The 225,145-nt window shown below is 65.7% G+C and carries 219 protein-coding genes and 5 tRNA genes (2 of these 224 only partly in view); 152 read left to right on the forward strand and 72 right to left on the reverse strand.

The window, feature by feature from the left end; translation table 11 throughout:
- From rfaD to cysM, 3 genes are all read left to right on the forward strand, one after another.
- Window positions 1-842, forward strand: partial view of an ADP-glyceromanno-heptose 6-epimerase gene (rfaD, locus tag A9974_RS09730; protein ID WP_183003892.1) — the 3' portion only. It extends 148 nt beyond the left edge of the window; the window shows 842 of its 990 coding nt (coding positions 149-990); the start codon falls outside the window, past its left edge; its stop codon occupies window positions 840-842.
- Window positions 843-1,081: 239 nt separating this feature from the next.
- Entirely contained in the window at window positions 1,082-1,618 is a 537-nt protein-coding gene (locus tag A9974_RS09735) for a helix-hairpin-helix domain-containing protein (RefSeq protein ID WP_183003893.1), read from the forward strand.
- Between the two features lie 110 nt (window positions 1,619-1,728).
- Window positions 1,729-2,637, forward strand: a complete 909-nt coding sequence (gene cysM, locus A9974_RS09740; RefSeq protein ID WP_183003894.1) for a cysteine synthase CysM — start codon at window positions 1,729-1,731, stop codon at window positions 2,635-2,637.
- Window positions 2,638-2,748: 111 nt separating this feature from the next.
- Here cysM and A9974_RS09745 read toward each other — a convergent pair whose 3' ends face one another.
- Window positions 2,749-3,729, reverse strand: a complete 981-nt coding sequence (locus tag A9974_RS09745; RefSeq protein WP_183003895.1) for a tripartite tricarboxylate transporter substrate binding protein — start codon at window positions 3,727-3,729, stop codon at window positions 2,749-2,751.
- Complete coding sequence (locus A9974_RS09750; protein WP_183003896.1) at window positions 3,726-4,502, reverse strand: IclR family transcriptional regulator; 777 nt, start codon at window positions 4,500-4,502, stop codon at window positions 3,726-3,728. Before A9974_RS09750 ends, A9974_RS09745 begins: the two co-directional genes overlap by 4 nt.
- 67 nt (window positions 4,503-4,569) lie before the next feature.
- On the opposite strand from A9974_RS09750, the gene A9974_RS09755 reads away from it, so the two are divergent.
- Window positions 4,570-5,619, forward strand: a complete 1,050-nt coding sequence (locus A9974_RS09755) for a cyclase family protein (protein WP_183003897.1) — start codon at window positions 4,570-4,572, stop codon at window positions 5,617-5,619.
- Between the two features lie 119 nt (window positions 5,620-5,738).
- Here A9974_RS09755 and mltB read toward each other — a convergent pair whose 3' ends face one another.
- Complete coding sequence (gene mltB / locus A9974_RS09760; protein ID WP_183003898.1) at window positions 5,739-6,893, reverse strand: lytic murein transglycosylase B; 1,155 nt, start codon at window positions 6,891-6,893, stop codon at window positions 5,739-5,741.
- Between the two features lie 10 nt (window positions 6,894-6,903).
- Between mltB and A9974_RS09765 the strand changes: the two genes are divergently transcribed.
- From A9974_RS09765 to A9974_RS09845, 17 genes are all read left to right on the forward strand, one after another.
- Window positions 6,904-7,827 carry a histone deacetylase family protein gene (locus tag A9974_RS09765; RefSeq protein ID WP_183004137.1) on the forward strand — a complete coding sequence of 308 codons (924 nt, stop codon included), beginning with the start codon at window positions 6,904-6,906 and terminating at the stop codon, window positions 7,825-7,827.
- Between the two features lie 72 nt (window positions 7,828-7,899).
- Window positions 7,900-8,649 carry an electron transfer flavoprotein subunit beta/FixA family protein gene (locus tag A9974_RS09770; RefSeq protein WP_183003899.1) on the forward strand — a complete coding sequence of 250 codons (750 nt, stop codon included), beginning with the start codon at window positions 7,900-7,902 and terminating at the stop codon, window positions 8,647-8,649.
- A 1-nt stretch (window position 8,650) separates the two neighbouring features.
- Window positions 8,651-9,580 (forward strand): electron transfer flavoprotein subunit alpha/FixB family protein, encoded by a 930-nt coding sequence (locus tag A9974_RS09775; protein WP_024068180.1) that lies wholly within the window; start codon window positions 8,651-8,653, stop codon window positions 9,578-9,580.
- 194 nt (window positions 9,581-9,774) lie between these two features.
- Entirely contained in the window at window positions 9,775-11,466 is a 1,692-nt protein-coding gene (gene aspT, locus A9974_RS09780; protein ID WP_183003900.1) for an aspartate-alanine antiporter, read from the forward strand.
- Between the two features lie 97 nt (window positions 11,467-11,563).
- Window positions 11,564-13,384, forward strand: coding sequence for a bifunctional aspartate transaminase/aspartate 4-decarboxylase (locus tag A9974_RS09785; RefSeq protein ID WP_183003901.1), 1,821 nt, complete (start codon window positions 11,564-11,566; stop codon window positions 13,382-13,384).
- A gap of 110 nt (window positions 13,385-13,494) precedes the next feature.
- Window positions 13,495-15,195, forward strand: coding sequence for an aspartate-alanine antiporter (aspT, locus tag A9974_RS09790; RefSeq protein WP_183003902.1), 1,701 nt, complete (start codon window positions 13,495-13,497; stop codon window positions 15,193-15,195).
- Between the two features lie 176 nt (window positions 15,196-15,371).
- Complete coding sequence (locus tag A9974_RS09795) at window positions 15,372-17,198, forward strand: acyl-CoA dehydrogenase (RefSeq protein WP_183003903.1); 1,827 nt, start codon at window positions 15,372-15,374, stop codon at window positions 17,196-17,198.
- A gap of 183 nt (window positions 17,199-17,381) precedes the next feature.
- Entirely contained in the window at window positions 17,382-18,023 is a 642-nt protein-coding gene (locus tag A9974_RS09800; RefSeq protein WP_183003904.1) for a peroxiredoxin, read from the forward strand.
- Window positions 18,024-18,306: 283 nt separating this feature from the next.
- Window positions 18,307-19,287 carry a sulfate ABC transporter substrate-binding protein gene (locus A9974_RS09805; protein ID WP_255468119.1) on the forward strand — a complete coding sequence of 327 codons (981 nt, stop codon included), beginning with the start codon at window positions 18,307-18,309 and terminating at the stop codon, window positions 19,285-19,287.
- A gap of 24 nt (window positions 19,288-19,311) precedes the next feature.
- Window positions 19,312-20,202, forward strand: coding sequence for a sulfate ABC transporter permease subunit CysT (gene cysT, locus A9974_RS09810; protein ID WP_370539606.1), 891 nt, complete (start codon window positions 19,312-19,314; stop codon window positions 20,200-20,202).
- A complete protein-coding gene (gene cysW, locus A9974_RS09815; protein WP_183003906.1) occupies window positions 20,199-21,098 on the forward strand; it encodes a sulfate ABC transporter permease subunit CysW in 900 nt (299 codons plus the stop codon). Before cysT ends, cysW begins: the two co-directional genes overlap by 4 nt.
- A 25-nt stretch (window positions 21,099-21,123) precedes the next feature.
- Window positions 21,124-22,188 (forward strand): sulfate/molybdate ABC transporter ATP-binding protein, encoded by a 1,065-nt coding sequence (locus A9974_RS09820; RefSeq protein WP_183003907.1) that lies wholly within the window; start codon window positions 21,124-21,126, stop codon window positions 22,186-22,188.
- On the forward strand, window positions 22,185-22,949 hold the full coding sequence (locus A9974_RS09825) for a phosphoadenylyl-sulfate reductase (protein WP_183003908.1): 765 nt from the start codon (window positions 22,185-22,187) through the stop codon (window positions 22,947-22,949). The genes A9974_RS09820 and A9974_RS09825 overlap by 4 nt, the downstream gene beginning before the upstream one ends.
- 40 nt (window positions 22,950-22,989) lie before the next feature.
- Window positions 22,990-23,898, forward strand: a complete 909-nt coding sequence (gene cysD / locus A9974_RS09830; RefSeq protein WP_183003909.1) for a sulfate adenylyltransferase subunit CysD — start codon at window positions 22,990-22,992, stop codon at window positions 23,896-23,898.
- Window positions 23,899-23,940: 42 nt separating this feature from the next.
- On the forward strand, window positions 23,941-25,239 hold the full coding sequence (locus tag A9974_RS09835) for a sulfate adenylyltransferase subunit 1 (protein WP_183003910.1): 1,299 nt from the start codon (window positions 23,941-23,943) through the stop codon (window positions 25,237-25,239).
- Between the two features lie 212 nt (window positions 25,240-25,451).
- Window positions 25,452-26,804, forward strand: a complete 1,353-nt coding sequence (locus A9974_RS09840) for a PA0069 family radical SAM protein (RefSeq protein ID WP_183003911.1) — start codon at window positions 25,452-25,454, stop codon at window positions 26,802-26,804.
- Window positions 26,805-26,904: 100 nt separating this feature from the next.
- Complete coding sequence (locus A9974_RS09845; protein ID WP_183003912.1) at window positions 26,905-27,390, forward strand: hypothetical protein; 486 nt, start codon at window positions 26,905-26,907, stop codon at window positions 27,388-27,390.
- A gap of 41 nt (window positions 27,391-27,431) precedes the next feature.
- Here A9974_RS09845 and A9974_RS09850 read toward each other — a convergent pair whose 3' ends face one another.
- Entirely contained in the window at window positions 27,432-28,304 is an 873-nt protein-coding gene (locus tag A9974_RS09850; RefSeq protein ID WP_183003913.1) for a DMT family transporter, read from the reverse strand.
- Between the two features lie 289 nt (window positions 28,305-28,593).
- Here A9974_RS09850 and rplS point away from each other — a divergent pair, with 289 nt between their 5' ends.
- Window positions 28,594-28,974 (forward strand): 50S ribosomal protein L19, encoded by a 381-nt coding sequence (rplS, locus tag A9974_RS09855; RefSeq protein ID WP_006218237.1) that lies wholly within the window; start codon window positions 28,594-28,596, stop codon window positions 28,972-28,974.
- Window positions 28,975-29,097: 123 nt separating this feature from the next.
- Entirely contained in the window at window positions 29,098-29,829 is a 732-nt protein-coding gene (locus tag A9974_RS09860; protein WP_183003914.1) for a CoA pyrophosphatase, read from the forward strand.
- Between the two features lie 63 nt (window positions 29,830-29,892).
- Here the strand turns inward: A9974_RS09860 and rsgA are convergent, their stop codons facing one another.
- Window positions 29,893-30,858 (reverse strand): ribosome small subunit-dependent GTPase A, encoded by a 966-nt coding sequence (gene rsgA / locus A9974_RS09865; RefSeq protein ID WP_220805902.1) that lies wholly within the window; start codon window positions 30,856-30,858, stop codon window positions 29,893-29,895.
- Window positions 30,855-32,105 carry a M48 family metallopeptidase gene (locus tag A9974_RS09870; protein WP_183003915.1) on the reverse strand — a complete coding sequence of 417 codons (1,251 nt, stop codon included), beginning with the start codon at window positions 32,103-32,105 and terminating at the stop codon, window positions 30,855-30,857. Before A9974_RS09870 ends, rsgA begins: the two co-directional genes overlap by 4 nt.
- Before the next feature lie 61 nt (window positions 32,106-32,166).
- On the opposite strand from A9974_RS09870, the gene orn reads away from it, so the two are divergent.
- Entirely contained in the window at window positions 32,167-32,712 is a 546-nt protein-coding gene (gene orn, locus A9974_RS09875; protein ID WP_183003916.1) for an oligoribonuclease, read from the forward strand.
- A gap of 3 nt (window positions 32,713-32,715) precedes the next feature.
- Window positions 32,716-33,348, forward strand: a complete 633-nt coding sequence (locus A9974_RS09880; protein ID WP_183003917.1) for an NAD(P)H-hydrate epimerase — start codon at window positions 32,716-32,718, stop codon at window positions 33,346-33,348.
- A gap of 46 nt (window positions 33,349-33,394) precedes the next feature.
- On the opposite strand, the gene paaX is transcribed toward A9974_RS09880, so the two are convergent.
- Window positions 33,395-34,330, reverse strand: a complete 936-nt coding sequence (paaX, locus tag A9974_RS09885; protein ID WP_183003918.1) for a phenylacetic acid degradation operon negative regulatory protein PaaX — start codon at window positions 34,328-34,330, stop codon at window positions 33,395-33,397.
- Window positions 34,331-34,502: 172 nt separating this feature from the next.
- On the opposite strand from paaX, the gene paaA reads away from it, so the two are divergent.
- The 9 genes from paaA to paaK all read left to right on the forward strand — a co-directional run bounded on the left by paaA (window position 34,503) and on the right by paaK (window position 42,677).
- Window positions 34,503-35,492, forward strand: a complete 990-nt coding sequence (gene paaA, locus A9974_RS09890) for a 1,2-phenylacetyl-CoA epoxidase subunit PaaA (RefSeq protein WP_183003919.1) — start codon at window positions 34,503-34,505, stop codon at window positions 35,490-35,492.
- 84 nt (window positions 35,493-35,576) lie between these two features.
- Window positions 35,577-35,861 (forward strand): 1,2-phenylacetyl-CoA epoxidase subunit PaaB, encoded by a 285-nt coding sequence (gene paaB, locus A9974_RS09895; RefSeq protein WP_175195307.1) that lies wholly within the window; start codon window positions 35,577-35,579, stop codon window positions 35,859-35,861.
- 15 nt (window positions 35,862-35,876) lie between these two features.
- On the forward strand, window positions 35,877-36,641 hold the full coding sequence (paaC, locus tag A9974_RS09900; protein ID WP_183003920.1) for a 1,2-phenylacetyl-CoA epoxidase subunit PaaC: 765 nt from the start codon (window positions 35,877-35,879) through the stop codon (window positions 36,639-36,641).
- Window positions 36,635-37,144, forward strand: a complete 510-nt coding sequence (gene paaD, locus A9974_RS09905) for a 1,2-phenylacetyl-CoA epoxidase subunit PaaD (RefSeq protein ID WP_220805908.1) — start codon at window positions 36,635-36,637, stop codon at window positions 37,142-37,144. Before paaC ends, paaD begins: the two co-directional genes overlap by 7 nt.
- A gap of 14 nt (window positions 37,145-37,158) precedes the next feature.
- A complete protein-coding gene (gene paaE, locus A9974_RS09910) occupies window positions 37,159-38,247 on the forward strand; it encodes a 1,2-phenylacetyl-CoA epoxidase subunit PaaE (RefSeq protein ID WP_183003922.1) in 1,089 nt (362 codons plus the stop codon).
- Window positions 38,248-38,319: 72 nt separating this feature from the next.
- Window positions 38,320-39,984, forward strand: coding sequence for a phenylacetic acid degradation protein PaaN (gene paaN, locus A9974_RS09915; RefSeq protein ID WP_183003923.1), 1,665 nt, complete (start codon window positions 38,320-38,322; stop codon window positions 39,982-39,984).
- A gap of 15 nt (window positions 39,985-39,999) precedes the next feature.
- Window positions 40,000-40,788 carry a 2-(1,2-epoxy-1,2-dihydrophenyl)acetyl-CoA isomerase PaaG gene (gene paaG, locus A9974_RS09920; RefSeq protein ID WP_183003924.1) on the forward strand — a complete coding sequence of 263 codons (789 nt, stop codon included), beginning with the start codon at window positions 40,000-40,002 and terminating at the stop codon, window positions 40,786-40,788.
- Window positions 40,788-41,258 (forward strand): hydroxyphenylacetyl-CoA thioesterase PaaI, encoded by a 471-nt coding sequence (gene paaI, locus A9974_RS09925; protein ID WP_183003925.1) that lies wholly within the window; start codon window positions 40,788-40,790, stop codon window positions 41,256-41,258. The genes paaG and paaI overlap by 1 nt, the downstream gene beginning before the upstream one ends.
- Before the next feature lie 102 nt (window positions 41,259-41,360).
- Window positions 41,361-42,677: a phenylacetate--CoA ligase PaaK gene (paaK, locus tag A9974_RS09930; protein ID WP_183003926.1), complete on the forward strand. Its 1,317-nt coding sequence runs from the start codon at window positions 41,361-41,363 to the stop codon at window positions 42,675-42,677.
- Window positions 42,678-42,800: 123 nt separating this feature from the next.
- On the opposite strand, the gene A9974_RS09935 is transcribed toward paaK, so the two are convergent.
- The 7 genes from A9974_RS09935 to radC all read right to left on the reverse strand — a co-directional run bounded on the left by A9974_RS09935 (window position 42,801) and on the right by radC (window position 49,062).
- Window positions 42,801-44,201, reverse strand: coding sequence for an MATE family efflux transporter (locus A9974_RS09935; RefSeq protein WP_183003927.1), 1,401 nt, complete (start codon window positions 44,199-44,201; stop codon window positions 42,801-42,803).
- Window positions 44,198-45,928: a glycosyltransferase gene (locus tag A9974_RS09940; protein ID WP_183003928.1), complete on the reverse strand. Its 1,731-nt coding sequence runs from the start codon at window positions 45,926-45,928 to the stop codon at window positions 44,198-44,200. The genes A9974_RS09935 and A9974_RS09940 overlap by 4 nt, the downstream gene beginning before the upstream one ends.
- 125 nt (window positions 45,929-46,053) lie before the next feature.
- A complete protein-coding gene (locus A9974_RS09945) occupies window positions 46,054-46,320 on the reverse strand; it encodes a type B 50S ribosomal protein L31 (protein WP_057284973.1) in 267 nt (88 codons plus the stop codon).
- A 228-nt stretch (window positions 46,321-46,548) separates the two neighbouring features.
- The gene (gene kynA / locus A9974_RS09950; protein WP_183003929.1) at window positions 46,549-47,397 is read right to left on the reverse strand and encodes a tryptophan 2,3-dioxygenase; all 849 of its coding nucleotides are present in this window, start codon (window positions 47,395-47,397) and stop codon (window positions 46,549-46,551) included.
- The gene (locus tag A9974_RS29450) at window positions 47,394-47,516 is read right to left on the reverse strand and encodes a hypothetical protein (RefSeq protein ID WP_255468113.1); all 123 of its coding nucleotides are present in this window, start codon (window positions 47,514-47,516) and stop codon (window positions 47,394-47,396) included. Before A9974_RS29450 ends, kynA begins: the two co-directional genes overlap by 4 nt.
- A 93-nt stretch (window positions 47,517-47,609) precedes the next feature.
- Window positions 47,610-48,239, reverse strand: a complete 630-nt coding sequence (gene kynB, locus A9974_RS09955) for an arylformamidase (RefSeq protein WP_183003930.1) — start codon at window positions 48,237-48,239, stop codon at window positions 47,610-47,612.
- A gap of 145 nt (window positions 48,240-48,384) precedes the next feature.
- A complete protein-coding gene (gene radC / locus A9974_RS09960) occupies window positions 48,385-49,062 on the reverse strand; it encodes a DNA repair protein RadC (RefSeq protein ID WP_183003931.1) in 678 nt (225 codons plus the stop codon).
- Window positions 49,063-49,113: 51 nt separating this feature from the next.
- Here radC and A9974_RS09965 point away from each other — a divergent pair, with 51 nt between their 5' ends.
- From A9974_RS09965 to maiA, 3 genes are all read left to right on the forward strand, one after another.
- Window positions 49,114-49,590 carry a peptidylprolyl isomerase gene (locus A9974_RS09965; protein ID WP_183003932.1) on the forward strand — a complete coding sequence of 159 codons (477 nt, stop codon included), beginning with the start codon at window positions 49,114-49,116 and terminating at the stop codon, window positions 49,588-49,590.
- Complete coding sequence (ispH, locus tag A9974_RS09970; RefSeq protein ID WP_183003933.1) at window positions 49,590-50,567, forward strand: 4-hydroxy-3-methylbut-2-enyl diphosphate reductase; 978 nt, start codon at window positions 49,590-49,592, stop codon at window positions 50,565-50,567. Before A9974_RS09965 ends, ispH begins: the two co-directional genes overlap by 1 nt.
- A 77-nt stretch (window positions 50,568-50,644) precedes the next feature.
- Complete coding sequence (gene maiA, locus A9974_RS09975; RefSeq protein ID WP_183003934.1) at window positions 50,645-51,289, forward strand: maleylacetoacetate isomerase; 645 nt, start codon at window positions 50,645-50,647, stop codon at window positions 51,287-51,289.
- Window positions 51,290-51,338: 49 nt separating this feature from the next.
- On the opposite strand, the gene A9974_RS09980 is transcribed toward maiA, so the two are convergent.
- From A9974_RS09980 to A9974_RS09995, 4 genes are all read right to left on the reverse strand, one after another.
- Window positions 51,339-52,784: a DegQ family serine endoprotease gene (locus A9974_RS09980; RefSeq protein WP_183003935.1), complete on the reverse strand. Its 1,446-nt coding sequence runs from the start codon at window positions 52,782-52,784 to the stop codon at window positions 51,339-51,341.
- 64 nt (window positions 52,785-52,848) lie between these two features.
- Window positions 52,849-54,192: an ATP-binding protein gene (locus tag A9974_RS09985; RefSeq protein WP_183003936.1), complete on the reverse strand. Its 1,344-nt coding sequence runs from the start codon at window positions 54,190-54,192 to the stop codon at window positions 52,849-52,851.
- Window positions 54,189-54,848: a response regulator gene (locus tag A9974_RS09990; RefSeq protein WP_183003937.1), complete on the reverse strand. Its 660-nt coding sequence runs from the start codon at window positions 54,846-54,848 to the stop codon at window positions 54,189-54,191. Before A9974_RS09990 ends, A9974_RS09985 begins: the two co-directional genes overlap by 4 nt.
- A 247-nt stretch (window positions 54,849-55,095) precedes the next feature.
- Window positions 55,096-55,171, reverse strand: a tRNA-Thr gene (locus tag A9974_RS09995).
- A gap of 213 nt (window positions 55,172-55,384) precedes the next feature.
- Between A9974_RS09995 and A9974_RS10000 the strand changes: the two genes are divergently transcribed.
- From A9974_RS10000 to A9974_RS10015, 4 genes are all read left to right on the forward strand, one after another.
- Window positions 55,385-55,460 (forward strand) — tRNA-Asn (locus tag A9974_RS10000).
- A gap of 234 nt (window positions 55,461-55,694) precedes the next feature.
- On the forward strand, window positions 55,695-56,921 hold the full coding sequence (gene zigA, locus A9974_RS10005; protein WP_183003938.1) for a zinc metallochaperone GTPase ZigA: 1,227 nt from the start codon (window positions 55,695-55,697) through the stop codon (window positions 56,919-56,921).
- A 27-nt stretch (window positions 56,922-56,948) separates the two neighbouring features.
- Window positions 56,949-57,956, forward strand: coding sequence for a GTP-binding protein (locus A9974_RS10010; protein ID WP_183003939.1), 1,008 nt, complete (start codon window positions 56,949-56,951; stop codon window positions 57,954-57,956).
- A gap of 108 nt (window positions 57,957-58,064) precedes the next feature.
- Window positions 58,065-58,964 carry a LysR family transcriptional regulator gene (locus A9974_RS10015; RefSeq protein WP_183003940.1) on the forward strand — a complete coding sequence of 300 codons (900 nt, stop codon included), beginning with the start codon at window positions 58,065-58,067 and terminating at the stop codon, window positions 58,962-58,964.
- A 794-nt stretch (window positions 58,965-59,758) separates the two neighbouring features.
- Here the strand turns inward: A9974_RS10015 and A9974_RS10020 are convergent.
- Window positions 59,759-59,835, reverse strand: a tRNA-Met gene (locus A9974_RS10020).
- A 71-nt stretch (window positions 59,836-59,906) separates the two neighbouring features.
- Between A9974_RS10020 and scpB the strand changes: the two genes are divergently transcribed.
- From scpB to typA, 8 genes are all read left to right on the forward strand, one after another.
- Window positions 59,907-61,079 (forward strand): SMC-Scp complex subunit ScpB, encoded by a 1,173-nt coding sequence (scpB, locus tag A9974_RS10025; protein WP_370539610.1) that lies wholly within the window; start codon window positions 59,907-59,909, stop codon window positions 61,077-61,079.
- Window positions 61,080-61,114: 35 nt separating this feature from the next.
- A complete protein-coding gene (gene rluB / locus A9974_RS10030) occupies window positions 61,115-62,923 on the forward strand; it encodes a 23S rRNA pseudouridine(2605) synthase RluB (RefSeq protein WP_183003942.1) in 1,809 nt (602 codons plus the stop codon).
- A gap of 413 nt (window positions 62,924-63,336) precedes the next feature.
- Complete coding sequence (rimP, locus tag A9974_RS10035; RefSeq protein ID WP_183003943.1) at window positions 63,337-63,840, forward strand: ribosome maturation factor RimP; 504 nt, start codon at window positions 63,337-63,339, stop codon at window positions 63,838-63,840.
- Window positions 63,837-65,315 (forward strand): transcription termination factor NusA, encoded by a 1,479-nt coding sequence (gene nusA / locus A9974_RS10040; RefSeq protein ID WP_183003944.1) that lies wholly within the window; start codon window positions 63,837-63,839, stop codon window positions 65,313-65,315. The genes rimP and nusA overlap by 4 nt, the downstream gene beginning before the upstream one ends.
- Before the next feature lie 92 nt (window positions 65,316-65,407).
- A complete protein-coding gene (gene infB, locus A9974_RS10045; protein ID WP_183003945.1) occupies window positions 65,408-68,467 on the forward strand; it encodes a translation initiation factor IF-2 in 3,060 nt (1,019 codons plus the stop codon).
- A gap of 23 nt (window positions 68,468-68,490) precedes the next feature.
- Window positions 68,491-68,892 (forward strand): 30S ribosome-binding factor RbfA, encoded by a 402-nt coding sequence (gene rbfA / locus A9974_RS10050; protein WP_025140228.1) that lies wholly within the window; start codon window positions 68,491-68,493, stop codon window positions 68,890-68,892.
- A gap of 39 nt (window positions 68,893-68,931) precedes the next feature.
- Window positions 68,932-69,684, forward strand: a complete 753-nt coding sequence (gene truB, locus A9974_RS10055) for a tRNA pseudouridine(55) synthase TruB (RefSeq protein ID WP_183003946.1) — start codon at window positions 68,932-68,934, stop codon at window positions 69,682-69,684.
- A complete protein-coding gene (gene typA, locus A9974_RS10060; protein WP_183003947.1) occupies window positions 69,681-71,504 on the forward strand; it encodes a translational GTPase TypA in 1,824 nt (607 codons plus the stop codon). Before truB ends, typA begins: the two co-directional genes overlap by 4 nt.
- Before the next feature lie 109 nt (window positions 71,505-71,613).
- Here typA and A9974_RS10065 read toward each other — a convergent pair whose 3' ends face one another.
- The gene (locus A9974_RS10065; protein ID WP_183003948.1) at window positions 71,614-72,006 is read right to left on the reverse strand and encodes a 4-oxalocrotonate tautomerase; all 393 of its coding nucleotides are present in this window, start codon (window positions 72,004-72,006) and stop codon (window positions 71,614-71,616) included.
- Between the two features lie 107 nt (window positions 72,007-72,113).
- Between A9974_RS10065 and A9974_RS10070 the strand changes: the two genes are divergently transcribed.
- On the forward strand, window positions 72,114-72,974 hold the full coding sequence (locus A9974_RS10070; protein ID WP_183003949.1) for a LysR family transcriptional regulator: 861 nt from the start codon (window positions 72,114-72,116) through the stop codon (window positions 72,972-72,974).
- A 6-nt stretch (window positions 72,975-72,980) separates the two neighbouring features.
- On the opposite strand, the gene A9974_RS10075 is transcribed toward A9974_RS10070, so the two are convergent.
- Window positions 72,981-73,916, reverse strand: coding sequence for a LysR family transcriptional regulator (locus tag A9974_RS10075; protein WP_183003950.1), 936 nt, complete (start codon window positions 73,914-73,916; stop codon window positions 72,981-72,983).
- Between the two features lie 139 nt (window positions 73,917-74,055).
- Between A9974_RS10075 and A9974_RS10080 the strand changes: the two genes are divergently transcribed.
- Window positions 74,056-75,039 (forward strand): tripartite tricarboxylate transporter substrate binding protein, encoded by a 984-nt coding sequence (locus tag A9974_RS10080; RefSeq protein WP_183003951.1) that lies wholly within the window; start codon window positions 74,056-74,058, stop codon window positions 75,037-75,039.
- A gap of 68 nt (window positions 75,040-75,107) precedes the next feature.
- Entirely contained in the window at window positions 75,108-76,532 is a 1,425-nt protein-coding gene (locus A9974_RS10085) for a M20 family metallopeptidase (protein WP_183003952.1), read from the forward strand.
- Between the two features lie 50 nt (window positions 76,533-76,582).
- Here the strand turns inward: A9974_RS10085 and A9974_RS10090 are convergent, their stop codons facing one another.
- Window positions 76,583-77,209, reverse strand: a complete 627-nt coding sequence (locus A9974_RS10090; RefSeq protein ID WP_183003953.1) for a TIGR00730 family Rossman fold protein — start codon at window positions 77,207-77,209, stop codon at window positions 76,583-76,585.
- An 88-nt stretch (window positions 77,210-77,297) separates the two neighbouring features.
- Between A9974_RS10090 and polA the strand changes: the two genes are divergently transcribed.
- From polA to A9974_RS10105, 3 genes are all read left to right on the forward strand, one after another.
- Window positions 77,298-80,015, forward strand: coding sequence for a DNA polymerase I (polA, locus tag A9974_RS10095; RefSeq protein WP_183003954.1), 2,718 nt, complete (start codon window positions 77,298-77,300; stop codon window positions 80,013-80,015).
- A gap of 188 nt (window positions 80,016-80,203) precedes the next feature.
- Window positions 80,204-81,037 carry a ZIP family metal transporter gene (locus A9974_RS10100; protein ID WP_183003955.1) on the forward strand — a complete coding sequence of 278 codons (834 nt, stop codon included), beginning with the start codon at window positions 80,204-80,206 and terminating at the stop codon, window positions 81,035-81,037.
- 116 nt (window positions 81,038-81,153) lie between these two features.
- Complete coding sequence (locus tag A9974_RS10105; RefSeq protein ID WP_183003956.1) at window positions 81,154-81,942, forward strand: dienelactone hydrolase family protein; 789 nt, start codon at window positions 81,154-81,156, stop codon at window positions 81,940-81,942.
- 475 nt (window positions 81,943-82,417) lie between these two features.
- Here A9974_RS10105 and A9974_RS10110 read toward each other — a convergent pair whose 3' ends face one another.
- Window positions 82,418-84,079 (reverse strand): Na/Pi cotransporter family protein, encoded by a 1,662-nt coding sequence (locus A9974_RS10110; RefSeq protein ID WP_183003957.1) that lies wholly within the window; start codon window positions 84,077-84,079, stop codon window positions 82,418-82,420.
- A 175-nt stretch (window positions 84,080-84,254) separates the two neighbouring features.
- Between A9974_RS10110 and A9974_RS10115 the strand changes: the two genes are divergently transcribed.
- Complete coding sequence (locus A9974_RS10115; protein ID WP_183003958.1) at window positions 84,255-85,646, forward strand: L-serine ammonia-lyase; 1,392 nt, start codon at window positions 84,255-84,257, stop codon at window positions 85,644-85,646.
- Window positions 85,647-85,727: 81 nt separating this feature from the next.
- Here the strand turns inward: A9974_RS10115 and htpX are convergent, their stop codons facing one another.
- The gene (gene htpX / locus A9974_RS10120; RefSeq protein WP_183003959.1) at window positions 85,728-86,609 is read right to left on the reverse strand and encodes a protease HtpX; all 882 of its coding nucleotides are present in this window, start codon (window positions 86,607-86,609) and stop codon (window positions 85,728-85,730) included.
- Window positions 86,610-86,760: 151 nt separating this feature from the next.
- Between htpX and A9974_RS10125 the strand changes: the two genes are divergently transcribed.
- Together A9974_RS10125 and A9974_RS10130 are read left to right on the forward strand one after the other, a co-directional pair.
- Window positions 86,761-87,615: a DMT family transporter gene (locus A9974_RS10125; RefSeq protein WP_183003960.1), complete on the forward strand. Its 855-nt coding sequence runs from the start codon at window positions 86,761-86,763 to the stop codon at window positions 87,613-87,615.
- A 36-nt stretch (window positions 87,616-87,651) separates the two neighbouring features.
- The gene (locus tag A9974_RS10130) at window positions 87,652-88,503 is read left to right on the forward strand and encodes a sulfurtransferase (RefSeq protein WP_183003961.1); all 852 of its coding nucleotides are present in this window, start codon (window positions 87,652-87,654) and stop codon (window positions 88,501-88,503) included.
- A 12-nt stretch (window positions 88,504-88,515) separates the two neighbouring features.
- Here A9974_RS10130 and A9974_RS10135 read toward each other — a convergent pair whose 3' ends face one another.
- Together A9974_RS10135 and A9974_RS10140 are read right to left on the reverse strand one after the other, a co-directional pair.
- Window positions 88,516-89,085 (reverse strand): phosphonate degradation HD-domain oxygenase, encoded by a 570-nt coding sequence (locus tag A9974_RS10135; protein WP_183003962.1) that lies wholly within the window; start codon window positions 89,083-89,085, stop codon window positions 88,516-88,518.
- A 51-nt stretch (window positions 89,086-89,136) separates the two neighbouring features.
- On the reverse strand, window positions 89,137-90,000 hold the full coding sequence (locus A9974_RS10140) for a LysR family transcriptional regulator (protein WP_183003963.1): 864 nt from the start codon (window positions 89,998-90,000) through the stop codon (window positions 89,137-89,139).
- A 198-nt stretch (window positions 90,001-90,198) separates the two neighbouring features.
- Here A9974_RS10140 and A9974_RS10145 point away from each other — a divergent pair, with 198 nt between their 5' ends.
- The 5 genes from A9974_RS10145 to A9974_RS10165 all read left to right on the forward strand — a co-directional run bounded on the left by A9974_RS10145 (window position 90,199) and on the right by A9974_RS10165 (window position 96,233).
- Window positions 90,199-91,281 (forward strand): putative 2-aminoethylphosphonate ABC transporter ATP-binding protein, encoded by a 1,083-nt coding sequence (locus tag A9974_RS10145; RefSeq protein ID WP_183003964.1) that lies wholly within the window; start codon window positions 90,199-90,201, stop codon window positions 91,279-91,281.
- Window positions 91,259-93,043, forward strand: a complete 1,785-nt coding sequence (locus A9974_RS10150) for a putative 2-aminoethylphosphonate ABC transporter permease subunit (RefSeq protein WP_183003965.1) — start codon at window positions 91,259-91,261, stop codon at window positions 93,041-93,043. Before A9974_RS10145 ends, A9974_RS10150 begins: the two co-directional genes overlap by 23 nt.
- Before the next feature lie 26 nt (window positions 93,044-93,069).
- Complete coding sequence (gene phnX / locus A9974_RS10155) at window positions 93,070-93,891, forward strand: phosphonoacetaldehyde hydrolase (RefSeq protein ID WP_183003966.1); 822 nt, start codon at window positions 93,070-93,072, stop codon at window positions 93,889-93,891.
- A 110-nt stretch (window positions 93,892-94,001) separates the two neighbouring features.
- Window positions 94,002-95,024 (forward strand): putative 2-aminoethylphosphonate ABC transporter substrate-binding protein, encoded by a 1,023-nt coding sequence (locus A9974_RS10160; protein WP_183003967.1) that lies wholly within the window; start codon window positions 94,002-94,004, stop codon window positions 95,022-95,024.
- 78 nt (window positions 95,025-95,102) lie between these two features.
- Window positions 95,103-96,233: a TIGR03364 family FAD-dependent oxidoreductase gene (locus A9974_RS10165; protein ID WP_183003968.1), complete on the forward strand. Its 1,131-nt coding sequence runs from the start codon at window positions 95,103-95,105 to the stop codon at window positions 96,231-96,233.
- A gap of 74 nt (window positions 96,234-96,307) precedes the next feature.
- On the opposite strand, the gene A9974_RS10170 is transcribed toward A9974_RS10165, so the two are convergent.
- From A9974_RS10170 to A9974_RS10180, 3 genes are all read right to left on the reverse strand, one after another.
- The gene (locus A9974_RS10170) at window positions 96,308-97,456 is read right to left on the reverse strand and encodes an aromatic ring-hydroxylating dioxygenase subunit alpha (RefSeq protein ID WP_183003969.1); all 1,149 of its coding nucleotides are present in this window, start codon (window positions 97,454-97,456) and stop codon (window positions 96,308-96,310) included.
- A gap of 329 nt (window positions 97,457-97,785) precedes the next feature.
- A complete protein-coding gene (locus A9974_RS10175) occupies window positions 97,786-98,796 on the reverse strand; it encodes an acyltransferase (protein ID WP_183003970.1) in 1,011 nt (336 codons plus the stop codon).
- Window positions 98,797-98,925: 129 nt separating this feature from the next.
- A complete protein-coding gene (locus tag A9974_RS10180) occupies window positions 98,926-99,897 on the reverse strand; it encodes a tripartite tricarboxylate transporter substrate binding protein (protein WP_183003971.1) in 972 nt (323 codons plus the stop codon).
- 89 nt (window positions 99,898-99,986) lie between these two features.
- Between A9974_RS10180 and A9974_RS10185 the strand changes: the two genes are divergently transcribed.
- From A9974_RS10185 to A9974_RS10240, 12 genes are all read left to right on the forward strand, one after another.
- On the forward strand, window positions 99,987-100,841 hold the full coding sequence (locus A9974_RS10185; protein ID WP_183003972.1) for an IclR family transcriptional regulator: 855 nt from the start codon (window positions 99,987-99,989) through the stop codon (window positions 100,839-100,841).
- 82 nt (window positions 100,842-100,923) lie between these two features.
- Window positions 100,924-101,190, forward strand: coding sequence for an exodeoxyribonuclease VII small subunit (locus A9974_RS10190; protein WP_183003973.1), 267 nt, complete (start codon window positions 100,924-100,926; stop codon window positions 101,188-101,190).
- Between the two features lie 7 nt (window positions 101,191-101,197).
- Window positions 101,198-102,109 carry a polyprenyl synthetase family protein gene (locus A9974_RS10195; protein WP_183003974.1) on the forward strand — a complete coding sequence of 304 codons (912 nt, stop codon included), beginning with the start codon at window positions 101,198-101,200 and terminating at the stop codon, window positions 102,107-102,109.
- 53 nt (window positions 102,110-102,162) lie between these two features.
- Complete coding sequence (gene dxs, locus A9974_RS10200; protein ID WP_183003975.1) at window positions 102,163-104,025, forward strand: 1-deoxy-D-xylulose-5-phosphate synthase; 1,863 nt, start codon at window positions 102,163-102,165, stop codon at window positions 104,023-104,025.
- 190 nt (window positions 104,026-104,215) lie between these two features.
- Entirely contained in the window at window positions 104,216-105,013 is a 798-nt protein-coding gene (gene folE2 / locus A9974_RS10205) for a GTP cyclohydrolase FolE2 (protein ID WP_183003976.1), read from the forward strand.
- 7 nt (window positions 105,014-105,020) lie between these two features.
- On the forward strand, window positions 105,021-105,944 hold the full coding sequence (locus A9974_RS10210) for a DUF817 domain-containing protein (protein WP_183003977.1): 924 nt from the start codon (window positions 105,021-105,023) through the stop codon (window positions 105,942-105,944).
- Between the two features lie 214 nt (window positions 105,945-106,158).
- Window positions 106,159-106,533, forward strand: coding sequence for a 30S ribosomal protein S6 (gene rpsF, locus A9974_RS10215; RefSeq protein WP_183003978.1), 375 nt, complete (start codon window positions 106,159-106,161; stop codon window positions 106,531-106,533).
- A gap of 50 nt (window positions 106,534-106,583) precedes the next feature.
- Window positions 106,584-106,907 (forward strand): primosomal replication protein N, encoded by a 324-nt coding sequence (priB, locus tag A9974_RS10220; RefSeq protein ID WP_183003979.1) that lies wholly within the window; start codon window positions 106,584-106,586, stop codon window positions 106,905-106,907.
- 101 nt (window positions 106,908-107,008) lie between these two features.
- The gene (gene rpsR / locus A9974_RS10225) at window positions 107,009-107,281 is read left to right on the forward strand and encodes a 30S ribosomal protein S18 (RefSeq protein ID WP_006218308.1); all 273 of its coding nucleotides are present in this window, start codon (window positions 107,009-107,011) and stop codon (window positions 107,279-107,281) included.
- Between the two features lie 14 nt (window positions 107,282-107,295).
- Complete coding sequence (gene rplI, locus A9974_RS10230; protein WP_183003980.1) at window positions 107,296-107,751, forward strand: 50S ribosomal protein L9; 456 nt, start codon at window positions 107,296-107,298, stop codon at window positions 107,749-107,751.
- A gap of 144 nt (window positions 107,752-107,895) precedes the next feature.
- Complete coding sequence (locus A9974_RS10235; protein WP_183003981.1) at window positions 107,896-108,735, forward strand: RIO1 family regulatory kinase/ATPase; 840 nt, start codon at window positions 107,896-107,898, stop codon at window positions 108,733-108,735.
- Window positions 108,732-110,114: a replicative DNA helicase gene (locus A9974_RS10240; protein ID WP_183003982.1), complete on the forward strand. Its 1,383-nt coding sequence runs from the start codon at window positions 108,732-108,734 to the stop codon at window positions 110,112-110,114. The genes A9974_RS10235 and A9974_RS10240 overlap by 4 nt, the downstream gene beginning before the upstream one ends.
- A gap of 64 nt (window positions 110,115-110,178) precedes the next feature.
- Here A9974_RS10240 and A9974_RS10245 read toward each other — a convergent pair whose 3' ends face one another.
- The 6 genes from A9974_RS10245 to A9974_RS10270 all read right to left on the reverse strand — a co-directional run bounded on the left by A9974_RS10245 (window position 110,179) and on the right by A9974_RS10270 (window position 114,830).
- Window positions 110,179-111,156 (reverse strand): bile acid:sodium symporter family protein, encoded by a 978-nt coding sequence (locus tag A9974_RS10245; RefSeq protein WP_183003983.1) that lies wholly within the window; start codon window positions 111,154-111,156, stop codon window positions 110,179-110,181.
- A 144-nt stretch (window positions 111,157-111,300) separates the two neighbouring features.
- Window positions 111,301-112,251, reverse strand: coding sequence for a 4-hydroxythreonine-4-phosphate dehydrogenase PdxA (gene pdxA / locus A9974_RS10250; RefSeq protein WP_183004140.1), 951 nt, complete (start codon window positions 112,249-112,251; stop codon window positions 111,301-111,303).
- 43 nt (window positions 112,252-112,294) lie between these two features.
- Entirely contained in the window at window positions 112,295-112,603 is a 309-nt protein-coding gene (locus A9974_RS10255) for a hypothetical protein (RefSeq protein ID WP_183003984.1), read from the reverse strand.
- Between the two features lie 101 nt (window positions 112,604-112,704).
- Entirely contained in the window at window positions 112,705-113,571 is an 867-nt protein-coding gene (locus tag A9974_RS10260) for an esterase family protein (RefSeq protein ID WP_255468120.1), read from the reverse strand.
- A gap of 112 nt (window positions 113,572-113,683) precedes the next feature.
- Window positions 113,684-114,142 (reverse strand): Lrp/AsnC family transcriptional regulator, encoded by a 459-nt coding sequence (locus A9974_RS10265; RefSeq protein WP_183003986.1) that lies wholly within the window; start codon window positions 114,140-114,142, stop codon window positions 113,684-113,686.
- A gap of 82 nt (window positions 114,143-114,224) precedes the next feature.
- Window positions 114,225-114,830 carry a hypothetical protein gene (locus A9974_RS10270; RefSeq protein ID WP_183003987.1) on the reverse strand — a complete coding sequence of 202 codons (606 nt, stop codon included), beginning with the start codon at window positions 114,828-114,830 and terminating at the stop codon, window positions 114,225-114,227.
- Between the two features lie 124 nt (window positions 114,831-114,954).
- Here A9974_RS10270 and A9974_RS10275 point away from each other — a divergent pair, with 124 nt between their 5' ends.
- Both A9974_RS10275 and A9974_RS10280 read left to right on the forward strand, forming a co-directional pair.
- Window positions 114,955-115,200, forward strand: coding sequence for a hypothetical protein (locus A9974_RS10275; RefSeq protein ID WP_025140270.1), 246 nt, complete (start codon window positions 114,955-114,957; stop codon window positions 115,198-115,200).
- A 214-nt stretch (window positions 115,201-115,414) separates the two neighbouring features.
- Window positions 115,415-115,669: a hypothetical protein gene (locus A9974_RS10280; RefSeq protein WP_255468114.1), complete on the forward strand. Its 255-nt coding sequence runs from the start codon at window positions 115,415-115,417 to the stop codon at window positions 115,667-115,669.
- A 50-nt stretch (window positions 115,670-115,719) separates the two neighbouring features.
- Here the strand turns inward: A9974_RS10280 and A9974_RS10285 are convergent, their stop codons facing one another.
- The gene (locus A9974_RS10285) at window positions 115,720-116,289 is read right to left on the reverse strand and encodes a DedA family protein (protein ID WP_183003988.1); all 570 of its coding nucleotides are present in this window, start codon (window positions 116,287-116,289) and stop codon (window positions 115,720-115,722) included.
- On the reverse strand, window positions 116,286-117,725 hold the full coding sequence (locus A9974_RS10290) for a PLP-dependent aminotransferase family protein (protein ID WP_183003989.1): 1,440 nt from the start codon (window positions 117,723-117,725) through the stop codon (window positions 116,286-116,288). Before A9974_RS10290 ends, A9974_RS10285 begins: the two co-directional genes overlap by 4 nt.
- A gap of 169 nt (window positions 117,726-117,894) precedes the next feature.
- Here A9974_RS10290 and A9974_RS10295 point away from each other — a divergent pair, with 169 nt between their 5' ends.
- The 4 genes from A9974_RS10295 (at window position 117,895) to A9974_RS10310 (ending at window position 120,446) form a co-directional block, all read left to right on the forward strand.
- Window positions 117,895-118,275 (forward strand): hypothetical protein, encoded by a 381-nt coding sequence (locus A9974_RS10295; RefSeq protein ID WP_183003990.1) that lies wholly within the window; start codon window positions 117,895-117,897, stop codon window positions 118,273-118,275.
- Window positions 118,276-118,295: 20 nt separating this feature from the next.
- Window positions 118,296-118,372 (forward strand) — tRNA-Met (locus tag A9974_RS10300).
- A 223-nt stretch (window positions 118,373-118,595) separates the two neighbouring features.
- Entirely contained in the window at window positions 118,596-118,940 is a 345-nt protein-coding gene (locus tag A9974_RS10305) for a hypothetical protein (RefSeq protein ID WP_183003991.1), read from the forward strand.
- A gap of 264 nt (window positions 118,941-119,204) precedes the next feature.
- Window positions 119,205-120,446, forward strand: a complete 1,242-nt coding sequence (locus A9974_RS10310; protein ID WP_183003992.1) for a TIGR03862 family flavoprotein — start codon at window positions 119,205-119,207, stop codon at window positions 120,444-120,446.
- A 30-nt stretch (window positions 120,447-120,476) separates the two neighbouring features.
- Here the strand turns inward: A9974_RS10310 and A9974_RS10315 are convergent, their stop codons facing one another.
- Together A9974_RS10315 and A9974_RS10320 are read right to left on the reverse strand one after the other, a co-directional pair.
- Entirely contained in the window at window positions 120,477-120,869 is a 393-nt protein-coding gene (locus A9974_RS10315; protein WP_183003993.1) for a hypothetical protein, read from the reverse strand.
- A 60-nt stretch (window positions 120,870-120,929) separates the two neighbouring features.
- Window positions 120,930-121,289 (reverse strand): hypothetical protein, encoded by a 360-nt coding sequence (locus tag A9974_RS10320; RefSeq protein WP_183003994.1) that lies wholly within the window; start codon window positions 121,287-121,289, stop codon window positions 120,930-120,932.
- Window positions 121,290-121,475: 186 nt separating this feature from the next.
- Between A9974_RS10320 and A9974_RS10325 the strand changes: the two genes are divergently transcribed.
- From A9974_RS10325 to A9974_RS10345, 5 genes are all read left to right on the forward strand, one after another.
- A complete protein-coding gene (locus tag A9974_RS10325) occupies window positions 121,476-121,607 on the forward strand; it encodes an entericidin A/B family lipoprotein (protein ID WP_183003995.1) in 132 nt (43 codons plus the stop codon).
- A 129-nt stretch (window positions 121,608-121,736) separates the two neighbouring features.
- Window positions 121,737-122,159 (forward strand): BPTD_2524 family lipoprotein, encoded by a 423-nt coding sequence (locus tag A9974_RS10330; protein ID WP_183003996.1) that lies wholly within the window; start codon window positions 121,737-121,739, stop codon window positions 122,157-122,159.
- Window positions 122,160-122,162: 3 nt separating this feature from the next.
- Entirely contained in the window at window positions 122,163-122,576 is a 414-nt protein-coding gene (locus A9974_RS10335; protein ID WP_183003997.1) for a hypothetical protein, read from the forward strand.
- 100 nt (window positions 122,577-122,676) lie between these two features.
- Window positions 122,677-123,969 carry an aspartate carbamoyltransferase gene (locus A9974_RS10340; RefSeq protein WP_183003998.1) on the forward strand — a complete coding sequence of 431 codons (1,293 nt, stop codon included), beginning with the start codon at window positions 122,677-122,679 and terminating at the stop codon, window positions 123,967-123,969.
- Window positions 123,970-124,088: 119 nt separating this feature from the next.
- The gene (locus tag A9974_RS10345; RefSeq protein WP_183003999.1) at window positions 124,089-125,510 is read left to right on the forward strand and encodes a diguanylate cyclase; all 1,422 of its coding nucleotides are present in this window, start codon (window positions 124,089-124,091) and stop codon (window positions 125,508-125,510) included.
- Window positions 125,511-125,651: 141 nt separating this feature from the next.
- On the opposite strand, the gene A9974_RS10350 is transcribed toward A9974_RS10345, so the two are convergent.
- Window positions 125,652-126,551 carry a recombination-associated protein RdgC gene (locus tag A9974_RS10350; protein ID WP_183004000.1) on the reverse strand — a complete coding sequence of 300 codons (900 nt, stop codon included), beginning with the start codon at window positions 126,549-126,551 and terminating at the stop codon, window positions 125,652-125,654.
- A 151-nt stretch (window positions 126,552-126,702) separates the two neighbouring features.
- Here A9974_RS10350 and A9974_RS10355 point away from each other — a divergent pair, with 151 nt between their 5' ends.
- Window positions 126,703-126,912 (forward strand): hypothetical protein, encoded by a 210-nt coding sequence (locus A9974_RS10355; protein WP_006388393.1) that lies wholly within the window; start codon window positions 126,703-126,705, stop codon window positions 126,910-126,912.
- A 537-nt stretch (window positions 126,913-127,449) separates the two neighbouring features.
- Here the strand turns inward: A9974_RS10355 and A9974_RS10360 are convergent.
- From A9974_RS10360 to A9974_RS10370, 3 genes are all read right to left on the reverse strand, one after another.
- Window positions 127,450-129,111, reverse strand: a complete 1,662-nt coding sequence (locus A9974_RS10360; RefSeq protein ID WP_370539611.1) for an MFS transporter — start codon at window positions 129,109-129,111, stop codon at window positions 127,450-127,452.
- Window positions 129,112-129,333: 222 nt separating this feature from the next.
- Complete coding sequence (locus A9974_RS10365; protein ID WP_183004142.1) at window positions 129,334-130,710, reverse strand: sensor histidine kinase; 1,377 nt, start codon at window positions 130,708-130,710, stop codon at window positions 129,334-129,336.
- 115 nt (window positions 130,711-130,825) lie between these two features.
- Complete coding sequence (locus A9974_RS10370) at window positions 130,826-131,515, reverse strand: response regulator transcription factor (RefSeq protein WP_183004002.1); 690 nt, start codon at window positions 131,513-131,515, stop codon at window positions 130,826-130,828.
- 282 nt (window positions 131,516-131,797) lie between these two features.
- On the opposite strand from A9974_RS10370, the gene recA reads away from it, so the two are divergent.
- Both recA and recX read left to right on the forward strand, forming a co-directional pair.
- A complete protein-coding gene (gene recA, locus A9974_RS10375) occupies window positions 131,798-132,859 on the forward strand; it encodes a recombinase RecA (protein WP_025140288.1) in 1,062 nt (353 codons plus the stop codon).
- A 155-nt stretch (window positions 132,860-133,014) separates the two neighbouring features.
- The gene (gene recX, locus A9974_RS10380) at window positions 133,015-133,767 is read left to right on the forward strand and encodes a recombination regulator RecX (protein WP_255468115.1); all 753 of its coding nucleotides are present in this window, start codon (window positions 133,015-133,017) and stop codon (window positions 133,765-133,767) included.
- A gap of 104 nt (window positions 133,768-133,871) precedes the next feature.
- On the opposite strand, the gene A9974_RS10385 is transcribed toward recX, so the two are convergent.
- Window positions 133,872-134,789, reverse strand: a complete 918-nt coding sequence (locus A9974_RS10385) for a LysR family transcriptional regulator (RefSeq protein WP_183004003.1) — start codon at window positions 134,787-134,789, stop codon at window positions 133,872-133,874.
- Window positions 134,790-134,982: 193 nt separating this feature from the next.
- Between A9974_RS10385 and metE the strand changes: the two genes are divergently transcribed.
- The 13 genes from metE to ppa all read left to right on the forward strand — a co-directional run bounded on the left by metE (window position 134,983) and on the right by ppa (window position 151,443).
- Window positions 134,983-137,280, forward strand: a complete 2,298-nt coding sequence (gene metE / locus A9974_RS10390; protein ID WP_183004004.1) for a 5-methyltetrahydropteroyltriglutamate--homocysteine S-methyltransferase — start codon at window positions 134,983-134,985, stop codon at window positions 137,278-137,280.
- Window positions 137,281-137,479: 199 nt separating this feature from the next.
- Window positions 137,480-141,463 (forward strand): Pls/PosA family non-ribosomal peptide synthetase, encoded by a 3,984-nt coding sequence (locus tag A9974_RS10395; protein WP_183004005.1) that lies wholly within the window; start codon window positions 137,480-137,482, stop codon window positions 141,461-141,463.
- Between the two features lie 145 nt (window positions 141,464-141,608).
- Window positions 141,609-142,211, forward strand: a complete 603-nt coding sequence (locus A9974_RS10400; RefSeq protein ID WP_025140293.1) for a DUF2889 domain-containing protein — start codon at window positions 141,609-141,611, stop codon at window positions 142,209-142,211.
- A gap of 10 nt (window positions 142,212-142,221) precedes the next feature.
- Window positions 142,222-143,382, forward strand: a complete 1,161-nt coding sequence (gene sucC / locus A9974_RS10405) for an ADP-forming succinate--CoA ligase subunit beta (protein ID WP_025140294.1) — start codon at window positions 142,222-142,224, stop codon at window positions 143,380-143,382.
- Window positions 143,383-143,482: 100 nt separating this feature from the next.
- The gene (sucD, locus tag A9974_RS10410; RefSeq protein ID WP_183004006.1) at window positions 143,483-144,364 is read left to right on the forward strand and encodes a succinate--CoA ligase subunit alpha; all 882 of its coding nucleotides are present in this window, start codon (window positions 143,483-143,485) and stop codon (window positions 144,362-144,364) included.
- A 258-nt stretch (window positions 144,365-144,622) separates the two neighbouring features.
- On the forward strand, window positions 144,623-145,321 hold the full coding sequence (locus tag A9974_RS10415; protein ID WP_183004007.1) for a TerC family protein: 699 nt from the start codon (window positions 144,623-144,625) through the stop codon (window positions 145,319-145,321).
- 111 nt (window positions 145,322-145,432) lie between these two features.
- On the forward strand, window positions 145,433-146,152 hold the full coding sequence (locus tag A9974_RS10420; RefSeq protein ID WP_183004008.1) for a TerC family protein: 720 nt from the start codon (window positions 145,433-145,435) through the stop codon (window positions 146,150-146,152).
- Entirely contained in the window at window positions 146,139-146,261 is a 123-nt protein-coding gene (locus A9974_RS29455; protein ID WP_006218348.1) for a hypothetical protein, read from the forward strand. The genes A9974_RS10420 and A9974_RS29455 overlap by 14 nt, the downstream gene beginning before the upstream one ends.
- Before the next feature lie 9 nt (window positions 146,262-146,270).
- Window positions 146,271-147,215, forward strand: a complete 945-nt coding sequence (gene hemC / locus A9974_RS10425) for a hydroxymethylbilane synthase (protein WP_183004009.1) — start codon at window positions 146,271-146,273, stop codon at window positions 147,213-147,215.
- A complete protein-coding gene (locus A9974_RS10430) occupies window positions 147,215-148,030 on the forward strand; it encodes a uroporphyrinogen-III synthase (protein WP_183004010.1) in 816 nt (271 codons plus the stop codon). The genes hemC and A9974_RS10430 overlap by 1 nt, the downstream gene beginning before the upstream one ends.
- 37 nt (window positions 148,031-148,067) lie before the next feature.
- Window positions 148,068-149,258 carry a uroporphyrinogen-III C-methyltransferase gene (locus A9974_RS10435; protein WP_183004011.1) on the forward strand — a complete coding sequence of 397 codons (1,191 nt, stop codon included), beginning with the start codon at window positions 148,068-148,070 and terminating at the stop codon, window positions 149,256-149,258.
- A gap of 4 nt (window positions 149,259-149,262) precedes the next feature.
- The gene (locus A9974_RS10440; RefSeq protein WP_183004012.1) at window positions 149,263-150,879 is read left to right on the forward strand and encodes a heme biosynthesis HemY N-terminal domain-containing protein; all 1,617 of its coding nucleotides are present in this window, start codon (window positions 149,263-149,265) and stop codon (window positions 150,877-150,879) included.
- Between the two features lie 33 nt (window positions 150,880-150,912).
- A complete protein-coding gene (ppa, locus tag A9974_RS10445; RefSeq protein ID WP_183004013.1) occupies window positions 150,913-151,443 on the forward strand; it encodes an inorganic diphosphatase in 531 nt (176 codons plus the stop codon).
- Here the strand turns inward: ppa and A9974_RS10450 are convergent, their stop codons facing one another.
- From A9974_RS10450 to A9974_RS10465, 4 genes are all read right to left on the reverse strand, one after another.
- Window positions 151,444-152,280 carry an IclR family transcriptional regulator gene (locus tag A9974_RS10450; protein ID WP_183004014.1) on the reverse strand — a complete coding sequence of 279 codons (837 nt, stop codon included), beginning with the start codon at window positions 152,278-152,280 and terminating at the stop codon, window positions 151,444-151,446.
- A 14-nt stretch (window positions 152,281-152,294) separates the two neighbouring features.
- On the reverse strand, window positions 152,295-153,059 hold the full coding sequence (locus A9974_RS10455) for an SDR family NAD(P)-dependent oxidoreductase (protein ID WP_183004015.1): 765 nt from the start codon (window positions 153,057-153,059) through the stop codon (window positions 152,295-152,297).
- On the reverse strand, window positions 153,056-154,267 hold the full coding sequence (locus tag A9974_RS10460; protein WP_183004016.1) for an ABC transporter substrate-binding protein: 1,212 nt from the start codon (window positions 154,265-154,267) through the stop codon (window positions 153,056-153,058). The genes A9974_RS10455 and A9974_RS10460 overlap by 4 nt, the downstream gene beginning before the upstream one ends.
- Window positions 154,268-154,347: 80 nt before the next feature.
- Complete coding sequence (locus A9974_RS10465; protein WP_183004017.1) at window positions 154,348-154,746, reverse strand: cupin domain-containing protein; 399 nt, start codon at window positions 154,744-154,746, stop codon at window positions 154,348-154,350.
- A 174-nt stretch (window positions 154,747-154,920) separates the two neighbouring features.
- Between A9974_RS10465 and A9974_RS10470 the strand changes: the two genes are divergently transcribed.
- The 7 genes from A9974_RS10470 to A9974_RS10500 all read left to right on the forward strand — a co-directional run bounded on the left by A9974_RS10470 (window position 154,921) and on the right by A9974_RS10500 (window position 160,350).
- Window positions 154,921-155,700, forward strand: a complete 780-nt coding sequence (locus A9974_RS10470) for an SDR family NAD(P)-dependent oxidoreductase (protein ID WP_183004018.1) — start codon at window positions 154,921-154,923, stop codon at window positions 155,698-155,700.
- Between the two features lie 10 nt (window positions 155,701-155,710).
- Window positions 155,711-156,472, forward strand: coding sequence for an ABC transporter ATP-binding protein (locus tag A9974_RS10475; protein ID WP_183004019.1), 762 nt, complete (start codon window positions 155,711-155,713; stop codon window positions 156,470-156,472).
- A complete protein-coding gene (locus tag A9974_RS10480; protein ID WP_183004020.1) occupies window positions 156,472-157,164 on the forward strand; it encodes an ABC transporter ATP-binding protein in 693 nt (230 codons plus the stop codon). The genes A9974_RS10475 and A9974_RS10480 overlap by 1 nt, the downstream gene beginning before the upstream one ends.
- Before the next feature lie 12 nt (window positions 157,165-157,176).
- Entirely contained in the window at window positions 157,177-159,054 is a 1,878-nt protein-coding gene (locus tag A9974_RS10485; RefSeq protein WP_183004021.1) for an ABC transporter permease, read from the forward strand.
- Window positions 159,054-159,356 (forward strand): Dabb family protein, encoded by a 303-nt coding sequence (locus tag A9974_RS10490; protein ID WP_183004022.1) that lies wholly within the window; start codon window positions 159,054-159,056, stop codon window positions 159,354-159,356. Before A9974_RS10485 ends, A9974_RS10490 begins: the two co-directional genes overlap by 1 nt.
- A gap of 125 nt (window positions 159,357-159,481) precedes the next feature.
- Window positions 159,482-160,177: a fumarylacetoacetate hydrolase family protein gene (locus tag A9974_RS10495; RefSeq protein WP_183004023.1), complete on the forward strand. Its 696-nt coding sequence runs from the start codon at window positions 159,482-159,484 to the stop codon at window positions 160,175-160,177.
- Between the two features lie 41 nt (window positions 160,178-160,218).
- Window positions 160,219-160,350, forward strand: coding sequence for an entericidin A/B family lipoprotein (locus tag A9974_RS10500; RefSeq protein WP_006388428.1), 132 nt, complete (start codon window positions 160,219-160,221; stop codon window positions 160,348-160,350).
- A gap of 144 nt (window positions 160,351-160,494) precedes the next feature.
- Here A9974_RS10500 and A9974_RS10505 read toward each other — a convergent pair whose 3' ends face one another.
- Genes A9974_RS10505 through A9974_RS10515 form a run of 3 tightly spaced genes read right to left on the reverse strand, consistent with a single transcriptional unit; the run spans window position 160,495 to window position 163,182 of the window.
- On the reverse strand, window positions 160,495-162,201 hold the full coding sequence (locus A9974_RS10505) for a PhoH family protein (RefSeq protein WP_183004024.1): 1,707 nt from the start codon (window positions 162,199-162,201) through the stop codon (window positions 160,495-160,497).
- Window positions 162,202-162,259: 58 nt separating this feature from the next.
- Window positions 162,260-162,724 carry a peroxiredoxin gene (locus A9974_RS10510; RefSeq protein ID WP_183004025.1) on the reverse strand — a complete coding sequence of 155 codons (465 nt, stop codon included), beginning with the start codon at window positions 162,722-162,724 and terminating at the stop codon, window positions 162,260-162,262.
- Window positions 162,721-163,182 carry an Mth938-like domain-containing protein gene (locus tag A9974_RS10515; RefSeq protein ID WP_183004026.1) on the reverse strand — a complete coding sequence of 154 codons (462 nt, stop codon included), beginning with the start codon at window positions 163,180-163,182 and terminating at the stop codon, window positions 162,721-162,723. Before A9974_RS10515 ends, A9974_RS10510 begins: the two co-directional genes overlap by 4 nt.
- 235 nt (window positions 163,183-163,417) lie before the next feature.
- Between A9974_RS10515 and alaC the strand changes: the two genes are divergently transcribed.
- The 4 genes from alaC to A9974_RS10535 all read left to right on the forward strand — a co-directional run bounded on the left by alaC (window position 163,418) and on the right by A9974_RS10535 (window position 167,986).
- Window positions 163,418-164,605 (forward strand): alanine transaminase, encoded by a 1,188-nt coding sequence (gene alaC, locus A9974_RS10520; protein ID WP_183004027.1) that lies wholly within the window; start codon window positions 163,418-163,420, stop codon window positions 164,603-164,605.
- A gap of 190 nt (window positions 164,606-164,795) precedes the next feature.
- Entirely contained in the window at window positions 164,796-166,100 is a 1,305-nt protein-coding gene (locus tag A9974_RS10525; protein WP_183004144.1) for a homoserine dehydrogenase, read from the forward strand.
- A 100-nt stretch (window positions 166,101-166,200) separates the two neighbouring features.
- Window positions 166,201-167,610, forward strand: coding sequence for a threonine synthase (thrC, locus tag A9974_RS10530; protein WP_183004028.1), 1,410 nt, complete (start codon window positions 166,201-166,203; stop codon window positions 167,608-167,610).
- 154 nt (window positions 167,611-167,764) lie between these two features.
- A complete protein-coding gene (locus A9974_RS10535; protein ID WP_183004029.1) occupies window positions 167,765-167,986 on the forward strand; it encodes a YgdI/YgdR family lipoprotein in 222 nt (73 codons plus the stop codon).
- A gap of 80 nt (window positions 167,987-168,066) precedes the next feature.
- Here A9974_RS10535 and A9974_RS10540 read toward each other — a convergent pair whose 3' ends face one another.
- On the reverse strand, window positions 168,067-169,092 hold the full coding sequence (locus tag A9974_RS10540; RefSeq protein ID WP_183004030.1) for a class 1 fructose-bisphosphatase: 1,026 nt from the start codon (window positions 169,090-169,092) through the stop codon (window positions 168,067-168,069).
- Window positions 169,093-169,102: 10 nt separating this feature from the next.
- Entirely contained in the window at window positions 169,103-171,808 is a 2,706-nt protein-coding gene (pepN, locus tag A9974_RS10545) for an aminopeptidase N (RefSeq protein WP_183004031.1), read from the reverse strand.
- A 167-nt stretch (window positions 171,809-171,975) separates the two neighbouring features.
- On the opposite strand from pepN, the gene A9974_RS10550 reads away from it, so the two are divergent.
- Window positions 171,976-172,614: a DUF4136 domain-containing protein gene (locus tag A9974_RS10550; RefSeq protein ID WP_183004032.1), complete on the forward strand. Its 639-nt coding sequence runs from the start codon at window positions 171,976-171,978 to the stop codon at window positions 172,612-172,614.
- Window positions 172,615-172,699: 85 nt separating this feature from the next.
- Here A9974_RS10550 and A9974_RS10555 read toward each other — a convergent pair whose 3' ends face one another.
- Window positions 172,700-173,086 carry an H-NS family nucleoid-associated regulatory protein gene (locus A9974_RS10555; RefSeq protein WP_183004033.1) on the reverse strand — a complete coding sequence of 129 codons (387 nt, stop codon included), beginning with the start codon at window positions 173,084-173,086 and terminating at the stop codon, window positions 172,700-172,702.
- 768 nt (window positions 173,087-173,854) lie between these two features.
- Here A9974_RS10555 and tldD point away from each other — a divergent pair.
- From tldD to glcF, 6 genes are all read left to right on the forward strand, one after another.
- The gene (gene tldD, locus A9974_RS10560) at window positions 173,855-175,315 is read left to right on the forward strand and encodes a metalloprotease TldD (RefSeq protein ID WP_183004034.1); all 1,461 of its coding nucleotides are present in this window, start codon (window positions 173,855-173,857) and stop codon (window positions 175,313-175,315) included.
- 309 nt (window positions 175,316-175,624) lie between these two features.
- Window positions 175,625-176,698: a 3-deoxy-7-phosphoheptulonate synthase AroG gene (gene aroG, locus A9974_RS10565; RefSeq protein ID WP_183004035.1), complete on the forward strand. Its 1,074-nt coding sequence runs from the start codon at window positions 175,625-175,627 to the stop codon at window positions 176,696-176,698.
- Window positions 176,699-176,800: 102 nt separating this feature from the next.
- The gene (locus tag A9974_RS10570) at window positions 176,801-178,210 is read left to right on the forward strand and encodes an FAD-binding oxidoreductase (protein ID WP_183004036.1); all 1,410 of its coding nucleotides are present in this window, start codon (window positions 176,801-176,803) and stop codon (window positions 178,208-178,210) included.
- Window positions 178,211-178,507: 297 nt separating this feature from the next.
- Window positions 178,508-180,007 (forward strand): FAD-linked oxidase C-terminal domain-containing protein, encoded by a 1,500-nt coding sequence (locus A9974_RS10575; protein ID WP_183004037.1) that lies wholly within the window; start codon window positions 178,508-178,510, stop codon window positions 180,005-180,007.
- 12 nt (window positions 180,008-180,019) lie between these two features.
- Window positions 180,020-181,123, forward strand: a complete 1,104-nt coding sequence (gene glcE / locus A9974_RS10580) for a glycolate oxidase subunit GlcE (RefSeq protein ID WP_183004038.1) — start codon at window positions 180,020-180,022, stop codon at window positions 181,121-181,123.
- Window positions 181,124-181,129: 6 nt separating this feature from the next.
- On the forward strand, window positions 181,130-182,359 hold the full coding sequence (glcF, locus tag A9974_RS10585; RefSeq protein WP_183004039.1) for a glycolate oxidase subunit GlcF: 1,230 nt from the start codon (window positions 181,130-181,132) through the stop codon (window positions 182,357-182,359).
- A gap of 58 nt (window positions 182,360-182,417) precedes the next feature.
- Here the strand turns inward: glcF and A9974_RS10590 are convergent, their stop codons facing one another.
- From A9974_RS10590 to A9974_RS10610, 5 genes are all read right to left on the reverse strand, one after another.
- Window positions 182,418-183,857, reverse strand: a complete 1,440-nt coding sequence (locus A9974_RS10590) for an NAD(P)(+) transhydrogenase (Re/Si-specific) subunit beta (RefSeq protein WP_183004040.1) — start codon at window positions 183,855-183,857, stop codon at window positions 182,418-182,420.
- On the reverse strand, window positions 183,854-184,171 hold the full coding sequence (locus tag A9974_RS10595) for an NAD(P) transhydrogenase subunit alpha (RefSeq protein WP_006393790.1): 318 nt from the start codon (window positions 184,169-184,171) through the stop codon (window positions 183,854-183,856). Before A9974_RS10595 ends, A9974_RS10590 begins: the two co-directional genes overlap by 4 nt.
- Window positions 184,172-184,174: 3 nt before the next feature.
- The gene (locus A9974_RS10600) at window positions 184,175-185,293 is read right to left on the reverse strand and encodes a Re/Si-specific NAD(P)(+) transhydrogenase subunit alpha (RefSeq protein ID WP_183004041.1); all 1,119 of its coding nucleotides are present in this window, start codon (window positions 185,291-185,293) and stop codon (window positions 184,175-184,177) included.
- 172 nt (window positions 185,294-185,465) lie between these two features.
- On the reverse strand, window positions 185,466-186,341 hold the full coding sequence (locus tag A9974_RS10605; RefSeq protein WP_183004042.1) for an N-formylglutamate amidohydrolase: 876 nt from the start codon (window positions 186,339-186,341) through the stop codon (window positions 185,466-185,468).
- A 73-nt stretch (window positions 186,342-186,414) separates the two neighbouring features.
- Window positions 186,415-187,404 (reverse strand): tripartite tricarboxylate transporter substrate binding protein, encoded by a 990-nt coding sequence (locus tag A9974_RS10610; protein WP_183004043.1) that lies wholly within the window; start codon window positions 187,402-187,404, stop codon window positions 186,415-186,417.
- A gap of 188 nt (window positions 187,405-187,592) precedes the next feature.
- Here A9974_RS10610 and gcvA point away from each other — a divergent pair, with 188 nt between their 5' ends.
- From gcvA to A9974_RS10625, 3 genes are all read left to right on the forward strand, one after another.
- Window positions 187,593-188,513, forward strand: a complete 921-nt coding sequence (gene gcvA / locus A9974_RS10615; protein WP_183004044.1) for a transcriptional regulator GcvA — start codon at window positions 187,593-187,595, stop codon at window positions 188,511-188,513.
- Window positions 188,514-188,525: 12 nt separating this feature from the next.
- Window positions 188,526-189,644 carry a tRNA 2-thiouridine(34) synthase MnmA gene (gene mnmA / locus A9974_RS10620; protein ID WP_183004045.1) on the forward strand — a complete coding sequence of 373 codons (1,119 nt, stop codon included), beginning with the start codon at window positions 188,526-188,528 and terminating at the stop codon, window positions 189,642-189,644.
- 120 nt (window positions 189,645-189,764) lie between these two features.
- Window positions 189,765-190,586 carry a sulfite exporter TauE/SafE family protein gene (locus A9974_RS10625; RefSeq protein ID WP_183004046.1) on the forward strand — a complete coding sequence of 274 codons (822 nt, stop codon included), beginning with the start codon at window positions 189,765-189,767 and terminating at the stop codon, window positions 190,584-190,586.
- A 93-nt stretch (window positions 190,587-190,679) separates the two neighbouring features.
- On the opposite strand, the gene A9974_RS10630 is transcribed toward A9974_RS10625, so the two are convergent.
- Entirely contained in the window at window positions 190,680-191,291 is a 612-nt protein-coding gene (locus A9974_RS10630) for a glutathione S-transferase (RefSeq protein ID WP_183004047.1), read from the reverse strand.
- A gap of 161 nt (window positions 191,292-191,452) precedes the next feature.
- On the opposite strand from A9974_RS10630, the gene purB reads away from it, so the two are divergent.
- Both purB and A9974_RS10640 read left to right on the forward strand, forming a co-directional pair.
- Complete coding sequence (gene purB, locus A9974_RS10635; protein WP_183004048.1) at window positions 191,453-192,829, forward strand: adenylosuccinate lyase; 1,377 nt, start codon at window positions 191,453-191,455, stop codon at window positions 192,827-192,829.
- 56 nt (window positions 192,830-192,885) lie between these two features.
- Window positions 192,886-193,344: a cytochrome c gene (locus A9974_RS10640; protein ID WP_183004049.1), complete on the forward strand. Its 459-nt coding sequence runs from the start codon at window positions 192,886-192,888 to the stop codon at window positions 193,342-193,344.
- Between the two features lie 88 nt (window positions 193,345-193,432).
- Here A9974_RS10640 and A9974_RS10645 read toward each other — a convergent pair whose 3' ends face one another.
- The 3 genes from A9974_RS10645 to A9974_RS10655 form a co-directional block, all read right to left on the reverse strand.
- The gene (locus A9974_RS10645; protein WP_183004050.1) at window positions 193,433-194,125 is read right to left on the reverse strand and encodes a cytochrome b/b6 domain-containing protein; all 693 of its coding nucleotides are present in this window, start codon (window positions 194,123-194,125) and stop codon (window positions 193,433-193,435) included.
- 149 nt (window positions 194,126-194,274) lie between these two features.
- Window positions 194,275-194,556, reverse strand: coding sequence for a hypothetical protein (locus A9974_RS10650; protein ID WP_183004051.1), 282 nt, complete (start codon window positions 194,554-194,556; stop codon window positions 194,275-194,277).
- Between the two features lie 710 nt (window positions 194,557-195,266).
- Entirely contained in the window at window positions 195,267-195,626 is a 360-nt protein-coding gene (locus tag A9974_RS10655; RefSeq protein ID WP_183004052.1) for a hypothetical protein, read from the reverse strand.
- Window positions 195,627-195,781: 155 nt separating this feature from the next.
- On the opposite strand from A9974_RS10655, the gene A9974_RS10660 reads away from it, so the two are divergent.
- From A9974_RS10660 to A9974_RS10675, 4 genes are all read left to right on the forward strand, one after another.
- The gene (locus tag A9974_RS10660; protein WP_183004053.1) at window positions 195,782-196,294 is read left to right on the forward strand and encodes a GNAT family N-acetyltransferase; all 513 of its coding nucleotides are present in this window, start codon (window positions 195,782-195,784) and stop codon (window positions 196,292-196,294) included.
- Between the two features lie 150 nt (window positions 196,295-196,444).
- Window positions 196,445-197,149: a DUF3053 family protein gene (locus tag A9974_RS10665; RefSeq protein ID WP_183004054.1), complete on the forward strand. Its 705-nt coding sequence runs from the start codon at window positions 196,445-196,447 to the stop codon at window positions 197,147-197,149.
- A gap of 94 nt (window positions 197,150-197,243) precedes the next feature.
- Window positions 197,244-198,362 (forward strand): AI-2E family transporter, encoded by a 1,119-nt coding sequence (locus A9974_RS10670; RefSeq protein WP_183004055.1) that lies wholly within the window; start codon window positions 197,244-197,246, stop codon window positions 198,360-198,362.
- Between the two features lie 121 nt (window positions 198,363-198,483).
- Window positions 198,484-198,705, forward strand: a complete 222-nt coding sequence (locus A9974_RS10675) for a hypothetical protein (protein ID WP_183004056.1) — start codon at window positions 198,484-198,486, stop codon at window positions 198,703-198,705.
- 43 nt (window positions 198,706-198,748) lie between these two features.
- Here A9974_RS10675 and A9974_RS10680 read toward each other — a convergent pair whose 3' ends face one another.
- Entirely contained in the window at window positions 198,749-200,563 is a 1,815-nt protein-coding gene (locus tag A9974_RS10680) for a DUF4153 domain-containing protein (RefSeq protein ID WP_183004057.1), read from the reverse strand.
- 5 nt (window positions 200,564-200,568) lie between these two features.
- The gene (locus A9974_RS10685; protein ID WP_183004058.1) at window positions 200,569-201,330 is read right to left on the reverse strand and encodes a S24 family peptidase; all 762 of its coding nucleotides are present in this window, start codon (window positions 201,328-201,330) and stop codon (window positions 200,569-200,571) included.
- Window positions 201,331-201,651: 321 nt separating this feature from the next.
- Between A9974_RS10685 and A9974_RS10690 the strand changes: the two genes are divergently transcribed.
- The 15 genes from A9974_RS10690 to A9974_RS10760 all read left to right on the forward strand — a co-directional run bounded on the left by A9974_RS10690 (window position 201,652) and on the right by A9974_RS10760 (window position 213,943).
- Entirely contained in the window at window positions 201,652-201,909 is a 258-nt protein-coding gene (locus A9974_RS10690) for a hypothetical protein (protein ID WP_183004059.1), read from the forward strand.
- 701 nt (window positions 201,910-202,610) lie between these two features.
- Entirely contained in the window at window positions 202,611-203,204 is a 594-nt protein-coding gene (locus tag A9974_RS10695) for a hypothetical protein (protein ID WP_183004060.1), read from the forward strand.
- Window positions 203,205-203,214: 10 nt separating this feature from the next.
- Window positions 203,215-204,690 carry a DUF3383 domain-containing protein gene (locus tag A9974_RS10700; protein ID WP_183004061.1) on the forward strand — a complete coding sequence of 492 codons (1,476 nt, stop codon included), beginning with the start codon at window positions 203,215-203,217 and terminating at the stop codon, window positions 204,688-204,690.
- 13 nt (window positions 204,691-204,703) lie between these two features.
- Window positions 204,704-205,144: a phage protein gene (locus tag A9974_RS10705; protein WP_183004062.1), complete on the forward strand. Its 441-nt coding sequence runs from the start codon at window positions 204,704-204,706 to the stop codon at window positions 205,142-205,144.
- A gap of 3 nt (window positions 205,145-205,147) precedes the next feature.
- Window positions 205,148-205,597: a phage tail assembly chaperone gene (locus A9974_RS10710; RefSeq protein ID WP_183004063.1), complete on the forward strand. Its 450-nt coding sequence runs from the start codon at window positions 205,148-205,150 to the stop codon at window positions 205,595-205,597.
- Window positions 205,598-205,774: 177 nt separating this feature from the next.
- The gene (locus tag A9974_RS10715) at window positions 205,775-207,508 is read left to right on the forward strand and encodes a hypothetical protein (protein WP_183004064.1); all 1,734 of its coding nucleotides are present in this window, start codon (window positions 205,775-205,777) and stop codon (window positions 207,506-207,508) included.
- Window positions 207,505-208,086: a phage baseplate protein gene (locus A9974_RS10720; RefSeq protein ID WP_183004065.1), complete on the forward strand. Its 582-nt coding sequence runs from the start codon at window positions 207,505-207,507 to the stop codon at window positions 208,084-208,086. The genes A9974_RS10715 and A9974_RS10720 overlap by 4 nt, the downstream gene beginning before the upstream one ends.
- Entirely contained in the window at window positions 208,086-208,388 is a 303-nt protein-coding gene (locus tag A9974_RS10725) for a hypothetical protein (protein ID WP_183004145.1), read from the forward strand. The genes A9974_RS10720 and A9974_RS10725 overlap by 1 nt, the downstream gene beginning before the upstream one ends.
- A 1-nt stretch (window position 208,389) precedes the next feature.
- Window positions 208,390-209,424 (forward strand): hypothetical protein, encoded by a 1,035-nt coding sequence (locus tag A9974_RS10730; protein WP_183004066.1) that lies wholly within the window; start codon window positions 208,390-208,392, stop codon window positions 209,422-209,424.
- Window positions 209,421-210,164 (forward strand): Gp138 family membrane-puncturing spike protein, encoded by a 744-nt coding sequence (locus A9974_RS10735; protein ID WP_183004067.1) that lies wholly within the window; start codon window positions 209,421-209,423, stop codon window positions 210,162-210,164. The genes A9974_RS10730 and A9974_RS10735 overlap by 4 nt, the downstream gene beginning before the upstream one ends.
- A gap of 8 nt (window positions 210,165-210,172) precedes the next feature.
- Window positions 210,173-210,526 (forward strand): hypothetical protein, encoded by a 354-nt coding sequence (locus A9974_RS10740; RefSeq protein WP_183004068.1) that lies wholly within the window; start codon window positions 210,173-210,175, stop codon window positions 210,524-210,526.
- Window positions 210,523-211,704 carry a baseplate J/gp47 family protein gene (locus A9974_RS10745; RefSeq protein ID WP_183004069.1) on the forward strand — a complete coding sequence of 394 codons (1,182 nt, stop codon included), beginning with the start codon at window positions 210,523-210,525 and terminating at the stop codon, window positions 211,702-211,704. Before A9974_RS10740 ends, A9974_RS10745 begins: the two co-directional genes overlap by 4 nt.
- 1 nt (window position 211,705) lies before the next feature.
- On the forward strand, window positions 211,706-212,371 hold the full coding sequence (locus A9974_RS10750) for a DUF2612 domain-containing protein (protein ID WP_183004070.1): 666 nt from the start codon (window positions 211,706-211,708) through the stop codon (window positions 212,369-212,371).
- A 13-nt stretch (window positions 212,372-212,384) separates the two neighbouring features.
- A complete protein-coding gene (locus A9974_RS10755) occupies window positions 212,385-213,338 on the forward strand; it encodes a hypothetical protein (RefSeq protein ID WP_183004071.1) in 954 nt (317 codons plus the stop codon).
- Window positions 213,339-213,586: 248 nt separating this feature from the next.
- Window positions 213,587-213,943: a phage tail protein gene (locus A9974_RS10760; protein ID WP_183004072.1), complete on the forward strand. Its 357-nt coding sequence runs from the start codon at window positions 213,587-213,589 to the stop codon at window positions 213,941-213,943.
- A 3-nt stretch (window positions 213,944-213,946) separates the two neighbouring features.
- Here the strand turns inward: A9974_RS10760 and A9974_RS10765 are convergent, their stop codons facing one another.
- Complete coding sequence (locus tag A9974_RS10765; RefSeq protein WP_183004073.1) at window positions 213,947-214,969, reverse strand: tyrosine-type recombinase/integrase; 1,023 nt, start codon at window positions 214,967-214,969, stop codon at window positions 213,947-213,949.
- Between the two features lie 185 nt (window positions 214,970-215,154).
- Between A9974_RS10765 and A9974_RS10770 the strand changes: the two genes are divergently transcribed.
- The 4 genes from A9974_RS10770 (at window position 215,155) to A9974_RS10785 (ending at window position 218,307) form a co-directional block, all read left to right on the forward strand.
- The gene (locus A9974_RS10770) at window positions 215,155-215,616 is read left to right on the forward strand and encodes a hypothetical protein (protein ID WP_183004074.1); all 462 of its coding nucleotides are present in this window, start codon (window positions 215,155-215,157) and stop codon (window positions 215,614-215,616) included.
- Complete coding sequence (locus A9974_RS10775) at window positions 215,606-216,100, forward strand: hypothetical protein (RefSeq protein WP_183004075.1); 495 nt, start codon at window positions 215,606-215,608, stop codon at window positions 216,098-216,100. The genes A9974_RS10770 and A9974_RS10775 overlap by 11 nt, the downstream gene beginning before the upstream one ends.
- A 12-nt stretch (window positions 216,101-216,112) precedes the next feature.
- On the forward strand, window positions 216,113-216,385 hold the full coding sequence (locus A9974_RS10780) for a hypothetical protein (RefSeq protein ID WP_183004076.1): 273 nt from the start codon (window positions 216,113-216,115) through the stop codon (window positions 216,383-216,385).
- Window positions 216,386-216,729: 344 nt separating this feature from the next.
- Window positions 216,730-218,307, forward strand: coding sequence for a sensor domain-containing diguanylate cyclase (locus A9974_RS10785; protein ID WP_183004077.1), 1,578 nt, complete (start codon window positions 216,730-216,732; stop codon window positions 218,305-218,307).
- Window positions 218,308-218,331: 24 nt separating this feature from the next.
- On the opposite strand, the gene A9974_RS10790 is transcribed toward A9974_RS10785, so the two are convergent.
- A complete protein-coding gene (locus tag A9974_RS10790; protein WP_183004078.1) occupies window positions 218,332-218,580 on the reverse strand; it encodes a 6-phosphofructokinase in 249 nt (82 codons plus the stop codon).
- Between the two features lie 179 nt (window positions 218,581-218,759).
- On the opposite strand from A9974_RS10790, the gene yddG reads away from it, so the two are divergent.
- Window positions 218,760-219,668 (forward strand): aromatic amino acid DMT transporter YddG, encoded by a 909-nt coding sequence (gene yddG / locus A9974_RS10795; RefSeq protein ID WP_183004146.1) that lies wholly within the window; start codon window positions 218,760-218,762, stop codon window positions 219,666-219,668.
- A 20-nt stretch (window positions 219,669-219,688) separates the two neighbouring features.
- Here the strand turns inward: yddG and A9974_RS10800 are convergent, their stop codons facing one another.
- Window positions 219,689-219,880: a hypothetical protein gene (locus tag A9974_RS10800; RefSeq protein WP_183004079.1), complete on the reverse strand. Its 192-nt coding sequence runs from the start codon at window positions 219,878-219,880 to the stop codon at window positions 219,689-219,691.
- Between the two features lie 247 nt (window positions 219,881-220,127).
- On the opposite strand from A9974_RS10800, the gene A9974_RS10805 reads away from it, so the two are divergent.
- The 3 genes from A9974_RS10805 to A9974_RS10815 all read left to right on the forward strand — a co-directional run bounded on the left by A9974_RS10805 (window position 220,128) and on the right by A9974_RS10815 (window position 221,802).
- Window positions 220,128-220,382 (forward strand): hypothetical protein, encoded by a 255-nt coding sequence (locus tag A9974_RS10805; protein ID WP_183004080.1) that lies wholly within the window; start codon window positions 220,128-220,130, stop codon window positions 220,380-220,382.
- 133 nt (window positions 220,383-220,515) lie between these two features.
- Window positions 220,516-220,707 carry a hypothetical protein gene (locus tag A9974_RS10810; protein WP_183004081.1) on the forward strand — a complete coding sequence of 64 codons (192 nt, stop codon included), beginning with the start codon at window positions 220,516-220,518 and terminating at the stop codon, window positions 220,705-220,707.
- 183 nt (window positions 220,708-220,890) lie between these two features.
- A complete protein-coding gene (locus A9974_RS10815; RefSeq protein ID WP_183004082.1) occupies window positions 220,891-221,802 on the forward strand; it encodes a hypothetical protein in 912 nt (303 codons plus the stop codon).
- A gap of 94 nt (window positions 221,803-221,896) precedes the next feature.
- On the opposite strand, the gene A9974_RS10820 is transcribed toward A9974_RS10815, so the two are convergent.
- The 4 genes from A9974_RS10820 to egtD all read right to left on the reverse strand — a co-directional run.
- Window positions 221,897-222,793: a prolyl oligopeptidase family serine peptidase gene (locus tag A9974_RS10820; RefSeq protein WP_183004083.1), complete on the reverse strand. Its 897-nt coding sequence runs from the start codon at window positions 222,791-222,793 to the stop codon at window positions 221,897-221,899.
- 200 nt (window positions 222,794-222,993) lie between these two features.
- Window positions 222,994-223,070: transfer RNA gene (locus A9974_RS10825), tRNA-Met, on the reverse strand.
- A gap of 162 nt (window positions 223,071-223,232) precedes the next feature.
- Entirely contained in the window at window positions 223,233-224,549 is a 1,317-nt protein-coding gene (gene egtB / locus A9974_RS10830) for an ergothioneine biosynthesis protein EgtB (protein WP_183004084.1), read from the reverse strand.
- Between the two features lie 37 nt (window positions 224,550-224,586).
- Window positions 224,587-225,145 carry the 3' portion of an L-histidine N(alpha)-methyltransferase gene (gene egtD / locus A9974_RS10835; RefSeq protein ID WP_183004085.1) on the reverse strand. Its footprint extends 419 nt past the window's final position, so the window shows 559 of its 978 coding nt (coding positions 420-978); the start codon falls outside the window, past its right edge; it ends in the stop codon at window positions 224,587-224,589.

A 225,145-nucleotide genomic window follows, 5' to 3' on the forward strand; every position in this document is an offset into this window, starting at 1 on the left:
ACATGGACAAGGACGACTTCCGCCGCCGTGTCGCCGACGGCAGCCTGCCGGAAATCCGCGCGGTGCTGCACCAGGGCGCGTGCTCGGACACCACCGAGCGCAACGGCCGTTACATGCTCGACAACAACTACCGCGTCACGCTTGAGCTGTTCGAGTTCTGCCAGGCGCGCCGCATCCCGTTCCTGTATGCCTCGTCGGCTGCCGTCTACGGCGGTTCGTCGGTCTACGTCGAAGACCCGGCCAACGAAGGGCCGCTGAACGTCTACGGCTATTCCAAGCTGCTGTTCGACCAGGTGCTGCGCACCCGCATGGATAGCCTGACCGCGCAGGTCGTGGGCCTGCGCTATTTCAACGTCTATGGCCCGCATGAGCAGCACAAGGGGCGCATGGCGTCGGTGGCATTCCACAACATGAACCAGTTCCTGGAACACGGCCACGTACGCCTGTTCGCGGGCTGGGACGGCTACGTGGACGGCGGCCAGAGCCGTGACTTCATCTCGGTCGAAGACGTGGTGGCCGTGAACCTGCATTTCCTGGACCATCCGGAACAGTCTGGCATCTTCAATTGCGGCACGGGCCGCGCGCAGCCGTTCAACGACGTCGCCGCGGCGGTCGTGAACACCCTGCGCGCCGAGCGCGGCGAAGCGCAACTGACGCTGGCCCAACTGGTCGAACTGGACCTGATCCGCTACATCCCGTTCCCCGACGACCTGAAGGGCCGCTACCAGAGTTATACCCAGGCCGACGTAAGCCAACTGCGCGCAGCCGGCTTTGCCGCCCCCATGCGCGACGTGCAGACCGGCGTGGCCGAGTACGTGCGCTACTGGCGCGCCCGCAAGTAAGGCGGCGGCGCATCCGCCGGCAACAGCGGGCTTCGGTGGACGGGCGGCGCAAGATCCACCGCGGCAATCCACCGGCCCTTATCTGAAAAGCCACCGCTTGCCGGTGGTTTTTTTTCGCCCTTGCTGGTTGCCGAGGTGGATCGATCCGTTCACTGCGCATGCTTGCGCCGGGCCCAGCGGGCAATGATCAGGTCGTGGCGGAACAGCCGTTGCGCCGCGCCTTACCTGGAGACCTGATCATGAATCCCTTTTTGCATTCCACGCTAGCCGGTCACCTGTCCGCCGCGCCCTGGCGCCGGCTGCGCCGGCAGGCCGCCACGCGCGGCGGGCGGCGCGCGTGGCGCCAAGCGCTGGGCGTGGCGTTGCTGGCGGCCGGCATGGCACATGCGCCGGCGCAGGCGCTGGACGTCAACGGCGCCACCACGCAGCAGCTGGAGGGCATCCGCGGCATCGGCCCCCGCACGGCGGAAACCATCGTGCGCGAACGCGATCGGGCCGGTAAATTCGATTCGCTGCAGGACCTGGCCGAACGGGTGCGCGGCATCAGCCAGAAAAAGGCCGAGGCGCTGGAAGCTGCCGGGTTGACGGTAGGGGCCGGCGGGTCTGCACCCAAAGCCGGGCCGGCTCCCAGTGGCGGAACAGGGGCCGCCGGCACAAAGGCGGCGGCACCTGCGCAGGGCGACGCCAAGGCGGCCGTACCCGGCGCGGGCGCGGCCAAGGCGGGCGCTTCGCGACAGGCGAGCAAGCCTGCTTCGACGGCCCGGCCGCGGCCCTGATTTTTGACGAGGCGCTGGGAATGGGGCCGGCTCGCCGGTCCGGTCTGAACCCCTGGCGCGAGCGCGGCTTTTGGCCGTGCCTGGCACCGGGGAGAGTTATGATCGGCAGCATGACTACTACCTATCCCACCATCGAGCAAACCGTCGGCAACACGCCGCTGGTGCGCCTGCAGCGCATTCCCGGAGCCGCGGGCGCCGCGCGGGGCAACGTCATCCTGGCCAAGCTGGAAGGCAACAACCCCGCGGGGTCGGTGAAAGACCGCCCGGCGCTCTCCATGATCAAGCATGCCGAAGCGCGTGGCGACATCAAGCCCGGCGATACGCTGATCGAAGCCACTAGCGGTAACACGGGCATCGCGCTGGCCATGGCGGCCGCCATGCGCGGCTACCGCATGATCCTGATCATGCCCGACAACCTGTCGGTGGAACGCCGCGCGGCCATGGCGGCCTACGGCGCCGAGTTGATCCTGACGCCGGCCGACAAGGGCGGCATGGAATACGCGCGCGACCTGGCCACCGAAATGCAGGCCGATGGCCGCGGCGTGGTGCTGGATCAGTTCGCCAACCCCGACAATCCGCGTGCGCACATCGAAACCACCGGCCCTGAAATCTGGAACCAGACCGATGGCCGTGTCACGCACTTCGTCAGCGCCATGGGCACGACCGGCACGATCATGGGGGTCTCGACCTACCTGAAGTCGCGCAACCCGGCGGTGCAGGTGGTGGGCGCGCAGCCAGCCGAAGGCTCGTCCATTCCCGGCATCCGCAAGTGGCCGGAAGCCTACTTGCCCAAGATCTTCGATCGCAGCCGCGTGGATGCCTACGAATCCATCGAGCAGGCCGAGGCCGAGGTCATGGCGCGCCGCCTGGCCTCGGAAGAGGGCATCTTCGGCGGCATTTCCTCGGCCGGCGCCCTGGTCGCAGCCTTGCGCGTGGCCGAGCGTGTCAATGACGCGACCATCGTGTTCATCGTTTGCGATCGCGGCGACCGCTACCTGTCCACGGGCGTCTTCAACTGATTGCACCCATGGGGCCGCCATGTGATGCGGCTTCCAAAAAAACGCCCCGCGAACCGGAGATGATCCGGTTGGCGGGGCGTTTGCGTTCAGGCCGCGGCAGGCCCCTGGCGCTTATTCGGGCTGGATGTTGGCGTCTTTCATGACCTTGATCCAGCGCGCGCTTTCGGCCAGGTTGAAGGCTTCGGCTTCCTGGTAGCTCATGCTGCTGGGCAGGGTGCCTTGCGATTTCAGCGCTTCGACCACCTTGGGCGATTGCGACGCTTCGATCATGGCCTTGTTCAGCTTGGCGATGACGGGCTCGGGCGTGTCCTTGGGCACCCACATGCCGTACCAGGTGACGATGTCAAAACCCGGCAGGCCGTTTTCGGCGATGGTGGGCACGTCGGGCAGTTCGGCCAGGCGGGTCTTGGTGGTGACGGCCAGCGGGCGCACCTTGCCGCTCTGGATCAGGGGGAGGGCGGGAGCCAGCGGCGCGTACATGAGGTCGACGTGGCCGCCGGCCACGTCCGTCAGGGCCGGGCTGCTGCCGCGGTAGCCCACGTGCGAGATCGACGCCTTGGTGGTGGTGTTGATCAGCTCGCCGGCCAGGTGCGGCAGGGTTGCCACGCCGGGCGAGGCGAAGCTCAGCGTGCCAGGCTGGGCCTTGGCCTGGGCGATCAGTTCGCCGAAAGTCTTGAATTTCGAGTCGGGCGGAACCACGGCCACCATGGGCACCGTGCCCAGCACGCCGACCATGCGGAAGTCCTTGATCGGATCGAAGGTCAGGCTCTTGAACTGTGCGGGGTAGATGCCCTGCACGGACGGGTTCATCAGCACCGTGTAGCCGTCGGCGGGGGCGCGAGCCACCTGGGCGGCGCCAATGGTGCCGCTGGCGCCGGGTCGGCTTTCGATCACCAGCGGGTGGCCCAGGATTTCTCCCATGCGCACCGCGATCACCCGGCCCACCACGTCGGTCGGGCCGCCAGCGGCCCACGGCATGATCACGCGGATCGGCTTGTCGGGATAGGCGTCCTGCGCCTGCGCGGCGGCCAGGGGCAGGGCTCCGATGGCGATCGCCGAGCATGCCGCGGCGAGCAAACTGCGCTTGTTCATCTGCTGTCTTCTCCTACAAAGGTTAGGTTGGCCGAGGGCAGGGCGGCGAGCAGCAGCCCCTTGACCTCTTCCAGTTGTTTTCCAGTGGCGGCTTCGTTTTTCTGCATGCGCCCCAAGGGGCCGGCCACCACGATGGCGAAGGGTTGCTCATAGGCTCGAAAGCCCAGCGAAATGGACATCACGTCTTCGACGTTCTCGCCGATGGAGCGTTGCCAGCCGCGCTGGATCCCGGCTTGCAGGTCGCGCTCGAACGCGGTCTGGCTGGTGAGCGTGGTCTCGGTATAGCGGGTGAATCCGGTGTAGGTCTTGAACCATTTCTGGCGTTCGTCTTCGGTCAGCACCGAGAGCAGGGCCTTGCCGGAGCTGGTGGCGTGCGCCGCCTTGAAGCCGCCTGGCTGGTGCGAGAACCGGATGGTCTGCTTGGATTCGGCCACGATCAGGTATACGACCTTGTCCTCGGCCAGCTTGGCCAGGAGCGCGGTCTCGCCGGTGATGTCGCGCACGCGCGCCAGCACGGGCTCGATCACCGCATTCAGGGGATCGCTGCGACAGATCAGCGTGGCGACATGGATCAGCTTCTGGGTCGGGTAGTAGCCGTGCTTCTTGCCGATTTCATAGAGATAGCCGCGCGCCACCATGGTCTTGAGCAGGCCATGGCAGCTGGACAGTGGAATTTCCATCTGGGCGGCGATTTCGCTGTACAGCAGCGGCTTCTGCGCCTCGGCGAAGAGGTTCAGGACATCGAGGACCCGGGCGGCTGTTTTCACATCCATGATGATATTATCCTATATGTGATAAATTTATGTCAATTCGCAGTTAATCGCCAAGGAGTTGCGACGCATGAGATGGAAGAATCGTCCCGAGGGATCGAATTGGGGGGACTTCGGCCCTGATGACCAACGAGGTTGCCTGAATTACATCACTACCGCGAACGTGATGAAGGCGATCCAGGAGGTCCGCGAGGGACTGAGCTTCTGTTTGTCGCTGCCCCTGGATTATCCCGGGGGCAATGGCGTCAATGTGCGGCGCCTGCCGCCCAAGTTGCGGCCCACCGAGAGGGATGGCGACCAATACCTGAACTTCCCGTTGGGGCGGTTGCGTCCGGGCTGCGTCGACGTGCTGAGCGACGACGTGGTCGAGATGAGCCTGCAGTATTCGACGCAATGGGATTCGCTGGCGCACGTGGGCGCGCTGTTCGATGCCAATGGCGATGGCCTGCCCGAGCGCGTCTATTACAACGGCTACCGGCCCAATGAACACGTGATCGGTCCGGTGGACTATGACGTGGACAACGGTTTCGCCAAGACCGATCTGGGCCTGGGCGGCGCGTCCAACGCCAAGAAGCTGGACATCACCCATCTGGCTGAATCCTGCCTGCAGAGCCGTGGCGTGATGGTCGACCTGGCCAGGCACTATGGCCGCGAGCAGAAGGCGGTGGGCTACGACGACCTGATGCGCATCCTGGAAACGGACCGGATCGAGATCGAGCAGGGCGATATCGTGCTGTTCCATACCGAGTTCGGCGATGCGTTGCTGGAAAAGAACCGCGAGCCCGACCCGCACACGCTGCACGAGATCTGCGCAGGCCTGGACGGCAGCGACGAAAAGCTGCTGCAGTGGATCACTGATTCGAAAGTGGCCGCCATGGCGTCGGACAACCATGCGCTGGAGATCTACCCCACGCAAAAGCCCAACGCGTGCTGCGCGGCGCTGCCGCTGCATCATCATTGCATCTTCAAACTGGGCATGCCGATCGGCGAGATGTGGTACCTGGGCGGGCTGGCCCGCTGGCTGACCGCCAACGGCCGCAGCCGGTTCCTCTTGACCGCGCCGCCGCTGAACCTGCCCGGTGCGGTGGGCTCGCCCGCCACGCCGGTGGCCACCGTGTGATGGCCGCGGGCAGGGCGGCAATGCGGTAGTGTCAGGCCGTCAGCTGTGCGGAACAGCAGCCAGGCAAGCGGGGCGCCGGGACTTTCCCGCCGCTCCGCTTGTCTTTGCGTCTGGTGCCGTCAACGGGCGACCCGCGCCTCGATCTCGCTGGCCAGGTCGGCCACCGCGGTGGCATAGAAGTAGCTGCGGTTGTACTTGGTCAGCGCGAAGAAGTTGGGCGTGCCGACCCGGTACTGCGCGGTGCCGCGGGCTTCTTCCACCAGGTCCACGATGCCCATCGGCTGGCTGCTCCAGCCGGCGCTCGAGGCGCCCGGCTGCAGCCGGGCGCCGGCCGCGGTCAGGGAGTTCCAGGTCTGCTTGGGCTCCAGGCCGCCGTCGACCAGGGCGGTGGGATCCGCCGGCAACGCCACCGGCGCAAACACCGGCAGGCCGCGCTGCCAGCCGTGCTGGGACAGGAAGCTGCCGACCGACATGATCGCGTCGCGGGTGTTGTTGGTCAGATCGATATGGCCGCTGTCGTCGCCATCCACCGCGTAGTGCTTGATGCTGGTGGGCATGAACTGCGGCATGCCGATGGCGCCCGCGTACGAGCCGCGGGTTTCGAGGTCCAGCTTGCCGTTCATCACCAGCGTCAGGAAATCCGCCAATTGGCTGCGGAACATGGTGGCGCGTTCGGGCTTGGCGGGATCTGGATAGTCGAAGGCCAGCGTGGCCAGCGCGTCCAGCACCCGGAAATTGCCCATATTGCGGCCATACAGCGTTTCAACGCCGATGATGGACGCAATGATCGGGGCCGGCACGCCAAAGCGTTGCGCCGCCTGGTTGAGCTGGTCGCGGTGCTCGTTGTAGAACTCCACCCCCCAGCCGATGCGCTTGGGTTCGACGAAGCGCGAGCGGTAGGTGAGCCAGCTGCGCCAGATTTTCTTGCCAGGGGGCGAAGGGGCGATCAGGCGCGCCACCGTGGCGTTGTAGCGCGAGCTTTCCAGCGCCGAGACCATGGGCTTGAGCGGCAGATTGCGCTCGGCAGCCAGCGATTCCGCGAATGTCCGTACCTCGGGCCGCAAGGCGCCACTGGGCGTCAGGGTGGCCGGGCCGTCATCCGCCTGTTCGGGGCCGGGCGTCGGCGCGCTGGGCCCGATGCGGATGGGGGCGGTGCCTGTGGCCGCCGGCGGTTGGGCGGCGGACGTGTTTTGGGCGGTGGGAGCGGTGGTGGAGCAGCCGGCCAAGAGGGCCGACAGGGTGCCGAGTTGCAGTAATCGCCGACAGATGAACATAATCTTCCTTATGGAGACCATGTATCTTACCCACCCGGCATGCCGCTTGCATGAAATGGGCAGTTGGCATCCGGAGAGCCCGCAGAGGCTGGACGCCATTTCCGACCAGTTGCTCGCCAGCGGCCTGATGCCTTATCTGGATGACCGGCAGGCGCCTCAGGCGTCCCGCCACGACCTGCTGCGCGTCCACACTGTCCAGTACCTGGACAGTCTGCGTGAACATACGCCGGACCACGGGTATTACCCGATAGATCCCGACACCCTCATGAATCCGCATACCTACGAAGCCGCGTTGCATGCGGCCGGCGCGGGCGTGGCGGCGGTCGATGCGGTGATGGGCGGCGAGGCCCGCACGGCGTTCTGCGCGGTGCGTCCCCCCGGGCATCACGCCTGCCGCTCGCAGGCCATGGGGTTCTGCTTTCTGAACAACGTGGCCATCGCGGCCCGCCATGCCCTGGATTTTCACGGGCTGTCGCGAGTCGCCATCGTCGACTTCGACGTGCACCATGGCAACGGCACCGAGGACGTCTTCGCGGGCGACGACCGGGTGCTGATGTGCAGCTTCTTCCAGCATCCGTTCTTTCCCAACAGCGGGGCCGAGCATCCGGCAGCCAACATGCTGAACGTGCCGGTGGCGGCCTACACGACGGGCGCCGCCGTGCGCCCCATCGTCACCGATACGTGGCTGCCCCGGCTCGAGGCGCACCGCCCTGAACTCATCTTGATATCAGCCGGCTTCGATGCCCATCGCGAGGACGATATGGGGCAAATGGGGCTGGTGGAGGCCGACTATGCCTGGATCACCGAGCAGCTCGTGGACGTGGCCGAACGCCACTGCCAGGGCCGGATCGTCAGCACGCTCGAGGGCGGTTACAACCTGTCCGCCCTGGGCCGCAGCGTCGTGGCGCATATACGGGCGCTGGCGAAGCTGTAGAATCAGGAAAAAATTGTGCAATGCGATCCCGGCGCATCGCCGGGTAATTAATTTCCATTTGGAGGCAGCGGGATGAAGGTGTTGGTACCTGTCAAGCGCGTCGTTGACTACAACGTCAAGGTGCGCGTCAAGTCTGATCAGACTGGCGTGGATATCGCCAATGTGAAGATGTCCATGAACCCCTTTGACGAAATCGCCGTCGAAGAAGCGACCCGCCTGAAGGAAAAGGGCGCCGTGGCTGAAGTCGTGGCGGTTTCTTGCGGCGTTGCGCAATGCCAGGAAACCCTGCGCACCGCCATGGCAATCGGCGCCGACCGCGGCGTGCTGGTCCAGACCGATGCCGAACTGCAGCCCCTGGCCGTGGCCAAACTGCTCAAGGCCCTGGTCGATAAGGAGCAGCCGCAATTGGTGATCCTGGGCAAGCAAGCCATCGACGACGACGCCAACCAGACCGGCCAGATGCTGGCCGCCCTGCTGGACTGGCCGCAAGCCACGTTCGCCAGCAAGGTCGAGCTGGCCGACGGCAAAGTCACGGTGACGCGCGAAGTGGACGGTGGCCTGGAAACCCTGACGCTCAAGCTGCCCGCCATCATCACCACCGACCTGCGCCTGAACGAGCCGCGCTACGTCACGCTGCCCAACATCATGAAGGCCAAGAAAAAGCAGCTTGACACCGTCACGCCGCAAGACCTGGGCGTGGACCCGGCGCCGCGTCTGAAGACGCTCAAGGTCAGCGAGCCGCCCGCTCGCAAGGCCGGCATCAAGGTGGCCGATGTCGCGGCCCTGGTGGACAAACTCAAGAACGAAGCGAAGGTGGTCTGAGATGACGACGCTGGTTATTGCCGAACACGATAACGCCCAGCTCAAGGGCGCAACCCTGAACGCCGTCGCCGCCGCCGCCAAGATCGGAGGCGACGTCCACGTGCTGGTCGCCGGCGCTAATGCCCGCGCCGTGGCCGACCAGGCCGCGCAAGCGGCCGGCGTGGCCAAGGTGTTGCTGGCCGACGCGCCGCAGCTGGCCGACGGCCTGGCCGAGAACGTCGCCGCCCAGGTGCTGGCCGTGGCCTCCGGCTACAGCCACATCCTGTTCCCAGCCACCGCCTCGGGCAAGAACGTCGCGCCGCGCGTGGCCGCCAAGCTGGACGTGGCCCAGATCTCCGACATCATCGGCGTGGAATCCGCTGACACCTTCCAGCGCCCGATCTACGCCGGCAACGCCATCGCCACCGTGCAATCGGCCGACCCGGTCAAGGTCATCACTGTGCGCACCACCGGCTTTGACGCCGTGGCCGCGCAGGGTGGTTCGGCTGCCGTGGAAGACGTGGCCGCCGTGGCCGATTCGGGCCTGTCGAGCTTCGTTGGCCGCGAAGTCGCCAAGAGCGATCGTCCGGAACTGGCCGGCGCCCGCGTCGTCGTTTCCGGTGGCCGTGGCCTGGGCAGCGCCGAGAACTTCAAGATCCTGGATCCGCTGGCCGACAAGCTCGGCGCCGCGCTGGGCGCCTCGCGCGCCGCCGTGGATGCCGGCTACGCGCCCAACGACTGGCAGGTTGGCCAAACCGGCAAGATTGTTGCGCCGCAGCTGTACGTGGCAGTGGGCATCTCGGGCGCCATCCAGCATCTGGCGGGCATGAAGGATTCCAAGGTCATCGTCGCCATCAACAAAGATCCCGAAGCGCCGATTTTCGGCGTGGCCGATTATGGCCTGGTGGGTGATTTGTTCCAGGTCGTTCCCGAGCTGACCGGCGCCCTGTAAACCGCCTTTTTTTTGCCGTATCCAAAGCCCGCGGACATTATGTCCGCGGGCTTTTCCATGCTCGGCTGACAAACGCAACCATTTGATATTTATTCGGCAAATCTTTTGATCTTTAGAAAGATTCTGATAATGTGTTCCGCGCGCAGCTAGATTCGCGCAAGTGCTTGGCCTATACATAACGAAGGAGATTCGGGATGGAATGGTTCTTTGACACTCTGCGAAAATATCCAGAGCTTGCGATATTCCTTACCCTCGGTCTGGGGTATTGGATAGGCGCCAAGAAGATATTCGGATTTAATCTGGGGGCAGTGACCGGCACCTTGCTGGTCGGTGTACTGGTTGGCCAGCTCGACATCACCATCGCCCCCATCGTCAAGCAAGTCTTTTTCCTATTGTTCCTGTTCGGCCTGGGTTATGGCGTCGGGCCGCAATTCTTTCGCGGCATGAAAAGCGATGGCCTGCCGCAGGTCATTTTCGCCGTCATCATCTGCGTCATCTGCCTGTTGGTTACCTGGGCCACCGCCGTGGGCTTCGGTTTCGATGCCGGCACGGGCGCGGGTCTGCTGGCCGGCGCGCAAACCATTTCCGCGGTCATGGGGGTGGCCACCGATACCATCAACGGCTTGGGAATCGACGCGGCGACCAAGAAGAAATGGATCGACAGCATTCCGGTGGCTTATGCGGTCTGCTATATCTTCGGCACGGTGGGCAGCGCCTGGCTGCTGGCGTCGCTGGGCCCCAAGCTGATGCGGGTCGATATTGTCAAGGAGTGCAAGGAGTACGAGGCCAAGATGTCCGGCGCCTCCGATTCGATGGAGCTGTCCGGCTACCGCAAGTTCACCGCGCGCGCCTACAAGCTGGATCATTCGGAGTTCGCCGGCAAGACCGTCGCCGATCTGGAGGCGCGCTTTGTCGAGGCGCGGGTATTCGTCGAACGGATCCGTCGCGGTGACCAGATCATCGACAACGACTCCACCACGGTGCTGCAGGCGGGCGACGTGCTGGGCGTGACGGGCCGGCATGACGCGCTGGTGTTGCAGGCGGCCGGCATCATCGGCGCCGAGGTCGAAGACCGCGACCTGCTCAACCTGCCCGCCGAAATCATCGAGGTCGTGCTGACCAACAAGAACCTGGCCGGCAAGACGGTCAAGGAAATCTCCGAGATGGAGTCGGTGCGCCAGTTGGGCCGCGGCGTGTTCCTGCGCAAAGTGGTGCGCGGCGGCCACGAAATGCCGGTCAACTGGGGCCTGAAGCTGGACCGTGGCGACCGCCTGTTCATCCTGGGCGCCAAGCGCGACGTGGAGCGGGTGGTCAGCAAGGTGGGCTACGTGGACCGCGCCACGGAGCAGACCGACATGGTGTTCGTGGGCTTCGGCATCTTGCTGGGCGGTCTGTTCGGCACGCTGGTGCTGACGGTAAGCGGCATTCCCATCACCTTGTCGACGTCGGGCGGATCGCTGATTTCCGGCCTGATCTTCGGCTACCTGCGTTCGGTGCATCCGACCTTTGGCCGAGTCCCCGAGCCAGTGCACTGGTTCCTGACCTCGGTCGGCCTGACGGCCTTCGTGGCGGTGGTCGGCATCAGCTCAGGGCCAGGTTTCGTGCAGGGCTTCCAGCAACTGGGCGCCAAGCTGTTCATCGCCGGCATCATCGCTACCAGCGTGCCGATGATCCTGGGGGTGTACATCGCCCGCTACGTGTTCAAGTTCCACCCCGCCATCGTGCTGGGGGTCTGCGCCGGCGCCCGCACCACCACGGCGGCCATCGGCCAGATCACCGAAACCGCGAAGAGCCAGGTGCCCGCCCTGGGCTACACCGTACCCTACGCCATCGGCAATACCCTGCTCATCATCTGGGGCATTGTCATCGTCATGCTCATGACCTAGCGGGATTTCCCGTCCGCCGCCAGGTGGACGGGCCAGCGGATACGGGGGCATCGCCCCCGGCAAGCGTCTGTCAATAGCAAACCAGGAGTACTGAATAATGGCTTCTACCGCGCCTCTTACCGTCAGCCTGGCCTCGGCCCTGAAAACCACCCGTTCCCGCCAGCGCGACCTGGAGCAACTGTCGCCGTTCGAACTGAAGGATTACCTGATTACGCTGGCCAAGGACAGCCAGCAGACCGCCGCACTGACCATGTTGAATGCCGGCCGGGGCAATCCCAACTGGATCGCCACCGAGCCGCGCGACGCATTTTTCCTGCTGGGTCAGTTCGCCATGAAGGAAGCGCGCCGCGTGCGCGACGACGGCATCCTGGCCGGCATGCCGCCCAAGAAGGGCTGCGCCGACCGGCTGCGCAAATTCCTGTCCAAGAACAAGGGCGCCGCGGGCGCGGACTTCCTGGCCGGCGTGCTGGAATACGGCGTCAAGATCAAGAGCTTCGTGCCCGACGAATGGATCCATGAACTGACCGACAGCATCATCGGCGACAACTACCCGGTGCCGCCGCGCGCGCTGGTGCACCTGGAACAGGTGGTGCATGATTACCTGATCAAGGAAATGTGCGATGGCCAGCCGCCCAAGGGCAAGTTCGACCTGTTCCCGGTCGAAGGCGGCACGGCGGCCATGTGCTACATCTTCGATTCCCTGATGCAGAACGGCCTGCTCAAGCAGGGCGACACCATCGCGCTGTTCCTGCCCACGTTTACGCCCTATATCGAAATCGCGCACCTGGAGCGGTTCCAGTTCAAGATCGTTGCGATCAACGCCAGCAGCGTGCGCGCCGACGGCACCCACGACTGGCACTATCCGGCGTCCGAGATCGCCAAGCTGGAGAATCCGAAGATCAAGCTGGCGGTGACGGTGAACCCCAGCAACCCGCCGTCGGTCGCCTTCAGCCCGGTCGAGATGAAGCAGATCGTGGGCCTGATCCGCAAGAATCCGGATCTGGTGCTGGTGACGGACGACGTGTACGGCACCTTCGTGCCCAACTTCCGCTCGCTGATGGCCGAGGTGCCCCACAACACCATCTGCGTGTATTCGTTCTCGAAGAACTTCGGTTGCACCGGCTGGCGCCTGGGCGTGATCGCGACCCATGAAAAGAACACCATGGACCGCCGTATCGCCGAGTTGCCGGCGGCGTGGAAGAAGCGCCTGAACAAACGCTACGGCGCCATGACCATGGAGCCCGAAAAGCTCAAGTTCATCGATCGGCTGGTGGCCGACAGCCGCAACGTGGCGCTGAACCACACGGCTGGCCTGTCGCTGCCGCAGCAGGTCCAGATGGGCTTTTTCGCGCTGTCGCACCTGCTGGACCTGAAGGATGCGTACAAGCACCTGACCATGCAGATCGTGCGGGCGCGCCGCGATGCGCTGTGGCGCGGGCTGGGTGCGCCGCTGCCACCGGAAGACCCGATGCGCGGCTGGTATTACGTCGAGCTGGATTTCATGGTGTGGGCCAAGAACACCTATGGCGATGCCTTCTGCAAGTACATGACGTCGAACTACGAGCCGGTGGACTTCCTGTTCCGCCTGGCCGAGAAGTCCGGCGTGGTGCTGATGGACGGCGGCGGCTTCGGCGGACCGCCGTGGTCGATCCGCATTTCATTGGCCAACCTGGATGACGGCGACTATTCGAAGATCGGCAAGCACATGGTCGATGCCGCCACCGAGTATGTCGAAGCCTGGAAGGCCGGCCAGCTGGTGCGTTCGGGTCCGACCGCGGGCAAGGGGCAGACGGTGAAGGCATCGGCCGCCAAGCGCAAGGCCGGCGACAAGGGCGCCGCCAAGAAGGCCGTGAAAAAAGCGGTCAAGCAGGCGGCCAAGGCGGAACGTTCCGCCAAGAAGGCCAGCGCGGGCAGGTAGCGCGGCGGCAACGTGGCGGCCTTGGGCCGCCACGGCCAGCCGTTGCGGGCGGCCCAGGCCAGTGAAAGACGCAGGCACAATAGCGGCAACCAACAAGGCGACATGACCTTATGACGTGCTCAGTCGGGTTTTTCAATAGCGTTCCCATCGCGGTGCTTTTCTTGACGGTGGGGTTGGGATACCTGATCGGCAAGCTCAAAGTCGGGCCGATCCAGCTGGGCGGCGTGTGCGGCACGCTCATCGTCGCCCTGTTGATCGGCCAGACGGGCTGCCAGATGCGCGGCGACCTCAAGGAGGTCGCCTTCGCCCTGTTCATCTTCGCCATGGGCTATTCAGGCGGGCCGCAGTTCTTCGCCAACCTGAACCGGTCCAGCCTGCGCTATATCCTGCTGCCGGTGATCGAGGCGCTGCTGGTGCTGACCATCGTGCTCGCGGCGGTGCCGCTGTTCGGGCTGGACGCGGGCACCGCGGCCGGTCTGGCGGCGGGCGCGGCGACCGAGTCGGCGGTGGTGGGTACCGCCGCCGAAGCGCTCAAGCATCTGGGGCTCTCCGACGCGGATGTGCAGCGCATGGAGGCCAACATTGCCACGGCCTATACGCTGACGTATCTGGTGGGCCTCATCAGCATCGTCTTTTTCACCAGCCAGGTGGCGCCGGCCTTGTTGCGCATCAACCTGCGCCAGGCCTCCAAGGCGCTGGAAGAAAAGCTGGGCGTGGCCGCGGGCGAGGGCGAGGACAGCAACCTGCCGACGCTGCCGCGCCTGGTGGGAAGGTCGCATGTGGTCAAGGACGCGGATGGCAAGACCGTGGCCGAGGTCGAGGCGGCGCTGGGCGGACGCACGGCGATCAGCCGCATCCTGCGCAACGGCGAGGCGGTCGATGCGGCGCCCGAGGACACGCTGGCGACCGGCGACATTGTGGTGGTGCTGGGCCTGCGCCGGTTCGCGCTGCGGGCCGGTTCGGTGATCGGGCCGGAGATCCAGTTGCCCGAGGCGCATGCCGACGATCTGCAATTGAGCGAACTGGCGGTCATCGTCAACAAGAAGGCAGTCAATGGTCATACGGTGGGCGAGCTGGCCCAGCGTCCCGGTGCCAAGCGGGCGCGGGGGGTGTTTCTGCAGTCGATCCAGCGGTCCGGCCATATGCTGCCGGTCACGCCGTCCACGGTGGTGCAGTATGGCGATCTGGTGACGCTGGTGGGCGCCGAGCCCGAACTGTCGGTGGCCGGGGCCAGGCTGGGCAATGAACTGCGGCGCAGCGGTGTGACCGACCTGGTATTCCTGGCCTTCGGCATCCTGGCCGGTTTGCTGGTGGGCAGCCTGAGCGCCCGCGTCTGGGGGATCCCGATTTCGCTGGGCAGCGGCGGCGGCGCCCTGGTCAGCGGCCTGGTCTGCGGCTGGATCAACGCCAAGCGGCCCGCGCTGGGGCATATGCCCGATCATGCGGTGCAATTGCTCAAGGATCTGGGCTTGGCAGTATTCGTGGCTTGCGTGGGCCTGTCGGCCGGGCCGGAAGCCGTCAAGCTGATCCGCGAGCATGGCGCGGTGCTGCCCGTCATCGGCCTGCTGGTGTCGCTGGGGCCGGCCTGCCTGTCGCTGTGGGTGGGCCACAAGCTGCTCAAGATAGAAGGGCCGCTGCTGGTGGGCGCCATCGCCGGCCAGCATGTCAGCACGCCCGCCATCAGCGCGATCCTGGGCGCCAGCGGTAGCGCGGTGCCGCTGCTGGGCTACACCGTGACGTACGCCATCGCCAACGTGCTGCTGCCGGTGCTGGGGCCGATCATCGTATCGCTGGCGTATCACCTGAGCTGAACGCGGTCCGGCGCGGCACCATCGCGCCGTTTGCCCGCGATGCGGAGCAAGGGTTTAACATTGGCTAGGGAAACTACCGAGACCGCCAATCGACCCGCGCCACGCGTGTCACATGAGGCGGCGCCCCCGCACACCGCCGCGCCCGCCGTCACGGAGCGCAGGCTCATGGAGACACGATGCCCTACCTTACCCCGCTGCAGGATTTCCGCTTTGCGCTCAAAGAGCTGGCCGGCCTGGACGACGTCCTGAGGCTGCCCGGTTTTGAAGAAGTGACGCCCGACCTGGTGGACGCCATCCTGGAAGAAAACGGCAGGTTCGTCGAACAGGCGATCGCGCCGCTGAATGTGCCGGGCGATACCAAGCCTCCTGTCTGGAACGATGGCCACGTGACGGCGACGCCGGGTTATGCGCAGGGGTTCAAGGAATACGCGGCTGGCGGCTGGCAAGGGTTGCAGCATCCGCAGGCCTGGGGCGGACAGGGCCTGCCCAAGCTGGTCGCGGCCGCGCCGGGCGAGAACATCCAGGCGGCCAGCCTGGCGTTTTCGCTGTGTCCCATGCTGACAGACGGTGTGATCGAGGCCATCCTGACGGTGGGGTCCGACGAGCAGCGCAAGAAATTCGTCCCCAATTTGATCGGCGGCAAGTGGACGGGCACCATGAACCTGACCGAGCCGCAGGCGGGCTCGGACCTGGCGCAGGTGGCCACGCGCGCCGTGCGCCAGGAAGACGGCACCTACCGTCTATCGGGGCAGAAGATCTTCATTACCTACGGCGAGCACGACCTGGCCGAGAACATCATCCACCTGGTGCTGGCGCGCACGCCGGATGCGCCGCCCGGAGTGAAGGGCATTTCGCTGTTCATCGTGCCCAAGTTCCTGGTGGACGCGGGCGGCAACCTGGGGCCTCGCAACGACGTCTGGTGCGCGTCGCTGGAGCACAAGCTGGGCATCCACGGCAGCCCCACGGCGGTGCTGCTGTACGGCACGGGCAAGGGCGATGCCGGCGAGGGCGCAGTGGGTTACCTGGTCGGCGAGTTGAACCGCGGGCTGGAATACATGTTCATCATGATGAACGCCGCCCGCTTTTCGGTGGGGCAGCAGGGCATCGGGGTATCCGAGCGCGCCTACCAGCACGCGCTGGCGTACGCGCGCGATCGGGTGCAAGGCCGTGCCGTGGAAGGTTCGGCCGGGCCGGTCGCGATCGCACGGCACCCGGACGTTCAGCGCATGCTGCTGACCATGAAGGCGCTGACCGAGGCGGCGCGGGCGGTGTCCTACGTCACCGCGGCGGCGCACGACAAGGGTACGCATCATCCTGACCCCGAGCAGCGCTCGCGCAACCGCGCGTTCTACGAATACATGGTGCCCATCGTGAAGGGCTTTTCGACCGAATCGGCGGTGGAGGTGGCCTCCCTGGGCATCCAGGTGCACGGCGGCATGGGTTACATCGAAGAAACCGGGGCGGCGCAGTATTACCGGGATGCCCGCATCCTGCCCATTTACGAAGGCACCACCGCGATCCAGGCCAACGACCTGGTCAGCCGCAAGACGCAACGCGACGCGGGCGCCACCGCGTTCGCCGCCATTGCGGCCATGCGCGAAACGCTGCGCGCGGTGGAAGCCGAATCCTCGCGCGCCTCGGCGCTCGAGCGCGACGGCCTGCGCCTCTTGCGCGACAACCTGGACAGTGCGATCCAGGCCTACGAGGCCGGGGTGGAATTCATCCTGGCGCAGTCGGCGGCGAACATCCGTGCGGTCTATTCCAGCAGCGTGCCGTACCTGATGCTGGCCGGCGTGGTGCACGGCGGCTGGCAGATGGCGCGCGCGGTGCTGGCCTGCCGCAAGCGTCTGGCGGGCGGTTCCACCGATCCGTTCCATCGCGAGAAAATGGCGACCGGATTGTTCTATGCGGCGCACATCCTGCCGCGCGCCCTGGCGCTGTCGGCCGCGGTGCGGGCGGGTGTGGTGGCGGACGCCTGCGGGGCTGACGCGAATATTGCATAAGGTTATATGGCTTGCGTATTTCCCCTGCAACAGGTTTGATGGAAGAATCGTTTCAAGAGGCTGCCCTTGCCTGGGCGGCCCTCGCTGGGGGCGGCGCGCGCCGCCGCCGGAACGATTTCCCGGCGAGCCGCCGGGCCAGGAGGCCCGCCGGCTCCGTAACCCTGAATGCACACAGGAGACACCATGAGTCATCTACGCCTGGGCGACATCGCCCCTGATTTCGAACAGGAATCCTCGGCCGGCCCGATCCGCTTTCATGAGTATCTGGGCAATAGCTGGGGTGTCCTTTTTTCGCATCCGGCGGATTTCACGCCCGTTTGCACGACCGAGCTGGGCTACACCGCCAAGCTGGCCGATGAATTCGCCAAGCGCAATGTGAAGGTGCTGGCCCTGTCCGTGGACGGCGCCGATTCGCACAGCAAGTGGATCGAGGACATCAACGACACGCAGTCCACCAAGGTCAATTTCCCGATCCTGGCCGACAAGGACCGCAAGGTGTCCGAGCTGTACGACATGATCCATCCGAACGCCAACGCCACCCTGACGGTGCGTTCGGTCTTCATCATCGATCCGAACAAGAAGGTCCGCCTGACCATCACGTATCCGGCCAGCACTGGCCGCAATTTCAACGAGATCCTGCGCGTCATCGATTCGCTGCAGCTGACCGACAGCCACAGCGTGGCCACGCCGGTCAACTGGGAAGACGGTGACGACGTGATCATCGTTCCGTCCCTGCAGGACGAAGCCGTGATCAAGCAGAAATTCCCGAAGGGCTACAAGGCAGTGCGTCCGTATCTGCGCATTACGCCCCAGCCGAATAAGTAAATAAGGAATTCGTGCGCAAGGCGGCCCGCGCCGTCTTGCCCGATTCTCGCCGGGCGTTGCCCGCAAAGCCGCGCTTTCCCTGGGAAAGCGCGGCTTTTTTACGTCTTCGCACCGCTGCCTGTTTGTGCGCTATATGCCTGGAAGCGATGAGCAATCAAAGAATGATTCGTTCCGTTCAGAACATGCCGACGGCAAACTTGCCTGCACATTGCCAAACACGGGAAGGGAGCACGGAATGTCTTTCAGGAAAGCGGGTTGGTTGGCCGCCTTGGCCGCAGTGACGATGTCCTTCGCCGCGATTGCGCCGGCCCAGGCGCAGCAGAAGCAGACGTTGTTGAACGTGTCCTACGATCCGACGCGCGAGCTGTATCGCGCCATCGATGACGCCTTCATCAAGCAATACAAGGAAAAGGCCAATGTCGACTTGACCATCCGCCAGTCGCACGGCGGCTCGGGCCGCCAGGCGCGTTCGGTCATCGACGGGCTGGAAGCCGACGTCGTGACGCTGGCGCTGGCCTATGACATCGACGCCATCGCCGACCGCGGCCTGCTGCCCGAGAACTGGCAGACGCGTCTGCCGCAGAACAGCTCGCCGTACACCTCGACCATCGTGTTCCTGGTGCGCAAGGGCAACCCCAAGCAGATCAAGGACTGGGACGACCTGATCAAGGACGGCGTGCAGGTGATCACGCCCAACCCGAAGACCTCGGGCGGCGCGCGCTGGAACTACCTGGCGGCCTGGGCCTACGCCCTGGAAAAGAATGGCGGCAGCGAAGACAAGGCGCGCGCCTATGTCGGCGAGCTGCTCAAGCATGTGCCGGTGCTGGATACCGGCGCCCGCGGCGCCACCACCACCTTCGTCGAACGCGGCGTGGGCGATGTGCTGCTGGCCTGGGAGAACGAGGCTTTCCTGGCGCTGGAAGAGTTGGGTCCGGACAAGTTCGACATCGTGGTGCCGTCGCTGTCCATCCTGGCCGAACCGCCCGTGGCCATCGTCGACAAGGTCGTCGACAAGAAGGGCACTCGCGCCGCGGCCCAGGCCTATCTCGAGTTCCTGTATACCCCCGCCGCCCAGGAAATCATTGCCAAGAACTACTACCGGCCGATCGACAAGACCGTGGCCGCCAAATACGAAAGCAAGTTCCCCAAGGTCAAGCTGGTGACCATCGACGACAAGATCTTCGGTGGCTGGCGTAAGGCGCAGAAGGACCACTTCAGCGACGGCGGCACGTTTGACCAGATCTACCAGCCGCAGAAGAAGTAAGCGGAAAACCAGCGGACGACGGCCATGACTTCAGCCTCGATGCCAAAGGCAAAGGGCGCGCAAGCGCCTTTTGCCGTTCGGCGCAATAGCCCGGGCGTGCTGCCCGGTTTCGGCATTTCCATGGGCTACGCGGTGCTGTACCTGAGCGTGCTCGTGCTGATCCCCCTGGCGGCCTTGCCGATCAAGAGCGCCGCGCTCGGTTGGCAGGGTTTCTGGGACGCGGTGACGGCGCCACGCGTGATGGCGTCGTATCAGCTGACCTTCGGCGCGTCGCTGCTGGCGGCGCTGGTGAACCTGGTGTTCGGCACCATCGTGGCCTGGGTGCTGGTGCGTTACCGGTTTCCGGGCAAGAAGATCCTGGACGCCCTGGTTGACCTGCCGTTCGCGCTGCCTACCGCGGTGGCCGGCATCGCGCTGACGGCGTTGTACTCCGAAAAGGGCTGGCTGGGCGGGCCGCTGGCCGAGTGGTTCGGCCTGAAGGTGGCGTTCACGCCGCTGGGCATCGTCATCGCGCTGATCTTCATTGGCGTGCCGTTCGTGGTGCGGACCGTGCAGCCCGTGCTGGAAGACGTGGAGCGCGAGATCGAGGAGGCCGCCGCCAGCCTCGGCGCGGACCGCTGGCAGACCATCCGCCGGGTGTTGTTGCCCACCATCCTGCCCGCGCTGATGACCGGCTTCGCGCTGGCCTTCGCCCGGGCGGTAGGCGAGTACGGGTCGGTGGTGTTCATCGCGGGCAACATGCCCATGGTGTCCGAAATCACCCCGCTCCTGATCATTTCCAAGCTGGAGCAGTTCGACTATGCCGGCGCCGCGGCTATCGCGACCGTGATGCTGGTGCTGTCCTTCGGGCTGCTTCTGGTCATCAATCTGCTGCAGGGCTGGCAGGCTCGCCGCGGCCTGGGGAGACTGGCATGAGCGTTGCTGACCGTCCCGCCCACCTGACCGAGCCGCGCTGGGTGCGCGGCGTGCTGCTGTTCCTGGCGCTGGGGTTTCTGGCGCTGTTCCTGCTGGTGCCCCTGGCCGCGGTGTTCGTCGAGGCCTTGCGCAAGGGCTGGCAACTGTATCTGGATGCCATCGTCGAGCCCGATGCGCTGTCGGCTATCCGGCTGACCTTGCTGGTGGCGGCGATCGCACTGCCGGTGAACCTGGTGTTCGGCGTGGCCGCCGCCTGGGCCATCACTAAGTTCCAGTTCCGCGGCAAGCAGTTCCTGATCACCCTGATCGACCTGCCATTCTCGGTGTCGCCGGTGGTAGCCGGGCTGGTGTTCGTGCTGCTGTTCGGTACCCAGGGTTGGTTTGGCGGCTGGCTGCAGGACCACGACTGGAAGATTGTCTATGCGGTACCCGGCATCATCCTGGCCACGCTGTTCGTGACCTTTCCGTTCGTGGCGCGCGAGCTGATCCCGCTGATGCAGGCGCAAGGCAGCGAAGAAGAGCAGGCCGCGCTGACGCTGGGCGCCAGCGGCTGGCAGATCTTCTGGCGGGTGACGCTGCCCAATATCAAGTGGGGCCTGCTGTATGGCGCCATCCTCTGCAATGCGCGCGCCATGGGCGAGTTCGGCGCGGTCTCGGTCGTGTCCGGCCAGATTCGCGGCCTGACCAACACCATGACGCTGCACGTGGAAATTCTCTACAACGAATACCAGTACTCGGCGGCCTTCGCGGTGGCCTCGCTATTGGCGCTGCTGGCGCTGGTGACGTTGGTGGCCAAGAACATCGTCGAGTGGCGCAATGCGCGCTATCTGCGGGCGGCGGAACTGCCGGTCGAATACCCCGGGCCCGCCGTGGCCATCAAGCCGGCCGCCGCCTGACGCGGCCGGCCAGACGGAGACAAGCATGAGCATCGAAGTTCGCAATCTATCCAAGCGTTTCGGCCAGTTCCGCGCACTGAACGACGTATCCCTGCACATCGAGACGGGCGAGTTGGTGGCGTTGCTGGGGCCTTCGGGCTGTGGCAAGACCACGCTGCTGCGCATCATCGCCGGGCTGGAGTCGGCTGATAGCGGCAGCGTGCTGTTCGCCGGCGAGGACGCCACCGCGGTGGACGTGCGCCAGCGCCAGGTGGGGTTCGTATTCCAGCACTACGCGCTGTTCAAGCACATGACCGTGTTCGAAAACGTGGCGTTCGGGCTGCGGGTCAAGCACCGGTCGCAGCGGCCGTCGGAAGACCAGATCCAGCGCAAGGTGCATGACCTGCTTAGCCTGGTGCAGCTGGATTGGCTGGCGGATCGCTATCCGGCGCAACTGTCGGGCGGTCAGCGCCAGCGCATCGCGCTGGCGCGCGCGCTGGCGGTCGAACCCCGCGTGCTGCTGCTGGACGAGCCCTTCGGCGCCCTGGATGCCAAGGTGCGCAAGGAACTGCGGCGCTGGCTGCGCCGGCTGCACGATGAACTGAACGTGGCCAGTGTCTTCGTCACGCACGATCAGGAAGAGGCACTGGAGGTGGCCGACCGGGTGGTGCTGATGAACGCCGGCAAGATCGAGCAGGTGGGCACGCCGCGCGAAGTCTGGGAAGAGCCGGCCACCCCGTTCGTCTACGGCTTCCTGGGTGACGTGAACCAGCTCCAGGGCGTGGCCAGCCGCGGCGTGTGGGAGGGCGCGGGCCTGTCGCTGCCGGCGCCGGAGCTGGCACAGGCCGAGAGCCAGCGCGCCACCGCCTACGTGCGGCCGCACGAACTGGACATCGAACGCTACCAGGCCGGCGGCGCCGGCATTCCCGTGCGGCTGGCCCATGCCTATCTGGCCGGACCCAGCGCCTACCTGGAACTGACGCGCCAGGATTCCGACGCCATCATCGAGGCCGAGGTGCCCGAGCACCTGTACCGGGAATTGGGCCTGAAGGATGGTGAAACCTTGCTGGCCCGCCCGCGGCGGGCACGCATTTTCGCGGTGCAATCATGACGGTTACTGCTGAATTGCCGGCGGGTGTGGCGCCCGGCCTGGAATCCGATCCTGCCTTGGCGGCACGCTGGGCCGAACTGGTCGCGCGCCTGGCCGACATCCGCCGGCGCTATCCCGATGCCGCACTGGCCTCGTCCCTGGCGGCCGAGGACATGGTGTTGACGCATGCCATCTACGGATCGGCGCTGGACCTGGAGGTCTTCACGCTGGATACGGGCCGGCTGCATGCCGAGACCTTGGGCGTGCTGGATGCGGTGCGCGAACGTTACGGGCGCGACGTCACGGTGTACCGCCCGGTGGCCGCCGCCGTCGAGCAGCACGTGGCCGAACATGGAGCCTATGCCTTCTACGAAAGCGTGGAGCTGCGCAAGGCCTGTTGCCAGATCCGCAAGGTCGAGCCGCTCAAGCGCGCGCTGGCCGGGCGAAGCGCCTGGATCACCGGCCAGCGGCGCGCGCAGTCGGCCACGCGCGGCGAGCTGCATCTGGAAGAAGACGACAAGACGTTCGGACTTTACAAGTTCAATCCGCTGGCGGACTGGAGCGAGGCGGATGTCTGGAACCTCATCCGCGCGCTAGGCATCCCGTACAACCCGCTGCACGACCAGGGCTATCCGTCCATCGGCTGCGAACCCTGTACCCGCGCGATCCGTCCGGGCGAAGACCTGAGGGCGGGGCGGTGGTGGTGGGAATCGTCGGATTCCAAGGAATGCGGCCTGCACGCCGGCAACCGGGTCATCAGCGTCGTGCCGCAACGTTCATAACGCCCACCGCTCGTCAGAATTCTGTTTTAGGGGAATACCTATGTCCGCAGTGATCCAACGCAGCCATCTGGACTGGCTGGAATCGGAAGCCATATTCATCATGCGCGAGGTGGCCGCGGAAAGCGAAAAGCCCGTGCTGCTGTTCTCGGGCGGCAAGGACTCGGTGGTGCTGCTGCGCCTGGCCGAGAAAGCCTTTCGTCCGGGGCGCTTTCCGTTCCCGTTGATGCATATCGATACCGGCCACAACTTCGACGAGGTTATCGCCTTTCGCGACGCCCGTGCCGCCGAGCTGGGAGAGACCCTGATCGTGCGCAGCGTGGAAGATTCGATCAAGCGCGGCAGCGTGGTGCTGCGCCGCGAAACCGATTCGCGCAACGCCGCCCAGGCCGTGACGCTGCTGGAGGCGATCGAGGAATTCGGCTTCGACGCCTGCATCGGCGGCGCGCGCCGCGACGAAGAGAAGGCGCGCGCCAAGGAACGCATCTTCTCGTTCCGCGACGAGTTCGGGCAATGGGACCCCAAGGCCCAGCGTCCCGAGCTGTGGAGCCTGTTCAATACCCGGGTGCATCGCGGCGAGAACATGCGCGTGTTCCCGATCTCGAACTGGACCGAACTGGACGTCTGGCAGTACATCCAGCGCGAGCAGCTGGCACTGCCGCCGATCTATTTCAGCCACGAGCGCGAGGTGATCCGGCGCAAGGGGCTGCTGGTGCCGGTGACGCGCCTGACCCCGCCGCAGGACGGCGAAAAGGTCGAGCGCTTGCCGGTGCGTTTCCGCACGGTAGGCGATATTTCCTGCACCTGCCCGGTGGCCTCGGATGCCGCCGACACCGCCGCCATCATCGCTGAGACGGCGGTGACGGACATCACCGAGCGCGGCGCCACGCGCATGGACGACCAGACTTCCGAGGCCTCGATGGAGCGCCGCAAGAAAGAAGGCTATTTCTGATTGCACGAGCGGCCGGCGCCAAGCCGGCCACAGGGGACACGCATGAACGCAGTTAACGATTCTTTTCTTTCGGGCGCCGGCACGGGCGTGCTGCGCCTGATCACCGCCGGTTCGGTGGACGACGGCAAGTCGACGCTGATCGGCCGTCTGCTGTATGACAGCAAGGGCGTATTCGCCGACCAGCTGGACGCGATCTCGCGCGCCAAGTACAAGCGCGTGGCCGAAGGCGGCATCGACTTCTCGCTGCTGACCGATGGCCTGGAAGCCGAGCGCGAGCAGGGCATCACGATCGACGTGGCCTATCGCTACTTCTCCACGCCGGCGCGCAAATTCATCATCGCCGACGCGCCCGGCCACGAGCAGTACACCCGCAACATGGTGACCGGCGCGTCCACGGCGGACGTGGCCGTGATCCTGATCGACGCCACCCGCGCCGCCGACGGCAAGCTGCTGCCGCAGACCAAGCGGCACAGCACTATCGCCAGGTTGCTGGGCATCCGTCACATCGTGGTGGCGGTCAACAAGATGGACCTGGTCGACTGGGACCCGGCCGTGTTCGAACGCATCCGCGACGCCTACGCCGATCTGGCGCGCAAGCTGGGTATCGAGCATTTCGACGCGCTGCCGCTGTCGGCGCTGAATGGTGACAACGTGGTGACGCTGTCGGACAAGACGCCCTGGTACACGGGACAGCCGCTGCTGACGTTGCTGGAATCGCTGGACCTGTCCGGCGATGGCCGCGCGGGTCCGCTGCGCTTCCCGGTGCAGTGGGTGGCGCGTCACGACGGCGACCGCAAGGACGATTTCCGCGGCTACGCCGGCCGCATCGCCAGCGGCGTGCTGCGCCCCGGCGACGAGATCACGGTGCAGCCGTCGGGCGTGACGGCGCGCGTACGCGAGGTGCGCGTGTTCGATCGCTTGCTGGATGAAGCCGTGGCGGGCGATTCGGTGACGCTGGTGCTCGACCGCGATGTCGACGTGTCGCGCGGCGACGTGATCGTGCATGCGTCGGCGCAGGCGCAGGTCGCGCGCGAGTTCGAAGCCGAGCTGTGCTGGCTCGACACGCAGCCACTCAATCCGGCGCGCAAGTATCTGCTCAAGCACGGCACGCGGTTGACGTCGGCGAAGATTCGCGCGGTGCTCTCGCATCGCGACATTCATGAATTGCAGGAAGTGGAGAACACCGAAGGCACGCTGCGCATGAACGACATCGGCCGCGTCACGTTCACCACGCGCGAAGCGTTGGCGGTCGATCGCTATGCCGATGTGCCTGCAACGGGGGCCTTTATTTTGATCGACGAAGCCACGCATCAGACCGCGGCGGCGGGGATGCTTCGGTAAGCCGCAAGCGAGCCAGAAAACAACGCCCGCCGGGCCGGATTTTGAGTGTTGTTTTTATTCCAAACTCAATGCTGGTGCGGGTTTCCGGCCCATCTCGCAAGATGAAATCGAATTGTCCGGACGCCGTCTTCGTCTTGCGGTAAAGTGGGGCTGTCTTACGAAAAGGCTTTTGGTGCTTGTCAAAACCACTGTGTTTTTGTACAGTAGTTTTCATGGCACGCACCGATCATTCTTTTCCCGCCGGTTCTGGGTCCCCGGCTGCCGCCCCCGCCGCCTTGCGCGGTCGGGGTGCGGTTACTAATGTTCGGCATCGCTTTCAGCGCGATGACCGCGTGCAGGTCGACGACGGCTGGTCCTCTTCGGGTCTCCCGGCTGACTTCGTTGATGCTGTCCCCGATATTTCCCCTAAAGTCATTCCCATCCTGCCCGACGCCCGCGTGGCGCCCGCGGCCCCCAAGACCACCGTCACGGCCGAAGAGGCCCGCAAGATCCTGTCGCGTAACGATTCGCCCGACATTCCCTTCGACGTGGCGGTCAATCCCTACCGCGGTTGCGAACACGGCTGCGTCTATTGCTACGCCCGGCCCACGCATTCCTACCTGGGCTATTCCCCCGGGCTGGACTTCGAAACGCGCCTGGTGGCCAAGGCCAATGCCGTGCAGGCGCTGCGCGCCGAAATCAGTCGGCCCGGCTACAAGCCGTCACCCATCAATATCGGCTCGGCCACCGACGCCTACCAGCCCATCGAGCGCGATTGGCGCCTGACGCGCGGCATGCTCGAACTGATGCTGGAAACCCGGCATCCGGTCACCATCGTCACCAAGAACGCGCTGGTCGCCCGCGACCTGGACCTGCTGGCCGCGCTGGCCGAACAGAAGCTGGTGGTGGTCTACATGAGCATCACCACGCTGGATGCCAGCATGGCCCGTACGCTGGAGCCGCGGGCTGCCGCCCCCTGGCGCCGCCTGGAAGCCGTGCGCAACCTGACCGCCGCCGGCGTGCCAGTGGGCGTGCTGGTGGCGCCGGTGATCCCGTTCATCAACGACGACGCCATGGAACACATCCTCCAGGAATCCAAGGCGGCCGGCGCGCACTACGCCAGCTACACGGTCATCCGGTTGCCCTGGGAAGTCAAAACCCTGTTCGAGGACTGGCTCAACGCGCACTACCCGGACCGCGCCCAGCGTGTGCTGCACCGTATCGAAGACCTGCGCAATGGCCGCCGTAACGATCCCAACTTCGGCTCGCGTATGCGCGGCACCGGCATCTGGGCCGACCTGCTGCGCCAGCGCTTTGCGGTAGCCACGCGCAAGCTGGGCCTGAACCGCCACCGCCTGGCGCTCGATACCGACCGCTTTCAGCCGCCCCTGGCGGCGGGCGGCTCCGCATCCTTGTTCGCTGCGGCCGCAAGCGCGGCCGATGCCCCCGTTTCCCTATCCCCGGCTGGCGCGAAAGCGTCTTCAGGGGTCCCTTTTTCCAGTGCCGCGCCGATGGCCGGCGCCTTTGGGCGCGGTGAACGCCAATGGCGCGCCATGGCTGCCGGGCAGCTGTCACTGTTTGACTGACGCCGCGGCTCCGGACGGCCCTTGTCGTCCGCCCGGTTTATCCGTTGTCGTTGCCCGTCGATTCTGACTGTCGTTTTTACCGCGCTACCAAGGAGTTCCCATGAACACCGCTCAACTCTCTGTCCTGCCGGACGATCTTGCTGCCGTATCGCTGACGCCGCTGCGCCGCGCCGCGCAACGCGTTCGGGCGTTCAGTGCCCGCTTCACCGGGCTGGCCATGCCCTGGACGGCTACGCCGGGGCCGGCGGGCCGGTCAACGGGCTCGAGTGTGCTGGGCGCCGGCGGCATCGCGCCGGCCGGGGTGGCCTCGGCCGATGCCGAGACAGGCAAGGGCAGCCGTACCGGCACCCTGCCAGGCAAGTGGCCGTTCCCGCCGGCGTCGGCTGATGTGGTGGCGCCCGCCGCGGGTAACGCCGCGGGCAACCTGACCCGGACCCCGCGCGAGCGCAGCCTGGGCAACGCCACGGTCGAACCGGTGTCGGATCAGGTCAGCGTCAAGAGCATGGTGCTGGACGTGGTGCTGGTGCTGGCCTGGGGCGCAATGATTCCCGCGCTGATGTGGCTGGGCGCTGCCGGCGGATTTTGAGCGGATTCCCGGCGTTCGGCGCCTGGCGCGTGGCCGCAGGTTCAGGTCGAACCCAGCAGCACCACGCCCGCCAGAATCGACAAGCAGCCTGCCAGACGGCCTGGGCCCACCTTTTCGCGTAGCAGGAACATGCCGGCCAGGGTGCCCAGCATCATCGACATTTCCCGGGCGGGGGCAACCAGGCTCAGCGGCGCGCCGTTGCGCAAGGCATACAGCACCAGGATGTACCCCAACGGCGACAGCAGCCCCACCGCCAGCGCCAGGTGCCAGTGGCCGCGCATGGATTCCCAGGCCTGGGTGCGCCGGCGCAGCATGTGCGGCGTCATCATGGTCGTGCGGGTAACGCAGGTGAACCAGTCGAACAGCACCGGGCTGATCAGCAGCACCTTCACGCCATAGGCATCCACCACGGTGTACGCGGCGATGAACAGCCCGATCACCATGCCCCAGCGCACGCCTATCCAGGCCTGGGCATTGCGAAAAATGGACAGCCTTCCCTGGGTAGCAATCAGCAGCACCCCGATCACCACGCACAGCATGCCGGCGATACCGGTGCCCGTTGCGGGTTCACGCAGCAACAGGAAGGCGCCGGTGGTCGAGAGCAGGGGGCCGGTGCCGCGAGCGATGGGGTACACCACCGACAGATCGGCCACCTGGTAACCCCGTTGCAGGCACAGGCTGTAGCCCAGATGCAACAAGCTGGAGGTCAGGATGGCGCCCACTACGGGCCAGGTCCACGTCATGCCGTCATGCAGCAGTACCCACACCACCCAGGGCGCATACAGCACCGAGGCGCACAGCCCGTAGGCGAATACGAAGGGGGCGCCCACCATGGCCGCGCGCTTGGCTAGGAGATTCCACGTGGCGTGGGCCATCGCCGCCAGGACGACCAGTATCAGGGACGAATACGACATGGGGGAGTACAGCGTCTTGTGACGTGTTTGTTACAGGAACTGCTAGGGTACCGCAAACCTGCGGTCAGGCCGCCATGTTACCTGACGCCCTAGCCAATTTTTGGTGTAGAATCATTGGTTTGCCAAATCTCATCCTCTGCTTGCGGTACAAGGCTGAGGGGTAGAAACCCAGCATGTCTGGGGTATGCCCCTGGGGGACAAACCCCTGGTATCAGGCCTAACCAACATAGAACGGTAAAACACGGCAAAGCGTTTTAGTCCGCAAAGACATGATGATCTAGGAGTTCTCATGAACCTTATCGCTATCCTGGAACAGGAAGAGATTGCCCGCCTGACCGGCGGCCAAGCCAAGCCTGAATTTGCCCCCGGTGACACCGTCATCGTGAGCGTGAACGTCGTTGAAGGCACCCGCAAGCGCGTGCAGGCCTTCGAAGGCGTCGTTATCGCCAAGCGCAATCGCGGCCTGAACTCCGCGTTCACCGTGCGCAAGATTTCGTCGGGTGAAGCCGTGGAACGTACGTTCCAGCTGTACTCGCCGCAAATCGCCGGCATCGAAGTCAAGCGCCGCGGCGACGTGCGCCGCGCCAAGCTGTACTACCTGCGCAACCGCTCGGGCAAGTCGGCGCGTATCAAGGAAAAGCTGGTCAGCAAGCAAGCCTCGGCGGCTTGATCGCTTATCGGCACACGGCCCTACCAGTGTCGGACGCACACGCCATCCAGCGTTTTCGTTCGGCACGGGTTTCCGGGTTAAAAAGGCACCTGCGAGGGTGCCTTTTTCTTTTTGAAAAGCCGAATGTCTGATTCCTCGTCTTCTGGCCGGCCTCGTCGGCCACTGGCGCGTCCCGGATTCGATCCGGCGTCGCAGCCCTGGGTCATCGCCAATCAATCCCTGCCGGCGCTGCCCGCCAATCTATTGACGCCAGATCTTCTGCGCGGCACGCTCAACCAGCCCTCTACCTGGACGCTGGAGCTGTCGCGCGACAATGACCTGCGTTATCCCGGACGCGAGGGCGTGCCGGTGCCCGCAGCCGTGCTGATTCCGCTGGTCACCCGCAATGATGGGGTCCACATCATGCTGACGCAGCGCGCCGCCCATCTGCATGACCATGCGGGCCAGATCAGCTTTCCGGGCGGACGTATCGAAACCAGCGACGCCACGCCCATTGCCGCGGCGCTGCGCGAGGCGCAGGAAGAAACCGGTCTGCCGGCCAATCACGTCGAGGTTCTGGGCAGCATGCCGCCCTACCTGACCGCCACGGGTTTTTCGATCATCCCCGTTGTGTCGCTGGTGACGCCCGGCTTCGAACTGGCGCCGGACGCGTTCGAGGTGGCCGAGGTGTTCGAAGTGCCGCTGTCGTTCCTCATGGATCCGGCGAACCACCGCCTGTACGAGGCGCGCCTGGACGATGGCCGGGTGCGCCAGTACTACGGCATGCCTTATGGCCGGCACTTCATCTGGGGCGCCACGGCGGGCATGTTGCGCAACCTTTACCACCTGCTGCGCAACGGCTTGCCGCCGCGCTGACGCCAAGCCGCGAGCGGCGCGCCTGTCGCGGGGCAGGGGCCTCAAGCCCCTGGCACCCTGCGGTCAGTAGCGCTGCTGGCCCGCCAGGTTTTCTTCCAGAATGCGCTGATACAGCGCGTAGCGGGCCGGATCGATAGCGCCTGCCTGCAGTGCCGCGACGACGCCGCAGCCCGGCTCGTGGCGGTGGGTGCAGTTGTAGAAACGGCAGGATTCGATCGGCTTGGTGAATTCCGGGAAGCCCCGGATGATGTCTTCGCGCGTCAGGTGCTGCAGGCCAAAGGCCTGGAACCCGGGCGAGTCGATCAGGTCGCCGCCCGGTGCGGGCAGGTGATACAGGCGGGTGCTGGTGGTGGTGTGCTTGCCCATGTCCAGCGCCGTCGAGTGTTCGCGGGTGGCGGCCAGGGCGTCGGGCACCAGCACGTTCAGCAGCGTGGACTTGCCCATACCGCTTTGTCCCAGCAGCAGGTTGGTGCGGCCCGCCAGGCGCGGCGCCAGCTCGGTGTGGACCTTTTCAGGTTCCAGCGCGCTTAGTTCGACGATGTCCACGCCCAGCGCCGCGATCGGCGCCAGGCGGGCGCGGGCCGCGGGCAGGGCGTCCACGAGGTCGGTCTTATTCAGGATGATCAGCGGGGCGATGCCCGCGCTCCAGGCGCCGGCCAGCGCGCGGCCGGTCAGGTCGTCGGAGAAGGTCGGCTGGACCGCGACGACGATCAGGAGCTGGTCGACGTTGGACGCGAATTGCTTGGATCGCATTTCGTCCGAGCGGTACAGCAGGTTGCGTCGCGGCAGAATGGCGTCGATGGCGCCTTCGTCCTGCCCCTGAGGCGTGATGCGGACCCGGTCGCCCACCGCCGCGCCGGCCTTCTTGCCGCGCGGGAAGCACTTGCGCAGGCTGCCATCGGCCAGCTCGACCGTGTAGTGGCGGCCGTGGGCCGCAATGATGCGGCCTTCGTTGGCGGCGTCGGCGGGCGCGCCGCTATCTTGCGGCGCATGCGCGAAGCTTGCCTTGGAGCGGTCGGACAGGCTCATGCGGCAGTCGCCATCAGGTGGCGGATGCGCTCGGCGGCGGGAGGATGGCTATCGTAGAAGGCGGAGTGCACGGGGTCGGGGGTAAGGGTGGTGGCGTTGTCGTCGTAGAGCTTGACCAGGGCGGAAACCAGGCGGTCCGGCGAGCTTTGTTCGGCCGCGTAGCGGTCGGCTTCGAACTCGTCGCGGCGCGAGAGCAGGCTGGCAAGCGGCGTGAAGATGAAGGTGAAGACGGGCATGACCAGCAGGAACAGCAACAGCGCCATGGCGTCGTTGCGTCCGCCCAGCTGGGGCAGGACGCCCAGCCCTTCGTAGAACCAGGGCTGTTGGGCGATCCAGCCCAGGCAGGCAAAGAACACCAGCGCCGCGCCGAAGCTCAGCACGATGCGCCGGGTGATGTGGTGCTTGGTGAAGTGGCCCAGTTCATGCGCCAGCACGGCTTCGATCTCGTCGGCATTCAGGCGTGCCAGCAAGGTGTCGAAAAACACGATGCGGCGCGACCGCCCGAAGCCGGTGAAGTAGGCGTTGCCGTGGGCCGAGCGGCGCGAGCCGTCCATGACGAACAGGCCCTTGAGCGAAAAGCCGCAGCGCTTGGCCAGGTGATGGATGCGTTCGATCAGATCGGGGTCGGACAACGGGGTGAACTTGTTGAAGACCGGCGCGATGACCGTCGGGAAAATGACCTGCATCATCAGGCTGTAGACCGACCATAGCGCCCAGGCCCAGATCCACCAGTAGGCGCCGGCGCTGCCCATGATCCAGATCACGGCGGCAATCAGCGGCAGGCCCAGCACGGCAGTCAGCCCGATGCCCTTGGCGGCGTCCATGATGAACAGCTCGGGCGTCATGCGGTTGAAGCCGAAACGCGCTTCCAGCCGGAATTGCCGCCACACGGTGAAGGGCAGGCTGAACAGGCCCAGCAGCACGATGACTGTCACCACCAGCAGCACCTGGCGCAGCAGGTCGTATTGGGTCACCTGGCTTATCATCAGGTCGATGTATTGCAGCCCGCCCATGAGGGTCAGGCAAACGAGCAGGATGGCATCGTAAGTGCGTTCCAGCATGCCCAGCTTGACGCGCGCCACGGTGTAATCCGCCGCGCGCTGGTGGTTGGACAAGCCGATACGGTGAGAGAATTCGGCGGGTACCCGGTCACGGTTGCGCACCACGTGGCGGATCTGCCGGGTAGCCAGCCACATGCGCACGGCGATATCGGTCAGCAGGAAGGCAACGAACAGCAGTGTGAACATGGGCAATGCAGCGGGCTCAAGTAGGTATGTGCGAAAATCGCGTGTTTTATAGGCAAATTATATGGCTGTGAACGAAAATCGCCTGGTCTGGCTGGACATGGAAATGACCGGCCTGGACCCTGAAAAAGAACGCATCATCGAGGTCGCCGTGGTGGTGACCGAGGCCGACCTGACCGTGGTGGCCGAAGGCCCCGTGCTGGTCGTGCACCAGTCCGACAGCCAGCTTGACGCCATGGACAACTGGAACAAGTCCACCCACGGCAAAAGCGGCCTGATCGACAAGGTGCGGGCATCGACGATTTCCGAGGCGCAAGCAGAGGATACGCTGTTGGCGTTTCTTGCGCAGCACGTGCCGGCAGGCAAGTCGCCCCTGTGCGGTAACACCATCAGCCAGGATCGCCGCTTCATGTTTGCTTACATGCCGCGCCTGGAACAGTTCTTCCACTACCGCAACCTGGATGTCAGCACGCTGAAGGAACTGGCGCGCCGCTGGGCACCCGCGGTCTACAAGGGTTTCGAGAAGAAAAGCCGCCACGAAGCGCTGGCCGACATCTACGAGTCGATCGACGAACTCAAGTACTACCGCGAGCACTTCCTCAAGGTGTAAGCGATGCCATCCTTTTCCGTTGCCCGGATACGCCATGCCGAAAGGCTGGCGTTGTCGCAGGGGCGGGAACTGATGCCCCTCGCGGGTTTAGCTGCGGCCGATTTCATCGCGGCGCGGTTCGCGCCCCCGGCCCGGGTGCTGGCGCTGGCCGGCCCGGGCAACAACGGCGGCGATGCGTTGACCGCCGCCACGGGCCTCCTGGCTCGCGGATACGCGGTGGACCTGCATATGCCGGCGGGCCCGGACGCGTTGCCGCCCGACGCCGCACGTGCCTGGCGCAACTGGCGCGACGCGGGCGGCGGATCGCTGGACGCCTTGCCGGATCTCCTGGATTACGCCGTGATCATCGATGGCCTGTTCGGCATCGGCTTGAATCGTCCGCTGGGCGCGTCGTGGCAGACACTGGCCGACCGCGTCAACGCCAGCGGCGCGCCGGTGCTGGCGCTGGATGTACCCAGTGGCATCGACGCGGATTCCGGCCTGGCCTTGGGTCGGCCGCTGCGGGCGCGCTGGACGCTGTGCTTCATTGCCATGGCGCGCGGACTGGAAGCGCCGGGCGCGGGCCGCGAGGCGGCAGGGGAATGCCTGGTGCGGGATCTGGGCGTGACAATACCGCCGCCATCCGCCACGGACTGAGCCGCCGGGGGTGTTTTCTTACCGTTGAATCTTTACCGCCTGCGCGTCAGGCGGCTTGCGGCCGTCCACCGAAGCGCGAATCGCCTTCGGCCGTCAGCGGCGTGTAGCGGTCGTTGTCCTTGCCGGCCAGGGCATCCAGATGCGCCTCGGAGGCGTCGAAGACCCGCCAGTAGATGCGGCCGCAGAGCTCGCGCGCCGCATGGCCCGGCCAGTTCCCGGGCAGCATGGCGGCGGGCAATTGGGGATCGTGCAGCACGATCCGGCGCCAGCTGTGCAGCAGCAGCACCCGCGCGATGAAGGCCTCGGCGGGCGCCGGGGCGTCTTCCAGCAGCTTTTCCAGCGGCCCGAAATTCTTGATGAATTGCCGGTATTGCTCGGCCACGTCGTCCAGGTTCCAGCATTGCGACGCCAGGCTGGCGATGGGCAGGCCGCCCGCGCCGGCCAGGTCGCGCGCCGACAGCACCAGGGCGCGGTCGGGAATGCCCAACTTTTCCAGGATTTCGTGGGCGGCGCGCGCTTCGGTGTGCGGATGGGCGAACAGGCCCGGCGCGATCATGCCGAAACCTTCCCAGACCAGTTCGCGGCGCAATTCGGCGCGCTCGGCCAGGCCGTTGCCGGTGCGCGGCAGCGCCACCAGCGTCCATTCCCCATGCCATTCGCGTGGCGCGCCTTCGTAGATGCGCTGCGAGGCGTGGGCGGTATGGCGCGCGCCGTGTTCGGAGATCAGGTAGAGACTGCGCCGGCCGTGGCGTTCGGACTGCAACCAGTTCTGCGCCACCAGGCGGAACACGCTGGTGCGCAGCAGGCGCTCGTTGATGCCCAGCGGCGCCAGCAGCTCGATCAGGTCGCCCAGCCAGATGGCGCCACCGTGCAGCGTCAACGCGTCTCCCAGCAGGCTCACGCAGAGGGATTTGGCCCGCGGCGGATCATTCTTGATCAGGCGTGACAGGTAACGGTCCAGGGGCGACTGAGGGTTTGCCATAAGGGGGGCCGCAAGCGGCCGGTATCGGGATCCTCGATATGATACATAAATCTAATGTGATACAGATTTGAGTTTGACAATGGTTTTTTTGTATTAAATAATCCACCTATGACATGACGGCACTGCGCGGCGTTTGCTTTGCGTTTGCGCAAACCGTCTCAAGGAGACAACCATGTACGCTCAACTCGTCGAAACCGGTGTCAAGCAGGTCAAGACCGCGGACCAGCTCGAAGGCCGGGAACAGACGTTCCAGCGCCGTATCGACGATGGCGTGCGGATCGAGGCCAAGGACTGGATGCCCGACGCCTACCGCAAGACGCTGGTGCGCCAGATCTCGCAGCACGCGCACTCCGAAATCGTCGGCATGCTGCCCGAGGGCAACTGGATCACGCGCGCGCCGTCGCTCAAGCGCAAGGCCATCCTGCTGGCCAAGGTCCAGGACGAAGCCGGCCATGGCCTGTACCTGTACAGCGCCGCCGAAACCCTGGGCGTGTCGCGCGACGACCTGATCGACGATCTGCACGCCGGCCGCGCCAAGTACTCCAGCATCTTCAATTACCCCACGCTCAGCTGGGCCGACATCGGCATGATCGGCTGGCTGGTCGACGGCTCGGCCATCATCAACCAGATCCCGCTGTGCCGTTGTTCCTATGGCCCCTATGCGCGGGCCATGGTGCGCGTCTGTAAGGAAGAGTCCTTCCACCAGCGCCAGGGCTACGACCTGCTGATGCAGATGTGCCTGCACGGCACGCCCGAACAGAAGGCCATGGTGCAGGACTCCCTGAACCGCTGGTGGTGGCCGGCGCTGATGATGTTCGGCCCGTCCGATGCCGACTCGCCCAACAGCGCCCAGTCGATGGCCTGGAAGATCAAGCTCTTCTCCAACGACGAACTGCGCCAGAAGATGGTTGACCAGACCGTGCCCCAGGCCGAGTACCTGGGCTTGACCGTGCCCGATCCGCAACTGAAGTGGAACGCCGAACGCGGCCACTACGACTTCGGCGAGATCGATTGGTCCGAGTTCTATGCGGTGCTCAAGGGCAATGGCCCCTGCAACCGCGAACGCCTGGCCGCGCGCGTCAAGGCGCACGAAGACGGCGCCTGGGTGCGCGACGCGCTGGTCGCCTACGCCGACAAGCAAGCCGAGCGCAAGGCCGCCTGAGTCCGGCTGGGCCCAGCCCGGCATTTCCACCTGACATCTATTCATACCCGGGCGCCGCGCGCCCGGCATTCAAGGATATCCATCATGAGCAAAGACTGGCCTCTGTGGGAAGTGTTCATCCGCAGCCAGCACGGCCTGGCGCACAAGCACGTGGGCAGCCTGCACGCCCCGGACGCGGAAATGGCGATCAATCACGCCCGCGACGTCTACACCCGCCGCAACGAAGGGTTGAGCATCTGGGTCGTGCGCGCCGCCGATATCTCGGCCAGCAGTCCCGGCGACAAGGATCCCCTGTTCGAACCGGCCAACAGCAAGGTCTATCGGCATCCCACGTTTTTCCCGATGCCCGAAGAAATCAAGCACATGTAAGGCGGCGGGGGAGACATGGACAAGACATTCTTTGAATACCTGCTGCGCCTGGGCGACAGCTCGCTGATCCTGTCGCAGCGGCTGGGCGCCTGGACAGGGCACGGTCCCATCCTGGAAGAAGACCTGGCGCTGACCAACACCGCGCTGGACCTGCTGGGCCAGGCCCGCATGTGGCTGACGCTGGCCGGCGAGGTCGAAGGCGCCGGCCGCGACGAAGACGCGCTGGCCTACCTGCGCGACGCCCATCAGTTCCACAATCCGCTGCTGGTCGAACGGCCCAACGGCAACTACGCCGACACCATGGCGCGCCAGTTCCTGTTCGACGTGTGGCACTACTTCCTGTTGCAACGCCTGGCCGAGTCCTCGGACGATCGCGTGGCCGCCATTGCCGCCAAGTCGCTCAAAGAGGTCACCTACCACGTGCGGCGCTCGTCCGACATGGTGGTGCGCCTGGGTGACGGCACAGAAGTCAGCCATGCCCGGATGCAGGCGGCCATCGATGACGCCTGGCGCTTCACCGGCGAACTTTTCGCTGATGACGCGATCGACCAGGACATGGCGGCGCGCGGCATCGGCTGTGAGCTCGCCGCGCTGCGCGAACCCTGGGAACAGCATGTGCGCGAAGTGCTTCAAGAAGCCACGCTGACGGTGCCCGACGCGGCAGCCGCCAACCACCTGGCCTACCGCGGCGGCCGCCAGGGCAAGCACACCGAAGATCTCGGCTACCTGCTGGCCGAAATGCAATTCCTGCCGCGCGCCTATCCGGGAGCCACCTGGTGAACGCGCTGGCGCCCGTTGACGTCGACCAGGTCTACGCCTGGCTGCAGGAGGTCCCCGATCCGGAGATCCCCGTGCTGTCGGTGGTCGACCTGGGCGTGGTGCGGGACGTGTCCTGGGACGGCGAGGCCTGCGTGGTCGTCATCACGCCCACGTACTCCGGCTGCCCGGCGATGCGTGAAATCACCGAGGACATCCGCCAAGTCCTGGCGCGCCACGGCATCGCCGAGGTCCGTGTCGAGACCCGCCTGTCGCCCGCTTGGACCACTGACTGGATGAGCGAAAAGGGGCGCGCCGCGCTCAAGGGCTACGGCATTGCCGCTCCCGCGCAGCAGGCGATTGATATCTCGGGCATCAGCCGGCGCGCCGCCGGCCCGGCCATCGAGTGCCCGCGCTGCGGCTCGCGCGACACGCGCCTGGTCAGCAATTTCGGTTCGACGTCGTGCAAGGCGCTGTACCGCTGCGTCGCCTGCCGCGAGCCCTTCGATTATTTCAAGACTCACTGAGCGTGGTTTCGAGTATGAGCCTGAACCAATTCCATTCCCTGAAGGTGGCCTCGGTGGCGCGCAACACGCGCGACGCGGTGGTCGTGACCTTCGACCTGCCCGAGGCGCTGGCCGAGGAATTCGCCTTTCTGCCCGGGCAGTACCTGACGCTGCGTACGCAGCTTAACGGCGAAGAACTACGCCGTTCGTATTCGATCTGTTCGGCGCCGCGCGACAAGCTTTTGCGCGTGGCCATCAAGAAGGTCGACGAAGGCGCGTTTTCCAGCTGGGCCAATCATGAGCTGCAGCCGGGCCAGACGCTGGAAGTGATGGCGCCGGCCGGCAATTTCACCGTCGATTTCTCGCCGGAAAACGCGCGCCATTACGTGGCGTTCGCGGTCGGCAGCGGCATCACGCCGGTGTTCTCGCTGGTCAAGACCGCGCTGTCGACCGAACCCAACAGCAAATTCACGCTGTTCTTCGGCAACCGGGCCTCGTCGGCCGTGCTGTTCCGCGAAGAGATCGAAGACCTGAAGAACCTGTACATGGAGCGGTTCTCGCTGGTCTACGTGATGAGCCGCGAGACCCAGGACATCGAACTGTTCAACGGCCGCCTGGATGGCGACAAGGTCGATCAGCTGATGTCGGCCTGGATGAGCCCCGAGGATATCGACTACGCTTTTGTCTGTGGTCCGCAGACCATGACCGAAAGCGTGGTAGCGCATCTGCAGGCCCGTGGCATCCCGAAGGCGAACATCAAGTTCGAGCTGTTCGGCGCCCCGAAGGGGCCGCGCGCGCTGCGCACCGGACAGGAAGCCCGCCAGGCCCCCGGCAAAGGGCAGTGCGAAGTGACCGTGGTGCAGGACGGCCACAGCCGCATGTTCGTCATCGACAAGAACAAGGACAGCGTGCTGGATTCGGCGCTGGCGCAAGGCATTGAGCTGCCGTATTCATGCAAGGGCGGGGTGTGCTCCACCTGCCGCTGCAAGGTGGTTGAAGGCGAAGTGGATATGGATGCCAACTTCGCCCTCGAAGATTACGAAGTGGCCCGGGGATTCATCCTGAGCTGCCAGAGCTTTCCGGTCAGCGACCGCCTGGTGATCGACTTCGACCAGGAAACCTGACCGTCGCGAGACAAGTCATCGGATCCGGCCGATGGGGCCGGACAGAGAATAGTCAATATTTGGAGAGACGCAGTGTCCCAGAAATTCTTCGAACGCCACCAAGCCCTGCTGGAGCAAGCTCTGGCCGCCGCCGCCCTGCGCGGCTACTGGAGCCCGTTTGCCGAATCGCCCAGCCCCCGCAATTACGGCGAAACCGCCAACGATGACGGCCGCGCCGCCTTTGAAGCCCTGCAGGGCAAGCCGTTCCCGCTGACGCAGCACGATGCCGATGGCACTGTGGGCGGCGAAAAGTCCCCCTACGGTTTCGACCTGGGCATTACCTATCCCCACGTTCCGGCCGCCAAGCTGGTGGCCGCGTCCAAGCGCGCGCTCGCTGATTGGCGCCGCGCCGGTCCGCAGGCCTGGGTGGGCGTGTCGCTGGAGATCCTGGCGCGCCTGAACAAGCTCAGCTTTGAAATCGCCTACGCGGTGCAGCACACGACCGGGCAGGGCTTCATGATGGCCTTCCAGGCCGGCGGCCCGCACGCGCAAGACCGCGGCTTCGAGGCCGTGGCCTACGCCTGGCAGGAAATGTCGCGCATCCCCGGCGTGGCCATTTGGGAAAAGCCGCAGGGCAAGAACGAGCCGATCCGCATGGAAAAGCATTTCACCGTGGTGCCGCGCGGCGTCGCGCTGGTGATCGGTTGCTCGACCTTCCCGACCTGGAATGGCTACCCTGGCATGTTCGCCAGCCTGGCGACCGGCAACACCGTCATCGTCAAGCCGCACCCGGGCGCGATCCTGCCGCTGGCCATCACCGTGAAGGTGGCGCGCGAAGTGCTGCAGGAAGCGGGCTTCGATCCGGACGTGGTGCTGCTGGCCGCGCATGCCGCCAACGAAGACACCGCCCGCCAACTGGCGCTGGATCCCGCCGTCAAGATCATCGACTTCACCGGCAGCACCGCCAACGGCGACTGGCTCGAGAACAACGCCCGCCAGGCGCTGGTCTACACCGAGAAGGCCGGCGTCAACCAGGTGATCATCGACTCCGCTGCCGATTTGAAGGGCGTGGCGCGCAACCTGGCGTTCTCGCTGGCGCTGTATTCGGGCCAGATGTGCACGGCGCCGCAGAATATCTATGTGCCGCGCGACGGCATCCAGACGCCGGAAGGCCGGGTCAGCTTCGATGAGGTCGCCGCCGCCCTGGGCGCCGCCGTGGACAAGCTCGGCGCCGACGCAGCCAAGGCCGTGGAACTGACGGGCGCGATCCAGAACGAAGGTATTGTCGAGCGCATCGAGAAGGCCCGTGCGCTGGGTCTGCCGGTGGTGGCCGACAGCCGCACGCTGGTCCATCCGCAATTCGAGAACGCGCGTGTGCGCACGCCGCTGGTCTTGCGCACCGAGGCTGGCAACGCCGCCATCAGCCAGGAATGGTTCGGCCCGATCGCCTTCGTGGTGGCCACCGACTCCACCGCCCACAGCATCCAGCTGGCGCGTGACAGCGTGATCCAGCACGGCGCCTTGTCGCTGTCCGCCTACACCACCAGCAACGAAGTGGCCGAGCAGGTGCAAGACGCGGCGGAAGAGTCCGGCGTGTCGCTGTCCCTGAACCTGACGGGCGCGGTGTTCGTGAACCAGACCGCCGCTTTCAGCGACTTTCATGGCACCGGCGCCAACCCGGCGGCCAATGCGGCACTGTCCGACTCGGCCTTCGTCTCGAACCGCTTCCGCGTGGTGCAGACCCGCCGTCACATCTAAGCCACGAGACCGGACATGAGCTATCAAGACATCCAATTCGATCTTGCCAACGGTATTGCACGTTTGACGCTGAACCGCCCGGACAAGCTCAATAGCTTCACGGCCAATATGCACGGCGAAGTGGCCGACGCGCTGACCCGCGTCGAAACGGAAGGCGCGCGCGTGCTGGTGCTGACCGGCGCGGGCCGCGGCTTTTGCGCCGGCCAGGACTTGAGCGAGCGCAAGCCCGCCCCCGACGGCACGCCGCCCGATCTGGGCGAGACCGTCGACAAGTTCTACGCGCCGCTGGTGCGCCGCCTGAACGCCTTGTCCATGCCCGTAGTGGTGGGGGTCAATGGCGTGGCGGCCGGCGCGGGCGCCAATCTGGCGTTTGCCGGCGACATCGTCATCGCCAAGGAATCGGCCAACTTCATCCAGTCGTTCTGCAAGCTGGGCCTGATTCCGGATACCGGCGGCACGTTCGTGCTGCCGCGCCTGGTGGGCCGCGCCCGCGCCATGGGACTGGCGATGCTGGGCGACAAGCTCAGCGCGCGCCAGGCCGAGGCCTGGGGCCTGATCTGGCAATGCGTGGCCGACGACGCGTTCGACGCCACGCTGGAAAACCTGGCGCAGCATTTCTCGCGCGCGCCCACCAAGGGCCTGGCCTTTACCAAGCGCGCCTTGCAGGCCAGCTTGGGCAACGACCTTGCGACCCAACTGGATCTGGAACGCGACATGATGCGCGAGCTGGGCCGCAGCGCCGACTACGCCGAGGGCGTGGCGGCATTCCTGGGCAAACGCGAACCGCAGTTCAAGGGGCAATGATGAGCACGCACGTTCCGCCCGTCGAGGCGCCGACCGATCCCCAGGAACTGGCGCAGGCCGTGGGCACGGTGATGTACGCCGGCGACGCGGCCTCGCAGGGCCTGGACATGAAAGTCGAGGAAATGGCGCCGGGCTATGCCCGCCTGACCATGCGGGTGCGTCCCGACATGCTCAATGGCCACAAGACCTGCCATGGCGGCTTCATCTTCGCCCTGGCCGACAGCGCATTCGCCTTTTCCTGCAATTCGCGCAACGTCAGCACGGTGGCCTCGGGTTGCACCATCGATTACCTGGCGCCCGGCTTCGAGGGCGACCTGCTGACCGCGGTGGCGCAGGAGCGTTCGCTGGCCGGCCGCACCGGCGTGTATGACGTCACCGTGACCAACCAGGAGGGCCGCAATGTTGCGTTGTTCCGCGGCCGTTCCTATCGGATCAAGGGGCAGATCGTCGGCACGCCCGCCGAAGCTTGAACCCGTCGACCCACCCCAGACAAGGCCGCCGGACGAGGCGCGCGCGGACGGAATCCGCGCCGCCCGGACCGGTGTAAAGAGAATTCCAAGAGAGAGATAACCATGTCCAACACCATGAGCAAGCCGGGGCTGGACCCCATCGAGCATGCCAGCCAGGACGAACTGCGGGCCCTGCAGCTTGAGCGCCTAAAGTGGTCGGTCAAGCATGCCTACGACAATGTGCCGCACTACAAGAAGGCCTTCGACGAGGCCGGCGTGCATCCGGACGATCTGAAGCAGCTGTCCGATATTGCCAAGTTCCCGTTCACCACCAAGAAGGAACTGCGCGAGAACTATCCGTTCGGCATGTTCGCGGTGCCGCGCGAGCGCATTTCGCGCATCCATGCGTCCAGCGGCACGACCGGCAAGCCGACCGTAGTGGGCTACACCAAGAACGACCTGGATAACTGGGCCAACCTGGTGGCGCGCTCGATCCGCGCGGCCGGCGGCAAGCCCGGAGACACGGTGCACGTGGCCTACGGCTACGGCCTGTTCACGGGCGGCCTGGGCGCGCATTACGGCGCCGAACGCCTGGGTTGCACCGTCATCCCGATGTCGGGCGGGCAGACCGAAAAGCAGGTGCAGCTGATCAACGATTTCCGTCCGGACATCATCATGGTCACGCCCTCCTATTTCTGCAATATTCTCGAGGAACAGCGCCGCCAGGGAATTGATCCGCGTCAAAGTTCGCTGCGCATCGGCATCTTCGGCGCCGAACCCTGGACCGGGCAGATGCGCGCCGACATCGAAGCCGAAGCCGGCATCGATGCCGTCGACATCTATGGCCTTTCCGAAGTAATGGGGCCGGGCGTGGCCAGCGAGTGCGTCGAGACCAAGGATGGCCCGGTGGTCTGGGAAGACCACTTCTACGCCGAGATTATTAATCCGGACACGGGCGAGCCCGTGGCCGACGGCGAGCCGGGCGAACTGGTGTTCACGTCGCTGACCAAGGAAGCGATGCCGATCATTCGCTACCGCACCCGCGACCTGACTCGCTTGTTGCCGCCCACCGCGCGCAGCATGCGCCGCATCGGCAAGATCACCGGCCGCAGCGACGATATGCTGATCGTGCGCGGCGTGAACATGTTCCCGACGCAAGTCGAGGAACTGGTCCTCAAGATCGCCCAGCTTGCGCCGCATTACCAACTGGTGCTGTCGCGCTCGGGCAATATGGACGAGCTCGAGATCCTGACCGAAGTGCGCGCCGAGTTCTCGACCCTGTCGGACGCGGAACGCGCTGCCCTGGGCAAGCAACTGCAGCACGCGGTCAAGACGCACATCGGCGTCAGCGCCCGCATCCAGGTGTCGGAATCGGGCCATGTCGAACGCACGCTGACCGGCAAGGCCCGCCGCGTGATCGACAAGCGGCCGAAGGGCTAAAGGGGGGCTTGCCCTGAACGCCGCGCTGCGCGTCAGCCGAGGCAGCGGCATAGCGGCACAGGCGGGCTTCTCGCCAAAGAAAAAGACAGCCGGCGGCTGTCTTTTTTGTTGGGCGGTATCCGCCTATCGCGCCACGGCGCGGACGATGTGCCGGTACCAGAAGTGGAGCAGCGCGGCGGACAGCGCCAGGCCGGCCATGGCCATCAGCCACATCGTGCCGGCGCCCTGCGGCGAGCCGGGCACCAGGAAGTTGCGCAGCCCGTCCAAACCGCCGCGCCCGGGACCGAAGCCAAACCACCAGCCGCCGACCAGGCCCACACCGGCCAACGCCACCGTCTGCAGCAGCAGCGGCACCACCGCGACCTTGTAGGCGCGCAGCAGGTATGAGTTGATGCATTGCATGGAATCGAACAGGTGGAACAGCGGCAGCACGGCCAGCAGCGTGGTGGCCACGGCCGCCACCTGGCTGTCGCCGGTGTAGGCCGCCAGGATCAGCGGGCGGCCGGCCAGCAGCACCACCGCGGTCAACAGCGCCCCCATCAGCCCCAACGCCAGGCCGGCCATGCCGGTGCGGTGGGCATGCGCCAGATTACCGGCGCCGATCGCCTGCGCCGTCAAGGCGGCGGTGGCCACGCCCAGGGCCATCGGCATCATGTAGCACAGCGCCGCCAGGTTCGACATGATCTGGTGGCCGCCAGTGACGTACGTGCCTTCGCGGGCCACCAGCAAGGCCATGAAGGTGAAGGCCGACACTTCGACCAGGTACGAGCCGCCCATGGGGATGCCCAGGCGCAGCAGCTCTTTCAGGGTCTTCCAGTCCGGCCGGCCCACGTGCAGGCGGAAGCGCCGGTAATAGCGGTCATGCGTGATCACCCACAGGCCCAGCCCCAGGCTCATCCACGACACCAGGGCCGTGGCCAGCCCGGCGCCGGTCGCGCCCATGGCCGGCAGGCCCAGGCTGCCGTAGATGAACAGCCAATTGAAAAATGCCTTGAAGCCGATGGCGGTCAGGTTGATCGCCATGACCAGCTTGGGGCGCGACACCGATGTGCCCAACGCATAGATGGTGCGGAACACCAGCGCGGCGGGCAGTGCCAGCACCAGCGCGCGCAGGTAGGACGCGATGCGGTCGCGCACGGCGGGGTCGACGTTGCCCGACATGGACAGCCAGGCATCGGGGAACAGCATCAGGATGGCGCCGACCACCGACAGCCCCAAGGCCAGCCAGACGCCCTGGCCCCAACTGCGGCCCACTTCCAGGTTGTTGCCGGCGCCGAAGTGCTGCGCCAGGATGGGGATGAGCGCGTGGACGACGCCCATCAGGCCGACGAAGATGGTGATGTAGATGGAGGCGGACAGCGCCATCGCCGCCAGGTCGCTGGCGCTGGCGTGGCCGGTCATGGCGGTGTCCAGCACGCCGAATGAGATACCAGCCCATTGGCTGATCAGCACCGGCCAAGCCTGCTTGGCGATGCCGCGCAGGGTGGCGCCGAAACTGATCGGCGCCGCTGCGGCAGTGCTCATCGGGTGGGGCCGACGCGCAACAGGCGGAACACCTCTTGGCGATCGGCGCGGCGTCCGCCTTGCCAGAGCACGTCGGCGCTGTCGCTATAGGCGGCGGTGTTGTCGCGCAGGCTCTGGTTGGTCGTTTGCTGCAGCACCAGCGTGCACTTAGAGTCGAACGTGAACGTCAGGTTGTTGAAGATCAGGAACGACGCGCGCTGGCCGCTGCCCAGGCTCAGCCCGCGCACGCATTCGCCGGGGCGGATGTTCTGCGCCACGGCCTGCGCCAATTCGCCGGATACCGTGCGGTAGCTGCGGGCATAGTCGACCGCGGGCTGCCACAGCAGCACCAGCAGGATCCAGGTCACGGTCAGGCCACCCGCCGACAGCACGGTGCCACGCCACAGCGCCTGGGGCTTGACCCGCAGGCGCCAGACCACCAGGGCGATCCAGCCCAGGGTGACAACCAGTGCCAGGGCGAAGGCGAACCAGGAGATCACGGGTTCGTAGCCGGTCGTCTGGCGGCCGATATTGCGCGAAATCTGCGCGGGCCATTGGAAGTGCAGGGCGACCCAGCCCAGCCAGGCGGTGGCGGCCGTCAGTGAAAAACACATTACGGCGAACCAATCCAGCGTGTTCACCACGCCGCGCCGCAGGGTCGGCAGCGAAAACGCGCCCAGCACCGCGCAGGGCACGGCCATCAGCACGTATTCGGAATCGCTGGCTTCATCCAGCGTGAAGAGCGCCAGCGCCGAGCAGATCAGCAGCATCAGCGGCAGCCAGATGTGCGGCGCGTAGATCCAGGCGCGCCAGCGCCAGACCGCCAGCAGCGCCAACGGCCAGGTGGGCCAGAGGTACCAGGGCAGGTCGCGCAGCGTGCGGCCCACGTCGTGCCACGAGGGCACCGCGAACGACGACAGGTTCCAGCTCTTCCAGTTGCGGATCCAGTATTCACTGCTTTGGCTTGCCGGGATCCACCACGCCAGGATCAGCATGGCCGTCACCAGGACGGCCCACGGCAGCCAGCGCTTGCATTTCCACAAGGGGCCGCGCGGATAGAAGGCGAGCAGGGCGGCGATCATGATCGGCAGCGCACCGACCCAGCCGCGCGTCAGGAAGCTGGCGGCCAGCGCGATGCCGAGCGTGGTCGAGCCCGTGACGGGCCGGTCGACGGTGCGGGCCAGTGAATAGAAGGCCAGCGCCTGGCAGGCCATGATGGCCGGGACGACCGTGGTTTCGTGCGTGCGCTGCAGGATGCCGACGGTGGCCAGCAGCAACAGCAATGCCGCGTCCGCCAGCATGCGGCCGTAGTCGCGCGGTTCGGGTTCGCCGCCAAAGGGCAGGGCCAGCGGCTGGGCCTCGGCGCGACGGCCCAGTAGATAGGTGCCATACCAGACGCTCATGGCCGTGATGCCGAACCACAACAGGTTGGGCAGGCGGCCGGCGGTGATGTCGCCGATGAAGGGGCCGAACAGCCAGATGCAGACCGCGCCCACCCAGGTGATCAGCGGGCCTTCCTCGGCATGGGCCAGATGCCCCACCTGCGGCAGCAGCCAGGTGATGCCGCCCTCGCGGATGGCGGTGATCATCGTCGCCAGGCCAACCGCATCGTCCGTTTTCCACGGGTCGCGCATGAACAGGCCAGCGACGACATAGGCCAGGGCCAACCCAAGCAGGATCAGCCTGGGCAGCTTCGCGGTAGCCATCGACGTCAGCCGGGCCGGAGTGGAAATGGAAAGTGGGGACACGGGCGTTAATGTAACCGAGTGGTCGGGAAGCGCCAGCCCCTAGTTGTTAATGAGCAGGGCCAGGGAGGAAAAAAAAGCAGCCCGAAGGCTGCCTTTTTGCTGTGACTCCCGTAGGAGCAACAGGATCAGGAAGCGGACTTGACCGTGCCGGCCGTACGGGCGAAACGGGCGCGGAATTTTTCCACGCGGCCGGTTTCGACGATACGCGTTTGGGCGCCCGTGTAGAACGGGTGCGATTCGGAGGTCACGTCGCACTTGAAGAGCGGGTACGTCTTGCCATCGATTTCGATGTTTTCGCGCGTGTGGACCGTCGAACGGGTGATGAACTTGTTGCCCGTTTGCAGATCGGCGAAGACGACTTCGCGGTATTCGGGGTGAATGCCTTCTTTCATGGTGCGTTCCTAGGACTCGGGGGCGAGTCGTTCAAAAGTTAGGGTCGCCAGCAGGAATCGCGCATGTTGTACGTCATGCGGTACGACACGTACGTCGCGGTTCTTGCCACGTATCCGAAAAGTAACTGCAAATTCTAGCATGGGATCGGCCGCACTGACCAGATGGGCAAGGGCGGGCCCGCCAGCGCCGCCCCCATTTCCAGCGATATGGGGACGGGCTTATGCGGCCTAGAGTTCCGTGCGCAGCTTCCAGATCTCCGGGAACAGCACCACTTCCAGCATGCGCCGCAGGTAATCCACGCCCGAGGTGCCGCCGGTGCCGCGCTTGAAGCCGATGACGCGTTCGACGGTGGTGACGTGGCGGAAACGCCACAAGCGGAAGGCGTCTTCCAGGTCGGTCAGCTTTTCGCCCAGCTGATACAGCTCCCAGTAGCGGTCCGTGTCGCGGTAGACCGTCAGCCAGGCTTGTTCGACGCCATCGGACGCCTGGTAGGGTTGGGTCCAGTCGCGCTCCAGGTGGTCGGCCGGCACGGCGACGCCGTGGCGGGCAAGCAGCCGCAACGATTCGTCGTAGAGCGACGGCGCCTCATACGCTTGGCGCACCTGAGCCAGCAGGTCGGCGCGGTGGGCGTGGGGCTTGAGCATGGCCGCGTTCTTGTTGCCCAGCAGGAATTCGATCTGGCGGTACTGGTAGCTCTGGAAACCGCTGGAGCGCGCCAGGTAAGGGCGCAGGGCGGAATACTCGGGCGGGGTCATCGTCGCCAGCACGTCCCAGGCATGGACCAGCTGTTCCATGATCTTGCTGACGCGGGCCAGCATCTTGAAGGCCGGTTGCAGGCGGTCGGCGGCCACGTTGGCGATGGCGGCGCGCAGCTCGTGCAGCATCAGCTTCATCCAGAGCTCGCTGGTCTGGTGCTGCACGATGAACAGCATTTCATTGTGCTCGGGCGACAGCGGGTGCTGGGCGCCCAGCAGCGCGTCCAGGTGCAGGTAGTCGCCGTAGGTCATGTCGCGCGCGAAATCCAGCTGCGCCTTTTCTTCGCGGACGATGTCTTCGGGGCGGTCCTTGCGGCTCATGCTTGGCCTCCCTGGCAGGGCGGCGCGGCGCGGCGGGCGGAGGCGGGCAGGCGACGCCAGCCGGAGAACGGCAGGCAGGCGCAGGCAAGCGCCATGCGCGGGTCGGAAGGGTTTTTCATGGTCGAGCTTCTTCAGATAGCGGTCGGCCGGTGCAACACGCGGGCGCGATCGTCGCGCCCCGCGGTCCGCACGGCCGTCCGGCAGCCGGTATTTCAGCCCAGTTCGCGCAAGACGGCGCGTACCGGGCTGGCGTCAGCCTGGACCAGAGCCAGCGGCAGTGCGATCAGTTCGTAATCGCCTTCCGGCACGTCATCGAGCACCAGGTTCTCGAGAACCCGCATGTCGTGCCGCAAGATGGTGTGATGGCTGTCCAGGGTCTTGCTGGACGCGGGGTCGATGCTGGGGGTGTCCAACCCGATCAGCATGACGCCGCGCTCGGCCAGCCATTCGATGGTCTGGGGAGCGTACGCCGAAAAATCGTCGGTCCACCATTCCTGGGCAGCGTGCTTGGCGGTGCGCACCAGGATGCGCGGCGGCAGGTTCGCGGCCGCGTGGATCAGGTGGTCGGGGGTGATCAGCGGGCCGCAGTCGATCGCGTGGATGACGCGGCAGGGCCCCAGGAAGGGTTCGAGCGATACCGCGCCGATGGCGGCGGCGCCGTTCTGGTAGTGCAGCGGGGCATCGGCATGCGCGCCCACGTGGGGCGACAGCGTGATTTCACTGACGTTGACCGGGCAGCCGGGCGCGAGCGACCACTTCCATTGCTGGCGGTACGGGGTATCGCCCGGAAACACGGGCGAAGCCGTGGAGACGGGCGGGGAAATATCCCACAAGCGTTTCATGAAAGGCGCAGGGTCGCGAGAGCGGAAATTAGGTTAAGCCTAAAGCAATATCGGGCGGTAGTCTAACGAAATCCCGGCAGGCGCGCAGCCCCCGCGGCCTGGATGGTTTCCCGGAGGGGGGCAGTTGCTGTTCGAGCCGCGCGCCCTACAGCCGGCCCAGTTCCGCCATGGAGGCGACCTCGTCGCCGGCAACGATCAGGTGGTCCACCAGCGTGACGTCCACCAGCGCCAGCGCCTGTTTCAGGTGGCCGGTGAACGCCTGGTCCGCCGCGCTGGGTTCGGCCAATCCGGAGGGGTGGTTGTGGGCCACGATCAGGGCGGCCGCATGGTGCCGCAGGGCCTCGCGCACGACCTCGCGGGGATACACGGAGGCCTGCGACAGCGTGCCGCGCGCCAACTCGCCGCTGGCGATCAGCCGCAACTGGCTGTCCAGGTAGAGGGCGATGCAGTGCTCGATGCGGCGGTGGGCCAGCGTGACCTTGCAATATTGTTTCACCCGCGAGGGGTGATCCAGCGTGCTGTCGCGCGTTAGCTCTTCTTCGACGGCGCGCTTGGCCAGTTCCAGCACCGCCGCCAGGGCGCAGGCCTTGGCCGTGCCCAGGCCGGGCACGGCCAGCAATTCTTCGGGGGTGGCGCCCAGCAGCCCGCGCAGGCCGGAAAAACGTTCCAGCAGCTGGCCGGCCAGATCCAGCACATTCAGGCCCGGCACCCCCGTGCGTAGCCCGATGGCGAGCAGTTCGGCATTTTGTAACGCGGCGGCGCCATGGCGCAGCAGGCGCTCTCGGGGACGCTCGTGTTTGGACACCCGCGCAGACAATTTCATAAGAGGCTCTAAAATCAGGGTTTACTTACTGTTTAAACACGGTGGCAGATCTTGAGCATCGCCTCTAATGAAGTGAACGTTTTGGTCCGTCCGGACTCCTACCTGACGCTACACTACCGCATCACGCTGGCCTCCGGTCCGGGCCAGGATTCGGTGTTCACCGACACCTTCGACGGCCGTCCCGCGACGCTGCAGATGGGCAGCGGCCAATGGGCCCCCGGCCTGGAGGCCGCCTTGCTGGGCAAGGCCGAGGGTGACCGTTTCAGCGTGACGCTGGAGCCCGCCGACGCCTATGGCGACCGCAACCCCGAGCTGATCCAGCGCGTCACGCGCAAGATGCTCGCCGAGCACGCCGGCGCCGACGCCACGTTCGAGCCGGGCGACCTGGTCGAATTCGCCGCCCCCAATGGCGGCCGGTATTCGGGCGTCCTGAAGGAAATCAACGAGGAATCGGCGCTGTTCGATTTCAACCACCCGCTCGCGGGCGTCCGTTTGCGAGTCGACGTGGCGCTGCTGGGAGTTCTCTGATGAGCCAGGTTGTCACCGCCGCCGATGCCGAAGTCCTGCTGGCGCAGCCGCGCGGCTTCTGTGCCGGCGTGGATCGCGCCATCGACATTGTCGAGCGCGCGCTCGAACTGCATGGCGCGCCGATCTATGTGCGCCACGAGATCGTCCATAACCGCTATGTGGTCGAAGACCTGCGCGCGAAGGGCGCCATCTTCATTGACGAGCTGGACGACGCGCCGGCCGGCGCGATCGTCGTGTTCTCGGCCCATGGCGTGTCCAAGGCGGTGAGGGCCGAGGCCGAGGCGCGCGGGCTGCAGGTGTTCGACGCCACCTGCCCGCTGGTCACCAAGGTGCACATCGAAGTCGCGCGCATGCGCGCCGCCGGCCGCGAGATCATCATGATCGGCCACAAGGGCCATCCGGAAGTCGAAGGCACGCTGGGCCAGGCCCAGGGGGGCATGTACCTGGTCGAAACCGTCGAGGACGTGGCAGGCCTTGAGGTCGCCAACCCCGACAACCTCGCCTACGTCACGCAGACGACGCTGTCGGTGGACGATGCCGCGGCGGTCTCCAAGGCGCTCAAGGCGCGCTTTCCGGGCATTGTCGAGCCCAAGAAAAGCGACATCTGCTATGCCACCCAGAACCGCCAGGACGCGGTCAAGATGCTGTCGCCGGAGTGCGACCTGGTGCTGGTAGTGGGCAGCCCCAACAGCTCCAATTCCAACCGCCTGCGCGAAGTCGCCGACCGCATGGGCGTGGCGTCGTACCTGATCGACGGCGCGCAGTCCATCGACCCGGCCTGGCTGGTCGGCCGTAAGCGCATCGGCGTGACCGCCGGCGCTTCGGCCCCCGAGATCCTGGTGCAGCAAGTGATCGCGCGGGTCAAGGAACTGGGCGCGGTGTCGGTGCGCACCATGCCCGGCCTGGAAGAAAACGTGGCGTTCCCGCTGCCCAAGGGCCTGTCGCGCAAGGCGGCCCAGACCGAATCGCTGGAATAGGCGCGCGGCGTCCCGGCGCACATCAAAAAGCGCAACGCCCGGCGGGCGTGGCGCGCGACAAGAACCAAGGAGACTTCATGCAGTTGTACAGCTATTTCCGCAGCTCGGCCGCGTACCGGGTGCGCATCGCCCTGAACCTGAAAGGCCTGCCGTACGAATACCTGGCTGTGCATCTGTTGAAGGATGGCGGACAGCAGCTCTCGCCGGATTACCGCAAGGTCAATCCCACCGGGCTGGTGCCCACGCTGATCGATGGCGACGCCGTCATCGGCCAGTCGCTGGCCATCATCGAATACCTGGAAGAAACCCATCCGCAGACGCCGCTGCTGCCGGCCGATCCGATCGGCCGCGCGCGGGTGCGCGACCTGGCGCTGGGCATTGCCTGCGACACGCACCCGCTGAACAACCTACGGGTGCTGAAGTACCTGAAGCATACGCTGGGGGTGGACGAGGCCGCCAAGAACGCCTGGTACCGCCACTGGGTGGATCAGGGGCTGCAAGCCCTGGAGGCGCAACTGACCGGCTCCACGGCCACGGGCAAGTTCTGCCACGGCGACACGCCCACCATCGCGGACCTGTGCCTGGTGCCGCAGGTGGCCAACGCGCGCCGCCTGGAGTGCGACCTGAGCGCCATGCCCACGGTGGTGCGCATTGATGCCGCCTGCCGCGAGTTGCCGGCATTCGATGCGGCTGCGCCGGGCAAGCAGCCCGACGCGGAGTAATGTTCAGGCTGGCCGGGGGCGCAACCGCGCCCCCGGCTGCCCGGAGCACTTAGCCGAGCTGCACCGGCACGAAGATCTTGTCTTCACCGCGTTGCACCAGCAGCGCGACGGTCTTGCCCGCCTTCGACAGGGCGTCCTTGACCTGGCTGACGTTGTGTACCGGCACGCCGTTCAGCGAGAGCAGCACGTCACCCGGTTGGATGCCGGCCTTGGCGGCCGGACCCGCCGATTGCTCGATCAAGAGTCCCTGCGTGCCCGATGCTTCCTGCTCCTGCGGGGAGAGCGGGCGTAGCGCCAGGCCGAGCTGGCCCTTCTGCACCTCGCGGCTCTCGCCGGCAGCCTGCGTCCGGTCCTTGGGAATGCCGCCCAGGGTAGCCACCACTTCCTTGGCCGAGCCGTTGCGCCACAGATCCAGCGTGATCTTGTCGCCGGGGGTGGCCAGCGTGATCAGCGAGGCCAGGTCACCCGAGGAGACGATGGTCTTGCCGTTGATCTTGCGCACCACGTCGCCCGGCTGCAGACCGGCTTTTTCGGCCGCGCTGCCTTTTTCCACGCTGGACACCAGCGCGCCAGACGGCGTATCCAGCTTGAACGAATTGGCCAGGTCCTGGTTCACTTCCTGCACCGTGACGCCCAGGCGCGCATGCTGCACCTTGCCGTGCTCCAGGATCTGGTCCTTGATCTTGTAGGCGACGTCGATGGGGATCGAGAACGACAGGCCTTGGAAGCCGCCGGTGCGGCTGTAGATCTGCGAATTGATGCCGACGACTTCGCCGCGGTCGTTGAACAGCGGTCCGCCCGAGTTGCCCGGGTTCACGGCCACGTCGGTCTGGATGAACGGCACCGAGGTGTCGTCCGGCAGCGAGCGGCCCTTGGCGCTGACGATGCCGGCCGTGGCGGTGTTTTCCAGGCCATACGGCGAGCCGATGGCCAGCACCCATTCGCCGACCTGCAGCTGGTTCACGTCGCCCACTTTCACGACTGGCAGGTTCTTGGCGTCGATCTTGATGACGGCCACGTCGGTCTGCGTGTCGGCGCCCAGTACCTTGGCGCGGTATTCACGGCGGTCGGTCAGCTTGACGGTGACTTCCTTGGCGCCTTGCACCACGTGCGCGTTGGTCAGGATGATGCCGTCGCTGCTGACGATGAAGCCCGAGCCTTCGCCGCGTATCGGCACTTCGCGCGACGGCATGCCGCCGCGCGCGCCGGGGATCTGGCCAAAGAATTGCGCGAACGGATCCTCGTCGTCATCGGACACTTTGCGCGTGCCGCTGATGCTGATGTTGACCACGGCGGGGCCGTAGTCGTGCGTGATCTGCACGAAGTTAGGCGCGCTGGTCGGCCCGATCGCGGGGGCGGCGGTAGCCACGGGCGACGGCGCATTGGCTGCCATCGAAACGCCGCCAAACGCGGCGGTGGCGCCCGCGCCGCCAATCGCGCCGGCGGCCAGCAGCGCCAGCACCAGGCGCGAGGGGTTCATTTGCGAGGTCTTCATGTCGGCTCCTGCGTTCATGTTTGAGGACATGGCGCTATCTTCGGGCCTGACACTTAGGTGAAACTTAAGTCGGCGGATGACCCTGCGGGAAGTCCACCTTGGCTCGCAGGCCCTGGCCGCCCGGGGCGTCTTCCAGCGTGATGACCGCGCCGTGGCGTTCGGCGATGGCGCGCGCGATGGCCAGCCCCAGGCCACTGCCGTGCTGGGTATTGCCTTCCACGCGGTAGAAGCGGTCGAACACTCGGGTGCGTTCGTCAGGCGGGATGCCCGGGCCGTTGTCGTCGACCAGCAGGGTGACGCGACCCGCTTGCGTGTCCAGCCGGATGCCGACATGGCCGCCGTCGGGCGTGTATTTGATGGCGTTGTCCAGCAGATTGCGCGTCAGCAGCACCAGCGCATCGCGATGTCCCGCCACCCAGGCTTCGGGGGTGCCCTGCAGGTCCAGGCCGATGGCCTTGGCATTGGCCGCCGGCAAGGTTTCAGACAGCGCCAGGCGCAGTACCTCGCCCAGGTCCACCGGTTCGGCGGGCGGCTGCTCGGCCGAGTCTTCGTGGCGCGCCATGGACAGCAGTTGCTCGACCAGCCGCGTGGCGCGCTCGATGCCGGCCGCCAGGCGCTGTTCGGCCACGCGGCGGCTGCCTTCGTCGCCCGCGCGGCGCAGGGACTGCAGTTGCAGGGTCAGCGCCGCCAGCGGCGAGCGCAATTCGTGCGCCGCATCGCCGACGAACTGCTTTTGCAGCGCGAACGCGCCGCGCATCCGCTCCAGCAGCAGGTTCAGTTCCTGCATCAGGGGCTGGATTTCATCGGGCAGGTCGGGCACGTCGATGGGCGACAGGTCCTCGGGCCGCCGGTCGGCCACCTGGGCCCGCGCGCGCTTGACCGGCCGCAGCGACCAACTGATCACGCACCAGACGATCAGCATCAGCAGCGGCGCCGCCGCCGCGATCGGCGCGATCGTGCGCCAGGCCAGCGAACTGGCCATGCGCTTGCGCACGTTCATGTCCTGCGCCACCTGGATCACCTGGAACGGCGTGGCCAGCGAATAGACGCGGTAGGTGCTGCCTTCCACCTGGGCGTCGGCAAAGCCGAGGATGATCTGGTCGGGCAGGGGGCGGCGCGAGCGGGAGTTGAAGACGCGCACGCCGTCCGGCGTCCAGATCTGGATGATGAGGTCATCAGCTACGGGCGTGGCCGAGCCTTTGGCGTGCGTGGGGCCCATCCGCAGCAGCCCGTCGCCGGTGCCCAGCGACAGGGCGGTGCGCTGCAGCAGCGAGTCGAAAATGTCGTCGGCCTGCTGCAAGGTGCTGCGGTAGGCGACGGCGCCTTGCACCAGCGCCCCCACCGCGATCGCGGCGAGCAGGAAGAACAGCAAGCGGGCCCGCAGCGAATAGCTAAGCGGAATGCTCATGTTTTGGGAATGACATAGCCGACGCCTCTGACGTTCTGGATCAGGTCCGGACCCAGTTTCTTGCGCAGGCCATGAATATAAACCTCAACCGCGTTGCTGCTCACGCTGTCCTTCCAGCTGTAGAGCTTTTCTTCGAGCTGGGCGCGCGAAAAGATCATGCCGGGACGAGCGATCAGGGGTTCCAGCACGGCCCATTCGCGGGCGGTCAGCGGCACCGGGGTGCCATCGACCGTGGCGGCATGCGATTGCGGATCGATGGTCACGCCATCGTGTTCAAAGATGGGTTCGGCCCGGCCGGCGCTGCGGCGGATCAGGGCGCGCATGCGGGCCAGCAGTTCGTCCACGTCGTACGGCTTGACGATGTAGTCGTCGGCGCCCGCGTCCAGGCCTGCGATGCGGTCGGTGATGGCGTCGCGCGCGGTGGCGATCAGCACGGGGGTGCGGTCCTTGCGGGCCCGCAGGTCGCGTAGCAGCGCCAGGCCGTCGCGCTTGGGCAGCCCCAGGTCCAGCAGGACGAGGTCGTAGGGATCGGTGTGCAGCGCCAAGTCGGCGGCGTGGCCGTCCTTGACCCAGTCGACGGCGTAGTGCTCGGCGCGCAGGCAATCCAACACGCTTTCACCGATCATGATGTCGTCTTCGACAAGAAGGATGCGCATGGTTGTTCCCGCTGGGTGGTGTCCAGCAGGTTGGATGCATGGCGGGGGCCGGGAGTTCCCGTGGCAGACTTGGCGACGGCGGATTGCACTTGTGGCTGCGCTTGTGGCTGCACTTGTGGCTGCGCTTATGGCTGCGCTCACTGCTGCGCGGGTTGGCGCGCTTGTCGTTGCGCCCGTTGTCAGCCCATCCGCGGCTTTCTGCCGCGGAAATGAAAAAAGCAGCCCGAGAGGGCTGCTTTTTGAATCTTGGTGCCGGCAATAGGAGTCGAACCTACGACCTTCGCATTACGAATGCGCTGCTCTACCAACTGAGCTATGCCGGCAAGACCATTTGCTTCGTTTCCGGCAGGCCAGAAGGGGAAAGCAAAACATCTTTTTTCTTCCCAGTTCAACGCCTTTTTATGGGGCCCGATCTGGAAAGACCGAAATCATATCAGAGTTTTTTGGCGATGGGAAACAAGGGCGGCTACTTATGCAAAAAAAGTCGCGATTTGCATGCTTCGTTTTTTTCGTTCATAATCTCGTTTCTTAGCAGTTCCCCGATAGCTCAGTCGGTAGAGCGACGGACTGTTAATCCGCAGGTCGCTGGTTCGAGCCCAGCTCGGGGAGCCAAAGAATTCAGGGCCATTCACGCAAGTGAATGGCCCTTTTGGTTTGGTTTTTCGATGCGCGTTGATCGCGCGGGGCTTGGCGTTTCCAGTGGCTGGCATCTCCAGTGGCTGGCATCTCCAGTGGCTCGGGCGTTTGGCTGGCCGGCGGATTCGAGTCTTGGCGGTTTTTCTTGAATCCCCTTTCGTCAAAGAAAGTGTTATGTAATAACATTCTAATTTTGACGAGGTGATCATCATGCAGACAGAAGGCGCGGCGCGTCCGCAAGACCGGCGCTTGCCGGTGACGGTGTTGTCCGGTTTCCTGGGCGCGGGCAAGACGACCCTGCTCAACCATGTGCTGAACAACCGCGAGGGCCGGCGCGTCGCGGTCATCGTCAATGACATGTCCGAGGTCAACATCGACGCGAGGCTGGTGCGCGAGGGTGGGGCGGCCTTGTCGCGGGCTGATGAAAAGCTGGTGGAGATGAGCAATGGTTGCATCTGCTGTACCTTGCGCGAGGATCTGCTGATCGAGATCCGCCGCTTGGCCGCCGAGGGGCGGTTCGATTATCTGCTGATCGAATCCACTGGCATTTCCGAGCCTTTGCCGGTCGCCGAAACCTTCACGTTCCGGGATGAAGACGGGTCCAGCCTTTCCGACATTGCGCGGCTGGACACCATGGTGACGGTCGTGGATGCGTTCAATTTCCTGCGCGATTACGCCAGCCACGACAACCTGGCCGCGCGGGGTCAGGCGCTGGGCGAAGGGGATGAGCGCACCGTGGTGGACCTGCTGATCGAGCAGGTCGAGTTCTGCGACGTGATGGTGTTGAACAAGACCGATCTGGTGGCTCCCGACGAGCTGGCGCGCCTGGAAGCCATCCTGCACAAGCTCAATCCGCGCGCGGATATCGTGCGTGGCGAATTCGGCTGCGTGCCGCTGGCGCGGGTGCTGGATACCGGGCGCTTCGATTTCGAGGCGGCGGCGCAGGCGCCCGCCTGGCTCAAGGAGTTGCGCGGAGACCGCGTGCCCGAGACTCAGGAATATGGCATTGGCAGTTTCGTGTTCCGTGCCCGCCGGCCGTTTCATCCGCAACGGCTATGGGATTGGGTGCACGAGGAGTGGCCGGGCGTGGTGCGGTCCAAGGGCTATTTCTGGTTGGTCACGCGACCCGCGATCGCCGCGTCCTGGTCGCAGGCCGGACCGGTCACGCGCTATGGCGCGGCAGGGTATTGGTGGGCCGCGCTGCCGGCCGAACGCTGGCCGGACGATGCGGAGTCACGCGCCCGCATCGTGGCGGACTGGGATCCTGTCCATGGCGACCGCTGCCAGGAACTGGTCTTGATCGGCATCGGCATGGATGAGGCCGCGCTGCGTGCGCGCCTGACCGACTGCCTGATGACCCAGGAAGAAATGGCCCGGCCGGCCGTGGAATTGGCTACCATCCGGGATCCGTTCCCGCTTTGGGGACCGGCGCACTAGCGAGGGCGGGGCAAGGCTCCGGGATGGATGGGCACGCAAGACGACAAGCGCATCGGCGTAACGGTGATTTCGGGGTTTCTGGGTAGCGGCAAGACGACACTGCTCAATCGCCTGTTGCGAGAGCCGGCCTACGCCGACGCGGTCGTCATCGTCAACGAGTACGGCGATATTGGCGTGGATCATCACCTGGTCCGTCAGGCGCAGGACAACATCGTCCTGATCGAGGGCGGCTGCCTGTGCTGTGTGGTCAGCGGCGCGGTCGCGGACACCCTGCGCGAGCTGTTCATGCTGGCCGTCAGCCGCCGCATCAAGCCGTTTCGGCGGGTGCTGATCGAAACCAGCGGATTGGCGGACCCGGCGCCGGTGCTCTTCACCCTCAAGCACGACCGTTTTCTGGCCGAGCGCTACGCCTACCAGGGCGCGCTCGTGCTGGTCGACGTGCGTCATGGCCCGGAGCAACTCGAGACCCAGCCCGAGGCCCTGCGCCAGCTTGCCCTGGCCGATACGATCGTATTCAGCAAATCCGACCTGGCCGATGCCGCGCAATTGCGCGGGGTGGAGCAGGCGGTGATCGCAATCAATCCCGGCGCCAGGCGTTGCGTGCAGCGCAACGATGCGCCCTTGGCCGGCGTATTGCTGGAAGGCGCTGATCCGCAGGCGCGTCGCGATGGCACCGATCTGGCAGCCTGGCTGCAGGCGTTTTCCAAGCCGATGGCGGCACGGCATGCGCAAGTGGCCAGTTTTTCCCTGACCCTGGTGGCTCCCATCGGTCGCGCGGCCTTCCTGGCGGGCGTCTCCCGCATCCAGGAGCAATTCGGCCCGGCGCTACTGCGGATGAAGGGGCTGGTCTGTTTCGAGGGTGAGTCCTTGCCCTGCGAAGTGCATGGCGTGCATGGCGAGCTCTATCCTATCCGGCCGCTGGCCCAGTGGCCGGATGATGGCCGCCTGTCGCAATTGGTCTATATCGTTAGAGGCGTGGACGTCGCCGAGGTGCGTGCGGCGGCGTGCGCCGCGCTGGGGCAATTTCCGGCCTGAATTTGTACCGATCAGTCTTGTGAGGGGTTGCGGGCCGTCATTTCAGGTACTGAAAGTGCACGGAAATACGGTATAACCGGAAAGTCTGATGCAAAAATCGAGACAATCATGGACCGATTGAAAGCGATGCAGGTGTTCGTGGAGGTTGCCGACAGAGGAAGTTTGTCGGCGGCGGCGGTTCATCTGGATATGTCCCGGGCCATGGTGTCTCGCTACCTGGCGGAAATGGAGCAGTGGGTGGGGGTACGCCTGCTGCATCGCACCACCCGCCGCCTCAGCCTGACGCCGGCGGGCGCCGAAACGCTGCCGCGCTGCCGGCAGATGCTCGATATGGTGGGTGACCTGCGCAATGCGGTGTCCACGCCGGAAGACACGCCGCGCGGTCTGCTGCGCATGACGACAAGCATGTCGTTCGGCTCTCGGCATCTGGCGCGCGTCGTCACCGACTACGTCAAGCTGCATCCGGGCACTTCGGTGGACCTGATGCTGGTCGAGCGGGCCGTGAATCTGGTGGAAGAGCGGGTCGATCTGGCCGTGCGCATCACCAATGACCTCGATCCCAATCTGATCGCGCGCAAGCTGGCGGTGTGCCGGTCGGTGGTCTGCGCGTCGCCGGAATACCTGCGGCGCGAGGGCGAGCCGGCGCGGGTCGAGGATCTGTCCTTGCGCAATTGCCTGACCCATTCCTATTTTGGCAAGAGCCTCTGGCGTTTCGAGCGCGAGGGTGTGCCGGTGGATGTGCCGGTCAGCGGCAACATCAGTGCCAACGAAGTGTCGGTGTTGTCCCAGGCCGCGCTGGAGGGGGCGGGCATCGCGATGTTGCCGACCTACTACGCCGCCGAATATGTGGCCGATGGCCGCTTGAAGGCGATTCTGCCGCAAGCCAAGCCGCAGGAACTCGGCCTCTACGGCGTCTATGTCTCGCGCCGGCAGATGCCCTTGATCCTGCGTTCGATGCTGGACTTCCTCGTGGAACGGCTGGGGTCGGCGCCGTGGGATACGCAGTAGGGCCGATCGCGCTGCGGGAGGCGTGGCGGGGGTTCGCGCGGGCGAGTGCGCGGTGCCTTGGGTTGAGGCGCGGGTATATAACGGTATAATTTAAGTGCTTTATCGACAGGCTGGGCGCTGTGTCGCGGGGCTTTTGCCCGTGCCCCCAAGCATGCAGCCTTGGAAAACATCTAAGAATCGTAATTCCGGCTTGAATAAGCCGCCGCATCGCGGAGCACGGCTCCAGGTGTGCACGAGGGGAGGCGCATCCGCTTTTCCGGTTGACGGCATATGCGCCGCACCGAGGTGGGTGCCTGACGGTTCAGGTCCTTGATATCGATTACCGCAATATCGATTGCCGCGGAAAACAAGCGCCGGACATGGCGTGTTCCGCAGGCTTGTTGGCTTGTTATGCCAGCTTTTCCGGATTTTGCTTAAAACATTGTCCCCGCTTGTTGCCGGGGCGCGCGTTCAGTCCATTGCGTGCAGCCCATCTTGCCGGGCGCGGCCCCCGTGGCGTACGCCCGCGGCGCTTGGCAGTAAACACAGGAAGCTCGTGAGAAATTCGCAAACCAGCACCGTCCGTAGCCGTCCTGCCCATGGGTGGGCCAGGGCGGCTGCGCGAGCCGGCGTGCCGTGCGGGTTCGGTGTTGGCGCTGGCTTGGGTTCCATTGCCATTGCTATTGCCGCCGTGCGCGCGATCGAACCGGCGGTCCGGTCCGTCGTTGAACAATTGCTGGCACAAGAAACGTTGGCGCAAAAATTGTCGGCGCAAATGAAAAAGGCCCGGCGCATTCGCCAGGCCCTGATCAATTTGGTTGCGGGGGCAGGATTTGAACCTACGACCTTCGGGTTATGAGCCCGACGAGCTGCCAGACTGCTCCACCCCGCGTCTGAGAAAAGAATATTAACCTTATTTTCAACCTAACGCAAGTTAGCCCCTTTTATTGAATTTGAATGTCGATGAACGATAGCGAGGCAATACTCGTGCTGGAAACCGCGCTGCTTTGCGCGGTGCAGCCGATGCAACTGTCCGAAATGCGCAAGCTGTTCGGGGACGATGAACAATTCGACAACAGTGCCCTGCGCACGTTGCTGGAAACGCTGCAGGCCAACTGGGCCGATGGCGGTCTGGAGCTGGTGCAGCTGGCCACGGGCTGGCGGTTCCAGAGCCGGCCGCACATGCAGCGCTACCTGGAACGGCTCAATCCCGAAAAGCCGCCCAAGTACTCGCGCGCGGTGATGGAAACCCTGGCGATCGTGGCCTGGCGCCAGCCGGTGACCCGCGGCGACATCGAAGACATCCGCGGCGTCACCGTATCGTCGAACATTGTCAAGGCGCTGGAAGACCGCGGCTGGATCGAAGTAATCGGCCACCGCGACGCCCCGGGGCGCCCGGCGCTGTTCGGCACCACGCGGCAGTTCCTGGATGATCTGGGTCTGCGTGCGCTGGACGAGCTGCCCGCGCTGGAATCGGCGCACGCGGCGGCGGCCCTTGCGGGTCTGGATCTGGGCGAAGTGCAGCAACTGGCGGAGGCCGCCGAGGCCGAAGCGCAGGGCGATGCCGTGGCCGCCGAAGGCGAGGCGCCGGTCAATCCCGGTGAGGCTGGCGATGAGGCGCAGGCCAATATCCCGGTTGCGGAATTGTCTGTTTCGGACGACGATGCAACCATAGCGTCGGTCGATAGCGTAGAATCCCCGCTTTCGCGCACAGAAGAAGACGCGATTCCCGCAGACGATTCCACCGTCCGGGTGCAGGCCGAAAGCTTGTCCGATGCGCCATCCGTGGGCATCGAGAATGCCGGGCGCTTCGATGAAGCCGAGGCACCGGGCGTGGATGCCGCCCAAGAGGCGCATAGCGGGTTGTCCGAAAACCATGCAGATTCCGACAGTTCTGACGCAGCCGCAAAACCTGGCGACGCAAACGAACGTGTCGAGCACGCGGAAAGCGCGAAACCGACCGAACCGATAGACACGGCCGAACCCCTGGCGCCTGGCGCCGACGCGTTCGAGCCCGATACCGGCTCCGCCCCGGCGGAGCCTGCCGAGCCGGATTCCGATCAGTCCAAGGCTGATCGCGAACCGGCGTCCCCCGATGATGATGAGCCTGCCGCCGGCAGGCCTACCCAAGTTTGAAATTCGGAGCTGTCCCAGTGACAACGAATACAGCAATGCAGGACGATAATCCCCGTCCGGATGACGCCGTTTCCAACGGGCAGCCGGACGCTTCTGCTACCCGCGAGCCGGCCGCCGAGGGCGAAGCCCGCGGGCGCGGCCGCAAGCTGCGTACGCCGTTCCGCCGCCGCCGTGGCGATGCCGCTGCCGCCGAGCAGGCGCCGGCTGCCGAAGGGCAGGCCCCGGAGGCCAGCCAGGCCGATACGGCAGATACCCGTGGCGGTGAGCAAGAGGCCGAGCAGGCGCTGGCGTACCTGGATACCGCCGACCGCATGGAGCAGCGGCTGGGCAAGTACCTGAACAGCGACGTGGTCATGCCCAAGCTGCACAAGGTGCTGGCCGACGCCGGCATCGGCTCGCGCCGCGAAATGGAAGAGCTGATCGTCGCCGGCCGCGTGTCGGTCAACGGCGAGCCGGCCCATATCGGCCAGCGCGTGGCCCCGAACGACCAGGTCCGCGTCAATGGCAAGCCCATCATGCGGACCAACACCAAGAAGCCGCCGCGCGTGATCCTGTATCACAAGCCTTCCGGTGAAATCGTCAGCCATGACGACCCGGGCGGCCGCGCCAGCGTGTTCGCGCGCCTGCCCAAGCTGCGCACGGGCAAGTGGCTGTCGGTTGGCCGGCTCGACCTGAACACCGAAGGCCTGCTGATATTCACCACGTCGGGCGACATGGCCAACCGGATCATGCATCCGCGCTATGGCACCGAACGCGAGTACGCCGTGCGCGTGCTGGGCGAAATGGACGAAGCGCAGCGCCAGTCGCTGGTCGACGGCATCGAGCTGGAAGACGGCGTGGCCGCTTTCGGCGCGCTTGACTACCTGGGGGGCGACGGCAGCAACCGCTGGTACCGCGTGACCCTGCAGGAAGGCCGCAACCGTGAAGTGCGCCGCATGTTCGAGGCGGTCGGCGTGACGGTCAGCCGCCTGATCCGCACCCGTTTTGGCGACGTGGTGCTGCCGCGCACGCTGCGCCGTGGCCGCTGGGAAGAACTCGACGCGTCGCTGGTGACCGCGCTGATGGTTCAACTCGGTTTGTTGCGCGAAGACGACGATGCCGGTGGCAACCGCCGTCGCTCCAAGCAACCCCAATCGCACGACAGTGCCTTGCCTCCCGGTTTCGGTACGCTGGACCGCAATGGCATGAACGGCGCCCGCATCGGCCGCCGCGGCAAGATTCAAGGTGGCCGCGTGGGCAGCGCCGGTCAGACGGCGGCGTGTCCGTCGGACCCCTTCGGCACCGGCCTGATGATCGCCGGCGGCTATGCCAATGGTCATCCCCTGGCCAGCGAATCCTCCGGCAACGGTAACGGCAACCGCAAGGGCGGCAAGCCCGCGGGCAGCCGTGGCGCGGCTGGCGGCAAGCCGGGCGGCCGTCCTGGCGGCAAGGCGGGCGGCAAGCCCCGCGGCCCCCGCGCGGCGGCGGCGAACGGCCCGGCAATGCCCGCGGCGGTCGGCAATGTGGCCGAGGCGCCGGCAGGCGCCGGCCGCAAGCCCTCGGGCGGCAAGCCCGGTGGCAAGCCGGCGGGTGCGCGTGGCGGCAATGCCGGCCGTGGCGGCAAACCGGCAGGCGCGGGCCGTGGTCCCAACAAGGCCGAAGGCTCCCGCGCCGGTGGTGGTAACAAGCCGGAAGGCTCGCGCGCCGGCGGCGGCAATAACAAGGGCCCGGGCGCGGGCGGCAAGCCGCGCGCACCGCGCAGCGCTTCGTCTTCGCCGCGCGGCGATGACTGGCAGCCGCGCGGCGCATCGGCCCACGAATCCCGCCTGGGCGTGATGGGCGGGCGAGGCGGAAGAGGGCGTTAAGCTGCTTCCTGGGCGGTGCCGGAGCGGTGCCGCCAGTTGGATGTGTCCCACATAAACGTAAGCCCGTGACGAATCAGGCATTTTTCCAGTTTATCTGGTAAAATCAATGGTTTTCATGGCTTCGCGTTCTTGCCCTTGCCGCCTTGGCTTTTGCTTAGGCCGCCTGTTTCTTCATACAGGTATTGGGGTACGGAAGGTTATGCGGAGCGGGCGGGTGTGCCGGTGGGGGTTGTCAAGGCGGGTGCATTGCAGGTGGATGCAAGCCTAGGTTGACGCAACCCAGTCGACGCAAGCCGAAATTTTAGGTCGCAATATAGGGCACTGCCCAGCATTGCTCCTTACGTGCAGTAGGGTGGCGGCTGGGCACTGTGCAATACGGTGGGCTGGGCGTACAGCCCATTTTTTTTGAGTATATGGCTGATTTATTCGCATTGACCGAAGAGGCTCTTGCCGGCATGGGTGTCGAACTCGTCGACGTCGAGCGTGCCGCGCTGGGCCTTTTGCGCGTCACGATCGATCGGGTCGGCGGTGTGCGCATCGAAGACTGCGAGCAGGTGTCCCGCCAATTGTCGCGGGTGTACGAGGTCGAGAATGTCGACTACAAGCGGTTGGAAGTCGGTTCGCCGGGCATTGACCGCCCGCTGCGCAACGAGGCCGAATTCCGCCGTTTCGCAGGCGAGCGCATCGAGATCAAGCTGCGCGAGGCATTGGACGGGCGCAAAGTCTTCTCCGGCACGTTGACCGTGCCCGAGGGCGAGCCCGCAGCCCCGGATGCCGCGGCTGGTATGCACAAGACCGTGTTCGGTCTCGAATTTGAGGCAAAAAAGAACGAAGTCCAGGTGTTGAATTTCACGGTCGATGATATCGAGCGTGCAAAACTGGATCCCGTTCTGGATTTCAAGGGCAAAAAGCGATGAGTCGCGAAATTCTTCTGTTGGTCGATGCCTTGGCGCGTGAAAAGAACGTCACGCGTGATGTCGTTTTCGGGGCACTTGAAAGTGCGCTGGCCTCGGCCATGAAAAAGCGCTTCAAGGATGATGCGGACATTCGTGTCGCCATCGATCGTGAAACCGGTGACCACGAAGGCTTCCGCCGCTGGCTGGTGGTGCCGGACGAAGCGGGCCTGCAAGAGCCGGACAAGCAGGAAATGCTGTCCGACGCGATCGAAATCGTCCCTGGCATCCAGGAAGGCGAATACATCGAAGAGCCGCTCGAGCCCATCGAATTCGGCCGTATCGGCGCCCAGGCGGCCAAGCAGGCTATCCTGCAGAAGATCCGCGACGCCGAGCGCGAACAGGTGCTGAACGACTTCCTGGACCGTGGCGAAACCATCGTGTCCGGCACGATCAAGCGCATGGACAAGGGCGACGCCATCATCGAAACGGGCAAGATCGAAGCGCGCCTGCCGCGTTCCGAAATGATCCCGAAGGAAAACCTGCGGGTCGCCGACCGTGTCCGCGCCTTCGTGTTGCGCGTCGACCACGCCGCCCGCGGCCAGCAAGTGATCCTGTCGCGCACCTCGCCCGAGTTCATCCGCCAGCTGTTCGAGAACGAAGTGCCCGAGATCGAGCAGGGCCTGCTCGAGATCAAGGCGGCGGCTCGCGATGCCGGCGTGCGTGCCAAGATCGCCGTGGTGGCATACGATAAGCGTATCGACCCGATCGGCACCTGCGTGGGCATGCGCGGTTCGCGCGTAACCGCCGTGCGCAACGAGTTGGGCGGCGAACAGGTCGATATCGTGCTGTGGTCGGAAGATCCCGCACAATTCGTCATCGGCGCCCTGGCGCCCGCCAACGTCGAATCCATCGTGGTGGACGAAGACAAGCACGCGATGGACGTCGTGGTGGACGAAGAAAACCTGCCCAAGGCCATCGGTGCCAAGGGACAGAACGTGCGCCTGGCTTCCGAGCTGACCGGCTGGCAGATCAACATCATGACGCCGGAAGAAAGCCTGAATCGCCAGGAAGTCGAGCGTTCGGGCCTGCGCGCCACGTTCATGAACAAGCTGGACGTTGATGAGGAAGTCGCCGACATCCTGATCGACGAGGGTTTCACCGGTATCGAGGAAATCGCCTACGTGCCCATGCAGGAACTGCTGGAAATCGAGGCGTTTGACGAAGACACCATCAACGAGTTGCGCGCCCGTGCCCGCAATGCGCTGCTGACCGAGGCCATCGCCCAGGAAGAGCGCCTTGAAACCGCACAGGATTTGCTTGAACTCGAAGGCATGACGCAGGAACTGGCCGCCAAGCTGGCCGAGCGTCAAGTGCATACGCGTGATGATCTGGCCGAATTGGCAACGGACGAACTGGCGGAAATCGCCGGCGTGACCGAGCAGGAAGCCAGCGACCTCATCATGCGTGCCCGCGCCCATTGGTTCGACGAAGAATAACCAAAAGGACACGGGTCTGCGGCGGATGGCCGTCATATCCGCTGCAAGTTCACGTTGTTTGTAATAGCTGCATATAGGGAAGAGAGAGCCTAATGTCGAGTAACACCGTCGCCCAGTTCGCTACCGAGCTGAAAATGCCTGCCAATGTGCTGCTGGATCAGCTGCGCTCGGCTGGCGTTGACCTCAAATCGGTTGACGATTCCGTCACCGACAGCGACAAGGCGAAATTGCTCGAATCGCTGCGTCGCGCTCATGGCGCGACCGAAGGCAAGAAGATCACCCTGACGCGCCGCCAAACCTCCGAGATCCGGCAGGCTGACGCCACCGGCCGCTCGCGCACCATCCAGGTCGAGGTTCGCAAGAAGCGCGTGTTCGTCAAGCGTGATCCCTCCGAAATCGCCCTGGAACAGGCCGCTGGCGCTCGCGCCGAAGACGAAGCGGCCGTCGAAGAATCGCAGCAGGTGTCGGTGCCGGCCGTGTCCGAGGCTCCGGCCCCGGTCGAGCCGCGCGAAACCGCGCCCGTTCAGGCAGAGGCTCCGGCCCCCGCCCCGGTGGAAACGCCCGTTGCTGTTGAAGCGCCCGCGCCGGTAGAAGCGGCCGCGCCTGTTGAATCCGTCGCGGCCGAAGTGCCCGCCCCCGTCGAGGCGCAAGCCCCGGAAGTCCAGGCACAGCCTGAACCCGAACCGACGCCGGCGCCCGCTCCTGCCGAGCCCGTGGCCGATGTGGCCAAGCCCGAAGTCAAGACTGAATCCACCGAGCCCAAGGCTGAAGAAGCCAAGCCGGAACCCGTTGTGCTAGCTAATACGTCCGAACCATCTTCCTCCCAGGCCCCCGCGCCTGTCGCCCAGGCTCAGCCTGCCGCGAAGTCCGAATCCGTTAAATCCGCCGCCAAGCCGGTCGAAGCCGCCGCGCCCGCCGCCAAGGTTGGCAACCGCGCCGACAACCGCCGCGCGGGTCCCCCGCTTGCCGCCTCCGCCACTGGCGCTGGCCGCGACGAGGCCCGCCGCGCCGCCGAGGCGGAAGCCGCTGCCCTGCGCGAGATGCTGAACCGCCCGCGCAAGGTGCTGCGCGCCCCGGAACCGGAAGCGCCCGCCGCCGCTCCCGCAGCCCCGATTTCGGGCACGCTGCACAAGCCGGCCGGCAAGCCCGGTGCCGCGCCTGGCGCCAAGAAGGACGCCAAGCCCGCCGCCCCCGGCGCCAAGAAGACCATCAAGACGGCCGAAGTGGCTTCGACCTGGTCGGATGACGCCTCGCGCAAGAAGCCGGCCGACAAGCCGGCGGCTCCGGCCAGCCGTGACGGCTGGCGTGCGGGCGGCAAGGGCGGTGGCAAGGGCGGCGGCCGCGGTGGCCGCAACCAGCAGAACGACCGCCGCAACGAGCCGGCACCGCAAGAGTTCATCGCACGTGAAGTCCACGTGCCGGAAACCATCAGCGTGGCCGACCTGGCCCACAAGATGTCCGTCAAGGCCGCCGAGGTCATCAAGCAATTGATGAAGCTGGGCCAGATGGTCACCATCAACCAGGTGCTGGACCAGGAAACGGCCATGATCGTGGTCGAGGAACTGGGCCACGTGGCGATCGCCGCCAAGCTGGATGATCCGGAAGCCTTCCTGGACGAAACCGCCACCGTGTCGGAAGCCGAACAGCTGCCGCGCGCTCCGGTCGTGACCGTCATGGGCCACGTCGACCACGGCAAGACCTCGCTGCTGGATTACATCCGCCGCGCCAAGGTTGCCGCGGGCGAAGCCGGCGGCATTACCCAGCACATCGGCGCCTACCACGTTCAGACCGAACGCGGCATGGTGACCTTCCTTGACACCCCGGGCCACGAGGCGTTCACCGCCATGCGTGCCCGCGGCGCCAAGGCGACCGACATCGTCATCCTGGTGGTGGCCGCCGACGACGGCGTGATGCCGCAAACGCGTGAAGCCATCCACCATGCGAAGGCTGCCGGCGTGCCTATGGTGGTTGCCATCACCAAGATCGACAAGCCCTCGGCCAACCCCGACCGCGTGAAGCAGGAACTGGTTGCCGAGCAAGTGGTGCCGGAAGAATACGGCGGCGACGTGCCGTTCGTGGGGGTGTCCGCCAAGAGCGGCGAAGGCATCGACGCGCTGCTCGAAAACGTGCTGCTGCAAGCCGAAGTGCTGGAACTGAAGGCTCCCGAAGACGCGCCCGCCAAGGGCCTGGTCATCGAAGCCCGCCTGGACAAGGGCCGCGGCCCGGTCGCCACGATCCTGGTGCAGAGCGGTACGCTCAAGCGCGGCGACGTGGTGCTGGCCGGCGCGAGCTTCGGCCGCGTGCGCGCCATGCTCGACGAAAACGGCAAGCCGATCCAATCGGCCGGTCCGTCGATCCCCGTCGAAATCCAGGGCCTGACCGAAGTGCCGGCCGCCGGTGACGAGCTGATGGCACTGTCCGACGAGCGCAAGGCGCGCGAAATCGCGCTGTTCCGCCAGGGCAAGTTCCGCGACGTCAAGCTGGCTCGCCAGCAGGCCGCCAAGCTCGAGTCCATGTTCGACAACCTGGGCGAAGGCACGCAGACCCTGACCTTGATCGTCAAGACCGACGTGCAGGGTTCGCAGGAAGCGCTGGTGCAGTCGCTGGTCAAGCTGTCGACCGACGAAGTCCGTGTGCAAGTGGTGCACGCGGCCGTGGGCGGCATCTCTGAAACGGACATCAACCTGGCCATCGCCTCGAACGCGGTCGTCATCGGGTTCAACGTGCGTGCCGAAGCCAGCGCCAAGAAGCTGGCCGAGAACAACGGCATCGACGTGCGCTACTACAACATCATCTATGACGCCGTGGATGAAGTGAAGGCAGCCATGTCGGGCATGCTGGCACCCGAGAAGAAAGAAGAAATCATCGGCCTGGTCGAGATCCGCGAGGTCTACAGCATCTCGCGTCTCGGCAACATCGCCGGTTGCATGGTGCTCGATGGCATTGTGCGCCGCGATTCCCAGGTTCGCCTGCTGCGCAACAACGTGGTTCACTGGACGGGGCATCTCGAATCGCTGCGCCGCTTCAAGGACGACGTCAAGGAAGTCAAATCGGGCTTCGATTGCGGTCTTACGCTGCGCGGCAACAACGACATCCAGGTGGGTGACCAGCTGGAAGTCTTTGAAATCAAGGAAATCGCGCGTACGCTGTAAGGCGTCGCGAGGCATTATTTCTAATGAGCCGTCACAAGTCCAAAGCCATCCCCGGCCGCAATTTGCGGCTGGCCGACCAGATCCAGAAGGATCTGGCCGGGATCATCCAGCGCGAGATCGACACGACTCGCGCGGGACTGATCACGCTCTCTGGTGTGGAACTGTCGACCGACTACGCGCATGCCAAGGTGTATTTCACGGTGTTGGGCGCTGAGCCCGAAGCCGCGACCACCTTGCTGAACGAGAAGGCCGGCTGGCTGCATTCCCAGCTGTACAAGCTGTTGCACATCCATACTGTCCCCACATTGCGCTTCTTCCACGACGAGCAGATCGCCCGTGGCATCGAGATGTCGATCCTCATCGACCGCGCAAATCGGCCCGGCCCGCACTCGGGCGTGCCCGACGAACCTGAAGACCAGTCCTGATCGGGCTGTCGTCACTGCTTTAATTTCCGGATTCCGACGATGGCTAAACGACGCGGGCTTGCGCTCGACGGTGTGCTGTTGCTCGACAAACCCGTAGGTTTGTCGAGTAATCACGCATTGCAACGCGCAAAACGTGCCATGGACGCGGCGAAAGCCGGCCATACCGGTACGCTGGACCCCTTTGCCACCGGCTTGCTGGTGTGCTGCATGGGCCGGGCGACCAAGATTTCCGGCGCGATGCTGAACGCCGACAAGGCATATCGCGCTACGCTGCAATTTGGCGAAGAAACCGATTCCGGCGACCTGACCGGCAACGTGGTGTCCACCGCCGAGCCTGGCTTCGTGGTCGAGGAACAGGCCTTGCGCGAAGCGCTGTCACGTTTCTCGGGCACGATCGAGCAGATTCCGCCCATGTATTCGGCGCTCAAGCGCGACGGCAAGCCGTTGTACGAATACGCCCGGGCCGGCATCGAGCTGGAGCGGGCGCCGCGGCAGATTACGATTTACCGCATCGAGCTGCTGTCCCTGAACGGGACGCAGGCAGAGATCGATGTGGCTTGCAGTAAAGGCACATACATCCGGACGCTGGCCCAGGACATCGGGCGCGCGCTGGGCTGTTACGCCCACCTGGCGGCGCTGCGGCGCACGCACGTCGGGCCTTTTTCTCTGGAACGCGCCGTTGCGCTGGATGCCTTGCAGGCGATGCCAGACCCGAAGCAGGCATTGCTTGCACTGAACGAATTGCCGGAGGGCTTGCTGCCCTCCACCCTGACCTTAAAGGACTCGCTATGACTCGCGCCTTGCGCAACGTCGCCATCATCGCCCACGTGGACCACGGTAAAACCACCCTGGTCGACCAGCTGCTGCGCCAATCCGGCACCTTCCGCGAAAACCAGGCGCTGACCGAACGGGTCATGGACTCGAACGACCTGGAAAAAGAACGCGGCATCACGATTCTGGCCAAGAACTGTGCCGTTGAATACGAAGGCACGCACATCAACATCGTCGACACCCCGGGACACGCGGACTTCGGCGGCGAAGTCGAACGCGTGCTGTCCATGGTCGACGGCGTGCTGCTGCTGGTTGACGCCGTTGAAGGCCCGATGCCGCAGACCATCTTCGTGACCCGCAAGGCGCTGGCCCTGGGCCTGAAGCCGATCGTCGTGGTCAACAAGGTGGACCGCCCGGGCGCCCGTACCGACTTCGTCATCAACGCCACGTTCGACCTGTTCGACAAGCTGGGCGCGACTGAAGAGCAGCTGGACTTCCCGGTGGTGTACGCCTCGGGCCTGTCGGGCTACGCCGGCCTGACCCCGGACGTGCGCGAAGGCAACATGCGGCCGCTGTTCGAAGCCATTCTCGAACACGTGCCGCAGCGCGACGACGATCCCAATGGTCCGCTGCAGATGCAAATCATCTCGCTGGACTACAACAGCTACGTCGGCAAGATCGGCGTGGGCCGCATCAACCGTGGCCGCATGCGCCCCGGCATGGAAGTGGCCTACAAATTCGGCCCTGACGGCCAGGGCGGCCGCGGCCGCATCAACCAGGTCCTGAAGTTCCACGGCCTGGAGCGTGTCGTGGTGGACGAAGCCGAAGCCGGCGACATCGTGCTGATCAACGGCATCGAAGAACTGGGTATCGGCTGCACCGTGACCGACGTGGCCACGCAGGAAGCCCTGCCGATGCTGCGCATCGACGAACCGACCCTGACCATGAACTTCATGGTGAACACGTCGCCGCTGGCCGGCCGCGAAGGCAAGTTCGTGACCAGCCGCCAAGTGCGCGACCGCCTGGATCGCGAACTGAAGTCCAACGTGGCGCTGCGTGTGCGCGACACGGGTGACGACACGGTGTTCGAAGTGTCGGGTCGTGGCGAACTGCATCTGACCATTCTGCTGGAAACGATGCGCCGCGAAGGCTACGAGCTGGCCGTGTCGCGTCCGCGCGTGGTGTTCAAGGAAATCGACGGCGTGAAGTGCGAGCCGTTTGAATCCCTGACCATCGACGTGGAAGACGCCCACCAGGGCGGCGTGATGGAAGAGCTGGGCCGCCGCAAGGGCGACTTGCAGGACATGCAGCCGGACGGCCGTGGCCGCACCCGCCTGGAATACCTGATCCCGGCCCGTGGCCTGATCGGCTTCCAGAACGAGTTCCTGACGCTGACGCGCGGCACGGGCCTGATGAGCCACATCTTCCACGAATACGCGCCCGTCAAGGAAGGCTCGATCGGCGAGCGCCGCAACGGCGTGCTGATCAGCCAGGACAACGGCGATGCCGTGGCCTACGCCCTGTGGAAGCTGCAGGATCGCGGCCGCATGTTCGTCAACCCGGGTGATGCGCTGTACGAAGGCATGATCATCGGTATCCACAGCCGCGACAACGACCTGGTCGTGAACCCGATCAAGGGCAAGCAGCTGACCAACGTGCGCGCCTCGGGCACCGACGAAGCCGTGCGCCTGGTTCCGCCGATTCAGATGTCGCTGGAATATGCCGTGGAATTCATCGACGACGACGAACTGGTCGAAATCACGCCCAAGTCGATCCGTCTGCGCAAGCGCTATCTGCTGGAAAACGAGCGCAAGCGCGCCGCGCGCGAATCCGCCGTCTAAGCGCAAGCGGGGTGTCACGCCCCGTCCGCGATGGCAGCAAAAAAAGTCGTACGCCCCTTGGGGTGTACGGCTTTTTTTCATGGGTGCTCGGTAAAGCGGGGGTCTACATTCAGACGTGCTGGTGCCGATACTCCTGCGTTTTGCCGCCGTAGCCATAGGCGGCCGCGCGCGCGTCGATCACGTGCACGTACGAGCACTCGTGCAGTTCGCCCAGGATCTTGCCGAAGGACGCGTAGACCTCCTCGATGTAGCGCGCCTTCTCGGCCTTGGTGTTGGTCTCGTCGGTGACGCTGATGTCCAGATGGAAGGCGTTCTTGCCCACCTCGGATAGCGGCCGGCCGCCGATGAACCAGAGGTCTTGCGGGATGTGCTGCAGGGTGATGGCGATGACCGGCAGCTTCTTGCCCAGCACCGACTGGGTCAGGCCGGCGACCGAGTCGACGATGCGGCGGTTGATGGCGGGGTCGGAGTGACCGGAAACGTGGATGACGATGTGAGGCATGACGGGCTCCTGGGGGTGACGGTATGGGAGCCAGTGTAGGAAGTCGATTGACATCGGAAAAGCGGGAATTTACGATTTCAGCCATCGAATAAACCGTTGGATAGGCCATGTCTGGATTCGATCTGGATCAGTTGCGCACCCTGGTCGCCGTGCTGGATGCGGGTAGCCTGACGGCCGCCGCGCCCAAGGTGTTCCTGTCGCAGTCGTCCGTCAGCGAGCAGATGCGCAAGCTGGAGGAACGGGCTAGCCAGCCGCTGCTGATCCGCGGCAAGACGGGGGTGATCGCCACGCCCGCCGGTGAACGGCTGTTGGCGCATGCGCGCGCGATCCTGGCGCTGAGCGAGGCGGCCTATCGCGATCTGCGCGGCGTGGCGCTGCGCGGCGAATTGCGGCTGTGCATCACCGATTACTTCCGCCCGGGCGACGTGGCGCGCATGCTGCGACGCTTGAACGAGCAGTACCCGCAGGTGCGCATGCACGTCACGATCATGAAGAGCGGCACGATCGAGGCGGCCTACGAGCGTGGCGAGATCGACGTGGGCATCTCGATGGTGATCCTGGAGCGCGGCAAGCTGAAAGGGCGTCCGCAAGGGCCGTTGCTGCGGCGCGAGTCGCTGCTGTGGATGGCCGCCGAAGGGGCGGGCGTGCAGGCCGACCCGTTGCCGCTGCTGGCGTTGCCCGAGACCTGCGCATTGCGCCAGTATGCCGAGCGCCTGTTGGCGCGCCGTGCCGTGCCGTATTCGGTGGCCCACGTGGCCTCAGGCGTGGCCGGCCTGCAGTTGGCGATTTCGGCGGGGCTGGGCGTGGCCTGCCTGAACGAGTCGGCCCTGGCGCCCGGCATCGGCCGCGCCAACGTGCCCGGCCTGCCGTCCTTGCCTGACGTCGAATTCCGCCTGTTGCCGCCGCGGCCGGGCGAAGACCGCTTCATTGAATTGGCGCGCGAAGCGATCGTGCACGCGATGCGCTGACGCCGGTCAGCGCGGTGGCGTGTCCGTCAGCCATTGCAGGAATTCCCGGCCTGGCCCCGTGTCGCGCACGATGGCGCCGATGGGCTGGAAGGCGCCCGGTGAATCGATCCGTATCCGCTTGAAGTGGCCGTGGCGCAGGTACCAGTCCGCCAGGGTCAGCGGCACCATGGCCAGGGCTTGCTGCGCCTGCATGACGGCGATCAGCAAGGGCATGGGCGGCGCGGCGCTGGCCAGCCGGCACAACCTGGGCACGATGCCCGCACGTTCGAAAAACGCGCTGAAGACCGCATGGATCGCCAGTTCGGGGCGCGGTTCGATCCACAACTGCGAGGCGACCTGGGCGAGCGTGGCGGGCGCGTCGCCGGCCAGCAGGGGATGGCCCTGCGTGGCTACGATGACGGCGGCATCCTGCTGCAGCGGCACGAATTCCAGGCCGGCGGGCATGGCCTCCGGGCGCCGGCACAGCAGCATGTCCAGGTTGCCGCCGGCTGCCAGCGGCAGCAGTTGCTCGCGGCTGCCTTCCTGGACCTCCACGTGCAGGTCTGGGTGGGCCAACATGTACGCAGGCAGCCGTTCGGCCAGCAGGCCGCCGCTGGCCGCGGGAATGGCGCCCAGGCGCAGGCTGCCCGTGGCTCCGGCGCGCAGAGCGGCGACCGAGTTGGTGGACGCGCGCAGGGTGGTGAGCATGCCGCGCGCGCATTCGGCCATTAACTGCCCGCCGCGGGTGGTGCGCATGCCGCGGGCGTGGCGCTCGAACAGGGGGATGCCGAGCAGCGCTTCGATGTCGGCCAGGGCGTGGGTGGCGGCTGGCTGGCTCATGCCGATCTGGGCAGCGGCTTGCTGCAGGCTGCCCAGGTCGGCCACGCCGGCCAGCAGTTGCAGATGACGCAGGCGTCCCTTGGCGAGCAGGCGGGAAAGCAGAGTGGCGGGGGCAACGTCCATGGCGGCCGGACGCAAAGGCCCGGATAGAGCTATTCAATCTATGAATATATCTACGCATTAATGTATTTGAAATAAGGATATGCCCTGCCCAGAATGGCGAGATTCCGTTCCCGTTCTGAAGCCTAGGAGTGGCTGTTCCATGAAGTTTCGCCTGTTGCATGCCGTCGTCTGTGCCGCCGCTGTCGGCGCTTCTTCCGTGGCCCTTGGACAGGCCGCCTATCCGTCTCAGCCGATACGGCTGATCGTGCCGTTCGCGCCCGGCGGATCGACCGATGTGCTGGCGCGCACGGTGGCCGACGGCCTGCGCAAGGAACTGGGCCAGAGTGTGGTGGTGGAGAACCGCGCCGGCGCAGGCGGCCTGATCGGCACCGAGGCGGTGGCGCGGGCCGAGCCCGACGGCTACACCCTGGGCATGGCCACCGTCAGCACCATGGCGGTGAACCCGCTGCTGTACGGCACCAAGCGGGTCGACCCGGCGACGCAGTTGAAACCGGTGGGCGCGGTGGCGACGGTGCCGGTGGTGTGGATGGTGAACCCGGCGTTTCCGGCCAATGACTTCGGGCAGTTCCTGGCCGAACTGCGCGCCCATCCGGGCAAGTATTCCTTCGGTTCGCCCGGCGTAGGTTCGTTGGGCCACCTGAATCTGGCCGCCATGAATGCCGACCTGAAGGTCGAGGTGCTGCACGTGCCGTATCGCGGCATGGGGCCGGCGCTGACTGCCGCGGTGGGCGGCGAGGTGCAGGTGCAGCAGGACCAGTACGCCTCGGCCCAGTCGCTGCTCAAGGCCGGCAAGCTGCGTGCCATCGCCGTATCGGCACCCGCCCGGCTGGCCGGGCTGCCGCAATTGCCGACGCTGGGCGAATTGGGCTATCCGCAATTGAACGCGCTGGGCCAGACCTGGTTCGGCCTGGTGGCGCCGGCCGGCACGCCGGATGCGGTGATTCAGACGGTCAATGGCGCGGCGCAGCGCGCGCTGGCGGATCCGGCGCTGGTGCAGCGGCTGGCCGGCCTGGGCGCCGAGCCGTTGATCGGCACGCCGCAGGCCTTCGGCGTGCGCATTGCGCAGACGCTGGCCGCCAATCGGAAAATCATTGAAACTGCCGGCATCAAGCTGGACGAATAACCGGTTTTACGCCGGCCTTGCAACGTGGCCGGCGCCTGTAGATCCTACAACCTGCCACGGGAGACGCGATGGGAGCCATCGACAAACTTGCGCCGTTCATCGACGCGCGCAGCGAACGCTATGCGGAACTGAGCGACCGCATCTGGAGCCTGGCCGAACTGCGCTATGACGAGCACAAGTCGGCTGAATTGCACATCGCCATGCTGGAAGAGGCGGGCTTTCGCGTCACCCGCGACGCGGCCGGCATTCCGACGGCCTTCGTGGCCGAAGCCGGCACCGGCGGCCCGGTGATCGGCATCCTGGGTGAATACGACGCCCTGTCGGGGCTGAGCCAGGAAAGCGGCGCCTTCGCCTGCCAGCCGTCGCCGGAAACACCCAACGGCAATGGCCACGGCTGCGGCCACCATCTACTGGGGACGGCCGCGCATTTCGCGGCGGTAGCGGTCAAGGAATTCCTGGAAAGCAACGGCCTGCCCGGCACGATCCGCTTCTACGGCTGTCCGGCCGAAGAGGGCGGGTCGGGCAAGACCTTCATGGCGCGCGCGGGGCTGTTCGACGATCTGGACGCGGCGCTGACCTGGCATCCGGCTTCGCACACCGGCATCTTCCACCAGTCGTCGCTGGCCAATATCCAGGCGTATTTCCGCTTTCGCGGCGTGGCCGCGCATGCGGCCAATTCGCCGCACCTGGGCCGCAGCGCGCTGGACGCGGTGGAACTGATGAACGTCGGTGTGAACTACCTGCGCGAGCACATGGTGCCCGATGCTCGGGTGCACTACGCGGTGACCAACAGTGGCGGCATTTCGCCCAACGTGGTGCAGGCGCGCGCCGAGGTGCTGTACCTGGTGCGGGCACCCATCAATTCGCAGGCGGCCGAGCTCTACGAACGCGTCAAGAACGTGGCGCGCGGCGCCGCGCTGATGACCGGTTGCGAGCTGGAGATCGTGTTCGACAAGGCCTGCTCGAACTACATCCCCAATGGCGTCCTGAACCAGGTCATGTACGCCAATATGCAGGCATTGCAGGGGCCGGCCTACACCGAAGGCGAGCAGCAGGCCGCGCGCAGGATGTGGGACGCGATTTCTCCGGACGACATCGACAATGCCGGCAAGAACCTGGGCGCGGTGCTGCGCAACCCGACGCCGTTGTTCAGCGGGGTGGCGCCGTACGAGCCGGGCAAGACCGAGATCAGTTATGGGTCGACCGACGTCGGCGACGTCAGCTGGGTGACGCCCACGGCGCAATGCTGGGGCGCGTGCTACGCCTATGGCACGCCGTTCCATTCGTGGCAGATGGTGGCGCAGGGCAAGCTGTCGCTGGCGCACAAAGGCATGGTACATGCCGCCAAGATCATCGCCGCGACCGCCGCGGACCTGTACCGCCAGCCCGAGGCGCTGGCGCGCGCCAAGGCCGAGCTGCTGGACATGCGCCGCGGCCAGCCCTATGTCTGCCCGATTCCGGCGGACGTGCTGCCGTCGTTCATGCGTAAATAAGGGACGGGAGGCGGCCCCGTCGGGCCGCCCCGGTTGCCGGGCTGCTTCGGTCAGGCCGGCAGCGACGGCGCGTATTGCGCGTCGGAGTTGACCTTCTGGTGGAACTCGACCACCTTGCGCACGACCTTGCGCGGATCGTCTTCGATGATGAAAAGATCCAGGTCGTGCGCACCGATCATGCCGTTGGCCAATACCTGGCCGCCCAGCCATTCGACCAGGCCCGACCAGTATTCGCTGCCCACCAGCACGATGGGCGCGGGCGGTACCTTGCCGGTCTGGATCAGCGTCAACGCTTCGAAGAGCTCGTCCAGGGTGCCAAAGCCGCCGGGCATCGCCACGTAGGCGAAGCTGTGCATGAAAAACGTAGCCTTGCGGGAAAAGAAATATTCAAACGACAGGCTGATCGTCTGGTATTCGTTGTTGTGCGCTTCGTGGGGCAGGCTGATGTTCAGCCCGATGCTGGTGCCGCCACTTTCGAAGGCGCCTTTGTTGGCCGCTTCCATGATGCCGGGGCCGCCGCCCGCGATGACTGCGAAACCCGCCTCGGCCAGGGCGGCCGAAATGGCGACGGTGGTTTCGTAGTGGGGGGAATTGCGGCTGACTCGAGCACTGCCGAAGACACTGACGGCGGGCCCGATATGGGCGAGCTTGTCTGCCGCGGTCCGTATCTCTGACATAATCAGCGGAATTTGCTTGTTGGCGGGTGTCTCAGCCCCGTTTTTTGCCGTAGTTGCCGCCGTTGTTGCCATATCTGCCTTTGTAACCATGAAAAAAACCCTATTGCTGGTCGACGGTTCAAGTTACCTGTACCGCGCTTTCCACGCTATGCCTGATTTGCGCAACGCGCAAGGCGAACCCACAGGGGCGCTGTACGGCGTGGTCAATATGTTGCGCAAGCTTGTATCCGACTATAAGGCAGAGTATGCCGCATGTATTTTCGATGCGCGCGGCAAGACCTTCCGCGACGATCTGTACCCGGAATACAAGTCGCATCGTCCGCCCATGCCGGAAGACCTGGCGGCCCAGATCGAACCCATCCACCGCGCGGTGCGCGCGCTGGGCTGGCCGGTGCTGGCCATCGAGGGCGTCGAAGCCGATGACGTAATCGGCACGCTGGCCTGCCGCGCCACCGAGCAGGGCGTGCACACGATCGTGTCCACCGGCGACAAGGACCTGGCGCAGTTGGTCAACAGCCACGTCACGCTGGTCAACACGATGAGCGGCGAAGTGCTGGACGAGGCCGGCGTGGTCAACAAGTTTGGCGTGCCGCCGGACCGCATCGTGGACTACCTGATGCTAGTGGGCGACACGGTCGACAACGTGCCGGGCGTGACCAAGGTGGGTCCCAAGACGGCCGCCAAATGGATCTCGGAATTCGGGTCGATCGACAAGCTGGTCGAAGGCGCCGAGAGCATCAAGGGCGTGGCGGGCGGCAATCTGCGCGAGGCGATTCCCAACTTCCCGCTGACGCGCCAACTGCTCACCGTGAAGTGCGATTGCGACCTGACCGGTCACGTGGCAAGCGTCGATGACCTGACGCCGCGCGGCCGCGACGAGGCGACGCTGACCGAACTCTACGAGCGTTACGGTTTCCGCACCTGGCTGCGCGACCTGACGGGCGATATCGAGCGCGTGCCGACGGGCGACGCCCGCGTGGCCGCCGAGGTTCCCGCCGCGCCTACCGAGCTGGATTACCAGATCATCTCGGACTGGCCCGCTTTCGACGCCTGGATGGAAAAGCTGCAGGCCGCCGAACTGGTGGCACTGGACACCGAAACCACCTCGCTGGACGAAATGCAGGCCAAGCTGGTGGGCCTGTCCATGGCGGTGGCGCCGGGCGTGGCCTGCTACATCCCGGTGGCGCACCGCGGCCCCGACGGCGCGACGCAGCTGCCCAAGGCCGAGGTGCTGGAACGTCTGCGCCCGTGGCTGCAGGACGCCTCGCGCGCCAAGCTGCTGCACCACGCCAAGTACGACGCGCATGTGTTCGCCAACGAAGGCATCCGGCTGGCCGGCATCACCGACGACACAATGCTGCAGGCGTATGTGCTGGAATCGCACAATCGGGTCGGCCTGAACGACCTGGCGCAACGCTACCTGGGCCGCAGCGGCGTGTCCTACGAGGACCTGTGCGGCAAGGGCGCCAAGCAGATCGGCTTCGACGAAGTGGCGGTGGACAAGGCGGGCCACTACGCCGCCGAAGACGCCGACTTCACGCTGCAGCTGCACCACGTGTTGCGTCCGCAGGTCGCCGCGGATGCCGGGCTGGAACGCATCTACCTGCTGGAGATGCAGGTGTCGGCCGTGCTGACCACCATCGAGCGCAACGGCGTCAAGGTGGATGCGGCCGAGCTGGGCCGCCAGAGCCACAAGCTGGGCCAGGAAATGCTGCAGCTCGAGCAAAAGGCCTACGAGCTGGCCGGGCAGCCGTTCAACCTGAATTCGCCCAAGCAACTGGGCGAGATCCTGTTCGGCCGCATGGAGCTGCCGGTGGTGCGCAAGACCGCCGGCGGCGCGCCGTCCACCGACGAAGAAGTGCTGAGCAAGCTGGCGCAGGACTACCCGCTGCCGCAGGTGCTGCTGGAATACCGCGGACTGTCCAAGCTGAAGTCCACCTACACGGACAAGCTGCCGCGCATGATCAACCCCGATACGGGGCGGGTGCACACGCGCTATTCGCAGGCCGCGGTCATTACCGGCCGCTTGGCGTCGTCCGATCCCAACCTGCAGAACATTCCGGTGCGCACCGAGGCCGGGCGCCGCGTGCGCGAGGCCTTCATCGCCGAGCAGGGCCTGCTGCTGTCGGCCGACTATTCGCAGATCGAGCTGCGCATCATGGCGCACGTGTCCGACGACGCCAACCTGCAACGCGCTTTCGCCGCCGGCGAGGACATCCACCGGGCCACGGCCTCCGAAGTGTTCGGCGTGTCCTTGCAGGATGTGTCGTCCGAGCAGCGCCGCGCGGCCAAGGCCATCAACTTCGGCCTGATCTACGGCATGGGCGTGTTCGGCCTGGCGTCCAACCTGGGCATCACCCGTGATGCCGCGCAGGCCTACATCGACCGGTATTTCGCCCGTTACCCGGGCGTGGCGATGTACATGGAAAACACCCGCCGCGTGGCGCGCGAGCAGGGCTACGTGGAAACCGTGTTCGGGCGCCGGCTGCAATTGCCGGAAATCCGCGGCGCGTCCGGTCCGCGCCGCCAGGGCGCCGAGCGGGCGGCGATCAACGCCCCCATGCAGGGCACGGCGGCCGACCTGATCAAGATGGCGATGGTGGCGGTGCAGGACTGGCTTGACGCCGAAAAGCTGCAGACGCGCATGATCATGCAGGTGCACGATGAACTGGTGCTGGAAGCGCCGGACGCCGAAATCGAGTTGGTCAAGGAAGCGCTGCCGCGGCTGATGTGCAATGTGGCCGAGTTGCGGGTGCCGCTGGTAGCCGAGGTGGGCATGGGCAAGAACTGGGAGCAGGCCCACTAAGAGTCTGGACGCGGTAGCGCTGCCACGGGCCTTGATGGTCTCGGCGGCTTGCCCGGCCAAGGTGCCGCAGAGGACGGTTGCCGGCGAGTCTGGCAATAGAAAATGGGCTGCCCTCGGGCGGCCCATTTCCGCTTTTGGGGGTGAAACAATATAATGTTGCGCTTTCCCGCCAATAAACCGTCCCCAAAATGTTGCTGCTCTGGGTCCTGCTCGCCACCGTCACCGGTGGCCTCATTGCCGTCCTTGTCGCCAGCTGGCTGGCCTACAAGGTATTCGCCCAATACCTGCATCACATGGTCAGCCTGTCCGTGGGCGTGTTGCTGTCGGTGGCGTTGCTGCATTTGCTACCCGAGGCGTTCGAAGGGGCGGTGGGCGATGCCCACGTGCTGTTCGGGTTGATGCTGGCGTCGCTGATCGGCTTTTTCGTGCTGGAGAAGATCGCGCTGCTGCGGCATAGCCACCACCACGAGGGCGACGGGCACCATCATCATTCGGGTCACGACCGCCATGAAGCGGGCCGCGGCGGGGTGCTGATCCTGATCGGCAGTTCGCTGCACAATTTGTGCGACGGCGTGCTGGTGGCGGCCGCTTTCCTGACCGATCCGCTGCTGGGCGTGCTGACGGCGGCCTCGATCATCGTGCACGAAGTGCCGCACAAGCTGGGCGATTTCGTCGTCTTGCTGAACGCGGGCCTGGCCCGGCGGCGCGCGTTCGCGCTGATCCTGTTTACCAGCTTGTGTTCAGCCGTGGGCGGCATAATAGGCTACTTCGTGCTGCAGCAAGCCCAGGATTGGGTGCCGTACGTATTGGTGGTTGCCGCCAGCAGCTTCCTCTACATTTCGGTGGCCGACCTGATGCCGCAGATGCACGAACGGGTATCCCTGGCCGATGCGGTGCCGCAGCTGTTGCTGGTGGGCGTGGGCGTGGCGCTGATCTACAGCGTGACGACGCTGATGCACCACGGGCACGAGCACGATGCCGGCCACGGCGCGGCGCGCACGGAGCATGTCCACACGCACTGACGCGCGGCGTTCGCGATACCCGGCTTCGTTCTGATCCTGGCCGGTCGAGTCGCGAGCGCCCTGATGGCGAATCGCGGGGCGCCGGCCCCGCGTTGATCCCTACACAGGAGTTCGCCATGAGTTTTTCCGCCGCCGCCGGCAACGTCGCCCCCACCGTGATCCACACGGACACCCAGGGGTTGGTCCACGGAGATTTCCAGCTGCCCGTGGCCGATGGGACCCTTGACGCCTACTACGCCGCCCCCGAGGGCAAGCGCGACTTGCCCGTCGTGCTGGTAGTGCAGGAGATCTTCGGGGTCCACGAACACATCAAGGACGTCTGCCGCCGCGTCGCCAAGGCCGGTTATCTGGCCGTGGCCGCCAATCTGTACCAGCGCCAGGGCGACGCGTCGACCTATACCGATATTCCCAAGTTGATCGCCGAGATCGTCAGCAAGGTGTCCGACGAGCAGGTGTTCGCCGATCTGGACGCCAGCGTGGCGTGGGCCGCGCAGCATGGCGGCGATCCCAAGCGCGTCGCGGTGACGGGCTTTTGCTGGGGCGGTCGCCTGACCTGGATGTATGCGGCGCACAACCCGGACGTGAAGGTCGGCGTGGCCTGGTACGGCAAGCTGAGCGCCGGGCATGGTCCGTTGATCAAGCGTGTTGCGTTTGACGTGGTCAATGAACTGCATGCGCCGGTGCTGGGGTTGTATGGGGCCAGGGACGCCAGCATTCCGGTGTCGGATATCGAGATCATGAAGGGCAAGCTTGCCGGCGGCAATGAGAATGCCAAGCGGTCGGAGTTTGTGGTGTATCCGGACGCGGATCATGCGTTCATGGCGGATTATCGGGCGAATTATCGGGCTGATGCGGCCACGGATGGGTGGAAGCGGATGCTGGAGTGGTTCAAGCGTTACCTTTGAGGTAGTGGCGTCGCTGCGCGCGACGGGGGGCGGCCTTTGGTGTGGTGTGGGCGGGGGGCTTCGTAGGCCGCCCGGCACGGGTTGGGCGCAGGGATGCGCGCCTACGATTGCGGTCCGGAGCCTTCGCTCCGGACTGCCCCGTTGTCATCCTCGTCCTCGCCTTCGGCGACTCCTACGGATTCCCTCGGGCGCATCTAACGGCGCGCACCCCTGCGCCCAACCCGCGCCGGGCTACCGGTTCCGAGAATTGAAGCGCTGCCAGGCCGAGGGTTAGGGGAGAGGTTTGCGTCGCCCGCCCAGCCCGGCCGCCCGAAGGCCGGGCAGCCCCGTCGTGGCCAGCAAGCGCTGTCGCGCGCGGCGAGGAAATTGGAGACAACGCCCCGCAAAGATAGCCGCCCGGCCGCCCGGCCGCCCGAAGGCCGGGCAGCCCCCTCGGGGGGCAGCAAGCACGCGAAGCGTGTGCAGCGTGGGGGCCCTAATTCCCGGCTTCGCGCAGGCGGCTGGGGAGGAGTTCGCCGTGGCGGGCGAGCAGGGGGTAGGCGGCGGCGCCTACCAAGTGGGAGTTGATGCCCTTCATGTCGCGCAGGATGTCCAGGTAGAGGGCGCCGACTTCGGCGGCGTCGACCTGGCCAGCCTTGATCTTTTGCAGGTGGGTATCGGCAGCCTGGGTTTCGATGGTGCGGAAACGGGCTTTTTCGCCGGCCAGGGCGCGGGCCTGGCGCAGGTCGTCGTTGACGAAAAGGGCGGCGGCCTGGCGTTGGTTGGAGATCAGTTCGCCCAGGGTGTTGTCCAGGCTGGCGCGTTGTTCGGGCGAGAAGGTCCAGCCCTGTTTGCGCAGCTTGGCGATGTGGCTGAGCAGGCCATGGTGGGCGATGTCGCCGGCGTGGCCGATGTTGCTGGTGAAGGCCAGGATGTCGTCCAGGCGCTGCAGGTCGTCGCGCGTCATGTTTTCCTGGTCCAGGGTGGCCAGATAGGTGGTGATGGCGTTTTCGAGCTTGTCGAGCGCGGCGTCCAGTTGGCGGGCCTGCACCATGCGGTGGCGGTTGTCGCGCTTGAAGCCAGCGCGGGCGTACAGCAGCAGGGTCTGCAGCATGTCGGCCATGCGCAGGGCTTCGCGGGCGGCGTTGCCCAGGGCCACGGCGGGGATGTCGTGGGCCCATTCATCCAGGTATTGGGGGCGGGCCGGGTCGTTGGGATCGGCGCGCTTGGGCAGCCAGCGGGTGAGCAGGGCGGCATAGGGCGCCAGCAGCGGCAGGAACGCCAGGGCGATGACGGCGTTGAACAGGGTGTGGAAGTTGGCGACGGCGCGGGCCGGGTCGCTGGACAGGTCGCTCATCAGCGGTTGCAGCCAGGGCAGCAGCACCAGGCCGGCCAGCACGCCCAGGATGCGGGTCAAGAGGTTGCCCAGGGGCAGGCGGCGCGCGGCCGGGTCGTCGCCGGTGACGCCTTCGATCATGGGGTTGATGGCGGTGCCCAGGTTGGCGCCCAGTACCAGGGCAAAGGCGACGTGGGGGGCGACCATGTGGTGGCTGGCCAGGGACATGACCAGCACCACGACGGCGACGCTGGAGTGGGCGGCCCAGGTGAAGGCGGCCGACAGCAGCACGGCGGCCACGGGCTGGGTGGCCAGGGCGTCCAGGATCATGCCCAGCATGGGGGCGGTCTGGAAGGGCTCGAACAGCTCGACCAACTGGTGCAGCGACAGCAGCAGCAGGCCCAGGCCGATGAAGACCCGGCCCAGGTCGCGGGTGCGGCCGGGCGGATAGCGGCGGAACATCCAGACGCCGGCCAGGATCAGGATGGGCGCCAGCGAGGTCAGGTCAAAGGACAGCAGCTGGACGATCAGCGTCGTGCCGACGTTGGCGCCCAGCATGGCGGCCAGCGCGGGGACCAGGCCGACCAGGCCGCCGGCGGCAAAGCCGGTGATCATCAGGCCAGTGGCGGTGCTGCTCTGGAGGGCGGCGGTGATGCCCAGGCCGGCGGCGAAGGCCCGCAGGCGGGTGCCCAGGGCGCGGCCCAGGGCGGCGCCGAGGGCGGCGCCAAAGGCGCGCTGTACGCCTGTCTGGACCATATGCACGCCCCACAGCAGCAGGGCGACGTAGCCGGCGAAGTCAAGCAGGGTAATAAGTCCGGACATCCTGGAGTCGTTCCATTCTTTTTATGACAAGAAATAATTCTGTAATGATCGCATGCCAGGGCGGGCGGGGAAACCCGTCCCTGCAATACAGCATACGCCCCGCAGGGCTTTGCTGCGCGCGGCGCGGCCTTGCGCGTATCATTGCCGGATCATTCGTGGATGCATGGGAGTTCTGGTGGCCGTTTCCGTATTCGATCTGTTCAAAATTGGCATTGGCCCGTCCAGTTCTCATACGGTCGGCCCGATGCGGGCTGCCTTGCTGTTCGCGCAGGGCCTGGAACGCGACGGCCTGCTGCCGCGGGTGGCCAACGTGCGCGCCGAGCTCTACGGTTCGCTGGGCGCGACCGGCAAGGGCCACGGCACCGACAAGGGCGTGCTGCTGGGCCTGATGGGCGAGGCCCCTGACACGGTGGACCCGGCCGCCATCGCCGGCATGATCGCGTCGGTGCGCGCCAGCCGCCAGTTGCCGCTGCTGGGGCACTATCCGGTGCCGTTCGTGGAAAAGGAACACATGATGTTCTATCGCCGCGAAGCCATGGCCGAACACCCCAACGGCATGAAATTCCACGCCTTTGACGCCGAGGGCCAATCGCTGCGCGAGGCCCGCTATCTGTCGGTGGGCGGCGGCTTCGTCGTGACGGCCGGCGCGTCCAACAGCCAGGTCATCGCCGCGCACGACCAGTTGCCGTTCCCGTTCCGCACGGGCCGAGAACTGCTGACCATGTGCCGTGAAAACGGCCTGTCCGTGGCGCAGCTGATGATGAAGAACGAGCTGACCTGGCGCGACGCCGGCGAGATCGCCGCCGGCCTGGACCGCATCTGGCAGGTGATGCAGGACTGTGTGTCGCGCGGCTGTGGCATCAACTATCCCGAGGCGGACGGCGAATTGCCCGGCCCCTTGCGCGTGCGCCGCCGCGCTCCCGAGCTGTACCGCAATCTGACGCAGCGCGCCGAGCGCACGCTGTCCGACCCGCTGTCGGTGATGGACTGGGTCAACCTGTACGCCATGGCGGTCAACGAGGAAAACGCGGCCGGCGGCCGGGTGGTCACCGCGCCGACCAATGGCGCGGCGGGCATCATTCCGGCGGTGCTGCACTATTACGATCGCTTTGTCCCCGGTTCCAACCGCGAAGGCGTGCGCGATTTTCTGCTGACCGCGGCGGCCGTGGGCTTGCTGTACAAGTACAACGCGTCGCTGTCGGGCGCCGAAGTCGGCTGTCAGGGCGAGGTCGGCGTGGCGTGTTCGATGGCGGCCGGCGGCCTGGCGGCGGCCCTGGGCGGCTCGGTCGAGCAGGTCGAGAACGCGGCCGAGATCGGCATGGAACACAACCTGGGCCTGACCTGCGACCCGGTCGGCGGCCTGGTGCAGATTCCCTGTATCGAGCGCAACGCGATGGCGTCCATCAAGGCCGTCAACGCGGCCCGCATGGCGCTGCGCGGCGACGGCCAGCACTATGTGTCGCTGGATTCCGTCATCAAGACCATGCGCGAGACGGGCGCCGACATGAAAACCAAGTACAAGGAAACGGCGCGCGGCGGCCTGGCGGTGAATATCGTCGAGTGCTGATACGCCAGACACCCAAAGAAAAAACCCTTGAGCGATCAAGGGTTTTTTTTGTGGCCGGCGCGGCGCACGCCGCGGCAGGGGTCAGATCACGCGCGCGTTCTGCAGGGCGGCGATGCGGGCCGGAATCGGCGGGTGCGAGGCGAACATGGCCGCCAGGCCGCCCTTGCCGGTGATGCCGGAGGCTTCGAACGACTTGGGCAGTTCGCCCGGCTCCAGGCCGCCCAGGCGGGCCAGGGCGCGGATCATGGGTTCGCGCGCGCCCATCAGGTGGGCCGAGCCGGCGTCGGCGCGGTATTCGCGCTGGCGCGAGAACCAGGCCACGATGATCGAGGCCAGGATGCCGAAAATGATCTCACAGACCAGCACGGTGACGTAGTAGCCCGGGCCGATGCCGCGTTCGTTCTTGAACACGACGCGGTCGATGAAGTAGCCGACGACGCGGGCCAGGAACACGACGAAGGTGTTGACCACGCCCTGGATCAGGGTCAGCGTGACCATGTCGCCGTTGGCAATGTGCGCCACTTCGTGGGCCAGCACGGCGGCGACTTCTTCCTCGCTCATGCTTTCGAGCAGGCCCGTGGACACGGCGACCAGCGAGTCGTTCTTGAAGGCGCCGGTGGCGAAGGCGTTGGGGGCGCCGTCATAGATGGCGACTTCCGGGCGGCCGATGCCGGCGCGGTCCGCCAACTGGTGGACGGTGTCCAGCAGCCAGGCTTCGCGTGCGTTGCGGGGCGCGTTGGGATCCAGCACCTGCGCGCCGGTGCTCCATTTGGCCATGGGCTTGCTGATCAGCAGCGAGATGATCGCGCCGGTGAAACCGACGACCACCGAGAAGATCAGCAGGGCGTTCAGGTTCAGGCCGTTGGCCGTGATGTAGCGGTCTACGCCCAGGATGCGTAGCGTGGCCGACAGCACGAGCATGACGGCCAGGTTGGTGATGACGAACAGGACAATGCGTTTCATGTTTTTTTGTTCCTCTGCGAGCGGGAAATACCCCGGCTTTGACTGCGCGGCGCCGCGCCAGTTCCCCGACTGGCGGCGCCGCGGCCGGTGACGAAGAGTATAGTATCGCTTTCCCTTAGCCCCCCCACTTTCACCTGAGCGCAATCCCCCCATGCAGGCACTTTGGATGTTGCTGGCGTCCGCCATGTTCGCCGTCATGGGCTCGTTCGTGAAACTGGGCACCGAGCACGGCGCGTCGCTGCCGCAGGTGGTGTTGTTCCGCGGCCTGCCGTCGGTGATCCTGCTGCTGCTGTGGGCGCGCGCCGGCCGCCAATCCATCGTTCCGACCAGCTGGAAGCTGCACATCTGGCGCAACCTGTCCGGCGTCACCTCAATGTGGCTCGGCTTCTTCGCCATCGCCCACTTGCCCCTGGCCACCGCCACCAGCCTGAACTACACGGCGCCGCTGTTCATCGCCTGTTGGATGCTGGGGTGGGGCGGCGCGCAACGCGACCCGGTGCGCATCGCCGCCGTTGCGCTGGGTTTCCTGGGCGTGATCGCCGTGCTACGGCCCAGCATCAACGAAGACCAATGGCTGGCCGCCTTGCTGGGCCTGGGCGCCGGCGCCATGTCCGCGATCGCCATGATGCAGATCCGCCAGCTCGGCCGCATCGGCGAACCTGAATGGCGCACGGTCCTGTTCTTCTCGGTGGCGGTGTGCGTGTCCAGTTTCGCGGGTCTGGGCTTCGAAGGCTGGGGCCACGCCGACTGGACCGGCTACGCGTCCCTGCTGGGCGTGGGGGTGGCGGGCCTGTTCGGCCAATTGGCCATGACCCGGGCGTTCGGCATGGGCTCGGCGCTGCTGACCGCCGCGCTGCAATACAGCACGATTATCTTCGCGGCCCTGATCGGCATGGGTTTCTGGGGCGACACCCTGGATAGTCTGGCCTGGGCCGGCATGGGCCTGATCATTTCGGCGGGCCTGCTGTCGGTGTGGCGTACCATGCGCGACCCCAAGCCGGCCTGACGCCGCGATTTCGACGAAGCGAGAGGAGCCTTCCCGATGACGACGACCCTGATTTCCGCGGCTGATCTGGCTGCCCGCCTCGGCGCCGCGGACGTGCGCGTGTTCGATGTGCGGCACGACCTGACCAATCACGCCGCCGGCCACGAGGCCTATGCCGCCGGCCACATTCCCGGCGCCCGCTACCTGGACCACGAAACCGAGCTGGCCGCAGCCCGCACCGGCAAGAACGGCCGCCACCCGCTGCCCGACCGCGCCCAATTCGGCGCGCTGATGGCCGCACACGGCGTCACGCCCCAGACCCTGGTGGTGGCTTATGACGCCAGCGGCGGCATGTACGCCGCCCATCTGTGGTGGATGCTGCGCTGGCTGGGCCACGGCCAGGTCGCGGTGCTGGACGGCGGCTGGCAGGCCTGGCTGGCCGCGGGCCTGCCCACCACCACGGAACCGGCGCCCACCGTGCAGCCGGGCGCGCCGGTGGTCCCGGGCGCCCCGCTGGCGGGCAGCGTGGATGCGAAGGCGGTGCTGGACAATATCGCCCAGCCCGCGTTCACGGTGATCGATGCGCGGGCCGCCAACCGCTACCGCGGTGAAGTCGAACCCATGGATCCGGTGGCCGGCCACATTCCCGGCGCGCTGAACCGCCCGAACGGCCAGAATCTGCAGGCCGACGGCCATTTCAAGGACGCCGGCCAGCTGCGCGAAGAATTCACCGCGCTGCTGGCTGGGCGCGATCCCAAGACGATCGTGCACCAGTGTGGCTCGGGCATCACGGCCTGCCACAACCTGCTGTCGATGGAAATCGCCGGCCTGGCCGGCTCGCGCCTGTATCCGGGTTCGTGGAGCGAATGGTGCAGCGATCCGTCCCGGCCGGTGGCCAAGGGCGAATAGGCCTTTCGCGTCCTACCAGACCGCCGCCAGCTTGACCCTGCTGGAGACGCTTTCGGCGATCTCCAGGAAGTGGTCCAGCGGCGGGGTGGCCAGGCCCGGCACCTTCGCCATGTCGTCCCAGCGCCTTAGCCGGATCGCATCCGGCGCGCCCGGCATGCTGGCGAAATCCACCGCCTGGCCCGCATCGAAGCTGCCCCCCTGTAGCGCCAGGCTGCGCTTTGAATCCTGCGACAGCGACGCTTCATACTGCGGCTCCACGTAGCAGAGGTAGCGTTTGGCCTCTACGTGCAGCCGGATCGGGTCGAGCACGGCCGAACTGAACAGCCCGCGCAGGAACGGCAGCACGAAATACTGGTGCTTGTCGTCGACGCCGCGCAGGGTGGGGGTGTCGGGATGGTCCGCGATCAGGTGGCCCAGATCGTGCAGCAGGCAAGCCGTGATCAAGGGCGCGTTGGCGCCGTTGCGTTCGGCCAGGGCCGCGGTCTGCAGCGCGTGCCGCAGGTGGCTGACGGATTCGCCATGATAGGAACGGTGCCCGCGTTCCAGGAAAAGCTGCTCAATGTCCTGCAAGGTCAAGGCCATGTTTGTCTCCTGAGTGGCCGCAAGGGGAAGAGGCGGGCAGTGATCCGTGGATCAGCCGGCTGCCGGCGCCATCTCCAGAAAGCGCGCGATGAGTTGCACCGGTTGGCGCTCGCGCAAGCAGTACAGGTATTCGTGCATCACGATGTCCGCGCCCTGGATGTCCAGCGCGACCAGATCGGGATGGGACGGAATTTCACGCGACGGGATCAGGCTGATGCCCAGCTCGCACAGAATCGCCTGGCGGATCGATTCGCGGCTGCCGATCTCCAGCGTGCGTTTGACGCTGACGCCGGCTGCCTGCAGCGCGTCCTCGGTCAGTTGGCGGGTCATCGAGCCAGGTTCGCGCAGTAGCAGCGCGTGGTCGGCCAGGTCCGCCAACGTCACCTGGCCGCGCCGGGCCAACGGGTGGTCGCGGTGGGTGACCACGCGGATCGGGTCCGCCGCGATCAAGCGGCGGTACAGATGCTTGTCATCCATCAGAAATGACGATGTGGCAATCTCGATGCGATAGTCATGCAGCGCCTGCAGCATGCTTTGCGAGTTGCCGATGGTCACCGTCAGGTCGATGCCGGGGTAGCGCTGGTTGTAGCGCCGCACCGTATCCATGATGTAGAAGGGGCCGGTGGCGCCGACTCGCAGGTTGCCCTCGCGCAGGTCGCTGGCGTCGCGCAGCCGGAAATCGATCTCGGTTTCCTGCTGCACCAGCTTTTCCACCATGGGCATCAGGCTGTGCCCGGCGTCCGACAGCCGCATGCCGCGGCCCTGGCGGTGGAACAGTTCGACGCCATAGCGCGATTCCAACTGGCGCAGTTGCCCCGTCACCGTGGGCTGGCTCACGCCCAGCTGGGCGGCGGCCTTGGTGACGGTGCCGCAGCGAGCCACGGCATAGAAGGATTTCAATTCGGCGACGAGCACGGTGTTCTGGGGCCTGGTAAATGGACGCAATGCGCAAGACCGCCAGTACACCAAAATAATTTGATGTTTTTATTACTGCATTTGCGCGAAGTGTCATAAACACTCAATACGCGGCTTCCATACTGCCTTCGTTCCCAGACCGGAGGCACCATGCCCCAACAGCTCCAACGCGACACAGACCCTCTTCCGACGGGCGCTATGCCCCAGACCGGAGCGCAGCGCGGGGGCTTTCTGTCGGTCAGCAACCTGGTCAAGCGGTTTGGCGCCCACACGGCGCTGTCTGATGTGTCCCTGGATATCCGGGCGGGCGAGCTGGTGTGCCTGCTGGGGCCGTCCGGTTGCGGCAAGACCACCTTGCTGCGCGCCATCGCCGGGCTGGAGCGCCAGGATAGCGGCAAGATCCTGCTGTCCGGCCGCGATATTTCCCACGCCGAGCCACAAGCGCGCGACTACGGCATCCTGTTCCAGTCGTATGCGCTGTTTCCCAACCTGACCGTGGCCCAGAACGTGGCCTACGGCCTGAGCGGCAAGCGGGCCCACCGCAAGCACGTGGCCGACCGGGTCGAGGAAATGCTGACGCTGGTCGGCCTGGCCGGCGCGTCGCATAAATACCCGGGACAGATTTCGGGCGGCCAGCAGCAGCGCGTGGCGCTGGCCCGCGCGCTGGCGCCGTCGCCGTCCCTGTTGCTGCTGGACGAACCCATGTCGGCGCTGGACGCCCGGGTGCGCGAGCACCTGCGGATCGAATTGCGCGCCCTGCAAAAGCGCCTGTCCATCACGACCCTGATGGTGACGCACGACCAGGAAGAGGCCATGGTGATGGCCGACCGCATCGCCGTCATGAACGGCGGCGTCATCGAGCAGTTCGGCACGCCGCGCGAACTGTATCGCCAGCCGGGTTCGGCCTTCATCGCCGATTTCGTCGGCGAAGCCAACTGGCTGCCGTTCGAGCGCATCGATGCGCACCGCGCCCGGGTCGGCCGCCAGGAACTGGCGGTGGACGAGACTCTGGAACGCAACGTCGGCAAGCTGTTCGTGCGCCCGGAAGCGGTACGCGTGAGCGTGGCGCGCCCGGAAGAACCCAACACCATGCTGGCCGACGTGCTGGACGGCGTGTTCCTGGGCCGCGGCTACCGCCTGGCGCTGCGCCTGGAAGGCGTGCCTGGCGCCACGGTGCATTCGATCGTATCCCCTGAAACCGGAGACGCCCTGCTGGGCCCTCACGCTGCCAGCCGTTGCTGGGTGGAGCTGCCGCGCCATGCGATTCGCGCCTACGCTTGATTCCGCCGTGGCCAGCGCCCCCGCCACCGTGCCCACGCCCGCCGCCGCACCCGTTGCCGCGCCGCTGGGCCGCCGCCCCCTGCCGGGCTGGGTCGGCGCGCTGGGCCTGACGCTGGGGCAGGGCGCCCTGGTCCTGTTCCTGGTGCTGTTCCTGGCATTGCCGCTGGGCGGCATCCTGGTCAAGGCGGTCACCGACGGCAACGGCGACTGGGCCGGCCTGTCGGTGGTGCTGGGCATCATCGGCGCCGATGGCTTCATGGCCATGGTCGGGCGCAGCCTGGCCGTCGGCGCGGTCACCATGATGCTGGTGGTGCCCTGCGCCTACGCATTCGCCTATGCGCTGACCCGCTGCCGCGTTCCCGGAAAGGGCCTGCTGCGCACCATCGCGCTGCTGCCGCTGTTGGCGCCGTCGCTGCTGCCCGGCATCGCGCTGGTGTATCTGCTGGGCAACCAGGGCCTGCTCAAGGGCCTGTTCGGGGGCGCCACGATCTATGGTTTCTGGGGCATCGTCGCCGGCGAGGTCTTCTACACCTTTCCGCATGCGTTGATGATCCTGATGACCGGCCTGGCGTTGGCCGACGGCCGTCTGTACGATGCGGCGCGCGCCATGGGCGCGGGCTCGCTGCGCACCTTCATGACGGTGACGCTGCCCGGCACGCGCTATGCGGTGTTCTCGGCCTGCTGCGTGGTGTTCACGCTGACGGTGACGGACTTCGGCGTGCCCAAGGTCGTGGGCGGCGACTACAACGTGCTGGCGATGGAAGCCTACAAGGCGGTAGTTGGCCAGCTGAATTTCCCCAAGGGCGCGGCCATCGGCATCCTGCTGCTGTTGCCCGCCGTGCTGACCTTCGTGCTGGATCGTCGCCTGCGTGCCCGCCAGGGCGCCCAGATGAGCGGCCGGGCCCAGCCCTATGCCGCCGGCGTCAACCGCCGGCGCGATGCGGCGTTCCTGTTGCTGGCCGGCGCCATGGCGGGGTTCCTGCTGCTGATCATCGGCGTGGCGGTGTGGGCGTCGTTCGTGAAGATGTGGCCCTACAACCTGTCGCTGTCGCTGCGTTCGTACGATTTCGACAACATGGACGGCGGCGGCTGGCTGGCCTGGCGCAACAGCCTGGAACTGGCGTTCTGCACCGCCGTGCTGGGCACCGTGGTGGTGTTCCTGGGCGCCTGGATGATGGAAAAGGTGCCGGCCCGTGGCACGGTGGCGCGCGGCCTGCGCGGCGCCGTGGGGATGCTGGCGCTGATGCCGATGGCCGTGCCGGGCCTGGTGCTGGGCCTGGGCTACATCTTCTTCTTCAACAGCACGATGAATCCGCTGAACGTGCTGTACGGCACCATGCCGCTGCTGGTGCTGTGTACGGTGGTGCACTTCTACACCAGCGCGCATCTCACGGCCGCCACCGCCCTGAATGCGCTGGATCCCGAGTTCGAAGCCGCTTCCGCGTCGCTGAAGGTGCCGCGCCTGACCACGTTCGTGCGCGTGACGCTGCCGATGTGCCTGCCCGCCGCGCTGGATGTGGCGCGCTATCTGTTCGTGTCCGCCATGACCACCGTGTCGGCCGTCGTGTTCCTGTACAGCCCGTCTACGGTGCTGGCCGCCGTGGCGGTGCTGAATATGGATGACGCCGGTTTCATCGGCCCCGCCGCCGCCATGTGCACTGTGATCATGGCCAGTTCGGCGGTCGCGGCGCTGGTCCTGCATCTGGCCAGCCGCGCCCTGGTGGCGCGCAGCCAGGCCTGGCGCCGTCCCGCCGCGCTTTGATTGAATATTTCTGAAGGAAGATCCTCATGACTGTCAAACCCTTGCCCGTCCGCCTGGAAGCGGTGATTTTCGACTGGGCCGGCACGCTGGTGGACTTCGGTTCCTTCGCGCCCACCAAGGTGTTCGTCGACGCGTTCGCGCAATTCAGCATGGACGTGACACTGGAACAGGCCCGCGGCCCGATGGGCGTGGGCAAGTGGGACCACATCCGCGCCCTGTGCGACGAGCCCGTCATCGCCCAGCAGTACCAGGCCCAGTTCGGCCGCCTGCCCAGCGATGACGACGTGACCGCCATCTACGAGCGCTTCCTGCCGATGCAGCTGGATAAGGTGGCGCAGTATTCGGCCGCCATCCCCGGTGCGGCGGAACTGCTGCGCGCGCTGCGCCAGCACGGCCTGAAGATCGGTTCGTGCTCGGGCTACCCCGGCAGCGTGATGCGCCGCGTGGTCGAGCGCGCCGCCGGCGAAGGGCTGGAGCCGGATTGCATCGTCGCCAGCGACGACGTGCCGCGCGCCCGTCCGGCGCCCGCCATGGCGCTCAAGAACGTGGTGGAGCTGGGCCTGTCCGACGTGGCTGGTTGCATCAAGGTCGACGACACTGCCCCCGGCATCGAAGAAGGCCGCCGCGCGGGCATGTGGACGGTCGGCCTGCTGCTGTCCGGCAACGCCGCCGGCCTGACGCTGGACGAATACCTGAGCCTGGACGAGGCCGGTCGCCAAGAGGCCCGCGAACGCGCCAGCCAGGAGCTGTCGCCCGCCGCGCCGCACTACCTGATCGATACCGTCGCAGACCTGCCTGGCGTGATCACCGACATCGAAGCCCGCCTGGCGGCGGGGCAACGTCCCTGAGGCAGACGCCGGCATTTTCTGAACCGTTTTCCGACCTGCACCGCGGCGGGCATCCGCCGGCCGCGGCGACCTGATTCACCCTTTTTTCCGCTCACCCACGGAGTTTCCTCATGAATCGCTTCAAACTGCTTGCACTGGCCGCCGCCCTGACGGGCATGATGGGCGCCGCGTCCGCCGAGACCTCGCTGACCGTCTACACGGCGCTGGAAGCGGACCAGATCAAGGTCTACCAGGCCGCCTTCGAAAAGGCCAACCCCGACATCAAGATCCAGTGGGTGCGCGATTCCACCGGCATCATCACCGCCAAGCTGCTGGCCGAAAAGGGTAACCCCAAGGCTGACGTGATCTGGGGCCTGGCCGGCACCTCGCTGGGCCTGATGGACAAGGAAGGCATGCTGCAGCCCTACGCCCCCAAGGGCCTGGACCAGATCGCCGCCAACATGCGCGACGCCAAGGCCGAGCCCACCTGGGTCGGCATGGACGGCTTTGCCGCCGCCATCTGCTTTAACACCGTCGAGGCCGAAAAGCAGAAGCTGCCCAAGCCCACCTCGTGGCAAGACCTGACCAAGCCGGTCTACGCCGGCAAGATCGTCATGCCGAACCCGGCCTCGTCGGGCACCGGCTTCCTGGACGTGAGCGCATGGCTGCAGATCTTCGGTGAAGAGAAGGGCTGGGCCTACATGGACGCGCTGCACAAGAACATCGGTTCGTACACGCATTCGGGCTCCAAGCCTTGCAACATGGCCGCCGCCGGCGAATTCCCGATCGGCGTGTCGTTCGACTACCGCGCCGCCAAGCTGAAGGCCGACGGCGCGCCGGTCGAAGCCGTGTTCCCGTCGGAAGGCCTGGGCTGGGAAGTCGAAGCCACCGCCATCGTCAAGGGCACCAAGAACCTGGAAGCGGCGCGCAAGCTGGCCGATTTCTCGGCCAGCCGCGAGGCCAACGAGCTGTACAAGGCCAACTTCGCCGTGCTCGCGATTCCCTCGATCGCCACGTCGAACCCCAACCTGCCGGCTGACCTGACCAAGCGCATGATCAAGAACGACTTCGTCTGGGCCGCCACCAACCGCGAACGCATCATCGCCGAGTGGACCCGCCGCTACGACGGCAAGTCCGAGCCCAAGAAGAAGTAAGCGCCTTCGGGCCGCTCGCCGGGAAGCGCCTGCGTCCGCAGGCGCTTCCCCCGCCAGTCCTCTCGCAATGCTATTCAGATGAAAAAATTCGACGTAATCGTGGTCGGCGCGGGCATGCTCGGCATCGCGCATGCCTGGGCCGCCGCCAAGCGCGGTCTGTCGGTGGCCGTGATCGAGCGCAGCCGGCAGGCGCATGGCGCCACCATCCGCAACTTCGGCCAGGTCATCGTGACCGGCCAGGCGCCGGGCATGATGCTGTCGCACGCCCAGCAGGCGCGCGAGCTGTGGCTGGACTTGGCGGGCAAGGCCGGTTTCCACGTCCGCGCCAACGGCGCGCTGGTCCTGGCGCGCAATGCCGACGAGGCCGACGTGCTGGACGAATTCGCCGAGACCCGCCTGCAGCAGGAAGGCTACCGCGCCGAACTGCTGTCGGGCCGCGACGTGGCCAAGCTGTACGACGGCCAGCTGGCGCACCATTGCGCCGGATTGCGCGGCCTGGACGACCTGCAGATCTATTCCCGCGAAGCCTTGCCGGCCATCACGCGCTACCTGGCTGAATCGCTGGGCGTCCAATTCATTACCGGCACGCTGGCGCGTGCCGTCGAACAAGGGCAGGTCGCCACTACCGCGGGCGACTTCGTCGGCTCGCACGTGTTCGTGTGCCCCGGCCACGACTATTTGACGCTGCTGCCCGAGCGCTTTGCGCCGCTGAACCTGGAAGTGACGCGCCTGCAGATGCTGCGCGCGGCGTTCGAGACGCGTCCCATGGCGCTGGATCGCCCGCTCCTGACCGGTCTGTCCTGCGTGCACTACGGCGCCTTTTCCGACTTGCCGTCGGCGCTGGCGCTGCGTGACGTGATCCAGGCGCGCAGCCCGATGCTGCTGGAAAATGGTATCCATCTGCTCATCAGCCCCACGCCGTATGGCGAGTTGATCATCGGCGATTCGCACCGCTACGGCCAGGATGCGTTCCCGTTCAACGACGAGGCCGTGGACGACGCCATGCTGGACCTGGCGCAGCAGGCGCTGGGCGCACGGCTGCGGGTGCTGGAACGCTGGCAGGGCGTGTACGGCACGCACGGTCCGGCACCGTTCTCGGTAATGCCGGTGGACGCGGCCACCACGGTGGCGGTGATGCACTCGGGCGTCGGCATGACCGTGGGCCTGGCGATCGGCGAGCGCACGGTCGCGGGTGCCTTGGACCGCTGAGGCGCATTGCGCGGCGACCGCGCCGCAAAAGAAAAGGCCTTGCGATTGCAAGGCCTTTTTTCATGAAGGGGGCGTTACAGCCGTTCTTGCATGGTGCGGCGGTACCACTCGTGAAAGTGCTGCATGCCGTCTTCCATCGGCGACTGGTAGGGGCCGGTCTCGTTCACGCCGCGCAGCATCAGGGCCTTGCGGCCGGCGTCCATGCGTTCGGCGATCTCGTCGTCCTCGATGGCCGTTTCCATGTAGGCCGCGCGCTGCGCCTCGACGAATTCGCGCTCGAAGGCAGCGATTTCCTCGGGGTAGTAGAACTCGACCACGTTCACGGTTTCCTGCGGGCTCTTGGGGTACAGCGTCGACAGCACCAGCACGTGCGGATAGAGCTCGATCATGTGGGTCGGGAAATACGTGACCCAGACCGCGCCGAAATCCGGTGCGTCGCCTTCGCGGAACGACAGCAGGCGGTCGTGCCATTGCTTGTACACATCCGAACCTGGCTGGGCCAGCGCGTTGTGCACGCCGACCTTTTGCAGGCTGTACCAGTCGTTGAACTCCCAGGTCAGGTCGTCGCAGGTGACGAAGCGGCCCAGGCCCGGATGGAACGGGCCGACGTGGTAGTCCTCGAGGTAGACCTCGATGAAGGTCTTCCAGTTGTAGTTGCACTGGTGCACTTCGACGTGGTCCAGCACGTAGTCGCCGAAGTCGAACTCGGGCCGCGAGAACAGCGGCGCCATGTCGGCGGCGGGGTCGCGCGGGCCTTCGAACAGCAGGCCGTGGCAATCGCGCAGGCGGAACTTCTGCAGGTTCATGCAGGGCGTGGTGTCGAACTGCGGCGCGCCCAGCAGCTCGCCCTGGTTGTTGTACGTCCAGCGGTGCAGCGGGCAGACGATATTGCCGCCGGTCGCCCTCAGGTTGCCGTGCGAATTGCAGGTGCCGGCCACGTCGCCGGCCTGGCCGCCCAGCATCAATGCCTGGCGGTGGCGGCAGACATTTGAGATGAGTTCAACGCCTTGCTGGTTGCGAACCAGCACGCGCCCTCCGCTTTCCTGGGCCAACGTACGCCAATCCCCGACGTCCGGCACCAGCTTCTGGTGGCCGACGTACTGCGAGGATTGCTTGAAAATGAGTTCTTGCTCGCGGGCAAAGAGGGCTTCGTCAAAATAAGCGCTGACGGGTAGCTGGGTGCGAGCTGGCACAACATGTGCCATCCGACCGATGTCGGTCATGATTCCCTCCGCTCGGATGAATATTTCCCCCAACGCCGCGCCCACTTCCGTGGGCTAGCTGCCCTTACTGGGGGCGTCTTTCTTGGGGCGGCCCGGCGTTAAAAAGCCAGGACAGCTTGAGCTTGGCCAAGCCCTTGCAGGTTTGAAAGGGGATGGCTAGATCCGTTCTGGCGCGAAGAAAAATCGGTGTCTGGCCGATCAAATAAGCCGTGAATTGTACCCCAACACTTTTCCCCACGCCCGTGAAGATCGGTGAAGCTTGGTGAAGATCGGGGGGGCTGGATTTGATCTCGCGCAAATGCCGATTAACCCTTCGCGGCGTAGGTTTTTCAGACCAGCTTGCGGGTGGCCGGATGGCGCCGCAACAGCCAGCTGCTGGCCGCCGATAACGCGAACACGGCCAGCGTCAGCAAGGGCACCAGCCAGGCGTCGCGGCGCCCGCCGGTGAAGGCCCCGGCGCGGTGCGCCAGGTCCAGGAACACCGGATGGATCAGGTACACCCCGAACGTCAGCGGGGCCAGCGCCGCCAGCCGGGGCAGGCGCGGCGACGACACGATCCACTGGAACGCGGCCAGCGACATGAACGGCACGGTCAGGCTGAAGTAGTCGTAGAAGTACGTGTCCAGTGTCCGGCCGTTGGACATGATGTGCACGCCCAGGGCCGTGGCCGCTACGCTGGCGCCCAGCATCAGGGCCGGTCGCGGCACGCGCAATTCGCCGTCGAATATCTGGCGGCCCGCCACGAAATAGCCCAGGTAGGGCAGGAACCAGGTCAGGAAAAAGCCCGGCTGGGCGCCCAGCGCGCGGCGGTACAGGGCCTCGAGGATGGCCAGTCCCAGGATGCCCACGACCCATAGCGATCGCGAACGCGGCGTGCTGCGTGCATAGAGTGTGCGCACCAGCGGCGCGAACAGGTACAGGCCCACGATCATGTAGAGATACCAGAGGTGGTAGTACGGTTCGCCCTGGACCACTTTGCGCGGCCAGAATGAAAAGTCCACGCGGCCGTCGTCCCACCAATCCAGCGCCGTGCGCCAGACCAGGTAGAAGAGCGTCCAGAACACTAGCGGCGCGCAGATGCGGGCCATGCGCCGGGTGTAGAAGCGCTTGGCATCCTGGGGTTTGGAGGGGTCCAGCAGCAGGGCGCCGCTGACCATCACGAACACCGGCACGCACCAGCGGGCCGCCGAGTCGTACAGGTTGGCGGCCAGCCAGGCGCCATTGCCGTAGGCCGACGGATCGCTGACGATCAGGGCGGCGCTGTGCAGCAGCACTACTGCCGCGGCGGCCAGCCAGCGTGCGGCATCCAGTCGGGCGTAGCGGTCCTCGGTCAGCGGCATCGGGCTCCTGGGCATGGGATGAAACGGCGGCGGGCGTTGCGCCCGCTTTTGTTTTTCACCTTAGCAGCCAGGGATGCGCCGGTTCTGTATCCAGGCGTTAGGGCCTGCTTTTTTGAGCAACCATGCCGGTCACTGCAGCACGATGTTGGCCTGCTTGATCAGTTGCGACACGATAGGCTGTTCGGTCTTGACCTGCTTGTCCAGTTCGGCCGCCGTGCCCGAACGCGGGTCGATGCCCATGTCCAGCAGGCGTTTGCGGACCGCTTCGTCTTTCAGGGTCTCGGCCAGCGCGGCTTGCAGCTTGTCCAGTACCGGCGCGGGCGTGCCCTTGGGCGCCACGAAGCTGAACCAGGCCGTCATGTCGAAGGCCGGATAGCCCTGTTCGGCCAGCGTCGCCAGCTTGGGCTCGGTGGCCAGGCGGGTGGGGCTGGTGATGGCGAACACTTTGACCTTGCCGGCGTCGGCCTGCGGCATGCCGGTGGCGACCATGTCGAAGAACAGGTCCACGTCGCCGCTGATCAGGGCCGGCAGCGCCTGGGTCGCGCCCTTGAACGGCACGTGCAGGATGTCGATGCCCGCGCGTTCCTTGAACAGCTCGCCCGCCAAGTGTGAAGAGGTGCCGGCGCCAAAGGTGGCGAAGGTCAGCTTGCCCGGATTCTGCTTGGCGTAGGCCACGATGTCCTGGGTGCTGTTGAACGGACGCTTGGGGCTGGACAGCAGCACCAGCGGGCCCACGCCCACCATGCCGATCGGCGCGAAGCCGTCCGGGTCGTAGGGCAGTTCCTTATACAGATAGCGGTTGGTGACCAGGGTGGAGTTGGTGGCCATCAGGATGGTGTAGCCGTCAGGCGCTTCGCGTGACACGAAGGCCGCGCCGATCGAGGTGCCGGCGCCGGCCTTGTTCTCGACGATCATCGGCTGGCCCAGGGTCTTGGCCATGCGTTCGGCCAGCACGCGGGTCAGTACGTCCGTGGCGCCGCCGGCGGGGAAGGGCGACACGACCTTGATCGGGCGGGACGGGTAGGTGTCGGCCTGGGCTGCGCCCAAGGCGGCCGCGCCGAGCAGCAGCGCGGCCAGGAATTTGTAGCGTTTGCGAATCATGTTTTCCCCTTGAAATCGCCTTTGGAATTCCGTATATTGGAATTTAGTTTTGTCATTCGAAATAAACTATAAAAACGAAGCGAATAGAAATGCAATCTTTTTCTGACCCCAAGCGCATCCCCCATCCCGCCGCCAAGCCCGACCAGAAGCTGGAACTGAGCGCGCCGGCGCGCCGCAAGCGGGCGGGCGCCGTCGGCGAGGGGCCGGTGTCGCCCGACTTCATCACGGCGCTGGCGCGCGGCCTGGAAGTGTTGCGGTGTTTCCGGCCCGGCGTGGCGGCGCTGGGCAACCTGGACCTGGCGCGCCTGACCGGCCTGCCCAAGCCCACCATCAGCCGCATCACCTATACGCTGACCGAGCTCGGTTATCTGCGCTATCACCCGGATACCGGCAAGTACTCGCCCGGCTATGGCGTGCTGGCGCTGGGTTTTGGGTTGCTGGCCGGCCTGGAAGTGCGCGAGCTGGCCAAAGCCTCCATGACCGACCTGGCACGCGAGACGGGCGGGGCCGTGGCGCTGGGCGCGTTCGACGGCGACGCCATGACCTATGTCGAGGCCATCCACGGTTCGTCCGCCCTGTACCTGCGCCTGCCCGTGGGGTATCGCGCCAGCCTGGACAGCGCCATGGGCCGCGCCTACCTGGCCAGCCTGCCGGTCCCCGCCTGCGCCGACGTGCTGGAACGGCTGGGCCCGGCCGCGCCGGCCGCCGCTGCGATCGAGCGCGCGCGCGCCGAACTGGCCGAGACCGGTTGCTGTTTCGCGATCGGCGAATGGCAGTCCGGCATCAACGCCGCCGCGGTGCCATTTATGTCCGTCACGGGCGAGGGCGTGTTCGTCATGAGTTGCGGCGGCCCCGCCGGCCTGCTGCCGGAAGCCGGCTTGCGCACGCAGGTGGCGCCCGCGTTGCGGGCCGCGATCGCGGGGCTGGCGGGCGCCTCCGCCTGAGACCGGCGGCGCGTCGGGGCAGGGTCCAGGTATCTCGTACAATTCACGGATTGATCCACCCCTTGCGCCCTCGGAGACCCGTTTGGCCAAACCCACACAAGCCGACCCGCAGACCGGCGACCGTCCCTTGCCCCAGGATTTCGAAACGGCCCTGGCCGAACTGGAATCGCTGGTCGCGGCCATGGAAGACGGCTCGTTGCCGCTTGAGCAATCGCTGGCCGCCTACCGGCGCGGCGTTGAGCTGACGCGCGTCTGCCAGGACCGCTTGGCCCAGGCTGAACAGCAGGTGAAGGTCCTCGAAGGCGACTTGCTGCGCCCGCTGGACCCGGCGGCGCTGGATGACGAATAAGACTCGGATGAAGCAAATTCAACTCGCTTTCCCAGAGTGGTTGCAGGGTCGCGTGCGACACGTCGAAGACGTGCTCGACGACCTCCTGCCGCCGGCCGACGCCCTGCCTCCCCGCCTGCATGAAGCCATGCGCTACGCCGTCCTTGGCGGCGGCAAGCGGGTCCGGGCCGCGCTGGTCTACGCCGCAGGCCAGGCTTGCCCCGTCAGCGGCAGCGTGCTGGCCGTCGAGGCCTCGCTGGACCGCGCCGCGGCCGCGGTGGAACTGATCCACGCTTACTCCCTGGTGCACGACGACCTGCCCTGCATGGATGACGACATCCTGCGCCGCGGCCGTCCCACCACCCATGTGCAATTCGACGAAGCTACCGCCATGCTGGCTGGCGACGCGCTGCAACCGCTGGCCTTCGACCTGCTGGCATCCATGCCCATCGCGCCGGCGCTGATCGTGCAGGCCACCCAGTCGCTGGCCCGCGCGGCCGGCAGCCAGGGCATGGCCGGCGGCCAGGCCATCGACCTGTTCAGCGTCGGCCGCAAGTTGTCGCGCGACGAACTACAGACGATGCACGGCATGAAGACCGGCGCCATCCTGGCCTGCAGCGTCGCGCTGGGCGGCATCGTCGCCGGCGCCAGCTCGGCCTCGCGCCAGGCGCTGGACGTCTACGCGCAAGCCATGGGCCTGGCTTTCCAGGTGGTGGACGATATTCTCGACGTCACGGCCGATTCCGCCAGCCTGGGCAAGACCCCGGGCAAGGATGCGGCCGAAAACAAGCCGACTTATGTTTCGCTGCTGGGCCTGGACGATGCGCGCGCCTTCGCCGGCGAGCTGCGCGAAACCGCCTTGGCCGCGCTGGAACCGCTGGGCGACGCCGGCTCGCGCCTGGCTGAACTGGCTGATTTCATCGTCCTCCGAGACCGCTGAACCGTGACCCGTCCGGGCTGGCCGCAGGCCGGGCAAACGAACCCCATACAAGCATGACGACAGATTTATTGGACCGCATTCAATCCCCGGCTGACCTCAAGCGCCTGGATCGTCGCGAGCTCAAACGGCTGGCAGACGAATTGCGCGGCTTCGTGCTGGAGTCGGTCTCCAAGACCGGCGGCCACCTGTCGTCGAACCTGGGCACGGTGGAACTGACGCTGGCGCTGCATCAGGTCTTTGATACGCCGCACGACCGCATCGTCTGGGACGTGGGCCACCAGTCCTATCCGCACAAGATCCTGACCGGACGCCGCGCCGGCATGGCCAAGCTGCGCCAGCAGGACGGCATCTCGGGCTTTCCCAAACGCAGCGAATCCGAATACGACGCCTTCGGCACCGCGCACTCGTCCACGTCCATCTCGGCTGCGCTGGGCATGGCAGTGGCCTCGCGCAACGCCGGCGAACAGCGCCAGCACATCGCCGTGATCGGCGACGGCGCCATGTCGGCGGGCATGGCCTTCGAGGCCATGAACAACGCCGGCGTCACGCCCAACATCAACCTGCTGGTGATCCTGAACGACAACGACATGTCGATCTCGCCGCCGGTGGGGGCGCTGAACCGCTATCTGGCCCGCCTGATGTCCGGCCGCTTCTACGCCGCCGCCAAGAACGTCGGCCGCGCGGTGCTGCAGCACGTGCCGCCCGTGCTCGAACTGGCGCGCCGCTTCGAGGAACACGCCAAGGGCATGGTCACGCCGGCCACGCTGTTCGAGGAATTCGGCTTCAACTACGTCGGTCCCATCGACGGCCACGACCTGGACGCGCTGGTGCCGACGCTGCAGAACCTGAAGGCGCTGCAAGGCCTGCAGTTCCTGCACGTGGTCACCAAGAAAGGGCAGGGCTACAAGCTGGCCGAGGCCGATCCGGTGCTGTATCACGGCCCGGGCAAATTCGACCCTGCCGTCGGCATCCAGCAATCGAAGGCGCCGGGCAAGCGCACCTTTACCCAGGTGTTCGGCGACTGGCTGTGCGACATGGCCGCGCAGGACTCGCGCCTGGTCGCCGTCACCCCCGCCATGCGCGAGGGCAGCGGTCTGGTCGAATTCGAAAAGCGCTTTCCACTGCGCTACTTCGACGTAGGCATCGCCGAGCAGCACGCCGTGACCTTCGCCGGCGGCATCGCCTGCGAAGCGCAAAAGCCCGTGGTCGCCATCTATTCCACGTTCCTGCAGCGTGGCTACGACCAGCTCATCCATGACGTGGCGCTGCAGAACCTGGACGTCACGTTCGCGCTGGACCGCGCCGGCATCGTCGGCGCTGACGGCGCCACACATGCGGGCAACTACGACACCGCCTTCCTGCGCTGCGTGCCCAATATGGTGGTCACAACCCCGTCCGACGAGGCCGAGACCCGTCTGCTGCTGTCCACCTGTTATCAGTATCCGGGCCCGGCGTCGGTGCGCTATCCGCGCGGCGCCGGCTGCGGCGCCTTGGAAGCGCCCGGACTGGGCACGGTCGAGGTCGGCCGCGGCCTGGTGCGCCGCGAAGGCCGCAAGATCGCCATCCTGGGCTTCGGCACCCTGGTGCAGCCGGCCTTGGCGGCGGCTGCCAAGCTGGATGCCACGGTGGCCGACATGCGCTTCGTCAAGCCGATCGACCGCGCGCTGATCCTGGATCTGGCCAGCCGTCACGATGCGCTGGTGACCATCGAAGACGCCTCGGTCATGGGCGGCGCCGGCAGCGCCGTGCTGGAAGTGCTCAGCGCCGAAGGCGTCCTGATCCCGGTGCTGCAGCTGGGCTTCCCGGACCAGTTCATCGACCACGGCGACCAGATGGCGCTGCTGGCCGGCATCGGGCTGGACGCCGCGGGCATCGAGCAATCGATCCGCGCCCGCTACGCCGCTTTGCTGGATTGATCCCCTCCGCGGGCGGACCCGCCCCGGGGTTTGGTCCGCCTGGCGAAACACAGTGTTCCGGCCCCGCCGGCCTACGAATGAAAGGGTTTTCCCTGGCGCTCGTTGGACTTTGGGCGATAATGGGCCCCTCTTAAAGATTCCTGGGTCTGCGTGCTTACGCCACGCTCGTCGCCCAGACTGGTAAGCCGACATGAATTCTCCGATCGATCCCGCCATCGTGATGCCCGACGTCCAGAGCTCGGCGGACACCCGGCACATCCCGATTCAGCGCGTGGGCATCCGTGGCGTGCGCCACCCGATGCTCATCGAAAACGCCGACGGTTCGCCCCAAGGCACCGTGGCCAACTGGACCCTGACGGTGGCGCTGCCGCCCGAAGAAAAAGGGACGCACATGTCCCGCTTCGTGGCGCTGCTGGAAAAGTACCGCAGCACTCCCATGACGCCGACGCTGTTCCGCGCCATGGCCGCCGACATGCTGCCGCTGCTGCACGCCGAACGCGGCGACATCACTGCAGCCTTCCCGTACTTCATCAACAAGTCCGCCCCGATTTCCGGCGTGCAAAGCCTGCTGGACTACGAAGTCCAATGGATCGCCCGCGCCCAGGGCGACAAGGTCGAGTTCGAGTTGGTGGTGCAGGTGCCGGTCACCAGCCTGTGCCCGTGTTCCAAGGCCATCTCCGAATACGGCGCGCACAACCAGCGCTCGCACGTCACGGTCTCGGCCATCCTGGAATCCGACATCAGCATGGATGGCGTCATCCGCCTGATCGAAGACGAAGGCTCGTGTGAACTCTGGGGCCTGCTCAAGCGCCCCGACGAGAAATACGTCACCGAACGCGCCTACGACAACCCCAAGTTCGTCGAAGATCTGGTGCGCGACGTGGCAGCTCGCCTGAACGCGCATCCCGGCATCGCCCGCTACCGCGTCGAGGCCGAGAACTTCGAATCGATCCACAACCACTCGGCCTACGCCGTCGTGGAAGGCTGAGCCCTTCGTGAGTCATCCGGCGGCCACCGATTGGCCGCTCATCGCGAGACTGGCAAATTGGGAAGCGCGGCTGGCCGGACATCTGGCCGGCCGCGGCCGTTTCGGCGTCGCCCTCTACGAGTTCTTCCGCTTCGGCGTGAAGCAGGCCTGGGCCTGCCTGTTCGGCGGGCTGATGTGCGCCTTGCTGCTGGGCACGCACTGGTGGTATCCGCAGGACGCCTGGCTGGCCCGCTACGATTTCCTGACCCTGGCCGCCTTGGCCATTCAGGCGGCGCTGCTGGCCCTGCGCATGGAAACCTGGAGCGAAGCCAAGGTCATCCTCATCTTCCATGTGGTCGGCACCGGCATGGAGCTGTTCAAGACGGCCGCGGGCTCGTGGATCTACCCCGAGGCCAGTGTGCTGCGCATCGGCGGCGTGCCGCTCTTTACCGGTTTCATGTATGCGGCGGTCGGCAGTTACCTGGCGCGGGTCTGGCGGCTGTTCGACTTCCGCTTCCGGGCCCATCCGCCGCTTGTCGCGACGGTGACGCTGTCGGTATTGATCTACGTGAATTTCTTCGCGCACCATTTCATTCCCGATTTCCGCCTGGTGCTGTTCGGCCTGACCGCGGTGCTGTTCGCGCGGACCTGGGTGTACTTCCGCATCTGGCGCGACTACCGGCGCATGCCGCTGTTACTCGGGTTCGTGCTGGTGGCGCTATTCATCTGGTTCGCCGAGAACATCGGCACCTTCGCCAACGCCTGGCGCTACCCCAACCAGTCCCAGGGCTGGGAGCTCGTGTCCATCGCCAAGCTGGGGTCGTGGTTCCTGCTCATGATCATCAGCTACGTGATGGTCAGCGTGGTCAGCCGGCCCGAGCCGATCGGCGTTGCGGATGTGCCGCAGCCGGCCGGGCAGGGTGGGGCGAATGGCACGTCCCCAATTTCCTGATGCGTCTATGGCTTGCGTGAGCAGACGCAATCGGTGATAATCGAGAGCTTTCTTGCTCGACCGCCCATGCTTTTTGGGTAGCGGGCTGCCCCTTGCAGGCCAGTCTAAAGAAAAAAGACCAGTGATAGAGAAAGCACTGGAAAGCCGCTGATTTGTTGAAAATCCTGCGGTGCTAGACAAGTGGCCGGCAAGACATCCTCAAGGAGTTTTACTCATGCGTCACTACGAAGTAGTGTTTATCGTTCACCCCGACCAAAGCGAGCAAGTGCCCGCCATGGTCGAACGTTACCAAGCGCTGGTCACGGGCCAAGGCGGCTCGGTTCACCGCCTGGAAGACTGGGGTCGCCGTCAACTGGCCTACCCGATCCAGAAGCTCGTCAAGGCTCACTACGTCTGCCTGAACATCGAGTGCGGCCAAGCCACGCTGGATGAGCTGGAACACTCGTTCCGTTACAACGACGCCGTTCTGCGCCACCTGGTCATCAAGACCAAGAAGGCCCAGACCACTCCCTCGATCATGATGAAGTCGGTCGAGCGCGAAGAAGCCCGCAAGGCTTCGGCGGAAGCTGTCGCGGTTCAGGCCGAGTAAGCAGGGCTCACGCAGAGCCCACCCATGAAGTCCCCTTGGTGCCTGGCAGGATGAACAGACTGGAACTGAGCGCCCGCGTTCTCGAATGCGAGCCTTTGCGCCACACTCCCGCCGGTCTGCCCGCACTGGAAATGGTGCTGGCGCACGAATCCGAGGTCATCGAAGCCGGCCATCCGCGCCGTGTGGAACTGACGATCTCGGCCGTGGCACTGGGCGATCTGGCGTTGCTGTTGAAAGGAACGGCGCTGGGGTCCGAATTGCAGGTGCAGGGGTTTTTGGCCCCCGTCCGCAAGGACTCGGCGAAGTTCAAGCTGCATCTGCAGCAGGCGCGCAAGATTAGCGGCAGCGCAGGACGCGATCCGCTGGTGGCTTGACGGGAATGGGCAAAGGGCGCGAGAGCGCCTTCTGAAAACGGATAGGTTATGGGGAATCGGGCTCGAAAAGAGTCGTCCCCTCAAACATAGAGGCACATATCATGGCTTTCTTCGGAAAACGCAAAGAAAAACGCAAATTCACGCAGCAGAACCCGCTCTTCAAGCGTCGTAAGTTCTGCCGCTTCACCGCAGCCGGCGTCGAAGAGATCGACTACAAGGATCTGGACACCCTGCGCGACTTCGTGCAAGAAAACGGCAAGATCATCCCGGCTCGCCTGACCGGCACCAAGGCAATCTACCAGCGTCAGCTGGACACCGCCATCAAGCGCGCGCGCTTCCTGGCCCTGTTGCCTTACACCGACAACCACAACTAATCCGGGGCACTGAAATGCAAGTTATTCTGCTCGAAAAAGTCGTCAACCTGGGTAACCTCGGCGAAGTCGTTCGCGTGCGTGATGGCTACGCCCGCAACTTCCTGATTCCCCAGAAGAAGGCCCGTCGCGCAACCGACGCCGCCCTGAAGGAATTCGAAGCCCGCCGCGCCGAACTGGAAAAAGTCCAGGCCGAGAAGCTGGCCGCCTCCCAGGCTCTGGGCGAGCGCGTCAACGGCTTCCAGCTGAAGATCGCCCAGAAGGCTGGCGTCGACGGCCGTCTGTTCGGTTCGGTCACCAACGCCGACATCGCCGAAGGTCTGAAGAAGGCCGGTTTCGAAGGCATTGAAAAGGCGCAAGTGCGTCTGCCCAATGGCCAGTTGAAGTCGGTCGGCGAGTTCCCCGTTCAAGTCGCCCTGCACGCCGACGTCGTCGTCGACGTCACGGTGCTGATCGAAGGCGAACTGTCCTAATCCGGACACCGCGGTAAAAAAGAGCCGGCCCGCGTGCCGGCTTTTTTTCTTTTACGCCGCGCCTCGATCCGCTTTGCCCCTGGCAATTGCGTGTAGTCTTGCGGGCTGCACGCGTGCCGTACGCTGTTTTGTACAGAGGACCTCTTGACCCAGCCGCCCGTCCACCACAATGCGCCCGCCGGATTGCGCGCCTGGCTCGATAGCTTGAACGCCGAGAGCGAGCCGTCGGTGCGGGATGCCACCGTAGACGGGGTGCGCTGCATCATCAAGCGCCGCCGCCCCAGCTTCGCCCGCGGCGTCAGCTACGCGCTGCGCTATGTGCGGGCACTGTTTCTCGGGGTGGGCTGCAAGGTGTTCCTGGGCGAATTCCCACGTCCCGGCATCCTGCTGCGCAACGGCCTGGAACACGAGGCGCGCCGCCTGCAGCAGCTGCTGCAAGCCGGCTGCCGCGTGCCGGAAGTGTGGTGGCAGGAGCAGGGCCTGCTGGTGCTGGAATATGTGGGCGAGGACCTGGCCGACCTGATCCGCAATGAAGACACGACTTCGCGTCTTTGGCTGGCGCGCGCGGCCGCGGCTGACCTGGCCGCCTTCCATGCCCGCGGGCTGTGGCACGGCGGCGCCCAGATCCGCAATATCACCCTGCGTGACGGCGAGTTGTGGCGCATCGATTTCGAGGAGAACATCGGGTCGACGCTGTCGCGTCCGCTGGCGCAGGCCTACGACCTGTTCCAGATGCTGGCCTCGCTGGCCTCTTTGCGTAAATTGCCCGACGATGTCGCCAGGACGCTGGGTAAACTGGCGCTCGAGGTCTATTTCGAGTGCAATCCCGATCCCGAGGTCAAGGCCCGCCTGCGCCGCCTGACCCGGGTGCTTTCCTTCATTGCCACGCCCTTGCGCCCCCTGCTGGGCCGACTGCCGTCGCGCGATGTACAGGGATTTTTCCGCGTCGCGGATATCCTGCAGCCGTTACTATTGAAGCCATGAATACTCCCGCCGATCCCCAGCTCGAATACCTGCGCGTTCCTCCCCACTCGATCGAGGCGGAACAGTCGGTTCTGGGCGGCCTCCTGCTCGATAACTCGGCTTGGGACCGCATCGCCGACGTGCTGGTCGAGGAAGACTTCTATCGCCACGATCACCGGTTGATCTGGCACCACATCGCCCGCCTGATCGGGCTGGCGCGTCCGGCCGACGTCATCACGGTCAATGAATCGCTGGTCAGCGCCGGCAAGGCCGAAGACGCCGGCGGCCTGGCCTACCTGAACGCCCTGGCGCACAACACGCCGTCGGCCGCCAACATCCGCCGCTACGGCGAGATCGTGCGCGAGCGCGCCATGCTGCGCAAGCTGGTGTCGATCGCCGACGAAATTTCCTCGGCCGCGCTCAACCCGCAAGGCAAGGAAGCGCGCCAGCTGCTGGACGAAGCCGAATCCAAGGTGTTCCAGATCGCCCAGGAAGGCGCGCGCGGCGCCGCCGGCTTCCAGGAGATCCAGCCGCTGCTCACCCAGGTGGTCGAGCGCATCGACGAGCTCTACCACCGCGAAGGCAGTTCCGACGTTACCGGCGTGCCCACCGGTTTCACCGATCTGGACAAGATGACCTCGGGCATGCAGGGCGGCGACCTGATCATCGTGGCGGGCCGCCCGTCCATGGGCAAGACCTCGTTCTCGATGAACATCGGCGAGCATGTCGCGATCGAGCAGGGCCTGCCGGTGGCGGTGTTCTCTATGGAAATGGGCGCCGTGCAGCTGGCCATGCGTATGCTCGGCTCGGTCGGCTTGCTGGACCAGCACCGCATGCGGACCGGCAAGCTCATCGCCGAAGACTGGCCGCGTGTGACGCACGCTGTGCAGCTGATGCAGGACGCGCAGGTCTATATCGATGAAACGCCCGCGCTCAGCCCGATGGAAGTGCGCGCGCGCACCCGCCGCCTGGCGCGTCAGTGCGGCCAGCTTGGCCTGATCATCATCGACTACCTGCAGCTGATGTCGGGTAATGGGTCGGGCGAAAACCGGGCCACCGAAGTGTCGGAAATCAGCCGCTCGCTCAAGGGCCTGGCCAAAGAGCTGAACTGCCCCCTGATCGCGCTGTCGCAGCTGAACCGAAGCCTGGAACAGCGTCCCAACAAGCGTCCCGTGATGAGCGACCTGCGCGAATCCGGCGCTATCGAACAGGACGCCGACGTGATCCTGTTCATCTACCGCGACGAAGTCTACAACCCCGATTCGCCGGACAAGGGCACGGCCGAGATCATCATCGGCAAGCAGCGTAACGGCCCGATCGGGACCGTGCGCCTGACCTTCCAGGGTTCCAGCACGCGCTTCCTGAACTTCTCGGGCGCGCAGCCCAAGGACATGTACTGATCGCAGCCGCATGATCCGACAAAAAACCGCGCCTCGGCGCGGTTTTTTATTGAGCGGCTGGAAGTCATTCTTCCGATTCGGGCCGCTTGCCGTAGCGCGCGGCCAGCACGCCGCAGACCATCAGCTGGATCTGGTGGAACAGCATCAGCGGCAGCACGATGGCGCCCACGGCGTGGCCGGCGAACAGCACCTGGGCCATGGGGATGCCGCTGGCCAGGCTCTTCTTGGAGCCGCAAAAGAGCAGCGTGATGCGATCGGGCAGGTTGAAGCCGAACACGCGGCCGGCCAGGGCCGACAGGCCCAGCGCCAGCGCCAGGATCACGGCGCAGCTGACCACCAGACCGAGCAGCGCGGGAATCGGCGTCGAGCTCCATAGGCCTTCGTTGATGGCTTCCGAGAAGGCGGTGTAGACCACCAGCAGGATCGACCCCTGGTCGACGAATTTCAGCATGGCCTTGCGCTTGTGCACCCAGGCGCCGATCCAGCGGCGGGCGAACTGGCCCAGTACGAAGGGCAGCAGCAGCTGCAGCATGATCTTGCCGACTGCGTCGAACGAGATCGGCGCGCTGCCGGCGTTGGCAACCACTGTGCCCACCAGCAGCGGGGTCAGGAAGATGCCCAGCAGGCTGGAGGCCGATGCGCTGCAGACCGCGGCGGGCACGTTGCCACGCGCCATCGAGGTGAAGGCGATGGCGGACTGCACGGTGGCCGGCAGGCAGCACAGGAACAGGATGCCCAGGTACAGCTCGGGCGTGACCAGCGGTTCGAGCACGGGCTTGAGCGCCAGGCCGAGCAGCGGGAACATCAGGAACGTGGCCGAGAAGATGGTCAGGTGCAGCTTCCAGTGAGTCAGGCCGGCGACGACGGCCTCGCGCGACAGGCGTGCACCATGCAGGAAGAACAGCAGGCCGACCGCGACGTTGGTGATCCAGCCGAACACCACCACGCCTTGCCCGTGAGCGGGCACGATGCTGGCGATGATGACGGTACAGATCAGGTAGAGCGTGAAACGGTCGGGTAGGAGACGGACAAGGCGTGACATGGAGGTAGGTGGTAGAACGGAAAGCAGCGGCGCGCGGCGGGCGCCAGAATCGGGGCGTATTGTAGACCCGGGGCCCGCGGGCCGCCCGGCGGCGGCGCGCCGGTGTCCGTCAGTCGTGCGTATGGGGCCGCGGGGCCGGGGCGCTCAGGGCGTCATTGCCAGGGCCAGGTCGAAGGCGGCGATCAGCGAGGCCTGGTCGGCCACGCCCTTGCCGGCGATGTCGAACGCGGTGCCGTGGTCGACGCTGGTGCGCACGAACGGCAGGCCCACGGTGACATTGACGCCATGGTCCAGCCCCAGGTATTTCACCGGGATCAAGCCCTGGTCGTGGTATTGGGCCACCACGATGTCGAATTCGCCGCGGCGCGCCCGCATGAAGACCGTGTCGCCGGGCCATGGGCCGCTGGCATCGATGCCTTCGCCGCGGGCCTGGCGGATGGCCGGTTCGATGATGTCGAGGTCTTCGCGGCCGAACTTGCCGCCTTCGCCGGCGTGCGGGTTCAGGCCGGCCACCGCGACGCGCGGGCGGTCAATGCCCATCTGGCGGCAGGCGCGGTCGGCCAGGCGCATGGCGGTCAGTTCGGCCTGCGGCGTGATGCGCGCCATGACGTCGGCCAGGGCGACGTGGATGGTCACCAGCAGCACGCGCAATTCGTCGTTGGCGAGCATCATGGCGAAATCCTGAGTCGCGGACCGTTCGGCCAGGATCTCGGTGTGGCCGGGGTAGTCGATGCCGCCTTCGTGCATGGACTTCTTGTTCAGCGGCGCCGTGACGATGGCGCGGATGCGGCCGGCCTGGGCGTCGTCGATGGCGGTGCAGACATAGTCGTAGGCGGCGCGTCCGGCCGCCGCGCTGACCTGGCCGTAGGGCAGGTCGGACGGCAGGGCGGGGCCGCAGGAGATGACTTCGATGCGGCCGGCGTCGCCCGTGGCCAGGCCGGCGTGCGCGATTTCGGTGATGTCCAGCCGTGCGCCCAGCAAGGCGGCGGCGCGGCGCAGGGCGCCCGCATCGCCATACACCACGCACGGCGCATTCAGGCCCTGCGCGCAAGCCTTGACGACGATTTCAGGGCCGATGCCGGCGGCATCTCCCATGGTGATTCCCACGGGCGGCTGAGTGTTCACGATGCGTTCCTGGCTACGGCTTGTCGGCCTTGGGCGGTTCGACCACGCCGCATTCGAAGTTGACCGTGGCGCGCTTGGACCCCAGGCCCGTCGCGTGATTGGACGTGACGGCGGGCTTTTGCAGCTTGCGGCCGATGGATTGGCAGTACTGGTCGGCGCGTTGCAGCGCCTGGTTCTTGATTTCGACCCAGGTCAGCAATTGCGTACCCGAACTGTAGGTGACGCTATAGCCGTTCTTGCCAGTGGGCGTCACTTCGCTCATGCTGGAACAGGCGGTCAGCAGGACGAGCAGGGCGGAGGCAGAGGCAAGGCGTGCAAGCATGGGAGATCCGTGAATGGCGATAGACCACATTACAACATTATGCCGCCCCCGCCGTCCCTGGGGTAGGGCCTGCCGGAGCCGGCAGGCCCCGCGGTCGATGCCTAGCGCGCGGCCGGCCGGCTGACTGTCCGGAACACGTACTTGAGCGCATCGCCGATAGTGGCTTCCCAGACCGGCCAGTCGTGGGGGCCGTTCACAATGCGCAATTCCGCCGGCTGCTTGTTCTTGCGCAGCAGCGCGTAGAGCTGGGTGGCCTCGTTTTCGATGCGGAACTCGTCGTCGTCGCCCGAATTGATGTACATCGGCACCTTGATGCCTTTCTTCAGGAAGGCGTCCCACAGCACCGGATAGTTGTAGGCCTTCCAGACTTCCGGATCATAGGCGCCGTCGCCACCGGGCGCGGCGAACACCTTCACGCTGCGGGCTGACGAATCGGCCGGCGGCTCGGGGTTGTAGATGGCCGGGCTGAGCAGCGCGGCCGCCTGGAACTTCTCGGGATACTTCAGGGTGTAGCGCAGCGCGCCGTAGCCGCCCATCGACAGGCCGCCGATCAGCCGGCCGTCGCGCGTGGTCAGCGTGCGGTAGGTTTTTTCCACGTGCGGGATCATGTCATTGAAGAAAGCGGTTTCCATCTTCTCTTTCAGGTCCACGTACCAGGTGGTGCCCGCGTCCGGCATGATGATGATGGCCGGCGGGATGTCGCCGGATTCGATCAGCGCGTCCACCGTGGGCTTCAGGCGGCCCTTCACGGCCCAGTCGTTGCGGCTGCCGTCATTGCCGTGCAACAGGTACAGCACGGGGTAGTCCAGCTTGCCGTCTTCGTAGCCGGTGGGCAGATAGACGTTGTAGGTCCAGGGGCGAGCCAGGGTGTCCGACTTGAGTTGCGCGGTCAGCAACGTGCCGGCGTGGGCCGCGGCGGCGCCCAGCAGCGCAAGGCCGGCCAGGGACAGCGCGAGATAACGCTTCAGGTGCTTCACTGTATTGTCTCCTCTTGTACGCCCGGATCGGGCGCACGTCACAATACAGAGAAAGGCTGGCGCTGCGTAGGGGGCCGGACGAGCGCCCGGCATGACCGTGGCGTCAGGGCGTGCCGACCGCGCTGCGGCGGTCGACCTTGCGGCTGAGCACGATGGAGGTCTGCGTCTGCTTCACGCCGTCGATCAGGCCGATGCGGTCCAGCAGCGCGTCCAGCTGTTCGTGGGTCTCGCAGCGCAGGAAGATCAGGTAGTCATAGGGGCCGCTGACCGACGACACCTCTTCGACCTCGGGCATTTTTTCCAGCTCGCGGATCACCGCGGCCGGCGTCTTGGGCAGCACGCTGATGAAGCAGTAGGCGCGCACCGCGGCCTCTTCCAGCAGGCGCCCCAGGCGCACGCCGTAGCCGGCTACGATGCTCTCGCGTTCCAGGCGGGCGATGCGCGCGACCACGGTGGTGCGCGCCAGCCCCAGCTTGCGCGCCAGGATGGCGGCGGGTTCGCGGGCGTTGGCCTGCAGCAGGCTGAGCAGTTGCCGGTCGATGGCGTCTAGGCGTTCGTTCATGCGCCCGAACATACAAGGGCGATGCGCCGCAAGTCAATGCCGGGTCCGCCGGCCGGCAACGCGGGCATCGGTTGGACGGGCCTTACCCGTCGGACTCGGGGGGAATGCCGCCTTGATAGACGCGGCCGTCGAACTCGAAACGCGTGATGGTCTTGAAGGCCGCATCGAAGACCCGGTCGCGGCGGACCGGGTCCCGCGCCAGCGCGGCATCCAGCGTGAAGCGGCACAGGTCGGCGCCGCTGTCGTAGCGCGCCGCGCGCACGGCATCGCTGACGCCGAACTCGTGGGCGAAGTGGGCGAACTCGCGTAGCTGTTCCATTTCGTGGAAGGCGCCTCGGTCGCTGACCAGCCGCATGCCGAACTTGTCTTCCGCTTCGGGGCCGGGCGCGGGGGCTGGTGCGGCGGGCACCGCTAGCGGGGCGCCGTAGTCAAAGCGCGCGCCGGCATCGCGCATGGCCGCCAGTATGCGCTGCCAAGCCGCCTCGTCCAGCGCCAGGCGCGCGGCCATGGCGATCAGCCGCTGGCGTCCGAGCGTCCGCGGTTGCGGGCCGCCCACATAGCTGGACCAGGGCGCCGCTTCGTCCAGCCCGGCCAATTCCGCCATCTGCGCATCGTTGTACCCAAGCTGCTCCTGCAGCCGCCGCAGGGCGGCGGCATCGGGAGGCACGTAGTTCTGGATCGTCTTCATGGGCACGCTCCGGTTGCGCCACGGCGCTACGCTTCATGCTAGCGCGGGCGGCGGGCCTTGCCCAGCGGCCGCGCGCGCCCATGCTAGGATTTGCGCCGACAATCATTGCCAGGAGGCTTTACCCATGGACACCCAGGAACAAATCGCGGTCATCGTGCATACCATTTCGCACCAGGGCGGCCGTATCGACGCACTCAATTCGGCGCTGCTGACCATGCTGCATCTGGCCAAGGGCTCGCCCGGCCTGCGCGAGGCCATCGAGGCCCAGCTCGAGCAGAACTACTCCAGCCTGCTGGCGCGCTCCGAAAACCCGCAATACGTGGCCGGTTTCGAGAGCGTGCGCGACCAGGTCATCGCGGCGCTGAAGTAAGCGTGCGGCCGGCGACGCTGGCAAAGTTACCCACAACTTCTGTGGACAAGCCTTGGGATAGTCCGGGCATAGACAGCCTTTTTCCTTTGTTTACAAGGGCTTGCAAATAGCGGTCAAAGGACGCGCCAAAACGTCGTTCGTTGCCCATGCGGGCAGGGCCGGCACGCGCCTCGCAAGCCGGGTAATATGCGGCCCCATGCGGAATCAGTATCCATTGGAATGCCGGAGCCGGGCCCTGGGGGCCCGCGTTTCGGAAGCGGCAAAGCTGGCGGCCTTCGACCCCGGCAAACTTTCTCCCGAAGCACGTGAGAGCTGGGAGCGCCTGGGCCATGGCTTCAAGGCATGGCACGACTTCGACCAGCGTCACCCCATCCTGCGCCGGCTGGCCCTGCTGCCGTTCATCGGCCTCCTGTACCGCAAGGCGCGCCGCCGCCACGTCATGATCGCCAGCGGCAAACTGGTGTTTTGAGATGGCCGGTCAGGTGCGGCCGGCGAGGTACGGCCGGCGAGCTGCGGCGATCACCCCTGACGACGACGCCGTGCGTACAGCCGGTAAGCCAGCCACACCGCGATGCCGATCGCGGCAGCCACTGCCAGCTTGGTCTCCACGCCATGCAGTCGCCCCAGCAGCGACTCAATGGTCTGCCCGAACAGATACCCCACCAGGCTGAAGCACACGGCCCAGATGGCGGCAGCAATGGCGTTGAGTACGAGAAAGCGCAGGGGCGACACCTGCGACACGCCCAGCGCCACCGGCCCCACCGTGCGCAAGCCATACAAGAAGCGCAGGGCCAGGATGAAACCGTGCGGGTAGCGGTCAATGGCCGCCAGCGCCTTGCCGAACGCCGGCTGCGCGCGGATCCGCGCCACATAGCGGTGGTTGCGATAGCGGCGGCCCAGGTAGAACAGCGCCTGGTCTGCCAGGAATGAGCCGGCGAACGCGCATAGCATGACGTAGGGCAGGTGCAGCAGCCGCTGATGCGACAGAAAGCCGGCCAGCACCACCACGCTTTCGCCTTCCAGCAGGGTGCCGCCGAAGACCGCCCACAGGCCGTAGTCGACGATGAACTGGTGCAGGTGCGGATTCATGCGGCGCGCTCGCCGACGATGTGCGCCAACGTGCCCAGCGCCCGCGCGATCTCGGGCGTATGGCGCTGGCCGCAGCTGATGCGCAGGAAGTGGTTGTAGCGGGTGCTGTTGGAGAACATGGCGCCCGGGGCCACGCGTATGCCTTGGCGCAAGGCGGCTTCGAAGACCTCCAGCCCCGAGCGGCCTTCCGGCATTTCCACCCACAGCAGCATGCCGCCCGTGGGCATGCTGAGCCGCGTGCCGCGCGGAAAGTGCGCCGCGATGGCTTCGGCCGTCTGGTCGCGCTGGGTCTTCAATTGCCGGCGCAGCCGCGTCAGGTGCCGGTCATAGGCGCGCGAGCCCAGGTACTCGGCCACGGCGATCTGCGCCAGGGGTTCGTTGGGCCGGCTCTGCGCGAACTTCAGCATGGCGATGCGGGCCTTCCAGCGCCCGCCCAGCAACCAGCCCAGCCGCATGCCCGGCGCCAGCGTCTTGTGCAGCGACGAGCAGTAGATGACGTTGCCGGTCGGGTCCCAGGATTTGGCCGCCGCCAGCGGCGCATCGTCGTCGGTCAGCGCGCCGTAGGTGTCGTCTTCGATCAGTGGCACCTGCTGGCGCTCGCACAGGGCCACCAGCCGGGCCTTTTCGGCGTCGGGCATGACGCAGCCCAGCGGGTTCTGGAAATTGGGCACGACCACCACCGCGCGGATATTGCCGTGCGTCTGGAAGGCCAGGTCCAAGGCCTCGATGGACAGGCCATGCTGCGGGCTGGTGGGTATCTCCAGCGCGCGCATGCCCAGGCTTTCCAGGATCTGCAGCAGGCCGAAGTAGCAGGGGGACTCGACCGCGATGGTGTCGCCCGGCCGCGCCACGGCGCGCAGGGCCAGGTTCAGGGCTTCGATGCAGCCGTGCGTGACGATGACGTCGTCGGGTGTGGCATTGATGCCGTTGGCCAGCGCGCGCCGCGCCAGCACCGTGCGCAGGTCCGGGTGGCCCTGCGGCGGCACCGGGCTGACCAGCACCTGGGGCGACTGGCGCAGGGCGCGGATCATGGACTGCTTCAGGTCTTCCATCGGGTAGGCCTCCGGCATCGCGGCGGCCAGCGCGAAATTGGCGCTGACCGGGTGAGCCTCGCATTTGGCGACGAAGTCCGAGACGCGGTCGTGGATGCCGACATATTGGGCGGCGCCCAAGGTCTGGCGGATATCCGGTTCGTCGACGGGGGGAATGCTGTTGCGGCGCGGCTTCAGGACGAAGTAGCCGGAACGGGGGCGGGCCTCGATCAGGCCGTCGTCTTCCAGCAGGCGGCAGGCCTGCAGCGCGGTGGACAGGCTGACGTGATGGGTGCGCACCAGGGTCCGCACGGAAGGCATGCGCTGGGCGGGGGCGAGCACGCCCGTCTGGATGGCGCGCCGGTAGTGGTTGGCCAGGCGTAGATAGAGCGGTTGCGGTTCCATGCGCCGATCATGCTCCCCTAGGTTGGTGTGAGGGTAGGCACAGATTGACGCAAAGTACACCAGAACAGCGTCAAAATCGAGAGACTGCATCGGTACAGAAAGGCAGATTGTGTGGCTGTTGTGCAAAGCAGGCGGTGCGTAGCCTATAGGGGTCCGATTGGAGATGACCATGGCCCTTTTTCCCGCTCCCGAAATGCCCGCCCAACGCTTTGAAATCCTGTCCGGCGCCAGCCGCCAGATGCGCTTGCGGGGTGGCGCGACGGTGGTCTGCGTAAGCGGCAGCCTGCTGGTCGCGGAACCGCCATACCGGGCGGAATTGCCGCCTGGCACGTATTTTTCGCCTCCTTTGCGCCTTAACGCGGGCGAAATCCATTGCCTGCCGGAAAGCGGCCCGCTGACACTGACGGCCTTGAGCCGCACGCAGGTGATCTGCACGGACGCGCCCAGCCTGGCAGCGCGTATCCGAGTTGCGGCAGGCAGGTTTTTTTGCCTTTTGAGCAAAAATAATCGGGCAAATGGCCTCGGTGCGCTGCACAAGATTTCAAAATGAGGTATGATTCACACATCAGACGCGGGGTGGAGCAGTCTGGCAGCTCGTCGGGCTCATAACCCGAAGGTCGTAGGTTCAAATCCTGCCCCCGCAACCAGTTTCAAGTAGTCCCTGGCCCCTACGGCAGCATGCTTCACAGCCTGCCGCAGGCGCCGCGAAAAAACCGCGACACAGGTCGCGGTTTTTTTTCGTCTTCTCCTTGCCTTGCATCAAGCCATCGTTCCAGCCCGGAGTTTCCCGGGGTTTGCCGGCCGCACAGCCGCCGGACGCTGCGCTACCATGGGCTACGCGCGCTAGTTCGCCGCACACGAGGAGGGTCCATGGGTACCGCAAAATACGATCATCCCGGCTACGTGGCCGACGCCGGCACCGAAGGCAAGTACCACGTGGGCATTTGGTGCCCGCACGGCTATCCGGCCCACATCCATATCGGCCGGCCCGCGGAGCGCGGCGATCCCCAGGCCCTGTTGCGCTTGCGCATTCCCGACGGCGTCTTCCAATCGCTGCCCGATGATCCCGAAACGCTGTGCCGCCGCGCGCTGGGACAGGCGCTGGGCGCGGGTCTCTTGCGGTCGGTCTCGGTGGATGGCGAATACCAGGAACTGCGCTTCCAGCTCGACGCCGAGCCCTGGTCGGGGCCGATGCAGGCCGCCGCCAACGCCTGAAGTTACCCACAGCGATTGTGGACAAGCCTTGGGATAGGCGCTGCGCATGTCGCATTAGTGCCGCAATATCAAGGGCTTGCCGCAAGCGATGAAAAAATGCCCCATCCGGGGCATTTTTTTTGTCCGGTCCGGGCGCCGGGGCCGGCCTCGGGTCTCGCATGCGACAATCGCTGCCCCGGCGGCGCATGCTGTCTTGGCACTCCTGAATCTCCTATCCATGCATCTCAATCCGCATCCGTCCTTCGGCGCGAAGGCGCCGGCGCCATGAACGAAACCGGCAAACGTGCCGCCGTCATCGGTGGCGGTCCGGCGGGCCTGATGGCGGCCGAAGGCCTGGCTGCGCGCGGCCTGCAGGTCGACGTCTACGACGCGATGCCTTCGGTCGGCCGCAAGTTCCTGATGGCGGGCCGCGGCGGATTGAACCTGACGCACAGCGAAGCGGCCGCACCGTTCCTGGCTCGCTATGGCGACCGCGCCGCCCAGGTGGCGCCGTGGCTGCGCGCGCTGGATGCCAACGGCTTGCGCGAGTGGGCGGCGCAGTTGGGGATTGAAACCTTCGTGGGCTCGTCGGGCCGTGTCTTTCCCGCGGAAATGAAGGCGGCCCCGCTGTTGCGCGCTTGGCTGGCCCGGCTGCGCGCCAGCGGTGTGCGCTTTCATATGCGGCACCGCTGGCTGGGCTGGCCCGGGCCGACCGCCCCCACTGCCGCGGTGCTGCGCTTTGACACGCCCGACGGCGAGCGCACGTACGCGGCCGACGCCGTGGTGCTGGCGCTGGGGGGCGGCAGCTGGGCCAAGCTCGGTTCGGACGGCGCCTGGCTGCCGGGGCTGGCGGCGCACGGCATCGCCGTGGCGCCGTTGCGGCCGGCCAATTGTGGCTTCGAGGTGGCGTGGTCCGAGCATTTCGGGCAGCGCTACGCGGGGCTGCCGGTCAAATCGGTCTCCATGCGCGTCGGCGATGCGGGGCCGGCGCGCCAAGGGGAGTTCGTCGTCACGGAACACGGCATTGAAGGCAGCCTGGTCTATGCCCTGTCGGCACCGCTGCGCGATCGGATCGACGCCGCCGGGCACGCTGTCGCGCTGCTGGACCTGGCACCTGATTGGACACCCGAAAAGGTACTGGCAGCGGTGACGCATCCGCGCGGCGCGCGGTCCATGTCCAGCCATCTGCAGAGCCGGCTGGGGCTGACGGGCGTCAAGGCCGGCTTGCTGCGTGAGTGCGCGGGGGCGGACGATTTTCGCGACGCGGAGCGGCTGGGCGTGCTGATCAAGGCGCTGCCATTGACGCTGGCGCGGACGCGGCCGATCGACGAGGCCATCAGCACGGCCGGCGGCGTCGGCTTCGACGCTCTGGGGCCCAGCCTGATGCTGCGGCAGGCGCCCGGCGTGTTCTGCGCGGGCGAAATGCTGGACTGGGAAGCGCCGACAGGCGGCTATCTGCTGACCGCATGCATGGCCAGCGGCGTGATCGTGGCGCAGGGTGCGGCAGATTTCCTGGCTGCCCGTTAGGGCGGCGCGTTCACCGCGGCAAAGGCGGACTCAGGAGCCGTTCGGGTAGAGCGACGCGCCGAGGGCGGGCAGGTCGTTGACGACATGGCCCACCACCGGCGGGCCGTCGGGTTGCGCGACGATGCCGATGACCCGGGTGATGGCGCTGGCGGGAATGCTGGCGTCTTGGCCGGGATCCTGCACCAATTGCCAGATCTTGGGGTCGGCGGACAGTGCTTCGCTTTCGGCAGTGTCGGAGGAATCCAGGCAAGCGCGGGCGAAGACGGACCAGTCAGAGGCGCTGCAAGGCAAGCCGTGCGCGGTGGCCAGACGGGCCAACGCCAGAGGCGCATCCGCCTGGCTCGCGGCGTGCTGGGCGGCCGTGCCCAGCGAGACATCCAGCGATAACAGGCGGAGAAACTCTACGACATTGTCTGTGTTCATTCTGCGGTCTCCCTCTGTAGCGTTGTTCTGGCTGGCCGACGGCAGCGCGCCGGTTCGGTATCAGCCGGGTCCTTGTCCAAGCATCGCGACCAGCGATTGCTTCAGCCGCGCTGAGAAAATGGGTACGGTATGCGAAACGCCGCTGCGATCGACGCCTTCTTTCAGTTGGACCGATTGGCCCAGGAAAATTTCGGGTGCGGCGGCGATGCCGTTGTATCGGGCGAGCAACTCGTCCACTTGTTCCTGGGCTTGCGCCAAGGTGCTGCTGTCGGCGAGTTTGCCGGCGGCGTGGGTTTGCAGGATGCGATGCAAATCGTCGATGAAGAGTGCCAAAGCCGCCTGTCCGCGGCATTGCGGCTGCTCCCAGCCCCATGCCTGCGGCGAGCCGCCTTGGTTTTGCGATACGTGTTTCGTGGTCATTTGAGAATGCTAATCCATTGCCGGCAAATACGCGACAGCGCGGGCGCCGCGGGGCAATGTGACCATGAGGTCAGGCGTAGCGGGCAATGACTGCCGGCGAGCAGGGCGGGGTGGCGCCCACCCTGCGCAAACGGCGGTCTTTGCGGTATGCTGGCTTCGGTTTCCACGCCTCGATAGGAGATGCCCATGAAGAACAAAGTCATTCTTGTCATGCTGCTTTCGATTGCCGCCTTGTCGGCGGGATGCAATACCGTCGCGGGAGCCGGCAAGGACATCCAGCGCGGCGGCGAAAAAATCGAGGGCGCCGCCACCAAATAGCGGTGACTCGCTGTCCGCGTACCGCTGCCGCGGCAAGGGCCACGCAGAAATGTTCCGGCATTTCGGGCGTGGCCTTTTTGCAGCCGCTGGCATAATCGCGGGAATCCGAATCTGATGGCAGGAAGAATCATGCGCAAGTCTGTGTGGGTGGGCGTCACGTTGGTGGCGTTGTTGGGCGGATGCGCCAGCAAGGGTGTCTACGAGTCCGATACCGTGCTGAAAGAAACCTTCAGCGTGGATACCAATTACCAGGCGGCCTTCCGCCGGGCGGGCGAATATGTGCGCACCTGCCATGTCAATGTGCAACACCCCTATAACGTGGCCTACGCCTGGCGCCACACGATCGGCGAGAAGGGCGCGCCCGACGAGGTGCAGGTCTTCAAGGTGGGCGAGCCCGCCACGGTGCTGGAACTGGTGTCGGCCGAAGCCGACGGCCCGGCCACGTCCAAGGTGACGGTGACCGTGCTGGGCCAAGGCCGCTGGGATGCCGCCGAGATTGCGGCCGCCCGCGCCTCGATCCAGAGCGCCACGCCGGTCTGCCGCAAGGGCTGATCCATGGACCCCCGCGCCCAGCAGATCCGCGCCGCCGGCATGCCGTTTGCGCTGCTGGCCGGCGCGTTTCGCTTCCTGGGCTGGCTGAACGGCGTCGCGGCGCTGGGCCTGACCGCGTTTTCGCTGGGCATGGTGGGCGGCGACATCGCCGCCCCCGATCTGCAGCTGCCGCTGTTCATGCTGCTGGCCGGCCTGCTGGCGGCATGCCTGGGCGCCATGTTCGGATACCTGGCGCAGGTCAGCCTGTTGCGCCAGGGCTACAACGGTCGGGTGACGCGCGGGCATCTGCCGGCGCAGGCGCTGGCCCTGCTGTGCTTTGTGGCCAGTGCCCTGGCGTTTTGCACCGGCTGCTGGCTGGCGGCGGGTCAGGCTGCCGCAGATGCGACGCCGCACATGACAACCTACGCTCGACGCTAGCGTCAGAGGGTAAACCCGTGTGCGCAAAAGTGTTGGACTTGCACTTGCGTTGGGAATAATATGCGCAGTGCGTATATAAACCCTTTATCCGGGACCTGTCATGACCATTTCCCAGCAAGCTTTCCTGCGCGACGCGATGCGACGCCTGAACCTCACGCGCGACGTATTCGCCACCCGGATCGGCGTCAAGCGCCGGGCACTTGATACCTGGTTGCTGCCCGAAGGGTCGCAGGAATTCCGCGCGATGCCGGAAGTGGTGCAGCGTTTCGTCAGCGAAATCGTGCAAAACGGGGTTTTGCTCGAAAAGTATACGCAAAGCGTACAAGATGGCCCGCTACGCGACCGAATCGCGGTCGAAGGCAAGCATCAACTGCTGTCGGTGGATCAGTTCACGCGTGAATCGGTCGAAGACCTGTTCCGGGTGGCCGACATGATGCAGCCCATCGCCCGCCGCCAGAAAGTGTCGCGCGTGCTCGAAGGCGCCGTGCTCGGCAACCTCTTCTTCGAGGCCAGCACCCGTACCCGCGTCAGCTTCGGTTCGGCGTTCTGCCGGCTGGGCGGCTCGGTGTGCGACACCACCGGCTTCACGTTTTCGTCCATGGCCAAGGGCGAATCCATCTACGACACCAGCCGCGTCATGAGCGGCTACGTGGACGCGATGGTGATCCGCCATCCCGACCAGGGATCGGTCGCGGAATTCGCGCGCGCCACCAATATTCCGGTGGTCAACGGCGGCGACGGCCCTGGCGAGCACCCCAGCCAGGCCCTGCTGGACCTGTACACCATCCTGACCGAGTTCTCGCGCCTGGGCAAACTGCTGGACGGCGCGCACATCGCCATGGTGGGCGACCTGAAGTACGGCCGCACCGTGCACTCGCTGATCAAGCTGATGGCCCTGTACAAGAACGTCAAGTTCTCGCTGGTGTCGCCCAAGGGCCTGGAAATGCCTTCGTACATCATCGAGCAGGCCAGTCGCAACGGCAACATCATCGAGCAGAAGACGACGCTGGCTGAAGGCCTGGCTGGCGCCGACGTCATCTACGCGACGCGCGTGCAGAAAGAACGCTTCGCCAACGAAGAGAACGAAGGCTACACGCCGGACTTCCAGATCAACCGCGCCATCATCGACGCTTACTGCAGCCCGGAAACCATCGTGATGCACCCGTTGCCGCGCGACAGCCGCCCGGGCGCCAACGACCTGAGCGTGGACCTGAACCATGATCCGCGCCTGGCCATCTTCCGTCAGACCGACAACGGCATTCCCATCCGTATGGCCATCTTCGCGGTGCTGCTGGGCGTGGAAGGATTGGTGCAGCACTCCTTGCGCGATGTGACGTGGCAGCATCCGTCGCACGTCGGTCCGGATGATTCGGTGTTCCACGGCCTGGAATAAACCGGAAACGGCGGCGCCGCCCCCGCGGCCCGCCGGCGATTTCAAGCATAATCCGCGCTGGTTTTTCCTGTCGCGTGTCGCTCCGAGACACGCCATGGAATCTTCGGTCGGATGGTTTTATGTCTTCGAGCAGTCGCGCAGTTCCGTCGTCCCCTGATCCCGCCGGGCAGGCCTGTTACCTGAGCGCGTCCAACGCCCAGGCCTGGCAGGCGGTCTATTCCTCCGTCGATGCCTACACCCGCGGCCAGGTCGCCGCGGTCGTGTCGGATAGCGCCATCGAGCTGGTCGACGCCTTCTATTCCACCTTGCTGGCCGATGCCGAGGCCGGCCCGCGGCTGTCGCACGAGATCGTCTCCAGCCGCCTGCACAAGGGCATGAAGCGCTGGCTCAAGGGCCTGCTGTGCGTGCGTGACCAGGGCGACATCGCGGCGCTGATGGCCACGCAGAAAAAGGTCGGCGAAGTGCATGCGCGCGTGCACATCCCGATCCACCTCGTGATGGCCGGCGCCCGCATCCTGAAGAACGAAATCGCGCAGCGTCTGCGCGCCAGCGACCTGGACGGCATGGCGGCTTCGGTGGCGACGCAGTACGTCTGCAACCTGTTCGACCTGGCGATCGAGCAGATGAGCCGCGCCTTCATGCGCGATATCAATCGCGGCGCCCGCAACGACGAAGCCTACCGCCTGTTCGCGCTGGGGCAGAACATCTCGACCGAGCGCGAACGCCAGCGCGCGGCGTTGCTGGAATGGAGCCAGGCCGTGCTGATCGGCCTGCACTACCGCGCGCCCGAGCAGGTGCTGCCGCGCCTGGCCGCCTCCGAGTTCGGTCTGTGGCTGCAGCACAAGGGCGGGGTATTGTTCGAGAGCGCGCCGGCGCTGACCCAGATCACCGAGGCGGTGACGCGGCTGGACGATGTGGTGCTACCGCGCTTGCTGCAAAGCGGCCAGGCGGACCTGCCGTCGCTGCCCGACCAGGTGCGTGAATTGCAAGAGCTGGTGGCGCGCATCAAGCATCTGCTCAACGGCTTGTTCGACATGGTGGCCGAGATCGAAAGCGGCAGCGACCCGCTGACCAACGTGCTGAACCGGCGCTTCCTGCCGTCGGTGATCGGACGCGAGATCCTGATCGCCACGCGCGAGCATTCGGCGTTTTCCGTGCTGCTCCTGGATATCGACCATTTCAAGGCCATCAACGACCAGCATGGCCATTCCGGCGGCGATCAGATCCTGCGGCAGTTTGCCGAAGTGGTGCACCAGTCGTGCCGGTCCAGCGATTTCGTGTTCCGCTACGGCGGCGAGGAATTCCTGGTGGTGCTGGTGGACACGGCGCGGGACGCCGCCTTGGCGGTCGCTGAAAAGCTGGGCGCGGAAATCCGCCGCCACGCGTTCGGCATTCCTGAAGCCGGCGTCTTGCGCATCACCGCCAGCATCGGGGTGGCGTCCTTTGACGGCCACCCGGACTACGCCTATCTGATCGACCGCGCTGACAAGGCGTTGTACCAGGCCAAGCAGGCCGGCCGCGACCGCAGCGTTGCCGCTTAAGGCCTGGACGGCGCCGCGCCATGCAGGGCCTTGCGGCCCGCCAAGCGCCGGGTACGCGCTGGGCCGGCAGCCGGACCCGCCATGAAAAAGGCCGCCCGTATGGGGCGGCCTTTTTTTGCCAGGCGCAGCCAGGCTGACGGCTTAAATCTTCTTTTCGCCGCCCAGGGCGTCGACCAGCTCGGCCAGCATCTTGGCCAGTTCGCCCGTCATGAGCATCATGTCGGAGTCGAACTTTTCGTCGTCGTTGGTGGCCATGTTGTCATTGCCTTCCTTCAGCACGTCCAGCGGCGCGACGCGCTTGACGTCCAGGCCTTCGGTGAGCACGAACGAAATGCGGTCGGCCCAGGTCATAGCCAGGCGGGTGCACTGCTTGCCCGACTGGATATGGCGGCGCACGTCGTCGGCGTCGATCGAGTGCTTGACATAGCGGATGGCCGCGCCGCTTTCGCCGGACGAGCGCAGTTCGGTGTCCTGGTCGATGCTGAAGTTGGACGGGGCTTCATCTTCGGCCAGCCAGCCGGTCATGGCCGAGGCGGGCGATTGCGCGACGTACAGGTTTTCGAGCGGGAACGGGTCCACGCACTTGGCCAGCAGGCCGATGACTTCGTCGGCCTTGGCCGAGGCGGCGGCGTCGATGACCAGCCAGTGATTCTGCGGATCGATCCAGACGCGGGTGTCGCGGTACACGCTGAAGGCGCGCGGCAGGAGCTCGTCGGTGACACGCTCCTTGATTTCCTTCATCTGCTTGCGGCCGGGCTTGTAGCCTTGCTGCTCTTCGATTTCCTGGGCGCGGGCCTTGGCGACCTGGTTCACGACCGTGCTGGGCAGCAGTTTTTTCTCGGCACGCAGGTTGAGCAGGATCTGCCCGCCCACGACGTGGGCCAGCCCGCCATTTTCGCGCGGCGGCACCCAGCCCAGGCTTTGCATTTCGAGGTTGTTGCCGGCTTGGTAGGCATGCCGCGCAAGCGTTTCTTCAAGCTGCTCGCCGGTCAGGGTCCACGGCGAGGAGAGGCGGTAAATCTTGAGATTCTTGAACCACATGAGCGTCGGCCAAAAGGGTAGATTCTATACGACCCTGGCCGCTTTGCCGTAGCGGTGCAATACGATGGGGCGAGGCGACACGTTCTGTCACTGACAGGCCTGGCGCCTTCCGGTAATGTCCGCGACAACCGTGTGCAAGAGGAGAGAGAGCATGAAAATCGTCGGCGCCATCCTGATCGTGCTGGGCATTGCCGCATTGGCCTACAAGGGTTTCAGCTACAAGTCCGAGGAAACCGTCCTGCAGGTCGGCTCGGTGAAGGCCACGGCCGAAACCGAAAAATCCGTGCCGATTCCCATGTGGGCTGGCATCGCGGCCATCGTGGCCGGCGTGCTGGTCATCGGCGTCGGCATGCGCCGCTGAACCGCGCAAGCGCGCATTGCTGAAGGCGGCCGATTCGTCGGCCGCTTTTTTGCGTTTGCGCGGCACAAAAAAAAGCGGCCCGGCTCAATAAAGGCCGGGCCGGTACGGGAGCACACAATACCGCGTCATAAAAGGCTCGCGGGGAACGCGGTATCGGTGTCAGAACACTAGCCCTGCAACCGCCTGACAGGGGGATCAATCGCCAGGCGATCTGGCGCAAGGCCGTAATCTGAGGCGCCAGTCTAATCGTGGGGGTCTGACAGGGTCCTGAAAATGGTTGGCCCCGAGGGGGGGCTCCCACGCTGCGCGCTTCGCGCTTGCTGCCCATCGAGGGGGCTACTCGGCCTTCGGGTGGCCGAGAGGGCTCTCCTGGCGTGGCATTTGGAAAGGCGCACGCGGCGTGGGCGGCCCGCCTGACTTGTCGACGTCAAAATCCCGTCTGCCCCTGGCCATCATTTCGCCCAAAAAAAAAGCTCCCAAGGGAGCTTTTGAAAGGCCGGGCAGGCGCAGCAGTCCCGCCCGGCGGGGGATGGTCGGTTAGGCGTTGATGTCGTTGTCCTTGGACTCGCGCACGAACAGGGTGCCGATGACCAGGGTCATGACCGCGATGATGATCGGGTACCACAGCCCGTCGTAGATATTGCCTGTGGCAGCGACGACGGCGAAGGCGACCGGGGGCAGGAAGCCGCCGAACCAGCCGTTGCCGATGTGGTACGGCAGGCTCATCGAGGTGTAGCGGATGCGGGTCGGGAACATTTCCACCAGCATGGCCGCAATCGGGCCGTACACCATGGTCACGTAGATCACCAGGATGGTCAGCAGCACGACGACCATGACGTTGTTGCTTTGCGCCGGATCCGCCTTGGCGGGGTAGCCGTGGCTGCGGATCGCGGTGGTCAGGGCCTTGTCCAGTTCGGCGGCCTTGGCCTTGAAGTCGGCGGGCGCCATGGCCTTGCCGTCGAACGAGGCGAACTCGTCGTTGCCGATCTTGACCTTGGCGACCGAACCGGCGGGCGCCGCTTCGTTCTTGTAGTTCACCGAGTTGCGGGCCATGAACGACTTGACCACGTCGCAAGAGCTGGTGAACGAGGCGGTGCCCACGGGGTTGAACTGGAACGAGCAGGTGCTGGGATCGGCGATGACCGTGACCGGGGCACTGGCCTGCGCTTTTTCAAGCGCGGGGTTGGCGAAGTGCGTAATGCCCTGGAAGATCGGGAAGTAGGTCGCCGCGGCAATCAGGCAGCCGGCCATGATGATCGGCTTGCGGCCGATCTTGTCCGACAGCGCGCCGAAGATCACGAAGAACGGGGTGCCGATCAGCAGCGCCAGGGCGATCATGATATTGGCGGTGTTGGCGTCGACCTTCAGCGTCTGCGTCAGGAAGAACAGCGAGTAGAACTGGCCCGTGTACCAGACCACGGCCTGGCCGGCGGTCAGGCCCAGCAGCGCCAGGATCACGACCTTCAGGTTCTTCCACTGGCCGAACGATTCCTTGATCGGCGCCTTCGAACCCTTGCCTTCTTCCTTCATGCGCTTGAAGGTGGGGGATTCGTTCAGCTGCAGACGGATCCACACCGAGATGCCCAGCAGGATGACCGAGATCAGGAACGGAATGCGCCAGCCCCAGGCCTTGAAGTCGTCTTCGCCGAGGTAGGTACGGATGCCCAGGATGATCAGCAGCGACAGGAACAGGCCCAGGGTCGCGGTGGTCTGGATCCAGGACGTGTAGAAGCCGCGGCGGCCATGCGGCGCATGTTCGGCGACGTAGGTGGCGGCGCCGCCGTATTCACCGCCCAGCGCCAGGCCTTGCAGCAGGCGCAGGATGATCAGGATGGCGGGAGCGGCCATGCCGATGCTGGCATAGCTGGGCAGCACGCCCACCAGGAAGGTGGACAGGCCCATCAGCACGATGGTGACCAGGAACGTGTATTTGCGGCCGACCAGGTCGCCCAGGCGGCCGAACACCAGCGCGCCGAAGGGGCGCACCGCGAAACCGGCGGCGAAGGCCAGCAGCGCGAAGATGAAGCCCGCGGTGGGGTTCACGCCCGAGAAAAAGTGCTGGGCAATGATGGCTGCCAGCGAACCGTAAAGATAAAAGTCGTACCACTCGAACACCGTGCCCAGCGACGAGGCAAAGATGACGCGACGTTCATCCTTGGTCATCGGGCGCGGTTCCGCGGATGGACCGCGGCCTGCCATGGTAGTTGTGCTCATGATGTCTCCTCGATTTTTTCTGGCCAGCGGTTTTCCGCCGTGCGTCACCCTCCGCCGGCGGGGCCGACATCGAGCTATGCGCAAGGTTGGGGCGCGAGGCTGACGAGGTTCTGACGTAACCCTTACCTGAATCTTAAAATTGAAACTAAAAGTAACTGTGCCGTAGGGAGCTAGGGATAGTCCTTAGGCGCGGCCAGGGCACCAAAGCTAGCTGTCGAGGTCGTCGGCAGGGTCGGCGTAGAGCGGGAAGATTACCCGGATGCGGGTGCCCGGCAGGTCGGAGTGCGGCGTGGGATGGTCGCTGATCAGGACGGTCGCCTGGTGTTTCTGAGCAATCTCCCTGACGATGGCCAGCCCCAGTCCGCTGCCGTCGGACAGCGTACCCAGCACGCGGTAGAAGCGGTCGAAGACGCGCTCGCGCTCTTCGGGCGCGATGCCCGGGCCCGAGTCTTCGACTTCCAGCACGCCCTGGTCGTCCTGGCGTTGCACCCGCACCGTAATGTGGCCGCCGCGCGGGGTGTAGCGCAGCGCGTTGTCCACCAGGTTGTTCAAGAGCTCGGCCAGCAGCAGCGGGTTGCCGTTGATCAGGACCGGGGTTTCCGAGCCTTCGAAGCCCAGGTCGGTGCTGAGCGACAGCGCCTGGGGCACCCAGTGCATGGCCTGCTCGTAGGCGATGGCGTTCAGGTCGGTGGCCGCCAGCCCGATGGCGCTGGGGTTCTCGGCCCGCGCCAGCAGCAGCAGCTGGTTCACCAGGCGGGTCGCGCGTTCGGACCCGGTCACCAGTTGGCGCAGGCTGGACTGCATTTCCTCGGGGCTGGCATCGCGCAGGGCCAGTTCGGCCTGGGTGCGCAGCCCCGCCAGCGGGGTCTTCAATTGATGCGCGGCGTCGGCGACGAAACGGCGCTGGGCCTGCACGTTGGCCGACAGACGATCCAGCAGGTCGTTCATGGCCGCCACCAGCGGCGCGATTTCGGACGGCGCGGCGCGTTCGTCGATGGGCGACAGATCGTCGGGCCGGCGCGCCCGCAGCCGCTGCTGCAGCGCGTTCAGCGGCGCCACGCCGCGCGACAGCCCGAACCACACCAGCAGCACCGCGATCGGCAGCACCACGAATTGCGGAATGATCACGCCCTTGATGATGTCGTTGGCGAGCTGAGTACGCTTTTCGACGGTCTCGGCCACGATCAGCAGCGCGGGCTGGGTGTTGGGCAGGTTCAGATCGACCCAGGTGAAGGCCAGCCGGATGCCGAAGCCGCGCAGCGTGTCGTCTTCGTACTGGACCTCGCCGGGCCGCGGCTGGGCCACCGAGGCGGGCAGAGGCAGGGCGCGGTCGCCGCCCAGGTATTCGCCGCGGCTGCCCAGAGCCAGCCAGAAGACGCTGTCGGTTTCGTCGGCGCGCAGCACGTCGCGCGCGGGGTCGGTCATGCGCAGCACGGCGCGGCCGTCCTGCGCGTGCACCTGGCGGGTCAGCACGTGCAGGTTGTTGGCCAGCGCGCGGTCGTAGGGGACGTTGGCGATGTTCTGCGCCACCACATAGGTGATGGCGACGCTCATGGGCCACAGCAGAAACAGCGGCGCCAGCATCCAGTCCAGGATCTCGCCCAGCAGCGAGCGCTGCGGCGGCGCGAAGCTCGGTCCGCGGGCCCCGGCCCGCATGACATCCAGCGCTTCCTGGTTCAGTGCCTCCGGACCGGCAGGCTCAGCTTGCGAGGTACGCCGCACCTTGGTCCCGTTCAAGGCAATAGCCCAGCCCGCGCACGGTCACGATCTTGACGCCGCTGGGTTCCAGCTTCTTGCGTAGGCGGTGCACGTAGACTTCGATGGCGTTGGTGCTGACTTCCTCGCCCCATTCGCACAGGTGGTCGACCAACTGGGTCTTGCTGACCATGCGGCCGCTGCGGGTCAGCAGGATTTCCAGCAGGCTGACTTCGCGCGCGGACAGGTCCAGCGTCTGGTCGTCGACCATGGCCACGCGCCCGGTCTGGTCGAACATCAGCCGGCCGTGCTTGAGCAGCGTGGCGCCGCCGCCCGCGCCGCGGCGGGTCAGGGCCCGCACGCGGGCTTCGAGCTCGGACAGCGCGAAGGGCTTGGCCATGTAGTCGTCGGCGCCCAGGTCCAGCCCCTTGACGCGTTGCTCGATGCTGTCGGCGGCGGTCAGGATCAGGACGGGCAGGGCCGAATTGCGGGCCCGCAGCCGGCGCAGCACCTCCAGTCCCGCCAGTTGCGGCAGGCCGAGGTCCAGGATGAGCAGGTCGAAGGCTTGGGCGGCCAGCGCGGAATCGGCGGCCAGCCCGTCGCGCACGGCATCCACCGCATAGCCGTTGTGGCGCAGCGAGCGTGACAGGCCATCGGCCAGGATGCTGTCGTCTTCGGCGATCAGGATACGCATGGGCTGCTGATAAATAAGGGAATCCGGCAACGCGCACCGGGCGCGCTTGCCGCCGGGAGCTTGTGGCCGGGGGCGGGCGGCCCGGCGGGGGAATGGGGACATAGCGCCGGGGTCTTCCGCGATTCTGTCATATGCAAGAGGTCTTGCCCACTCCGGGAATACGTGGAAAACTCTGGCACACTGGTTTTTTGTACAGTACAATCCGATGCCATAATCTGCGCTATCCAAAACATCTCGACAACCCCCGTACCGCGCCCCGATACGTTACAGATAGGACTCTACATGGACGACAAAACCACCAAGGCCGCCGCTTCGGAAAAAGCCAAGGCGCTTGCCGCCGCGCTTTCGCAGATCGAAAAGCAGTTCGGCAAGGGCTCGATCATGCGCTACGGCGACAACGAGGTCTCGCATGACATCCAGGTGGTGTCCACGGGGTCGTTGGGGCTGGACATCGCGCTGGGCGTCGGCGGCCTGCCGCGAGGCCGCGTGGTTGAAATCTACGGTCCGGAATCCTCGGGCAAGACCACGCTGACCCTGCAGGTCATTGCCGAAATGCAGAAAATCGGCGGCACCTGCGCCTTCGTCGACGCGGAACACGCGCTGGACGTGCAGTACGCCAACAAGCTGGGCGTCAACCTGACCGACCTGCTGATCTCGCAGCCGGACACGGGCGAGCAGGCGCTGGAAATCACCGACGCCCTGGTGCGCTCGGGTTCAGTCGACCTGATCGTCATCGACTCGGTCGCGGCCCTGGTGCCCAAGGCCGAAATCGAAGGCGAAATGGGGGATTCGCTGCCGGGCCTGCAGGCCCGCCTGATGAGCCAGGCGCTGCGCAAGCTGACCGCCACCATCAAGCGCACCAATTGCATGGTCATCTTCATCAACCAGATCCGCATGAAGATCGGCGTCATGTTCGGCAACCCCGAAACCACCACCGGCGGCAACGCGCTCAAGTTCTACGCCTCGGTGCGCCTGGACATCCGCCGTATCGGCTCCATCAAGAAGGGCGACGAAGTCGTGGGCAACGAAACCCGCGTCAAGGTCGTCAAGAACAAGGTGGCGCCGCCGTTCAAGCAAGCCGAATTCGACATCATGTACGGTGCCGGCATCTCGCGCGAAGGCGAAATCATCGACCTGGGCGTGGCCGCCAACGTGGTGGACAAGTCCGGCGCGTGGTACAGCTACAACGGCAACCGCATCGGCCAGGGCAAGGACAACGTCCGCGAATACCTGAAAGAGCACAAGGAAATCGCGATCGAAATCGAGAACCGCGTCCGTGAAAACCAGGGCATCGTCAGCCGTGCCGCTGAATTCGTCCCGACCGCGGAAGACGACGCCGAGTAATTCACCCGGCATCCGTGGCCAGGCCCCGATGCCGGGGCCCGGCATCGCCTTCGGGCTCGCCAGCCCGGTTGCCAGCGGCAGGTCTCTCATGCAGGCTCCGCGAGGTGGAGCCTGCATGAGAGACCTGCCGCTGGCACTTAGCAAGCAGGAAGCGCATGAGCTGGAAACCCTCCGCCGCGTCCGCTGACCGCCTACGCGCCAAGCTGGACGACGAATTCGAAACCGTGGCCAAGCCCGAGGGGCTGCGACGCACCTCGGATGCACGGCGGACGTCCGCGGAAAACAGCTTGCGGCATGCCGAGAGTGCCATGCCGGGGGGCGATGCCGCCGACGCAACGCCGCCGCAATGGCAGCGCAGTTCCGAACAACGCGCGGCCGGCGGCCGTGCAAAAAAGGGCGGCCGAAGCGACAGCCTGGCCGACGGTGCGCCGGATGCGGCCGGCAAGGCCAAGACCCCGCCCAAGGGGCCGTCGTTGAAAATGCGCGCGGTGGGCTACCTGTCCCGGCGCGAGCACGCCCGCGAAGAACTGGCGCGCAAGCTCGCCCCGCATGCCGAAGATCCGGCCGAGGTCGATGCCGTGCTGGACGCGCTGGAAAAAGAAGGCTGGCTGTCCACCGAACGCTTCGCGCAGAGCCTGGTGCATCGCCGCGCCTCGCGCCAGGGGGCGGCCCGCATCGTGCAGGAACTGCGCCAGCATGGCGTGGACGACATCCAGGTGGCCGAGCTGCGCGAGCAATTGCGCGCCACCGAATACGACCGTGCGCTGGAAGTCTGGAAAAAGCGTTTCGATGCCAAGCCCGCGGACCGCGCCGCCTACGCCAAGCAAGCGCGCTTCCTGGCCAGCCGGGGATTTGCGCATGACGTCATCCGCCGCATCCTGGGCGATGGCGACAGCGGCGACGAGTAGCCGCCGCGCCTTGCCGCGCACCCGGCGCGGCAGTTCCTGCTGTCCCGGCCGTATCCATGACCGCCGGGCGACGGCAAGCTCGGTGAGTCCGGCTTCTTGGTGGCCTACTTGGCCGACTTGATGCCGCTGAGCGTCTTGAAGCAGACGTCGCGGGTCAAGGTCAGGAATTCGTCGATGTAGGACGCGTCGGTGTCTTCGCTGCGCACCGTGGCGTACAGCGTGCGCCACACGCCTTGCGGGCCCAGGCGGCACTGGCGCAGCCACCCCTGGTTCATGTATTCGGTCAACGCCCAGTTGGGCAGCGCGGCTACGCCGCGGTTGCTGGCCACCAGTTGCGCGATGATCGGCGTCAGTTCCGCCTTGCGCACGGCCGCCGGCTCGACGTCGGCGGGGTCCAGGAAAGCCGTGAAAATGTCCAGGCGCTGCTTGTCCACCGGGTAGGTGATGAGGGTCTGGTCGGCCAACTGGTCGGGCATGACGAACTTGCTGCCGGCCAGCGGGTTGGATTCGGACACGGCCAGCACCAGTTCGTACTTGAACAACGGCAGGTATTCCACGGCTTCGAGGGGCTGGGGATCGGACGTGATGACCAGGTCCAGGTCGCCGCGCACCAGCGCGGGCAGGGGAGCAAACGAAAATGCCGCCGTCAGGTCCAGCGCCACGTCCGGCCATTGCGCACGGAACGCATCCAGCGCCGGCATCAGCCATTGGAAGCACGAGTGGCAATCGATGGCCAGGTGCAGGCGTCCGGTGCGGCCGGCGGCCAACCGCTGCAATTCCCGTTCGGTGGCGCGCATGCGGGGCAGCACCTCGTCGGCCAGTGCCAGCACGCGCAAGCCCGCCGTGGTCAGGCGCGCCGGCCGGGTGCGCCGATTCAGAAGCGGCGTGCCCAGGCGGGTCTCCAGGTCGCGCAATTGGTGCGACAGGGCGGACTGGGTCAGGTGCAGGCGCTCGGCGGCTTCCTGCAGGCTGCCGCCTTCACGGATGGCGGTCAGCGTTTCGAGGTGACGGATTTCCAGCATGGCGAAAGCGTGATCGAGGGCGTGGCGGGCCGCCTCGGCGGGCGGCCTGGGCTCCCCGCCCCAGGGGGCGGGAATGAGCTTATATTCTATGAGATTTCCTCATCTTATGAATGTAGACATTGATTTTGATTCATTTTGATTTGGCGGCAGAATAGCCTTCACTTGAACAAAATTTGTCGAACAGGGGTTTGCCATGACTACCATTCATAATTTGGGGTTCCCCCGCATTGGCGCCCAGCGCGAGCTGAAGCGCGCCGTCGAAGCCTACTGGGCCGGCAAGCAGACCGGCGAAGCGCTGGAACAGACCGGCCGCGACCTGCGTGCCCAGCACTGGAAGCTGCAAGCCGCCAGCGGCGTGAAGTTCGTGCCCGTGGGCGATTTCGCCTGGTACGACCAGATCCTGGAATGGACCACGCTGCTGGGCGCCGTGCCCGCGCGATTCGGCCAGAAGGACAATGAGCCGGTGTCGCTGGACACATTGTTCCGCATGGGGCGTGGCCGCGCACCGTCGGGCAAGCCTGCCGCCGCCTGCGAAATGACCAAGTGGTTCGACACCAACTATCACTACATCGTGCCGGAGCTGGTTCCGGGCCAGACATTCCGCGTCGCCCGCGAATCGCTGTTCGACCAGATCCGGGAAGCCCAGGCGCTGGGTCACGCCGTCAAACCGGTGATCCCGGGGCCGTTGACCTGGCTGTTCCAGGGCAAGGGCGATGCCTTTGCCGCCGGCGCCGCCGATCCGGCCAAGCTGCAACTGCTGGCCAACCTGCTGCCCGTGTACGAGGAAGTGCTGGCGCGCTTTGCCAAGCTGGGCGTGGAATGGGTCCAGATCGACGAACCCATCCTGGCGCTGGACCTGCCGCAAGGCTGGCGCGACGCCTTCAAGCAGGTGTATGCCACGCTGTCGGGCAGCCCGGTCAAGCTGCTTATCGCCACGTACTTCGATGGCCTGAAGGACAACCTCGAAACGGCACTGGGCCTGCCGGTTGCCGGCCTGCATGTGGACCTGGTCCGCGCGCCGGAACAACTGACGGAGGTGGTCGCGGGCCTGGGCGCTGACAAGGTGCTGTCCGCCGGCGTGATCAACGGCCGCAACATCTGGCGCACCGACCTGGACGCCGCCATCGCCACGCTCGCACCGGTCAAGCAACAACTGGGCGATCGCCTGTGGCTGGCCCCGTCGTGCTCGCTGCTGCACGTGCCGGTCGACCTGGCCAATGAAACCGAACTGGACGCCGAGCTCAAGAGCTGGCTGTCGTTCGCCGCGCAAAAGCTCGAAGAACTGAGCCTGCTGGGCCGTGCGCTGGACAACGCCACCGAGCCGTCCGTGCAGGCAGGCCTGGCCAAGCAACGCGCCGCCCTGGCGGCCCGCCGTTCGTCGACGCGCATCCACAACCCGGCCGTGGCCCAGCGCATGGCCGCTTCGGCCAGTGTGTCGCGCGACCGCGCGCCGTTCGCCGGCCGCATCGCCCGTCAGCAAGAAGAACTGGGCCTGCCCGCCTATCCGACCACGACCATTGGCTCGTTCCCGCAGACCGCCGAAATCCGCGCGCTGCGCCGCGACTGGAAATCGGGCGCCCTGACGGACTCGGCCTACGAGACGGCCATCCGCAAGGAAATCGAGGAAGTGATCCGCTTCCAGGAGAAGGTCGGCCTGGACGTGCTGGTGCACGGCGAACCCGAGCGCAACGACATGGTGGAATACTTCGGCGAGCTGCTGGCCGGCTTTGCCTTCACCAAGAACGGCTGGGTGCAAAGCTATGGCTCGCGCTGCGTCAAGCCGCCGATCATTTTCGGCGACGTGGCCCGTCCCGCGCCGATGACGGTGGGTTGGTCTTCGTATGCGCAATCGCTGACCGACAAGCCGGTCAAGGGTATGCTGACCGGCCCGGTCACCATCCTGCAGTGGTCGTTCGTGCGTGACGACCAGCCGCGTGAACAGACCTGCCGCCAACTGGCGCTGGCCCTGCGCGACGAGGTGGTGGACCTGGAAGCCGCCGGCATCAGCGTCATCCAGATCGACGAGCCGGCCATTCGCGAAGGCCTGCCGCTGCGCCGCGCCGATTGGCAGGCGTACCTGGACTGGGCGGTGGATTGCTTCCGCCTGTCGACCGCCGGCGTGCGCGACGAGACGCAGATCCACACCCATATGTGCTATTCGGAATTCAACGACATCATCGAATCCATCGCGGCCATGGACGCCGATGTGATCACGATCGAAACGTCGCGTTCCAACATGGAACTGCTCAAGGCGTTCGAGGACTTCCGCTATCCGAATGACATCGGCCCGGGCGTCTACGACATCCATTCGCCCAACGTGCCCGAAGTGGACTGGATGGTCGGCCTGATGGAAAAAGCCGCCGCCCGCCTGCCCAAGGAACGCCTGTGGGTCAACCCGGACTGCGGCCTGAAGACGCGCGCCTGGCCTGAAACCGAAGCTGCCCTGATCGGCATGGTGCAAGCCGCCCGCGCGCTGCGCAACGCCGCCTGAATCGTCGCCGAGGTCCCTCGGGCCGTCCCCTGATCGGTCCGCCGGACCCGCGCCTTGGCGCCGGGCCCGTCTGCCCGGAGCCCCTGTTTTGTGCACCCCGTGCACAAGCCAGGGGCTTTTTTTTATCCGGCGCTTGAACGAAACCGCGCCTTATGGGTCAATAAGCAAAAATCCTTTTCACCGGATTGTCGCCGTACCTATGATTCTCCAAGGCCCTTATCGGCCGGATCTGCTTGTCGCGGAAACGCTGCCCGATATTCTGGAAGCCACGATCCTGCGGCATCCCGCCGCTATCGCCATTCAGTGGCTGGATCAATCCCTGACTTACGAGACCCTGGGGCGCCGCGCCGATCTGGCCGCGCACCACCTGATCGAGATGGGCGTGCGCCCCGGCGACATCGTCGGCCTGTGCCTGCCGCGCGGCGACGACTTGCTGGTGATGCAGGCGGCTATCGCCAAGGCCGGCGCCGCCTGGCTGCCGTTCGAGTCCGATACGCCTCCAGACCGCATGCTGGTCTGCCTGCAGGATGCAGGCGCCCATGGCCTGGTCGCCGGCGGCGACGTGCGCCTGGACGGCATGTTCACCTGGACCACCTGGCAGTTGTCGCAGGCCGTCGATGGCCCGCTGCGCCGGCGCGAAGGTCTGCTGCCCGAGCATCCTGCCTACGTCATCTACACCTCCGGCTCCACCGGCAAGCCCAAGGGCGTGCCCATCAGCCAGGCCAGCATCTGCCATTTCCTGCGCAGCGAAAACGAAGTGCTGGGCGTGCGCCTGGGCGACAAGGTCTATCAGGGCTTTTCGGTCGCCTTCGACATGTCGTTCGAGGAAATCTGGATCAGCTACCTGGTCGGCGCCACGCTGTGGGTGGCCCCCAAGATGCTGACCACCGACCCCGAAGGGCTGCCCGAGGCGCTGGTGCGCGAAGGCGTCACGGTGCTGCATGCGGTGCCGACCTTGCTGGCGCTGTTCGGCCGCGACGTGCCGGGCCTGCGCATCGTCAACCTGGGCGGCGAGGTGTGCCCCGAGTTCCTGGTGCAGCGCTGGGCCACGCCCGGCCGCCGCCTGTTCAATACCTACGGACCCACCGAGACCACCGTGTCGGCCAGCCTGGCCGAGCTGCTGCCCGGCAAGCCGGTCACCATCGGCACGCCGCTGCCCAACTACGGCATGCTGATCCGCGGCGAAGACGGCGCGGTGCTGCCGCAGGGGCAGACCGGCGAGCTCTGTATCACCGGCCCTGGCGTGGCTGGCGGCTATCTGGGACGCCCGGAGCTGACGGCCGAGAAATTCCTGGCCAATCCGCGTCCCACCGGCGAACACGACACCCGCATGTACCGCAGCGGCGACCTGGCGCGCATCGACGAGACCGGCCAGATCCTGTGCCTGGGGCGCAGCGACGACCAGGTCAAGGTACGCGGCTTTCGCGTCGAACTCGGCGAGATCGAGGCGGCGCTGTATCGCCAGGCCGGCGTGGGCGCGGCGGCCGTGGTGCTGCGCGACCTGGCCGGCATCGACCAGTTGGTGGCGTTCCTGACGCCCGAGGGCGATGCCCGGCTGGATCCGCATGCGCTGCGCGCGGCGCTGGCCGCCGAGCTGCCCGCCTACATGATTCCCGCCCGATTCGAGCTGGTCGCGGAAGTGCCGCGGCTGACCTCGGGCAAGATCGACCGCAAGGCGCTCAAGGCGCGCGAACTGGCCACCGCTTCCGAGCCCAGCGGCGAGGACGACACGCCGGTCTCGGCCGGCGAGCACGCGCTGTTCGAGGCGTTGCGGCCGCTGTTTCCGGGCCAGCCCCTGCGCCTGGCCAGCGACTTCTTCCGCGATCTGGGCGGCCATTCGCTGCTGGCCGCGCGGCTGGTGTCGTCGCTGCGCAAGCACCCGCAGTTTTCCGCGCTGACCATGCACGAGCTGTACCAGCATTCCATGCTGGCCGCGCTGGCGGCGCGGCTGGATGCGCTGGCCGTCGAGTCCGATGCCGCGGTCCAGGCGGCGGCGCCCGCCGGCGCCGAGGCCGCGCAGGAACGCGCGCCGGAGTGGCGCCGCTGGGCTTGCGGCCTGGCGCAATTGGCGGTGTTGCCGCTGCTGATCGGCGTGCGCATGCTGATCTGGCTGACGCCTTTCTTCACTTACCACTACTTCACCGGCGACGAGGGCGACTCGGTCTGGCGCGCGGTGGCGCTGTCGATCGCCAGCTACCTGGCTTGCAACCTGCTCAGCTTTGGCGTGGCGGTGGTGTGCAAGTGGGGCATCCTCGGCCGTCTCAAGGCGGGCCGTTATGCGTTGTACGGCTGGACCTTCTACCGCTGGTGGCTGGTCGATCGCATCCTCGACATTCCGCCCGCGCACCTCTTGGCCGGGTCGCCGCTGCAGGCCTGGTACCTGCGGGCGCTGGGCGCGCGCATCGGCCGCGATACCGCCATCAGCCGCATTTCCGTGCGGGCGCCAGACCTGCTGACGGTCGGCGACGGCGTCAGTATCGGGGCGGCCGTGAACCTGGAGAACTTCGAGGTGCGCGGCGCGCACTGGGAAGTGGCGCCCATCACCCTGGCCGACAACGCCTATATCGGCTCGTACGCGGTGGTGCAGGGCAATGTGTCGATGGAAGCGGACGCCCGCCTGGAAGGGCTGTCGTCCCTGGCGGCCGGCGCGCGCATTCCCGCCGGCCAGATCTGGACCGGCTCGCCGGCCCGGCACGATCCGCAGGCGCGCGCCCCCGAACTGCCGCCGCGGCCGGTCCGCGAGGGCCGCTGGGCGCGCCTGGACATGCTGGCCTACGCGGCCGGCGGCACGCTGATCGCGGCGCTGTTCTTCATGCCGGTGTTTCCCAGCTTCGTGCTGATCGACTGGATCGACGCGCGCTGGCTGGACCTGATGGGCTCGCGCGTCTGGTGGCCCAACGCGTTCCTGGCCTATCTGTTGCTGGCGCTGCCCGCCAGCGCCTTGCTGCTGTTCCTGACCGTGCTGGTGTCGGCCATGCTGCGCTGGGCGCTGCTGCCGCGCCTGAGCGGCGGCCGCTGGCCGGTCTACGGCCAGATCTATCTGCGGCGCTGGCTGACCAACCAGATCCAGGAATCCAGCCTGAGCGTGCTGCACGGCCTGTATGCGTCCATCTATGCGGGCACCTGGTATCGCCTGCTCGGCGCCAAGGTCGGCCGCGGCACCGAGATCTCGACCGCGATGGGTATCGTGCCCGACATGCTGACCCTGGGCCGCGACAGCTTCATCGCCGACGGCGTGATGCTCGGCGACGAGGAAATCGACCGTGGCTGGATGACCATGCGGCCCACCGTCATCGGCAACCGCAGCTTTGTCGGCAATGGCGCCTACGTGCCTGATGGCTCGGTGCTGCCGGATGACGTGCTGATCGGCGTGCAGAGCCGCGCTCCCGCCAACGCCCGCATGGCCAGCGGCCAGACCTGGCTGGGCAACCCGCCGCTGGCCCTGCCGGCGCGCGAGCAGACCGCCGGCTTCCCCGAGCACCTGACCTTCCGCCCCAGCCTGGGCCGCAAGGTGGCGCGCGGCGCGGTGGAGGGCATGCGCATGATCCTGCCGCTGGCGGTGGTGATCGCCGTGGGCTACCTGACGGTCATGAAGGTCATCCCCATTGCCGTGCGCGACGGCTTCCTGGCGGCCTTCGACGAGCTGATGCTGGCTGGCGTGCTGTACGGCGTGGGCACCTTCCTGTTCCTGGTGCTGCTGAAATGGGTGCTGATCGGCCGCTACAAACCGCGCGCCGAGCCGATGTGGACGCCGTTCGTCTGGAAAAGCGAGGCCGTGACCAGCCTGTACGAATCCATCGCCGTCCCCAATTTCTTCAATTTCTTGCGGGCCACGCCCTGGTTGCCGCTGGCGTTGCGCTGCATGGGCGCCAAGATCGGCAAGCGGGTGTTCATGGACACCACCGACGTGACCGAGTACGACTGCGTGCTAATTGGGGACGATGCGGTGCTGCACGCCTGGTCGGGACCGCAGACTCACCTGTTCGAGGACCGGGTCATGAAGATTGGCCAGGTCCGGATCGGCAACGGGGTCAATGTCGGCCCGCGCAGCACCATCCTGTACGACACCCGCGTCGAAGACGGCGCGCGCCTGGGGCCGCTGACCCTGGTGCTCAAGGGCGAAAGCATCCCGGCGGGGCAGGCATGGATCGGCAGTCCGGCCACCCCGTGGACACGGCGCTGACGCAACTGGCGCGGGCCTGGCCCGCGCCAGGCCCATCCGACGGGTTTGAAGACGGTTGGGGCAGGGCGGGCTGCGCTATACTTTGAAGGTTTTGTTGCCGCGCACCATTCATTGCCCGGCCCTTTTCGCCCCGCAGGCCCCAAGCATGCCCTTGCCACCGCCGGATTGTCCTCGCCAGCCGCTGCACACGCGTTCCATACGCGTGCAGTCGTATGCGCGCGATGACGGCAACTGGGACCTGGAAGCCGAACTCATCGACGTCAAGGCGTACGATTTTCCCAAGCGCGACGGCGAGATGTTCAAGGCGGGGCAACCCATCCACCATATGCACCTGCGCATCACCATCGACGGCGATTTCACCATCGTCGCCGCGCAGGCCGTCTATGATGCCGCTCCCTATGGCGAGCATTGCATGGCCATCGAACCCGCATACAACGATCTGATCGGCATGAACCTGCTCAAGGGGTTCCGCCGCCAGGTCAAGGAGCGGTTCGGCCATGTCGAAGGCTGTACGCACATGACCGAGCTGTCGCAGGTGCTTCCCACCGCGGCGGTCCAGACCATGGCTAACCGCCGGCGGCAGGAAAGCAACCCGAACCGGCGTCCATTCCAACTGGACGGCTGCCATGCCCTGAGCACCGGCGGCCCGGTGGTGGCTGAGCACTATCCCAAGTGGTACACCGGGGGCAGCGCTGAGGCATCGGCCGATTCGACCTCCGATTCACCTTCTCTTTCTCATACGTCCTGACAGGTAACACATGAAAATCCACGAGTATCAAGGCAAGGAACTGCTGAAGCAATTTGGCGTCCCCGTGCCGCGCGGGATCCCCGCTCTTTCCGTCGACGAGGCCGTGGCTGCCGCTGAAAAGCTGGGTGGACCGGTTTGGGTCGTCAAGGCACAAATCCACGCGGGCGGCCGCGGCAAGGGCGGCGGCGTCAAGCTGGCGCGCTCGCTCGATGACGTGCGCAAGCTCGCCTCGGAAATCCTGGGCATGCAGCTGATCACGCACCAGACCGGCCCGGAAGGCCAGAAGGTTCGCCGCCTGTACATCGAAGACGGCGCCGACATCCAGAAGGAATACTACGTGTCGCTGGTCACTGACCGCGCCACGCAGAAGGTTGCCTTCATCGCCTCCAGCGAAGGCGGCATGGACATCGAGGAAGTGGCTCACTCCACCCCCGAAAAGATCATCACCGAATACATCGACCCGCTGACCGGCCTGTCCGCCGAGCAAGCCACCAAGATCGCCAATGCGATCGGCCTGCCCGCCGACTCCACCGCGCAAGCCGTGGACGTGTTCCAGAAGCTGTACACCTGCTACATGGACACCGACGCTTCGCTGGTTGAAATCAACCCGCTGAACCGCGACAGCAAGGGCAACATCATCGCCCTGGACGCCAAGTTCAACTTCGACCCCAACGCCCTGTTCCGTCACCCGGAAATCGTCGCCTACCGCGACCTGGACGAAGAAGATCCCGCTGAAATCGAAGCCAGCAAGTTCGATCTGGCCTACATCCAGCTCGACGGCAACATCGGCTGCCTGGTGAACGGCGCCGGTCTGGCCATGGCCACCATGGACACCATCAAGCTGTTCGGCGGCGAGCCGGCCAACTTCCTGGACGTCGGCGGCGGCGCCACGGCCGAGAAGGTCACGGAAGCCTTCAAGATCATGCTCAAGAACAAGAGCGTGAAGGCCATCCTGGTCAACATCTTCGGCGGCATCATGCGCTGCGACGTCATCGCCGAAGGCGTGATCGCTGCTTGCAAGGCCGTCAACCTGAACGTGCCGCTGGTCGTCCGCATGAAGGGCACCAACGAAGAACTCGGCAAGAAGATGCTGGCCGACTCCGGGCTGCCGATCATCAGCGCCGACACGATGGCCGAAGCCGCCACCCGCGTCGTAGCCGCCGTCAAGTAAATATGCCCCCACGCCGCGCCCTCAGGCTTGCTGCCCCCCAAGGGGGCGCTTTGCACCTTGGGGCGGCCCGGCAGTACAAAGAAAATCCAAGGATTCACAAATGTCGATTCTGATCAACAAGGACACCAAAGTCATCACCCAGGGCATCACGGGTAAGACGGGCCAGTTCCACACCCGTATGTGCCGTGAGTATGCCAATGGCAAAGCCGCCTTCGTGGCCGGCGTGAACCCCAAGAAGGCGGGTGAAGACTTCGAAGGCGTGCCGATCTTCGCTTCGGTGAAGGAAGCCAAGGCCGACACCGGCGCGACCGTGTCCGTCATCTACGTGCCGCCGGCCGGCGCCGCCGCCGCCATCTGGGAAGCCGTCGAGGCCGAACTGGATCTGGTGATCTGCATCACCGAAGGCATCCCGGTCCGTGACATGCTGGAAGTCAAGAACCGCATGAAGGCCAAGGGCAGCAAGACCCTGCTGCTGGGCCCGAACTGCCCCGGCCTGATCACCCCGGACGAAATCAAGATCGGCATCATGCCCGGTCACATCCACCGCAAGGGCCGCATCGGCATCGTCAGCCGTTCGGGCACCCTGACGTACGAAGCCGTGGCGCAAGTCACCGAGCTGGGCCTGGGTCAATCCAGCGCCGTCGGCATCGGTGGCGACCCCATCAACGGCCTGAAGCACGTCGACGTCCTGCGCATGTTCAATGACGATCCCGACACCGACGCCGTCATCATGATCGGCGAAATCGGCGGTCCGGACGAAGTCAACGCCGCCGAGTGGGCCAAGGACAACATGAAGAAGCCGGTCGTCGGCTTCATCGCTGGTGTCACCGCTCCTCCTGGAAAGCGCATGGGCCACGCCGGCGCGCTGATCTCCGGCGGTGCCGACACGGCCGACGCCAAGCTGGAAGTCATGGAAGCTTGCGGCATCCGCACGACCCGCAACCCCTCCGAAATGGGCAAGCTGCTCAAGTCGGTGCTGTAAATCCGGTTGCAAGACAAAAGGCCCGCTTCGGCGGGCCTTTTTTTGTTCGCTTTTCGTTTTTCCCTAGGGAAATCCCGTGTCCATGATGCGGCCGGTGAAACATACGGAAAGCTGAACGAAACTATAATGAAAGAAATTCCGCACGTACCCAGCAAGAATGCCGTCGGGCTCGCACCAAGACGGTCAGTACGTTTTTTTGTCTTTTTCACCCATTCATTTGGTTTGTCCTAGGGGGATCACGTCCTAGGAAAGAGAGGTATGGAACTCAGTTCAGCGGCATTCTGGTTAGCGTTGCTCCAGATCATTTGGGTCAACATTCTGCTGTCGGGCGATAACGCCGTGGTCATTGCGCTGGCAGCGCGCTCGCTGCCGCCGGCGCAGCAAAAGAAAGCGATCGTGATCGGCTCGGCCGCCGCGATCATCATGCGTATCGTGCTGACGCTGGTTGCCGCCAAGCTGCTGATGCTGCCGTGGCTCAAGCTCATCGGCGCGCTGCTGCTGGTCTACATCGGCGTCACGCTGTTGTTGCCGGAAGGCGAGGACGACGGCGACGGCAAGACACACGGCAACCTGCTGACCGCAATCCGCACTATCATGATTGCCGACTTGGTCATGAGCCTGGACAACGTCGTGGCCGTCGCGGCCGCCGCGATGGGCGACACGACCTTGCTGGTCTTGGGCCTGGCGATCAGTATTCCGTTGGTGATTTTCGGCAGCACGCTGCTGCTCAAGGTCATCGAGCGCTTCCCGCTCATCGTCTGGGTCGGGGCGGCGTTGTTGGGCTTCATTGCCGGCGAACTGCTGGTGGGGGATCCGGCCCTGCAGGAGCCGGTGGCGCGCATCGACGCGGCATTGGGCATGACCCAGCACAGCTTCGGGCTCCTGACCGGGGTACTGGGGGCGTTGCTGGTCCTGGCGATCGGTAAAGTTTTGCTGATTCGCCAGAAAGCTGACTGAAAGCTGAACTACAATAATAAGTTGTTTTGAATTGGCCCGCCGCGCACAGCGCGGCGGGTCGGCCGGCACGGGGCCGGCTTTTCTATTGATAAATGCCTTCGGGGGTTCAAATTGCTTGAGTTTTTCCAGACGCTGAGTTGGGCAGCGGTATTCCAGATCATTCTTATCGACATCCTGCTTGGCGGCGACAACGCGGTGGTGATCGCGCTGGCCTGCCGCAACCTGGAGCCCAAGCAACGCATGCAGGGCATCCTGTGGGGCACCGCGGGCGCCATCATCCTGCGCGTCGTGCTGATCGCCTTCGCACTGACCTTGCTGTCGATTCCGTTCCTGAAGGTCGTGGGCGGCCTGCTGCTGGTGTGGATCGGCGTCAAGCTGCTGGTTCCCGAAGACGATGCGCATGGCAACGTCAAGGGCGGGACATCCATCGTGTCCGCCATCAAGACCATCATCATCGCTGACTTCGTGATGAGCCTGGACAACGTCATCGCCATTGCCGGCGCCGCCCAGAACGCCCACGCCGACCATCAGATCGGCCTGGTGATCTTCGGCCTGGTCGTCAGCGTGCCCATCATCATCTGGGGCAGCACGCTGGTTCTGAAGCTGATCGACAAGTATCCGCTGGTTGTTACGTTTGGCGCGGCGCTGCTGGGCTGGATCGCGGGCGGCATGCTTATTACCGATGTGGTTGTCGAACGTCAATTCGGTGTTCAGCCCACTACGGTTAAAATCGCTGCAGAAATTATCGGCGCCTTGCTCGTTGTTGTCCTTGGACGGTGGCTGGCAAGCCGCAAAACCGCTTCCAAGGAATCAGCACATGAGTCTGCGTAGATCCGTCGATCCCCAGCAATCCGAGTCGGGCCTGAGCCTGCTTCAGGGCCTGTTCGTGCTGGCCATCCTCGGGGTAGTCGCGACGGTCATCGTCTCCAACTTCGTTTGATGACGCCTCGTGTCACTGCCACAACGCCTGGTCATTGCGACCCGCGCCAGCCGGCTTGCCTTGTGGCAAGCCGAGCATGTGCGCGATCGGCTGCGCACGCTGTACCCAGCGTGCGCGGTTGAACTCCTCACTCTGACGACCCGAGGCGACCAGATCCTCGACCGCACCCTTTCCAAGGTGGGCGGCAAGGGGCTCTTCGTCAAGGAACTCGAAAACGCGTTGCTCGACGGCCGTGCCGATCTGGCCGTGCATTGTCTGAAAGACATGCCGGTCGATCTGCAGGCTCCGTTCGAGCTGTGCGCCGTACTCGATCGCGCGGACCCGCGCGACGCCTTCGTCTCCAGCCGCTATGCCACGCTGGCCGAGCTGCCGGCCGGTGCCGTCGTGGGCACGTCCAGCCTGCGCCGCGAGTCCCAGATCCGCGCACGTTATCCGCAACTGGTGGTCAAGCCGCTGCGCGGCAACCTGGACACCCGGCTGGGCAAGCTCGACCGCGGCGAATACGACGCCATCGTGCTGGCCGCCGCCGGCCTGAACCGGCTGGGCCTGACCGACCGCATCCGTTGCCTGCTCGATCCGGCCGATTGCCTGCCGGCGGCCGGGCAGGGCGCGTTGACCATCGAGATCCGCGATGATCGCGACGATCTGCGTGCCTGGCTGGCGCCGCTGAACGATGAGCTGGCCACCCTGTGCTCGCTGGCCGAACGCGCCGTGTCGCGGCGCCTGGGCGGCTCCTGTCAGGTGCCCCTGGCGGCCTATGCCGAGATCTCGGGCGACAGCCTGACCTTGCGCGGCCTGGTGGCCTCGCCGGACGGCACGCGCATGCTGCGCGCCGAACGCACCGGTCCGGTGGCGCAGGCGCAGGCCATTGGCGACGCGGTCGCCGCCGAGCTGTTCGATGCCGGCGCGCAGGCTATTCTCGACGAGTTGCTGCAAGACGCCGCACCCGACTGATGGACAGGGCCGCCGCCGCTCAAGCGCCGCGCGTGGCCGTCCTGACGCGGCCTGCCGGCCGCAACGAGGCGCTGGCCGGCCGTCTGGCCAGCGCCGGCTGGACCCCCTGCATCCTGCCCGCGCTCGACATCCATCCCTTGCCCACGCCGACCGCGGACCTGCCCCGGCCCGCTGGCTACGACATGGTCGTGTTTGTCAGCGGCAATGCCGCGCGGCTCTACCTGGACCAGCTGGCCCAGGCCGACGGTCCGGCACCGTGGCCGGACGGAGTGGCGGCCGCGACCGTGGGTCCGGCCAGTGCCGCGGGCCTGCTGGCATTGCCAGGTTTTGGCGCGAATACAACAGTTCTGCATCCCGGCGAGGACGCCGTCAGCCATGATTCCGAAGCCCTCTGGGAGGTACTGCGAGGGTTGCCGCGGCTGCCGCCGCGGGTGCTGCTCGTGCGCGGCACGCAGGGCAGGGACTGGCTGGCCGACCAATTGCAGGCGCATGGCGTCGCCGTGACACGTCATGCGGCCTATCAGCGCTGCCCCGCGCACTGGGACGAAACCCGGCTTGCCCCCCTGAGACGCTGGGCTGCCGAGGGCGTGCGGCCCACCTGGCTCATCACCAGCGGCGAGGGCGCGGATGCCGCGCGCGCCGCGCTGCAGGCCGCCGGGCTGGCCTCGTGGTGGGCGGGCTGCCGCTTCGTCCTGACGCATCCTTCGCTGGCGCGGCGCGTGCCGCAATCCGCGAATGGCGCGGCTTCGCAAGCAATGGTAAAAATCTGCTTGCCCAACGACGAGTCGATTTTCCAGGCTTTTGTTGCTGCTTGATTCGTTGCATCGGACGGACACCGAATACAATCGCGTCATGACAGACAAGACTCCCGCTACCGATCCGGCCGTTCACGCGGCTGCCCCGGGCGCAAGCGCGCCCGCATCGGCCCCGGCCGATTCCGTCAAGGCCCGTCCGGCCAAGCGCGGCAGTGGCCCGTTGGTCACCGCCCTCATCATCGTCATCCTCCTGGCCGTCGGCCTGGGCTTTGCCCTGTGGAAGCAGCGCACCCAGTTCGTCGCCGCCGGACGCGAGGTCGCCACGCGCCTGGACACGCTGACGGCCGACGTGGCGCAAGCCCGCAAGGACACCCGCGAAGCCCTGGCGTTGGCACAAGCCCAGGCCGGCCGCCTGGGTGACCTCGAAGAATCCGTGCGCGAAACCCAAAGCCAGTACAACGCCCTGCAACAGGCCTGGCAGAACTTCAACGACAGCGCCAGCGACGAACTGCTGGCCAACGACGTCGAACGCCTGCTGACCATCGGCAGCCAGCAGTTGCGCCTGGCCGGCAACGTGTCCAATGCCATCGTCGCGCTGGAAACCGCGCAATCGCGCCTGGCGCGGGCCGACCGCCCACGCTTCTCCAGCCTGCAGCAAGCCATCAACGGTGATCTGGACCGCCTGCGCGCCGTGTCCACCGTCGATATCCCGGCCCAATCGGCCCGCATCGAGCGTCTGACGGCCCTGGTGAGCAAGGCGCCGCTGTTGGTGCCGGACGCCGCCGCGCCTGGTATCGCTGCCGCCAGCGAGACCCGTCCCGTGGCCCCGGCCCCGGCGGTCGACCCGCAGGCTGACCTGCCCGCCGATGCGCCCTGGTGGCAGCGCTGGCGCGCCGAAGTGGCCTCGTGGCCCGGCCGCGCCGGTTCCGCGCTGGCGCACGAGCTGGGCGGCCTGATCACCATTCAACGCGTCGACGAGCCCGCGGCCTTGCTGCTGTCGCCCGAACAGGCCGATCAGGTGCGCGCCACGCTGCGCCAGCGCCTCCTGACCGTGCAACTGTCCATGCTGATGCGCCAGCCCGCTGTCTGGAAGAGCGAGCTCGACAACGTCGGCACCACGCTGTCCAAGTATTTCGACAACCGTTCACCCGACACCGTCGCCGCCCAGACGCTGGCGCGCGAACTGGCGCAAACCGACATCGCGGTACGCATGCCTGACGTCTCGGACAGCCTGAACGCCATCGCCGCGCTGCGCGCCGCCGGCTTCAAGAACAGCGACCAGGACTAAGGCCATGCGTACCTGGTTCTGGACTCTGCTGCTTGCCGTCATCGCTGTCGCGTTGGCGGTGGTGTTGCGCTCGCATTCCGGCAACGTGCTGCTGCTGGTCTGGCCGTGGCGCATCTCGATGTCGCTGACGCTCGCCGTGCTGCTGATCGTGGCGGCGTTCGTGGTGCTGTACGTGGGCCTGCGCGTGCTGGCCTGGCTGCTGGCGATTCCGGATCGCGTGCGGGCCTGGCGCGGCAAGCGCGCCCAGGCGCGCGACCACGAATTGCTCGAACGCGGCTGGATCGGCCTGCTGGAAGGACGCTATTCGCACGCCGAAAAAGACCTGACCAAGCTGCTCGAGCAGACCAAGGTGCAGACCCGCCGCGTGCTGGCTGCCCTGTCGGCTGCCCGCGCGGCGCATGGCCTGGGTGAATTCGACCGCCGCGACCGCCTGCTGGCCACCGCCCAGGAACACGCCGGCACCGATCCGGGCCTGGTCGAAGCCACCGCCACGGTCTCGGCCGACATGCTGCTGGACCAAGGGCGCGCCGAGCGCGCCCTGGCGGTGCTGTCGCCGCTGGCCGACGGCGGCGCCCGGCACCTGCACACCATGCGCCTGCTGCTGCGCGCCCACACCGCGCTGCATCACGACGAACAGGTCTTCACGCTGGCTCGCGGCCTGCTGCGCCGCAACGCCCTGGCCCGCACCGAAGGCGATCACCTGATCGACGCCTCGGGCGCCGCGCGCCTGCGCGCGGGCGCCGCCAGCGATGCCTGGCGCGCCATCTGGAAAGACCTGAAGGCCGAAGAACGGCTGCTGCCAGAAATCGCGCTGGCCGGCGCCTCTGCCTTTGAGGCGGCGGGCGAGGCCAACGAGGCCGCCAAGGTGCTCGAGGCCGCCATCGCCGTGAAGTTCAATCCCGCCCTGGTGGCCGCCTATGCCCGCTGCGACGCCGAGCAAGTCTCGCGCCGCCTGGCCAAGGCGGAGACCTGGCTGCAGCAACGTCCCACCGATCCCGATCTGCTGACCGCCCTGGGCATGCTGTGCCTGAACGGCCAGCTGTGGGGCCAGGCCGAACGCTACCTCTTGCGCAGCCTGTCGCGCCGCAGCGACGCGCAGACCCATGCATTGCTGGGCAGCCTGTACGACCGCCTGGACCGTCCGGCTGACGCCATGCGCCACTGGCGCCTGGCCACCGCCGCCAGCATGGCGCTGCCGGTGCTCGCCGCCGATGCGGCGCTGCCGGCCGCCGACACCGGTTCGGACCCGTACCGCCTGGACGCCGAAGGCGGTTACGCGGTAGGCCTGTCGGATGCCGATGCCGATATCGGTGGCGACTATCCCGCGCTGCCGCCTTCGGTTGCGGCCTCGGCGTCGGACTACGTGCTGGATCCGGACGCCCGGGTCAGCAAAGAGCAGCAGGCCCGCGCGCTGGCGCCGGAAGATGCGCCGGTGGTGGGCGGTACGTCCGACATCGACGAATATTTCGACAGCGCCCCGATCCCGGCCGCGGCTTTCGACAGCCCCGTGCCGAGCTACTCGCCTGCGCCGCCCGCGGCGCCGGCAACGCCCAAGCCCGCCGCGCCTGCCGCGCCGGTGCCGACCACCAAGCCGCCGTTCAAGAACGACGGTTCGCTTTGATCCTCTTTCAGTTCAGACTAACAAGGTTTAATCATGAGTCTTGATCGCGTGTCCCCCGGCAAGAAGCTGCCGGAAGACTTCAACGTCATCATCGAAATCCCCATGAACGCCGACCCGGTGAAGTACGAGGTCGATAAGGAATCCGGCGCGATTTTCGTTGACCGCTTCATGCTGACGGCCATGCACTACCCGTGCAACTACGGCTACATTCCGCAGACCCTGTCGGAAGACGGTGACCCCGCCGACGTGCTGGTGCTGACCCCGTTCCCCATCCAGATCGGCGCCGTGGTGCGCTGCCGCGCCATCGGCGTGCTGGAAATGGACGACGAGTCGGGCGGCGACGCCAAGCTCCTGGCCGTGCCGATCGAAAAGCTGTACCCCCCTTACCGCAACATCAAGTCCTACGAAGATCTGCCGACCGAAGACGTGGCTCGCATCCAGCACTTCTTCGAGCACTACAAGGACCTGGAAAAGGGTAAGTGGGTCAAGGTCAAGGGCTGGAAGGGCGTTGACGCCGCCCACGACGAAATCGTCAAGAGCGCAGAACGCTACAACAAGGCCTGATCAGGCTTTGCGCCGCGCCGGTGTTGCACCGGCCGGCGTCTTCAGGCGGCGCGGCCGCGACGGCATGATGCCGATCGCCGCCGCGCCGTTGTTTTGCGGGCCCAGCAGATTCTGCGACACCTGCGCCGCCGCGGTCTGGATGCGCGCCTGCAGCAGCGCCAGCCGGTCGGGCGGGGTGCGGGATTCGGCGGCGATGAACACCAGGCTGCCTACCACTTTCTGGTCCGGGCTGAAGATGGCCGAGCCGATCCCCATCAACCCGGGGTCGACCTCGCCGTGCGACACGCACACGCCGGCGGTGCGCAGCCGTTTCAGGTTGGCGCGAAACGCATCCCAGTCTTCCCCCAGCCCGGCTTCGCGGATTTCGGTCGCGTGCCACAGCATCAGGTTGCGCAGCTGGTAGGGCGGCAGGTTGGCCAGGATGGGCTTGGCGGTGGCGCCGCGGAACATCGGGAACGGCCGGCCGCGGGCGTAGCTGGATTCGATCGAGTTGTCGGTCCAGTAGCGGTCCACGCACATGACCTTGTCGCCGTAGTAGCTGCACAGCATCAGGTTGGCGTGCAGTTCGTCGCCGGTGGCGCGCATGACCTCGCGCGCCGCGCGCATCAGCGGATCGTGCTGGCGCAGGTGCCGGTCCAGTTCGATGATGCGCGATCCCAGCACATAGGCGCCGCCCGCGGTCGGGGTCAGCAGGCCGCTCTCGGTCAGCGACTTGAGATAGCGATAGGCGGTGGCGCGCGAGCACTCCAGATGCGCCATGACGTCCTCCTGGAAGGCGGCGGTGGTGTCGTCGCGGAAAAGATCGAGGATGGACAACATGCGATCGGGAGTGCTCATTGCTGCGGACGCGCCTAGTGAATGTGGAAGCCGCCGTTGACGTCGACCACGATGCCGGTTGAGTAGGAGGACAGATCCGAGGCCAGGAAAAGAATGGCTTGCGCGACCTCGGCCGGAGAGCCGAAGCGTTGCAGCGGAATGCCCTGTTTGAGTTCTTGTTCCCAATTTTCGCCGAATTTGCCGAGTGTCATGTCCGTTTCGATGATGCCCGGCGCCACGCAGTTGGCCCGCACACCGCGCGGTCCCAGCTCGCGCGCCAGCGCTTTAGTGAAACTGATCACGCCGCCCTTGGAGGCCGCGTAGTGCGAGCCCCCCAGCAATCCGCCGCCGCGCAGCGCGGCGGTGGATCCCAAGTTGACGATGGCCGGACGGCGGTCGCTTTCCAGCAGCCGGGGCAGGGCGGCGCGCGTGACGTTGTAGGTGCCGGTCAGGTTCACGTCGAGCATGCGGCGGAATTCGTCCTCGGCCAGATCCCAGATGCGGGTGGCGGCGACGATGCCCGCGTTGTTCACCAGCACGTCGACCCCGCCCAGCGCTTGCGCCGCCCGGGCCACGGCCTGTTCGCACGACGCCGTGCTGGACACGTCGCAATGCAGGTTGACGCGGCCGCCGGCCAAGGCCGCTTCGGCCTCGTCCGGATAGGCGTAGTCCAGCACCGCGATGGTGGCGCCTTGCGCCAGGAACTGGCTGGCGATGGCGGCGCCGATGCCGCGGGGGTTGGCGCCGCCCGTGATGATGGCCCGCTTGCCGGCCAGCAGTTGAGAAGCCCCGTCTGTCATGATTTCACCAGCGGGCAGCCGCCTTGGTTCAGCGGACGGAAGGCCTGATCGGCGGGAATCTTGCGCACCAGCTTGTAGTAGTCCCAGTCGCGCTTGGACTCGGCCGGCTTTTTCACCTGGAACAGATACAGGTCGCGCATGACGCGCCCGTCTTCGCGGATGCGGCCGTTGTCGGTCATGAAGTCGTTGATCGGGGTTTCATGCATCTTCTTGAGCACCGCTTCGGACCCGTCGGTGCCCGCCGCCTTGACCGCATTCAGGTAGTGCATCGTGGCGCTGTAGTTGCTGGCCTGCACCATCGACGGCATGCGGCCGGTGCGCTTGAAATAGCGCTCGGACCACTGGCGCGCCTTGTCGTCCTGATCCCAGTAGAACGGTTCGACCAGATTCAGCCCCTGCGCGTTTTCCAGCCCGACGCTGCGCACGTCGACGATGCTCATGAACAGGGCGGCCACGCGCTGCTTGCTGCCCATGATGCCGAACTCGAACGCCTGCTTGATGCTGTTGATGGTGTCGCCGCTGCCGTTGGCCAGGCCGATCACCTGGGCCTTGGACGCCTGCGCCTGCAGCAGGTACGACGAGAAGTCCGCGCTGGCGATGGGGTGGCGCACGCTGCCGACCACCTGGCCGCCCTTGGCCTTGACGACGGCCATGGCGTCGCGTTCCAGTGAATGGCCGAAGGCGTAGTCGGACGTGATGAAGAACCAGCTCTTGCCCCCGTCTTCCATGATGCCGTTGGCTACGCCGGTGGCGTAGGCGTAGGTGTCGTAGGTCCAGTGGATGCCGTTGGGCGAGCAGGCTTTGCCGGTCAGGTCGGCCGAGCCGGCGCTGGTGAAGATCACCACGCGCTTCATCTGGCGGGTCAGGTCCTGCACCGCCAGGGCGATGGCGGAATTGGGCACGTCCAGGATCAGGTCGACTTTCTCGTTCTCGTACCAGCGGCGCGCGATGGACACGCCGATGTCCACCTTGTTCTGGTGGTCGGCCGACACGACTTCGATCGGCTTGCCCAGCACGGTGCCGCCGAAATCCTCTACGGCCATCTTCACGGCTTCGACGCCGAACTTGCCGGACAGGTCGGCCATCATGCCGGACTGGTCACCCAGCACGCCGATCTTCACGACGTCGTCCGACACCTGGGCGTGGGCCGACAGCGAAACCGCGCCCAGCGCGCAGGCGGCCAGGCAGAGCTTGAAACGGGTCTTCATGGTTTGTCTCCTTGGGGGCTTATGTCTTGTCGCGCGCCGCCCTGTGCCGGGCGGTCGCGCGGATGCTGCCGGTGCGGCGCCTATTCCAGCTTCTGGCCGGCGAAGGCGTCGATGAACAGATTGGGTTTCAGAAAGAAGCTCAGCACCAGCGCGCCGTGTGGCGCGCGCGCCACGTGCTGGTTGCCGCGCGGACGCCAGACGTAGTCGCCCGCCCGCACTTCGCCTTCGGCATCGACGATGGAGCCTTCCAGCACATAGGTCTGTTCGACCTCGACATGCTCGTGCAGCGGCAACTCGGTGCCGGGCTGCCAACGGAACAGGGCCGTCAACAGACCGGTTTCCTTGTCCTGCATCAGCACCTTCATATCGATGCCCTCCACCTGCGTGGGTTTCCACGGCAATTCATCGACTTTCAGAAAGCGCGAGGCCAGTGGCGGCAGCGCATTGGCTGCGGGGCAGCCGGGGGTTTCAAGGGCCATGATGTCTCCTAGCCTGAACTCGTTATGGAAGATAAACAAAGAATCTTGTTATTGAGTGTTTGAAAATAGTCGCGTATATTGAGATTTATGTCAATCCTGTTTTCAGCCTACGAAAGCGGGAAGCGACACAGGCCGGACCCAGAGATCCGGTGCATATAAAACAAGGAGACACGCTTGAAACAGGACTATCTGGGCCAGACCTTCGGGCTGGCCGGACGCACCGCGCTGGTGACGGGGGCGGCGCGCGGCTTGGGCTACGCGATCGCGTCCGGCTTGGGCCGGGCGGGTGCACAACTGGTGATCAACGACCTGTCGCAGGCCGCTTGCGACGCCGCTTGCGAGCAGTTGGCCCAGGCGGGCATCACGGCGCGCAGCGCCGTGTTCGACGTCGCCGACGGCGCCGCCGTGGCTCAGGCCGTGGCGCAATTGGAAGCCGATGGGGTGCGGATCGACGTGCTGGTCAGCAACGCAGGGAACCAGAACCGCAAGCCGGTGGTCGAGATGACACCGGCCGAGTGGCAGGCCTTGCAGAATGTGCATGTCAATGGTGCGTTTCACTGTGCCCGGGCCGTTCTGCCCGCCATGGCCGCCCGCGGTTTTGGCCGCATCGTGCTGATGTCGTCCGTGGCCGGACAGGCCACCATGCCCAACATCGCGGCCTATGCCACGGCCAAAGGTGCGATTGCCGCTTTCACCCGCGCGCTGGCCGTGGAATACGGCGCCAGCGGCATCACCTGCAATGCACTGGCCCCGGGCTTCGTGCGCACCGATTTCACGCAGGGGCTGCAGGACAACCCCCAATTCCAGTCGTTCCTGGCGACGGCCGTGCCCACCGGGCGGTGGGCCACGCCGGAAGACGTCGCGCCAGCCGTGGTCTACCTGGCCTCACCGGGCGCATCCTTCGTCAATGGCCACGTGCTGGCCATCGACGGCGGCCTGCTGGCCCGCATGTAGGAGACGCGCCATGAGCACCCAAGCGGTTCTGTCCGCCCAGGGGCTGGTCAAGCGGTTCGGCGGTTTCAATGCCGTCGACGGCGTGTCCCTGGCTCTGCGGGAAGGTTCCATCCATGCCTTGATCGGCCCCAACGGCGCCGGCAAGACCACCTGCTTCAACCTCTTGACCAAGTTCCTGACGCCCGACCAGGGCGTCATCCACTACCGCGGCCGCGACATTACGGCGCTGGCGCCGGAACAGATCGCGCGGCTGGGCATCGTCCGCTCGTTCCAGATATCCGCGGTGTTCCTGGGGCTGACCGTGCTGCAGAACATGCGGGTGGCGCTGATGCGCCAGCACGGCGACGGCCTGCGCTTCTGGCGCAGCCGGCGCAGCGTGGACCGTCTGAACGACCAGGGGCTGGCGTTGCTGCAGGCCGTAGGCCTGGACGGCCTGGCCGACACCACGGCCGCCTTGCTGCCCTATGGCCGCAAGCGGGCGCTGGAAATCGCCATGACGCTGGCGCTGGAACCCGAGGTCATGCTGCTGGACGAGCCCATGGCGGGCCTGGGCCAGGAGGACGTAGCCCGCATCGCGGCGCTGATCCGCCGCGTGTCGGCCAACCGCAGCATCCTGATGGTCGAACACAACCTGTCGGTGGTGGCGGACCTGTCCGACACCATCACGGTCCTGGCGCGCGGCGCGGTCCTGGCGCAGGGTGACTACGCCACGGTCTCGCGCGACGAGCGTGTCATCACCGCCTACATGGGCTCGGACGAGGGAGAGGGCTGATGCTGTCGATCAAGGACCTCAATGCCTGGTACGGCGAATCCCACGTGCTGCACGGCGTGGACATCGATGTGCAGCGCGGCGAACTGGTGACCATCCTGGGCCGGAATGGCGCCGGCAAGACCACCACGCTGCGCGCCATCATGGGCATCCTGGACAAGCGCCGCGGCTCGATCCGCCTGAATGGCCAGGAAACGGTGGGCATGGCGCCGCACCGCATCCCGCGGCTGGGCGTGGTGTATTGCCCGGAAGAGCGGGCTGTGTTTCGCAGCCTGAACGTGACCGAGAACCTGATGCTGCCGCCACGGCTGGCCGACGGCGGCATGTCGCTGGACGAAATCTATGCCTTGTTCCCCAACCTGCGCGAACGCAGCGCCAGCTGGGGCGGCAACCTGTCCGGCGGCGAGCAGCAGATGCTGGCGATCGCTCGCATCCTGCGCACTGGCGCTCAGCTGATCCTGCTGGACGAACCCACCGAAGGCCTCGCGCCGGTGATCGTGCAGCAGATCGGGCAGGCCATCCGCACGCTCAAGGAGCGCGGCTTCACCATCGTGCTGGTCGAGCAGAATTTCCGCTTCGCCACCAAGGTGGCCGACCGCCACTACGTGATGGAGCACGGCTGCGTGGTCGACCAGTTGTCGGCGCAAGAGGCGCGCAATGATCCCGCCCGGATCGCGCGCCGCCTGGGTGTCTGAGGGGAGAATCCTGTGTTCGAAATATTCGGCGTGCCGTCCACGGCACTATTCGGCCAGCTCCTGCTCGGCCTGATCAACGGCTCTTTCTACGCCTTGCTCTCGATCGGGCTGGCGGTGATTTTCGGCCTGTTGAACATCATCAACTTCGCCCACGGCGCGCAGTACACCGCGGGCGCGTTCCTGGCCTGGATGCTGCTGAACTACCTGGGCGTGAACTACTGGGCGGCGCTGGTGCTGGTGCCGCTCATCATGGCCGCCTTCGCCATCGTGACCGAGCGCCTGCTGATTTCACGCACGTACCGCATGGATCACCTGTATGGTCTGCTGCTGACCTTCGGCCTGGCCCTGCTGATCGAAGGCGGCTTGCGCCAGGCCTATGGCGTGTCGGGGCTGCCCTACACCATCCCCAAGGCGCTCTCGGGCGGGGTCAACCTGGGCTTCATGTTCCTGCCCTGGTACCGCGGCTGGGCCGTGGTGGTGTCGCTGGTGCTGTGCCTGGCCGTCTGGGTGCTGATCGAAAAGACGCGGGTGGGCGCCATGCTGCGCGCCGCCACCGAGAATCCGACGATCGTGCGGTCGTTCGGCATCAACGTGCCGCTGCTGATCACGCTGACCTATGCATTGGGCGTGGCGCTGGCCTCGGTGGCCGGGGTGATCGCCGCCCCCATCTACCAGGTCAGCCCCATGATGGGGTCCAACTTGGTGGTGGTGGTCTTTGCGGTGGTGGTGATCGGCGGCATGGGCTCCATCATGGGGGCCATCGTCAGCGGCTTCGGGCTGGGCATCATCGAAGGCCTGACCAAGGTGTTCTACCCCGAGGCCGCCAACCTGGCGATCTTTATCATCATGGTGCTGGTGCTGCTGTGCAAGCCCGCGGGCCTGTTCGGCAAGCCGCTGCAGGTGCAGAACGTGCTGGCGGCCGAGGCCACGCGCCAGCCGGTGCAACTGAGCCGCCGCGCCATGCGCGTGTGCATGGCGGTCCTGGCGGTGGTGGCGCTGGCCGCGCCGTGGTTCGTCTATCCGACATTCCTGATGAAGGTGCTGTGCTTTGCCCTGTTCGCGGCCGCCTTCAACCTGCTGGTGGGCTATGTCGGACTGCTGTCGTTCGGCCATGCGGCCTTCTTCGGCGCCGCGGCCTACGCCACCGGCATCGTCATGAAGCTGCTCGGCGCCACGCCGGAACTGGGGTTGCTGGCCGGCGTGCTGACCGGCGGCCTGCTGGGGCTGGCGTTCGGCGCGATCGCCATCCGGCGCCAGGGCATCTACTTCGCCATGATCACGCTGGCACTGTCGCAACTGGTGTACTTCATCGCGGTGCAGGCGGGCTTTACCGGCGGCGAAGACGGGTTGCAGAGCGTGCCGCGCGGCAAGCTGTTCGGCCTGTTCGACCTGGAAGGCGTGATGCCCATGTATTACTTCACGCTGGCGGTGTTCGCGCTGGGCTACGCCTTCGTGCTGCGGGTGCTGAATTCGCCTTTTGGCGAAGTGATCCGATCGGTGCGCGACAACGAGCAGCGCGCCCGCTCGCTGGGGTATTCCACGTCGCGCTACAAGCTGCTGGCCTTTACGCTGTCGGCCTCGGTGGCGGGGCTGGCAGGCGGGCTGAAAGTGCTGGTGTTCGGCGTGGCCTCGCTGACCGACGTGCACTGGCACGCCAACGGCGAGGTGGTGCTAATGGCCCTGTTGGGCGGCATCGGCACGGTGTTCGGCCCGCTGGCCGGCGCCTTCACCTTCGTGTCGCTGCAAAACTACCTGGCGCCGCTGGGCTCGTGGGTGCTCATCGTCCAGGGCGCGATTTTCGTCTTGTGCGTATTGCTGCTGCGCGACGGCATCATGGGCCTGGTGTCTCGGGCCTGGCTGGCCATGTTCCCTGCGAAAAAGGAATCCTGATGTTCTTGCATATCGTGATGCTGCAATTGTCCGGCGCGGCCGATGCGCGCTTCCATGCCCGCGTGCAGTCCTATTGCGACCGCATTCTGACCGAATGCGACGGCGTGGCCGGTTACGCCTTCCGGCCCAACCAGGCCAGCCGTTCGGACGGCCTGACCCATGCCGTGGTGGCGACGTTTGCGGACGCCGCGGCCCACGACCGCTACCAGGTATCGCCCGCCCACCAGGAAATGAAGGCCTACATGGCCGGTTTCATTGAACGCCTGGTGGTGTTTGATGGCGAAATCCCTACAATTTCCTGAAACCCCGCGCCCGGCGCCCGCGCGGCCGCCTTTTCGTGCCGACAAGCCCCAGTCCCGCGGAAAGGGATAAACTCGCGGATGATTTTTGCCACCGGGCTGCCCCACTCGTCATAGGTTGATAGATCATGGACTACGTATTGCCCCCCTCGCCGCAGACCGCGGTTCCCGTTGCCGGCAGCGCCGCGCTGTTCCCCGTGCGCCGCGTCTACTGCGTCGGCCGCAACTACGCCGAGCACGCCAAGGAAATGGGCTTCACCGGCCGTGAAGATCCGTTCTTCTTTTGCAAGCCCGCCGACGCGGTGCTGAGTGTGGCCGATGGCGAAACCGGCAAGATGCCGTACCCGCCCAAGACCTCCAACCTGCACTACGAAATGGAGCTGGTCGTCGTGCTGGGCAAGGGCGGCCGCGACATTCCGGTCGCGGAGGCCAATGATTGCGTCTGGGGCTATGCCCTGGGCCTGGACATGACCCGCCGCGACCTGCAAGGCGAAATGAAGAAGCAGGGCCGCCCCTGGGAAGTGGGCAAGGCCTTCGACCTGTCGGCCCCGCTCGGCCCGATCCACCCGCGCAGCGTGGTCGGCACCCTGGACAAGGGCGCGATCTGGCTCGACGTGAACGGCCAGCGCAAGCAGGCCAGCGACATCTCCCAGATGATCTGGAACGTGCCGGAAAGCATCGCCTACCTGTCGACCCTGTTCGAACTGCAGCCGGGCGACATCATCTTCACGGGCACCCCCGAAGGCGTGGGCGCGGTCGTGCAGGGCGATGTAATCACCGGCGGCGTCGAAGGCCTGGGCGAGCTGCGCGTCCAAATCGTTTAAAGTACGCCCCGGATCTGTTTTCTCACTTCAGGAGCGCCAGCATGCGCAGCAAGATCGTGCTGACCGCCTTCGTCGTGTTCGGCTTCGTGCTCGCCGGTTGCAATACCGTCGCGGGCATGGGCAAAGACATGTCGCGGGCCGGCAACGCCATTACCAACGCCGCGGACAAGTAATCGTCCGCGTCGGGCATAAAAAACCCCTTGATTGCTCAAGGGGTTTTTCTTTGCTCATCGGAAGATCGTTTCCGCCCGGCCGCCCCAAGGAGAAACAGCTCCCTTGGGGGCAGCTAGCCCATGGCAGCGGGCGTAGCGTGGGGGCTACAAAACATCACCGGCGTAGTCGGCCAGGCGCGAGCGCTCGCCGCGTTGCAAGGTGACGTGGCCCGAATGCGGCCAGCCCTTGAAGCGGTCGACCACGAACGTCAGGCCCGAACTGCCTTCGGTCAGGTAGGGCGTATCGATCTGGGCGACGTTGCCCAGGCAGATCACCTTGGTGCCGGGGCCGGCGCGGGTCACCAGCGTCTTCATCTGCTTGGGCGTCAGGTTCTGGGCCTCGTCGATGATCAGGTACTTGTTCAGGAAGGTCCGGCCGCGCATGAAGTTCAGGGACTTGACCTTGATGCGCGAACGGATCAGGTCCATGGTGGCGGCGCGCCCCCAGTCCCCGTTGCCTTCGCCTTCGCCCATGTTCAGGACATCCAGGTTGTCTTCCAGCGCACCCATCCAGGGCAGCATCTTTTCTTCTTCGGTGCCGGGCAGGAAGCCGATGTCTTCACCGACGGGCACCGTGACGCGGGTCATGATGATTTCGGTGTAGCGCTTGGTTTCCAGTACCTGCGTGATGCCCGCCGCCAGCGCCAGCAGCGTCTTGCCCGTGCCCGCCTGACCCAGCAGCGACACGAAGTCGCATTCCGGGTTCATCAGCAGGTTCATGGCGAAGTTCTGCTCGCGGTTGCGCGCCGTGATGCCCCAGACGTTGTTCTTGCCGTGGGTGTAGTCGCGCAGCGTCGCCAGCACCGCCATCTTGCCGCTGACCTCGCGCACCTGGGCATACAGGGGCATCTGGCCTTCGAAATAGACGAACTGGTTGACCACGAACTGCGAACACAGCGGGCCGTGGATGCGGTAGAAGGTGGTGCCGCCCTGTTGCCAGGATTCGACGTCCTTGCCGTGCTTGTTCCAGAAGTCCTCGGGCAGCTGCATCACGCCCGAATACATCAGGTCCGAGTCTTCCAGGACGTGGTCGTTGAAGTAGTCTTCCGCGGCCATACCCAGCGCACGCGCCTTCAGGCGCATGTTGATGTCCTTGGACACCAGGACGACTTCGCGCTGGGGGTATTTTTCCTGCAGGGCCCGCACCACGCCCAGGATCTGGTTGTCGGCCTTGCCCATGGGCAGGTCCGACGGCAGGGTGCTGTGGATGGCTGTGGTCTGGAACATTAGGCGCCCGGTGGCGTCCTTGTTGCCCAGCTTGGCCAGTTCCAGCCCTTCGTCGAGCTGGGTCGTGTCCTGCACCAGGGCGTCGAGCGACCGGCTGACCTGGCGGGCGTTGCGCGCCACTTCCGACATGCCCTTTTTCTGGTGATCCAGTTCTTCGAGCGTCATCATCGGCAGGAAGATGTCGTGCTCTTCGAAGCGGAACAGCGAACTGGGATCGTGCAGCAGCACGTTGGTGTCCAGCACGAACAGCTTGCGCGGCGCGTTCTGGGCGCGGGCCTTGCCGCGCTTGGCGGGCGCCGCGGCGGTCTTGGCCGGGTGGGCCTCGGCTCGCGGCGCCGGCGCGGCTGGCGGCGGGGGAGGCACCTGGCGGGCGGGCGCCGGAATCTGCGCTTTGCGGGCCGGGCTGGCCATGCCTTCGAGTTCGGGCTGCATCAGCAGCTCGTCTTCGTCGTCCTCGGCCAGGGCGGCCTGGGTATTGGACCGCGCAGCGGCAGTCTTGGGGGTGCGGGCCTGCGCCCGGGCGGTTTCGCCCGAGGGGAAGGTCAGGATGGCTGCGGGGCGGGTAGGCAACTTCGGAAGCGGCATATGCGTCACTCTCCAGTATGGGCCGGCTATAGCGCCTGACGGGTGTTCCTGTGCACGGCTAACCGATGCTTTTTGCGGCCTGCAGGACTTCCTTGGCGTGGTTCGGGACCTTCACCCCGCGCCACTCCTGCACCAGCACGCCATAGGCATCGATCAAAAAGGTGCTGCGCTCGATGCCGCGCACCTGCTTGCCGTACATGTTCTTCTGCTTGATGACGCCGTACAGGTTACAGACGGTTTCGTCGGCGTCGGAGATGAGAGGGAAAGGAAGCTCGTACTTGGCCTTGAAGTTCTCGTGCGACTTCAACGAATCGCGCGAGATTCCGACCACCACGGCGCTGGCCGACAGGAAGTCGGCGTGCAGGTCGCGGAAATCCTGGCTTTCGGTGGTGCAGCCAGGGGTGTTGTCCTTGGGATAGAAGTACAGGATCACGGCGCGGCCCTGGCATTGTTCCAGGCTGATCGGACCAATGGTGCTTTCAGCGGTGAACAGCGGGGCGGGTTTGCCTATGCTCGGCGTCATGTCTGGGATTCTCCGTTGGGGGGGATGAGGGCGACGACCACGCGCCGGCCCTCCGCCATCAGGATGTTGTAGGTGCGAGAGGCGGCGTGGGTGTCCATGATTTCCACGCCGATGCCCGCCGCCAACAGGGGACGCAGCACTTCGGGACGCAGGAACTGTTGCCGGGCGCCCGTACCCACCAGCAGCACTTCGGGCGCGTTGGCCGGGCGGCTGGGGGTGGCTTCGGGTTCGTCCAGGAAAGCCAACGGGTCACGGACGGGCTCGGACAATCCGGCCGCCTGATGCAAGAGGGGGGAGGTGATGTCGGCCGGCGACTCTACGGGCCAATGGGTAACTTCGCCTTCGGGGCCAAAAGCGACCGAGGAGGAAAAACGTACCTGGTTGACCTCGATATAGCCGTCACCATAGGCGGTGACGGTGTTCAGAGCGGCCGTCGCAGGATCGGTATGCAGCTTCAATAAATACTCCGGCTTTATGCGTCCGATAATACCGCATCAGCATGGCGGTATGTTGCGCTGAATCCACTGGGGAAATAGGGCCTTTTCAGCCCCATTTGCCGCCTAGGCGTCCTTGCGCTAGATTACAGGGTTTTGTTGCGCTGCAATCGTTTGCTGGCGCGGCTTTTGAGCCCGTTTCCCCTTTGCGCCTTCGCGCCCTGGTTTTTTTGCCCCTTCGCCCCTAAGGATTCCCATCATGAGGAAGTTCTCTCGCATTGAGCGTTTGCCCCCGTACGTTTTCAACATTACCGGCGAGCTCAAGATGGCGGCCCGTAGGCGCGGCGAGGACATCATCGACATGTCGATGGGCAATCCGGACGGCGCCACCCCCAAGCACATCGTCGACAAGATGGTCGAGGCCACCATGCGCCCGACCACCCATGGCTATTCGGTGTCCAAAGGCATTCCGCGTCTGCGCAAGGCGATCTGTGACTGGTACCAGCGCCGCTACGCGGTCGAGTTCGACCCCGATTCCGAAGCCATCGTCACCATCGGCTCCAAGGAAGGCCTGGCCCACTTGATGCTGGCCACCCTGGACCGCGGCGACACGGTGCTGGTGCCCAACCCCAGCTACCCCATCCATATTTATGGCGCCGTGATCGCCGGCGCCAACATCCGCTCCGTGCGCATGACGCCGGGCGTGGATTTCTTCGAGGAACTCGAGCGCGCCGTGCGCGAGTCGATCCCGAAGCCCAAGATGATGGTGCTGGGCTTTCCCAGCAACCCCACCGCCCAGTGCGTCGACCTGTCGTTCTTCGAACGCGTGGTGGCGCTGGCCAAGGAACACGATATCCTGGTGGTGCACGACCTGGCCTACGCCGACATCACCTTCGACGGCTATGTCGCGCCCTCGATCATGCAGGTGCCCGGCGCGCGCGATGTCGCGGTCGAGTTCTTCACCATGAGCAAAAGCTACAACATGGCGGGCTGGCGCATCGGCTACATGGTCGGCAACCGCGAGCTGGTCAACGCGCTGGCGCGCATCAAGAGCTATCACGACTACGGTACGTTCACGCCGATCCAGGTGGCATCCATCGCCGCCCTGGACGGCCCGCAGGACTGCGTGAACGAGATCGTGGCGCAGTACCAAAGCCGCCGCGACGTGCTCGTGCGCGGTCTGCATGAAGCAGGTTGGAATGTGGAAATTCCCAAGGCGTCCATGTACATCTGGGCGCAGATCCCCGAACCCTACAGGGCGATGGGCTCTTTGGAATTTGCCAAGCGTGTCCTGTCGGATGCGAAAGTGGCCGTGTCCCCCGGGATCGGCTTCGGCGAGTATGGCGACGAATACGTGCGCTTCGCTCTTATCGAAAACGAGCAGCGCACCCGCCAGGCGGTGCGCGGCATCAAGGATATGTTCCGCAAGGACGGTCTGCTGAAGTAGGGCCCCCGGTAGGGGTCCCCCCCGTAGCGCTGCGCGCTTCCCCCCAGGGGGCATGCTGGCGGACCGGCGGAGCCGGATCCGCGGCATCCCGATCGGGGGCCGAGCCTGTTGACCGCACTTGTTTCTTGCGTGAGCAATTTGGAGAAATGAAATGAATTCCCCTCAACGCCCGCCCGCCGAGGGCGCCGCGATGAATCCCATGAAAGTGGGCCTGCTCGGTCTGGGCGTGGTTGGCGGCGGCACCTGGACCGTGCTGTCGCGCAATGCGGAAGAGATCGCGCGCCGCGCGGGCCGCCGCATTGAAGTCACCCGCGTCGCCGTGCGCGACGTGGCCAAGGCGCGCGCCCGCGTCGGCGACGCGCTGCGTGTCGATACCGATGTGCACGCACTGGTGCGCGATCCCGACATCGACATCGTCGTCGAGCTGATCGGCGGCGACACCCTGGCACTGGAGCTGGTGCTTGAAGCCATCGCCAACGGCAAGCACGTGGTCACGGCCAACAAGGCCCTGCTGGCCAAGCATGGCAACGAGATCTTCGCCGCGGCGTCCGAGCGCGGCGTGATGGTGGCGTTCGAGGCCGCGGTGGCCGGCGGCATCCCCATCATCAAGGCCATCCGCGAAGGCCTGACCGCCAACCGCATCCAGTGGGTCGCCGGCATTATCAACGGCACCACCAACTTCATCCTGTCCGAAATGCGTTCGCGCGGCCTGCCTTTCGCCGACGTCTTGGCCGAAGCCCAGCGCCTGGGCTACGCCGAGGCCGACCCCACCTTCGACGTGGAGGGCGTGGACGCCGCGCACAAGCTGACCCTGCTGGCCTCGCTGGCCTTCGGCGTGCCGGTCCAGTTTGACCGCGCCTACATCGAAGGCATCTCGCAACTGGCCGCCGAAGACATCGAGCACGCCGAACGCCTGGGCTACCGCATCAAGCTGCTGGGCATCACCAAGCGCCGTCCCGACGGCATCGAGCTGCGCGTGCATCCGGCGCTGGTGCCGGCCGAGCGCCTGCTGGCCAACGTCGAAGGCGCGATGAACGCCGTGCTGGTCAAGGGCGACGCCGTCGGCCCCACGCTGTATTACGGCCAGGGCGCGGGCGAAGAGCCCACTGCCTCGGCCGTGGTGGCCGACCTGGTCGATGTGACCCGCCTGCATACGGCGGATCCGGGTAACCGCGTGCCGCACCTGGCCTTCCAGCCGGACGCCATGTCCGACACGCCGATCCTGTCGATCGAACAGGTCAGCACGTCTTACTACCTACGCCTGCGCGTGGACGACCAGCCGGGCGTGCTGGCCGATATCGCCCGCATCCTGGCCGACCGCTCGATCTCGATCGGGTCGATGATCCAGCAGCCCTCGCATATCGGCGGCGCGGACATCATCTTCCTGACGCACGAAGCGGTGGAAGGCAACGTCAATCAAGCCATCGAGCGCATCGAGGCCTTGCCGTTCGTCCGGTCCAAGGTCACGCGCCTGCGCGTGGAACACCTGGCATGAGACATTCCCACCCCCGAGGCGCCTGCGGCGCGTCCCCCTCAAGGCGACGCCGACAGCGGCCCGGCTCGGGTGGGACGCGGTGCATTGTGGAGTCAACGATATGAAATACATTTCCACCCGGGGGGGCATGGCCCCCCAGCCGTTCTCCGACATCCTGCTCGAAGGGCTGGCGCCGGATGGCGGCCTGGCCGTGCCGGAACTACTGCCCCAGATCTCGGCGGAAACGCTCGAGTCCTGGCGTGGGCTGCCGTATGCCGACCTGGCGTTCGAGGTCCTGTCGCGGTTCGCCACCGACATCCCGGCCGACGATCTGCGCCGCCTGACCCGCGCCGCCTACACCTCGCAGATCTTCAATAGCGAAGACATCGTCCCGTTGCGTCCGCTGGACAACGGCCTGTCGCTGCTGGGCCTGTCCGAGGGGCCGACCCTGGCCTTCAAGGACATGGCCATGCAGTTCCTGGGCCAGGTGTTCGAGTACGTGCTGACCCAGCGCAACACCACGCTCAACATCGTGGGCGCGACCTCGGGCGACACCGGTTCGGCCGCCGAATACGCGCTGCGCGGCAAGCGCGGCGTGGCCGTGTTCATGCTGTCGCCGCATGGCCGCATGAGCGCGTTCCAGCGCGCCCAGATGTACTCGCTGCAAGACGAGAACATCCACAACATCGCCGTGCGCGGCGTGTTCGACGAGGCCCAGGACATCGTCAAGGCCTTGGCCAGCGATCTGGCCTTCAAGTCCAAGTACCGCCTGGGCGCAGTCAACTCCATCAACTGGGCACGCATCGCCGCCCAGGTGGTGTACTACTTCCACGGCTGGTTGCGCGCCACCGACAAGCCCGGCCAACAGGTGTCGTTCGCCGTGCCCTCGGGCAACTTCGGCAACATCCTGTCCGGCCATATCGCGCGCAGCATGGGCCTGCCCGTGCGCCGCCTGGTGTTGGCCACGAACGAGAACAACGTGCTGGAAGAATTCTTCCGTACTGGCGTTTATCGTCCGCGTCCCGCCGAGCAGACCTACGCCACCTCCAGCCCGTCGATGGACATCTCGCGCGCCTCGAACTTCGAGCGTTTCGTCTTCGACCTGGTCGGCCGCGACGCCGCCCGCGTCAAGGCGCTGTGGTCGGACCTGGCGCGCGATGGCTTCTTCGACCTGTCGGCCCTGAAGCCGCAGTTCGAGGAACGCTACGGCTTCGTCTCGGGCGCCAGCTCGCACGAAGATCGCCTGGCCACGATCCGCTCGCTGTACGACCAGACCGGCGTGCTGGTCGATCCGCACACTGCCGACGGCGTCAAGGTCGCGCGCGACCACGTCGAGCCTGGCGTGCCGATGCTGGTGCTGGAAACCGCCTTGCCGGCCAAGTTTTCGGAAACCATCGAGGCTGCGCTGGGCCGTCCGGCCACGCCCCCGGGCAATCTGGCCAATCTGGAATCCCTGCCGCAACGTGTCGAGATCATGGACTGCGATCTTGCCGCCGTGCGCGGCTACATCGAGGCGCACGCCAAGGTGTAAAGGCTGCTTGCGGATGTATTGGGTTGCAACCCCTCGCCGGTGTAGGCCGCGAGGGGTTTTTTACGTTCTTACGCACTTTGGCCACAACCCGTCACTTTTCAAGCGCCATCATCCGATACAGTGATTTCACCATTCACACTCGGAGAACACGCCCATGAACCTGAAGACCATGACGTTGGCCCTGGTGGTGACCGGAGTAGGGGTGCTGGCCGGATGCTCGTCGCCCTCGGTCATTCAGCAACGGGACGGGACCTCGACCGTTACGCCCGATGCGCCCAGCTACGACAAGAAGTCGGGCATGTACGAATACGACAAGGACGGCAAGAAGGTCCAGATCAACAAGGACGATGTGAAATCCATCGAAGAGGTCAAGTAAGCGCGGCGCTTGTCCGCCATGCAAAAAGCCCGGCCTAGGCCGGGCTTTTTGCTGCGTCTTGCGTGCAAACGCAGGGCTTATTACTTGGCTTGGGCCGCGGCCTCGGCGTGGTAGCGGCCCACGCGTTCGACTTCGTTCTTCGAACCCAGGATGACGCTGACGCGCTGGTGCAGTTTGTCGGGCTGGATATCCATGATGCGCTGCTCGCCGTTGATCGACGCGCCACCGGCCTGCTCGATGAGGAAGCTCATGGGATTGGCTTCATACATCAGGCGCAGCTTGCCGGCCTTGCCCGGCTCGCGCGCATCCCAGGGGTACATGAAGATGCCGCCGCGGGTCAGGATGCGATGCACGTCCGCCACCATCGAGGCGATCCAGCGCATGTTGTAGTCCTTGCCCAGGGGGCCGGTGGCGCCGGCCAGGCAATCGTCGACGTAGCGCTTGACCGGGGCGGCCCAGTGCCGCATGTTGGACATGTTGATCGCGAATTCCTTGGTGTCTTCCGGCACGCGGATGTTCTCGTGCGTCAGCACCCACGAGCCCATTTCGCGATCCAGCGTGAAGCCCACCACGCCGTTGCCGATGGTCAGCACCAGCATGGTCTGCGGGCCGTACACCGCATAGCCCGCCACCACCTGCTTGTTGCCCGGCTGCAGGAAGTCGGCTTCGCAGACGGGGGCGCCCGACACGTTATGCGGCGCTTGCAGCACCGAGAAAATGGTGCCGATCGACACGTTCACGTCGATGTTGGACGAGCCATCCAGGGGATCGAACAGCAGCAGATATTCGCCCTTGGGGTAGCGGTTCGGGATCAGATGGATGGTTTCCATCTCTTCCGAGGCCATGGCCGCCAGGTGGCCGCCCCATTCGTTGGCTTCGAGCAGGATCTCGTTGGACAGCACGTCCAGCTTCTTCTGGACTTCGCCCTGCACGTTCTCGCTTTCGAGGCTGCCCAGGACGCCGCCCAGGGCGCCCTTGCTGACCGCATGGCTGATCGCCTTGCAGGCGCGCGCGACGACCTCGATGAGCAGCCGCACTTCGGGGGCCAGGGCCTGGGCGGAGCGTTGCTGCTCCACCAGATATTGGGTAAGTGTTTTACGTTTCAAAAGGTTCTCCCTATGCTGCGAATTCTAATGCCTTGGATACGATTTCCTGGACGTTGCGCGACAGGCCTGCGTGCGCGCGCACCTGCTGCAGGGCCGCTTGCATGGGGCTGCGCAGGGCGGGCACGAAGCGCGACCAGTTGTCCAGCGCGCGCGCCAGGCGGGCGGCGATTTCCGGATTCAGCGCGTCCAGTGCCAGCACCTGTTCCGCCCAGAAAGCGTAGCCGGTGCCGTCGGGGTGGTGCATGCCGCGGGCGTTGTTCAGGCAGAACTGGAACACCAGCGCCCGGGCGCGGTTCGGGTTGCGCAGCGTGAACGCGGGATGCGTCATCAGCTCGCGCGCGGTCTGCACCGTGGTGTAGCGGGCCGCGGCCTGCAGGGCGAACCACTTGTCGACCACCAGCGCGTTGTCCTGCCACTTGTCGTAGAACGCCGCCAGCGCCTGCTGCGGGAATTCGCCCTGGCCGTAGTTGATCAGGGCCGACAGCGCCGCCATGCTGTCGGTCATGTTGCCGGCGCGTTCGTATTGCTGTTCGGCCAGGCGCTGCGCGTCGTGTTCGCCGGCGGCCATCAGGTGACTCAGCGCGAGGTTCTTCAGGGCACGCTTGCCCGCGGGCACCGGCGCGGGGCTGTATTCGCCCGGCGTCTGGTTGTCGTCGAAGGCCTGGCGGAATTCCGCGGCCAATTGCCGGCCCAGCTCGGCGCGCAGGAAGTCACGGGCCACGGCCAGCGCCGGCGGGTCCACGGCCAGCATGCGCTCGGCCAGGGTCTTTTCGGAAGGCAGCGCCAGCGCGCGGGCGCGGTAGGCGGCGTCCAGCGCCGGGTCGGTCAGCAGCGCGCGCCAGGCCTCGATGAAGGCCGGGTCGGCCTGCAGGGTGCGGCCCGCCTGGCGGGCGTCGGCCAGGCTCAGGATCTGGCGCGTGGCCAGTTCCTGGCCGGCTTCCCAGCGCGCGAACGGGTTGCTGTCGTGCGCGGACAGCAGCGCCAGTTCTTCGTCGGTCCAGTCGTAGTCGACGATCACAGGGGCCGAGAAATCACGCAGCAGCGAGGGCACGGGCACTGCGTCGATACCGTCGAAATGCCATTGCTGGGTCTGGGTGGTCAGTTCCAGCAGCGCGGTGTCCTTGACGGCGCCTTCGTGGCGCAAGGGCAGGGCACGGCCGTCGCGATCCAGTAGGCCGATGGCGAACGGAATGTGGTAAGGCGCCTTGACGAAGCCGGCAGGGGCCTTCTTTTCGACGCCGACGGGCTGGCATTCCTGGGACAGCGTGACCGTGACGCGGCGCGCGGCGGCGTCATGATCGAGCTTGACCGTCACGCGCGGCGTGCCGGCCTGGCGGTACCAGTTGCGGAATACCGCGAGGTCGCGGCCCGGATGCTGGCGCACATAGACCGATTCCATGGCCGCGACGAAATCGTCGCAGGTCACGGCCTGGCCGTCGTGGCGGCGGAAGTATTCGTCCATGCCCGCTCGAAAGCCGGCTTCGCCCAGCAGCGTGTGCTGCATGCGGATGACCTCGGCGCCTTTTTCGTACACGGTGGCCGTATAGAAATTGCCGATTTCCTGATAGCTGTCGGGACGGATCGGGTGCGCCATCGGGCCCGCGTCCTCGGGAAACTGTGCTGCGCGCAGCGTGACGACGTCGTCGATCCGCTTGACCGCGCGGGCACTGGCGGCCTCGGTATCGTCCATGTCCTGCGCCATCATATCGGCGCTGAATTCCTGGTCGCGGAAAACGGTCAGGCCTTCTTTCAAGCTGAGCTGGAACCAGTCGCGGCAGGTGACGCGGTTGCCGGTCCAGTTATGGAAGTATTCGTGGCCGATGACCGATTCGATCCCTTCGTAATTGGCGTCCGTGGCGGTGTCGGCGTCGGCCAGTACGTAGGCGGCATTGAAAATGTTCAAGCCCTTGTTTTCCATGGCGCCCATGTTGAAGTCATGGACGGCCACCACCATGAAGCGATCCAGGTCGAGCTCCAGGCCGAAACGGGTTTCGTCCCAGCGCAGCGCGCGCACCAGCGAATCGAGCGCCCATTCGGTCTTGGTTTCGGAGCCCGGGTCGCTATAGACCTGCAGCAGCACATCGCGGCCGCTGGCGGTCTTGACGGTGGTTTCGCGGTGGGTCAGGTTGCCGGCCACCAGCGCAAACAGATAGCAGGGCTTGGGGAACGGGTCTTCCCATTCGACTTCGTTGCGGCCGTCGGGCAATTGGCGCGAGGCGACCAGATTGCCGTTGGACAGCAGCACGGGGTAGGCGGGCTGGGCGCGCAGGGTCACGCGGTAGCGCGACATGACGTCCGGGCGGTCGGCGAACCAGGTAATGCGGCGAAAGCCTTCGGCTTCGCATTGGGTAAAGAAATTGCCGCCTGAAACATACAGCCCCATCAACGTGGAATTGGCGGCGGGCTTGCAGCGGCTGACGATTTCCACCGAGGCGTCGGCGGGCAGGCCATACAGCGCCAGGCTGTGTTCGGACAGGTGGTAGCGGTCGGCGGCAAGCGCCTGGCCGTCCACGCCTACCGAGACGAGTTCCAGGTCTTCGCCGTCAAGCACCAGGGCGGCGTCGGCGCTGGCGTCGGCCTTGCGCCGCACCTGCATGACGCAGCGCACTTCGGTGGCGTCGGGCGCCAGGTCGAAAGCCAGGGAGACCTGCGGAATATCGTAGGGGTAGGGCTGGTAATCCTTGCGGTATACGGTAACGGGCGTGTCTGTGCGCATGGGATTGCAGTCCTGTTTGAACGAGAGTCCTATTGTAGTGGCTGGGCCGGCGGCAGGGGCCGCCGTGGCGCCGTAGTCCGATCTTGGCGGCAGGCCGCAAACTTTTGGCCATCCCTGCGGTCAAACGTCAGTATGATGGCGCCGTCGCGCGCAATGAGGAGTCGCAAATGTCCCGTTCTTCCCCTTTCAATGCCGGCCGCTGGGCCGCGCTTGTGGCTGTCATGGGGGCGTTGCTGCTGAGCGGATGCGCCACGCCGACGGTGTCGGCGCGAGTCACCTCGTTCCAACAATGGCCGGCTGGCGTCGAAGGCCAGACCTACCAATTCGTGCCGGCCGACCCGTCGCAAGCCAATAACCTCGAATACCAGTCTTACCAGGATATGGTTCGCGCCGGTATCGGCGCCACCGGATTGGTCGAGGCCCAGGCCGGCGCCAAGGCCCGGTTCGACGTGTCGTTCCGGTATGGAACCACTCAGACCCAGATCATGGTCCGGCGTCCGTATGACCCGTATTTCAATGGCGGCTATGGCTACGGCGGCTTCTATGGTCCGCGTCCTTGGGGGGGCTACTACGGGTATTGGGGGCCGGAGTGGGTCGATGTTCCCATGGTGGTCCAGCGCAATACGCTCACCCTGCAGATCCACGACGGCCAGCGGGGCGGCGCCGAGGTATACCGTTCCAGCGCCTTCATACTCAGCGAACGGGATGATTTCGTGCGGACGATGCCTTATCTGGTGCGCGCAATATTTGACAATTTTCCGGGAAATAATGGCGCTGAACGTGAAATTCAATTCCCTGTACGCTGAAAATCAAGGGTTGTGAGGCCCGGTTTAAAATAAAAAAGGCGCACCATTGTGGTGCGCCTTTATTTTTCTTACTGAATAATAGGTTTTATTCTTTGATAAGAAAACTATCGCGCGTGGCGCCACCGGCTTCTTCGGCGGCGAGCCAGCGGGGGGCCTTGCCGCGACCGCTCCAGGTTTCCCCGGTTTGGGGGTGGCGGTACTTGGGCGCAACGGCGCGTTTGGCGGCGTTGGCCGGGCGGGCTGCGGCGCCGGTCTTGCGGCGGCCAGCGGGCGTGGCGGCACGGGCAGGCTTGCCGGAGCCGAAGGCGGCGGCAATCTCTTCCGGGGTGATGTCGTACTCGCGCATGGACGTGATGATCGATGCGATCACGGGCTTGCGGCGCTTGGTTTGGAGGACTTCAGCCTTCTTTTGGAGCTTGTTGATTTCCTTTTCGATCTTTGCTTGCAGAGCTGCGTAGGTTTCTCGGGCCATGGTTTATTCCTGATTATGGAACTGCTTTAATCGCCGGCGAAGTTATGTTTATTTGTTGTGCTTCGCATAATACAGAAGTTGCAGCTGGATTGCCGCAGTTTCGGACTAATTACTTTGTATCAAAACCGCCGGAGAGTCTTTAGACTTGCGGGTTCCCGCCAGGAACAAGTATTGGGAATGATATTCTCAAATTTGGGACTAATTGAAACAAAACCGGCTTTGCATCACAGGGCGGACGAATCCGGCAAGTTAAGTTCGGAAAAGACCTGTTTTGTTTCGCGAAGCGAGCGGATGCGGGAAGAATTCGAAAAATCTGGGGGCCGGGCGCCTGTCGGTCACGGGTTTCTCAAACCCTGAGAACACCTTATGGGGTGGTCTGCAAGTGGTCGGATGACTTGGTCTACTCGGGAGTATTGATGCGTTTTTCCGGGTATGCGTATTGTCATTGCCTGCCTTCAGCAGCGATATAGAAGCGCTCTGCCGGGCGGTTTTCTCACAGGTTTTCATTTTGGCATCTGGTTGTATGACAAGTTTTGACTGTCTAGCCTGGCGCGGTTTTGGCGGCATTCTGGGCGGTTCGGCGGGGAGGCTTTCGCTCGCGAATCCGGATTTTGCGAGTTCGCGGCAAGTAGTTTTGGATCGAAGCGGATTAGTTAACTTGACAGGTAATATTCGGTGCCAGGGACATCCTCCCCGTGTCGGCGGTACGATATAGCCTTGAGCGTCATTGCAGGTGCGTTCCCGCGCCGCGCCCCCAAACAGAGTCCTATGAAAATCATCGATCCCGCTATTGCATCCCTGGCCACTGCCAAATCGCTGTTGCTCGACCCCTGGGGGCTGACCGAGGCCGACATGGCACGTGCGCTGGGCGAAATCTTCACCCACAAGGTCGACTATGCCGACCTGTATTTCCAGTACACCCGCAGCGAAGGCTGGAGCCTGGAAGAGGGCATCGTCAAGACCGGCAGTTTTTCGATCAGCCAGGGCGTGGGCGTGCGGGCCGTGAGCGGCGAGAAAACCGCCTTTGCATATTCCGATTCGCTGTCGGCCGAGGCCCTGCTGTCGTCGGCCCACGCCGTGCGCGGCATTGCCCGCCGCGGCGCCGGCAAGGTCAAGGTGGCGGCCCAGGTCGAAGCCGAAATGGGCCGCAGTCTGTACGCCGATATCGATCCCGTGGCGACGCTGAGCGCGCCCGAGAAAGTCGCGCTGCTCGAGCGTATCGAACGCATGGCGCGGGCTCGTGATCCGCACGTCATCCAGGTCATGGCGGGCCTGGGCGCCGAATACGACGTGGTCCTGGTGGCCGGCAGCGACGGCCGCCTGGCCGCCGACGTTCGTCCGCTGGTGCGCCTGTCCTTGACCGTGATCGCCGAACGAAACGGGCGCCGCGAAATGGGCCATGCCGGCGGCGGCGGCCGTCTGGGGTTGGCGTATTTCACCGACGAGATGCTGCAAAGCTATGTCGAACGCGCGGTGCACGAAGCCATGGTCAACCTCGAGGCCCGGCCCGCTCCCGCCGGCGAAATGACCGTCGTGCTGGGGTCTGGCTGGCCCGGCATCCTGCTGCACGAGGCGGTGGGCCACGGCCTGGAAGGCGACTTCAACCGCAAGGGCTCCAGCGTGTTTTCGGGCCGCATCGGCGAGCGCGTGGCGTCCAAGGGCGTGACGGTGGTCGACGACGGCACGATTCCGGACCGCCGCGGTTCGCTCAATATCGACGACGAGGGCAATGCCACGCAACGTAACGTCCTGATCGAAGACGGCATCCTGCGCGGCTACATGCAAGACACCCTGAACGCGCGCCTCATGAAGACGGCCGCCACCGGCAACGGCCGCCGCGAATCCTTCGCGCACCTGCCGATGCCGCGCATGACCAATACCTACATGTTGGCCGGCGACAAAGTGCCCGAGGAAATCATCTCGTCGGTCAAACGCGGCCTGTATGCGGCGAACTTCGGCGGCGGCCAGGTCGACATCACCAACGGCAAGTTCGTGTTCTCGGCCTCCGAGGCCTACATGATCGAAGACGGCAAGATCACCTACCCGGTCAAGGGCGCGACCCTGATCGGCAACGGTCCCGACGCCATGACCCGCGTGACGATGATCGGCAACGACCTGAAGCTGGACCCGGGCGTGGGCACCTGCGGCAAGGACGGCCAGAGCGTGCCGGTCGGCGTGGGCATGCCCACGGTGCGCATGGAAGGCCTGACGGTCGGCGGTACGGCATAGAGATCAAAAAGGCTGTCCGGCCCTCGAACGGCCGGGCGGCTATTTTTGCGACGGATCGGGTGATTCTTGCGCGACAGGCTGAAAAAATTGTGCTAGAGTCTTTTTCTATGAAATTCGCGTCCCCCGCCTTTTACTTTTATTTTTATGGTTTTCTGAAGCCGCTGGCGGAGGAAGGGACGCGCTCAATCTGAAGTTTGGAAAGAATCCCCCCAAAAAGCCGCCAGCGAACTGGCGGCTTTTTTTGTGCCGTCAGCTTGAGGAACAACCCCGGAGCAGGAGCTCCGTGGCGGGAAACCCAGGAGCAGTACCGTGTCACACAATACCGACGACCTTCGCATCCGAGAAATCAAAGAGCTGAACCCGCCCGCGCACGTGATGCGCGAGTTCGCATGCACGCAAGAGGCATCCGATACCGTGTTCTCCGCCCGGCAGTCGATGCACCGCATCCTGCACGGCATGGACGATCGTATGATCGTCGTGATCGGCCCCTGCTCGATTCACGACACCCGCGCCGCGATCGAGTATGCGAAGCGCCTGAAGCCGGTACGCGACCGCCTGAGCGCCGACCTGGAAATCGTGATGCGCGTCTATTTCGAGAAGCCCCGCACCACGGTCGGTTGGAAGGGGCTGATCAACGATCCGGACCTGAACGGCAGCTTCGATATCAACAAGGGCGTGCGCGTGGCGCGCGAACTGCTGCTGGACATCAATAGTCTGGGCCTGCCGGCGGGGTGCGAGTTCCTGGACATGATTACGCCGCAATACATTGCGGACCTGGTCTCCTGGGGGGCGATCGGGGCGCGCACGACCGAGAGTCAGGTGCACCGCGAGCTGGCGTCCGGGTTGTCGTGTCCGGTGGGTTTCAAGAACGGCACGGACGGCAATGTGAAGATCGCGGTGGACGCGATCAAGGCGGCGTCGCAGCCGCACCATTTCCTGTCGGTGACCAAGGGCGGGCATTCGGCCATCGTCTCCACCGCCGGCAACGAGGACTGTCACGTCATCCTGCGCGGCGGCAAGACGCCGAACTACGATGCGGTAAGCGTGGACGCGGCCTGCCAGGACATGTCCAAGGCCGGCCTGGCGCAACGCGTCATGGTCGACGCCAGCCATGCCAACAGCAGCAAGAAGCCCGAGAACCAGACGCTGGTCGTCGAAGACGTCGCGCGCCAGATGGAAGCGGGCGACGCGCGCCTGGTGGGCGTCATGGTCGAAAGCCACCTGCTGGGCGGCCGCCAGGACCTGGTGCCGGGCACGCCGCTGGTCTATGGCCAGAGCATCACCGACGGCTGCATCGACTGGGACGCCTCCGTGGCCGTGCTCGAGCGCCTGGCGCATGCCGTGCGCGAACGCCGCCGCGTCTCGCTGACCTCCGGCAAGTAACTCCCGGCCGCCGCAAAACGCCTCTCGGGGCGGTTTGCGGCGGGGCAGGGCGGGCGGCGTAGAATATCCGGATCGTCCCATCCATCCGAGAACCTGCTGATCATGAATGCTCCCCTGCACGCTGAATCGCTGCGCCGCGCGGTGCCGGCCGCCTGTCTGGAGGCCCTGCGCGCCCGTTTCGGCGACCGCTTCTCTGAATCCGCCGCGGTGCGCGAGCACCACGGCCGCGATGAATCGCCGTACCCGGCCATGCTGCCGGATGCCGTCGTCTTCGCCCAGACCACCGAGGAAGTGGCCGAGATCGCCAAGCTGTGCAACGAGCACCGCGTGCCGTTGATTCCCTATGGCGCCGGTTCTTCGCTGGAAGGCCATATCCTGGCGATCCAGGGCGGCATCAGCCTGGACCTGTCGCAGATGAACAAGGTGCTGGCCGTCAACGCGGAAGACCTGACCGCGACGGTGCAGGCCGGCGTGCTGCGCAAGCAACTCAACGAAGAGATCCGCAGCACCGGCCTGTTCTTCCCGATCGATCCGGGCGCCGACGCCAGCCTGGGCGGCATGGCCGCCACGCGCGCCTCTGGCACCAATGCCGTGCGCTACGGCACCATGCGCGAGAACGTCATGTCGCTGACCGTGGTCACCGCCGACGGCCGCATCGTGCGCACCGCCGGCCGCGCCCGCAAATCGTCGGCGGGCTACGACCTCACCCGCATTTTCGTGGGCAGCGAAGGCACGCTGGGCATCATCACCGAAGTGACGGTGCGCCTGTATCCACAGCCCGAGGCCGTGTCGGCGGCCGTCTGCAACTTCCCCTCGCTCGATGCTGCCGTGCAGAGCGTGATCGAAATCATCCAGATGGGCGTGCCGGTGGCTCGCGTCGAATTCATGGACGCGGCCAGCGTGCGCGCGGTGAACCTGCACAGCAAGCTGACGCTGCGCGAGACGCCGCTGCTGGTGTTCGAATTCCATGGCAGCCCCGCCGGCGTGCAGGAGCAGGCCGAAACCGTGCAGGCCATCACCGCCGAACACGGCGGCATGGACTTCGAATGGGCAGAGCGCCCCGAAGACCGCAGCCGCCTGTGGACCGCGCGCCACAACGCGTATTTCGCCGGCCTGCAACTGCGCCCCGGTTGCCGCGCCAGCACCACCGACGTCTGCGTGCCGATTTCGCGCCTGGCCGATTGCGTGCGCGACACGGTCGAGGAACTGGACCGCGCCAGCTTCCCCTACACCATCGTGGGCCACGTCGGCGACGGCAACTTCCATGTGCTGATGCTGCTGGATGCCGACAACGAAAGCGAGTGGCAGGAATCCGAAACCATCAACCACAACCTGGTGCGCCGTGCGATCGCCGCTGACGGCACCTGCACCGGCGAACATGGCATTGGACTGCACAAAATGCAATTCATGGCCGAAGAGCATGGCGACAATGCGCTGGAATTGATGCGCAGTCTCAAGCATGCGTTCGATCCGAACAACATCCTGAACCCGGGCAAGATCGTGTCCTGGTAAGCTGCCCGCAAGGGCTGCGCAAGACGAGGCCGGCAGGGCAACCTGCCGGCCTTTTCATTGCCATGCATGATTTGCGCGGCTGACTGCAGTGAAGGCGCGCTTTGCGCTTGGCCGTTCCCAGCCGATGAGAATGCCCCCACAGCGGGCAGGGGCGTGTGGAGGCTGACCGCGCGATGTTCTTTACGGCTGGTTACGTCTACGCCGCGCGTATCGCCTGTTGGCCGGCGGCCGGGTATACGCAGGATGCGGGTAAATCCCGGCCTGCGTCCAGCCTGCGGTCGCGCTATTGTTGCGCTCATGAATTCTCTGGTCGAAACCGGCCTGTCCCACGCGCAGGCGCCTTATTCGTTGCAGCAACTCGTCGAGGCGCTATCGGCCGCGTTGCCGTCGCATTGCGTATTGTTCCGCGAAGAAGACACGCGGCCCTACGAATGCGATGGGCTGTCCTTGTACCGGGCCTTGCCCGCGGTGGTGGCGCTGCCGGAAACCGAGGAGCAGGTGCAGGCGGTCTTGCGCATCTGCAAGCGGTTCAATGCGCCGCTGGTGGCGCGCGGCGCCGGCACCGGCCTGTCGGGCGGCGCCATGCCGCACAGCCAGGGCGTGTTGCTTGGCCTGTCCAAATTCAACCGCATCAAGCATATCGATCTGGCCAGCGCCACCGCAGTGGTCGAGCCCGGGGTCCGCAACCTGGCCATCTCCGAAGCCGCCTCGCCCTACGGCCTGTATTACGCGCCCGATCCTTCCAGCCAGATTGCCTGTTCCATCGGCGGCAATGTCGCGGAAAATTCCGGCGGCGTGCATTGCCTGAAGTACGGGTTGACGGTGCACAACGTGCTGCGGGTGCGCATGGTCACCATCGACGGCGACGTGGTGGAGCTTGGTTCCGAGGCGCCGGACGCGCCCGGGCTGGACTTGCTGTCGGTGTTCATCGGTTCCGAAGGCATGCTGGGCGTGGTGACCGAAGTCACCGTCAAGCTGATCCCCAAGCCGGCCTGCGCCCAGGTGGTGATGGCCAGCTTTGCCAGCGTCGAGGCCGCGGGCAACGCGGTGACGCAGGTGATCGCCGACGGCATCATTCCGGCGGGCCTGGAAATGATGGACCGGCGCGCGACGCACATGGTCGAACCCTTCGTGCGCGCAGGCTACGACATGGATGCGCAAGCGATACTGCTGTGCGAATCGGATGGCACGCCAGAAGAAGTGGCGCACGAGATCGCTCGCATGGAAGCCATCTTCCGCGCGGCCGGCGCCACCCGTTGCCAGGTGTCCGCATCCGAGGCCGAACGGCTGAAATTCTGGGCGGGGCGCAAGAACGCGTTTCCCGCCGCAGGGCGCGTGTCGCCCGATTACTACTGCATGGACGGCACGATTCCGCGCCGTCATCTCGCCCGGGTGCTGGGCGCCATCGAGCAAATGGAAGACGAGTTCGGCTTGCGCTGCGCCAACGTCTTTCATGCGGGCGACGGCAACCTGCATCCGTTGATCCTGTTCGATTCGAATAAACCGGACGAAGTGGAACGCGCTGAAAAATTCGGCGCGGCCATACTCGAACTGTGCGTGCAGGTAGGAGGAACCGTGACTGGAGAGCACGGGGTAGGAATGGAGAAAATAAATCAAATGTGCGTGCAATTCTCTCGCGAAGAACTCGACGCGTTCCTGGCCGTCAAGCGGGCGTTCGACCCGCCGTGCCTGCTGAATCCTGAAAAGGTCATCCCTACACTGGCCCGCTGTGCCGAATACGGCAAGATGCATGTGCATGCGGGCGAGTTGCGCTTCCCGGATCTCGCTCGCTTCTAGGACGCCTCCCCCATGGATTTCGTCCTGTCGGAATTGTGCGACCAGGTCATGACGGCGCGCGCCGGTCACAAGCCGCTGTTCGTCATGGGTGGCGGCAGCAAGGCGTTCTACGGCAATTACCGGCCCGTGACGCCGCAAGATGGCCATTGCCTGCTGGACATGACCCCGTATCGCGGCATCGTCAGCTATCACCCTTCAGAGTTGGTGGTGACGGTGCGCGCCGGCACGCCGCTGGCTGAACTGGAGGCGGCGCTGGCCGAGCACGGGCAGATGCTGGCCTTTGAGCCGCCGCATTTTTCACCCGCCGCGACGGTGGGCGGCTGCGTGGCCGCCGGTTTGTCGGGTCCGCGGCGCATGAGCGCGGGGGCCTTGCGCGATTTCGTGCTGGGCGCGCAACTGCTGGACTCGGATGGCCGCGTGCTGTCGTTCGGCGGCGAGGTCATGAAGAACGTGGCCGGCTATGACGTCTCGCGCCTGTTGGCGGGGTCGCACGGCATCTTCGGCGCCATCCTCGAGGTGTCGCTGAAAGTCGTGCCCAAGCCGATGCAGGAACTGACCTTGACGTTGCCCGCCACGCAGGCCCAGGCGCTGGCCAGCTTTGCGCTGTGGCGCGGCAAGCCTTTGCCGATTTCCGCCACCAGCTGGACGGGCGCGGCGCAGGGCGAGGGCCAGGTGCACGTGCGCCTGGCCGGCGCGCCGCCGGCGATATCGAGCGCGCGCCAGCTGATTGGCGGCGACCCGCTGTCGCCCGAGGCGGCCCAGGCCTGGTGGACCGGCTTGCGCGAGCAGACGCACGCCTTCTTCGCGCCGGGCAGACCACTGTGGCGCCTGGCCTTGCCGCCCACGGCGGCCGCGCTTGGCAACGGGCCTGCGCTGGTGGAGTGGGGCGGCGGCCAGCGCTGGCTGTCCGGGCCTCAGGATGCCGCCGAGCTGCGCGAACTGGCGCAACGCCTGGGCGGCCATGCGACGTTGTTCCGGCCGGCGGGCGTCAAGCCGCCGTCGGATGGCGTGTTTCATCCGCTGTCGCCCGGCGTGGCGTTGATCACGCGCCGGCTCAAGCAAGAACTCGATCCGGCCGGGTTGTTCAACCCCGGCCGCCTGGTCCTGGAGCTATAGCGCATCATGCAAACCAATCTGGCAGCCTGGGCCCGCGATACCGACTTGGGTAAAGAGGCCGATGCGATCCTGCGGCGCTGCGTGCATTGCGGATTCTGCACGGCCACCTGTCCCACCTACCAGGTGCTGGGCGATGAACTCGACAGTCCGCGCGGCCGCATCTACCTGATCAAGCAGGTGCTCGAAGGCGCCGAACCCACGCAGTCCACCCAACAGCATCTGGACCGCTGCCTGACGTGCCGCAATTGCGAGACGACTTGCCCTTCGGGCGTGGAGTACGGGCATCTGGTGGATATCGGCCGCCAGATCGTCGAAGAACGGGTGCCGAGGCCTTGGGCCGAAAAAGCCAAGCGCAAGATGCTGCGGCGGGCCATGCTGTCGCCGCTGTTCGGGCCGGCCATGCGGCTGGGCCAGGCGGTGCGCGGCGCCTTGCCGGAAGCCTTGAAGCGCAAGGTGCCGGAACGCCGCGCGGTGGGCGCGTTGCCGCAGGTGGCGGGCCATGCGCGGCAGGTATTGATGCTGGCGGGCTGCGTGCAGCCGGCCATGATGCCGACGATCGACGCCGCCACCATCCGCGTGCTGGATGCCATTGGCATCGGCGCGCGCATCGCGCCGGGTGCGGGCTGCTGCGGCGCGGTCAGCTTCCACCTGGACGCGCAGGAAGCCGCGCTGGACCAGATGCGCGCCAATGTGGACGCCTGGTGGCCGCTGGTGCAGGACGGCGCGGTCGAGGCCATCGTCATGAATGCGTCGGGTTGCGGCGCCATGGTCAAGGAATACGCGCACCATCTGCGCCATGATCCCGCCTACGCCCAAAAGGCCGCGGACATCGTGGCGCGGGTCAAGGACGTGGCGGAAATCGTGGCGCCCCACGCGGCCCAGTTGCGCGAGCGGCTCGCCGCCAAGGGCATGCGGGCGGCGTTTCACCCGCCGTGCACCCTGCAGCATTGGCAGGGGCTGCGGCCATTGTCCGAGCAGTTGCTGGCCGACCTGGGCTTCGAGCTGCTGCCGTTCGCGGACAAGCATCTTTGCTGCGGTTCGGCGGGCGCGTATTCGGTGCTGAATCCCGAGATCGCCCTGGCGTTGCGCGATCGCAAGCTGGATGCGATCGCGCCCAGCGGGCCGGACGTGATCCTGTCGGCCAATATCGGCTGCATCGGCCACCTGCAAAGCGGCACGGATACGCCTGTGCGGCACTGGGTCGAGGTGGTGGACGAGCACCTGGCCCGCGCGTAGGGGGCCAGGGCGGGGCGGTACCCCGCGGCGCCGGCGCGCCGCGGGTCTGGTCAAGCCGTCATTCCACGGCCTTGACCATGTCTTCCAGCACTTTCTTGGCGTCGCCGAAGACCATCATGGTGCGGTCCATGTAGAACAGCTCGTTGTCCAGGCCGGCGTAGCCGGAGGCCATCGAGCGCTTGTTCACGATCACCGTGCGCGCCTTGTAGGCCTCCAGGATCGGCATGCCGGCAATCGGCGACGTGGGATCGTTCTTGGCGGCCGGGTTGACCACATCGTTGGCGCCCAGCACCAGCACCACGTCCGTCTGGGCGAATTCGCTGTTGATGTCTTCCATTTCGAAGACTTGGTCGTAGGGCACTTCGGCCTCGGCCAGCAGCACGTTCATGTGGCCCGGCATGCGGCCGGCGACGGGGTGGATGGCGTACTTGACCGTCACGCCGCGTGCGGTGAGCTTTTCAGCGAGTTCCTTCAGCGCATGCTGGGCGCGGGCCACCGCCAGGCCGTAGCCCGGCACGATGGTCACGCTTTCGGCGTTGCTCATCAGGAAGGCGGCGTCGTCGGGACTGCCCGACTTGACGCTGCGTTGCTGGCCGCCGCCCGCGGCCGTACCGGCGCCCGCCTGTCCGCCGAAGCCGCCCAGGATCACGTTGAAGAACGACCGGTTCATCGCCTTGCACATGATGTAAGAGAGGATGGCGCCGGACGATCCCACCAGCGAACCGGCGATGATCAGCATCGGATTGTTCAGCGAGAAGCCGATGCCCGCCGCGGCCCAGCCCGAATAGCTGTTCAGCATCGACACCACCACGGGCATGTCGGCGCCCCCGATGGGGATGATGATCAGTACGCCCAGCACGAAGGCGATCAGGGTCATGATGATGAAGGGCGTCCAGTCCTGGGTCAGCATGAACCACACGCCCATGGCCAGCATCAGCAGCGCAAGCGCCAGATTCAGCATGTGCTGGCCGGGGAACACCACGGGCGCGCCCTGGAACAGCCGGAACTTGTATTTACCCGACAGCTTGCCGAAGGCGATGACCGAACCGGAGAAGGTAATGGCGCCCACGAAGGTTCCGATGAACAGCTCGAAGCGGTTGCCGGTGGGGATCAGGGTGCCGGCCGCGACGATGCCGAAGGCATGCGGTTCGGCCACCACGGCCACCGCGATGGCCACGGCCGCCAGGCCGATCATGCTGTGCATGAAAGCGACCAGTTCGGGCATTTTGGTCATTTCCACGCGCTTGGCCATCAGCGTGCCGATCGAGCCGCCCACGAGCAGGCCCAGCAGTACCCAGCCCAGTCCGATCGTGGCCGTGCCCGAGCGGGCCAGGCCGACGATAAGCGCGCCGGTCGTCAGCACCGCGATCGCCATGCCGGCCATGCCGAAGGCATTGCCCAGCCGCGACGTGGTGGGATGCGATAGGCCCTTGAGCGCCTGGATGAAGCACACCGACGCGATCAGGTACAGCAGCGTCACGAGGTTGAGCGAGATCATTTCGCTTCCTCCTTGGCGGGCTTTTTGTCCTTCTTCTTGAACATCTCCAGCATGCGCCGGGTGACCAGGAAGCCGCCGAACACGTTCACGGCGGCCAGCGCCACGGCGAACACGCCCATGCCGCGGGCCAGTCCGCCTTCGGTCAGCGCGGCCGCGAGCATGGCGCCGACGATGATGATGGCGGAGATGGCGTTGGTGACCGCCATGAGCGGCGTGTGCAGCGCCGGGGTGACGTTCCAGACCACGTGGTAGCCGACATAGATGGCCAGCACGAAGATGATGAGATTCATCAGGGTGGGATTGATCGCTTCCATGTTTCAGGTTCTCCGCGTCACATTGCCGCCTTCGCACACCAGGCAGGCCGTCACGATTTCATCGTCGCGCTGGATCGCCAGCGCGCCGTCCGCATTGATGATGAGTTTGAGGAAGTCGAGGATGTTGCGGGCATAGAGCGCCGACGCGTCGGTGGCCACCAGGCCGGGCAGGTTGGTCAGCCCGATGAGCGTCACGCCATGCTTTTCCACGATCTTGCCCTTTTCGGACAGCGGGCAGTTGCCGCCGCGCTCGACGGCCAGGTCGACCAGGACCGAGCCGGGCTTCATGGCTGCCACGGTGTCGGCCGAGACCAGCGTGGGCGCCGGACGGCCGGGGATCAATGCGGTGGTGACGACAATGTCGGCCTGCTTGCAGCGTTCGGACACCAGCGCCGCCTGCCGCGCCATCCAGGCCGGCGGCATGGGGCGGGCGTAGCCGCCCACGCCTTGCGCGATCTCGCGCTCTTCATCGGTTTCGAACGGCACGTCGATGAACTTGGCGCCGAGCGACTCGACCTGTTCACGGGCGGCGGGGCGCACGTCGGAGGCTTCGACCACCGCCCCCAGGCGCTTGGCCGTGGCGATGGCCTGCAGCCCGGCTACGCCGGTGCCCAGCACGACGGCGCGGGCGGCCTTGAGCGTGCCCGCGGCGGTCATCATCATCGGGATCAGGCGACCATAGTGGTGGGCCGCCAGCAGCACGGCCTTGTAGCCGGCCAGGTTGGCCTGCGACGACAGCACGTCCAGGCTTTGGGCGCGGGTGATGCGGGGCGCGGCTTCAAGCGCAAAGCCGATCAGTCCGGCGCCGGCCATCTGCGCGAGGCCCTCGGCGTCGAACGGATCGAGCATGCCGATGACGACGGCGCCGGATTTCATGTGCGGCAGCTCGGATCCGGCAGGGGCGCGAACCTTCAGGACCAGCTCCGCCCCCAGCGCATCCTGGGCGGTGCCGAGCGTGGCGCCCGCGGCCTCGTAGGCTTCATCCAGATAGCGCGCCGCATTGCCTGCGCCACGCTCCACGACAACGGTGTGTTTGCCGCCTACGTACTTCTTGACGGTCTCCGGTGTTGCTGCGACACGGGTTTCCCCGTCTCGGGTTTCTCTTGGTATCCCGATGTGCATCGACGCCTCTCCTAAGAAGGTTCGCGTATTTATACACGGAATGGATACCCCGAAGCGCTGGCCCAAAAAGAAAGCCCCATGGGGTTAACCATGGGGCTTGGGGGCTTGCACCCCGGTCATACCGGCCAGACTGACGGGCTGCTGGCCGGCACTGGCGCGCAGGCGTCCGGCGTCAGGCCGTCTGCGAGCGAGTCCAGTCGATCAGCGCGGCGGTCAGGTCGCGCAGGTCGGATTTCAGGCGGCCGTAGTTGGCCGTCGGACGCAGGCTGACTTCGTCCATGTACAGATTGCGGTTGATCTCGATCTGCAGGCTATGGCGGCCTTCGGCGGGGCGGCCGAACGCGCGCACCAGTTCAACGCCCTTGTAGGGATCGTTCACGGTGACGTTGTAGCCGCGTTCGCGCAGCCAGGTGGCGATGAATTCGCGGAAGGCGGGATCGCTGGTGCTGCCGTCGCGATCGCCCAGCACGAAGTCGGGGTGGACCAGGCCGGGACGGTCGGTGGCATAGGCGCCGGCGACGCTGGGCATCGAGTGGCAGTTGATGTGCCAGACCTTGCCGAACTTCTGGTGGGCGCTGTCCAGCACCTGGCCCAGGGCGGCGTGGTAGGGCTTCCAGCAGGCTTCGATGCGGTGCGTGACTTCTTCCACCGTCAGCTTGCGGTCGTACAGCGGCGTGCCGTCGTCCAGCATGCGCCAGATCAGGCCCTTGCCCAGCTTGACCTTGGGCGAGGCGTTGACCGGGCCGGGCCACGGCTGGTCCAGCAGCAACTGGTCGATTTCGTCGGGAGCGCGATTGGCGTCGATGTAGGCGCGCGGGAAGCCGGCGGCGATCAGGGGAACACCCATGTCGACGGCGTCGCCCCACAGATCGTCAACCCAGGTGTCCTCGGCCGTGCGCAAGGCGCCGAAAGCCACCGCGGGCGCGAAGTCGGGCGGGTAGGCGGTGCCGCTGTGCGGGGAGTCCAGCACGAGCGGGGCCGAGGGCGCCGAGTTCGGGTATTGCTGCGGAAGGTCGAGCCGGTAAGACAGGGGTTGGGAAATTCGCATATAGGGGTGTTGCGTTCGTGAATCGGAGGTCCCCGCCGGGCGCGCACGGCGCGGGGCGGGGACCGAAGATCGCTTAGTCGATCTTCACGTTGGCTTCTTTGGCGATGCGCTTGTTCTTGGCGATTTCCGCCGAGATCTGCTTGGCGAAATCGGCCGGGCTGTTGGCGGCCGGTTCGGCACCCAGCGCTTCCAGGCGCGTCTTGACGTCGGGCTCGGCGCTGACCTTCTGGACGGCGGCGTTCAGCTTGGCCAGGATCGGCGCGGGCAGCTTGGCCGGGGCGACCAGACCAAACCACGAGGCGTCGTTGACGGCCGGCAGGCCGACTTCGGCGAACGTGGGCACGTCGGGCAGGCTGGCGACGCGCTTGGGCGCGGCCACGGCCATGGCGATCAGGCGGCCGGACTGGACGTGCGGCAGGGTCGAGGGCAGGTTGTCGTACATGACGTCGACCTGGCCGGCCAGCGCGTCGTTCAGGGCCGGGCCCACGCCGCGGTACGGCACGTGCATCAGATCGGTGCCCGAGGCCATCTTGAACAACTCACCCATCATGTGCGAGACCGAGCCGTTGCCGGCCGAGGCGTACGTCAGCTTGCCCGGCTGGCTCTTGGCCAGCTTGATGAACTCGGCCATGTTCTTGGCCTGCACCTTCGGGTTGATGGTCATGATGTTCGGCACGGCCGCCAGGTTCGAGACCGGCGTGAAGTCCTTCTCGCCATCGAACGGCAGGTTCGGGTAGATGGCCGGGTTGATGCCGTGCGTGCTGACGGTGGCGATGCCCAGGGTGTAGCCGTCCGGTGCGCTGCTGGCGACAAACGCGCTGCCGATCGAACCGCCGGCGCCGCCGCGGTTTTCTACCACGACGGTCTGGCCCAGTTCCTTGCCCAGCTTGTCGGCGAAAAGGCGGCCGACGATGTCAGTGGTGCCTCCGGGCGGGAACGGCACGATCAGGCGGATCGGCTTGCTCGGGAAGGCGTCTTCGGCATGGGCGATGCTCGAGGTCAGCGGCGTGGCCAGGGTCGCGGCAGCGACACACAGGCCCAGGACTACATTACGGCGTTGCATGAATTCCCCTATGAATTGGAACGCGGATGCGCAAAGGCAGACGCAAACAGGGCGATTCTTTCGTGCGGGGCGGGTTTGCGCAAACGAAAGTTTCTCCGTAAGCTATGACTTTTTTTCATGCCTCTTTTGCGGCGAAGTTTCTTTCTGTAACTTCGCTCCAGGCGGACCGGGCATGGGAGCATCCCCACATGAGACGGTTCTGTCCTTCGCTGACCGACCTGCAGGCGTTCGAAGTCGCCGCCAGGCACAGCAGCTTTACCCGCGCCGCGCAGGAACTGTGCGTCACGCAGGGTGCGGTCAGTAAGCAAGTGAAACATCTGGAAGAGTTCGTCGGGGTCGAACTATTCCTGCGCATCAGGCAAGGCCTGGTTTTGACCGAGGCTGGCCGCAGCTACCTGACCAAGGTCCAGGCCGGGCTGGGCCAGATCGAAGCCGCCACCGTGGAGCTGATCGCGCATCAGGGGCAGGGCGGCACGCTCAACCTGACCTGTATGCCCACCTTCGGCGCGCGCTGGTTGATCCCGCGCCTGACGGCCTTCATGCGGCTGCGCCCGGATATCCACGTCGAATTCCTGCCGCATCGCCAGGGCTACGACTTCTCGACGCCCGAACTGGATGCCGCGGTGCGCTTTGGCGAAGGCATCTGGCCGGGCAGCGGCGCTGACTACATCGTCGGCCGCGAGATCCTGCCGGTCTGTAGCCCGCGCCTGATTCCCGGCGGCTGTGGCTCGCCGGAAGACCTGCTGGCGTATCCGCTGCTGCACCATACGTCGGCGCTCGAGGGCTGGCGCGACTGGTTCGACCAGGCCGGCTGCGACACCCGGCGCAGCCTGGAAGGGGCGCGTTTCGACCAGTACGCCTTGCTGTCGCAGGCGGCGGCCGCCGGTTTCGGCGTGGCGCTGATTCCGCGCTGCCTGATCGAGGACGAGCTGCGCGACGGCAAGCTCGCTGTCGCCATCCAGCTGCCGATCCGCGCGCGTATGGGGTATTACCTGTGCTATCCCGACCAGAAGGCCAACCTGCCGACGCTGCAGGCGTTCCGCACCTGGCTGATGGAGGTTTCGCGGGCGGCCGAGCCGCAGCCGCAGGACGCTTCCAGCCCACAGTAAAATGGCGCCATCATGAGTCAAATATCCACCAAGAAGGGCCGCGTTGTCGTCGGCATGTCCGGCGGGGTCGATTCTTCGGTCACCGCCTGGCTGCTCAAGCAACAAGGCTACGAGGTCGTCGGCCTGTTCATGAAGAACTGGGAAGACGACGACGATTCCGAATACTGCTCCACCCGGCAAGACCTGCTGGACGCGGCCAGCGTGGCCGACCTGGTCGGCGTGGAATTCGAATACGTCAATTTCGCCGCCGAATACAAGGACCGCGTGTTCGCGGAATTCCTGCGCGAATATTCGGCCGGACGCACGCCCAACCCCGACGTGTTGTGCAACGCCGAGATCAAGTTCAAGGCGTTCCTGGACCACGCCATGGCGCTGGGCGCCGAGCACATCGCCACGGGCCACTATGCCCGCGTGCGTGAAGTGCCGGCCGATGGCGGCGGCTCGCAGTTCCAGTTGCTCAAGGCGCTGGACGGCTCGAAGGACCAGAGCTATTTCCTGCATCGCCTGAACCAGGCGCAGTTGTCGCGCACGCTGTTTCCGCTGGGCGAGATCCACAAGACCGAAGTGCGCCGCATCGCGCACGAGATCGGCCTGCACAATGCGGCCAAGAAGGACTCGACCGGCATCTGCTTCATCGGCGAGCGCCCGTTCCGCGAATTCCTGAACCGCTATCTGCCCACCGAACCGGGCCCGATCCTGACGCCCGAAGGGCAGAGGGTGGGGCGTCACGAGGGCCTGTCCTTCTATACGCTGGGCCAGCGCAAGGGCCTGGGCGTGGGCGGCGTGAAAGGACGCCAGCGCGAAGACGGCACCGCCGAGGCCTGGTACGTGGCGCGCAAGGATCTCGAACGCAACATACTTTATGTGGTGCAAGGTCACGACCACCCGTGGCTGTTGTCCGGCTCGTTGCGGGCCCAGGACGCCAGCTGGGTGGCCGGGCATGCGCCCGCCGCGGGCGGCTACGGCGCCAAGACGCGCTACCGCCAGGCCGATGCGGCCTGCCGGCTGGACCAGGCGGCGGGCGACAGTTTTGCGCTCGATTTCACCGAGCCCCAATGGGCGGTCACGCCCGGGCAGTCTGCCGTGCTTTACGATGGCGACATCTGTCTGGGCGGTGGCATTATCGTGTAAGCGCCGCCTGAGCCCTGCAGGGCTCAATGCGGCACAGGCAGGTCCAACCAGGCCCCGCGGGCGTCATGCTCCCGGGGCCTGGTTCATGAAACGACAAAAACCGATAACGAGGAGAGGGATGTGGATGTAACGATGGTGATTTGCCTGCTGGTCCTGGGCGGGGTGACGGGCTTTCTGGCGGGCTTGCTGGGCATCGGCGGCGGCATGGTGCTGGTGCCGTTCCTGACCATGCTGTTCGCCTGGAAGGGCATGGCGCCCGACCTGGTGGTGCACGCGGCCATCGCGACGTCGATGACCTCGATCCTGTTCACGTCCATCTCCAGCGTCCGGGCGCACCAGCAGAAGGGCACGATCAAATGGGGCATCGTCTGGGCGATGGCGCCCGGCATCATCATCGGCGGCCTGTTGTCAGGCGGTGCGGTGTTCGCGGCGCTCAGCACCTTCTGGCTGTCGTTGTTCTTCGCCGTGTTCGTGGGCTATTCGGGCTGGAGCATGTTGCGCAACAAGAAGCCCAAGCCCAGCCGTCAGATGCCCGGCATCGCAGGCACCAGCGCGGCGGGCGCGGGCATCGGTTTCCTGTCGGGGCTGGTCGGGGCGGGCGGCGGTTTCCTGTCCGTGCCCTTCATGGTCTGGTGCAATGTGGCCCTGCACAACGCGGTGTCCACGTCGGCCGCGCTGGGGTTCCCCATCGCCCTGGCCAACAGCGCGGGCTACATCGTGTCCGGACTGAACGAAGCCGCCAGCCGGCCGGGCATGCTGGGCTATATCTATTGGCCGGCGCTGATCGCCCTGGTGTGCACCAGCGTGCTGACCGCCCCCCTGGGCGCCCGCATGGCACATCGACTGCCCGTGCAGACCTTGAAGCGGGTGTTCGCCTGCCTGCTGTTCGCGCTGGCGGCCTACATGCTGTCCAAGGCTTGGCAGACGTATGCAGGCGCCTAAGGTCTGATGCCTGCTTTCCGGGGCCGCTGGCCCCGGACGTGAAACCGGCCGCGCAAGGCGGCCGGAGCGGTTCGGGTGAAGACGGCGGCGCCGTCAGGCGGTCTTGGGGACCGTGTCCACGAACGATTGGCGCTGGGACAGCTTGTCGTACAGCCGCGCCAGATTGAGGTGGTCCGTGCGCCAGTCCAGTTCGGCGAAACGCAGGTCCAGGTAGCCCAGAGCGCAGCCCACGGCGATATCGGCCAGGCTGTAGTTGATGCCCATGCAGTGGGCGTTGTCACCCAGGCTTTTATTCATGGCATCCAGGCTGGCGCCGATCTTGCTGTATTGGCGTTCGATCCATTCGGGGCTGCGTTGAGCCTCGGGACGCTGCTTTTCCTTGACGATGGTCACGCAGGCGTCGAGCAGGCCGTCGGCGATGGCCTCCCAGCACTTGACGGCCGCACGGTCACGGCCCGGCTGAGGAATCAGGCGGGCGACGGGCGACAAGGTGTCCAGGTATTCGACGATGACGCGCGAGTCGAACAGGGCGCCGCCATCTTCCATGACCAGGCAGGGCACCTTGCCCAGCGGGTTATACGTTTGGATCTGCGTGTCGGCGGACCAGACGTTTTCGAGTTCAAGCCGGTAATCCAGCTTTTTCTCGGCCATGACGATACGCACTTTGCGCACGTATGGACTGGTAAGCGAGCCGATCAGTTTCATGGATTCACAAGCGGAGTCGGAAAGCGGCCGAAGTATAGCAGGCCGCATGACGGTCAAACCGTCCGCAGGACGGAATCCCGTTCAGTTTGCCACAATGTTGCACGGCCCTGAATGATAAAATCGCCGGGTTTTCCCATCCGCAGCTTTTTCTTTCCCAGACCATGCAAATCGCCGACCAGCTTAGCCAACTTAACGCCCTTTCGCCACTGGATGGCCGGTACGCCTCCCGGGGCGACGCGCTGCGCGGGCTGCTTTCCGAGGCCGGTTTCATGGCCCACCGCGTCGAAGTCGAGGTGGCCTGGCTGGTTGCCCTGTCCGACGCCGGCCTGCCCGAGCTGCCCGCCTTCTCGCAGCAAGCCCGCGCCCGCCTGCAGCAGCTGGTGCGTGACTTCTCCGAAGCCGACGCCGCCCGCATCAAGGACATCGAACGCGTCACCAACCACGACGTCAAAGCCGTGGAATACTGGCTCAAGGAAAAAGTCGCCGGCGACGCCGAACTGGCGCGCGCTGCCGAATTCATCCATTTCGCCTGCACCTCCGAAGACATCAACAACACGTCGCACGCGCTGATGCTGTCGCGCGCCCGCAGCGAAGTGGTGTTGCCGCGTCTGCGCGAAATCGCCGCCAAGCTCAACGACATGGCCGTGGCGCAAGCCGATCAGCCGATGCTGTCGCGCACCCACGGCCAGCCGGCCAGCCCCACCACGCTCGGCAAGGAATTCGCCAACGTGGCTGCGCGCCTGAACCGCGCCATCGCCGCCGTTGAAGCCGTCGAACCGCTGGCCAAGCTCAACGGCGCCACCGGCAACTACAACGCCCACCTGTCGGCCTACCCGGAAATCGATTGGCCCGCCTTCAGCCAGCGCGTGCTGGCCGGCCTGGGCCTCACGCAAAACCGCCACACCATCCAGATCGAACCGCACGACTGGATGTCGGCGCTGTTCGACGCCGTGGTGCGCGCCAACATCATCGTGCTCGACCTGGACCGCGACATCTGGGGCTACGTGGCCCTGGGCTACTTCAAGCAGCGCTTGAAGGACGGCGAAGTCGGCTCGTCCACCATGCCGCACAAGGTCAACCCGATCGACTTCGAAAATTCCGAAGGCAATTTGGGCCTGGCCAACGCCGTGCTGCGCCACCTGTCGGACAAGCTGCCCATCTCCCGCTGGCAGCGTGACCTGACCGACTCCACCGTGCTGCGCAACCTGGGCGTGGGCCTGGGTTACTGCCTGGTGGCCTGGGATGCCTGCATGCGCGGCCTGGGCAAGCTCGAGGTCAACGTCGCGGCCATCGACGCCGATATCGACGCGTGTTGGGAAGTGCTGGCCGAGCCCGTCCAGACGGTCATGCGCCGTTACGGCCTGCCGCAGCCCTACGAACAACTCAAGGCTTTGACGCGCGGCAAGGGTATTACCGAAGAAGCCCTGCGAGAATTCATCCAGGGCCTGGCGCTGCCTGAAGAGCCCAAGGCCCGCCTGCTGGCGATGACCCCGCGTTCGTATATCGGTCTGGCTGCGGAGCTGGCCCGGGCGGTATAGTCGCCTTGCCGCGCGCCAAGCGCGCGGCATTCTTGTTGTACTTACGGGAGATTGCAATGAAGAAGTTGTCCACGCTCGCTGCGCTGGCCTGTATGACCGTCGGGCCGCTGCTGGCGACCTCCGCGTCCGCGCAGTTCGCCAAGCCTGAAGACGCCGTCAAGTACCGCCAGTCGGCCTTGACCCTGATGGCCTCGCACTTCGGCCGCATGGCGCCGGTGATCAAGGGCCAGGCGCCTTACGATGCCGCGCAGATCAAGGCCAACGTCGAGGTGCTCAAGACGCTGTCGGCGCTGCCGTGGACGGCTTTCGGCGCGGGCACGGAAGGCGGCGACGCCCGCCCCGAAATCTGGAGCGATGCCGCAGGCTTCCAGCAGAAGCAGCAGGCTTTCAAGGACAACATCGTCAAGCTGTCGGCCGCGGCCGATGCCGGCGACCTGGACAAGCTGCGTGCCGCCTTCGGTGATGTCGGCGCCAGCTGCAAGGCCTGTCACGACGCCTACCGCAAGAAGAAGTAAGCGCCTGCCGCGCCGCATGGCGCGTCCCGGCATGCAAAAGCCCCTCGACGGAGGGGCTTTTCATTGGATGTAGCGAAGAGGGCGGGCTTTACGAGAAGGACATGTCGGCCACGATTTCCAGCGACCGGATCCACAGCACCAGCGCGGTGACGCAGGCGCCGAGGATCAGCGCGCGCAGCCAGATGGCCGGTCCGTCCTGCGTGGGCGAGGTGCCGGGCGGCACGTCCTTGGGATCGACATTGCCGGTGATGATGGCGCGCACCAGGCGCTTGCGGCGCACGACGGCATACCAGGCCACGGCCACCAGGTGCAATGCGACCAGCGCGATGATGACCCACTCGTTGAGCTTGTGCCAGGAGGTCAGCAGCGTGGCGGTGGATTCGCTGACGTGGCCGAACAGCGGGCCCTGCGTCAGGATGTCATCGGTGGTGAACAGCCCGCTGACGGCCTGGAAACCGATCACCAGCAGCAGCGCCAGCACCGACAGCGCCCCCAGCGGATTATGGCCAGCAGGTGCCGCCGCGCCCTTGAGGTAGCTGGCCACCGCGCGCGGGCCGCGCACGAACTGCGTGAAGCGCGCATAGCGCGGGCCGAAAAAGCCCCACAGCACGCGAAAGATGATGAGCCCCAGCGCTGTACAGCCAAAGCGCACGTGCCAATCCATGTACAGGCCGCCCAGCTTCACGCTGACGAAGGCGCCGACGATACAGACAACGAGTGCCCAGTGGAAGAGGCGGGTGGGGAGGTCCCAGATGCGGATTGCAAGCCGGTTGTTTTGCATGATGCTATTGCCATGACTGCGTTGCTTGCGACTTTATCACGCAGAAATGAAGCCGCCGCGGGGTTGGCCGCGGCGGATTTGAGCTGGCTCAGCAAGCGCCGGTTCAGGGTATGGCTGATACGGCGGGTGCTTGCCTTGCGAGTGCCGGCTTAGCGAGCGGCGCGGCGCACCGGTTCGATGCGATGCACGTGCTCGTGGCGGAAGCGGATGCGCTGGCCGGGGGCCTTTTGCGCAGGCGCTCCGCAAGGCACGACTTCCGTGGTGTACGTGGTCGTGCCGTCGATCGGCGCGTTGAAGATCACGGTGGCGCGAATGGCCGGGCCGTTGGTCGGTTGCAGGTAAACGATGTCGCCGATATGGATCGGCATGTTGTCCAGCTTGGTATGAGCCGGGCGTCGGATCAGGTCCGAGGTAGTGAAACGAGTATTCATGGTGTGTTCTCTTTCAAGTTCTTGTTATGGGAATTGCTGCGTAGCGCATGCCGCGTAGACAGGACGAGTGTGCTGTAACGCACCGCGTCCTGTCCGCGTGCCGAGTCATGCATGACACTAACGCATAACCGCCGCCGATCCTTTGCGCATTCTCATGGTTTTGCTTGCGCGCGGGCTTGGCTGCGGGTTGCGGCCCCAGGCATTGGCTTGGGGCTCGCTGCCGGATCCTGGGCGGGCTGTCTGAACAGCGGGCTGCGGATCTGGCGCACGGCTGCTTTGGGATGCTGGCCGTGAACTGCTGATATGGGACCGAACCGGACTGGGCGGAACGATCTTGTCATGGCGACAAGCTTGGGCTTTTGTGGCCTGCCTTTCAGGGCCTGCCGTTTACAGTCCGCTTATTCGCGTCTTGTACTGTTCTGTACTGGGCTTGGGCCCGACTCTGCGTTTTTAGGGTTATCTGTCGCAAAGATCTGGCGTAGCCCTTGGGGCTGGTCCAAGATCCAAGCCCGGGGAGCAATACCGCGGGGCTGCAATATCTTGGAAATGGCTGGCGTTTGTAAGTTCACCAGTGTGCATCGCGGGGGGCGATCACCGGCGAATCAACTAAGCATCATATAGCTAGTTTGGTGATTTTGCAAGGCTTTTTTGATGGGCGGGGGGAAGCGGGCGCTTTCGTGGCTGAAATACGTCGGCGCCCTGGGGCCGCGTCAGTGCGTAGCGGGGCGAGCTTGGCGCTGGGCTTCGATGATCAGGGCTTCCAGGCGCGGCGACATGCGCAAGGCGACCTGCGCGGCGGTCGAGCCGTCGGCGCGGGTCTCGGTTTCCAGGGCCAGTTCGATACGCTCGCCATTGAAGGCTTCGGGGGCGGCCTGGATCTCGACATAGCGCTCCAGCAGGGCGTCGACGGCTTTTTGCGCATCCGCCAGCGCTTCCTCGCCCAGTTGGTCCGGCCCCAGATATTGGTTGGCCACGCGCGCCAGGTCGTTCATGAAAAACAGCAGGGCGGCGGCGCCGCGGCAATCGGGATGGGCAAAGCCCCAGGTGTCGGGAGAAATGTCTTGGGTCATGACGAGCGCAACGGCAAGGATGGCGGGCGGCCACGGCGGGCCGGCAAGGCGTCATTTTAGGCGATGGCGTGCAGGGGGCAGGCAGGGCGGTCGGGGAACCCATCCAGTTTCGTCCGCGAACGCGCCGCGCGTGCTTGGGGCATACTTGGCGCCCCATGATCAGACACGCCACCTTCGCCGACCTGGCCCTCTTGCCCGAGGTCGAACGCTCCGCCGCCGCGCGGTTCCTGCGCACGCCGATGGCTTTTGCCGCCGCCGGCGACCCCTTGCCCGTCCAGACGCTGGCACAGGCGATGGCGGACGGGCTCTTGTGGGTGGCACAGGACGATGATGCCCGGCCTGCCGGTTTTGCGCTGGCGCGGCCGCTGGATGCCGACTTGTTCCTGGCTGAAATGTCGGTGGCGTTGCCGATGCAGGGCCGCGGCCTGGGCCGGGCGCTGCTGCAGGTGGTGGTCGAACACGCCCGCGCCGCGGGGATTTATCGCGGCGTGGCGCTGACGACCGATCGCGAGTTGCCCTGGAATGGCCCCTTCTACCGGCAGGCGGGTTTTACCGAGGTGCCGCCGGCGCAACAAGGGCCGCAACTGCGCGCGCAGTTGCGGCACGAGGCCGCTGCGGGATTCGATCCGGCGCGCCGCTGCGCGATGCGCTTGCCGCTGCCCGTCTGAGGCCGGCGCCCTGTGTCATATCGATTCGATGGCAACAAAATCCGCCCGCAGCCGGCGCGAAGCGGGCGCTTCGGGATAATCTGCCCGGAGGCGCCGGCTGGGCGGCGGGCGGGCGTCCCGGGTGCGAACCTATACGCAAGGAGGCGGGGCATGACAATGCTGCGGATGTGCCTGGCGGGCTTGGCGGCGGCTTCGATGCTGGCGCTGGCGGCCTGCGGCAACCGGGAGCCCGAGGAACGCGCAGCCTTTATCCAACTGTTGCAACAGCGCATCGATACGGGCGCCTTGGTGCCGATCGGCGCGCTGAGCGACACGGAAAAAGAAGCCGTGGGCGATTATGACGATGCGTACGCGGTGATTACCCGGTTCCAGGAATCCCTGGCCAAGGCGGCTGCGCCGCTGCGCCAGGTACTGGCTGCCGAAACCATCCGTTCGGTGCAAGACATCGTGCAGCGGCGCCAAGCTTTCGACGAGGCGCGCAAGACGCTGGCCGACAGCGCCAGCGCATTGCAGGCGGCCCGGGCAAAGGCGGATCGCATCCGGGGCGGCCTGACGCTGGCGCCGGATCTGGCGCCGGTCTACGACGGCGTATACGACGAGGCCGTCACGGCGCCGTTTGGCGAGTTGATGCAAGCCGCGGGCACGATGGACGCGGTCGCCCGCGATGCGCTGGGCGTGGCGGATTTCGTCGCCGCGCATGCGGCCGACATTGCCCTGGAGGATGGCCAGACCAAGGTTTCTACCCCGACGCTGCAACAGGAATTGAACCAGCGGCTGCAGGCCTTGAACGCGCAGTCCGGCGCCCTGGACCGGGCGCGCGCCACCGTGCTGCGGGCCGCCGGCAGCGACTCCTGAGCCCGCGGAGGGCCTGCGCCCCCCGGGGGGGCGTGGCGCGGCGGGGCTTTGTACAATGCGGGTCTCGCGGCGCATGCCGCGCCTTGGACGGAATATGAGTCAATCTTCAAGCTTGCACTACAGAACCTTCCTGCTTTTGCTGGTGGTCGTTTCCATCGCCTTCGGCTGGCTGCTCTGGCCTTTCTACGGCGCGGTGTTCTGGGGCGCCATCCTGGCCATCCTGTTCGCCCCCTTGCAACGCCGCCTGGTGGCGCGCATCGGCGGGCGCCGCAATCTGGCCGCGCTGATCACATTGGCGCTGGTGCTGTTCCTGGTGATCCTGCCGCTCGTGGTCATCAGCGGCTCGCTGGTGAACGAAGGCGCCAGCCTCTACCAGAGCATCAAGTCCGGGCAGCTGAATTTCGGCGCCTACTTCCAGCAGGCCATGGAAGCGCTGCCGCCTTCGATTCACGATCTGCTGGCGCGCTTTGACCTGGCCGACATTCCCAGCCTGCAGGAAAAGCTCAGCGCCGGCGCGATGCAGGTCAGCCAGTTCCTGGCAACGCAGGCCTTGAGCATCGGGCAGGACACGTTCCAGTTCGTGATCAGCTTCGGCATCATGCTGTATCTGCTGTTCTTCCTGTTGCGCGATGGCCCGCAACTGGGCTTGCGCATCAAGCGCGCCATGCCGTTGAGCCATGCGCACAAGCAGCATCTGTTTCGCAAGTTCACCACCGTGGTGCGTGCCACGGTCAAGGGCAACATCGCGGTGGCGGCCTCGCAGGGCGCCCTGGGCGGCATTATCTTCTCCATCCTGGGTATCCAGGGGGCGCTCCTGTGGGGCGTCATCATGGGCTTCCTGTCGCTGTTGCCCGCGGTGGGCGCCGGGCTGATCTGGGCGCCGGTGTCGATCTATTTCCTGCTCACGGGCGCCACCATCAAGGGCGCGGTCCTGATCGCGTTCGGCGTGCTGGTGATCGGCATGGTCGACAATGTGCTGCGCCCCATCCTGGTGGGCAAGGACACCAAGATGCCCGACTACGTGGTGCTGATCTCGACGTTGGGCGGCATGGCGTTGTTCGGCCTGAACGGCTTTGTCATCGGCCCGCTGATCGCCGCGCTGTTCATGGCCAGCTGGGACCTGTTCTCGCCCCCCGACGAAGAAGTGATTCCGCCCGTCGATCCGCAGCCCCCCGTGCCTGCCGATGACGCCCAGGCCGACAGGACGAAGTAGGCGAGGGCGGCGCGCGGATTGCCTGGCGTCAATCCGCCGTCAGGCCGCCGGGTGTATGGTGTAGAGCAGAACCGGCACCCCCCGGTGCCGGCCTGCCTACCTAACCTGGAGCGCGTCGGATATGGACTGGAAGCTGCATAAATCGGGCTGGATCGAAGAGCGCAACTTCGATATTGAATTCGCCGAAACCCCCGAGGGCTATCACGCTCGTGTGCGGGTCTTCGGCTTTCCGGTGCTGGAAGACACCAAGAATGTCTTTCCGAACGAGGCGTTGGCCGAAAAGGGCGCGCTGACGCTGCTCAAGAGCCAGTTCACGGGCACGCCGGACCTGGAAGAGCGCTAGCCCGGCGCCCGCTGCGGACGCCGCGGGGCCGGGCATTGCGTATTCAGTGCAACGGCAGCCGCTGTCCGCCCACGATCAGGTCGCGATCCGTGCGGGGGGCGGTATGGACCTGCCCCTGCGCCAACGCATTGCCGATGTCATTGGCCTGGCGGTCGGCCGTCCAGCGGCGCGACTGCGTGCTGATGCTGCGCCATTTGCCGTCCGCATCTCGCGCGTAGGTGATGAATTCCTCGTAGGCGCGGTTGCCGGTGAATTCCCAAGGCGGCACGTACAGGACCAGGTTGTCCGCGCCTGCGCGGGTGATGTCGGCGTGGATCAACCAGCAGCGCCGGAAGTCCTGTTCAGGATCCTTCGTGGCGGACTCGTCGGCGTCGACGCAGTTGCGCGTCTGGAACGGGTTGGCATCCGCGGCCGCGGGCCACCAGTCGTCGGGGAGCTGGCCGCCGGCTGGATAGACCTTGAAGGTTGGCCTGGGGGGCGGCTCCGCCCGTCCGGCGCTATCGCGCCGGGGGTTGCCCCAGTCGTAGTAGTTGCCCTTCAGGGCCAGGGCCGCCGCGGCGGCGATCTCGGGTGTTCGTGCCTGAGCGGCGCCATCGGCCAGGCGTTGCAGCGCATGGCGGCCGTAGTCGCCGTGGTCGCGCGCCATGGACAGATAGGGGTAGTCGCCCGGCGGCACCTGGCCGTTGATCAGGCGTTGCGTCTGGCTATCGGCGGTGAGCCGGTCGGGGCTGAGCAGCGGCGTATGGACCAGGGTCAGCGCGCTTAGCGCGCACATCGCGGCCACGATGTTGGTCGCGCCCAGGACGGCGTGGAAGCGCCGGGGCGCAAGCGCGGCCAAGGCATAGCCCGCCGCGTAGACAACCAGCAGGGCGGCAATATAGGAACCCCAGGCGCGAGGCGTCGTCCAGCCGTACTGCTGCACCCGCACCACCAAGCCATATAGCGCGACCAGGGCCAGCGGCAGCAGGCCGATCGCGGCAAGGCGCAGCAGCGCCTGCAGCCGCGGCCCGAAGGGCGGGGCGTCGGGGCTGTCTTGCCAGGCGGAGTTGATCAGTTTGATCCAGACGGCGCTGAAGGCGATCAGCGCGCCCGCGGACAATGCCTTGGCTTGCAGGTCCAGCGCCAGCCGGGCAGCCAGCGCCGCTACGAAGGCAATGCCGATGAGGGCCACCAGCGGCAGCAGCCAGGCGGTCAAGGTGAGCCACGAGCGTTGCAGCGTATCCGCCAATTGCGGGCGGCGCCGCACGCCGACCAGGCAAAGCGCCAGCACCAGCGGCACCTCCACCAGCTGGAACCAGATGGACTGGACGAAGTCGTCGACCAGGATGATGCCGATCATGCGGAACATCTGCCCGGTGGCCCAGAACAGCAGCGAGACTGCCAACGTCAGACCGCCGGCCAGCGCGAGCGTGACGGTGTTGCGCCACGCCGCCCGGAATACCGCCGGGTAGTTCCAGTGCGGAGCGGACGGGTCCAGCGCCTGCACCAGCGGCAGCAGCAGGAAGGCGCTGACGGCGGTGATCAAGGTTGCGATGGCGCGCAGGCCGGTACTGTCGCCGTCGACGGGCAGCGGACCCAGCAGGGTCGTCAGGCTGTAGGCATGCAGCGCGGGCAGCGCCACGCCGAAGGCGATCAGGGCCACCAGCCAGCGCCGGGCGGACGGCATGCCGGCCAGCAGCGCGCCGGCCAGGGGCACCAGCCAGACCCACTGGATGGCGAACATGGTGGCGTAGGTGCTGCGCCACGGCCAGGCGTGATGCCTGAGCGCGGCGTACAGCGCCAGCGCACCCAGCGCGCCGAGCACGCCGTAGAGGAGGATGGTGCGTTCGGCGGCCTGCAGGCGGGGGCGTTGGGGCATGGGGGTTAGAAGTCCTCGCTGCGCCAGACCTTCAGCACGCGGCCGAAGACCTCGAAATCCATGCCTTCGGTGATATCCCAGGCGTCGTACTTGGTGTTCTCGGATTTCGCCCGGACCACCAGGCCGGAGGCGGTGGGAATGCGTTGCAGGCGCTTAATGAAGCCTTCGCTGCCTACGCGGAAGAAATAGATGGCGTCGTATTCGACGGCCTGTACGCCACGGTCGACGATCAGGGGATCGCCGGGGTTGAACATGGGGCGCATGGAATCGCCGAAACCCGTGACGATGCACAGGTTCTTCGAGGCAGAGAAGCCCCGGACATTCTTTTGCAGCCATTCGGGGCTGACGTTCCAGCTTTGAATGACGCCTGGCTGGTCGCGCAGTTCCAGGCCATTTCCCATCGCGCCTCCGGTATCGAACTGGGCAATGAGGACGTTGTCGAGATGCGGTCTGCCCAGCCGTGCATGATCAAAAGAGACGAGCCGGCCTGGCGGCTCGTCTGGCATGGCGTCGGGGGAAAGCTCGCGCCACAGGTCGGGGTGGGGAAGATCCATCCAGTGGGCGGACTGGCCCAAGCCCACTGCGAGCTTGGCGGCCAATGCGTCGCCGACCCGGCGCGGGTGCTTGTCCCGTTTGCCTTGGAATCCTTGAAGTATCTGGTCCAGGTACTTGCGACTGACGCCGGCGCGCTCCGCCAGGCGGTCCACGCCCCCGGCCTCGTGGACCGCGTACTTGAGGTTGTTCAGTCGGATCGATCGGATGTCCATGGTAGCGATAGTAGCAATCCGCTACCGGAAAGTACAGTAGCGATTCGCTGTTGACTCGATGGTAGCGAGTCGCTACCATGAATCCTAATCCTGGGATAGCCGGGCTAGCCGCAACGCAGCGCGGCCCTGGCGCAGCAGGCCGCGCGGGCGGCTCTCGGCGGCGCGGCGGTTTCCGTCAAGCCTGTCCCGTCGCGTCGCAAGACGCGATTCGCTACCAAGGCGGTCAACGGCCGCGGCGATCCGAAGGGGAACACAACCGGCAAAAAACCTGGAACAAGGATAACGAGGCATGGCTGACACGATTGAACGGGGGGCGTCCCGATGAAATACGCAAAGGAAGTGCTGGATACGATGTCGGCGTTTCCCGGGCGCCCCTGGCGCATGGCGGAACTGGTGCGCGGCGCGTCCGGCGCACGCGAGTTGACGCCGCGCGAACGCAACGCGATGCGGCAGGCGATCCTGCGCGTGCTTGAAACCCTGCATGAAGGCGGACAGGTGGCGCGCATCGAACACGCCCGCAATTCGCTTGCCTATGTCTGGCGCGAAGTGCGACACCCGCAGGATTGTGCTCACGCCTGACCTCAAGGCACAATTCGGTCATGCCGTCGCGGGGTGACAGTCCCCACCCGGCAGGTGCCTTCTCCTGACACGCAGTACGCAAAACAAGGCCCGCTTCCAGCGGGCCTTATTTATGAGAGGGTACGTGCGTCCGGCGGGCAGTATTGCGCAGGACACCACCGCGAAGTGCGACACGCCGGGTATTGCGCCGGCGGCAGCCACTGCGCCACAATTCGTTCATGCCATCGCGCTGTGCGCCGATAGCGCCTCCGGAAAAAACAAGGCCCGCCACGAGCGGGCCTTATTTATGAAAGGGTACGTGCGTCCAGCAGGTGCCCTTTGCCGTATCCATGAACAGGCTCGCCATCGGCGGGCCTTTTTCATTTCCGCGCCCCGCGTTCTCCCTGAGAGCGCGGGGCGTTTTGCATGGCGCGTCCAGCGGCCTGCCGCCTCGTCGTTGCTCCGGTCCCGGGCCTGTCTCTCCCGCCCGCCGCGGCCAGAAACGACTTGAGGCGGCAGCCCGGTGGGCGACAGCCGGAATCCGCCGCAACCCAGCCGCACGCGTCAAGCAACGCGGCATCGCGCCTGATGCGCACCAAAGTCGGCGATCCGCCTCCAGCACGCTGGACTCCCACAACCTGCCCAGGACGCAGCGGCATTCGAAGGCGTTTCTTCGAATGCCGCTGCGCCCCTTTGCCCGACAACATGACAAGGAGCTTCGCATGGCGAATAGTTCGGCCACTGGCGGCTACCTGGCGCCTCTCGCCATTTCTCCGCCTCTGGAGGATGCCGAGCTCGAGGCGCTGTTCCAGGGGTTCATTGCCGGCGTGTCCGGCCTGCCCCTCAACCTGGTTCGTACACGCTGGCCTGCCGCCGGCGTGGAACCGCCCGCGCAAACCGATACCTGGTGCCTGATGGACATCCGGTCGCAAACCGCGGACGCCGGTCCGGTCGTGGCACACGACCCGGCCGGGGAAGGATCTGATTCATATGTTCGGCACGAAGACATCGAGGTGCTTTGCTCGATGTTCGGCCCCCGTGCGTTGCGCCACGCGGCGCAGTTGCGCGACGGCGCCGCCGTGCCGCAGAACCGCGAGCCCTTGCAAGCGCAAGGCATGGCGGTCAGCGGCGTGGGGCCGATTGCGGCCATGCACGAACTCGTGAATCAGCAGTGGATACGGCAGTTCGACATGACTTTGCGCTTTGCGCGCCAGGTTACGCGCAGCTATCCGGTCCTGAATCTTCTGTCGGCGCAAGTCACGACGCATGCCGCGTCGTTGTCCCCGACGGATCACACCAACCACCTTGCAGATTAAGGGATTTACCATGGCTAATGGATTGCCGGTATCACGCCTGATCAACGTTACGATCAATATGTCGCCGCTGGCGGCACAGGGCGCGAGCCTGAACACCGCGCTTTTGCTGGGCTCGTCCCCGGTCATCGACACCGGCGAGCGCATGCGCTCCTATGGCGGCATCGATGCCGTGGCCGCCGATTTCGGCACCGCTGCACCGGAATACCGCGCGGCGCTGCTGTATTTCCAGCAGACGCCCCAACCCTCGCAACTGTTCATCGGCCGCTGGGCCAAGGGCGCTACGTCGGCCACGCTGCGCGGCGCCGTGCTGTCGGCCGCGGAAAAGCAGATGGCGGCCTGGACCGCCGTCACTGCCGGCGCCTTCACGATGACGATCGATGGCACCGCCAAGACGGTCAATGGCCTGGACTTCTCCGGCGCCACCAACCTGAACGGCGTGGCCACGATCATCTCGGCCGCGCTGGTCTCTGCATCGGTGCTGTGGAACGGCTCGCAATTCGTCGTGACGTCCAATACGTCGGGCACGGCCTCGTCGCTGGGCTACGCCTCGGCCGCCGGCACCGGTACCGACATTTCGTCGATGCTGGGCCTGACCGCCGCCAAGGCATCGGCGCCTGTCGCCGGCATGACCGCCGAAACGCCGGTCGATGCCGTGTCGCTGTTCCTGGACCGCTTCGCCAACAAGTTCCTGGGCCTGACCTTCGCCGATGCCGATCTGTCCAGCGCCGACCATCTGGCCGTCGCCGGCCTGATCGAGGCCGACCAGCGTCACCTGTATGGCGTGTCGACCCAGGCACCGCAGGTGCTGGACCCGACCAACCACGACGACATCGCCAGCCAGCTCAAGGCGCTGAAATACAAGTACTCGATCGTGCAGTTCTCCAGCGCCAATCCGTACGCGGTGGCCTCGCTGCTGGGCCGCATGCTGACGGTGAACTTCAACGCCAACAACACCACCATCACGCTGATGTACAAGCAGGAGCCCGGCATCGTCGCCGAGACCCTGACCAGCAGCCAGGCTGACACGCTGGCCGCGAAGAACTGCAACGTCTTCGTCAACTACGACAACGACACGGCCATCATCCAGTACGGCGTGACGCCCAGCGGCATCTTCATCGACTCCGTCTACAACGCGATCTGGTTCCGCAACCGGGTGCAGACCGACGTCTACAACCTGCTCTACACCAGCCCCACCAAGGTGCCCCAGACCGACGCCGGCAACCAGCTGATCGCTTCGGTGATCGAGGCTGCTTGCGAAGCCGCGGTGAACAACGGCTACCTGGCTCCGGGCGTGTGGAATTCGGCCGGCTTCGGCGCGCTCAAGCAGGGCGACACGCTGTCCAAGGGCTACTACGTCTACGCGCCGGCGATCGCCACCCAGTCCCAGGCCGATCGCGAAGCGCGCAAGGCCGTTCCGTTCCAGGTCGCCGCCAAGGAAGCCGGCGCCATCCACACCGTCGACGTTCTGGTCACGGTCAACCGCTAAACAGGAGTAGAAGATGTCTACCTATTCGTTCGCTGATATCAGCGCCAGTCTCATCGGCCCCGGTGGGGCGATTTCGCTGGGTTATGGCTCGGGCAATGCCGACGAAGGCATCACCGTCGCCATGGCCGCCTCGCGCAACACCATGACGGTGGGCGCCGATGGCGAAGTCATGCACACGCTGAACGCCAACAAGAGCGGCACGGTCACGCTGACCTACCTGAAGACCTCGCCGGTCAACGCCCAGCTGCAGGCCCTGTACGACGCCCAGACGCTGGATTCGCGCCTGTGGGGCAAGAACCTCATCACCGTGACCAATCCGGCCACTGGTGATGTGACCGCATGCCGCGCGTGCGCGTTCGGCAAGCGTCCGGACCTGACCTACAAAAAGGACGGCGACACCGTGGCCTGGGTCTTCGACGCCGGCAAGATCGACACCATTCTCGGAACCTACTAAGCCATGTCTCTGGAAATCGACCTGAACGGCAATCGGTATTCCATCGGAAAACTGAATGCCAAGCAGCAGTTCCACATCTCGCGCCGCATTGCGCCGATCCTGCCGACGCTGATCCCGGTGTTCGTCCGCCTGGCGGGCGGCAACCGGGTGGTGTCGGAGGATCCCGGCGGCCTGGCCGATGTCCTGCAACCGCTGGCCGACGGCTTGGCGGCGATGAAGGATGAGGATGCCGAGTACGTGCTCGACACGTGCTTGCAGGTCGTCCAGCGCAAGCAGGAGCACGGCTGGGCCGCCATCTGGTCGGCCAGCCAGCGCACGCCGATGTTCCAGGACATCGATCTGGGCGTGATGTTGCCGTTGGTGATGCGCGTCATCACCGTCAACCTGGGGCCTTTTATGCAAGGGCTGCTTACGAGCCAGACGAGCAGCCCCGAGGCGACACAGGCTGGCTGAAAAGCCTGCCGGGCGGCGAAGACTGGTTGCTGGCGCCGGTGCTTGAGGGGCTCTGCAAGTACGAGTCCCTCAAGGACGGCTCCCTGGACCTGGCCGACATCGCGCTCTTGAACGACGCGCTGTCGGTCCGGGCAGACAACAAGGCGGAAGCGCACCGCCGTCTAATGGCAGAGAAGAATGGCTAATACATCAGAATTGCAAAGGGCGGTCGTCTCGCTGGGATTCCAGATCGATGCCCAGAGCTTGCAGAGACTCGAAGACGCGCTGAACATCATGGCGCGCGGCTTCGAGAGATTGAATTCGTCGATGACACAGACCAGCCAATGGGTTGGTCAGATGGCCGAGAAGCTGGAAGCAGTCTATTTCGGCGCGCAACGCGTAGGCGCATCCGCCAGCAATTTGCGGGCGTTTGGTGGAGCGGTTCAGGACTTCGGCATTTCCGCGCAGTCGGCCGAAAGCAGCCTGAAGTCCTTGAAGCAAGCCATGGAGGACGGCCGCGCGGCGAACTTCCTGAAAGACAGCGGGCTTGACGTCGAGACGGTCGACAAGACCACAGGCAAGCTGCGCGATACCGTTCAGGTCATGGGCGACATTCTTGCCCAGGCGCATTCTCTTGCGCCGCAGGATGCCCGCCGTTTGGCGGCAAACCTGGGCATCGACGATGAATTGATGGATCCGCAGCGCGCGGCACAACTGTTGCAGCGCTATCGGGAAATACGCCAGGCGGCGGCCACGACCGGCCTGGATACGGCATCGGCCGACGCGCACGAATCGATGAACAGTATCCGAGAGATCGGACGCACCATCGACAATATTTCCACCAAAGTGGCGGGCGTGGTCCTGGATAAGCTGAAAGGACCACTGAAGGAATTTTCGCAATGGTTCGAAACCAGCGGTCCACTCATTGGCGAACGCATGGCCGAGGTGGCCAAGTCCATCCTGGACATGGCTTTGGCGGTAGCGCCGGTGCTTGGCTGGGTTGCGGGCGCCATTTTCGAGCTAGATGCCATGACAGGTGGCTGGAGCACTCGCATCGGGCTCGCGATCGCCGCGTTCAGGTTGCTGGGGGGGGCCGAGCTGGTCACTGGGCTGCTGGATCTGGCCAAGGCGATCGGGGCGGTGAACTTGGCGAGCGAGGGGCTGGTCGCCGCCGGCGGACTGAGTGGTTTGCTTCGGTTCCTTGGGCGAAAGAAATTGCTGGGCGTAGGCGCTGCCGGTGCGATGACTGGGGCTGCGCTGAGCTTGACCGAGTGGATGCTTCCAGACGTTCCTGGCGAGACTGAGGCCGATCGCACAGCACGTAACACGGACCAGTGGCTGTCCACATTCCCGTTACCTACGTCGACCCTGGCGCAGAAGCTGGCGATGGACATGATGATGCTGTTTTATAAGCCAGCAGCTCCAGGGTCGGGAGGCGTCAAGGTCGGGCCGTCCAGCTTTCCGAGCCTGCCGCGAGTACCGCGTCCAGCCTTTCAAGACTCGACGGACTCCGCTGAGAACAGTCAATTGACGCCCGAAACGGCGCCTGGCCTGGATGTTCCCGACAGCCTACGCATGGTTGAGAAGGCCGATCAGGCCGCACGCGCCGCCGGTGAACGTTTCCAGCGGCTTCTTGACGACATGCCCGCCTCGAGCCGAGGGCAGCTCATGTCCTCGGACAGCGCAAGCCTGCGCCTGCCCGCTTTCGGCGAACCCATGCCTCAATCCTTGTCCGCGCCCTGGGACGGCTACCGCAGCGGTGCGCTGGAATTGAAGCTGAACGTCGAGTCGCCGCAAGTCAACCTGACCGCCACCACCAACATCTATGTCGAGGGTTCCGCTGATCCGATGGCGACTGCGACGGCAGTGGCCGGACAACAGGATCGCGTCTTCGCGGACCTGACACGCAATACCCAGGGGGCATACCTATGATGGATTTGAGCTTGGCAGGCCTGGACATGGTGCTGCTGCACAGCAAGAAGATCGGCCAGATCGAGATCCAGGCCGTCATCCAGGAAACCTACACGGATACGCTGGAAATCACCTCGCATCCGGTGGATGGTGGACCGGATGGTCCGCGCACGATCAACGACCACGCGTTTAAGAAACCGCGCGAGGTCGTCATGGAGTGCGGATGGAGCAACGCGGACTACAACGGGCTGCTCGGCGCCACTGCCGAGGCGTTGCCCAATGGCCAGGCCGCGACGTCCGATTACGTGACTGCGGTGTACACGCAGTTGCTCGCGTTGCAGGAGTCGCGTGAACCGTTCGACCTGATCACCTGCCGGCGCAAGTACAGCAACATGCTGATCCAGAGCCTGAAGGTGAACCACACCAAGGACACGCAAGGCAGCTTGCGGGTCACGGCCAATTTGGTCGAGGTGGCAATCGTGCATGCGCGGGAGACGACGGTGCCGCCGTTGCCGCGGCATGCGGATGCCAGAAAGACCGGCGGGCCGATGGAATGCGGTACCCGCAACGCGACCGTCGCGAACCCGAGGAGCCCATGATGGCCAGTTTCTACGAGATTCCCCTGCTGCCGGTGCCGCAGAGCTTCACGATCGCCCTCGGCGGCAAGGATTACCGGTTGACCATGCAATACCGCGACGGCTGGATGCTGGACATCGGCGCCGCCGACGGCGGCATGCTGGTGGCGGGCATCCCGCTGGTGACGGGCGTGGACCTGCTGGGCCAGTACCGCCACCTGGGCTTTGAAGGCGGCCTGTGGTTGATCAATGCCATTTCGTCCGATGATCCGCCCACCTATGAAAACCTGGGCATCGAGTCCAAGCTGTACTGGAAGGCGGGTTGACATGGCGGAGCAGACTTCTACACAGGCGGCCGGCGGGGGGGACCAGACCCGGCAGTGGCTGCGCCAGTCGGAGCTCCTGATCGGCAATGACCAGGGCCTGGATCTGTCGGACTTTCATTTCACGTTCCAGATCAAGCATTCGGACTCCTCCAAGCCCAACACGGCGAAGATCCGCATCTACAACCTGAGCGAATCGACCATCAACCGTATCCGGCGGGAATTCAATGTCGTGATGCTCCGGGCTGGCTACCGGGGCAACCTGGGCACGATCTTTCACGGCACCCTGATCGAAGCGGTCAGCGGCACGGAAGGGCAGACCAATCCCTATCTGGACATCGTGGCGGCCGACGGCGACCTGCCGTACAACTTTGCGACGATGAGCCAAACCCTGAAAAAAGGGGCAACCGTGCATGACCGTGTCCAGGCCGTGCTGGCGGCCATGAAACCCATGGGCGTTACTGCCGGCTATATGGCCGACCTGCCGCCCGGTGCGTCGTTGCGGGCGAACGTCAACGCGGGGATGTGCCGTGATGTGCTGGATGACCTCTGCCGCACGGCAGGCTGCATCTGGCGCATCCAGGACGGCCGGCTCGAGATCGTGCCGGAGAAATCCTATGTCCGGGAAACGGTGCAAGTCCTGACGGATGAAACCGGTGTCATCGGCCGGCCGGAGCAGATCGACAAGGGCATCAAGGTCAAGATGTTGCTCAACCCGTCGGTGAAGGCCGGCCGCCTGGTCTATCTGAACAACGACAGCATCCGGCGGTATCGCTACCAGACCGAGGCGGCGCGTTCCCAGGAGGCTGCCGGCAAGGCGAAGGGCGCGAAGCAGGCCAAGCTCGAACCGGACCTGGCCACCCAACGAAAGCTGGCGGACAACGGCTACTACTACGTCATGGTGGCCGAACACAACGGCGATACCCACAAGACCGATTGGTACACCACGATCACGTGCCTGGCCTGGGATGCCACCCTGGATCCGCCGGGCGAACTGCCCAGCCAACTGGGCGAACCCAACCCAAAGGACGCCAAATGAATCGACGCGAACGGCTAAATGATCCGAACGTGGCGCTGCAGGATGCGATCCGGGGCGCCATGGCCATGACCTGGACGGCGCTGCCGGGCATCGTGCAGTCGTTTGATCCGGTTGCCATGACCTGCGTGGTGCAGCCGGCCATCAAGGCGCGCAGGACCTTGCCATCGGGGACGGTCGTTACCGACGCGCTGCCGCTGCTGGTGGATTGCCCGGTGCACTTTCCCTCTGGCGGTCATTGCACGCTGACGTTCCCGGTGACGCCGGGTGATGAATGCCTGGTGGTGTTTTCGTCGCGCTGCATTGATGGCTGGTGGCAATCCGGCGGCATTCAGGAACAGTCCGAACTGCGGATGCACGACCTGTCCGATGGTTTTGTGTTCGTGGGGGTGCGGTCGCAGCCACAGGTGATCGCCAATGTCAGCACCAGCGCGACGCAATTGCGCAGCGACGACGGTTCGACCTACATCGAGCTGGACCCCGCAAGCCAGAAAGTCCAGATCGTGGCGCCTGGCGGTTTTGACGTCATCGCGCCCCGGTCGACCTTCTCGGACCAGGTGCTGGTCGAAGGGTTGTTGACTTATGTCGCCGGCCTGGTCGGCAGCGGCGGGCAAGGCTCGGCCGCGCAGATCACCGGCGTCTTCAACGTCATCGGCCAGATCCTGGCCAATGGCAAGCGGGTGGATGACACCCATACGCATACGGCCCAGGGGGCCAACGCGGTCACGACACCGCCCAACTAAGGAAACCAATGCGCTATCGAAAAATGGACGCTAACGGGGACTACTCGTTCGGCGGGCAGCAGGCTGACTTTTACCGGGACACGCCGCAGGCGGTGGCCCAGGCGGTCAAGACCCGTTTGATGCTGCTGCGCGGCGAGTGGTTCCTGGATACCAGCGAAGGCATGCCCTGGCGGACGGAGGTCCTGGGCAAGCGTTTCGAGGCTTCGTACGACGGGGCGATCCGTGAACGGATCCTGGGCACCACCGGCGTGACGGGTATTACGGAGTACTCGAGCCGTCTCGATAGCGAGACGCGAGGACTGGCCGTGGCCGCCACGATTTCAACCCTTTATGGCACCGCCATTGTGCAGGCAGCATTATGACGATACTTTCTACCGCGCCGGTGGTCGACGCCGCCGGCATTCGCGCACCATCCTATGGCGATGTGCTGCAGTACCTGCAGGAACAGTACCGGGCGATCTACGGGCCGGATACCTACCTGGAGGCTGACAGCCAGGATGGCCAACTGCTGGCCGTGTTCGCGTCCGCGATCAACGACGCGAACATTGCGGCCATCAATGTCTATAACGCATTCTCGCCGGCGACTGCCGCGGGCGGCGCGTTGTCCTCCAATGTGAAGATCAACGGCATCAGCCGGGCCCTGGCCTCGCCGTCCACGGTGGACCTGCGTATCGTGGGCCAGGGCGGCGCTCTGATCAGTAGCGGCATCGTGAAGGACGCCAACGGCATCCAGTGGCTGCTGCCGGCTCAGGTGACCATTCCGCCGGAAGGCGAGATCACCGTCACGGCGACTTGCCAGCAGATCGGTGCGATTGCGGCCGCCGCCCATACCGTCGACCAGATCGCCACGCCGACCCGGGGCTGGCAGGCCGCCAGCAATCCGGCAGCGGCGACGCCTGGCGCACCGGTCGAGAGCGATGCCGCGCTGCGCAAGCGCCAGGCCGTGTCGGTGGCGCTGCCCTCCAAGACGGTGTTCGAAGGCACCATTGGGGCGGTCGCTACGGTGCCCGGGGTGAACCGCTATGCGGCCTACGAGAACGACACCAGTGCTACGGACGGTCATGGCTTGCCGCCGCACTCGATCAGCCTGGTGGTCGATGGCGGCGATGCCGCCGCCATCGCGCGCGCCATCGCTGGCAAGAAGACGCCTGGCACCGGCACCTATGGCACGACCACGGTGGTGGTCAGCGATATCTACGGCATTGCGCATCCCATCAACTTCTTCCGGCCGGAACTGTTGCCGGTCACTGTGGATGTGCGTATCCGTGCCCTGGCTGGGTATACGGCGGCGACGGGCCTGGCGATCCAGCAAGCCGTGGCGGATTACGTGAACAGCGTCGCCATCGGCGGTGGCGCGAGCGCTTCGGTGGAATGGGGCGATGCCATCTCGGCCGCCAACGGCGTGCCGGGCAACGCGACCTTCAAGATCGCGGCGTTGACGTTGTCGGCGGCCGGCGTGGTCGGCACACCGGACGTGGCCCTGACGTTCAAGCAGGCCGCGTCAGCCTCGCCGGACAGTGTTCTGCTGACGGTGATCTGACATGGCGGACATCAGCGACTACACCGGCTTGCTATCCGCCTATCACCGCGGCAAGCCCAATTTCACCGCCACGGTCCAGGCTTTGTGCCAGGGCATGGTGGACTTGAGCAATCTGTACGGCGCGCTGCCGGATGCCTTTGACCTGGACCTGGCCGTGGGGCGGCAGCTGGATGCGGTGGGCCTGTGGGTGGGGCTGGCCCGGCGGATCAAGACACCGCTGGCTGGCGTCTATTTCTCGCACGACATCGACGGCCTGGGCTTTGACCAGGGCGTGTGGCAAGGGCCGTTCGATCCGGACAGCGGCCTGACCGAACTGGACGACGACACCTACCGCCTGCTGCTGCGCGCCAAGATCGGCGCGAACCATTGGGACGGCACGCTGGAGACATCGGCCGCCATCCTGGACCGCGTCTTTGGCGGCGGCACCCACATTTTCATCCAGGACAACGGCGACATGTCGGTCGACATCGGCGTTGCCGGCAAACCGCCGTCCGCTTTGTTTCAGGCGCTCTTGACGGGCGGGTACATCCCCCTCAAGCCCGAGGGCGTGCGCATCAGTTACTACGTCATCCCCTCGGGCGAGGGGCCTTTGTTCGGTTTTGACGTTCAAAACCAATACATCTCGGGGTTCGATGGCGGACTCTGGGGTTCGCTTTTTGCCGGTTGAATAAGGACATTCCGTGGCTATCAATCAAATACTTCCCTTCGGCACCGTTCCCGGCGCCAACGTACTGACCCCTGCCGACTACCAGGCGCTGGCCGCCCGGTTGGCAGGCTTCTCGGCCGGCACGGCCAAGTCGAAAGAACTGAACACCGTCTGGCGCCAGGCGTCCTTCGTCGCGGCGATGATCGCGCAGTACATCGCGGACAAGACCGGCCAGGACGTGCTGGACAACGGCGACCAGGCGGCTTTGCAGGCCAAGTTTGTGGCGGCGCTGGCGGCTTCGCCTGCGCTGACCGGGGTGCCGACCGCGCCGACGCCTGACGCCGCCGACAAAAGCACCCGGATCGCCACCACGGCGTTCGTGACCGGTAACTTTCCCCGGATCTATCCGATCGCCGCGCTGCCGACGCAGGATGTCGGGCCGATCATCGTTGCCGAGTGCGCGGAAGTATGGACGTGGGCATCCAGCCAGTTCTTCAAGGGTTATCGCTCGCCGCTTTGCGGTCGGCCCCTGGATGGTCATACCAGCGTGCCGCTGGTCAGCGAGGTCGATGCCATCGGCGGCTTGATCTCGAAGACTGCCTACGCCGCTCTGTGGGGTTATGCGCAGGAACAGGGCCTGGTCAAGACCGAGACGGTCTGGCAAGCGAATCGCGGCACCCACTGGTTTTCGGACTACTCGGCGACCGAGTTCCGAGTGCCGGATCTTCGCGATATGTTCCGGCGATTTACGGGAACTGACGCTGACACTGCAAATGCGAGAGCGATGGCATCGCGTCAGACAGGCGCATTGCAATCGCACCGGCATCAGCTACTGGGCTATCTGATGTCAGCCAACCCCGCGGGCGGCGGCGTCTTTGGCTTGAACACTGGCGCCGGTTCTGGGGCCAGCACGACGTACATTGGTGATACCGGCGGTGCTGAAACTCGGCCGGTCAATACGGCGTATCCCCCCAGGATTCATGCTTGAAATCAGGCATGAATTCGCGGGAGAAACGCGACGTTGATAGGCCGAGTTTCCCTGCCACCAGTATTCGACGTGCCACGCCCGATCACGGTGCCCGATCTGCCGCCGACACCCATTGCCGACGAGCCGCTAAATGCGTCCCAAGTTTCGTTGGGAATCACATGAGAGTGGCTGGCGAAGTCCCCGGCCTGACGGCTAGCCATTGGCCGCGCATTTGCAGTGCAAATCTCATTTTTTTAGGAGTAATCCCTATGCATAAAGAAGTATTCCAGGCCGACGACAACGGCCTGTTTCTGTATAAATCCGTCGCTAACGAGCTGGTGATGACGCCCGGCTTGTTCAATATCCCGTTTGGCGCGTATGTGGATACGCCGCCGCAACCTGCTGCCGGGCAATGGCCGCGGCGCGTCGGTGATGCATGGGTCATGGTCGAGGACTATCGCACCACGCCGCTGTGGGTGGTGGAAACGGGTATGCCGTACTCGATTGGTGCCGAGCACACCGGTGCTGACGGCAACGTCAGCTATCCGGGCTGGGGGCCGTTGCCGGCCTGGTTGACACAGGAGGAGCCGCCGCGGTTCGATCTGGAGGCGGGCGTTGACGCCTAGGCCTTACGCCGCCAGGGGAAGAGCGTCGAGTTCTCCTTCGCGTTCCCGGCGCATTTCCTCCAGCTGGCGTCTGCCCAGCGGGCTGCGCGCAAGCTTCTGGGCCAGTTCGCGCCCGTGGGGGTGGTAGTAGCGCAGCAGCATGCGTGTGTCGACGTTGCCGTTGACTTTGGCCAGTTCGTGAATGGCAAAGACTGAGGCGAGTTGCGACGTGCCTTCGTGGCGCAGGTCGTGAAACCGCAGATCGCGAAAGTAGGCGTTGTTCGGGCGCCGGCCATAGTGGCGGCACATGGACTCATAGCGCTGGCGAGCACGACGCCTGGCCCGGATGAAAGCCCGGGTGACGGATCCCGGCTGCATCGTGAAGATGCGGCCTCGCATTGGCCTGCCCGTAGCCCAGCGCCGCAGCGCTTCGCGTGCACGAGGCGTCAGGGGCACATCGCGTGCTCGGCCGTTTTTGGTGTGCGGTAGATGAACCACGCCATGCATGAGATCCAGGTGCTCGCGCTGGATCCCGACAACTTCGGACCGGCGCATGCCGGTTTCCTGCGCGACCGTCAGGATGGTCGGCAATTCGGCCGACTGGGTGGCGCGGATGATCCATTCCAGTTCCTTGCGAGGGCAGTCGTCGTCGGAGACGCCGCGCAGCGTGATGCGGTCAAAGAGACGGCGATCGCGTGCGTCATCCACTGCCGGTCTGCGTACCAGCTGGACAGGGTTGGCCAGTTGGTCGAAGCCCCAGTCTTTCCGGATCACGGTGTAGACATGCGACAGGAATGCCATGCGCCGGACCACGGTGGCTGGCGCACGGTCCTTGAGCCACTCGTCGCGCAGCTCGGTCAGGTCGGAACTGCGAATTCTGTCGACAGGCCTGATGGCCAGGCGCGTTGCGCGCCAGATGCGCGCAATCGACTGTTCAGACGTGTGCCCCTTCTTCGTGGATGACACTTCGGTCAGATAGCGCGTCAGCGCATCGGCGAGGGTTGGGGCAGGCTTACGGCGGGGCTGACGGCGGGTCCAGGGTTTCATGACGTTGAGAGCTAGGAGGTAAGACCAATAAACGTAAATAACACACATGCCGCTGCAGGCGCTGCCTGGGGCAAACGGACGACAGTGTCGCCCGGATTTCAAATTTTCCATCCGGCGCGCCACCGCGGCGCCCGTGATGCTCGCGGGAGGCAGCAATGCGCGCCGTCGACAGGAGCGGTGTAACCATGGAACCGGGATCTACGGGATTGGGCGGCTTTGCCGCCCTGAAAATTGCAATGGCGTTCGGCATGCCCGCCGCGATGGCGGCCTTGATCGGCATGTTGCTGATGCCGCCGCGTTCACCGCGTGAGTTCGTTGCGCGCACCGCTTGCACGGTGGTCAGTTCATTTCTGTTCGGACCGCTCCTGGCGATCGGCATGATCGCCTGGATGCCCGACATCATGTCGTCCGCCTACTGGATGGCCGAGCGCACCGGCTTGGGCGAAGACGGGCTGCTGGCCATGTTCTATGTGCTGGGGCCTTGCATGCTGCTGGCCGGGCTGCCGGCCTGGTGGGTGCTGGGCGCCTATCTGCGCCTGACCGCCAAGCTGCAGAACCAGGACTTGGTGGACTGGGCGGTGGAAATCCGGCGCAAGACGCTGGGGTTGGATACGCAGACAGACAAGGAGGGCAAGCATGACGCTTGACCAGATCATGCAAAGCGCGGTGCGGCCGGCGATGGCGCTGCTGCCCGCAAGGATGGATACGCGGCAGGCCCATTGCCTGCTGCTGGCGATCGGCCTGCAGGAAAGCCGCTTTGTCCACCGCCGCCAGATCGGCGGCCCGGCACGCGGCTTCTGGCAGTTCGAGCAGGGCGGCGGGGTGCGCGGGGTGCTGACGCATCCGACCTGCCGCGAGGCGGCCAGCCAGGTCTGTAAGGCCCGCGGGGTGGTGGCGGCGGCGCCGTCGGTCTATGCGCGGCTGGACCAGGACGACGTGCTGGCGGCGGCGTTCGCGCGCTTGCTGCTGTGGTCGGACCCGGCGAGCCTGCCCCGGATCGGCGATGCCGAGCAAGCCTGGGCCCTATACCTGCGCACCTGGCGGCCGGGCAAGCCCAAGCGGGAAAGCTGGGACAGCCTCTATCAACGCGCCGTGGCGGCCGTTTCGGTGCAGGCCCAGACCGTTACGTAGGGAGCACAACGCATGTTGCAACAGTGGATCAAGCGGGGCCTCGGCGTCGTGGCGGCATTGCTGGCGGGCTTGGCCGCCGTCGCCGGGGTTTATTGGAGGGGGCGGGCCATGGGCCGCGCGCAAGAACGCGCGGACAATGAGGCCCGCCTCCAGGGGCGGGCGGCCGACGCCCGCAAGGAGGTCAGGGATGTGCAGGAAAAGGTGGCTCGCAGCAATGACGATGCCGTGGCTGATCGCCTCAAGTCTGGGTGGGTGCGGGGCGGCCCCCCCGCGGACCGGGATTGAGTATTGCAATCATGCACGGCCGGTGTATTTCAATTCCGCGGCCCAGGTGGACGCGACGCCGGCCGATATACGGCGGCAAGTGCTGGAACATAATGAAACCGTTGCCCGGCTTTGTTTTTGAGGTAAATTGGGATCGCTATTTTCAAGCCGCGAGCGCCTTCTTTTTTCTGGCGCAAGTTTGACGGCGGATAGCGTGCAGTGTTCTGGTTCTGCAATAATTTCTGACTTTTTACCGATCCAGCACTATCGCTCGGACGGAAGCTCCAGGAGAGGCGCTATGGGTCAGGGGGTGCAGTATCGGCGGGCGTGTTGCCTCGGGCAAATGCGCCGCGGAGAAAAATAATATGCCAGACGGCGAAAGCCTGGCCGCCGCGCGGGTTCGCCCGCAGCACCGGTATTCCATGCGTACCGGCTTGCTGGCGTTGGTGTTCGCCTGTATTACCCCGGCGTTGCTGGTGGCGTCCGTCGCGGTCTACGAAAGCTACCAGATCCAGAAAGAACGCATCTTTCGCGAAACGATTTTCCTGGCGCGCAATCTCACGGCCATCCTGGACCGCGAGATGACCGGGGTCGAGGCGGGCTTGCAGATGCTGGCGTCGTCGCCAGACCTGGTCGGCGGAGACCTGGCCGGCTTTCATCAGCGGGCGCGGGACGCCATCAAGTTCCAGATCGTGGACAGCTATGTCCTGACCGACAAAGAGGGCCACCAGGTCGTCAATACCCTGGTCCCCTATGGCACGGCGCTGCCGCCGTCGGGTGTGTTCCAGGAACTGACCCGGGTGTTCCGCGCGCGCGAACCGGTGCTGAGCAGCCTGTTCACCGGCGCGGTCAGCCAGAGTCCGACGATCGCGCTTGGCGTACCCGTGATGCGAGGCGACGAGGTCGTCTATAGCCTCAACGTCGGCCTGTCGCCCGAACGCATCGGCAATGTGCTGGGACGCCGGGGGCTGCCGGATGGCTGGGTTGCGGCGGTGCTGGATAAAAGCGGCACCATCGTCGCGCGCACGCGCGAAACCTCCAAGTTCGTCGGGCAGAAAGCCGTGCCCGCGCTGTCGCGAGCGGTGCAGCAGGAAAACGAAGGCTCGTTGGAAACCATCACCAAAGAGGGCACGCCGGTCTACACCGCCTTCAGCCGATCGGCCCTGACAGGCTGGACGGTGGCGGCCGGCGCCCCGATGACGCTGGTGACGACGGACCTGTATCGCTCCATTGCCTGGCTTGCCCTGGGCACGTTGACGGCTTTCGGGTTGGGCTTGTGGCTGGCCCTGAGGCTGGCCAACCGCCTGACGTCCGCGGTGCAGGGCCTGGTGGGCCCGGCGCTGGCCCTGGGCGAAGGCCGCACGGTCGAGCTGCCCGGCACGCGGGTCAAGGAAGCCGAGGAGGTGGGCACGGCGCTGCTGCAGGCCTCGCGCATGCTGGCCCACGCCCAGCACCTGGCACACTACGACCCATTGACCGGCCTGTGCAACCGGGTGCTGTTCGGCGAAATGGTCTTGCGCGAACTGGCCGTGGCCCAGCGCAGCGGCGAAACCTTCGCCCTCCTGGCGATCGATCTGGACGGCTTCAAGGCGGTCAACGACATGCATGGCCATGCCGCGGGCGATACCGTCCTGAAAGAGGCCGCGGACCGCATGGCTCGCGCCATCCGGGTGTCGGACGTCGCGGCGCGCCTGGGGGGCGACGAATTCGCCGTGCTGCTGATGGGGGCCAACCGGGACAACGCGCAGGCGGTGGCCGAAGCGCTGGTCGAAAGCCTGTCGCTACCCTATCCGCAGGTCCGGGTGGCCGTCTCGGCCAGCGTGGGCATTGCCGTGTATCCCCAGTCGGGGATCACCATGCTGCAGCTCCTGGAACGCGCCGACATGGCGCTGTACCGGGCCAAAAAGCTGGGCAAGCGGCGGGTGGCGTCCGACGAGCGCTAGGTCCAGGGCCGCCAGCGAACCGGTTCAGACACCTGGGCGCGGTGCGGCGGACGGCGCCAGGGCCGTGAGCACTTCGCCCGATTTCAGCCGGTAGCGTCTGTCGCCCAGGGCGATCACGCCTTGCCCTTCCGACGTTCTGAGTATGTAGCGGATGGTCGCGGCGTCGGCCGGCGGAGTCGCCTGGTCGGCCTGCGAAAACACTTCGATCCGGTAGAGTCGGCCCGACTCCGTCGTGGCAAGCACGTCGGTCAGCCTGCGTATAGAGATGGTCATGCGGCTCGTTCTCCCTCTTGTTTGTTGTTCAACGGGCTGGTCGCTTCTCTGGCATGGAATTCCCGTATGCCAACGGGTGCTGCGGCGGTTTTGCTGTTTTCGCTACACTCTGGTCGTTTTTGGCGCGCGCTTTGCCCGGCGTGGCCTATTGCATCAATATCGGGCAATCGGAAACGGTAATGCAATTTGCTCCCAGCCGGAAGACGGCGACGTTCCTGGGATTAATAGCCGTGGTGCTCTGGGGCACCGTCGTCGGCCTGATCCGCAGTGTCAGCGAGAGTTTCGGCCCGATCGGCGGCGCGGCCCTGATCTATACGGTCGGATCGGTATTCCTGGTGCTGTTGCTGGGGTTGCCCAAACTGCGGTCGTTCCCGCGTTCTTACCTGATCTCGGGCAGCGTCCTGTTCGTGGCCTACGAAATCTGCCTGTCGCTATCGTTGGGGTTCGCCACTCACCGCAGCCAAGCGATCGAGCTGGGCATCGTCAATTACCTGTGGCCATGCTTCACGGTGATTCTGGCGATCCTGATCAATGGCCAGCGCGCCAGCGCCTGGGTCGTGCCCGGTATCGCGCTGTCGTTGTGCGGCATTGTCTGGGTGGTCGGCGGCCCGGGCGGACTTTCCTGGGATCGCACGGCCGCCAATATCGCCAGCAATCCGCTCAGCTACAGCCTGGCGTTCAGCGGCGCCATTATCTGGGCTGTATATTGCAACGTCACGAAACGCTTTGCAGATGGCAAGAACGGCGTGGCGCTGTTTTTCATGCTGACCGCGGCCGTGCTGTGGGTCAAATACGGATTCAGCGCCGAGCCCGCGCTGACATTCAACGGGGCCGCCGTGCTTGAACTGTGCCTGACGGGGGGCGCAATGGCCGCTGGCTACGCGCTCTGGAATCTGGGCATACTCAAGGGCAACTTGACGCTTCTGGCCACGGCTTCGTATTTCACGCCGGTGTTGTCGACGTTTTTCGCGGCCGTGTGGCTGTCTACGCGATTGACCGCGACGTTTTGGCAAGGCGTGACGATGGTCACCGCCGGATCGCTGATTTGCTGGGCGGCGACGCGAGGCAGGCCGGCCCGGGGCGGATAGCCCCGGTCAGGCGCAGCGGCTCAATCCAGCACCATGGTCTGCGCGACCGCGTAGCCAAGCGGAATGAGCAACAGGGAAGCGAACAGGGAACTGACAATCGCCGCGGATATCTTCAGCCAGGGCTCGGGCCCCGCGCTTTGAACCGTTTGAATCACCAACGCGACGATACCCACAACCATCAAACAGCTGATTACCACTGCTACGTAAGTCATGTTGTCTCCGTCCTCGCCTGATTAAAGGGCTGCGGCTGCCGCTGATGCGATCTAGATGTTTGATTGATTGTGCGCCTGTATTCGCGGCGATGGCGCTAGGGTTTTCCTGACGCGCGATCGCGGTGTGGCGTTTTTGCCGCGCAGGGTGCAGCATGAAAACGATGTGCGGGTGCAGCATCGGCCCAGCCCCTCCGAGGGGATGCTTTGCGCTACGATGGCGGCGTCGAATCACTCCCAAGGTTGCGAAATGCCGCAACGATTACGCCCCGGCACGCGCGCTACATTGCAGGTCAGGCAATTGCTGCCGGGCGAATTCGCCTGGATCATCACCTTGCTGGACCCCGAAAGCGGCAATGTGCGCAGCACCAATTATTCCGAACGGCGCTACGCCAGCCAGGACGAAGCCTCCGCGGCCGGCAAGGCCGCGGTGGTGGAATTTCTGGGCAAGGGCGGCCAGAACGCGGCGGATGCCGTCAAGGACGGCAAGCCGCCCAAGTCCTGACGCGCGTATCGCCCTTGCCGCAAAAACCCTCGCCCGAGGGTTTTTTTCGTCTTGTCTCCTGAAGTGATCAACCTGGGCACGGCAATTGCTGGAGAGCGGGCCGGCGCGATTTGCGCTGACGAGGAGACCCGCCATGACCCAGATCAACCACCGGCCACCGGGCGCACCCGACGACGTGCCGCCTGACGATCCGCCGCTGCCCGGCAATCCGAGTCCGGACGATCCGCGGCCGGATACGAACCGTCCGCCCAACGCCCCGGATGACACCGGCGTGATACCGCCAGCGCCGGATCCCCGCGCGCCCGGCACCATCGACCTGGCCTGAGCGCCAGCCCATCTTCGCGACACCAAGGAGGTCTACATGCGTTCCATCCTGCTATGGCTGCTGGGGGTGCCCATTCCCATCATCATCCTGCTGGCGCTGTTCTGGCACTGACGCCCCGCTGGGTTCCCGCGCCGACGCCTGGTTGCCAGGCGCGGCCGCACAAACAATGAACAAGGAATAACCATGGAAAACGCAACTTCGGCGGGCCAGCCCTACGGCGTCGCGCCCGGGCATGAATCAGCGGTATCCGCCGTGTCTTGGGCGGCGGTATTCGCCGGCGCGGTGATAGCGGCGGCGCTGTCGCTGGCGCTGTTTGCCGGCGGTTCCGGCCTGGGCTTCCTGTCGGTCTCGCCGTGGGGCGGGGAAGGGATGTCGGCGCCCGCGGTGGGTATCAGTATCATCGCGTGGATGCTGTTCACGCAGATCGTTGCCTACGGCATAGGCGGCTACGTCGCCGGCCGCTTGCGCACGAAGTGGGTGGACGCGCATGGGGACGAGGTTTACTTCCGCGATACCGCGCACGGCTTTCTGGTGTGGGCGTTGAGCGCGGTGGTCAGCGCGGCGCTGCTGGGGTCCGCGCTTGCCACGCTGGCGTCCGGCGCGGCCAAGGCGGGCGCTTCGGTGGTGGCCGGTGCCGGCGCAGCCGTCACGGCGACCGCGGCAGCGGGTGCGGGCGGGGGTGGCATGGATCACGCGAGCGACTACTTGACCGACGTGCTGTTGCGTTCGGACCGGCCCGACGCTGCCGGTGACAAGGCCGCGACCCGGGCCGAGGTCGGTCGCATCGTGGCGATTAGCCTGGCTCGTGGCGAGATGGCGCCGGCCGATCGCGATTACGTCGCCAAGGTGATTGCGGCGCAGACCGGCACCGATCCGGCCGCGGCGCAGCAGCGTGTGGACCAGACCATCCAGAACGCCAAGAAGGCCGCCGACGACGCCAAGCAGAAGGCGCGCGAGGCGGCAGACCAGGCGCGCAAGGCGGCCGCGGCGTTTGCGCTGTGGGGCTTTGCGTCGATGCTGATCGGCGCCTTCGTGGCGAGCCTGTGCGCGACCTGGGGCGGCCGCCGCCGCGATACGCTGCACAAGAGGATGTAGCGCCGGCTTTTCTGGCGCGGGCAATCAGCCGGTGCGCGCACCGGGGCCGCGCTCCGCGGGTGGCGACGCCGTCCGTGGAGCGCGTGTGTGTGGATCAGGGGCGCCGTTGCTGGAACAGCCACTCGCGCCAGGGCTTGGCGGTCAACAGTTCCGGCGCGATGCGGTGGTCCATGCCGTCATAGGTGATGAAGATCGGATGAGCGCCCGCCGAGGCCAGCGCCTTGGCCCATATCTGGCTGCCTTCGTAGGGATTTTCCTGGTCGGCCGTGCCGTGCATCAGCATGATGGGGATACCGGCCAGGGGCTGGGCCAGTGAGCGTTCCGGCGGCACGCCGGACATGGCTACGATGGCCGCGAAGCGGCGCGGGGCGGCCACGGCAGCGTCCAGCGCGGCCGACGCACCCATCGAGAATCCCACGGCATAGACGCGCTTGGCATCTACGGGATAGCGTTTGGCGATGTCGTCGACCAGGCGCATGACGTCGGCCAGGTCGGTGCCCGCCTTTGAAATGCGTACGCCGTGCGCATCCTGGGTGTAGTTGGCCGTGCGGCCGGGCGTTTGCGGCACTAACACATAGGCGGGAAAATCGCGGCGCGATTCCAGCGACCCAAACGTGCGGGTAAAGGCGTTCAGCGGCAGCAGATTGTCGGTGCCCACGCCGCCCGAGCTATGGAAAATCACCACCAGCGGGTATTTTTTTCCGCCGGCCCCCTGTTGCTTGGACTCCTCCGGGAGCGGAGCGACGAGCCGGTAGGGCAGCGCGGTCTTGCCCGCGCGGGGGAATTCGCCGGACGAAAAAGCATCGATCGGGGCTTGCTTGAACGCATCCACCACTTGCTGTTGTTCAGCGGTGGGCGCGAAGGCCACGCGCGAGGTTTGCACGCTGCCGGACGCAGCCTGGGCGCAGGACCCGGCCAGGCCGAGCGCGCCGGCCAGGGCCGCCATGGCGAATTGCTTGTGGAATTGCTTATGGATTCGAAGCGGGCTCACAGGCATGTCAGGGCTTCCAATGGCAGGGCTTTCATGAAGGATTCGCGCAGCATTTTCCGCGCAGTACTTCAAAATCACAAGATGATGCAAAAGGGGCTGGTGCAAAAGGGCTGGTGTAAAAAAATGGCCCCACGCAATGGCCCAATGCAATGGCCCAATGCAAAAAGGCCTTCACTTGCGTGAAGGCCTTTTTAAATTCTTGGTGGCGCATCCCTGATTCGAACAGGGGACCTGCGGATTATGATTCCGTCGCTCTAACCGGCTGAGCTAATGCGCCATCTTTTTTCGTTGAACTTTCCGTTCCGCAAAGCTTTCGGCATTTTTGCGTTTTTCAGCATTTTTGCCCTGGCCGCGCTCAGTTTCAAACGAAGCTGAGTAACGAAGAACGAAATTCTAGCATGAAATTTTTTGGCAATGCAACTGGGTTGGGCGCGTTTTTTTACGCGTCCCGCGCCAGACGGATGCCCGAGAACTGCCAGCGGGCCTCCGGCGGGAAGAAATTGCGGTAGCTGGGCCGAATATGGCCGCGTGGTGTGGCGCAGGAGCCGCCGCGCAGCACGTACTGGTTGCACATGAATTTGCCGTTGTATTCGCCCACCGCGCCGGCGTCCGGCGTAAAGCCGGGGTAGGCGTCGTAGGCACTGGCGGTCCATTCCCAGGCGTCGCCATACAACTGGGCGGGGCCGCTGGCGCCCAGCCGGGCCGGCGCGGGCCGGGGATCCAGGTGGCCGTTTTCCAGCATGTTGGCGCGATGGGAGTAAGCGCCGTCGGGCAGTTGCCGGGCGGCGTGTTCCCATTCCGCCTCGCGCGGCAGCCGCACGCGCGCCCAGCGCGCGTAGGCGTCGGCCTCGAAGTAACTGACGTGGGTGACCGGGGCCTGCAGTTCCAGCTCCTGCATGCCGCGCAGGGTGAAGACGCGCCAGTCGTCGCGCTGGCCTTCCCAATACAAAGGCGCTCGCCAGCCTTCGGCGCAGACCCGTTCCCAGCCCAGCGATAGCCACAGTTCCGGACGCTTGTAGCCGCCGTCGCGGATGAAGGCCAGGTATTCGTGCTGTGTCACCAGCCGGTCGGCCAGATGGAACGGCGCCAGCAGCGCGTCATGCGCGGGGCCTTCGTTGTCGAAACCGAAACCGCGGCCATCATGGCCGACGCGGACCACGCCCCCGTTGTAGCGGGTCCAGCCGGCGGCCGTGCCTGGCGGTAAGGCGGGCGAGCCGGCGGCCACGTATGCCGGTTTCAGCGGATTGGTCGACAGCATGTGCTTCAGGTCCGTCAGGATCAGTTCCTGGTGCTGCTGCTCGTGGTTCAAACCCAGTTCCAGCAAGGCATCGAAGGCCGGGTCGTTGCCGCCCAATCGCGAAATCAGGTCGTGCATGGCCTGGTCCACGTGCTGGCGGTAATGCAGCACGTCCGACAGCGGCGGACGCGACAGCAGGCCGCGCTGCGGGCGCGGGTGCTTGGCGCCGACAGCGTTGTAGTAGGAATTGAACAGCATCCGGTACTGCGGGTGAAAGGCCGAGTAGGGCGGATGGAAGTGCGTCAGCAGGAAGGTCTCGAAGAACCAGGTGGTGTGCGCCAGATGCCATTTGACGGGGCTGCAATCGGGCATGGATTGCACCTGGCAGTCTTCGGGGCTGAGCGGCGCGGCCAGCGCCGTGCTAGTGGCGCGCACGGCATCGTACCGGTCGTGCTGGCCCGCTTGTCCGGCGGCATAGGGGCCGTTGGCGGGGTGGGTCAGCAGGCAGGCAGGTTCCATGGCGATCCTCCAGGGGCGGGTTGAGGGACGCCGCGCGTTACGCGCGGGCGCTGAAAACCGAAAACCAGCCGCGAGAATCCGACCAGTGCTCAATGTTGTGATAGCCCGCGCTCTGCAGCAGGCCGGTAAAGGCCTGGGGCGTGAACTTGTAGGAGTTTTCCGTGTGGATGCGTTCGCCCGCGGCAAAACGCCGTTCGCCGGCGGGCCATCGGACGGTGACCGGCCGCAGCGCCTGCAGGTGCATTTCGATGCGCGATTGTTCGCTGTTGAACAGCGCCACATGGCGCCAGTCGTCGACGTTGAAATCCGCGCCCAGCATGTCGTTGACGTGCCGCAGCAGATTCAGGTTGAAGGCGGCGGTCAGGTGCAGCGCATCGTCGTAGGCCGGCTCCAGCACTTCGCTGGGCTTGATGCGGTCCACGCCCACCAACAGTCCGCCGCCTTGGCACTGGCGCCGGATCCGCTGCAGCATGGCGCGGGCCTGGTCCGGGTTCAGGTTGCCGATGCTGGAGCCGGGATAGAAGAACAGGCGTCCTTCGGGCGCGACTTCGGGCGGCAGGGCGAGCGTTTGGGAGAAGTCCTGGCCGATGGCGGTA

The organism is Achromobacter sp. UMC71, from assembly GCF_014170305.1.
Taxonomy (GTDB): domain Bacteria; phylum Pseudomonadota; class Gammaproteobacteria; order Burkholderiales; family Burkholderiaceae_B; genus Achromobacter.

Bases quoted from the DNA above. Each gene is read 5' to 3' on its own strand.
- A9974_RS10775 (WP_183004075.1), top strand. From the start codon at position 215,606: ATGACGCTTGACCAGATCATGCAAAGCGCGGTGCGGCCGGCGATGGCG.
- purB (WP_183004048.1), top strand. From the start codon at position 191,453: ATGCAAATCGCCGACCAGCTTAGCCAACTTAACGCCCTTTCGCCACTG.
- A9974_RS10800 (WP_183004079.1), bottom strand. From the start codon at position 219,880: ATGACTTACGTAGCAGTGGTAATCAGCTGTTTGATGGTTGTGGGTATC.
- radC (WP_183003931.1), bottom strand. From the start codon at position 49,062: ATGAAATTGTCTGCGCGGGTGTCCAAACACGAGCGTCCCCGAGAGCGC.
- A9974_RS10245 (WP_183003983.1), bottom strand. From the start codon at position 111,156: ATGTCACGCCTTGTCCGTCTCCTACCCGACCGTTTCACGCTCTACCTG.
- A9974_RS10630 (WP_183004047.1), bottom strand. From the start codon at position 191,291: ATGAAACTGATCGGCTCGCTTACCAGTCCATACGTGCGCAAAGTGCGT.
- A9974_RS10270 (WP_183003987.1), bottom strand. From the start codon at position 114,830: ATGAAGACGATCCAGAACTACGTGCCTCCCGATGCCGCCGCCCTGCGG.
- A9974_RS10085 (WP_183003952.1), top strand. From the start codon at position 75,108: ATGGGAGCCATCGACAAACTTGCGCCGTTCATCGACGCGCGCAGCGAA.
- A9974_RS10400 (WP_025140293.1), top strand. From the start codon at position 141,609: ATGCCCTTGCCACCGCCGGATTGTCCTCGCCAGCCGCTGCACACGCGT.
- A9974_RS10285 (WP_183003988.1), bottom strand. From the start codon at position 116,289: ATGAATCCGCACCTGCACCAGTTCATCGTCGACTACGGCCTGTGGGCG.
- A9974_RS09795 (WP_183003903.1), top strand. From the start codon at position 15,372: ATGCCCTACCTTACCCCGCTGCAGGATTTCCGCTTTGCGCTCAAAGAG.
- rsgA (WP_220805902.1), bottom strand. From the start codon at position 30,858: ATGAGCCTGTCCGACCGCTCCAAGGCAAGCTTCGCGCATGCGCCGCAA.
- A9974_RS10480 (WP_183004020.1), top strand. From the start codon at position 156,472: ATGCTGTCGATCAAGGACCTCAATGCCTGGTACGGCGAATCCCACGTG.
- A9974_RS09745 (WP_183003895.1), bottom strand. From the start codon at position 3,729: ATGAACAAGCGCAGTTTGCTCGCCGCGGCATGCTCGGCGATCGCCATC.
- A9974_RS09850 (WP_183003913.1), bottom strand. From the start codon at position 28,304: ATGTCGTATTCGTCCCTGATACTGGTCGTCCTGGCGGCGATGGCCCAC.
- A9974_RS10320 (WP_183003994.1), bottom strand. From the start codon at position 121,289: ATGACCACGAAACACGTATCGCAAAACCAAGGCGGCTCGCCGCAGGCA.
- A9974_RS10430 (WP_183004010.1), top strand. From the start codon at position 147,215: ATGGACAGGGCCGCCGCCGCTCAAGCGCCGCGCGTGGCCGTCCTGACG.
- A9974_RS10660 (WP_183004053.1), top strand. From the start codon at position 195,782: ATGATCAGACACGCCACCTTCGCCGACCTGGCCCTCTTGCCCGAGGTC.
- A9974_RS10135 (WP_183003962.1), bottom strand. From the start codon at position 89,085: ATGGCCTTGACCTTGCAGGACATTGAGCAGCTTTTCCTGGAACGCGGG.
- maiA (WP_183003934.1), top strand. From the start codon at position 50,645: ATGCAGTTGTACAGCTATTTCCGCAGCTCGGCCGCGTACCGGGTGCGC.
- A9974_RS10070 (WP_183003949.1), top strand. From the start codon at position 72,114: ATGTCTGGATTCGATCTGGATCAGTTGCGCACCCTGGTCGCCGTGCTG.
- A9974_RS10385 (WP_183004003.1), bottom strand. From the start codon at position 134,789: ATGCTGGAAATCCGTCACCTCGAAACGCTGACCGCCATCCGTGAAGGC.
- htpX (WP_183003959.1), bottom strand. From the start codon at position 86,609: ATGAAACGCATTGTCCTGTTCGTCATCACCAACCTGGCCGTCATGCTC.
- A9974_RS10145 (WP_183003964.1), top strand. From the start codon at position 90,199: ATGCCCCAGACCGGAGCGCAGCGCGGGGGCTTTCTGTCGGTCAGCAAC.
- yddG (WP_183004146.1), top strand. From the start codon at position 218,760: ATGCAATTTGCTCCCAGCCGGAAGACGGCGACGTTCCTGGGATTAATA.
- A9974_RS09980 (WP_183003935.1), bottom strand. From the start codon at position 52,784: ATGAAGACCTCGCAAATGAACCCCTCGCGCCTGGTGCTGGCGCTGCTG.
- A9974_RS10805 (WP_183004080.1), top strand. From the start codon at position 220,128: ATGCCGCAACGATTACGCCCCGGCACGCGCGCTACATTGCAGGTCAGG.
- infB (WP_183003945.1), top strand. From the start codon at position 65,408: ATGTCGAGTAACACCGTCGCCCAGTTCGCTACCGAGCTGAAAATGCCT.
- paaI (WP_183003925.1), top strand. From the start codon at position 40,788: ATGAGCACGCACGTTCCGCCCGTCGAGGCGCCGACCGATCCCCAGGAA.
- rluB (WP_183003942.1), top strand. From the start codon at position 61,115: ATGCAGGACGATAATCCCCGTCCGGATGACGCCGTTTCCAACGGGCAG.
- A9974_RS10185 (WP_183003972.1), top strand. From the start codon at position 99,987: ATGCAATCTTTTTCTGACCCCAAGCGCATCCCCCATCCCGCCGCCAAG.
- A9974_RS10360 (WP_370539611.1), bottom strand. From the start codon at position 129,111: ATGGCAGGCCGCGGTCCATCCGCGGAACCGCGCCCGATGACCAAGGAT.
- A9974_RS10555 (WP_183004033.1), bottom strand. From the start codon at position 173,086: ATGGCCCGAGAAACCTACGCAGCTCTGCAAGCAAAGATCGAAAAGGAA.
- A9974_RS10715 (WP_183004064.1), top strand. From the start codon at position 205,775: ATGGCTAATACATCAGAATTGCAAAGGGCGGTCGTCTCGCTGGGATTC.
- phnX (WP_183003966.1), top strand. From the start codon at position 93,070: ATGACTGTCAAACCCTTGCCCGTCCGCCTGGAAGCGGTGATTTTCGAC.
- rpsR (WP_006218308.1), top strand. From the start codon at position 107,009: ATGGCTTTCTTCGGAAAACGCAAAGAAAAACGCAAATTCACGCAGCAG.
- A9974_RS29455 (WP_006218348.1), top strand. From the start codon at position 146,139: ATGAGTCTGCGTAGATCCGTCGATCCCCAGCAATCCGAGTCGGGCCTG.
- A9974_RS10180 (WP_183003971.1), bottom strand. From the start codon at position 99,897: ATGATTCGCAAACGCTACAAATTCCTGGCCGCGCTGCTGCTCGGCGCG.
- A9974_RS10570 (WP_183004036.1), top strand. From the start codon at position 176,801: ATGAATGCTCCCCTGCACGCTGAATCGCTGCGCCGCGCGGTGCCGGCC.
- A9974_RS10075 (WP_183003950.1), bottom strand. From the start codon at position 73,916: ATGGACGTTGCCCCCGCCACTCTGCTTTCCCGCCTGCTCGCCAAGGGA.
- A9974_RS10700 (WP_183004061.1), top strand. From the start codon at position 203,215: ATGGCTAATGGATTGCCGGTATCACGCCTGATCAACGTTACGATCAAT.
- A9974_RS09870 (WP_183003915.1), bottom strand. From the start codon at position 32,105: ATGTTCACACTGCTGTTCGTTGCCTTCCTGCTGACCGATATCGCCGTG.
- A9974_RS10125 (WP_183003960.1), top strand. From the start codon at position 86,761: ATGCAGGCACTTTGGATGTTGCTGGCGTCCGCCATGTTCGCCGTCATG.
- A9974_RS09785 (WP_183003901.1), top strand. From the start codon at position 11,564: ATGGCTTCTACCGCGCCTCTTACCGTCAGCCTGGCCTCGGCCCTGAAA.
- A9974_RS10395 (WP_183004005.1), top strand. From the start codon at position 137,480: ATGATTCTCCAAGGCCCTTATCGGCCGGATCTGCTTGTCGCGGAAACG.
- A9974_RS10290 (WP_183003989.1), bottom strand. From the start codon at position 117,725: ATGGAACCGCAACCGCTCTATCTACGCCTGGCCAACCACTACCGGCGC.
- A9974_RS10600 (WP_183004041.1), bottom strand. From the start codon at position 185,293: ATGCACATCGGGATACCAAGAGAAACCCGAGACGGGGAAACCCGTGTC.
- A9974_RS09770 (WP_183003899.1), top strand. From the start codon at position 7,900: ATGAAGGTGTTGGTACCTGTCAAGCGCGTCGTTGACTACAACGTCAAG.
- A9974_RS10065 (WP_183003948.1), bottom strand. From the start codon at position 72,006: ATGCCTCACATCGTCATCCACGTTTCCGGTCACTCCGACCCCGCCATC.
- A9974_RS09805 (WP_255468119.1), top strand. From the start codon at position 18,307: ATGTCCTTCGCCGCGATTGCGCCGGCCCAGGCGCAGCAGAAGCAGACG.
- rpsF (WP_183003978.1), top strand. From the start codon at position 106,159: ATGCGTCACTACGAAGTAGTGTTTATCGTTCACCCCGACCAAAGCGAG.
- A9974_RS09750 (WP_183003896.1), bottom strand. From the start codon at position 4,502: ATGGATGTGAAAACAGCCGCCCGGGTCCTCGATGTCCTGAACCTCTTC.
- A9974_RS10415 (WP_183004007.1), top strand. From the start codon at position 144,623: ATGGAACTCAGTTCAGCGGCATTCTGGTTAGCGTTGCTCCAGATCATT.
- paaK (WP_183003926.1), top strand. From the start codon at position 41,361: ATGTCCAACACCATGAGCAAGCCGGGGCTGGACCCCATCGAGCATGCC.
- A9974_RS10765 (WP_183004073.1), bottom strand. From the start codon at position 214,969: ATGAAACCCTGGACCCGCCGTCAGCCCCGCCGTAAGCCTGCCCCAACC.
- A9974_RS09880 (WP_183003917.1), top strand. From the start codon at position 32,716: ATGCCATCCTTTTCCGTTGCCCGGATACGCCATGCCGAAAGGCTGGCG.
- A9974_RS10640 (WP_183004049.1), top strand. From the start codon at position 192,886: ATGAAGAAGTTGTCCACGCTCGCTGCGCTGGCCTGTATGACCGTCGGG.
- A9974_RS10255 (WP_183003984.1), bottom strand. From the start codon at position 112,603: ATGCTTGCACGCCTTGCCTCTGCCTCCGCCCTGCTCGTCCTGCTGACC.
- cysT (WP_370539606.1), top strand. From the start codon at position 19,312: ATGACTTCAGCCTCGATGCCAAAGGCAAAGGGCGCGCAAGCGCCTTTT.
- egtB (WP_183004084.1), bottom strand. From the start codon at position 224,549: ATGGAACCTGCCTGCCTGCTGACCCACCCCGCCAACGGCCCCTATGCC.
- A9974_RS10165 (WP_183003968.1), top strand. From the start codon at position 95,103: ATGAAAAAATTCGACGTAATCGTGGTCGGCGCGGGCATGCTCGGCATC.
- A9974_RS10495 (WP_183004023.1), top strand. From the start codon at position 159,482: ATGGACTACGTATTGCCCCCCTCGCCGCAGACCGCGGTTCCCGTTGCC.
- A9974_RS10815 (WP_183004082.1), top strand. From the start codon at position 220,891: ATGGAAAACGCAACTTCGGCGGGCCAGCCCTACGGCGTCGCGCCCGGG.
- A9974_RS10345 (WP_183003999.1), top strand. From the start codon at position 124,089: ATGTCTTCGAGCAGTCGCGCAGTTCCGTCGTCCCCTGATCCCGCCGGG.
- A9974_RS09765 (WP_183004137.1), top strand. From the start codon at position 6,904: ATGGAGACCATGTATCTTACCCACCCGGCATGCCGCTTGCATGAAATG.
- A9974_RS10330 (WP_183003996.1), top strand. From the start codon at position 121,737: ATGCGCAAGTCTGTGTGGGTGGGCGTCACGTTGGTGGCGTTGTTGGGC.
- A9974_RS10080 (WP_183003951.1), top strand. From the start codon at position 74,056: ATGAAGTTTCGCCTGTTGCATGCCGTCGTCTGTGCCGCCGCTGTCGGC.
- rplI (WP_183003980.1), top strand. From the start codon at position 107,296: ATGCAAGTTATTCTGCTCGAAAAAGTCGTCAACCTGGGTAACCTCGGC.
- A9974_RS10465 (WP_183004017.1), bottom strand. From the start codon at position 154,746: ATGGCCCTTGAAACCCCCGGCTGCCCCGCAGCCAATGCGCTGCCGCCA.
- A9974_RS10010 (WP_183003939.1), top strand. From the start codon at position 56,949: ATGGGCACGCAAGACGACAAGCGCATCGGCGTAACGGTGATTTCGGGG.
- cysM (WP_183003894.1), top strand. From the start codon at position 1,729: ATGACTACTACCTATCCCACCATCGAGCAAACCGTCGGCAACACGCCG.
- A9974_RS10305 (WP_183003991.1), top strand. From the start codon at position 118,596: ATGGGTACCGCAAAATACGATCATCCCGGCTACGTGGCCGACGCCGGC.
- sucC (WP_025140294.1), top strand. From the start codon at position 142,222: ATGAAAATCCACGAGTATCAAGGCAAGGAACTGCTGAAGCAATTTGGC.
- A9974_RS10435 (WP_183004011.1), top strand. From the start codon at position 148,068: ATGACAGACAAGACTCCCGCTACCGATCCGGCCGTTCACGCGGCTGCC.
- A9974_RS10110 (WP_183003957.1), bottom strand. From the start codon at position 84,079: ATGTCCGGACTTATTACCCTGCTTGACTTCGCCGGCTACGTCGCCCTG.
- A9974_RS09775 (WP_024068180.1), top strand. From the start codon at position 8,651: ATGACGACGCTGGTTATTGCCGAACACGATAACGCCCAGCTCAAGGGC.
- polA (WP_183003954.1), top strand. From the start codon at position 77,298: ATGAAAAAAACCCTATTGCTGGTCGACGGTTCAAGTTACCTGTACCGC.
- typA (WP_183003947.1), top strand. From the start codon at position 69,681: ATGACTCGCGCCTTGCGCAACGTCGCCATCATCGCCCACGTGGACCAC.
- A9974_RS09835 (WP_183003910.1), top strand. From the start codon at position 23,941: ATGAACGCAGTTAACGATTCTTTTCTTTCGGGCGCCGGCACGGGCGTG.
- A9974_RS10310 (WP_183003992.1), top strand. From the start codon at position 119,205: ATGAACGAAACCGGCAAACGTGCCGCCGTCATCGGTGGCGGTCCGGCG.
- A9974_RS10440 (WP_183004012.1), top strand. From the start codon at position 149,263: ATGCGTACCTGGTTCTGGACTCTGCTGCTTGCCGTCATCGCTGTCGCG.
- A9974_RS10240 (WP_183003982.1), top strand. From the start codon at position 108,732: ATGAATACTCCCGCCGATCCCCAGCTCGAATACCTGCGCGTTCCTCCC.
- paaC (WP_183003920.1), top strand. From the start codon at position 35,877: ATGGACAAGACATTCTTTGAATACCTGCTGCGCCTGGGCGACAGCTCG.
- A9974_RS10650 (WP_183004051.1), bottom strand. From the start codon at position 194,556: ATGAATACTCGTTTCACTACCTCGGACCTGATCCGACGCCCGGCTCAT.
- A9974_RS10725 (WP_183004145.1), top strand. From the start codon at position 208,086: ATGGCCAGTTTCTACGAGATTCCCCTGCTGCCGGTGCCGCAGAGCTTC.
- A9974_RS10100 (WP_183003955.1), top strand. From the start codon at position 80,204: ATGTTGCTGCTCTGGGTCCTGCTCGCCACCGTCACCGGTGGCCTCATT.
- paaE (WP_183003922.1), top strand. From the start codon at position 37,159: ATGAGCCTGAACCAATTCCATTCCCTGAAGGTGGCCTCGGTGGCGCGC.
- metE (WP_183004004.1), top strand. From the start codon at position 134,983: ATGACTACCATTCATAATTTGGGGTTCCCCCGCATTGGCGCCCAGCGC.
- A9974_RS10105 (WP_183003956.1), top strand. From the start codon at position 81,154: ATGAGTTTTTCCGCCGCCGCCGGCAACGTCGCCCCCACCGTGATCCAC.
- A9974_RS09990 (WP_183003937.1), bottom strand. From the start codon at position 54,848: ATGCGCATCCTTCTTGTCGAAGACGACATCATGATCGGTGAAAGCGTG.
- A9974_RS10655 (WP_183004052.1), bottom strand. From the start codon at position 195,626: ATGACCCAAGACATTTCTCCCGACACCTGGGGCTTTGCCCATCCCGAT.
- nusA (WP_183003944.1), top strand. From the start codon at position 63,837: ATGAGTCGCGAAATTCTTCTGTTGGTCGATGCCTTGGCGCGTGAAAAG.
- sucD (WP_183004006.1), top strand. From the start codon at position 143,483: ATGTCGATTCTGATCAACAAGGACACCAAAGTCATCACCCAGGGCATC.
- paaG (WP_183003924.1), top strand. From the start codon at position 40,000: ATGAGCTATCAAGACATCCAATTCGATCTTGCCAACGGTATTGCACGT.
- A9974_RS10575 (WP_183004037.1), top strand. From the start codon at position 178,508: ATGAATTCTCTGGTCGAAACCGGCCTGTCCCACGCGCAGGCGCCTTAT.
- A9974_RS10325 (WP_183003995.1), top strand. From the start codon at position 121,476: ATGAAGAACAAAGTCATTCTTGTCATGCTGCTTTCGATTGCCGCCTTG.
- A9974_RS10690 (WP_183004059.1), top strand. From the start codon at position 201,652: ATGAAATACGCAAAGGAAGTGCTGGATACGATGTCGGCGTTTCCCGGG.
- A9974_RS10170 (WP_183003969.1), bottom strand. From the start codon at position 97,456: ATGACCGACATCGGTCGGATGGCACATGTTGTGCCAGCTCGCACCCAG.
- glcE (WP_183004038.1), top strand. From the start codon at position 180,020: ATGGATTTCGTCCTGTCGGAATTGTGCGACCAGGTCATGACGGCGCGC.
- A9974_RS10695 (WP_183004060.1), top strand. From the start codon at position 202,611: ATGGCGAATAGTTCGGCCACTGGCGGCTACCTGGCGCCTCTCGCCATT.
- A9974_RS10150 (WP_183003965.1), top strand. From the start codon at position 91,259: ATGCGATTCGCGCCTACGCTTGATTCCGCCGTGGCCAGCGCCCCCGCC.
- A9974_RS10130 (WP_183003961.1), top strand. From the start codon at position 87,652: ATGACGACGACCCTGATTTCCGCGGCTGATCTGGCTGCCCGCCTCGGC.
- A9974_RS10605 (WP_183004042.1), bottom strand. From the start codon at position 186,341: ATGCGAATTTCCCAACCCCTGTCTTACCGGCTCGACCTTCCGCAGCAA.
- A9974_RS09945 (WP_057284973.1), bottom strand. From the start codon at position 46,320: ATGAAAGAAGGCATTCACCCCGAATACCGCGAAGTCGTCTTCGCCGAT.
- A9974_RS10265 (WP_183003986.1), bottom strand. From the start codon at position 114,142: ATGAACGAACGCCTAGACGCCATCGACCGGCAACTGCTCAGCCTGCTG.
- paaA (WP_183003919.1), top strand. From the start codon at position 34,503: ATGTACGCTCAACTCGTCGAAACCGGTGTCAAGCAGGTCAAGACCGCG.
- A9974_RS10750 (WP_183004070.1), top strand. From the start codon at position 211,706: ATGGCGGACATCAGCGACTACACCGGCTTGCTATCCGCCTATCACCGC.
- A9974_RS10710 (WP_183004063.1), top strand. From the start codon at position 205,148: ATGTCTCTGGAAATCGACCTGAACGGCAATCGGTATTCCATCGGAAAA.
- A9974_RS10790 (WP_183004078.1), bottom strand. From the start codon at position 218,580: ATGACCATCTCTATACGCAGGCTGACCGACGTGCTTGCCACGACGGAG.
- A9974_RS10355 (WP_006388393.1), top strand. From the start codon at position 126,703: ATGAAAATCGTCGGCGCCATCCTGATCGTGCTGGGCATTGCCGCATTG.
- A9974_RS10090 (WP_183003953.1), bottom strand. From the start codon at position 77,209: ATGTCAGAGATACGGACCGCGGCAGACAAGCTCGCCCATATCGGGCCC.
- rimP (WP_183003943.1), top strand. From the start codon at position 63,337: ATGGCTGATTTATTCGCATTGACCGAAGAGGCTCTTGCCGGCATGGGT.
- A9974_RS09840 (WP_183003911.1), top strand. From the start codon at position 25,452: ATGGCACGCACCGATCATTCTTTTCCCGCCGGTTCTGGGTCCCCGGCT.
- A9974_RS09735 (WP_183003893.1), top strand. From the start codon at position 1,082: ATGAATCCCTTTTTGCATTCCACGCTAGCCGGTCACCTGTCCGCCGCG.
- mnmA (WP_183004045.1), top strand. From the start codon at position 188,526: ATGAGTCAAATATCCACCAAGAAGGGCCGCGTTGTCGTCGGCATGTCC.
- A9974_RS10675 (WP_183004056.1), top strand. From the start codon at position 198,484: ATGGACTGGAAGCTGCATAAATCGGGCTGGATCGAAGAGCGCAACTTC.
- A9974_RS10745 (WP_183004069.1), top strand. From the start codon at position 210,523: ATGACGATACTTTCTACCGCGCCGGTGGTCGACGCCGCCGGCATTCGC.
- A9974_RS10590 (WP_183004040.1), bottom strand. From the start codon at position 183,857: ATGATCTCGCTCAACCTCGTGACGCTGCTGTACCTGATCGCGTCGGTG.
- A9974_RS10705 (WP_183004062.1), top strand. From the start codon at position 204,704: ATGTCTACCTATTCGTTCGCTGATATCAGCGCCAGTCTCATCGGCCCC.
- A9974_RS10500 (WP_006388428.1), top strand. From the start codon at position 160,219: ATGCGCAGCAAGATCGTGCTGACCGCCTTCGTCGTGTTCGGCTTCGTG.
- cysW (WP_183003906.1), top strand. From the start codon at position 20,199: ATGAGCGTTGCTGACCGTCCCGCCCACCTGACCGAGCCGCGCTGGGTG.
- A9974_RS10770 (WP_183004074.1), top strand. From the start codon at position 215,155: ATGGAACCGGGATCTACGGGATTGGGCGGCTTTGCCGCCCTGAAAATT.
- A9974_RS10735 (WP_183004067.1), top strand. From the start codon at position 209,421: ATGAATCGACGCGAACGGCTAAATGATCCGAACGTGGCGCTGCAGGAT.
- A9974_RS10720 (WP_183004065.1), top strand. From the start codon at position 207,505: ATGATGGATTTGAGCTTGGCAGGCCTGGACATGGTGCTGCTGCACAGC.
- A9974_RS10015 (WP_183003940.1), top strand. From the start codon at position 58,065: ATGGACCGATTGAAAGCGATGCAGGTGTTCGTGGAGGTTGCCGACAGA.
- A9974_RS10175 (WP_183003970.1), bottom strand. From the start codon at position 98,796: ATGCCGCTGACCGAGGACCGCTACGCCCGACTGGATGCCGCACGCTGG.
- A9974_RS10610 (WP_183004043.1), bottom strand. From the start codon at position 187,404: ATGCAACGCCGTAATGTAGTCCTGGGCCTGTGTGTCGCTGCCGCGACC.
- rbfA (WP_025140228.1), top strand. From the start codon at position 68,491: ATGAGCCGTCACAAGTCCAAAGCCATCCCCGGCCGCAATTTGCGGCTG.
- A9974_RS10760 (WP_183004072.1), top strand. From the start codon at position 213,587: ATGCATAAAGAAGTATTCCAGGCCGACGACAACGGCCTGTTTCTGTAT.
- scpB (WP_370539610.1), top strand. From the start codon at position 59,907: ATGAACGATAGCGAGGCAATACTCGTGCTGGAAACCGCGCTGCTTTGC.
- A9974_RS10685 (WP_183004058.1), bottom strand. From the start codon at position 201,330: ATGGACATCCGATCGATCCGACTGAACAACCTCAAGTACGCGGTCCAC.
- recX (WP_255468115.1), top strand. From the start codon at position 133,015: ATGAGCTGGAAACCCTCCGCCGCGTCCGCTGACCGCCTACGCGCCAAG.
- A9974_RS29450 (WP_255468113.1), bottom strand. From the start codon at position 47,516: ATGAAAAACCCTTCCGACCCGCGCATGGCGCTTGCCTGCGCCTGCCTG.
- priB (WP_183003979.1), top strand. From the start codon at position 106,584: ATGAACAGACTGGAACTGAGCGCCCGCGTTCTCGAATGCGAGCCTTTG.
- gcvA (WP_183004044.1), top strand. From the start codon at position 187,593: ATGAGACGGTTCTGTCCTTCGCTGACCGACCTGCAGGCGTTCGAAGTC.
- A9974_RS10455 (WP_183004015.1), bottom strand. From the start codon at position 153,059: ATGACAGACGGGGCTTCTCAACTGCTGGCCGGCAAGCGGGCCATCATC.
- A9974_RS09820 (WP_183003907.1), top strand. From the start codon at position 21,124: ATGAGCATCGAAGTTCGCAATCTATCCAAGCGTTTCGGCCAGTTCCGC.
- A9974_RS10670 (WP_183004055.1), top strand. From the start codon at position 197,244: ATGAGTCAATCTTCAAGCTTGCACTACAGAACCTTCCTGCTTTTGCTG.
- A9974_RS09845 (WP_183003912.1), top strand. From the start codon at position 26,905: ATGAACACCGCTCAACTCTCTGTCCTGCCGGACGATCTTGCTGCCGTA.
- alaC (WP_183004027.1), top strand. From the start codon at position 163,418: ATGAGGAAGTTCTCTCGCATTGAGCGTTTGCCCCCGTACGTTTTCAAC.
- paaX (WP_183003918.1), bottom strand. From the start codon at position 34,330: ATGGCAAACCCTCAGTCGCCCCTGGACCGTTACCTGTCACGCCTGATC.
- A9974_RS10525 (WP_183004144.1), top strand. From the start codon at position 164,796: ATGAATCCCATGAAAGTGGGCCTGCTCGGTCTGGGCGTGGTTGGCGGC.
- A9974_RS10810 (WP_183004081.1), top strand. From the start codon at position 220,516: ATGACCCAGATCAACCACCGGCCACCGGGCGCACCCGACGACGTGCCG.
- A9974_RS10505 (WP_183004024.1), bottom strand. From the start codon at position 162,201: ATGCCGCTTCCGAAGTTGCCTACCCGCCCCGCAGCCATCCTGACCTTC.
- A9974_RS10785 (WP_183004077.1), top strand. From the start codon at position 216,730: ATGCCAGACGGCGAAAGCCTGGCCGCCGCGCGGGTTCGCCCGCAGCAC.
- aspT (WP_183003902.1), top strand. From the start codon at position 13,495: ATGACGTGCTCAGTCGGGTTTTTCAATAGCGTTCCCATCGCGGTGCTT.
- A9974_RS09985 (WP_183003936.1), bottom strand. From the start codon at position 54,192: ATGAGCATTCCGCTTAGCTATTCGCTGCGGGCCCGCTTGCTGTTCTTC.
- truB (WP_183003946.1), top strand. From the start codon at position 68,932: ATGGCTAAACGACGCGGGCTTGCGCTCGACGGTGTGCTGTTGCTCGAC.
- tldD (WP_183004034.1), top strand. From the start codon at position 173,855: ATGAAAATCATCGATCCCGCTATTGCATCCCTGGCCACTGCCAAATCG.
- glcF (WP_183004039.1), top strand. From the start codon at position 181,130: ATGCAAACCAATCTGGCAGCCTGGGCCCGCGATACCGACTTGGGTAAA.
- A9974_RS09755 (WP_183003897.1), top strand. From the start codon at position 4,570: ATGAGATGGAAGAATCGTCCCGAGGGATCGAATTGGGGGGACTTCGGC.
- A9974_RS10350 (WP_183004000.1), bottom strand. From the start codon at position 126,551: ATGTGGTTCAAGAATCTCAAGATTTACCGCCTCTCCTCGCCGTGGACC.
- A9974_RS10535 (WP_183004029.1), top strand. From the start codon at position 167,765: ATGAACCTGAAGACCATGACGTTGGCCCTGGTGGTGACCGGAGTAGGG.
- A9974_RS09800 (WP_183003904.1), top strand. From the start codon at position 17,382: ATGAGTCATCTACGCCTGGGCGACATCGCCCCTGATTTCGAACAGGAA.
- A9974_RS10740 (WP_183004068.1), top strand. From the start codon at position 210,173: ATGCGCTATCGAAAAATGGACGCTAACGGGGACTACTCGTTCGGCGGG.
- A9974_RS10645 (WP_183004050.1), bottom strand. From the start codon at position 194,125: ATGCAAAACAACCGGCTTGCAATCCGCATCTGGGACCTCCCCACCCGC.
- pdxA (WP_183004140.1), bottom strand. From the start codon at position 112,251: ATGGGAGATGCCGCCGGCATCGGCCCTGAAATCGTCGTCAAGGCTTGC.
- A9974_RS10370 (WP_183004002.1), bottom strand. From the start codon at position 131,515: ATGCGTATCCTGATCGCCGAAGACGACAGCATCCTGGCCGATGGCCTG.
- orn (WP_183003916.1), top strand. From the start codon at position 32,167: ATGGCTGTGAACGAAAATCGCCTGGTCTGGCTGGACATGGAAATGACC.
- A9974_RS10315 (WP_183003993.1), bottom strand. From the start codon at position 120,869: ATGAACACAGACAATGTCGTAGAGTTTCTCCGCCTGTTATCGCTGGAT.
- A9974_RS10275 (WP_025140270.1), top strand. From the start codon at position 114,955: ATGGACACCCAGGAACAAATCGCGGTCATCGTGCATACCATTTCGCAC.
- folE2 (WP_183003976.1), top strand. From the start codon at position 104,216: ATGAATTCTCCGATCGATCCCGCCATCGTGATGCCCGACGTCCAGAGC.
- A9974_RS10460 (WP_183004016.1), bottom strand. From the start codon at position 154,267: ATGAAGACCCGTTTCAAGCTCTGCCTGGCCGCCTGCGCGCTGGGCGCG.
- A9974_RS10595 (WP_006393790.1), bottom strand. From the start codon at position 184,171: ATGGAAGCGATCAATCCCACCCTGATGAATCTCATCATCTTCGTGCTG.
- A9974_RS10490 (WP_183004022.1), top strand. From the start codon at position 159,054: ATGTTCTTGCATATCGTGATGCTGCAATTGTCCGGCGCGGCCGATGCG.
- A9974_RS09935 (WP_183003927.1), bottom strand. From the start codon at position 44,201: ATGAGCACTGCCGCAGCGGCGCCGATCAGTTTCGGCGCCACCCTGCGC.
- ispH (WP_183003933.1), top strand. From the start codon at position 49,590: ATGAGCCAGGTTGTCACCGCCGCCGATGCCGAAGTCCTGCTGGCGCAG.
- A9974_RS10780 (WP_183004076.1), top strand. From the start codon at position 216,113: ATGTTGCAACAGTGGATCAAGCGGGGCCTCGGCGTCGTGGCGGCATTG.
- paaB (WP_175195307.1), top strand. From the start codon at position 35,577: ATGAGCAAAGACTGGCCTCTGTGGGAAGTGTTCATCCGCAGCCAGCAC.
- A9974_RS10730 (WP_183004066.1), top strand. From the start codon at position 208,390: ATGGCGGAGCAGACTTCTACACAGGCGGCCGGCGGGGGGGACCAGACC.
- A9974_RS10665 (WP_183004054.1), top strand. From the start codon at position 196,445: ATGACAATGCTGCGGATGTGCCTGGCGGGCTTGGCGGCGGCTTCGATG.
- A9974_RS10295 (WP_183003990.1), top strand. From the start codon at position 117,895: ATGGCCCTTTTTCCCGCTCCCGAAATGCCCGCCCAACGCTTTGAAATC.
- A9974_RS10550 (WP_183004032.1), top strand. From the start codon at position 171,976: ATGTCCCGTTCTTCCCCTTTCAATGCCGGCCGCTGGGCCGCGCTTGTG.
- A9974_RS10335 (WP_183003997.1), top strand. From the start codon at position 122,163: ATGGACCCCCGCGCCCAGCAGATCCGCGCCGCCGGCATGCCGTTTGCG.
- recA (WP_025140288.1), top strand. From the start codon at position 131,798: ATGGACGACAAAACCACCAAGGCCGCCGCTTCGGAAAAAGCCAAGGCG.
- pepN (WP_183004031.1), bottom strand. From the start codon at position 171,808: ATGCGCACAGACACGCCCGTTACCGTATACCGCAAGGATTACCAGCCC.
- rplS (WP_006218237.1), top strand. From the start codon at position 28,594: ATGAACCTTATCGCTATCCTGGAACAGGAAGAGATTGCCCGCCTGACC.
- A9974_RS10365 (WP_183004142.1), bottom strand. From the start codon at position 130,710: ATGCTGGCGCCGCTGTTTCTGCTGTGGCCCATGAGCGTCGCCATCACC.
- cysD (WP_183003909.1), top strand. From the start codon at position 22,990: ATGTCCGCAGTGATCCAACGCAGCCATCTGGACTGGCTGGAATCGGAA.
- aspT (WP_183003900.1), top strand. From the start codon at position 9,775: ATGGAATGGTTCTTTGACACTCTGCGAAAATATCCAGAGCTTGCGATA.
- A9974_RS09825 (WP_183003908.1), top strand. From the start codon at position 22,185: ATGACGGTTACTGCTGAATTGCCGGCGGGTGTGGCGCCCGGCCTGGAA.
- zigA (WP_183003938.1), top strand. From the start codon at position 55,695: ATGCAGACAGAAGGCGCGGCGCGTCCGCAAGACCGGCGCTTGCCGGTG.
- A9974_RS10195 (WP_183003974.1), top strand. From the start codon at position 101,198: ATGAAGCAAATTCAACTCGCTTTCCCAGAGTGGTTGCAGGGTCGCGTG.
- A9974_RS10450 (WP_183004014.1), bottom strand. From the start codon at position 152,280: ATGAGCACTCCCGATCGCATGTTGTCCATCCTCGATCTTTTCCGCGAC.
- thrC (WP_183004028.1), top strand. From the start codon at position 166,201: ATGAAATACATTTCCACCCGGGGGGGCATGGCCCCCCAGCCGTTCTCC.
- kynA (WP_183003929.1), bottom strand. From the start codon at position 47,397: ATGAGCCGCAAGGACCGCCCCGAAGACATCGTCCGCGAAGAAAAGGCG.
- kynB (WP_183003930.1), bottom strand. From the start codon at position 48,239: ATGAAACGCTTGTGGGATATTTCCCCGCCCGTCTCCACGGCTTCGCCC.
- A9974_RS10475 (WP_183004019.1), top strand. From the start codon at position 155,711: ATGAGCACCCAAGCGGTTCTGTCCGCCCAGGGGCTGGTCAAGCGGTTC.
- dxs (WP_183003975.1), top strand. From the start codon at position 102,163: ATGACGACAGATTTATTGGACCGCATTCAATCCCCGGCTGACCTCAAG.
- ppa (WP_183004013.1), top strand. From the start codon at position 150,913: ATGAGTCTTGATCGCGTGTCCCCCGGCAAGAAGCTGCCGGAAGACTTC.
- A9974_RS10160 (WP_183003967.1), top strand. From the start codon at position 94,002: ATGAATCGCTTCAAACTGCTTGCACTGGCCGCCGCCCTGACGGGCATG.
- A9974_RS10340 (WP_183003998.1), top strand. From the start codon at position 122,677: ATGACCATTTCCCAGCAAGCTTTCCTGCGCGACGCGATGCGACGCCTG.
- mltB (WP_183003898.1), bottom strand. From the start codon at position 6,893: ATGTTCATCTGTCGGCGATTACTGCAACTCGGCACCCTGTCGGCCCTC.
- A9974_RS09860 (WP_183003914.1), top strand. From the start codon at position 29,098: ATGTCTGATTCCTCGTCTTCTGGCCGGCCTCGTCGGCCACTGGCGCGT.
- A9974_RS10510 (WP_183004025.1), bottom strand. From the start codon at position 162,724: ATGACGCCGAGCATAGGCAAACCCGCCCCGCTGTTCACCGCTGAAAGC.
- A9974_RS10680 (WP_183004057.1), bottom strand. From the start codon at position 200,563: ATGCCCCAACGCCCCCGCCTGCAGGCCGCCGAACGCACCATCCTCCTC.